The 229463-nt window shown below is 63.2% G+C and carries 203 protein-coding genes and 1 pseudogene (1 of these 204 running past the window's edge); 126 read left to right on the top strand and 78 right to left on the bottom strand.

Annotation, left to right across the window (positions count from 1 at the left end; genetic code table 11):
- Positions 1-120 carry the final stretch of a metalloprotease PmbA gene (gene pmbA / locus ACP7EG_RS12065; protein WP_116745631.1) on the top strand. It extends 1233 nt beyond the left edge of the window, so the window shows 120 of its 1353 coding nt (coding positions 1234-1353); the start codon falls outside the window, past its left edge; it ends in the stop codon at positions 118-120.
- Between the two features lie 61 nt (positions 121-181).
- On the opposite strand, the gene ACP7EG_RS12060 is transcribed toward pmbA, so the two are convergent.
- Together ACP7EG_RS12060 and ACP7EG_RS12055 are read right to left on the bottom strand one after the other, a co-directional pair.
- The gene (locus ACP7EG_RS12060; RefSeq protein ID WP_426087784.1) at positions 182-1879 is read right to left on the bottom strand and encodes a methyl-accepting chemotaxis protein; all 1698 of its coding nucleotides are present in this window, start codon (positions 1877-1879) and stop codon (positions 182-184) included.
- A 366-nt stretch (positions 1880-2245) separates the two neighbouring features.
- Positions 2246-3370, bottom strand: a complete 1125-nt coding sequence (locus ACP7EG_RS12055) for a M14 family metallopeptidase (protein ID WP_426087783.1) — start codon at positions 3368-3370, stop codon at positions 2246-2248.
- A gap of 141 nt (positions 3371-3511) precedes the next feature.
- Here ACP7EG_RS12055 and ACP7EG_RS12050 point away from each other — a divergent pair, with 141 nt between their 5' ends.
- The gene (locus tag ACP7EG_RS12050; RefSeq protein WP_099762069.1) at positions 3512-3766 is read left to right on the top strand and encodes a hypothetical protein; all 255 of its coding nucleotides are present in this window, start codon (positions 3512-3514) and stop codon (positions 3764-3766) included.
- A 113-nt stretch (positions 3767-3879) separates the two neighbouring features.
- Here the strand turns inward: ACP7EG_RS12050 and paaX are convergent, their stop codons facing one another.
- Positions 3880-4809: a phenylacetic acid degradation operon negative regulatory protein PaaX gene (gene paaX / locus ACP7EG_RS12045; RefSeq protein ID WP_426087782.1), complete on the bottom strand. Its 930-nt coding sequence runs from the start codon at positions 4807-4809 to the stop codon at positions 3880-3882.
- Between the two features lie 262 nt (positions 4810-5071).
- On the opposite strand from paaX, the gene paaA reads away from it, so the two are divergent.
- The 20 genes from paaA to ACP7EG_RS11945 all read left to right on the top strand — a co-directional run bounded on the left by paaA (position 5072) and on the right by ACP7EG_RS11945 (position 25584).
- A complete protein-coding gene (gene paaA, locus ACP7EG_RS12040; protein ID WP_071075427.1) occupies positions 5072-6061 on the top strand; it encodes a 1,2-phenylacetyl-CoA epoxidase subunit PaaA in 990 nt (329 codons plus the stop codon).
- 28 nt (positions 6062-6089) lie between these two features.
- Positions 6090-6374: a 1,2-phenylacetyl-CoA epoxidase subunit PaaB gene (gene paaB, locus ACP7EG_RS12035; protein WP_034746356.1), complete on the top strand. Its 285-nt coding sequence runs from the start codon at positions 6090-6092 to the stop codon at positions 6372-6374.
- Positions 6375-6388: 14 nt separating this feature from the next.
- Positions 6389-7156: a 1,2-phenylacetyl-CoA epoxidase subunit PaaC gene (paaC, locus tag ACP7EG_RS12030; RefSeq protein ID WP_426087781.1), complete on the top strand. Its 768-nt coding sequence runs from the start codon at positions 6389-6391 to the stop codon at positions 7154-7156.
- An 11-nt stretch (positions 7157-7167) separates the two neighbouring features.
- Positions 7168-7695: a 1,2-phenylacetyl-CoA epoxidase subunit PaaD gene (paaD, locus tag ACP7EG_RS12025; protein WP_426087780.1), complete on the top strand. Its 528-nt coding sequence runs from the start codon at positions 7168-7170 to the stop codon at positions 7693-7695.
- Positions 7696-7735: 40 nt separating this feature from the next.
- Positions 7736-8815: a 1,2-phenylacetyl-CoA epoxidase subunit PaaE gene (paaE, locus tag ACP7EG_RS12020; protein WP_426087779.1), complete on the top strand. Its 1080-nt coding sequence runs from the start codon at positions 7736-7738 to the stop codon at positions 8813-8815.
- A gap of 92 nt (positions 8816-8907) precedes the next feature.
- A complete protein-coding gene (paaG, locus tag ACP7EG_RS12015) occupies positions 8908-9699 on the top strand; it encodes a 2-(1,2-epoxy-1,2-dihydrophenyl)acetyl-CoA isomerase PaaG (protein WP_426087778.1) in 792 nt (263 codons plus the stop codon).
- A 1-nt stretch (position 9700) separates the two neighbouring features.
- Positions 9701-11281, top strand: a complete 1581-nt coding sequence (paaH, locus tag ACP7EG_RS12010; protein WP_426087777.1) for a 3-hydroxyacyl-CoA dehydrogenase PaaH — start codon at positions 9701-9703, stop codon at positions 11279-11281.
- Positions 11282-11303: 22 nt separating this feature from the next.
- Entirely contained in the window at positions 11304-11729 is a 426-nt protein-coding gene (gene paaI / locus ACP7EG_RS12005) for a hydroxyphenylacetyl-CoA thioesterase PaaI (protein ID WP_426087776.1), read from the top strand.
- Positions 11730-11796: 67 nt separating this feature from the next.
- Positions 11797-13125, top strand: a complete 1329-nt coding sequence (gene paaK, locus ACP7EG_RS12000) for a phenylacetate--CoA ligase PaaK (RefSeq protein ID WP_426088059.1) — start codon at positions 11797-11799, stop codon at positions 13123-13125.
- A 22-nt stretch (positions 13126-13147) separates the two neighbouring features.
- Positions 13148-14353, top strand: coding sequence for a 3-oxoadipyl-CoA thiolase (gene pcaF, locus ACP7EG_RS11995; RefSeq protein WP_426087775.1), 1206 nt, complete (start codon positions 13148-13150; stop codon positions 14351-14353).
- A gap of 94 nt (positions 14354-14447) precedes the next feature.
- Positions 14448-15599: an ABC transporter substrate-binding protein gene (locus ACP7EG_RS11990; RefSeq protein WP_282407809.1), complete on the top strand. Its 1152-nt coding sequence runs from the start codon at positions 14448-14450 to the stop codon at positions 15597-15599.
- Positions 15600-15683: 84 nt separating this feature from the next.
- Entirely contained in the window at positions 15684-16562 is an 879-nt protein-coding gene (locus ACP7EG_RS11985; protein WP_426087774.1) for a branched-chain amino acid ABC transporter permease, read from the top strand.
- Entirely contained in the window at positions 16559-17554 is a 996-nt protein-coding gene (locus tag ACP7EG_RS11980; RefSeq protein WP_426087773.1) for a branched-chain amino acid ABC transporter permease, read from the top strand. The genes ACP7EG_RS11985 and ACP7EG_RS11980 overlap by 4 nt, the downstream gene beginning before the upstream one ends.
- 1 nt (position 17555) lies before the next feature.
- Positions 17556-18311, top strand: a complete 756-nt coding sequence (locus tag ACP7EG_RS11975; RefSeq protein WP_086137156.1) for an ABC transporter ATP-binding protein — start codon at positions 17556-17558, stop codon at positions 18309-18311.
- Positions 18311-19042 (top strand): ABC transporter ATP-binding protein, encoded by a 732-nt coding sequence (locus ACP7EG_RS11970; protein WP_092796538.1) that lies wholly within the window; start codon positions 18311-18313, stop codon positions 19040-19042. Before ACP7EG_RS11975 ends, ACP7EG_RS11970 begins: the two co-directional genes overlap by 1 nt.
- A 77-nt stretch (positions 19043-19119) precedes the next feature.
- Positions 19120-19734, top strand: a complete 615-nt coding sequence (paaY, locus tag ACP7EG_RS11965) for a phenylacetic acid degradation protein PaaY (RefSeq protein WP_426087772.1) — start codon at positions 19120-19122, stop codon at positions 19732-19734.
- 95 nt (positions 19735-19829) lie between these two features.
- Positions 19830-21881: a phenylacetic acid degradation bifunctional protein PaaZ gene (paaZ, locus tag ACP7EG_RS11960; RefSeq protein ID WP_426087771.1), complete on the top strand. Its 2052-nt coding sequence runs from the start codon at positions 19830-19832 to the stop codon at positions 21879-21881.
- 389 nt (positions 21882-22270) lie between these two features.
- Entirely contained in the window at positions 22271-23536 is a 1266-nt protein-coding gene (locus ACP7EG_RS11955) for a hypothetical protein (protein WP_426087770.1), read from the top strand.
- Positions 23537-23546: 10 nt separating this feature from the next.
- The gene (locus ACP7EG_RS11950; protein WP_426087769.1) at positions 23547-23954 is read left to right on the top strand and encodes a hypothetical protein; all 408 of its coding nucleotides are present in this window, start codon (positions 23547-23549) and stop codon (positions 23952-23954) included.
- Positions 23955-24015: 61 nt separating this feature from the next.
- Complete coding sequence (locus ACP7EG_RS11945; protein WP_426087768.1) at positions 24016-25584, top strand: methyl-accepting chemotaxis protein; 1569 nt, start codon at positions 24016-24018, stop codon at positions 25582-25584.
- Between the two features lie 33 nt (positions 25585-25617).
- Here ACP7EG_RS11945 and ACP7EG_RS11940 read toward each other — a convergent pair whose 3' ends face one another.
- From ACP7EG_RS11940 to ACP7EG_RS11885, 12 genes are all read right to left on the bottom strand, one after another.
- A complete protein-coding gene (locus ACP7EG_RS11940) occupies positions 25618-26841 on the bottom strand; it encodes a M24 family metallopeptidase (protein WP_426087767.1) in 1224 nt (407 codons plus the stop codon).
- A gap of 45 nt (positions 26842-26886) precedes the next feature.
- Positions 26887-27423, bottom strand: a complete 537-nt coding sequence (locus ACP7EG_RS11935; protein WP_426087766.1) for a type II secretion system protein — start codon at positions 27421-27423, stop codon at positions 26887-26889.
- Positions 27410-27793 carry a type IV pilin protein gene (locus ACP7EG_RS11930; protein WP_426087765.1) on the bottom strand — a complete coding sequence of 128 codons (384 nt, stop codon included), beginning with the start codon at positions 27791-27793 and terminating at the stop codon, positions 27410-27412. Before ACP7EG_RS11930 ends, ACP7EG_RS11935 begins: the two co-directional genes overlap by 14 nt.
- A 5-nt stretch (positions 27794-27798) precedes the next feature.
- Positions 27799-28293, bottom strand: coding sequence for a type II secretion system protein (locus ACP7EG_RS11925; RefSeq protein WP_426087764.1), 495 nt, complete (start codon positions 28291-28293; stop codon positions 27799-27801).
- Positions 28290-30170, bottom strand: coding sequence for a secretin and TonB N-terminal domain-containing protein (locus ACP7EG_RS11920; RefSeq protein WP_426087763.1), 1881 nt, complete (start codon positions 30168-30170; stop codon positions 28290-28292). Before ACP7EG_RS11920 ends, ACP7EG_RS11925 begins: the two co-directional genes overlap by 4 nt.
- Positions 30171-30187: 17 nt before the next feature.
- The gene (locus ACP7EG_RS11915) at positions 30188-30724 is read right to left on the bottom strand and encodes a hypothetical protein (RefSeq protein WP_426087762.1); all 537 of its coding nucleotides are present in this window, start codon (positions 30722-30724) and stop codon (positions 30188-30190) included.
- Positions 30721-31341: a type 4a pilus biogenesis protein PilO gene (gene pilO, locus ACP7EG_RS11910; protein WP_426087761.1), complete on the bottom strand. Its 621-nt coding sequence runs from the start codon at positions 31339-31341 to the stop codon at positions 30721-30723. Before pilO ends, ACP7EG_RS11915 begins: the two co-directional genes overlap by 4 nt.
- A complete protein-coding gene (locus tag ACP7EG_RS11905; protein WP_426087760.1) occupies positions 31329-31871 on the bottom strand; it encodes a hypothetical protein in 543 nt (180 codons plus the stop codon). Before ACP7EG_RS11905 ends, pilO begins: the two co-directional genes overlap by 13 nt.
- On the bottom strand, positions 31862-32665 hold the full coding sequence (locus tag ACP7EG_RS11900; RefSeq protein ID WP_426087759.1) for a hypothetical protein: 804 nt from the start codon (positions 32663-32665) through the stop codon (positions 31862-31864). The genes ACP7EG_RS11905 and ACP7EG_RS11900 overlap by 10 nt, the downstream gene beginning before the upstream one ends.
- Positions 32652-34349 (bottom strand): GspE/PulE family protein, encoded by a 1698-nt coding sequence (locus ACP7EG_RS11895; RefSeq protein WP_426087758.1) that lies wholly within the window; start codon positions 34347-34349, stop codon positions 32652-32654. Before ACP7EG_RS11895 ends, ACP7EG_RS11900 begins: the two co-directional genes overlap by 14 nt.
- A gap of 10 nt (positions 34350-34359) precedes the next feature.
- Positions 34360-35553 carry a type II secretion system F family protein gene (locus ACP7EG_RS11890; RefSeq protein ID WP_426087757.1) on the bottom strand — a complete coding sequence of 398 codons (1194 nt, stop codon included), beginning with the start codon at positions 35551-35553 and terminating at the stop codon, positions 34360-34362.
- A 246-nt stretch (positions 35554-35799) separates the two neighbouring features.
- Positions 35800-38331 (bottom strand): M4 family metallopeptidase, encoded by a 2532-nt coding sequence (locus tag ACP7EG_RS11885; RefSeq protein WP_426087756.1) that lies wholly within the window; start codon positions 38329-38331, stop codon positions 35800-35802.
- Between the two features lie 674 nt (positions 38332-39005).
- Here ACP7EG_RS11885 and ACP7EG_RS11880 point away from each other — a divergent pair.
- Positions 39006-39662, top strand: coding sequence for a hypothetical protein (locus tag ACP7EG_RS11880; RefSeq protein ID WP_096237898.1), 657 nt, complete (start codon positions 39006-39008; stop codon positions 39660-39662).
- 52 nt (positions 39663-39714) lie between these two features.
- Here ACP7EG_RS11880 and argH read toward each other — a convergent pair whose 3' ends face one another.
- The gene (argH, locus tag ACP7EG_RS11875) at positions 39715-41112 is read right to left on the bottom strand and encodes an argininosuccinate lyase (protein WP_219115461.1); all 1398 of its coding nucleotides are present in this window, start codon (positions 41110-41112) and stop codon (positions 39715-39717) included.
- A gap of 266 nt (positions 41113-41378) precedes the next feature.
- Between argH and ACP7EG_RS11870 the strand changes: the two genes are divergently transcribed.
- Positions 41379-41576: a hypothetical protein gene (locus ACP7EG_RS11870; protein ID WP_426087755.1), complete on the top strand. Its 198-nt coding sequence runs from the start codon at positions 41379-41381 to the stop codon at positions 41574-41576.
- Positions 41577-41742: 166 nt separating this feature from the next.
- On the top strand, positions 41743-42168 hold the full coding sequence (locus ACP7EG_RS11865) for a GNAT family N-acetyltransferase (protein ID WP_426087754.1): 426 nt from the start codon (positions 41743-41745) through the stop codon (positions 42166-42168).
- 80 nt (positions 42169-42248) lie between these two features.
- Here the strand turns inward: ACP7EG_RS11865 and ACP7EG_RS11860 are convergent, their stop codons facing one another.
- Positions 42249-42557, bottom strand: coding sequence for a hypothetical protein (locus tag ACP7EG_RS11860; RefSeq protein WP_426087753.1), 309 nt, complete (start codon positions 42555-42557; stop codon positions 42249-42251).
- Positions 42558-42702: 145 nt separating this feature from the next.
- On the opposite strand from ACP7EG_RS11860, the gene ACP7EG_RS11855 reads away from it, so the two are divergent.
- Positions 42703-43962, top strand: a complete 1260-nt coding sequence (locus ACP7EG_RS11855) for an MFS transporter (protein ID WP_426087752.1) — start codon at positions 42703-42705, stop codon at positions 43960-43962.
- A gap of 902 nt (positions 43963-44864) precedes the next feature.
- Here ACP7EG_RS11855 and ACP7EG_RS11850 read toward each other — a convergent pair.
- The 3 genes from ACP7EG_RS11850 to ACP7EG_RS11840 all read right to left on the bottom strand — a co-directional run bounded on the left by ACP7EG_RS11850 (position 44865) and on the right by ACP7EG_RS11840 (position 48614).
- Positions 44865-45803: a LysR family transcriptional regulator gene (locus tag ACP7EG_RS11850; RefSeq protein WP_426087751.1), complete on the bottom strand. Its 939-nt coding sequence runs from the start codon at positions 45801-45803 to the stop codon at positions 44865-44867.
- Between the two features lie 276 nt (positions 45804-46079).
- A complete protein-coding gene (locus ACP7EG_RS11845; protein WP_426087750.1) occupies positions 46080-47468 on the bottom strand; it encodes a YfcC family protein in 1389 nt (462 codons plus the stop codon).
- 9 nt (positions 47469-47477) lie between these two features.
- Positions 47478-48614: a succinylglutamate desuccinylase/aspartoacylase family protein gene (locus ACP7EG_RS11840; protein ID WP_426087749.1), complete on the bottom strand. Its 1137-nt coding sequence runs from the start codon at positions 48612-48614 to the stop codon at positions 47478-47480.
- Between the two features lie 202 nt (positions 48615-48816).
- On the opposite strand from ACP7EG_RS11840, the gene ACP7EG_RS11835 reads away from it, so the two are divergent.
- The 3 genes from ACP7EG_RS11835 (at position 48817) to ACP7EG_RS11825 (ending at position 54036) form a co-directional block, all read left to right on the top strand.
- Complete coding sequence (locus tag ACP7EG_RS11835; protein WP_426087748.1) at positions 48817-49815, top strand: MurR/RpiR family transcriptional regulator; 999 nt, start codon at positions 48817-48819, stop codon at positions 49813-49815.
- A gap of 35 nt (positions 49816-49850) precedes the next feature.
- Positions 49851-52637, top strand: coding sequence for a TonB-dependent receptor (locus ACP7EG_RS11830; protein ID WP_426087747.1), 2787 nt, complete (start codon positions 49851-49853; stop codon positions 52635-52637).
- A gap of 145 nt (positions 52638-52782) precedes the next feature.
- The gene (locus ACP7EG_RS11825) at positions 52783-54036 is read left to right on the top strand and encodes a cyanophycinase (RefSeq protein WP_426087746.1); all 1254 of its coding nucleotides are present in this window, start codon (positions 52783-52785) and stop codon (positions 54034-54036) included.
- A gap of 8 nt (positions 54037-54044) precedes the next feature.
- Here ACP7EG_RS11825 and ACP7EG_RS11820 read toward each other — a convergent pair whose 3' ends face one another.
- Positions 54045-55241: a DUF418 domain-containing protein gene (locus ACP7EG_RS11820; RefSeq protein ID WP_426087745.1), complete on the bottom strand. Its 1197-nt coding sequence runs from the start codon at positions 55239-55241 to the stop codon at positions 54045-54047.
- A gap of 8 nt (positions 55242-55249) precedes the next feature.
- Positions 55250-55852 (bottom strand): TetR/AcrR family transcriptional regulator, encoded by a 603-nt coding sequence (locus ACP7EG_RS11815; protein ID WP_426087744.1) that lies wholly within the window; start codon positions 55850-55852, stop codon positions 55250-55252.
- Positions 55853-56066: 214 nt separating this feature from the next.
- On the opposite strand from ACP7EG_RS11815, the gene ACP7EG_RS11810 reads away from it, so the two are divergent.
- The 13 genes from ACP7EG_RS11810 (at position 56067) to ACP7EG_RS11750 (ending at position 73901) form a co-directional block, all read left to right on the top strand.
- Complete coding sequence (locus tag ACP7EG_RS11810) at positions 56067-57509, top strand: IgA Peptidase M64 (RefSeq protein ID WP_426087743.1); 1443 nt, start codon at positions 56067-56069, stop codon at positions 57507-57509.
- Positions 57510-57939: 430 nt separating this feature from the next.
- Positions 57940-58125 carry a hypothetical protein gene (locus tag ACP7EG_RS11805; protein ID WP_157751278.1) on the top strand — a complete coding sequence of 62 codons (186 nt, stop codon included), beginning with the start codon at positions 57940-57942 and terminating at the stop codon, positions 58123-58125.
- Positions 58122-58907, top strand: coding sequence for an enoyl-ACP reductase FabI (gene fabI / locus ACP7EG_RS11800; protein WP_426087742.1), 786 nt, complete (start codon positions 58122-58124; stop codon positions 58905-58907). Before ACP7EG_RS11805 ends, fabI begins: the two co-directional genes overlap by 4 nt.
- A gap of 10 nt (positions 58908-58917) precedes the next feature.
- On the top strand, positions 58918-60366 hold the full coding sequence (locus ACP7EG_RS11795) for an efflux transporter outer membrane subunit (RefSeq protein WP_426087741.1): 1449 nt from the start codon (positions 58918-58920) through the stop codon (positions 60364-60366).
- Positions 60367-60383: 17 nt separating this feature from the next.
- A complete protein-coding gene (locus ACP7EG_RS11790) occupies positions 60384-61457 on the top strand; it encodes an HlyD family secretion protein (protein ID WP_426087740.1) in 1074 nt (357 codons plus the stop codon).
- A 2-nt stretch (positions 61458-61459) separates the two neighbouring features.
- On the top strand, positions 61460-64207 hold the full coding sequence (gene rbbA / locus ACP7EG_RS11785; RefSeq protein ID WP_426087739.1) for a ribosome-associated ATPase/putative transporter RbbA: 2748 nt from the start codon (positions 61460-61462) through the stop codon (positions 64205-64207).
- A gap of 1 nt (position 64208) precedes the next feature.
- Positions 64209-65333 carry an ABC transporter permease gene (locus ACP7EG_RS11780; protein WP_034746452.1) on the top strand — a complete coding sequence of 375 codons (1125 nt, stop codon included), beginning with the start codon at positions 64209-64211 and terminating at the stop codon, positions 65331-65333.
- Positions 65334-65381: 48 nt separating this feature from the next.
- A complete protein-coding gene (locus ACP7EG_RS11775) occupies positions 65382-67658 on the top strand; it encodes a DUF3141 domain-containing protein (RefSeq protein WP_426087738.1) in 2277 nt (758 codons plus the stop codon).
- Positions 67659-67667: 9 nt separating this feature from the next.
- On the top strand, positions 67668-69083 hold the full coding sequence (locus tag ACP7EG_RS11770; RefSeq protein ID WP_426088058.1) for a bifunctional enoyl-CoA hydratase/phosphate acetyltransferase: 1416 nt from the start codon (positions 67668-67670) through the stop codon (positions 69081-69083).
- A complete protein-coding gene (locus tag ACP7EG_RS11765) occupies positions 69080-70309 on the top strand; it encodes an acetate/propionate family kinase (protein WP_426087737.1) in 1230 nt (409 codons plus the stop codon). Before ACP7EG_RS11770 ends, ACP7EG_RS11765 begins: the two co-directional genes overlap by 4 nt.
- Positions 70310-70524: 215 nt before the next feature.
- A complete protein-coding gene (locus ACP7EG_RS11760; RefSeq protein WP_426087736.1) occupies positions 70525-71001 on the top strand; it encodes a hypothetical protein in 477 nt (158 codons plus the stop codon).
- Positions 71002-71166: 165 nt separating this feature from the next.
- On the top strand, positions 71167-73527 hold the full coding sequence (locus ACP7EG_RS11755) for a M43 family zinc metalloprotease (protein ID WP_426087735.1): 2361 nt from the start codon (positions 71167-71169) through the stop codon (positions 73525-73527).
- A 5-nt stretch (positions 73528-73532) separates the two neighbouring features.
- The gene (locus tag ACP7EG_RS11750; protein WP_426087734.1) at positions 73533-73901 is read left to right on the top strand and encodes a hypothetical protein; all 369 of its coding nucleotides are present in this window, start codon (positions 73533-73535) and stop codon (positions 73899-73901) included.
- Here ACP7EG_RS11750 and ACP7EG_RS11745 read toward each other — a convergent pair.
- The 5 genes from ACP7EG_RS11745 to ACP7EG_RS11725 form a co-directional block, all read right to left on the bottom strand.
- Positions 73898-74086 carry a helix-turn-helix domain-containing protein gene (locus ACP7EG_RS11745; protein ID WP_426087733.1) on the bottom strand — a complete coding sequence of 63 codons (189 nt, stop codon included), beginning with the start codon at positions 74084-74086 and terminating at the stop codon, positions 73898-73900. The genes ACP7EG_RS11750 and ACP7EG_RS11745 overlap by 4 nt on opposite strands.
- A 189-nt stretch (positions 74087-74275) precedes the next feature.
- Positions 74276-76630 carry a DNA topoisomerase IV subunit A gene (parC, locus tag ACP7EG_RS11740; RefSeq protein ID WP_426087732.1) on the bottom strand — a complete coding sequence of 785 codons (2355 nt, stop codon included), beginning with the start codon at positions 76628-76630 and terminating at the stop codon, positions 74276-74278.
- Between the two features lie 48 nt (positions 76631-76678).
- On the bottom strand, positions 76679-78496 hold the full coding sequence (locus ACP7EG_RS11735; protein ID WP_426087731.1) for a hypothetical protein: 1818 nt from the start codon (positions 78494-78496) through the stop codon (positions 76679-76681).
- A 12-nt stretch (positions 78497-78508) separates the two neighbouring features.
- On the bottom strand, positions 78509-80218 hold the full coding sequence (locus ACP7EG_RS11730) for a molecular chaperone HscC (RefSeq protein ID WP_426087730.1): 1710 nt from the start codon (positions 80216-80218) through the stop codon (positions 78509-78511).
- A complete protein-coding gene (locus tag ACP7EG_RS11725; protein WP_426087729.1) occupies positions 80218-82215 on the bottom strand; it encodes a DNA topoisomerase IV subunit B in 1998 nt (665 codons plus the stop codon). Before ACP7EG_RS11725 ends, ACP7EG_RS11730 begins: the two co-directional genes overlap by 1 nt.
- Before the next feature lie 463 nt (positions 82216-82678).
- Between ACP7EG_RS11725 and kdpF the strand changes: the two genes are divergently transcribed.
- The 7 genes from kdpF (at position 82679) to ACP7EG_RS11690 (ending at position 91692) form a co-directional block, all read left to right on the top strand.
- Entirely contained in the window at positions 82679-82768 is a 90-nt protein-coding gene (gene kdpF, locus ACP7EG_RS11720; protein ID WP_034746483.1) for a K(+)-transporting ATPase subunit F, read from the top strand.
- Entirely contained in the window at positions 82768-84573 is a 1806-nt protein-coding gene (kdpA, locus tag ACP7EG_RS11715) for a potassium-transporting ATPase subunit KdpA (protein ID WP_426087728.1), read from the top strand. Before kdpF ends, kdpA begins: the two co-directional genes overlap by 1 nt.
- A 9-nt stretch (positions 84574-84582) precedes the next feature.
- Positions 84583-86661, top strand: a complete 2079-nt coding sequence (gene kdpB, locus ACP7EG_RS11710; RefSeq protein WP_116745580.1) for a potassium-transporting ATPase subunit KdpB — start codon at positions 84583-84585, stop codon at positions 86659-86661.
- 10 nt (positions 86662-86671) lie between these two features.
- Entirely contained in the window at positions 86672-87247 is a 576-nt protein-coding gene (kdpC, locus tag ACP7EG_RS11705) for a potassium-transporting ATPase subunit KdpC (RefSeq protein WP_426087727.1), read from the top strand.
- Between the two features lie 132 nt (positions 87248-87379).
- A complete protein-coding gene (locus tag ACP7EG_RS11700) occupies positions 87380-90121 on the top strand; it encodes a DUF4118 domain-containing protein (protein WP_426087726.1) in 2742 nt (913 codons plus the stop codon).
- A complete protein-coding gene (gene kdpE / locus ACP7EG_RS11695) occupies positions 90118-90816 on the top strand; it encodes a two-component system response regulator KdpE (protein WP_071075474.1) in 699 nt (232 codons plus the stop codon). The genes ACP7EG_RS11700 and kdpE overlap by 4 nt, the downstream gene beginning before the upstream one ends.
- A gap of 129 nt (positions 90817-90945) precedes the next feature.
- A complete protein-coding gene (locus ACP7EG_RS11690; protein ID WP_426087725.1) occupies positions 90946-91692 on the top strand; it encodes a TorF family putative porin in 747 nt (248 codons plus the stop codon).
- A 57-nt stretch (positions 91693-91749) separates the two neighbouring features.
- Here ACP7EG_RS11690 and ACP7EG_RS11685 read toward each other — a convergent pair whose 3' ends face one another.
- From ACP7EG_RS11685 to ACP7EG_RS11675, 3 genes are read right to left on the bottom strand one after another with little or no spacing between them, the layout of a single operon-like run.
- Positions 91750-92292 (bottom strand): division plane positioning ATPase MipZ, encoded by a 543-nt coding sequence (locus ACP7EG_RS11685; protein ID WP_426087724.1) that lies wholly within the window; start codon positions 92290-92292, stop codon positions 91750-91752.
- The gene (dapA, locus tag ACP7EG_RS11680) at positions 92270-93301 is read right to left on the bottom strand and encodes a 4-hydroxy-tetrahydrodipicolinate synthase (RefSeq protein ID WP_426087723.1); all 1032 of its coding nucleotides are present in this window, start codon (positions 93299-93301) and stop codon (positions 92270-92272) included. Before dapA ends, ACP7EG_RS11685 begins: the two co-directional genes overlap by 23 nt.
- Positions 93298-93606 carry a hypothetical protein gene (locus tag ACP7EG_RS11675; protein ID WP_243136064.1) on the bottom strand — a complete coding sequence of 103 codons (309 nt, stop codon included), beginning with the start codon at positions 93604-93606 and terminating at the stop codon, positions 93298-93300. Before ACP7EG_RS11675 ends, dapA begins: the two co-directional genes overlap by 4 nt.
- A gap of 220 nt (positions 93607-93826) precedes the next feature.
- Between ACP7EG_RS11675 and ACP7EG_RS11670 the strand changes: the two genes are divergently transcribed.
- Positions 93827-94828: a gamma-glutamyl-gamma-aminobutyrate hydrolase family protein gene (locus tag ACP7EG_RS11670; RefSeq protein ID WP_426087722.1), complete on the top strand. Its 1002-nt coding sequence runs from the start codon at positions 93827-93829 to the stop codon at positions 94826-94828.
- The gene (locus ACP7EG_RS11665) at positions 94825-95904 is read left to right on the top strand and encodes an alginate lyase family protein (protein ID WP_426087721.1); all 1080 of its coding nucleotides are present in this window, start codon (positions 94825-94827) and stop codon (positions 95902-95904) included. The genes ACP7EG_RS11670 and ACP7EG_RS11665 overlap by 4 nt, the downstream gene beginning before the upstream one ends.
- 13 nt (positions 95905-95917) lie before the next feature.
- Here the strand turns inward: ACP7EG_RS11665 and ACP7EG_RS11660 are convergent, their stop codons facing one another.
- The 8 genes and pseudogenes from ACP7EG_RS11660 to ACP7EG_RS11625 form a co-directional block, all read right to left on the bottom strand.
- Positions 95918-98389 (bottom strand): TonB-dependent siderophore receptor, encoded by a 2472-nt coding sequence (locus tag ACP7EG_RS11660; protein WP_426087720.1) that lies wholly within the window; start codon positions 98387-98389, stop codon positions 95918-95920.
- 95 nt (positions 98390-98484) lie between these two features.
- Positions 98485-99237: a FecR family protein gene (locus ACP7EG_RS11655; RefSeq protein ID WP_426088057.1), complete on the bottom strand. Its 753-nt coding sequence runs from the start codon at positions 99235-99237 to the stop codon at positions 98485-98487.
- 81 nt (positions 99238-99318) lie between these two features.
- Positions 99319-99801, bottom strand: a pseudogene (locus tag ACP7EG_RS11650) (sigma-70 family RNA polymerase sigma factor); the annotation flags it as partial.
- A 227-nt stretch (positions 99802-100028) separates the two neighbouring features.
- Positions 100029-101159, bottom strand: a complete 1131-nt coding sequence (locus ACP7EG_RS11645) for a YbdK family carboxylate-amine ligase (protein ID WP_071075480.1) — start codon at positions 101157-101159, stop codon at positions 100029-100031.
- Positions 101160-102347 carry a cation:proton antiporter gene (locus tag ACP7EG_RS11640; protein WP_426087719.1) on the bottom strand — a complete coding sequence of 396 codons (1188 nt, stop codon included), beginning with the start codon at positions 102345-102347 and terminating at the stop codon, positions 101160-101162.
- 313 nt (positions 102348-102660) lie between these two features.
- Entirely contained in the window at positions 102661-103830 is a 1170-nt protein-coding gene (locus ACP7EG_RS11635) for a vWA domain-containing protein (RefSeq protein ID WP_426087718.1), read from the bottom strand.
- Positions 103824-104474: a GNAT family N-acetyltransferase gene (locus tag ACP7EG_RS11630; RefSeq protein ID WP_426087717.1), complete on the bottom strand. Its 651-nt coding sequence runs from the start codon at positions 104472-104474 to the stop codon at positions 103824-103826. The genes ACP7EG_RS11635 and ACP7EG_RS11630 overlap by 7 nt, the downstream gene beginning before the upstream one ends.
- A 9-nt stretch (positions 104475-104483) precedes the next feature.
- The gene (locus ACP7EG_RS11625) at positions 104484-105353 is read right to left on the bottom strand and encodes an AAA family ATPase (protein ID WP_071075484.1); all 870 of its coding nucleotides are present in this window, start codon (positions 105351-105353) and stop codon (positions 104484-104486) included.
- Positions 105354-105586: 233 nt separating this feature from the next.
- Between ACP7EG_RS11625 and ACP7EG_RS11620 the strand changes: the two genes are divergently transcribed.
- Both ACP7EG_RS11620 and ACP7EG_RS11615 read left to right on the top strand, forming a co-directional pair.
- A complete protein-coding gene (locus tag ACP7EG_RS11620) occupies positions 105587-105916 on the top strand; it encodes a c-type cytochrome (protein ID WP_092796428.1) in 330 nt (109 codons plus the stop codon).
- Between the two features lie 11 nt (positions 105917-105927).
- Entirely contained in the window at positions 105928-106269 is a 342-nt protein-coding gene (locus tag ACP7EG_RS11615) for a c-type cytochrome (protein ID WP_071075485.1), read from the top strand.
- A gap of 14 nt (positions 106270-106283) precedes the next feature.
- On the opposite strand, the gene norR is transcribed toward ACP7EG_RS11615, so the two are convergent.
- Positions 106284-107840 (bottom strand): nitric oxide reductase transcriptional regulator NorR, encoded by a 1557-nt coding sequence (gene norR, locus ACP7EG_RS11610; protein ID WP_426087716.1) that lies wholly within the window; start codon positions 107838-107840, stop codon positions 106284-106286.
- Positions 107841-107990: 150 nt separating this feature from the next.
- Between norR and nirK the strand changes: the two genes are divergently transcribed.
- Genes nirK through ACP7EG_RS11595 form a run of 3 tightly spaced genes read left to right on the top strand, consistent with a single transcriptional unit; the run spans position 107991 to position 112470 of the window.
- Positions 107991-109478: a copper-containing nitrite reductase gene (nirK, locus tag ACP7EG_RS11605; protein ID WP_426087715.1), complete on the top strand. Its 1488-nt coding sequence runs from the start codon at positions 107991-107993 to the stop codon at positions 109476-109478.
- 29 nt (positions 109479-109507) lie between these two features.
- Complete coding sequence (ytfE, locus tag ACP7EG_RS11600) at positions 109508-110185, top strand: iron-sulfur cluster repair protein YtfE (protein ID WP_426087714.1); 678 nt, start codon at positions 109508-109510, stop codon at positions 110183-110185.
- Between the two features lie 14 nt (positions 110186-110199).
- A complete protein-coding gene (locus ACP7EG_RS11595) occupies positions 110200-112470 on the top strand; it encodes a nitric-oxide reductase large subunit (RefSeq protein WP_426087713.1) in 2271 nt (756 codons plus the stop codon).
- Between the two features lie 5 nt (positions 112471-112475).
- Here ACP7EG_RS11595 and ACP7EG_RS11590 read toward each other — a convergent pair whose 3' ends face one another.
- Complete coding sequence (locus ACP7EG_RS11590; RefSeq protein ID WP_034780276.1) at positions 112476-112898, bottom strand: DUF1841 family protein; 423 nt, start codon at positions 112896-112898, stop codon at positions 112476-112478.
- A 442-nt stretch (positions 112899-113340) separates the two neighbouring features.
- Here ACP7EG_RS11590 and mqo point away from each other — a divergent pair, with 442 nt between their 5' ends.
- Positions 113341-114930, top strand: a complete 1590-nt coding sequence (gene mqo, locus ACP7EG_RS11585) for a malate dehydrogenase (quinone) (protein WP_426087712.1) — start codon at positions 113341-113343, stop codon at positions 114928-114930.
- Between the two features lie 97 nt (positions 114931-115027).
- Here the strand turns inward: mqo and ACP7EG_RS11580 are convergent, their stop codons facing one another.
- A complete protein-coding gene (locus ACP7EG_RS11580; protein WP_096237857.1) occupies positions 115028-115660 on the bottom strand; it encodes an RNA pyrophosphohydrolase in 633 nt (210 codons plus the stop codon).
- Between the two features lie 205 nt (positions 115661-115865).
- Here ACP7EG_RS11580 and ACP7EG_RS11575 point away from each other — a divergent pair, with 205 nt between their 5' ends.
- Together ACP7EG_RS11575 and ACP7EG_RS11570 are read left to right on the top strand one after the other, a co-directional pair.
- Positions 115866-117605: a proline--tRNA ligase gene (locus ACP7EG_RS11575; protein ID WP_426087711.1), complete on the top strand. Its 1740-nt coding sequence runs from the start codon at positions 115866-115868 to the stop codon at positions 117603-117605.
- Positions 117602-118228 carry a lytic transglycosylase domain-containing protein gene (locus ACP7EG_RS11570; RefSeq protein ID WP_426087710.1) on the top strand — a complete coding sequence of 209 codons (627 nt, stop codon included), beginning with the start codon at positions 117602-117604 and terminating at the stop codon, positions 118226-118228. The genes ACP7EG_RS11575 and ACP7EG_RS11570 overlap by 4 nt, the downstream gene beginning before the upstream one ends.
- Before the next feature lie 123 nt (positions 118229-118351).
- Here ACP7EG_RS11570 and ACP7EG_RS11565 read toward each other — a convergent pair whose 3' ends face one another.
- Positions 118352-118759, bottom strand: a complete 408-nt coding sequence (locus ACP7EG_RS11565; RefSeq protein WP_426087709.1) for an SWIB/MDM2 domain-containing protein — start codon at positions 118757-118759, stop codon at positions 118352-118354.
- 455 nt (positions 118760-119214) lie between these two features.
- Positions 119215-120582: a signal recognition particle protein gene (gene ffh / locus ACP7EG_RS11560; protein ID WP_096237853.1), complete on the bottom strand. Its 1368-nt coding sequence runs from the start codon at positions 120580-120582 to the stop codon at positions 119215-119217.
- A gap of 238 nt (positions 120583-120820) precedes the next feature.
- On the opposite strand from ffh, the gene ACP7EG_RS11555 reads away from it, so the two are divergent.
- From ACP7EG_RS11555 to ACP7EG_RS11505, 11 genes are all read left to right on the top strand, one after another.
- Positions 120821-121330, top strand: coding sequence for a sigma-70 family RNA polymerase sigma factor (locus ACP7EG_RS11555; RefSeq protein ID WP_426087708.1), 510 nt, complete (start codon positions 120821-120823; stop codon positions 121328-121330).
- The gene (locus ACP7EG_RS11550) at positions 121327-122319 is read left to right on the top strand and encodes a FecR domain-containing protein (protein WP_426087707.1); all 993 of its coding nucleotides are present in this window, start codon (positions 121327-121329) and stop codon (positions 122317-122319) included. The genes ACP7EG_RS11555 and ACP7EG_RS11550 overlap by 4 nt, the downstream gene beginning before the upstream one ends.
- Before the next feature lie 229 nt (positions 122320-122548).
- A complete protein-coding gene (locus ACP7EG_RS11545; RefSeq protein WP_426087706.1) occupies positions 122549-122827 on the top strand; it encodes a hypothetical protein in 279 nt (92 codons plus the stop codon).
- Positions 122824-124527, top strand: a complete 1704-nt coding sequence (locus ACP7EG_RS11540) for a PepSY-associated TM helix domain-containing protein (RefSeq protein WP_426087705.1) — start codon at positions 122824-122826, stop codon at positions 124525-124527. Before ACP7EG_RS11545 ends, ACP7EG_RS11540 begins: the two co-directional genes overlap by 4 nt.
- The gene (locus tag ACP7EG_RS11535) at positions 124524-124865 is read left to right on the top strand and encodes a DUF3325 domain-containing protein (RefSeq protein ID WP_426087704.1); all 342 of its coding nucleotides are present in this window, start codon (positions 124524-124526) and stop codon (positions 124863-124865) included. The genes ACP7EG_RS11540 and ACP7EG_RS11535 overlap by 4 nt, the downstream gene beginning before the upstream one ends.
- A 91-nt stretch (positions 124866-124956) precedes the next feature.
- Positions 124957-126144 (top strand): efflux RND transporter periplasmic adaptor subunit, encoded by a 1188-nt coding sequence (locus ACP7EG_RS11530; protein WP_426087703.1) that lies wholly within the window; start codon positions 124957-124959, stop codon positions 126142-126144.
- A gap of 5 nt (positions 126145-126149) precedes the next feature.
- A complete protein-coding gene (locus ACP7EG_RS11525) occupies positions 126150-128144 on the top strand; it encodes a MacB family efflux pump subunit (protein ID WP_426087702.1) in 1995 nt (664 codons plus the stop codon).
- Between the two features lie 140 nt (positions 128145-128284).
- Positions 128285-128815, top strand: a complete 531-nt coding sequence (locus ACP7EG_RS11520) for a sigma-70 family RNA polymerase sigma factor (RefSeq protein ID WP_426087701.1) — start codon at positions 128285-128287, stop codon at positions 128813-128815.
- Positions 128805-129776, top strand: a complete 972-nt coding sequence (locus tag ACP7EG_RS11515; RefSeq protein WP_426087700.1) for a FecR domain-containing protein — start codon at positions 128805-128807, stop codon at positions 129774-129776. The genes ACP7EG_RS11520 and ACP7EG_RS11515 overlap by 11 nt, the downstream gene beginning before the upstream one ends.
- Positions 129777-129856: 80 nt before the next feature.
- Positions 129857-132370 (top strand): TonB-dependent siderophore receptor, encoded by a 2514-nt coding sequence (locus tag ACP7EG_RS11510; protein ID WP_426087699.1) that lies wholly within the window; start codon positions 129857-129859, stop codon positions 132368-132370.
- Positions 132371-132541: 171 nt separating this feature from the next.
- Complete coding sequence (locus ACP7EG_RS11505; protein ID WP_426088056.1) at positions 132542-133486, top strand: ABC transporter substrate-binding protein; 945 nt, start codon at positions 132542-132544, stop codon at positions 133484-133486.
- Between the two features lie 66 nt (positions 133487-133552).
- On the opposite strand, the gene ACP7EG_RS11500 is transcribed toward ACP7EG_RS11505, so the two are convergent.
- Positions 133553-134092 (bottom strand): hypothetical protein, encoded by a 540-nt coding sequence (locus tag ACP7EG_RS11500; RefSeq protein ID WP_426087698.1) that lies wholly within the window; start codon positions 134090-134092, stop codon positions 133553-133555.
- A gap of 329 nt (positions 134093-134421) precedes the next feature.
- Between ACP7EG_RS11500 and ACP7EG_RS11495 the strand changes: the two genes are divergently transcribed.
- From ACP7EG_RS11495 to ACP7EG_RS11470, 6 genes are all read left to right on the top strand, one after another.
- On the top strand, positions 134422-135225 hold the full coding sequence (locus ACP7EG_RS11495) for a cytochrome C assembly family protein (protein WP_071075507.1): 804 nt from the start codon (positions 134422-134424) through the stop codon (positions 135223-135225).
- Positions 135222-135482: a PP0621 family protein gene (locus ACP7EG_RS11490; RefSeq protein WP_071075508.1), complete on the top strand. Its 261-nt coding sequence runs from the start codon at positions 135222-135224 to the stop codon at positions 135480-135482. Before ACP7EG_RS11495 ends, ACP7EG_RS11490 begins: the two co-directional genes overlap by 4 nt.
- A gap of 121 nt (positions 135483-135603) precedes the next feature.
- Positions 135604-136662, top strand: a complete 1059-nt coding sequence (locus tag ACP7EG_RS11485) for a sigma 54-interacting transcriptional regulator (protein ID WP_426087697.1) — start codon at positions 135604-135606, stop codon at positions 136660-136662.
- Positions 136662-137273, top strand: a complete 612-nt coding sequence (gene ampD, locus ACP7EG_RS11480; RefSeq protein WP_426088055.1) for a 1,6-anhydro-N-acetylmuramyl-L-alanine amidase AmpD — start codon at positions 136662-136664, stop codon at positions 137271-137273. Before ACP7EG_RS11485 ends, ampD begins: the two co-directional genes overlap by 1 nt.
- A gap of 382 nt (positions 137274-137655) precedes the next feature.
- Entirely contained in the window at positions 137656-140610 is a 2955-nt protein-coding gene (locus ACP7EG_RS11475; RefSeq protein ID WP_071075511.1) for a ribonucleoside-diphosphate reductase subunit alpha, read from the top strand.
- Between the two features lie 222 nt (positions 140611-140832).
- A complete protein-coding gene (locus tag ACP7EG_RS11470; RefSeq protein WP_096237837.1) occupies positions 140833-141984 on the top strand; it encodes a ribonucleotide-diphosphate reductase subunit beta in 1152 nt (383 codons plus the stop codon).
- A gap of 720 nt (positions 141985-142704) precedes the next feature.
- Here the strand turns inward: ACP7EG_RS11470 and ACP7EG_RS11465 are convergent.
- Positions 142705-143178: a hypothetical protein gene (locus ACP7EG_RS11465; protein WP_426087696.1), complete on the bottom strand. Its 474-nt coding sequence runs from the start codon at positions 143176-143178 to the stop codon at positions 142705-142707.
- Here ACP7EG_RS11465 and ACP7EG_RS11460 point away from each other — a divergent pair.
- Positions 143147-143932 (top strand): hypothetical protein, encoded by a 786-nt coding sequence (locus ACP7EG_RS11460; RefSeq protein ID WP_426087695.1) that lies wholly within the window; start codon positions 143147-143149, stop codon positions 143930-143932. The genes ACP7EG_RS11465 and ACP7EG_RS11460 overlap by 32 nt on opposite strands.
- Positions 143933-144015: 83 nt before the next feature.
- Complete coding sequence (locus ACP7EG_RS11455; RefSeq protein ID WP_426087694.1) at positions 144016-144549, top strand: YggT family protein; 534 nt, start codon at positions 144016-144018, stop codon at positions 144547-144549.
- A 117-nt stretch (positions 144550-144666) separates the two neighbouring features.
- Here the strand turns inward: ACP7EG_RS11455 and ACP7EG_RS11450 are convergent, their stop codons facing one another.
- The 8 genes from ACP7EG_RS11450 to ACP7EG_RS11415 form a co-directional block, all read right to left on the bottom strand.
- Positions 144667-145605, bottom strand: a complete 939-nt coding sequence (locus ACP7EG_RS11450; protein ID WP_426087693.1) for a carbohydrate kinase family protein — start codon at positions 145603-145605, stop codon at positions 144667-144669.
- Between the two features lie 11 nt (positions 145606-145616).
- Positions 145617-146840: a DUF3426 domain-containing protein gene (locus ACP7EG_RS11445; RefSeq protein WP_426087692.1), complete on the bottom strand. Its 1224-nt coding sequence runs from the start codon at positions 146838-146840 to the stop codon at positions 145617-145619.
- An 8-nt stretch (positions 146841-146848) separates the two neighbouring features.
- Positions 146849-147793: a 50S ribosomal protein L11 methyltransferase gene (prmA, locus tag ACP7EG_RS11440; RefSeq protein ID WP_426087691.1), complete on the bottom strand. Its 945-nt coding sequence runs from the start codon at positions 147791-147793 to the stop codon at positions 146849-146851.
- Positions 147790-149205 (bottom strand): acetyl-CoA carboxylase biotin carboxylase subunit, encoded by a 1416-nt coding sequence (gene accC / locus ACP7EG_RS11435; RefSeq protein WP_071075520.1) that lies wholly within the window; start codon positions 149203-149205, stop codon positions 147790-147792. The genes prmA and accC overlap by 4 nt, the downstream gene beginning before the upstream one ends.
- A 101-nt stretch (positions 149206-149306) precedes the next feature.
- Complete coding sequence (accB, locus tag ACP7EG_RS11430; protein WP_298405213.1) at positions 149307-149765, bottom strand: acetyl-CoA carboxylase biotin carboxyl carrier protein; 459 nt, start codon at positions 149763-149765, stop codon at positions 149307-149309.
- Between the two features lie 90 nt (positions 149766-149855).
- Complete coding sequence (gene aroQ / locus ACP7EG_RS11425) at positions 149856-150293, bottom strand: type II 3-dehydroquinate dehydratase (RefSeq protein WP_071075522.1); 438 nt, start codon at positions 150291-150293, stop codon at positions 149856-149858.
- 82 nt (positions 150294-150375) lie between these two features.
- Positions 150376-150930 (bottom strand): TlpA family protein disulfide reductase, encoded by a 555-nt coding sequence (locus tag ACP7EG_RS11420; RefSeq protein WP_071075523.1) that lies wholly within the window; start codon positions 150928-150930, stop codon positions 150376-150378.
- 19 nt (positions 150931-150949) lie between these two features.
- Positions 150950-151588 carry a hypothetical protein gene (locus ACP7EG_RS11415; protein ID WP_426087690.1) on the bottom strand — a complete coding sequence of 213 codons (639 nt, stop codon included), beginning with the start codon at positions 151586-151588 and terminating at the stop codon, positions 150950-150952.
- 115 nt (positions 151589-151703) lie between these two features.
- Here ACP7EG_RS11415 and mpl point away from each other — a divergent pair, with 115 nt between their 5' ends.
- From mpl to ACP7EG_RS11370, 9 genes are all read left to right on the top strand, one after another.
- Positions 151704-153080 (top strand): UDP-N-acetylmuramate:L-alanyl-gamma-D-glutamyl-meso-diaminopimelate ligase, encoded by a 1377-nt coding sequence (gene mpl, locus ACP7EG_RS11410; RefSeq protein WP_426087689.1) that lies wholly within the window; start codon positions 151704-151706, stop codon positions 153078-153080.
- Complete coding sequence (locus ACP7EG_RS11405; protein WP_426087688.1) at positions 153077-153661, top strand: YqiA/YcfP family alpha/beta fold hydrolase; 585 nt, start codon at positions 153077-153079, stop codon at positions 153659-153661. Before mpl ends, ACP7EG_RS11405 begins: the two co-directional genes overlap by 4 nt.
- Positions 153658-154272, top strand: coding sequence for a chorismate--pyruvate lyase family protein (locus tag ACP7EG_RS11400; RefSeq protein ID WP_426087687.1), 615 nt, complete (start codon positions 153658-153660; stop codon positions 154270-154272). The genes ACP7EG_RS11405 and ACP7EG_RS11400 overlap by 4 nt, the downstream gene beginning before the upstream one ends.
- Before the next feature lie 2 nt (positions 154273-154274).
- The gene (locus tag ACP7EG_RS11395) at positions 154275-156362 is read left to right on the top strand and encodes an RNB domain-containing ribonuclease (protein ID WP_426087686.1); all 2088 of its coding nucleotides are present in this window, start codon (positions 154275-154277) and stop codon (positions 156360-156362) included.
- A gap of 137 nt (positions 156363-156499) precedes the next feature.
- Positions 156500-157357, top strand: a complete 858-nt coding sequence (locus ACP7EG_RS11390; RefSeq protein WP_426088054.1) for an energy transducer TonB family protein — start codon at positions 156500-156502, stop codon at positions 157355-157357.
- Positions 157354-158196, top strand: a complete 843-nt coding sequence (aroE, locus tag ACP7EG_RS11385; RefSeq protein ID WP_426087685.1) for a shikimate dehydrogenase — start codon at positions 157354-157356, stop codon at positions 158194-158196. Before ACP7EG_RS11390 ends, aroE begins: the two co-directional genes overlap by 4 nt.
- Positions 158178-158924: a monofunctional biosynthetic peptidoglycan transglycosylase gene (mtgA, locus tag ACP7EG_RS11380; protein ID WP_426088053.1), complete on the top strand. Its 747-nt coding sequence runs from the start codon at positions 158178-158180 to the stop codon at positions 158922-158924. Before aroE ends, mtgA begins: the two co-directional genes overlap by 19 nt.
- 221 nt (positions 158925-159145) lie before the next feature.
- Positions 159146-160111, top strand: coding sequence for a magnesium/cobalt transporter CorA (corA, locus tag ACP7EG_RS11375; protein WP_034746658.1), 966 nt, complete (start codon positions 159146-159148; stop codon positions 160109-160111).
- Between the two features lie 286 nt (positions 160112-160397).
- Positions 160398-161114, top strand: coding sequence for an HAD family hydrolase (locus tag ACP7EG_RS11370; protein WP_426087684.1), 717 nt, complete (start codon positions 160398-160400; stop codon positions 161112-161114).
- Positions 161115-161239: 125 nt separating this feature from the next.
- Here the strand turns inward: ACP7EG_RS11370 and hemL are convergent, their stop codons facing one another.
- Entirely contained in the window at positions 161240-162529 is a 1290-nt protein-coding gene (gene hemL / locus ACP7EG_RS11365; RefSeq protein ID WP_099762166.1) for a glutamate-1-semialdehyde 2,1-aminomutase, read from the bottom strand.
- 59 nt (positions 162530-162588) lie between these two features.
- Complete coding sequence (thiD, locus tag ACP7EG_RS11360) at positions 162589-163446, bottom strand: bifunctional hydroxymethylpyrimidine kinase/phosphomethylpyrimidine kinase (protein WP_071075533.1); 858 nt, start codon at positions 163444-163446, stop codon at positions 162589-162591.
- Between the two features lie 96 nt (positions 163447-163542).
- On the opposite strand from thiD, the gene ACP7EG_RS11355 reads away from it, so the two are divergent.
- The 6 genes from ACP7EG_RS11355 (at position 163543) to ACP7EG_RS11330 (ending at position 172847) form a co-directional block, all read left to right on the top strand.
- Complete coding sequence (locus ACP7EG_RS11355) at positions 163543-163695, top strand: rubredoxin (RefSeq protein ID WP_010401308.1); 153 nt, start codon at positions 163543-163545, stop codon at positions 163693-163695.
- Positions 163696-163781: 86 nt separating this feature from the next.
- Positions 163782-164204 carry a response regulator gene (locus ACP7EG_RS11350; RefSeq protein ID WP_426087683.1) on the top strand — a complete coding sequence of 141 codons (423 nt, stop codon included), beginning with the start codon at positions 163782-163784 and terminating at the stop codon, positions 164202-164204.
- Positions 164205-164238: 34 nt separating this feature from the next.
- Positions 164239-164604, top strand: a complete 366-nt coding sequence (locus ACP7EG_RS11345) for a response regulator transcription factor (protein WP_096237817.1) — start codon at positions 164239-164241, stop codon at positions 164602-164604.
- A gap of 26 nt (positions 164605-164630) precedes the next feature.
- Entirely contained in the window at positions 164631-165248 is a 618-nt protein-coding gene (locus ACP7EG_RS11340) for a chemotaxis protein CheW (RefSeq protein ID WP_426087682.1), read from the top strand.
- The gene (locus ACP7EG_RS11335; protein ID WP_426087681.1) at positions 165248-167485 is read left to right on the top strand and encodes a methyl-accepting chemotaxis protein; all 2238 of its coding nucleotides are present in this window, start codon (positions 165248-165250) and stop codon (positions 167483-167485) included. Before ACP7EG_RS11340 ends, ACP7EG_RS11335 begins: the two co-directional genes overlap by 1 nt.
- 73 nt (positions 167486-167558) lie before the next feature.
- Positions 167559-172847, top strand: coding sequence for an Hpt domain-containing protein (locus ACP7EG_RS11330; protein ID WP_426087680.1), 5289 nt, complete (start codon positions 167559-167561; stop codon positions 172845-172847).
- Positions 172848-172952: 105 nt separating this feature from the next.
- On the opposite strand, the gene ACP7EG_RS11325 is transcribed toward ACP7EG_RS11330, so the two are convergent.
- A complete protein-coding gene (locus tag ACP7EG_RS11325; RefSeq protein ID WP_426087679.1) occupies positions 172953-174416 on the bottom strand; it encodes a cryptochrome/photolyase family protein in 1464 nt (487 codons plus the stop codon).
- A gap of 386 nt (positions 174417-174802) precedes the next feature.
- Here ACP7EG_RS11325 and ACP7EG_RS11320 point away from each other — a divergent pair, with 386 nt between their 5' ends.
- The 6 genes from ACP7EG_RS11320 to ACP7EG_RS11295 all read left to right on the top strand — a co-directional run bounded on the left by ACP7EG_RS11320 (position 174803) and on the right by ACP7EG_RS11295 (position 179545).
- Positions 174803-175405: a YqgE/AlgH family protein gene (locus tag ACP7EG_RS11320; protein WP_096237812.1), complete on the top strand. Its 603-nt coding sequence runs from the start codon at positions 174803-174805 to the stop codon at positions 175403-175405.
- Entirely contained in the window at positions 175402-175800 is a 399-nt protein-coding gene (gene ruvX, locus ACP7EG_RS11315) for a Holliday junction resolvase RuvX (RefSeq protein WP_232730726.1), read from the top strand. The genes ACP7EG_RS11320 and ruvX overlap by 4 nt, the downstream gene beginning before the upstream one ends.
- Positions 175801-175839: 39 nt before the next feature.
- Positions 175840-176364: a bifunctional pyr operon transcriptional regulator/uracil phosphoribosyltransferase PyrR gene (pyrR, locus tag ACP7EG_RS11310; RefSeq protein ID WP_426087678.1), complete on the top strand. Its 525-nt coding sequence runs from the start codon at positions 175840-175842 to the stop codon at positions 176362-176364.
- Positions 176357-177322, top strand: coding sequence for an aspartate carbamoyltransferase catalytic subunit (locus tag ACP7EG_RS11305; protein WP_034746695.1), 966 nt, complete (start codon positions 176357-176359; stop codon positions 177320-177322). Before pyrR ends, ACP7EG_RS11305 begins: the two co-directional genes overlap by 8 nt.
- Positions 177323-177346: 24 nt before the next feature.
- Positions 177347-178648, top strand: coding sequence for a dihydroorotase (locus tag ACP7EG_RS11300; protein ID WP_426087677.1), 1302 nt, complete (start codon positions 177347-177349; stop codon positions 178646-178648).
- A gap of 147 nt (positions 178649-178795) precedes the next feature.
- Complete coding sequence (locus tag ACP7EG_RS11295) at positions 178796-179545, top strand: lysophospholipid acyltransferase family protein (protein ID WP_426087676.1); 750 nt, start codon at positions 178796-178798, stop codon at positions 179543-179545.
- On the opposite strand, the gene ACP7EG_RS11290 is transcribed toward ACP7EG_RS11295, so the two are convergent.
- From ACP7EG_RS11290 to ACP7EG_RS11260, 7 genes are all read right to left on the bottom strand, one after another.
- Complete coding sequence (locus ACP7EG_RS11290; RefSeq protein WP_426087675.1) at positions 179535-180299, bottom strand: ABC transporter permease; 765 nt, start codon at positions 180297-180299, stop codon at positions 179535-179537. The two genes, ACP7EG_RS11295 and ACP7EG_RS11290, sit on opposite strands and share 11 nt — an antisense overlap.
- A gap of 2 nt (positions 180300-180301) precedes the next feature.
- Positions 180302-181546, bottom strand: a complete 1245-nt coding sequence (locus tag ACP7EG_RS11285; protein WP_426087674.1) for an ABC transporter substrate-binding protein — start codon at positions 181544-181546, stop codon at positions 180302-180304.
- 21 nt (positions 181547-181567) lie between these two features.
- Positions 181568-182362 carry an ABC transporter ATP-binding protein gene (locus tag ACP7EG_RS11280; protein ID WP_426087673.1) on the bottom strand — a complete coding sequence of 265 codons (795 nt, stop codon included), beginning with the start codon at positions 182360-182362 and terminating at the stop codon, positions 181568-181570.
- Positions 182359-183444, bottom strand: coding sequence for an acyl-CoA dehydrogenase family protein (locus tag ACP7EG_RS11275; RefSeq protein ID WP_426087672.1), 1086 nt, complete (start codon positions 183442-183444; stop codon positions 182359-182361). Before ACP7EG_RS11275 ends, ACP7EG_RS11280 begins: the two co-directional genes overlap by 4 nt.
- A gap of 1 nt (position 183445) precedes the next feature.
- Positions 183446-184000, bottom strand: coding sequence for a carboxymuconolactone decarboxylase family protein (locus ACP7EG_RS11270; protein WP_141170689.1), 555 nt, complete (start codon positions 183998-184000; stop codon positions 183446-183448).
- Positions 184001-184129: 129 nt separating this feature from the next.
- On the bottom strand, positions 184130-185050 hold the full coding sequence (locus ACP7EG_RS11265; protein ID WP_426087671.1) for an AraC family transcriptional regulator: 921 nt from the start codon (positions 185048-185050) through the stop codon (positions 184130-184132).
- 89 nt (positions 185051-185139) lie between these two features.
- Positions 185140-185979, bottom strand: coding sequence for a symmetrical bis(5'-nucleosyl)-tetraphosphatase (locus ACP7EG_RS11260; RefSeq protein WP_426087670.1), 840 nt, complete (start codon positions 185977-185979; stop codon positions 185140-185142).
- Positions 185980-186363: 384 nt separating this feature from the next.
- Here ACP7EG_RS11260 and ACP7EG_RS11255 point away from each other — a divergent pair, with 384 nt between their 5' ends.
- The 4 genes from ACP7EG_RS11255 (at position 186364) to waaA (ending at position 190483) form a co-directional block, all read left to right on the top strand.
- Positions 186364-186672 carry an H-NS family nucleoid-associated regulatory protein gene (locus ACP7EG_RS11255; protein ID WP_426087669.1) on the top strand — a complete coding sequence of 103 codons (309 nt, stop codon included), beginning with the start codon at positions 186364-186366 and terminating at the stop codon, positions 186670-186672.
- A gap of 94 nt (positions 186673-186766) precedes the next feature.
- A complete protein-coding gene (locus ACP7EG_RS11250; RefSeq protein WP_426087668.1) occupies positions 186767-188149 on the top strand; it encodes a phosphomannomutase/phosphoglucomutase in 1383 nt (460 codons plus the stop codon).
- A gap of 4 nt (positions 188150-188153) precedes the next feature.
- On the top strand, positions 188154-189176 hold the full coding sequence (gene waaC, locus ACP7EG_RS11245) for a lipopolysaccharide heptosyltransferase I (protein ID WP_426087667.1): 1023 nt from the start codon (positions 188154-188156) through the stop codon (positions 189174-189176).
- Between the two features lie 32 nt (positions 189177-189208).
- Entirely contained in the window at positions 189209-190483 is a 1275-nt protein-coding gene (gene waaA, locus ACP7EG_RS11240) for a lipid IV(A) 3-deoxy-D-manno-octulosonic acid transferase (protein ID WP_426087666.1), read from the top strand.
- Positions 190484-190608: 125 nt separating this feature from the next.
- Here waaA and ACP7EG_RS11235 read toward each other — a convergent pair whose 3' ends face one another.
- The 11 genes from ACP7EG_RS11235 to miaB form a co-directional block, all read right to left on the bottom strand.
- On the bottom strand, positions 190609-191532 hold the full coding sequence (locus ACP7EG_RS11235) for a M48 family metallopeptidase (RefSeq protein WP_426087665.1): 924 nt from the start codon (positions 191530-191532) through the stop codon (positions 190609-190611).
- Between the two features lie 44 nt (positions 191533-191576).
- Positions 191577-192317, bottom strand: coding sequence for a lysophospholipid acyltransferase family protein (locus ACP7EG_RS11230; protein ID WP_100874414.1), 741 nt, complete (start codon positions 192315-192317; stop codon positions 191577-191579).
- Positions 192318-192333: 16 nt separating this feature from the next.
- On the bottom strand, positions 192334-192921 hold the full coding sequence (gene gmhB / locus ACP7EG_RS11225; protein ID WP_426087664.1) for a D-glycero-beta-D-manno-heptose 1,7-bisphosphate 7-phosphatase: 588 nt from the start codon (positions 192919-192921) through the stop codon (positions 192334-192336).
- The gene (gene glyS / locus ACP7EG_RS11220; protein WP_426087663.1) at positions 192921-195023 is read right to left on the bottom strand and encodes a glycine--tRNA ligase subunit beta; all 2103 of its coding nucleotides are present in this window, start codon (positions 195021-195023) and stop codon (positions 192921-192923) included. Before glyS ends, gmhB begins: the two co-directional genes overlap by 1 nt.
- Positions 195024-195062: 39 nt before the next feature.
- Positions 195063-195980 (bottom strand): glycine--tRNA ligase subunit alpha, encoded by a 918-nt coding sequence (gene glyQ / locus ACP7EG_RS11215; protein WP_176387428.1) that lies wholly within the window; start codon positions 195978-195980, stop codon positions 195063-195065.
- 145 nt (positions 195981-196125) lie between these two features.
- Positions 196126-197652, bottom strand: coding sequence for an apolipoprotein N-acyltransferase (lnt, locus tag ACP7EG_RS11210; RefSeq protein ID WP_426087662.1), 1527 nt, complete (start codon positions 197650-197652; stop codon positions 196126-196128).
- Positions 197653-197731: 79 nt separating this feature from the next.
- Positions 197732-198610, bottom strand: a complete 879-nt coding sequence (locus ACP7EG_RS11205) for an HlyC/CorC family transporter (protein ID WP_071075558.1) — start codon at positions 198608-198610, stop codon at positions 197732-197734.
- A 117-nt stretch (positions 198611-198727) separates the two neighbouring features.
- Entirely contained in the window at positions 198728-199147 is a 420-nt protein-coding gene (locus tag ACP7EG_RS11200) for a DUF4259 domain-containing protein (RefSeq protein WP_426087661.1), read from the bottom strand.
- Between the two features lie 161 nt (positions 199148-199308).
- Positions 199309-199779, bottom strand: a complete 471-nt coding sequence (ybeY, locus tag ACP7EG_RS11195) for an rRNA maturation RNase YbeY (RefSeq protein ID WP_426087660.1) — start codon at positions 199777-199779, stop codon at positions 199309-199311.
- Complete coding sequence (locus ACP7EG_RS11190; protein WP_426087659.1) at positions 199763-200827, bottom strand: PhoH family protein; 1065 nt, start codon at positions 200825-200827, stop codon at positions 199763-199765. The genes ybeY and ACP7EG_RS11190 overlap by 17 nt, the downstream gene beginning before the upstream one ends.
- On the bottom strand, positions 200824-202191 hold the full coding sequence (gene miaB, locus ACP7EG_RS11185) for a tRNA (N6-isopentenyl adenosine(37)-C2)-methylthiotransferase MiaB (protein ID WP_426087658.1): 1368 nt from the start codon (positions 202189-202191) through the stop codon (positions 200824-200826). The genes ACP7EG_RS11190 and miaB overlap by 4 nt, the downstream gene beginning before the upstream one ends.
- 664 nt (positions 202192-202855) lie before the next feature.
- On the opposite strand from miaB, the gene ACP7EG_RS11180 reads away from it, so the two are divergent.
- Entirely contained in the window at positions 202856-203182 is a 327-nt protein-coding gene (locus ACP7EG_RS11180) for a hypothetical protein (RefSeq protein ID WP_034746769.1), read from the top strand.
- Positions 203183-203323: 141 nt separating this feature from the next.
- Here the strand turns inward: ACP7EG_RS11180 and ACP7EG_RS11175 are convergent, their stop codons facing one another.
- Positions 203324-204169 carry an HDOD domain-containing protein gene (locus tag ACP7EG_RS11175; RefSeq protein ID WP_426087657.1) on the bottom strand — a complete coding sequence of 282 codons (846 nt, stop codon included), beginning with the start codon at positions 204167-204169 and terminating at the stop codon, positions 203324-203326.
- Positions 204166-204504: a hypothetical protein gene (locus ACP7EG_RS11170; protein WP_426087656.1), complete on the bottom strand. Its 339-nt coding sequence runs from the start codon at positions 204502-204504 to the stop codon at positions 204166-204168. Before ACP7EG_RS11170 ends, ACP7EG_RS11175 begins: the two co-directional genes overlap by 4 nt.
- Before the next feature lie 207 nt (positions 204505-204711).
- Between ACP7EG_RS11170 and ACP7EG_RS11165 the strand changes: the two genes are divergently transcribed.
- Genes ACP7EG_RS11165 through ACP7EG_RS11155 form a run of 3 tightly spaced genes read left to right on the top strand, consistent with a single transcriptional unit; the run spans position 204712 to position 207073 of the window.
- Positions 204712-206277, top strand: a complete 1566-nt coding sequence (locus ACP7EG_RS11165; RefSeq protein ID WP_426087655.1) for a sensor histidine kinase — start codon at positions 204712-204714, stop codon at positions 206275-206277.
- 15 nt (positions 206278-206292) lie between these two features.
- Entirely contained in the window at positions 206293-206874 is a 582-nt protein-coding gene (locus tag ACP7EG_RS11160; RefSeq protein WP_426087654.1) for a DUF1697 domain-containing protein, read from the top strand.
- A gap of 19 nt (positions 206875-206893) precedes the next feature.
- Complete coding sequence (locus ACP7EG_RS11155) at positions 206894-207073, top strand: hypothetical protein (protein ID WP_099762197.1); 180 nt, start codon at positions 206894-206896, stop codon at positions 207071-207073.
- 60 nt (positions 207074-207133) lie between these two features.
- Here the strand turns inward: ACP7EG_RS11155 and ACP7EG_RS11150 are convergent, their stop codons facing one another.
- Positions 207134-207520 carry a hypothetical protein gene (locus ACP7EG_RS11150; protein WP_426087653.1) on the bottom strand — a complete coding sequence of 129 codons (387 nt, stop codon included), beginning with the start codon at positions 207518-207520 and terminating at the stop codon, positions 207134-207136.
- Between the two features lie 331 nt (positions 207521-207851).
- On the opposite strand from ACP7EG_RS11150, the gene ACP7EG_RS11145 reads away from it, so the two are divergent.
- From ACP7EG_RS11145 to ACP7EG_RS11130, 4 genes are read left to right on the top strand one after another with little or no spacing between them, the layout of a single operon-like run.
- Positions 207852-208205, top strand: coding sequence for an ArsR/SmtB family transcription factor (locus ACP7EG_RS11145; protein WP_426087652.1), 354 nt, complete (start codon positions 207852-207854; stop codon positions 208203-208205).
- Positions 208206-208213: 8 nt separating this feature from the next.
- Positions 208214-208639, top strand: coding sequence for a YeeE/YedE family protein (locus tag ACP7EG_RS11140; protein WP_426087651.1), 426 nt, complete (start codon positions 208214-208216; stop codon positions 208637-208639).
- On the top strand, positions 208636-209067 hold the full coding sequence (locus ACP7EG_RS11135; RefSeq protein WP_426087650.1) for a DUF6691 family protein: 432 nt from the start codon (positions 208636-208638) through the stop codon (positions 209065-209067). The genes ACP7EG_RS11140 and ACP7EG_RS11135 overlap by 4 nt, the downstream gene beginning before the upstream one ends.
- A gap of 42 nt (positions 209068-209109) precedes the next feature.
- Positions 209110-209964, top strand: coding sequence for a ChaN family lipoprotein (locus ACP7EG_RS11130; RefSeq protein ID WP_426087649.1), 855 nt, complete (start codon positions 209110-209112; stop codon positions 209962-209964).
- Positions 209965-209981: 17 nt separating this feature from the next.
- Here ACP7EG_RS11130 and ACP7EG_RS11125 read toward each other — a convergent pair whose 3' ends face one another.
- On the bottom strand, positions 209982-210809 hold the full coding sequence (locus ACP7EG_RS11125; RefSeq protein WP_426087648.1) for an IclR family transcriptional regulator domain-containing protein: 828 nt from the start codon (positions 210807-210809) through the stop codon (positions 209982-209984).
- 166 nt (positions 210810-210975) lie between these two features.
- Between ACP7EG_RS11125 and ACP7EG_RS11120 the strand changes: the two genes are divergently transcribed.
- From ACP7EG_RS11120 to iolD, 15 genes are all read left to right on the top strand, one after another.
- A complete protein-coding gene (locus tag ACP7EG_RS11120) occupies positions 210976-211674 on the top strand; it encodes a 3-oxoacid CoA-transferase subunit A (protein WP_426087647.1) in 699 nt (232 codons plus the stop codon).
- A gap of 10 nt (positions 211675-211684) precedes the next feature.
- Complete coding sequence (locus ACP7EG_RS11115) at positions 211685-212326, top strand: 3-oxoacid CoA-transferase subunit B (protein ID WP_426087646.1); 642 nt, start codon at positions 211685-211687, stop codon at positions 212324-212326.
- A 34-nt stretch (positions 212327-212360) separates the two neighbouring features.
- Positions 212361-213563 carry a 3-oxoadipyl-CoA thiolase gene (pcaF, locus tag ACP7EG_RS11110; protein WP_426087645.1) on the top strand — a complete coding sequence of 401 codons (1203 nt, stop codon included), beginning with the start codon at positions 212361-212363 and terminating at the stop codon, positions 213561-213563.
- 250 nt (positions 213564-213813) lie between these two features.
- Positions 213814-215109 (top strand): MFS family transporter, encoded by a 1296-nt coding sequence (locus ACP7EG_RS11105; protein ID WP_071076010.1) that lies wholly within the window; start codon positions 213814-213816, stop codon positions 215107-215109.
- A 77-nt stretch (positions 215110-215186) separates the two neighbouring features.
- On the top strand, positions 215187-215882 hold the full coding sequence (locus tag ACP7EG_RS11100) for a fumarylacetoacetate hydrolase family protein (RefSeq protein WP_426087644.1): 696 nt from the start codon (positions 215187-215189) through the stop codon (positions 215880-215882).
- An 18-nt stretch (positions 215883-215900) separates the two neighbouring features.
- Positions 215901-216224, top strand: coding sequence for a thioredoxin family protein (locus tag ACP7EG_RS11095; RefSeq protein ID WP_426087643.1), 324 nt, complete (start codon positions 215901-215903; stop codon positions 216222-216224).
- A gap of 567 nt (positions 216225-216791) precedes the next feature.
- A complete protein-coding gene (locus tag ACP7EG_RS11090) occupies positions 216792-218078 on the top strand; it encodes an MFS transporter (RefSeq protein ID WP_141170666.1) in 1287 nt (428 codons plus the stop codon).
- Between the two features lie 245 nt (positions 218079-218323).
- A complete protein-coding gene (locus tag ACP7EG_RS11085; protein WP_426087642.1) occupies positions 218324-219343 on the top strand; it encodes an ABC transporter substrate-binding protein in 1020 nt (339 codons plus the stop codon).
- A gap of 83 nt (positions 219344-219426) precedes the next feature.
- Positions 219427-221601: an ABC transporter permease gene (locus ACP7EG_RS11080; RefSeq protein WP_257224982.1), complete on the top strand. Its 2175-nt coding sequence runs from the start codon at positions 219427-219429 to the stop codon at positions 221599-221601.
- Positions 221598-222683, top strand: a complete 1086-nt coding sequence (locus ACP7EG_RS11075) for an ABC transporter ATP-binding protein (protein WP_099762212.1) — start codon at positions 221598-221600, stop codon at positions 222681-222683. The genes ACP7EG_RS11080 and ACP7EG_RS11075 overlap by 4 nt, the downstream gene beginning before the upstream one ends.
- Positions 222680-223513: an inositol monophosphatase family protein gene (locus tag ACP7EG_RS11070; RefSeq protein WP_099762213.1), complete on the top strand. Its 834-nt coding sequence runs from the start codon at positions 222680-222682 to the stop codon at positions 223511-223513. Before ACP7EG_RS11075 ends, ACP7EG_RS11070 begins: the two co-directional genes overlap by 4 nt.
- A gap of 110 nt (positions 223514-223623) precedes the next feature.
- Positions 223624-224730, top strand: a complete 1107-nt coding sequence (locus ACP7EG_RS11065; protein WP_426087641.1) for a porin — start codon at positions 223624-223626, stop codon at positions 224728-224730.
- 70 nt (positions 224731-224800) lie between these two features.
- A complete protein-coding gene (gene iolG, locus ACP7EG_RS11060) occupies positions 224801-225805 on the top strand; it encodes an inositol 2-dehydrogenase (protein WP_426087640.1) in 1005 nt (334 codons plus the stop codon).
- Positions 225802-227748: a bifunctional 5-dehydro-2-deoxygluconokinase/5-dehydro-2-deoxyphosphogluconate aldolase gene (locus ACP7EG_RS11055; RefSeq protein WP_426087639.1), complete on the top strand. Its 1947-nt coding sequence runs from the start codon at positions 225802-225804 to the stop codon at positions 227746-227748. Before iolG ends, ACP7EG_RS11055 begins: the two co-directional genes overlap by 4 nt.
- Positions 227745-229463: 3D-(3,5/4)-trihydroxycyclohexane-1,2-dione acylhydrolase (decyclizing) (gene iolD / locus ACP7EG_RS11050; protein ID WP_426087638.1), on the top strand; the 1719-nt coding region annotated here is incomplete at its 3' end. The genes ACP7EG_RS11055 and iolD, both read left to right, overlap by 4 nt.

The raw sequence follows: 229463 nt of genomic DNA, 5'->3' as shown, positions 1-229463 counted from the left end.
GCCGGCAACATGAAGGACATGCTGCGCAACATCGTCGCCGTGGGCGCCGATGTGCTGCGCCGTGGCACCAAAGAGACCGGTTCCATCCTCATCGAGAGCATGGTGGTGGCGGGCGGCTGAGGCACACGCCTATGGCGTGCGCCCGCTGCAAGCTGCCAGGTGCCTTGCGGCAGGCGGCGCCTCAGTACTCTTCCCACTCGGTCTCGGCGACCGCGGCCCGTGCGACCACCTTGTCTGCTTTCCTGGCGGGTGCGGCAGTGGCCGTGACGCGTGGCGCGGCGGCAGGCTTGGCTGGCGCGCGGATGGCTGGAACCGGAACCGGTGGCAGCGCTTGCATGCCGTCGAGCTTGAACACGCTGACGGCTTCGGCCAGGATGGCGGCCTGATCCTGCAACGCTTCGGACGCGGCTGCCGCTTCTTCCACGAGGGCGGCATTTTGCTGTGTCACGGCATCCATTTCCGTGATGGCCTGGTTGATCTGTTCAATCCCCGTTTCCTGCTCGTTGCTGGCGGACGTGATCTCGGCCATGATGTCCGTAACGCGCCGCACACTGCTGACGATCTCTTGCATGGTGCTGCCGGCCTGGTTCACCAGGTTGCTGCCGAGATTAACCTGCTGCACGGAGTCGTCGATGAGAATCTTGATTTCCTTGGCGGCGGCGGCGGAGCGGTGAGCCAGGTTGCGCACTTCCGTGGCCACTACGGCAAAGCCGCGGCCCTGTTCGCCCGCCCTGGCCGCTTCCACGGCCGCATTCAGGGCCAGGATATTGGTCTGGAAGGCGATGCCATCGATGACGCCGATGATGTCGACGATTTTCTTCGACGAGGCATTGATCGTATCCATGGTCGTGATCACTTCCGCCACCACCTGGCCGCCTTTGCTGGCCACGCTGGAGGCCGATTGCGCCATCTGGTTGGCCTGGCGTGCGTTTTCGCCATTCTGCTTGACGGTCGACGTCAGTTCTTCCATCGACGATGCCGTTTCTTCCAGCGAGCTGGCTTGTTGTTCCGTGCGCGAGGACAAGTCCATATTGCCGGAGGCGATTTCACGCGAGCCATGGGCGATGGCATCCGTGCCATGACGCACGCGGGCCACGATGCCTTGCAGATTGTCGTTCATTTCTTTCAGGGCACGCAGCAGCAAACCCGTTTCATCGGTGCCGCGCGCGTCGATGCTGCCCGACAGGTCGCCGGATGCCACGCGTTGCGCCACTTTGACAGCTTCGCCTATGGGGCGGCTGATGGAGCGGCTGATCAGAACGGCCAGGAAGATGGCAATGAGCGTCGCGGCGATGGATAGGGACAGGGTCAGGATGATGGCCAGACGCCCGTCGGCGAGGGCTTGCTTGCCTTCGTCTGCCATCAGCGATTCCTGGAAGCCGGCCATGGCCGCCAGCGCCGTCAAGATTTTTTCTTGTGGGTAGCGCAGCTGCGTCAGCAGGAAGATGCCGGCCGTTTCAGTTTTCCCCTCTTGCAACAGTTTGATATTCGCATCGCGCGTCTTGCCATACGTTTCGCGGCTGCTCATCACGGCCTGGAGCAGTTCCTGGCCCTTGGGCGTGTTGATCATGGTTTTCAGGCGCGCCAGCAGTTCCGTGTTCTTTTTTACCGATGCCTGAATCTTGGTCACGGCACTGCTGACTTCGTCAGGATCGTTGGCGCCGATGATGGCATTGCCCAGCAGGCGGGCCTGGATATTGATCTCGGACTGGATGGTGTTCGACAGCATGACCTTGACATAGCGGTCATTGAGGATTTTTTCCGTCGATGCATTGATGTTGCGGATACGGCTCACGGAAACAAATGCCACCATGGCAAGCAGGACAATGATCAGGCCGAAACTCAAGGCCAGGCGGGTACTGATTTTAAGCTTGGACATAGGGTATTCATCCTCGACGTAAAGCGGAAAGCGTGCGCTTGGCATGGTCCTGCGGACAAGCGGAGCCTGTGCATGACGATACTGATGCGGTCAGTTTGCGTTACAGAAAGCTAATTCGGCGGGGATAGGGCCGTGGATGCGTATTTCGGTGGCGGGAAGTCGTGGCGACCTGCCCGGCCGTATATTCTTGCGGGGCCGCGCAGCGTGGCACGGCCTGATTCTGTTGAATAGTGTAGGACGATAATTTCTGACAGGCAAGATGTTTGCGAAAAAAACCATTCGTCCAGCAACGCTTGCCGTGCGGTCAAAAAAAATGCCCCGGCGTGCGGGGCATGGGGCTTACGCGGGCCGGTCCGGCCCTGATGCTCAGGCGCGCAAGGTGGACAGGATAGGCTGCAGGACGGCCGCGCCCAGGGCAGCGCTGCGGGCGCCGCTCCAGCCCGTTTGTGGGTCGGGATCGTTGGCATTGTCCTTGAACGGCAGTTCCAGGGTCAGTGCCAGGCAGCCGAAGGCGTGCGTGATGTGAGGCGAACCCATGGTCAGTACTTCCGGCGTGAACGGGCCGTCTTCATAGCCTTGCTCATCCTGGAAGTCGGGGCTGGCCACCTTGAAGTCGGCGATGAAGCGGTCTTGCTCGGCTTTTTGTGCTGGCGTGAAATTTTCCAGCGCATCGCTGCCGGCCACGAACACGTAAGGCAGACCTTCGTCGCCATGCACGTCGAGGAACAGGTCGCAGCCGATTTCATGCATTTTCTGTTTCACCAGGAATACTTCCGGGCTGCGTTCCATCGTCGGCGTCATCCATTCACGGTTCAGGTTGGCGCCGGCCGCGTTGGTGCGCAGGTTGCCATGCACGGAACCGTCCGGGTTCATGTTCGGCACCACGTAGAAGACAGCGTCTTGCAGGCACTGGCGGGCAAACGGGTTGGCCTGGTCCAGCAATGCTTCGAGCATGCCCTCGACAAACCATTCCGCCATCGTTTCACCGGGATGCTGGCGCGCGATGACCCAGACTTTCTTCTCGGCATCGGCGTCACCGACCACCAGCAGATTCATGTCGCGCCCTTCCACCGTGCTGCCCAGGTCGATCAGGCGCACCAGCGGCGACGCTTGCGCGCTGTCGATCAGGGCCAGATGGCGATCCCATGGGTACGGCTCGAAGTAGGCGTAGTACACGCTTTCTTCTTCCGGCGTATGTTCGATGGTCATCACCGTGCCGTCGAAGCTGGTTGGCACGCGGAACCAGGTTTCGCGGTCATAGCTGGCGACAGCCTGGTAGTCTTTCCAGCCGTCCGGGTAGGCCGACTTGCCTGCATTCATGAAGCGGATCGTGCACGCCTCGCCTTGCGCGCCTTGCAGGCGGAAATAAAACCACTGCGTGATGTCGGCGTGGGAATCCTTGCGGATGTTCAGCTCGATGGAGTGGGCATCGTCGGCGCGCAGCACCTCGATCGCGCCGGCGTCGAATTGCTGGCTGATTTTAATGGTCATGAGTGTTCCTGATAAAAACATATGGGTTTTGCATCGTGTGCAATGGCGCGATGATACCCGTTTTAGCCGCGCCTTTGTGCTGGCGCAAACGACGCGGGAGATGCTTTGCTAACGTGGAAGCTCCGACATGGGGAGAGCATCATGGACGACAACGGCAAGCACATACGCGAACTGGAAAAGAAAGTCAGCGCCCTCAGCGACGCCCTGGCGCACCTGGGCAAAGGCACCACCTTGCAGGAATTGCTGCGCATTCTGCGTTTTCCCGGCTATACGACGCCGGCCGAATTTACCTTCAATGCCGCCATCCTCGACACCATGCTGGTGCAGGCCAATGCGCTGGAAAAGCTGGGGCAGGATTTGTTGGCTGGGGCGAAGCAGGTAGTTGTCAAACAATGATCGTTGGATAAGAGGCGCTTGCTGAACGCCTGAAAAATGTTCAGGGCAAGGCGCGGGGCCGCAGGCAGTACGAACGTACGCCCAGGCCCTGCAACGCCGCCATGGACGTTTTGTCAGGTGTTCAGGCCGCCAAAACGTTCGTAGAACCACGGCTCGACAGAAGCCGCCTGCTCATCCTCGCGCCGCAGGGTGGTCAGGATATGTTCCTCGGCCGCCGCATGGGTGATGCGGTACAGGTCGCGCGCCAGTGCATACGCTTGCGTGCCGGGCCACGGTTCGGGCAGCAGTTCGACGGGCAACTGTGGGTCGTGCAACTGCACGCGGCGGTAGGCGTGCGTCAGCAGCGAGCGGATGACGAAGGCTTGCTCGGCATCGAATACAGGCGCTTCTTGTAGCAAGGTCAGCAGCGGCTGGAAGCTGGCGATGAATTTTTCGTAGCCGGCCATCACTTCCGACAAGTCCCAGCATTCGCCCACCATGTCGCGCAGCGGGCGTGTGCTGACATCCGGCAACTCCGTAGTGTGGCAGACATACAGCTTGCCCTGTACCTCGTTGCGCACGAGGATGTCTTCCAGCGCCTCCGAGTTGCTGGCCGGATGGCCAAAGATGCCAGGAGAGATCAAGCCATAGCCAGCCCACAATAATTCCTTGCGCAGCGCCCCCCGCTCGGCGGCGCCGATGCTGCCGGCCGGCCCGATCACCAGGGTCCAGCTGCCATCCCAGTGCACGACCAGTGGCGCATAGATGCGGCGATACGCGCGCTCGAAGCGGGCCAGCGCCTCCGGGCGTATCGTATAAGCGCTGCGGCGGCCGTCGCGTTGCGAGCTGAGCCAGCCCTCCTGCGCCAGGCGGAACACGCTGGTGCGCAGCAAGCGGTCATTCACGCCAAACGGTGCCAGCAGTTCGATCAGGCTGCCCAGCCAGATGGCACCGCCGCGCGGCACGATGGCGTCGCCGAAAATCGTCATCACCAGGGACTTTGAGCGCGGTGGGTCGCTTTCCAGGAAATCGGCTATCCATGCCGTGCAGCGGGTGTTCTTCATGTGGTTCCGGTCTGGCCGTGTTGCGGTCGATTCAATAAAAGCAGCAGTTTACTTGGCTGCGCGGGTAGCGCGTCAATAATTTGCAGGAAGCGCGGGTGGCACTTCGCAGTGTTTTCTCATCAGCAATATCATACGCACAACCGCACAAGATACGAATTTTTAAAATGACTCACATCAAGTGTATGCAAATAGTTTTTTGTATCGTATTATCTGTTCATCGCACCGCGTTGCTGCGCAAAATCAAAGACATGGGAGACAGATCATGTACGCACAAATGGTTGAAACCGGCCTCAAGAACGTCCGCTCCATCGACGACATGGGCCAGGAAGAGCGCGCTTTTCAGGCGCGTATCGACGAAGGCATCAAGATCGAGGCCAAGGACTGGATGCCGGACGCTTACCGCAAGACCCTGATTCGCCAGATTTCGCAGCATGCGCATTCGGAAATCGTCGGTCAATTGCCTGAAGGTAACTGGGTCACGCGCGCACCGACCTTGAAACGCAAGTCCATCCTGCTGGCGAAGATCCAGGACGAAGCCGGTCACGGCCTGTACCTGTACAGCGCCGCCGAAACCCTGGGCGTGTCGCGCGACGATCTGCTCGCTGCCTTGCACTCGGGCAAAGCCAAGTATTCCAGCATCTTTAACTATCCCACCCTGTCGTGGGCCGACATGGGCGCCATCGGCTGGCTGGTCGACGGCTCGGCCATCATCAACCAGATCCCGCTGTGCCGCTGCTCGTATGGCCCGTATGCGCGCGCCATGATCCGCGTCTGCAAGGAAGAATCATTCCATGCACGCCAGGGTTACGACATCATGATGTCGCTGTGCAAGGGCACGCCAGAACAGAAAGCCATGGCGCAGGATGCGCTGAACCGCTGGTGGTGGCCGTCCTTGATGATGTTCGGTCCGTCCGATGCTGCCTCCGTCAACAGCGCCCAGTCGGCGCAATGGCGCATCAAGCTGTTCTCGAATGATGAATTGCGCCAGCGCATGGTCGACCAGACCGTGCCGCAAATCGAATACCTGGGCCTGACCGTGCCCGATCCCGACCTGAAGTTCAATGCGGAAACGGGCCACTATGAATTCGGCGAGATCGACTGGTCCGAGTTCAACAATGTATTGAAGGGCAATGGTCCGTGCAACCGCGAGCGCCTGCAAACGCGGGTGAAAGCGTATGAAGACGGCGAGTGGTTCCGCGATGCCTTGCTCGCGTATGCAGACAAGCAAGCCGCTAACAAAGCAGCAGCGTAATTACATAAGACAGATAGGGGAGAGCAACATGAGCAAAGAATGGCCATTGTGGGAAGTTTTCATCCGCAGCCAGCACGGCCTGGCGCACAAGCATGTGGGCAGCCTGCACGCCTCCGACGCCACCATGGCGGTCAACCATGCGCGCGACGTCTACACGCGCCGCAATGAAGGCGTGAGCATCTGGGTGGTGCGCGCGGCCGATATCGTCGCCAGCAGCCCCGGCGACAAGGGCGCCCTGTTCGAACCGTCGAACAGCAAGGTGTACCGCCATCCCACCTTCTTCCCGATGCCGGAAGAAGTCAAGAACCTGTGATGGGAGCGCCTGCAATGGATGACAAGCTCACTCAACAAAAAATCGATTACCTTTTGCGCCTGGGTGACAACGCCCTGATCCTCAGCCAGCAGCTGTCGCAGCTGTGCGGCAAGGGGCCCGCGCTGGAAGAAGACATGGCGCTGACCAACGTGGCGCTCGACCTTCTGGGCCAGACGCGTTTGTGGTTCAGCTATGCGGCCGAACTGGAAAACGCTGGCCGCGACGAGGACGACATCGCCTTTTTGCGCGACGCCCACGACTTCAAGAATTGCTTGCTGCTGGAGCAGCCGAACGGCAATTACGCCGACACCATGATGCGCCAGTTCTTCTTCGACACCTGGCACTACTTCCAGTTGCTGGAACTGGCAAAATGCAGCGATCCACGCATCGTCGAAGTGGCACAGAAATCGATCAAGGAAGTGACGTATCACCTGCGTCGCAGCGGTGACCTGATCGTGCGTCTCGGCGACGGCACGGCGGACAGCCATGCGAAGACGCAGGCGGCCGCCGACAAGCTGTGGATGTACACGGGCGAGATGTTCAAGTACGACGCCGTCGACCAGGCCATGCTTGCCGCCGGCATCGCGCCGCCATCGGACGTGTTGCGCCAGGCCTTCCTCGAACACGTGGCCGAGATCTTTGCCGAAGCCACCTTGAGCATGCCGGCGCCCGACGCCTGGATGCAAAAGGGCGGCAAGCAGGGCACGCACACGGAACACCTGGGATTCATCCTGGCCGAGATGCAGTTCCTGCAGCGCGCCTATCCCGGGGCGGAGTGGTAGTGAACACGCCCATGGCAACGCTGGACGCGGCCCAGGTATGGGCCTGGCTGGGCGACGTGCCGGACCCGGAAATTCCCGTCATTTCGGTGGTGGACCTGGGCATCGTGCGCGCCGTCGATGTGGTCAGCAGCGAAGAGTGCATCGTGACGATCACGCCCACGTATTCGGGCTGCCCGGCCATGCAGGTGATCGCCGATGCCGTCACGCAGGCCTTGCGCAGCCATGGCGTGGCCAAGGTGACATTGGTGAACCAGCTGGCGCCCGCCTGGACCACGGACTGGATGAGCGAGGCGGGCAAGGCCAAGCTGAAAGGTTACGGCATCGCCCCGCCGCAGCAGCAGGTGATCGACATCAGCGGCCTTCGTAGCGCAACAGCAGGCGGTGTCAAGCGCCAGCCCATGCCGACGCTGGAGGTGATCTGCCCGAATTGCGGTTCCACGCATACGCAGCTGACCAGCCAGTTCGGCTCCACGCCGTGCAAGGCCCTGTACAAATGCCTGGCTTGCCGCGAACCGTTTGATTACTTCAAGTGCCACTAAAAAAATCAGGCACACGTTCCGAAGAAACTGGAGATGAAGCATGAGTAAATTTTATCCGCTGTGCGTAGCGAACGTGCGCAACGAAACGCGCGACACCATCGCCGTCACGTTCGACGTGCCGGCCGAACTGCAGCAGCAGTTCCGCTTCCAGCAGGGCCAGCACCTGACCCTGCGCGCCAATATCAATGCGGAAGATGTGCGCCGCTCGTATTCCATCTGTTCTGCAGTGCAGGATGGCACCCTGCGCGTGGCCATCAAGCGCACGCCGGGCGGCGCTTTCTCTACTTGGGCGAACGACACCTTGAAAGCTGGCGCCACCATCGAGGTGATGCCGCCCATGGGCCACTTCAACGTGCCGCTCGACTGCGTCAACCGCAAGCACTACCTGGCGTTTGCGGCCGGCAGCGGCATCACGCCCATCCTCTCCATCATCAAGACGACTCTGCTGACGGAGCCATTGAGCCGTTTCACGCTGTTCTACGGCAACCGCGCCTCGTCGTCCGTCATCTTCAAGGAAGAATTGACGGACTTGAAGGACGTGTACCTGGAGCGTTTGAACCTGGTGTACGTGATGAGCCGCGAGCAGCAGGATATCGAACTGTTCAATGGCCGCATCACGCAGGAAAAATGCGAGCAGTTCCTGCAGCACTGGATCAAGGTAGAAGATTACGACAACGCCTTCATCTGCGGCCCGGAAGACATGATGCTGGGCGTCTCCTCCGCCCTGCAGGCGGCAGGCATGCCGAAGCAGAACATCAAGATCGAACTGTTCGCCGCCAGCATCCCGAAAAATGCCCACAAGCCGCGCGCCCAGTTCGACGCGGGCGCCGTGCAGGAAACGGAAGTGACTGTCATCATGGATGGCAACCACACCACCTTCACGATGGACAAGGACAAGGAATCCATTCTCGATGCGGGCCTGCGCCAGGGAATCGACATGCGCTACTCGTGCAAGGGCGGCGTATGCTCGACCTGCCGCTGCAAGATACTCGACGGCAAGGTCGAAATGGACGTCAACTACGCGCTGGAAGACTACGAAGTGGCGCGCGGCTTCGTCCTCAGTTGCCAGAGTTTTCCCCTCACCGACAAAGTGATTGTCGATTTCGATCAGGCCGAGTAAACGCCGACCCCAAACAACATCTGGGGTCGGACCTTAAGGTCCGACCCCGGCAGTGGCACCTGGGTTAAAAATAAACGTATACGAGACACGCCATGACTTACCAAAACATCCTCTTCACCATCGAGCAGGGCATCGCCACGCTGACCCTGAACCGTCCCGACAAACTCAATAGCTTTACGCAAGCCATGCACGAGGAAGTGCGCGATGCGATTGCGAAAGTGAACGCCGACAGCGCCGTGCGCGTGTTCGTGTTGACGGGCGCTGGCCGTGGCTTTTGCGCGGGCCAGGATCTGTCCGACCGCGCCGTCGAACCAGGCTCGAAGGGCGTGGACCTGGGCGAGTCGGTGGAAAAAAACTACGCGCCGCTGGTGCTGGCCCTGAAAGCCTTGCCGATGCCCGTGATTTGCGCCGTCAATGGCGTGGCGGCCGGCGCGGGCGCCAACCTGGCGCTGGCCTGCGACATCGTCATCGCTGGCAAGTCGGCCAGTTTCGTCGAAGTGTTCTGCAAGCTGGGCCTGATCCCGGACACGGGCGGCACCTTCTTCCTGCCACGCCTGATCGGTTCGGCGCGTGCCATGGGCCTGGCCATGCTCGGTGAAAAGCTGACGGCCGAAAAAGCCGAAGACTGGGGCCTGATCTGGAAATGCGTGGACGACGCGCAGCTGGCGGAAGAAACGCGCAAGCTGGCCGTGCACTTTTCCACGGCGCCGACCAAAGGCCTGGCATTCACCAAGCAGGCGCTGGCCGCCAGCGGCGCCAATACCCTGCCGCAGCAGCTGGCGCTGGAAGCGCGCATGATGAGCGAACTCGGGAACAGCGACGATTACCGCGAAGGCGTGGCCGCCTTCATGGAAAAGCGCGCACCGCAATTCAAGGGACACTGATATGACCGAATTGGCAAACAAACTGGCAAACAACAGTATCGTCGCCGTCATCGGCAGCGGCGCCATGGGCGCCGGCATCGCACAGGTGGCCGCGGCTGCCGGTTACACAGTCAAACTGTACGACACGCGCGCGGAAGCGGTGAGCAAGGCCTTGCTCGATATTGGCAAGATGTACGCGAAGCTGGCCGAAAAGGGCCGCATGACGTTTGACGAAGCGGCGGCGGCCACGTCGCGCCTGCAGGCGGCTGGCAGCCTGGCCGACGTGAGCGACGCTGCTCTGGTGGTGGAAGCCATCGTGGAAAACCTCGACGTCAAGCGCAGCCTGTTCGCCGAACTCGAAGCGTTAGTCAGCGACGACTGCATCCTGGCGACGAACACCTCGTCGATTTCCGTGACGGCCATCGCCGCCAAGTTGCGCCGCCCTGAACGCCTGGTCGGCATGCACTTCTTTAATCCCGTGCCCTTGATGGCGCTGGTCGAAGTGATCAGTGGCCTGGCCACCAGCGAGCAAGTGGCCGCCACCGTCTATGACACGTCTATCGCCTGGGGCAAGAACCCCGTGCATGCCAAATCGACGCCCGGCTTCATCGTCAACAGAGTCGCCCGTCCGTTTTACGCGGAAGGCTGGCGCTTGTTGAACGAACAGGCGGGCGATGCCGCCACCATCGACGCGGTGCTGCGCGAAGCGGGCGGTTTTCGCATGGGCCCATTCGAGTTGATGGATCTGATCGGCCACGACGTGAATTTCTCCGTCACTCAATCCGTGTTCGGCGCCTATTTCAACGACCCGCGCTTCACGCCGTCCGTGCTGCAGCAGGAAATGGTCAACGCTGGTTTTCTGGGCCGCAAATCGGGCCGTGGCTTTTACTTGTACGGCGAAGGCGCGCCTGCCCCCGTGGCGCAGGCGGAAAGCGCGCAGCCGAAGCCGGAATTCGTCGCCCTGTCGGCCGCCATCGGCGGCGATGGCCGTGGCCACAGCGGCGTCATTCGCAGCCTGGTGCAGCGCCTGGAGCAGGCGGGCATCACCGTCAGCCGCCGCGTGACGCAGGAAGGCCAGGCTCACGACGAAGCGCCGGCCCTGCATTGCAATGGCGCCGCGATTTATCTGACCGATGGCCGCAGCGCCACCCAGCGCGCGCACGACAACCAGCATCCAGACACGGTGCTGTTCGACCTGGCGCTCGATTACGCCGGAGCCAAGCGCATCGCCGTGGCGCGCGCCGACCAGTGCAGCGATGCCGCCTACGCAGCTACCGTCGGCCTGTTCCAGGCGGCCGGTTTCATCGTCACGCGCCTAGACGACGTGCCTGGCCTGGCCGTCATGCGCACGGTCGCCATGCTGGCCAACGAGGCGGCCGACGCCGTCAACCAGGGCGTGTGCACGGTGGCTGCCGTCGATATCGCCATGCAGAAGGGCGTCAACTATCCGCGCGGACCGCTGGCCTGGGCCGATGCGGTGGGCGTCCAGCAGATCGTGACCGTGCTGCACCACCTGGCGCATGGCTATGGCGAAGACCGCTACCGTGTCTCGCCGCTGCTGTGCCGCAAACTTGCCACTGGAGCCACGTTTCATGCCGAATGATATGTCAAATAAGGACCACAACATGACCGCGCAAGCTCTGGCCGAAGCGGCCGCCGCCTCGATGCTGTCGCGCGACAACGCCACCGCTGCCATGGGCATCGCCCTGGCCGAGGTGGGACCCGGCCATGCGCGCATGACGATGACGGTGCGCGCCGACATGCTCAACGGCCACCAGACCTGCCACGGCGGCTTTATCTTTGCCCTGGCCGACAGCGCCTTCGCGTTTGCCTGCAACAGCTACAACATGAATACCGTGGGCGCCGGCTGCACCATCGATTACCTGGCGCCGGGCCGCGAAGGCGACGTGCTCACGGCGCACGCCGTTGAGCAGGCGCTGGCCGGCAAGAGCGGCGTCTACGACGTCAAGGTCAGCAACCAGGATGGCCGCGCCATCGCGCTCTTTCGCGGCAAGTCGATACGCGTGGCGGGTGAAGTCATCAGCAATTGAAGTGATAAGAGCAGGCTTGAACTGCCAGTACCGATTGAATAGTTAAGGAATTAAACAGGAGACAATGATGGTCCAACGTACGCCTTCCCCCAATGACCTCGAACCGATCGAGCGCGCCAGCAAGGATGAACTGCAGGCGCTGCAGCTCGAACGCATGAAATGGACGCTCAAGCACGCGTATGACAACGTGCCCCATTACCGCGCCGCTTTTGACGAAGCGGGCGTGCATCCGGACGACCTGAAGTCGCTGGCCGATCTGTCGAAATTCCCGTTCACCGATAAAAAAGTCTTGCGCGATAATTACCCGTTCGGCCTGTTTGCCGTGCCACGCGAGCAAGTGGTGCGCATCCACGCATCGAGTGGCACTACGGGCAAGGCCACGGTGGTTGGCTATACGCAGAACGACATCGATACCTGGGCCAATGTGGTGGCGCGCTCGATTCGCGCCGGCGGCGGCCGCGCGGGCGACATGGTGCATATCTCCTACGGCTACGGCCTGTTCACGGGCGGCCTGGGCGCGCATTACGGCGCCGAACGCCTGGGCTGCACCGTCATCCCGATGTCGGGCGGCCAGACGGAAAAGCAGGTGCAACTGATCCAGGATTTCAAGCCATCTATCATCATGGTCACGCCGTCGTACATGCTCAACATCATCGAGGAATTCACGCGCCAGGGTCTCGATCCGGCTGAATCGTCGCTGAAGGTGGGCATCTTCGGCGCCGAGCCGTGGACGGACGCCATGCGTGCGGAAATCGAAGCGCGCGCCGGCATCGACGCCGTCGACATCTATGGTCTGTCCGAAGTGATGGGGCCTGGCGTGGCTTCAGAATGCATCGAAAGCAAGGACGGTCCCGTCATCTGGGAAGACCATTTTTATCCCGAAATCATCGATCCGGAAACGGGCGAAGTGCTGCCGGATGGCTCGGAGGGCGAACTGGTCTTCACCTCGCTGTCGAAGGAAGCGCTGCCCGTCATCCGCTACCGCACGCGCGACCTGACCCGTTTGCTGCCGCCCACCTCGCGTTCGATGCGCCGCATCGGCAAGATCACGGGCCGCTCGGACGACATGCTGATCATCCGCGGCGTGAACGTCTTCCCCACACAGATCGAAGAGCTGATTTTGAAGATGCCGAAGCTGGCGCCGCAATACCAGCTGGTGGTCACGCGCGACGGCCACCTCGACAAGCTTGAAGTGATCGCCGAGCTGCGTATCGATCTCACTGCCACCATTTCGGCCAGCGAGACCGACGGCCTGGCGCGCGAGCTGGAACACCGCATCAAGACGCATGTGGGCGTGAGCACGCGCGTGCGCCTGGTGGCCGCCGCCGGCATCGAACGCACCCTGACGGGCAAGGCCCGCCGCGTGGTCGACCAGCGCCCGAAGCTTTTCCCCTGATAGTCCGAACAAGGAAGCAAACATGAACGAAGCCTTTATCTGTGATGCCGTGCGCACTCCCTTTGGCCGCTATGGCGGTGCACTCTCCAGCGTGCGCGCGGACGACCTGGGCGCGCTGCCGATTGCCGCGCTGATCGCCCGCAATCCTTCCGTCGACTGGTCCGCCATCGACGACGTGTTCTACGGCTGCGCCAACCAGGCGGGCGAAGACAACCGCAACGTGGGCCGCATGGCTGCGCTGCTGGCCGGTTTGCCGGCAGCAGTGCCGGCCAATACCATCAACCGCCTGTGCGGCTCCAGCCTGGATGCCGTCGGCATGGCTGCCCGCTCCATCAAGGCGGGCGAGGCGCAGCTGATCATTGCCGGTGGCGTGGAAAGCATGACACGCGCGCCTTTCGTGATGGGCAAGGCTGACGGCGCATTCTCGCGCGCGGCGAAAATCGAAGACACGACCCTGGGCTGGCGCTTCGTCAATGGCAAGATGAAAACGCAGTACGGCATCGACACCATGCCGGAAACGGCGGAAAACGTGGCCGTGGAATTTGGCATCAGCCGTGCCGACCAGGATGGTCTGGCCTTGCGCAGCCAGCAGCGCTGGGCGGCGGCTAACGCGGCTGGCGTCTTCGATCGTGAAATCGTGCCCGTCGCCGTGCCGCAGAAAAAAGGCGAGCCGAAGATGGTGACGATGGATGAACATCCGCGTCCCGATACCTCGCTGGACATGCTGGCAAAGCTCAAGGGCGTGGTCAAGCCGGATGGCACGGTCACGGCTGGCAATGCCTCTGGTTTGAACGACGGCGCCTGCGCCATCCTGCTGGCGTCCGCCGCCGCCGTGGATAAGTACAAATTGACGCCGCGCGCAAAAGTGCTGGGCATGGCCACGGCAGGCCTGGCGCCGCGCATCATGGGCTTTGGCCCCTCGCCAGCGTCGCGCAAGGTGCTGGCGCAGACGGGATTGAGCATCGAGCAGATGGATGTGATCGAGCTCAATGAAGCGTTTGCGGCGCAGGCGCTGGCCGTCACGCGCGACCTGGGCCTGGCGGACGACGCGGCCCACGTGAACCCGAATGGCGGCGCGATTGCCATCGGCCATCCGCTGGGCGCATCGGGGGCGCGCCTGGTGATGGCGGCCCTGAACCAGCTGGAACGCACGGGCGGGCGCTATGCGCTGTGCACCATGTGCATCGGCGTGGGGCAGGGTATTGCTGTCGTCATTGAACGCGTATAAACGAGTAAAAACAAAGTAAAAACAAAAAAGGCGCAGGCTTGTAAAAAAGCGCCAACCCTACATTGACCGTAGTGCCAACCTGGTGGAGACCACAATGATTGCCAATATTTTCAAGAAAACCCTGATCGCCGGCGTGCTGGCCATGTCCGCCGCGGGCGCGTATGCGGCCGAGAACATCAAGATCGGATCCGTGCTGTCCGTCACGGGACCTGCCGCCTTTTTGGGCGACCCTGAACTGAAAACCCTGCAGCTGTATATCGAGAAAATCAATGCGGCCGGCGGCGTGCTGGGGCGCAAGCTGGAACTGGTGCACTACGACGACGGCAGCGATGCGGCCAAGGCCAACGGTTTTACCAAGCGCCTGATCGAGTCGGACAAGGTCGATGTGCTGATCGGCGGCACCACCACCGGCGCGACGATGGCGATGGCGCCGCTGGTGGAGCGCGCCAGCATGCCGTTCATTTCGCTGGCGGGCGCCGTGGTCATCATCGATCCCGTGAAAAAATGGGTGTTCAAGACGCCGCATACGGACCGCATGGCGGCCGAGAAGGTGTTCGAGGACATGAAGAAGCGTGGCATCAGCAAGGTAGGCCTGCTGTCGGAAACGAGCGGCTTCGGCGCCTCGGGCCGCAAGGAATCGCAGATCGTCGCCTCCAAATATGGCATCACCCTGGTGGCCGATGAAACCTACGGCCCGAAAGACACGGACATCACGGCGCAGCTGACGCGCATCAAGAATACGGCCGGCGTGCAAGCCGTCTTCGTCTTTGGACTGGGCCAGGGTCCGGCCGTGGTGACCAAGAACTATGGCCAACTGGGCATGGCTGCGCTGCCGCTGTACCAGTCGCACGGCGTGGCGTCGGACGAGTATCTGAAGCTGTCGGGCAAGGCCGCCGAAGGCGTGCGCCTGCCAACGCCAGCGCTCTTGATCGGCGCCATGCTGCCCGACAGCGACGCGCAGAAGGCCATCGTGGTCGGCTACGACAAGACGTATAAAGAGCGCTACAAGATCGATCCGTCGACCTTTGGCGGCTATGCGCTCGATGCCCTGAACCTGTCGGTGGATGCCATCAAGCGCGCCGGCGGCACGGATCGCGAAAAAGTGCGGGCGGCGCTGGAAACGACCAAGGGTTTTGTGGGCACGACCGGCGTCTTCAACATGTCGGCGAAAGACCACATGGGCCTGGACCTGTCGGCTTTCCGCATGGTGGAAGTGAAGAACGGCGAATGGCAATTGTCGAAGTGATGTTCGAAATAATGTAAGCCAGAAGTACCTGCGCGGGCTGCCCTCGAAGGCGGTCCGCGCGTAGCCGAACATAATGGAGACACCATGGAAGTCGCTCAATTTCTACAATTTCTGTATTCCGGGATGACGGTCGGTTCCGCCTACGCGCTGGCGGCGCTGGGCTTTACCATCATCTACAACACCAGCGGCGTGATCAACTTCGCCCAGGGCGAATTCATCATGCTGGGCGGGATGCTGGCCGCCGTGATGTCGGCCGCCGGCGTGCCGCTGCCGCTGGCCATCATCCTGGCCGTCATCGCCACGGGCCTGGTTGGCCTGTTGATGGAAAAAACCGTGATCGAACCGGCGCAAAATGCGCAGGTCATCACCCTGCTGATCATCACCATCGGCGCCTCGCTGGTGCTGCGCGGCCTGGTGCAAATCTGGCTGGGCAAGGATACGCATACACTACCAGCCTTTTCCGGCGACGCGCCGATCGAATTTTTGGGCGCCAGCCTGCTGCCGCAAAGCCTGTGGGTGCTGGGCGTGACCATCGTCATCGTGCTGGTGCTGGGCTGGTTCTTCGGCCGCACCTTGATGGGCAAGGCCATGCTGGCCACCTCGCACAACAAGCTGGCGGCGCAACTGGTGGGCATCAACACGCGCAAGGTGCTGCTGTTTTCGTTCGGCCTGTCGGCCCTGCTGGGCGCGGCGGGCGGCATCCTCGTCGCGCCGATCACGTATACCTCGTATGACGCGGGCATCATGCTGGGCCTGAAAGGCTTTGTCGCCGCCGTACTCGGTGGCCTGGGCGGCGGCGCCGGCGCGATTGCCGGTGGCCTGATCCTGGGCATCGCCGAAGCCATGACGGCCGGCTACATCTCCTCGGCCTACAAGGATGCCGTGCCGTTCGTGCTGATCTTGTTGATCCTGTTCTTCCTGCCGCAAGGCTTGTTTGGCGCTAAAAATTCGGAGCGTGTATGAAGACGCGGTTATCAACATTATTTTCCCGCTCCCGCTACGGTGGACTGCTGGTGCTGGCCCTGGTGCTGGCCATCCTGCCGCTGTTCCTCACCAATGCGTTTTACTATGATGTGGCGATTCGCATTGCGCTGAACGCCATCGTCGTCATCGGCCTGAACCTGTTGATGGGCTACACGGGCCAGATCAGCCTGGGTCACGCGGGTTTCTATGGCCTGGGCGCCTATGCGTCGGCCGTGCTGACCACGCACTACGGCTGGCCGCCGCTGGCCGCCCTGGCCGCCGGTGCCGTCGCCACCGGCTTGCTGGCGCTGCTGCTGGCGCGTCCCGTGCTAAAACTCAAGGGCCATACCCTGGCCATGGCCACCCTGGGCCTGGGCATCATCATTTCCATCGTCATCAACAACGAAACGCAATGGACGGGCGGCCCCGATGGCATCGGCGTCTCGGCCTTCAGTGTCGCCGGCCTGGAAATCGCCGGTGAAAAATCGTGGTACCTGGTGTGCGCCGTGCTGCTGATGCTCGTCACCTGGCTGGCGCTGAACCTGATCGATTCGCCCGTCGGCCGCGCGCTGCAGGCGATCCACGGTTCGGAAGTGGCGGCCCGCGTGGTCGGCGTCGATACGACGCGCTTCAAGGTGCGCGTGTTCGTGCTGTCGGCCGTCATTGCCAGTATCGCGGGCAGCATCAGCGCCCACTACATCGGCTTTATCACCCCCAACCTGGCCGGCTTCTTCCACTCGATCGAGCTGGTGACGATGGTGGTGGTGGGCGGCATGGCATCGATCTTCGGCTCCATCATCGGTGCGGCCCTGCTGACGATCCTGCCGCAGCTGCTGTCCAGTTTCGAAGGCTGGGAAACGGTGGTGTTCGGCGTGATCCTGATGGCGACCATGATTTTCATGCCCAAAGGTCTCGTACCGAGCCTGGCCAGCCGTTCGCGCAAGCGTTCTGCTACGCCGAAAGCACCGCCTAAATCTGTACAGGAGGTGTGAGATGCTGACGATTAACAATCTGAGCAAGAGCTTTGGAGGCGTGCACGCGGTGCAGGACGTGAGCTTCACCGTCAAGGAAGGCAATATCCACTCCGTGATCGGGCCGAACGGCGCCGGCAAGACGACTCTGTTCAACCTGATCACGGGTGTGTACACGCCGACCCGGGGCGAGATTTTGCTGAATGGCGAAAATGTGGCCGCCATGCCGCCCGATGCGCTGGCGCGGCGCGGCATGAGCCGCACCTTCCAGAACCTGCAGGTGTGCATGAACATGACGGCCATCGATAATGTCATGGTGGGCGCGCATCTGCGCCTGAACCAGAACCTGTTCGCCTCCATGCTGCGTTTGCCGTCCGTGCGCCGTGCCGACGCGGCCTGTCGCGACGAGGCGGCGGGCCTGATGGAGTTTGTCGGCGTGGGCCGGCACATCGATGACGAGGCGGGACAGATGTCGTATGGCGCATTAAAACGCCTGGAAATCGCGCGCGCGCTGGCGGCCAAGCCGAAGGTGCTGCTGCTCGATGAGCCGGCGGCTGGTTTGAACCATACCGAGACGGGCGAGATCGAAGCCTTGATACGCAAGGTGGCGCAATCGGGCGTGACGGTGGTGCTGGTCGAGCATGACATGAAACTGGTGATGAATTTGTCGGACCATATCCTGGTACTCGACTATGGCAAGAAGCTGGCCGAGGGAACCGCCGCCGAAGTGCGGGCCAATCCCGACGTGGTGGCCGCGTATCTGGGAGTGGCGGCATGATGAAGATGGAAAAACCTCAAACTCCGCTGGTGCTCGATATCGCCGGCTTGACCAGCCATTATGGCCGCATCCAGGCCCTGCACGGCATCGACCTGCAGGTGCGCCAGGGCCAGCTGGTGGCACTGGTGGGCGCGAATGGCGCCGGCAAGACGACCCTGCTGCGGGCCATTTCCGGCGTGCAGCCGATCAGCGCGGGCAGCATCGCCTTCGCCGGCCAGGACGTCAGCCGCATGAGTGCCGACAAGCGCGTGCGCAGCGGCATTTGCCAGGTGCCGGAAGGGCGCCAAGTGTTCGGCCCCATGACGGTGGAAGACAATCTGCGCCTGGGCGCCTTTACGCGCCCTGCTCAGGACGTGGCGGGCGACATGGAGCGCATGTATGGGCTGTTCCCGATCCTGAAGGAAAAGCGCTTGCTGCTGGCCGGGACCTTGTCCGGTGGACAGCAGCAGATGCTGGCCATGGCGCGCGCGCTGATGGGCCGCCCGCAACTGCTGCTGCTCGATGAGCCCAGCATGGGCCTGGCGCCCCTCTTGATCGCGGAAATCTTCCGCATCGTCGCCGAGCTGCGCGACCAGGGCATCACCATCTTCCTCGTCGAGCAGAACGCGCACGCCGCCCTGTCGATTGCCGACGTGGGTTACGTGATCGAGACGGGCGCCATCACATTGTCCGGCCCCGGTCCCGAATTGCTGCATAACGAGCAGGTACAGAGCGCCTACCTGGGTATGTGAAGAGGTAGGTCGGATTAGCGCTTGCGCGTAATCCGACATCAGCCGCTACGGCTGGCAATAATGTTTTGGAGAGCAACATGGTCAAAGTCTACGAAATCAACGGCATCACCCCCGTCGTCCACCCCAGCGCCTATGTGCACCCGTCGGCCGTGCTGATCGGCGACGTGATCGTCGGCCCGCGCTGCTATATCGGTCCGCTGGCCTCGATCCGCGGCGACTTCGGCCGATTGATCCTGGAAGAGGGCGCCAATCTGCAGGATACCTGCGTCATGCACGGTTTCCCCGGCTGCGACACGGTGGTCGAAGTCGACGGCCATATCGGCCACGGCGCCGTGCTGCACGGCTGCCGCATCGGCCGCAATGCGCTGGTCGGCATGAACGCCGTGGTGATGGACAATGCCATCATCGGCGCGGAATCCATCGTCGCCGCCATGAGTTTCGTCAAGGCGGGCATGATCGTCGCGCCGCGCAGCATGGTGGTGGGCACGCCCGCCAAGGTGATACGGTCGCTCACCGACGATGAAATCAAATGGAAAAGCTCTGGCACCAGCCAGTACCACGAACTGGCCGTGCGCTCCATGCAGACGATGCGCGAAGTGGACGCCTTGACGGAAGTCGAGGCGAACCGCCAGCGCCTCAATTTTGAATCCGCATTGCCGCTGCACTTGCACAAGAACGCTGCGGCGCAATAAACAATATGAGCGTAGGTCGGATTAGCGGGGCAGCGCCCCGCGTAATCCAACACCACACCAACGTCACCAACACCCTCGTTTTACGGAGAAACCACATGGCTCAAATATCCACCCTGCAAAGCCTGATCGCCGGCCGCTGGCTGGGCGAAAGCGCCGCCGTGCCCCTGCATAGCGCTTTGAACAACCGCGTCATCTATCACACGCATGCCGAGAAGATCGACTTCGACGAAGCCGTCACGTATGCCCGCAAGACGGGCGTGCCGGGCCTGATGGCGCTGGACTTCCAGCAGCGCGCCGCGCGCCTCAAGGCGTTGGCCCTGTACCTGGTCGAGCGCAAGGAAGAACTGTATGCGATCTCGCACCTGTCGGGCGCCACGCGCGCCGATAGCTGGGTCGATATCGAAGGCGGCACGGGCACCCTGTTCGCCTACGCCAGCATGGGCAGCAACGAGCTGCCGTCGTCGAACGTGCTGCACGAAGGCCCGGCCATCGCGCTGGGCAAGAAAGGCGGCTTCGCCGGCACGCACATCCTGGTGCCGCGCGGCGGCCTGGCCGTGCACATCAACGCCTTCAATTTCCCCATCTGGGGTCTGCTGGAAAAATTTGCGCCCAGCTTTTTGGCGGCCATGCCCTGCATCGCCAAGCCGGCCACGGCGACGAGTTACCTGACGCAGGCCGTCGTGCGCATGATGCATGAATCGGGCTTGCTGCCGGCTGGCAGTTTGCAGCTGGTGATCGGCTCCACCGGCGACTTGCTGGACCGCCTGAATGGCCAGGATTTCGTGACCTTTACGGGATCGGCCGCTACGGCGGCCAAGCTGCGCACGAATCCGAACCTGATCGCCCAGTCTGTGCCGTTCAACGGCGAAGCCGATTCGCTCAACTGCGCCATCCTGGCGCCGGACGTCACGCCAGACGACGTGGAATTCGACCTGTTCGTCAAGGAAGTGGTGCGCGAAATGACGGGCAAGTCGGGCCAGAAATGTACGGCGATTCGCCGCATCATCGTGCCCGAGCACCTGATGGATGCCGTCGGCACGCGCCTGCGCGAGCGCCTGGCCAAGGTGGTGGTGGGCGACCCGTCCATCGAAGGCGTGCGCATGGGCGCGCTGGCATCGAAGGAACAGCAAAGCGATGTGGCGGAACGGGTCGCCACCCTGTCGCAAGGTAACGAGGTGGTATTTGGCGCGGCCGACGGTTTCAGTCCGCTGGGTGATGGGGCACAGGATGGCAGCTTCTTCTCGCCGACCTTGCTGCTGTGCCGCGACGCCTTCGGCAACGATGCCGTGCATGACGTGGAAGCATTCGGCCCCGTCAGCACCATGATGGGCTACAAGGATATCGACGAAGCGCTGGCACTGGCCGCGCGCGGCAAGGGCAGCCTGGTGAGTACCCTGGTGACGCGCGATCCGAAGATCGCCGCGCGCGTGGTGCCGCAAGTGGCGGCCACGCACGGCCGCGTGCATGTGCTCGAGCGCGTGGCCTCCGTCGATTCGACGGGCCATGGCTCGCCCCTGCCGCAACTGAAGCACGGCGGCCCAGGCCGCGCGGGCGGCGGCGAGGAACTGGGCGGCGTGCGCGCCGTGCGCCACTACCTGCAACGGGCGGCTGTGCAAGGCTCGCCGACCATGCTGGCGGCGATCACGGGTGAATACGTGCGCGGCGCGGATGTCAACGAAAGCCCGATCCACCCGTTCCGCAAGCACTTCGAAGACTTGAAGACGGGCGACTCGCTGCTGACGCACCGCCGCACCGTCAGCGAAGCGGATATCGTCGCCTTCGGCGGGATCTCGGGCGACTTCTTCTACATGCATTTCGACGAAATCGCGGCCAAGGAATCGCAGTTCGGCAAGCGCATCGCCCACGGCTACTTCGTGCTGTCGGCCGCCGCCGGCTTGTTCGTCTCGCCTGGCGTCGGTCCCGTGCTGGCCAACTATGGCCTGGATAACCTGCGTTTCGTCGCCCCCGTCGCCATCGGCGACACCATCCGCGCGCGCCTGACCTGCAAACGCAAGGTCGACCGCAACCGCAAGGACGTCTTTGGCGTGGGCCAGGGCGTGGTGGCGTGGGACGTGCAGGTGACCAACCAGAACGAGGAACTGGTGGCCAGCTACGACATTCTGACCCTGGTGTCGAAGCGCGAGTAAGCGTTTTCGCAGCACGGCATCGACCGGCGCCATCCGCGATCTTTGTGCGGGTGGCGCTTTTTTTATTCGAGTTATTTTTGTCTTGAATTATCCATAAGTATATGAAAAGTATACCGAAAGTGTGGTTTTTCCCGTCTGCTCATTAGATAAAATCCTCTAGAAACCATGTTTTTTCCATAAAAAATGGCAAAATCGGTAATTGCCTTAGGAAAACTTTTCAAAGCAGACTTTTTCTCTGTAGCATGGTTTCACTCACTGGTCACACCGTCATTCACGCCATGCAAGGCGACGGCGGCGCAAAAAAGGACCCGGCCTGTTATGGCCGGTGAACCATCGACCTCGAGCCCAACTCCACGATTAACGTTCACCGCTACGGGTATTTAATTACTATGAATAAACACGTCCTGATTTTCCTGCTGGCCATGCCCCTGGCCATCAGCCACGCCTACGCCGAAGATGTCGTCAGTGGCCCGACCGTCAAGATCAGCGGTTTCGGCACGGCCGCGCTGACTGTGGCCGATACCGACAAGGCGCAGTTCGCGCGTCCGAACCAGGCTGCCGGCGCCGGTCGGACAGCCCGTACGGGCGTCGATTCGAACCTGGGATTGCAGGCCAATGTCACCGTTAATCCCTGGTTGTCGGCCACCGTGCAAGGCCTGGCGCGCAAGGATGGCGAAGATGATTTCGGCGCCGAGTTGGCATGGGCCTTCGCCAAGGCCAAGGTGTCGGACAGCTTCAGCGTGCGCGTTGGCCGCATGGGTCTGCCCGTCTTCATGATTTCCGATTACCGTAACGTGGGCTATGCCAACACCATGCTGCGCCCACCGGGCGAAATGTATTCGCAGGTGCCCCTCAACAGCATCGATGGCATCGATGGCACTTACCAGTTCAGCTTGGGCGATACCAGCATCACCACGCAGCTGGCGCTGGGCCGCACCAAGGCCACCCTGGCAACGGGACCCGATTCGACCGTGCATGTGGAAGGCAAGTCCATCGTTGCGCTGAACATGGTGGCTGAACATGGTCCCCTGACCCTGCGTTTCGGCCGTGCCGAGACCAAGCTGACGATCAATGATTCGCCCAGCCTGAATACTTTGATGGGCAGCTTGCGCGCGGCCGGCAGCGGCTACCGGATCGCCCAGTTGGGCGCTCTGGCTGATGCGCTGGAAGTCAAGGACAAGAAGGCGTCCTTCACGTCCGTGGGCCTGGGCCTGGACTGGAACAATGTCCTGGTGCAGTCCGAGTATGCCAAGCGCAAGACGGACAGCTATATCAGCGACAGCACTTCGTGGTACGTGATGGGCGGCTACCGCATCGGCGCCTTTTTGCCGTATTACAGCCATGCCAGCCTGAAGGCCGATGATCGCGTGAATAACACTGTGCCGGCTGCCTGCCCGGCCGGTTATCCAGCCGCCTGCACGCCAACCCTGCGCGCACTGTCGGCCGGCGTCAATACCATGGCCAACACGCGCAACCAGCTGGAGCAATCGACGGACAGCATCGGCGTGCGCTGGGACTTCCACCGTTCGGCCGCTTTGAAGGTGCAGATCGACCGCATCAAGCCCAAGAATGGCCAGGGCCTGTTCGTGCAAGCCAAGCCAGGTTTCAGCGGCCCCGTCACGGTGGTGGCTGCCGCCATCGATTTCGTTTTCTAAGGAGCGCCGCATGAAACCATTTATTTTGCATATGGCTGCCTTGCTGGCCTTGTCGATGAGCGTTCCCGCCATGGCCGAAGTGGTCGTGGTGGTCAATCCCAAAAGCGCCGCTGGCGCGATGACGAATGAACAGGTGGCGCAGTTCTTCCTCGGGAAATCGACGGCCATGACGCCGATCGACCAGCCTGAAGGCTCCCCCGTGCGCGCCGAGTTCTACAAGAAGGTGACGGACAAGGAACCGTCGCAGGCGAAGGCCCTGTGGTCCAAGCTGGTCTTCACGGGCAAGGCTACCCTGCCGAAAGAGGTGGCCAATAGCGCCGACGTGAAAAAGGCCGTGGCCGCCGATCCGAAAGCCATCGGCTATATCGAGAAGAGTGCCGTCGACGCCAGCGTCAAAGTAGTGCTGACGGCGCCATAAAGCCGGCTCGGGCCGCGCGCCATGCGGCGGCCCGATAATTCATCAGATTCAGGAGACAGCAATGAGCATCAAACGCAAGATATGGGCGCTGCCCGTCGTCTCGGCCGTGATCTTCGGCCTGGGACTGGCCGTCAGTGCCTACCTGTCTACGGCCGCGCTCAATTCCATTCACGCCACCGAAAGCGCCGACTATCCCGTGCTCGACCTGGCCAAGTCGCTGACCCTGGACGTGGCCGCCGTCGGCGACGGCTTGCGCGATGCCGTCAGCGAAGGCGACAAGGAGCGCATCGGGCAAGTCGATGGCCAGGCCGTCAAGCTGCGCGCCAAGCTGGCCGCCTTTGCCGCCATTCCCGGCCAGCGCGAGCACGGCATGCAATTGGCGAAGGAGTTCGATGCCTACTATGCGCCGGCCATGAGTGCGGCGCGCATCATGCTGGAGATGGAGCAGGGCGACCCGCAAGCCACGGTGGCGCGCATGCAGGGCGCGCTGGCGGCGCTCAACACGGACCTGGCAAAGACCAACGAACAAGCGCAATTGCAGTTCAAGCAAGGCATAGAACGCAGTGCTGCCAACGTGCGCAATGCGCTCAATACCAGCATCGCCGTGGCGCTGGCCGTCATTGTTTGCCTGGCGGCCGTGTCGCACTTTGTCGTGCGCGCCATCTGGCAGCAATTGGGCGGAGAACCCGAATACGCGCGCCAGATCGCGCGCGCCGTGGCCGATGGCGACCTCTCGATGCACATCGAGACGGAGGTGGGCGACCAGGCCAGTCTGCTGGCAGCGCTGAAGGAGATGCGCGGCCGGCTGGCCGGCATGGTGTCCGGCATCAAGGCTTCAGCCGAAACCATCCAGGTGGCCAGCGCCGAAATCGCGCAAGGCAATGCGGACCTGGCCGCGCGCACGGAGTCGCAGGCGGGCAGCCTGGATCAGACGGCGCGCAGCATGGATAGCCTTACAAGCACCGTGCGCGACAACGCGGCCAACGCGGGCCAGGCGCATGCACTGGTGGTGTCGGCGTCTTCTGTCGCCGTGAAGGGTGGGCAAGTGGTCAGCCAGGTGGTGACCACCATGGGCGAGATCAACGACTCATCGAAACGCATCGTCGACATCATCGGCGTCATCGACGGCATCGCCTTTCAGACGAATATCCTGGCCTTGAATGCGGCCGTGGAAGCGGCGCGCGCGGGCGAGCAGGGACGCGGCTTTGCCGTGGTGGCGTCCGAAGTGCGCAACCTGGCGCAGCGCAGCGCGGCTGCGGCGCGCGAAATCAAGCAATTGATCGGCGATTCGGTGGCCCGGGTGAATGTCGGCTCGAAGCTGGTTGACGAGGCAGGGCTGACCATGGGCCAGATCGTCGAATCGGTGAAAAAGGTGGCCGACATCATGGCCGAAATCAGCGCCGCCAGCCAGGCGCAGAGCGCCGGCATCGGCGATATCGGCGTGGCCATCGGCAGCATGGACCAGATGACGCAGCAAAACTCCGCGCTGGTGGAAGAGGCGTCGGCGGCGGCCGAATCGCTGCAGGAACAGGCTGTGCAACTGGGTACGGCGCTGGCCGTGTTCAAGCTGGCGCAGGATGGTTCGTCCAGCGTGCCCGCGCCACGACGGTTGGCGTTGGCGAAGACGTAGGTTGGATTAGCGCAGCGTAATCCAACACCCGGCTTAAGCCTGCAGCCCGAACGGATCGTCGATGCTGTGCGCAGGTTGCGTGAACCAGCGCGGACCGTCTTGCGTCATGTAGAAATGGTCTTCGTGGCGGATGCCGAATTCGCCGGGGATGCAGATCATTGGCTCGTTCGAGAAGCACATGCCCACGTCGAGCGGCGTCGTGTCGTTGCCCACCAGGTAAGGCCACTCGTGGATATCGAGGCCGATGCCGTGACCCGTGCGGTGCGGCAGGCCGGGCAGCTTGTAGCCGGGGCCAAAGCCGTCTGCCTCCAGCGAGACGCGCGCGGCGCGGTCGACATCGCCGCAGGGCACGCCCAACTGGGCGGCCGCGAAAGCCGCAGCCTGCGCCGCCTTTTCGCTATTCCACACGCTGCGCTGGCGCGCGCTGATCGTACCAAACACATAGGTGCGCGTGATGTCGGAGATGTAGTTCATCACCTGGCAACCCGTGTCGATCAGCACCGTGTCGCCCGCTTTCAACGTTTGCACATAATTGACGCCATGCGGATAGGCCGTCGCTTCGCCGAACAGCACGATGCAAAAATACGAGCGGGGCGCACCCACCTTGCGGTGCGCGCGTTGGATGAATTCTTCCACTTCCACCGTCGTGATGCCTTCGTACAGCATGCTGGCCGTGGCCACGTGCACGGCCAGGGTCATGTCCATCACGCGCTGCATCAGGGCGATTTCCGCCTGTGACTTGCGGCTGCGGCAGTACGCCGTGACGGCGCGCGCGTTTTCCAGCGCATAGCCGGGGGCCAGCGGCCGGATGCCATCGTAGATGAAGAAGGCAGCGCTTTCGCAGATGCCCACGCGCGGCGGCTGGTGCGCGTCCTGTACCACGCCCATGCGTGCCAGCACGTCGACGAACAGCTGGTACGGGCTTTCATGCTCTTCCCAGCAATTGACCTTGCCCTCGATGAGCATGAAGCCCGTCAAGGTGTTTTCCTCGAAGGCGGGGGCGATGTATTCGATCTCGCCGCTGGCCGGCAGGATGGCGCCCACCATGCGTTCGCTGGCATACCATTTGGTGCCCGTGAAATAGGTGAGGTTGGCGCCCGCGTTCAGGTAGATCGCGGCGATGCCCTGTTCGCGCATGAAGTCCTGCGCCCTGGCGATGCGTTGCGCATGTTCGTCCTTGCCGATGGCGACCATGCCGCCCGTCATGTCCGACAGCGATGCCAATGCCTGTTCGATGGAAATGCCACCTATGCTCATGCCTGCTCCTTTGTTCGATGCTGAATATGGAATGCGGGCATGATATCAGTTTGCGCCTTTCGGCTTGAGTCCCGGCGCGCCGCCAGCGGCATCGGGCGGGGCCAGCATCAGGTCGTGCGGATAGGTAAAATGCCAGTCCGCGTAGCGCTGCTTGCGGCGCAGGCTGGCGTCTTCGTCGAGAAAATTGTCTTGCTTGATGGGGATCTGCGGCGACAGCGAATGGATGCCGACGATGCGTCCCTCCTGCCGCAGCAGGCCCCATTCCGCCTTGCCCGTGACGGGGTCTGCATACAGACGGCGCAAGTGCCGCCGGGCGTTGGCAAAGCGCGGGTCGCGCAGCAGTTCCTGCAAGGTCAAGGGATAGCGGGGCCGCCCGTCGGCCGGCGTGCTGTCGTAGTAGCGGCCCAGCGCGTTGCGGAATTCATGGCCGATGAACAGCAGTTCGCGCTCCTTTTCGCGCCGCGCGGCCGTGGCAAACAGCTCGCTGGCCAGCACCAGGCCCACGCCCATGAAAGCCACCAGCATCAGGGTCCAGATATACGCGAAGCCCAGTGCGCGGCGTCGAAAACTAGAGTTGCTCAAAGGGGATGCCCTCGCGCGTCTTGCCCTTGGCGCCGCTGCGCACGTCGGCCACGCCGCTGATCTCGCCGTTCGGAGAAGGGATCAGTTGCCAGGTGGCGGCGGACTCCGTGACGGGGTCCAGCGGTACGCTGCGGAAGTAATGGTGGGTCACGAGGTCGGCCAGCGCGGTCGGATATTCTCCCTTGTCGGCGTAGTATTTATCCAGGCCGCTCCTGAGCACCTGCAGGTTTTCCTTCAACGCGACTTCCTTGGATTTTTCCACCGAGCCGAAATAGCGGGGAATGGCGATCGTCAGCAGCAGCGAGATGATCGCCAGTACCACCAGCAGTTCGACCAGCGTAAAACCGCGGCGCGGAGTAGAGCAGGGCATCGACATCACCATTCCTTGAGCGGCACGCCGTTCAGGCCCACCTTGGTCGAGCGCGAGGCGACGTCGAACACGTCCTCGCCTTCGCTGGGATTGTCTGGCGGCGAGGCATAGGCGCGCTTGCTCCAGCTGTCGGCGGCGCTGCCTTCCTCCCTGGGCTGGAACGGGTCGCGTGGCAGGCGGCGCAAAAAATAGATGTTCTGCTTCGAGGGACTGCGCTGGTCGGGCACGCCCTCGACCAGTTCCTCAAGTTTTTTCGGATAGCCGGAGGAGCCCAGCGACAGCTTGATGCGGCCATTGTCCGAGGCGCGCTTGTAGGTATCGATGGCTTCGCGTATCTCGATCAGGGCGCTGCGCAATTCCTGCTCCTTCGCCCGTTGCAAGGCCACCTGCGCCATCGGCACGGCCACCGTTGCCAGCGTCGCCATGATGGCCAGGGTGATCATCAGCTCGATGAAGGTAAAGCCTTGCTGTTTCACTGGCCACCTTATTGGCCACCTCATTGGCCACCTTTGCCGGCCTTGTCGCCGGTGGCCGGCGCTTCGTCGCCGCCCGTCATGGGCGAGCCGCTACGCGGCGCGGCCTGCTCGGGTGCGGTAATGGCATCCGGCGTGCCGCCCACGCTGGCGCGGCCACCCACCGCTGTCTCGGTGCCCGAGTTGAACTCGGCCGTCAGCAGGTCCGGGCGGCGGATGCTGCGCAGCAGGCGCGGCGTGATCGACAGCACGATTTCGCTGCGCATGGCGTCGTCCTTCTGGCTGCCGAACAGGCGGTTCAACACGGGCAGTTCGCCCACGCCGGGCACCTTGTTGGCCGTGCCCCTGTCCTCGTCGCTGATCAGGCCTGCCAGCACCTGCGTCTCGCCATCCTTCAGGCGCAGCACCGTGGAAGCGCTGCGCGTGCCGATCTGGTATGCCTGTGTGCCCGTCTTGCTGATCACTTCCTTGACCACGTTCGACACTTCCAGGTTGATTTTGATGGCCACCTCGTCGTCCAGGTAGACGTTCGGTTCGACGTCGAGCTTCAGGCCCACGTCGATGTAATTGACGCTGTCGGAACTGACGCCGTTATTCGTCGTGACGGTAATGACGGGCACGCGGTCGCCGATGAGGATCTTGGCCTTTTCCTTGTTGCGCACGCGGATGCGCGGGTTGGCGAGGATGTTGCTGTCGCTATCGGTCTTGTTGGCGTTCAGGGTGACGCCGCCGATGCCCAGGTTGATATTGTCGCCATTGATGCGGTGCAGGTCGGCCACTTTCAGGCCGCCCAAGCCTCCCGTGCTACCTGCGATGCCGGCCAGTGTCAGGTTGGCCTGGTCCGGCCAGCGCACGCCCAGCTCCATCAGGCGCGTGCGCTTGACTTCCAGCACCTCGACTTCCAGCATCACTTCCGGGTCGGCCAGGTCCTGCACGTTGATGATGCGTTCGGCCATGCGCACCATTTCCGGCGTATCGCGCAGCATGATGATGCCCAGGCGCTCGTCGGTGACGACATCCTTGGCCTTGAGCAGGGTCTTGATGGAAAACGCCACCGTCTTGACGTCCGCATTGGCGAGAAAGAAGGTGCGTACCACGAGTTGCTGGTAATCCTTCACCTTTTGCGGCGTGTTCGGGTAGATCGTGATCGACTTGTCGCTGGTGACGCTTTGTTCCAGCTGGTTGGCGCCCAGCAGCATGGCAATCGCCTCTTCGATGCTGGTGTCGCGCACGGAAATGGTGGCGCGCAGGGCGGGGTCGACTTCCTTGTCGAAGACGAAGTTCAGTCCCGACACCTTGCTGATGAAGTCAAACACGGAGCGCAGGGGCGCGTCGCGAAATTCCAGCGTCACGGGCTTGCGGTAGGCGGCCGCCAGCTTGCCGCCGGCCGGCCGTGCCTTCGCCTGCGCGTCGCCGATGCGGCTTTTCAGGGCCAGCGCCTCGCGCTGTGCGGGACGCTCTTGCAGCACCTGGCGCAAGGCTTCCTGCGCCTGCGCGATATTCGCTTCACCGCCTCGCTGGTAGTTGGCCTGCGCTTCCTGCACCAGCTTGCGGTGTCGCTCATCCTGCGCCACGCCGGCCAGGCCCCGTTGCGCCACGTCGTTGCTGGCATCCAGCGCCAGCGCCTGCTGGTACTGCGCTTGCGCTTCGGGCAGCTTGCCCTGCTGGCGCAACGCTTCGGCGCGGCCATTCAGATTGTTAAGCGCGCGCATCCTGCCATTCGTGACGGCGATTCGGTACTTGGCGTTGGTCGGCTCGGCTTGCGCCGCCTGTTCCAGCAGGGCCAGGCCCTGTTCCGTGCGGCCGGCGCCCAGCATGGCCTGGCCATCGTTATAGGCCTGGTTGCCAGCGCAGGCGGCCAGCAGGGACAACATCGGAAGCAGGATGATGAGAGTACGAGACATACGTGCGGCGCGTCGTTTCAATTGAGATCCCCTACGGCGAGTGTCTGTTTCAGGTTGAGCGGCAGATAGGTAAATTGCAGAGAACCCTGCACCACGCCGTCGAAGCGGTAGCGCTCTTCGAGCGTGTCGCCTGGCCGCGCCACCACGTTGCGTTCGCCCGCCTGCAGGAAGTAGACGGCCTTGCCTTCATCGACAAAGCGGCCAAGGAATTGAAAGGGCAGCGGTGGCGGCGCGTTCGCATCGACGCTGGCGGCGGGGAGTGCCGCCTGGGCCGCCTGCTGGTCGAGCATGATTTTTTTCGGCGTCTCCGGTTGCCAGCTTTGCTTGGAGAACAGGGTGGCCGCTTCCTCGTCTTCCAGCGCCCGGCGCGGATGGATGGCCAGCGCGCGATTGGTCTGCGGCGCGGCGACTGCAGCGAGTGGCGCGACCGCCACCCGTTCCACCTGGCGCGGCGTGGCCGTGGCCGGCCCCACGATGCTGCCTTCATCCTCGGGGGCAAAGAGAGCGGCCAGCAAGGTCGCCACGGCGGCGCCTCCCAGTACGGCTTTTTTCATCGGCGTACCTCCGCCTTTTTCACCAGCAGGATGAACTGGATGCGCGCGTCGATCTCGCCCGCTTCGATCTGCTCGCGCTTGAAGAGCACGGAGTCGAGCGTCAGGGTGGGCAGCTCCTGCAGGGCGTCGACGATAAAGGCTTGCAACTGCGCGTATTCAGCGTGTACGGGCAGGGTGATCTGGTAGCGCAAAAAGGCCGTGTTGCCGTCTTCCTGCGGCTTGTAGTCAGCCTTGGCCAGAGTGACGCCGCTCTTCTGCGCCACCTCCAGCAAGGCCTTCAACTGTTCGGGAATGCTGTCATGCGCGGGCAGGTAGGCGTGAAAGGCGGCCAGGCTGTCGGCATCGGCATCGAGCGTGATTGGTACCGGCGGCAGCGCCGACTGTCTGGCAGCAGCGGCCAGTTGCGCCGTCAATTGCTGCTGGTGTGCGGCCAGCGCGTCGCCTTGCTGCACGGCGAAGGCGGCCAGCGCCAGGCAGGCCGCGCCGATGGCGCTGGGCCAGCCCAGCGTACGCCACAGCCGTTGCGCTTCCCACGCCAGGCGCGGCGGCATGCGCAGCTGCAGGCGTGGACGGGCCACGGACGCGCTGGCTTTTAGTGCCGGTTTTATTGCCGCCATTGCGCCTCCAGCTGAAAACGATACGGGTGTTCCGGCGCGTTGGCGTGCATCTCGTGCTTGAGCAGATACACGGAGCTGAACATGGGCTGCTGGTTCAGGAAGGCCAGGTAGTTGAGCATGTCCTGCGGCGTTTCCGCTTCGGCGGCGATTTTCAGGACGCTGGCGCCATCCTGCCCCTGCTGCGCGTTCAGGTCCAGTCCCAGCAGGGCCACGCGCACGTCGCGCGGCGCCTGCACCGTCCTGACCAGGCGCGTGACGGGCAGGTTAAGCTGGCGCACGGCGGCAGCCACCTGTTTCAGTTCGATGTCGCGTTCGCGCTGCTGGCTTGCCGAAAGGGGCGCGCGCATGGGACGCGCTGGCTGCAGCTGCGCCAGTTGGGCTTCCAGGCGCCGCGTTTCCTGCGCCTGCACCAGCCAGTACACGGCGGCCGGCAGCAGCATCAGGCCGCCCGCCAGGCACAGGGCCAGGCGCCAGCCCTTGAAGGTCTGCCTTGCTCCGGGCGGCAGGAATTCCAGGCGGCTCAGGCCCATGCGGCCTCCCGCATCAGGTGGGCGCCGCTGGCCACGGCGATGGGCACGAAGCGTTCTGGCACCTCCGCTTGCAGCACGCCGCTCAGGTCGAGCAGCGCCACGTGTTCGATGGCGTCCAGCTGCGGCGCGCGCAAAGTCCAGCGCCGCCACGCGCTATCCAGTTCCTCGCCCCAGGCGGCACCGCAAGACTGGCTGTGCAGGGCCGTGATGCGCCCGCCGCTCGTCGTTGCCAGCAGCAGCCGTCCCGCTTCCACCAGGGCGAAGGCGGCAGGTTTGCTACCGGCAGGCTTGCCGCCGGCGATGCTGCGCCAGGCCGGCCCGACGATGGGTTCGATGGACAGGCAGCGCCGGCCATGCGCTGCCGCCGCATCCTGCACGCCTTGCAGCAAGTCCCCATCGATGCCGCAGGCCAGGCGCGGTTTGCCATAGGGCGCATCGTCGGCAGCCAGGCGCCAGGCGCGCGCGCCATCGCCGTAGACGGCAGCGAACTGGCCATGCAGGAAGCGCTGCGCGCTGGTTCGGTCGAGCAGGGCGCCGCTCCACGGCACCATCAGCATGGCGCTCCAGCGGCTGGCCAGGCTGACGGCCAGCGGCAGTTTTTTTTCATTGTGCTGTTCGAGCCAGCCGCGCAGGGCGGCCAGCGCCACTTCCCAACTGGCGTCGGGGTTCGCAATCGGCAGGTGGAAGGCGCTGTCGGACACAGGACGGCCGGCGCGGCGCAGCACGCCGTACAATCCGTGCGGCGCCAGGTGCAGGCATACAGTGGCGCGGGTAACGCGTTCAATAAGTGACACGATTGAGCTCCGCTAAAGTGGTTTCGCCGCGCCGCACCAGGTCCAGGCCCGCTTCGCGCGCCAGGCGAAAACCGTTGCGTGCCGCTTCTTCCTTCATCTGGCTCAGGGGCGCACGCGTGCAAATCATTTCGCGCATGGCATCGCTGAGCATCAGCACTTCGGCAACGGCCTTGCGGCCCTTGTAGCCGGTGCCACGGCAGTGGCCGCAGCCCTTGCCGGCCATGAATTGCCAGTCCTGCACCTGGTGCAGGGCCAGACCGCTGTCGCGCAGCTGCTGCGCATCGGCCAGCACCTCGGCGCTGGCGTCGACGGCGCAATGGGCGCAATTGAGGCGCAGCAGGCGCTGCGCCACGATGCCGTTCAGGGCCGCCGCAAAGCTGTAGGCATCCACGCCCATGTGCAGGAAGCGGCCGACCACATCAAAGACGTTGTTCGCGTGCACGGTGGTAAACACCAGGTGGCCCGTGAGCGCCGCCTGCACGGCGATCTGCGCCGTTTCGTCGTCGCGGATCTCGCCGATCATGATCTTGTCGGGGTCGTGGCGCAGGATGGAGCGCAGGCCGCGCGCGAACGTCAGTCCCTTTTTTTCATTGACGGGGATCTGCAGCACGCGCGGCAGTCGGTACTCGACGGGGTCTTCGATGGTGACGATCTTGTCGCGTCCCGTGTTGATTTCCGTGATGGCCGCGTACAGCGTGGTGGTCTTGCCGGAACCCGTGGGCCCTGTCACCAGCAGCATGCCGTGCGGCTTGGCGGCCAGACGGCGGATCTGCTCGATGGCGTCCTCGTTCAGGCCCAGGCTCTCCAGGCGCAGCGCCTGCGCCGCCTCCGTCAGCGCGCGCCGGTCCAGCAGGCGCAGCACGGCGTCCTCGCCAAAGATATTGGGCATGATGGAGACGCGAAAGTCGATTTCCGCCCCTTTGACGCGCACCTTGAAGCGGCCATCCTGCGGGATGCGGCGCTCGGCGATGTCCAGGTCGGCCATGACCTTGATGCGCGAGATGATCTGTTCGGCCATCGCCAGCCCCTGCACCTGGCCCGCCTGCACCAGCACGCCGTCGACGCGGTACTTGATGACCAGGCTGGCCACGTCGCATTCGAGGTGGATGTCGCTGGCCTGGAATTTCAGGGCATCGTAGATGGTGGAGTTCACCAGTTTGACCACCGGGCTGCTGTCCTCGCTGATGCGTATCAGCGAGATATCTTCGATACTCTGGTCCAGTCCCGGCACATCATCACCGTGTTGCATCTCCTGCATCGCCTGCTGCACGCTTTCCTGCTGCAGCAAATAGGCGGCCAGGTCGTCCGGGTGCGCCAGCGCCACCGTGAAGGGCGTGGACAGGGCAAAGTCGGCCCATTGCAGCAGGTCTTCGGCAAACGGGTTGCCGATGACGAGCACAGGCGGCGCGCCGGGGGCGCCCGGGTGCAGCAGTACGCAGTCGCGCTGGGCGCAATCCGTGTAGGGCAGCAGGGCAAAGGCGGGCAAGGCGGCCTGCAGCTCGGCCATCGTCCAGGCCGGGTAGCGGAACAGGGCGGCCAGCTGGCGCAAAAAGACTTCGGGCGGCAGGGCCGCCGTTTCCTGCAACACCGCCATCTGCGGGCGGCCCTGTTCCAGCGCGCTGGCGTGGGCCCGGCGCAGCATGGCCGCATCGAGGACGGTGCGTTCTTCGTCGCGTGCGTTCATGACATGAACTTCAAGATAAGCTCCCGGCCAGTTCAAAGATCGGCATGTACATCAGCACCACCACGCCGCCGATCACCACGCCGATGATGGTCATCAGGAGCGGCTCGAGCAGGCGGGACGCCCAGTCCACCCAGCGGGCGAATTCCTCGTCGTGGAACTTGGCCGAGCGTTCCAGCATGTCGCCCAGGCGGCCCGTGTTTTCTCCCACTTTGAGCAGCGATTGCGCCACTGGCGTGGCCATGCCGGCGTGTTCCAGCGCGGTGGAAAACGGCATGCCTTCCTGCACCGCGCGGCGCGCCTGCGCCAGCTGCTCCTGCTGCGCCGGCAGCAGCATGGGACCGACCATGGCCAGCGCCTTGTGCAGGGGGATGCCCGCGTGCAGCAGCAGGCTCAGGGCGCGGTAGAAGCGGGCCAGGCGGAACTCCGCCGCCTTCCCGGCCAGCACGGGCAGACGCAGCAGGCGCAAGACCAGGGCCTGGCGCGCGCCGGCATTGGCGGCGCCAAAGACCACGGCGCCGACCGCAGCGGCCAGTGCGCCGGCGCACAGCAGCGGATGCGCGGCCAGGGTCTGGCCAAAGCCCAGCAGCATTTGCGACATCCAGGGAATCTCGCGGCCCGAGCTTTCGTAGACGACGCTGAACTTCGGCACCACGTAGCCGAGCAGGAACAATGTCACCAGGCCGCCGACGACGAGCAGCATGCACGGGTAGATGGCGGCGGAAATGAGTTTTTTGCGGATGGCGTCGAACTGCAGCTGGTAGCCGACAAAGCGCGCCAGCGCTTCGGGCAGGTTGCCCGAGCGTTCGGCCGCATGCACGGTGGCGATGTAAATGTCAGGGAAGATGTCGGGGAAACCGGCCAGGGTGTCGGAAAAGCTTTGCCCTTGCTGCAGGGTGAGCACGATGGCGGCCAGCGTGGCCTTGGCACCCGGGCGCGTTTCCTTGTTGTGCAGGGTGGCCATGGCCTCGCCCAGGTTCAGGCCCGCTTCGAGCAGGGCCAGTAATTCCTGGCTGAATTGCAGCAGGGGCAGTCCCTGTTTGCCCGGGCGTAGCGCGGCGCCCGTGTCCGAGGTGGCGCCAGCGTCGACGGCCAGCACGCGCCAGCCACCGCGCACGGCCGCGCGGATCGCGTCGGCCTCGCTGGCGGCGTCGATGGACAGCCCCTGGCTGCCGGCCGGGCCCTGCACCTGGAGGTGGAACTGCATCGCCGGCTCAGGTGAGCAGGGCGACGGAAGTAGACAGGGACAGGCTGCCAGGGAGGAAGGTGCGTGCGGTCAAAGTAGGCATCGGTCAGGAACAATCCAAAAAAAGTTCAATTCGTCGCGGGTACCGGCAGCAGCAAAATGCAATCACTGCCTCAGGGTAGACTGGAATTGCCAGAAAATCAATCGTGCGGTGTTGCATGCGCGGGCAAGCCCTTGTATCGATGGCTTGCCCGCATGTTCAGCCGCTTACTGGGTGATCAGGCTGACCTTGTCGATCACGAACGAGGTTTGCAGCGAGGCGTCCTCGGTTGCGGCAAACGAGATCTGCACGGTCTGGCCCTTGTAGGCGATCAGGTCAAAGGTGCGGATCTGGTAGCCGGCCGCCTTGTTCACGTTCGAGTACGAGGCCAGGGTGCCCAGCACCGTGCCGGCGCTGTTCTTCACGGTGACGACCAGCTTGTCGTACACGGTATTGCCCGTTTCAGCCGTGTCGATATGCAGCGCGAAGGTCAAGCTGGCGGAGGTGGCGGCGGCCGGAATGGCCACGCTTTGCGTCAGCGATTCGCTGGCCGTGGCGCCATTGCCGCCCAGCCAGGCGTACTGCGTGCCTTCATACGCGGTTTGCCCCGTGAAGGTGCCGATGGCGCCCGTGGTGCCGCTCCAACCCGTGGCGCCGGACTCGAAGCCGCCGTTCGTCACGCGTTCAGTGGCGCTGTTCGTGCCCACCGTCAGGGTGGCGTTGTTCGACGTGGCCGTCACGGCGGGCGAGGAGGAATCCGTCACCGTTGCCTTGAAGACGGCGCCGCTGTCGGCCGCCACAGTGGTGAAGCTGTAGGCGGGTGACGTGGCGCCGCTGATCACGGCGCCGTTGCGGTACCACTTGTAGGTGTACGGCGCCGTGCCGCCGCCCGCGCCCACGGCGAACGAGGCGGTGGCGCCCGGTGCGACGGTGATGCTGGCTGGCTGGCTGGTGATGCTCACCGCGCCGCCCGTGCTGCTTTCATCGACGTCGGCACCGACGTTGATGGCCGCATACGCGCGCTTGACGGCCGTCGCCTCGGTGCTGCCTACGCCATACAGTTCCTCGGCGGCCAGCAGCACCTTGTTGCGCGCATCGGCGTAGTTGGTCGACGAAGTGAACTTGGTGGTCGCAGCCTTGAACCAGATGCGGTAGGCCTTGTCGCTGCCGATACCGGTCATGGCCAGCGGGCTTTTGTTCAGGTAGGAGCTGTAGTAGTCGCTGCTGGCGGTGGAGTTCGAGCCTTGCGACAGGAAGTAGAACATGCGGTTGTTCGGACCGCTGCTGTAGTGGACGTCGAGGTTCTTGATGGTGCTGCTCCATGCATTCGGGCTGCTGCCATCCTTGCTCGGCTTATACAGCCAACGCAGCGGCTGGCCATTCTTGGCGATTTCCTTGCCCGTCATCCAATCGTTGCCCGTGTTGGGGATGCTGGTGCCAGTGCCGCCGGCGCGCGCATACGCTTCCACCATTTCGCCGGCGATGTCCGAGCTCGATTCGTTCAAGCCGCCCGATTCCTGCGAGTAGATCAGGCCCGAGGTGGCGTCCGTGATGCCGTGGCCCATTTCATGGCCAATCACGTCGATGGAACCGAGGTTGTTGAACGAGCTGCCGCCGTCGCCGATGTACATGCACTTGCAGTTGCTGTCGTAGTAGGCGTTGTCGTAAGCCGTGTTTACGTGGGCGGCGATGTGGGTGGCCGTGTTGTTGCCGTCCAGGCTGGACCAGCCCAGCACATTCTTGTGCGTGTCGTAGGTGTTCATCAGGCCCCACATCGCGTTGACGGCCGCCGTCTGGCCATTGGCGTTGGTGGTGCTGCCGCCGCTGATGTATTGCTGGCCGTCGCCCCAGGTATTGCTGGTGCTGCTGTACACGCTGCCCGAGGTGGTGCCGTGGTTGGCATTCGTGATGGCCATGCCGCCGAAGCTGCCGCCCGTGCCGCGGCTGGGATCCTTCATGGTGTAGGTGCTGCCCGTGAGCGTGGTGTTGAGCGGCACCTGGCCGTTGTACTGGCTGTTGCCGATGCCGGCGACGGTTTTCAGGGCTTTCCACTGGCGCAGGATGCGGCCGTCCTTGGCACTGACGATGGTATCGTAGTAGACGGGCTTGTTGCCGCTGATCATGCGCGTCTGCACCAGGTAGGCCAACTCGTAGTGGTCGACCACGTCCTGCACGTCGAGGGCGTTCAGTGCCGCTTCCGATTTGTTCTCGGCGCCAACCACGCGCACGGTTTTCATCACGGGATAGATCAGCAGTTGCGCATGCGGCGGCACGTGGTCGACGGCCGGCACGCCGATGCTTTTCACTGCGGCGGCGATGGCGGCAGCAGCGCTGACTGCCGGCGTGGTGTCGATATCGGTGGTGGCGCTGCGCGTGACGGCATTGATGCCGCCGCTACCGAGGCCCGAAGCGCGGTCCGACACGGATTCGCTGACGATGTCGCCAGCGCTGTTGCTGACCACCACCGTCTCGGAACCGAAGACGGGCAAGCCCTTGTAGGTGTGCTGTACGCGGCTCACGCGCGTGCCGCTGACGCCTGGATGCTGGGCGCCGACGGCAAAGCCATGTTCGGTATTCAGGCCGCGGCTGCGCGCCTGCGCGGCCAGCTTGTTGACCAGGCTGGCGTTCTCTTGTGGAGAGGCCAGGGTGACCGGGGCAGCCATCAAGGTCTGTGGCAGCGGCGTGGCGGCGTCTGCCGTGGTGGCCATCAGCGGCAGGGCGGCGATGGATGCGGCAACTATCGTCAAACGTAAATTCATTTCTGCTCCATGGTATCGGTTAAGGAAATGGTGAATGAGCTGGCCGCGATGCCTGATGGCCACCCCGGCCTGCCTTGCAGCGAGCGGATAGCCTGCCGTTTTGTGGTGGCATGAAGTCGGGTAAGGGGACACTAAACTTGTCGAGATCGCCATGTCAAAAAATTCAAGAAATGGGTCACTACGCGATTTTTTGTTAAGAATTGAACATTTATCGTCGCTGTATCGTCGCAAAGTTTGATGTATCGCAAGCTGCAAATTTTGTTTTGGATCCATTCCCTCAATGACGTGTTCTATTGGAAAAACACTGTTGCATTTTCTAAATGTTGCGATCTACACTAGGTCTTCGTGTTGTCCTCAGTGGCGCACGCGAAGACAATAAAAGCGCACGCGGCAATGACCGCGTCCAGATACAGCGCATCGGGAAAAAATCGGGAGTTTCACATGACATCAGTTCTGTTTTCTGCTGTTGGTTTCAGCCATTTCCCCTCTGGAGCGGCCTGCATGCTGCATCCGCCTTCCTAGCCGCCGCTATCCGGCTCCTCCTCCCCTGCGACGGGGGGCTTTCAGTGAGTCCGACCGCGCCACCCGGCGTGGCCGCTGGCACAGTGCATCCTTTTTTCAGGAAGGGTTGCCGGCTCCTGGTGCGTGCACCGGAATCACCGGCCCGACGAACTATGCTTTCGATAGCGACCAAAGTGGAACAGATCGTGATGGAATCGGCGTTTCTCAGCGAGGGGCTGGGCCGGGGCTTGCTCAACCTGTCGGAACTGGCGCGCCAGTTGCAGCCGCAATTGCAGACCGACTTATGGAAACCGGTGGGGCAGGCCGCCGTGGTGATGGCGCTGCGCCGCCTGGCCGAGCGGATGCCGCAGCAGAAAAGCGGCGAGATCGTGCTGGCGCACCGCGCGGGCGAACTGTCCACGCGCAGCGAATTGATGATTTTTACCTACCGCTACTCCGACCAGACGTACGCCTGCCAGCGCCAGTTGCTGGCGCTGGCAGCACCCCAGCGCGGCACGTTCATCACGGTCACGCGCGGCGTCAACGAGGTGATGGTGATCTGCAGCCGTTCGCTGCATGCGCTGGTGGAAGAGGTGTTCGGCGAAGAGCAGGAACTGGCGCGCCTGGAACGGGTGACGGCCGTGACTTTGCATCTGGCGCCCGAAACCTGCTATACGCCGGGCGTGTATCACGCCATCCTCAAGCGCCTGGCCTGGGAGCGCATCAACCTGATCAATATCATCTGCACGTATACGGAGCTGACCTTGCTGCTGGAAGCATCGCAGACGGGGGCCGCTTTTTCCGTGCTGTCGAAAATCGTCGCGCAATGAAAAACGCCCCGCTGCAGCGATGCAGCGGGGCGCTTGAGCGCGCAAGCGCGGTTTATTTTTCCAGTTGCGTGCGCACGCGGGCGATCGCGGCGCGCACCTGGCGCGGCGCGGTGCCGCCCACGTGATCGCGCGCGGCGACGGAGCCTTCCAGCGTCAGCACTTCAAACACGTCTTCACCGGTCAGCGGGGAAAACGCGCGCAGCTGCTCCAGCGACAGGTCGGCCAGGTCGCAACCGGCATCGACGCAGGCGCGCACGGCCAGGGCCACCGCTTCATGGGCGTCGCGGAACGGCAAGCCCTTCTTGACCAGGTAGTCGGCCAGATCGGTCGCCGTGGCATAACCCTGCAGGGCTGCCGCGCGCATCGCTTCCGGTTTTACCGTGATGCCGCCGGCCATGTCGGCGAAGATGCGCAAGGTGTCGATGACGGTGTCGACGGTATCGAACAGCGGTTCCTTGTCTTCCTGGTTATCCTTGTTGTAGGCCAGCGGCTGGCCTTTCATCAGGGTCAAGAGGCCAATCAGGTGGCCATACACGCGGCCCGTCTTGCCACGGGCGAGCTCGGGCACGTCCGGGTTTTTCTTTTGCGGCATGATCGACGAGCCGGTGCAGAAGCGGTCGGCGATGTCGATGAAGCCGATGCGAGGGCTCATCCAGATGACCAATTCCTCGGCCATGCGCGACACGTGCATCATCAGCACGGCGGCTGCGGCGCAAAATTCGATGGCGAAGTCGCGGTCCGACACGGCGTCGAGCGAGTTGTGGCAGACGTCGTCGAAGCCCAGCGTTTTTGCCACGCGCAGGCGGTCGATGGGGAAGGTGGTGCCGGCCAGGGCGGCGGCGCCCAGCGGCAGGCGGTTGACGCGCTTGCGGCAGTCGGCCATGCGCTCGGCATCGCGGCCGAACATTTCGACATACGCCAGCATGTGATGGCCGAAGGTGATCGGCTGGGCCACCTGCATGTGGGTAAAGCCCGGCATGATGGTGTCGGCATGCTGTTCGGCCAGGTCCGTCAGCGCGCTGCGGAACGTCGCCAGCAGGGCGGTGATGTCGTCGATGGCGGAACGCACGTACAGGCGGATGTCGGTGGCCACCTGGTCGTTGCGCGAACGGCCCGTGTGCAATCGCTTGCCCGCATCGCCTACCAGTTCGGTCAGGCGTTTTTCGATATTCAGGTGGACATCTTCCAGATCCAGCAGCCATTCGAACTGGCCGGCGGCGATTTCTTGCGAGATTTGCGCCATGCCGCGCACGATTTCCGCGTAGTCGGCCGGGCTGATGATGGCTTGCGCATGCAGCATTTCCGCATGGGCCAGCGAACCTTCGATGTCGAACAGCGCCAGGCGCTTGTCAAAAAATACAGAAGCTGTGTAGCGCTTGACGAGGTCCGAGACCGGTTCGGAAAACCGGGCCGACCAGGCTTCGCCCTTTTTGGAGAATTGATCAGTCATGAAAGAAGTCCTTTAGTGTAGGGCGATTATAAACAAGGTTGGCCTGCGGTAGGGTTTTTAGGGGCTTGCAGGGCGCTGAAATGGCCGGGAATGGGGCTGGCACGCGTCAAATGCCACGCGGCGGACGCTGTTGTGCGTTCCATCCGGGCTTTTTGTATTCTGTCCCGCGAATCGTGCGTTTGGTCGCAATCCGATGGCAGTTCAGGGGTGATCGGCCTACAGTTCAATCATCGCAACACACAACCAGCCACTCAAAGGACACCATCATGAACATCGCTAAAAACATGGAAGCCATCTTCGTTGCCATCATCGCCATCGCCGCCGCCACCAGCCTGGCCACCGCCGCCGTGCCGAAGTTCCGCGCCGCGCCAGCAGCCATCGTTGCCAGCGCCGACCAGGCCACCATGCATACCGTGTACGTCAGCGCCAAGCGTCTGAGCGCAGAAGAAAAAGCCGCCCTGTAAGCGCGGCGATGGCATTGCCTGCAGTACCAGCAGCATCCGCAGCAAACAGCAACACCGCATCACGGACAGGCAGAACGGGCGGCGCCCCCGGTTCTATCCAGCCCTGGTGACAGCCGCAGAAAAAAGGCCGATGATCGTATTTTTCAACGATAGCAGGGCCTGCGCGATGTCACATTTGATGATCAGCACCGACAAGGCGGAGCTCGACGTTCCAGCCATCCACCATTTTCTCAGCACGCAATCGACATGGGCCATCGGCATCCCGCTGGCTACCGTACAGCGCGCCATCGACCATTCTCTATGCTTCGGCGGCACGCTTGACGGCCGTCAGGTGGCGTTCGCCCGCGTGGTCAGCGACTACGCCACGTTTGCCTATCTGGTCGACGTGTATGTGCTGCAAGAGTACCGCGGCTGCGGCTACAGCAAGCGCCTGATGGAAGCGGTCATGGCGCACCCCGATTTGCAGGGACTGCGCCGCTTCATGCTGGCCACCGGCACGGCGCACAGCCTGTATGCGCGGTATGGCTTTACGGCGCCGCTGCGGCCAACATCGCTGATGGAGCGCTATGTTCCCGATATCTATCAGCGTTGAACTGCAGGGGGGGCTGGTTTATCCGAAGCAATCCCAAAGCACGCCCCTTTATTCTTTAATGAATTATAGAATGGCGACGTCTAGATCACCGGAACCTTTCGCTCCTTGCCTCCTTTGGCGCAGGCCCCATCGATATTGAAAATCCAGTAGCGCACTTTACTCTTGGGATCGACCCGCTGGTAAAACGCACCCATGGACGAGCCGACTATCTCGCTGGCGCGCAGGCCGAGCTCGCTCAACGCCACCAGAATGAAACGGTCGCGCAGGTTGATGTGCTGGGCCGTTGGGCGCTCGAACTGTTCCCGCTCCATGGTCGCCAGCACGAGCCGGTACAGCTCGACGCGTCCCCCCAAACGCCGCGCATTCACCTTGCGCCGGACGTATCCCATGTTGTGCCAGTTCTTGAAGAGGACATGATTTCCAGGAGGAAATGATCGGTTTTGCTGATAACTGAAATCGCAACTTCGGCTCTACTTTACTCGGTAACAATAAAGTACTGTGGCGACAACGCACACAACTCGAGGCTAAATACAAATGTCCCAGCTGAATTTGAAATTACTCGGTCCCTGTCTGCTCGCGATAGCGATTGATGCCATGGGATTCGGACTCGTCTATCCGATCATGGCGGCCATCTTTTCCGATCCGCATTCCGGCATTATCGCTGCAGGCACCGATCTTCATTTGCGCAATTTTTATCTGGGGCTCGGTTACGGCGTCTATCCCCTCTGTATGTTCCTCGGTTCGTCGTTGATGGGAGAATTGTCCGATGGATATGGACGGCGAAAGATTCTGCTGCTGTGCATCTTTGGCCTGGCACTCAGCTATTTCCTGATGGCGATCGGCGCACTGTTGCCGAGCATCGCGCTCTTGCTGGTCGGCCGCGGTCTCAGCGGGCTCATGGCGGGATGCCAGGGAATTGCCCAAGCCGCGATCAGCGACGTGAGCACGCCGGAGAATAAAGCGTACAACATGAGCATCATGTCGATCGCATTCAGTGTGGGCGTCATCGTCGGTCCAGTGCTCGGCGGCATGACTTCGGACAGGACGATCTCGCCGCTCTTTAATTACGGCACACCGTTCTTCCTTGTCAGCGCGTTGTCGCTTATCTGCGGACTGTGGACCTACTGGTACTACCGGGATACGACGCCCCCAAAAGGCGGCGCACGGATTGATCTGTTGCTGCCGCTGCGCATCATCTACGAGGCCGGCACGCATCGTCGCGTCGCTTTTCTCTCAATAGTGTTCTTCCTGATGCAAGTGGGCTATGGACTTTATCTGCAAACCATCATGTTGGTTCTGCAAACCCGATTCCAGTACACGAGCTCGCAGCTCGGACTGTTCAGCGGCCTGATCGGCATCTGCTTCGTATTCGGTTTGATGGTGATCGTGCGCTTGATGTTGCGGGTATGGGGCGTGGTCGACATCGCGAAGACGGGCCTGCTTATTGCAGGTATTGGACAGGTGCTTTCGGCGCTGTTCCCAGGCGAAGGCACGTTGTGGGTACTGGGGATGATCGTCGGCTGCTTCGACATGGTCGCATACACGACGATTTATACCGCCTACTCGGATGCAGTCACGGAAGACCGTCAAGGGTGGTCCCTAGGCGTCGCGGGTTCGGTCATGGCGCTCGCATGGGTCGTGACCGGCTTCCTCACCAATCTGCTGCCCGTGCTGGGCGAACTGGGTCTCCTGATGGTCGGCGGGCTGAGCTTCATCCTGAGTTTCCTGATGATGGTGTTCTACGGCCGGAAATGGACGGTGCAGCCGGCCCGCACGGCGCGCGTCTACGAATAAAACGGCACCTGCATGGTAAAGCCATGCAGGTGCCCAAGCAAATGAAGTGAAGTGGAAGTCACCAAGTCTCACCTGCACCGTTACTTAACAACGCGCAATTCCGAATCTAAGGACTGACATGATAGCGCTCAATAAATACGAAAACGTTCCCCTCGACATGGTTATCGTTGACGCCGGAGTGGCAGGTCTGTACATGCTGAATCGGGCCAAGGAAGCCGGACTGTCTTCCGTTCGCCGCCCGCGGAATTAACCAAAAAGGACTGACAGAGCGGCACATAGCTCGCTTTTTTACGGTATCGCACTACGCAGACGTATTGGTGATCGCGCGTCTAGATGCGTATTCTCCTTTGACCGACGGTTCAGCGTTGACCACAAATCTGCTCGAACATGGGTTGATCCGTCCATTTCTGAACGGCCACTACCACCCGGGAGGCATTGACGTCGATCCGGACCTTGATGCTAAGTAACCCCCAATAAATTATTCTGATTTCTGACTTCCCTAGCCGGCGCTCTGGTTGGTGAATGTGTTCGGTTTAACCGCCTGCAGGACGGCTTAGCTTGACCAGCGCCTGTGCCACGGGCGACTTATCGAAACCGGTGCGTGATCGATTGCGGATCGGCAGCACAGTCCCTCGCTCGCTCGGGGCGGCCCCCTAAGTTCGGCTGCTTTCTCGACGACTGCGCGTTCGCTCATGCGCGTCTTGGTCCGATCGATCATGAGCGAAGCGATAGTGCGGTCGCCAGTTCCAACCACGCAGTTCCTGCCGCACGGCCACCCGGTTAGTCGTCAGGTCGACAGCATGGCGCCGCGCGCACTCTGCGCCGACCGCCAACGCGCTTCGAGCGCCTCCATCCTGGCTTTGCTTGAGTAGGAATTCGTGTTCGAGGACAATCTTCTGGAGTTATCCATCGGCCTCCGAATCAGGCGTTACTCCAGAAGGTGAATGTGCCAAAACATTCGGTAGATATTTTTCGATCATCTTTACAACAACCTGCGTTTTCGATGGAACTGGTCGAGTGACCGGGAGCAGTGCATGCAAATCAAATCCCGGAACCACGTAATCAGGTAACAACCTGATCAGCCGGCCATTCGATAATGCGTCGGCGCATGCAGGTTCCTGCAGCACGCCGATTCCGGTACCACACAGTAGCAATTCATACATCGGCCGCCAGTGGCTTGTGGTGACGACGATGTTTATGGGTGTCGGACGAACCGATTTTTGCGGATGAAGAAAACGGAGTTGCCCGTCACTAAATAACCCAGCCACCCGGATGAAGTCATGTCCGGCAATGTGCGCCGGCTCCTCTGGTAGCCCGTGTCTTTCGATATATGAAGGAGACGCGACCAAGACTCTGCGCACATGGCCTAAGCGACGTGCAACGAAGTTGCCATCCGCGACCAATCCGAGTCTTAACGAAATGTCGACTCCTTCCGTGACTGGATCGGTAACATCATCATTTAATACGAGGTCGAAATCCAATTGAGGGTGCCGTTCACGAATACGCGCAATGATTTTAGGAAGCACGATCTCGCCTATGCCGTGCGGTGCGGCCAGTCGAATTCGTCCACGAACGACTTTGCTTCCTATTGCTACGACGGATCGGGCGTCATCTGCTGCCTCAATAACAATCTTGCTCTTTCCATAGAAAAGTGAGCCTTCATCGGTGCAGGAAACGGCGCGCGTGCTGCGAAGCAGGAGTTTTACTCCAAGATGTCGTTCAAGCCGTTCAATTCGGTCGCTAACGGCGGGTTGGCCCAAACCCAGATCTCTAGCAGCTCGCGAAAAATTCCCTCTTTCTACTACTCGTACGAAAATCTGCATTGCCGCTAACAAATCCATCGGCATATCCTCTTCAAATTATCAATCGTTTGTGAATTCGACAAGGCTGCAGTGCGCGGCGTATGCGCACTGCAGAAGTCCGATGAATAGGCTTGCCCACTGCTAGCAGCATGCGATCATGCCTTACAAGACCTACTCTCACTACAGCGACACAGAGCGCTCGGGAGCGAACTTCAAGTTGACGCCTGCCCGGGGCGATTCAAGTGCATGTGCTGGTTTTGATGAGGAACGCGCTTGAAAAAGCCATGGGGACAGGATGTCGCCATGGCGGGGTTCTTACTGCCAGTGCATCAGGCAGGGTGGAATCAGCAGCAGCAGCGCGAGCACCAGGTAAATCAGCTGCAGCGGAATCATCCACTTGGCCCAGGTAATCCACGGCACGCGCGCCAGCGCCAGCACGCCGACGGTGATGCCGGAAGTGGGAATCATCGGCGTGGTGAATTCGCCGAACTGGAAAGCCAGAATGGCCGTCTGGCGCGTCACGCCCACCAGGTCGGCCAGCGGCGCCATGATCGGCATGGTCAGCGCCGCCTGGCCGCTGCCGGAATGGATGAAGAAGTTGATCACCGACTGCATGAAGAACATCTTTTGCGCGGCAAAGACGGGGCTTGACGACGCCACCAGGGGCGTCAATGCATGCAGCATGGTGTCGATGATCTGCGCATCGCGCGCCAGGATCATGGTGCCGCGTGCCAGCGCGATGACGAGCGCCACGCTGACCATGTCGCGCGCGCCCTGCACGAAGGACGCCACCAGGCTGTCCATGTCGAGCCGGCCAACCAGGCCGACGACGATGGCCATCACCAGGAACAGGGCGGCGATTTCATCGATGAACCAGTCGTACTTGACGACGCCGACGACCATCGTCAGCAAGGTTGCCATGAAAATCCACAGCACCGCGCGGTGCGTGCGGGTCATGCCAGCAAAGCTGTCGAGGTCCATCGAATGCTCGCTGCGCTTTTCGATGTCGAGCAGGTAGGTCGGGCTTTTTTCCGGATGGCGCTTGATGCGCGCCGCATACCACATCAGAAACACGATGCTGACCGCCGTGGCGATGGCCCACACGATCAGGCGGTAGCCGATGCCGGAAAAGATCGGCACGCCGGCGATGCCCTGCGCGATGCCGACGTTGAACGGATTTAAAAAGGCGGCGGAAAAGCCCACCTGCGAGCCGATGAAGGGAATCGACACGCCCGTGATGGTGTCATAGCCCAGCGCCAGCGCCAGGGGCACGAAGATCAGGATGAAGGGAATGGCTTCCTCGTTCATGCCGAAGGTGGCGCCGCCCAGCGAGAACATGGTGAAGAAGACGGGAATGATGGCGGCGCGCACGAAGCGCGAACTGGTATGCGCCTTGGCGATGGCCTTGATCAGCGAATCGAAGGCTTCGGTTTTTTGCAGCACGGCGAAGGCGCCGCCGACGATCAGGATGAAGCCGATGATCAGGCTGGCGTCGACGAAGCCCTTGATGGGCGCCATCATCAGCGCGGCCAGTCCCTGCGGCTTGTTGTCCACGTAGTGAAACGTGCCGGGAATGATCAGCTGCTTGCCGTTCACCAGTTGCGTGTCGAATTTCCCGCCCGGCACCAGCCAGGTCGCCAGGGCGATCATGGCCAGGATGCCGCACAGCAGGACGAAGGTGTTGGGGAGCTTGAATTTTCTCATGGGTGACATTTATTGGCTCAGCAGGCTGCCGCCGCGGAAGGCGATGGCGCCGGCGACCTTGCCGACGTTCATGCCGCGCAAGACGTGGCGGTGGGCGCTGCGCGCGAAGAAGACTCCGGCGACGCTGCAGCGCAAGGTCGTCGTCTCGCCGCTGACCGGATCGATCAGGTCGGCCAGCGCGTCGCCGGCGGCCAGCACCTCGCCCATTTCGCGCAGATACACCAGTACGCCGTGATGCGGCGCGAGGATAGGCTCCACGCCGGCCAGCGGCGTGGGCTGGCATTGCGGTGCGGGCAGGTCGTCGCCGGCGCCGGCGATCTCCAGCACGCCCTCGATGGCAAGAAAGCGCAGCAGGGCGGTGGCGTCGCGCTCTGCGAGGGCGTAGCTCACTTCCACTTCGCCGCGCAATTCGACGGTGGTCGACAGGCAGGCGGCGGGAATCGGATAGCGGCCCTGGAAGTGTGCGTCGAGGTCCCACCACAGGCGGCTGCAGGCTTCGTCGAACGGTTCTTCGCCGGCCGCCAGTTCCAGCAGCACGGCGCGCGCGCCCAAGAGCGCGGACAGGGGGGCGATCTGCGCTGCCAGCGGCGTGCCCGTATAGATATGCAGGGCCGCCTCGTTATCGCAATGCAGGTCGAGCACGATGTCGGCATCGATGGCCATGCCCAGCAGCGTCTTTTTCAGCGTCTCCGCATCCGTGGACGGCTTCCAGGCTGCGACGGCGTCGCGCGCATGCTGGCGTATCAGCGCCACGTTGGCCTGCGCATCCTGCCCCAGCTTGCCATCGAGCGTGGTTTTCAGTTCATCGGCCACGTGGCGGTAGGCGCGGTTGAAGTTGATGCCGGTGGTCAGGTCGAAGCGGCCGAACGGCGCGCCATGGATGGCTTGCGCCAGGCCGATGGGATTGGCGGCCGGTACCAGAATCACTTCGCCGTGGATCTTGCCCGCCGCCTCCAGCGCCAGCAATTCGCGGCGTAAAAATTGCGATACCAGCATGCCCGGTACTTCGTCCGCGTGCAGCGCCGCCTGGATATACACCTTCTTGCCGCTGCGGCTATTGGCTGCTGCGGCGCCGAAGTGGAAGCTGCTCAATTGGCAGGTGATGCTGGCGTGCGCAGTGGAGATGGGGTGCTGTTGTACTTGCATGGCAAATTCGCCCCAAAACGGGGTGCGGTTGATGGATTTCGGTCGATTATGTAGCATTATTTTCACGAAGTAAATCAATGAAAATCCTTTTACAAATATTTGTTGAGTTTTCTTTTTGATATGAGTAGAGTAAGTTTCAGCGACCCGTTTTCGCCTTTTTATCCGTCATCCGCCAAGCACAAGAATACAGGCCGCCAGTGATATGAAATCATCCGCCAGTCCTGCCCGTAACAGCTCCCGCACGCCAGTGGCCGCTGCCCTGTCGTCGTCCGATGCCGCCTTCGCGCAATCGCCGTTGGGGCAAACGCTGATGCACGTGCTGGCCAGCGGCTCGGCCTCGCAGCGGCAGATCGCCGATTACCTGCTGCGCAACCAGATGCGCGTGACGGCGCTGGGCATCGAGGAACTGGCCGACAGCTGCCAGGTATCGACGGCCACCATCAGCCGCTTCGCGCGCGACATCGGCCAGAAGAATTATTCGGCCATGCGCAGCGCCATGGCCGAAACCCTGCAATCGCTGTTGCAGCCAGTCGACAAATTGCGCCGTACGATACAACGGCGCGCGCGTGCTACCTCGCCCATCACGGAAAGCCTGGAGTATGCGGCCGCGAACATTGCCGCCACCTCCGATGCCCTGTCGCCGCCTGCCATGCAGGCCGTGGTGCGGCGCCTGACGCGCGCCAAGGTGGTGTATGTGATGGGCTTTGGCCTGTCGGCCAATCTGGCGGGCATGCTGGTGCAGCATCTGCAGCCGTTCTGCCCGCATGTGGTGGAAGTGGTGGGCATTGGCGGTTCGGAAGTGGCGGCCGGGCATCTGGTCAACCTGACGGCGCACGACGTGCTGGTGGTGATCTCGTTCCCCCGCTATACGCTCGACTGCATCGGCCTGGCCGGCTTTGCGCGCGACCGTGGCGCTTGCATCGTGGCGCTCACCGACTCTCCCGCGTCCCCCCTGGCCGAACTGGCCGATCACGCCTTGTATGCGCAAAGCACGCATCCCGTCCTGCCCAGCAGCGCCAGTACGGCGCTGGCCATGATCGAGGCGCTGGCCGTGGCGCTGATGGTATCGAACAGGAACAACGTTGAAAAGGCGGCCCGCTTGAGCGAAGTTATCGCCGCCTATCTGTACGGCGGCGAGCATGGCGTGCCGGGGCCCCGGAAAGCAGTATTCAGGCAGCGCAAGGCAGTACAAAAGTCATGATAAAAATCAGACATACACCATTGGGGAGAGTTGCAATGCACATGAAAAGACAGGACGGCCGTTCCGTATTGCCACGCGAGTCGGTGCTGGCGCAAGGCGTGCGCCTGGCGCTGGGCGCCTTGAGCGTGTCGGCGGCGCTGGGCATGCTGGCCAGCGGCGCGCAGGCGCAGGCGCAGGTACAGGAGCAGGAGCAGGAGCTGGCGCGGGATGGCGAGCCGGCGCCGAAAAAAATGCAGCGCGTGGAGATCACGGGTTCGGCCATCAAGCGCCTGGAATCGGAGACGGCGCTGCCGGTGCAGGTCATCACGCGCGCCGATATCGAAAAGGCGGGCGTGACGACGGCGGCCGAGCTGATGGCGCGCGTGTCGGCCAACGTGGGCGGCCTGACCGATGGCGTCAGCATCAATGTGGGCGGCGACCAGCGCGGCTTCAACAGCGCCAACCTGCGCGGCGTGGGCACCTCATCGACCCTGGTGCTGCTCAATGGCCGGCGCATGGCCAACTTTGCCTCGCCCGGTGACGATGCGGGCGTGGACCTGAATAACATTCCCGCCGCCGCCCTGCAGCGCGTGGAAGTATTGCTCGACGGTGCCTCGGCCCTGTACGGCACGGACGCCATCGGCGGCGTCATCAATTTTATTACGCGCAAGGATTACCAGGGCGTGGAGCTGAATGTCTACGGCAGCGGCACGCAGGAAGGCGGTGCCGGCAAGCGCACGGCCAGCATCACGGCCGGCACCGGTGACCTGGCGACAGATGGCTACAATATCTTTGCCGTGGTCGACCTGCAAAAAACCGACCGCCTGAGCACTTCGCAGCGCAAGTTCATTCCGAACCTGCATGTGCCGGAACGCCTCGGCCATTTGTTGTCGAGCTATACCAGCCCGGCGAATATTCGCCTGAGCAGCGACCAGCGCGACTACCTGCAGGAACAGGGCTTCCTGCTGAATGGGAAGCCGATCACGAATCGCCTGATTAATCTGTCGATTCCTGGCTGTAGCGGCCCTGCCAATGTGTACCTGCCGGCCGGCACTGGCGGCGTCGATGCGTGTACCTATAACTACATGGGCGACACCGAGCTGTATCCGAAGACGGACAAGCAGAACCTGCTGACGCGCGGCGTCCTCAAATTGAACAATGACCACCAACTGTATGCCGAGGTGGCGTTGAGCCGTTCGCGCAGCTATTACGTGGGATCGACAGCGCGGCCCGATGGCGAAATCGACGCCAGCATGGTGCCGCAGCTGGACGCTGCCGGGCTGACTGACACGCTGGCCCTGCGCATCCGCCTGAACGAAGCGGGCATGCGCACCAGCGAGTTGACCAGCGAAAGCCAGCGTTACGTGGTGGGCGCCACCGGCACCGTGGGCGGCTGGGATTACGACGTGGGCTTGAATCACAGCGTCAATGTGGTCAGGGACAAGGACACGCACGGCTACCTCCTGGCCGACCAGCTACAAAAGGGCATCACGGATGGCACCATCAATCCCTTCGGCCCGTCCAGCGCGGCGGGCAAGGCACTGCTCGATAGCATCCAGGTCAACGACGAAGTGCGGCATGCGCGCGGCGTCATGGACTCGCTCGATTTCAAGGTGTCGCGCGCGCTGATGGCACTGGGCGGCGGCGACCTGGCGCTGGCCGTGGGCGGCGAAGTGCGGCGCGAGCGCACGGACTTCCGGCCATCCGCATTGTTGATGAGTAATAACATCACCAACGACGAAGCGCCCGAAGGGGGCGTGGCCACCAGCGACAGCCGCAATGTGCAGGCCATCTACAGCGAACTGCTGCTGCCATTCAGCAAGCAGTGGCAGGCGCAGCTCTCGGGCCGCTATGACCATTACCAACAGGTGGGCGGCGCCTTGAGTCCTAAAATCGGCCTGACCTACATGCCCAGCAAGCAGGTGCTGCTGCGCGCCTCGGCCGGCAAGGGCTTCCGCGCGCCATCGATGTCGGACCTGCACCGGCCCACCGTCTATAGCCAGACGGCGACCCTGCCCGATCCCGTCTACTGCGAAGCCGAGGACAACGACTACTCTGTCTGCGCCGACAACTGGCGTACGCGCCGCTACAGCAACGACAAGCTGAAACCGGAGCGCAGCCGCCAGTTCACGGCCGGTGTGGTGCTCGAACCGAGCCAGCACTGGACCTTCAGTGCCGACTACTGGAACATCAAGCGTACGGACCTGATCAGCGAAATCGGCGACGACATCATCCTGTCCAACCTGTCCAAGTACGGCAACCTGGTGCACCGCGACGAAGACAATGAAATCGACTACATCGAGCTGCGCAAGGAAAACCGCGGCGCGCAAAAAGCCTCGGGCATCGATATCACGGCCGACCTGCATGGCGTGAAAACGGCGTGGGGGCGTTTCGGCGGACACCTGAGTGGCACGTATGTGCTCGACTCGAAAATCCAGACCAGCCCTGGCGACGTTTTTATCAGTAACTTGAATAAATTCGTCACGGACGGCGTGGTGCAGCGCTGGCGCCATACGATCACGCTGGACTGGGATAATGGCCCGTATTCGGCCAGCCTGTCGAACACGTATTCGAGCGGCTATGATGACCAGAATTCGGCCATCAACACGGACGACGGCAGCGTGGTCAAGCCGAACCGGGTGAAGGCTTACACGCTGTGGGACATGTCGGGTGCGTATGCGGTCAGCAAGCAGTTCAAGCTGCGCGCGGGCATACAGAATCTGTTCAATACCAGCCCGCCGTACTCGAACCAGGCGTACTTCTTCCTGTCCGGCTATGACCCTACTTATTCGGACCCGCGCGGCCGGCGCTTCTATGCCAGCGCCAATTACAGCTTCAAGTAAGGCGGCAAAGCAGGAGATACCGCAATACGGCTGTCACACGCAGCAGGTAGTATCGTAGCTCGATGGCGTAGGGTTGCAAGCAGCAGTTTTGGCAGCAAGGGCGCGCGCCAGGCGCGTGCCCCTTTCCATGTATTCGAGAGGCACCATGAAATCATCTTCAAGCCTGTATCAGACCTTCCGCGCCGCGCTGCTGTTCGCGCTGGCATTGTGCTGCTTCCATGCCGTGGCGGCACCTGGCGGCAGCGCCATCGGCAGCGCCCCGCAGGGCACCCTCGTCATCATTGGCGGCGGCCTGCGCGCCGACAATGCCGAAGTCTGGCAGCGCATCGTCAAGTTGTCGGGCGGGCCGGGCGCGCGGATCGCCGTGCTGGCCTCGGCTGCGATGAATCCGGAAAAGTCAGGTGAAAGCATCATCCAAAAACTCAATCAGTATGGCGCCGATGCCTTTTTCGTGCCGCTGGCCGTCAAGCTGCCCAATCACGATTACCGCAAGGCGGCCGAAGATCCGGCCATCGTCACGCAGATCAAGTCGGCCAGCGGCATCTATTTTGCCGGCGGCGACCAGGGCCGCATCACGCAAGCCTTGCTGCGCCCGGATGGTAGCCGCACGGCCGCGCTGGAAGCCATCTGGTCGGTCTACCGCAATGGCGGCGTGATCGCCGGTTCCAGCGCCGGCGCCGCCATCATGAGCACCACCATGTTCTACGATGCCAAGCCTGTGCTCGACATGCTCAAGATGGGCGTCACGGATGGCCGCGAGATTGCGCCGGGCCTGGGCTTCATCGGCAGCGATGTCTTCGTGGACCAGCATCTGCTGGTACGCGGGCGCTTTGCGCGCATGATTCCCGTGATGCTGAAAAAAGGCTATCACCTGGGACTGGGTATCGATGAAAACAGCGCCATGGTGGTCGACGCCATGCGCGACGTGGAAGTCATCGGCTACAGCGGCGCCTTGCTGATCGACTTGTCGGGCGCCATCAGCGACCGTGGCGTGAAAAATTTCAATATCAGCAACGCGGCCATCAGCTATCTGGACCGGGGCGACAAATTCAACCTCGTCACGCGCGTATTTACGCCCTCGCCGGACAAGGCCGACAACAAGCTCGATCCGAACCAGCCCGACATGCGCGAGCCTGTGTTTACCAACGATATTCTCGGCAATAACGCCGTGCTGGACCTGATGGGCAACCTGATCGACAACGCGCAGCAGGAAGCCATCGGCATCGCCTTCGGCAACCCGCGCGACCCATACCCGGACCTGGGCTTCGAGTTCCGCTTCAGTAAAACGGTCAACAGCGTCGGCTACAGTTCGACCGAGGCGGAAGCGTATTCGGTGCTGAAACTGCGCCTCGATATCCGCCCGATCCAGCTGCGCCAGCCGCTGTACCGCTACAAATAGGCGGTGCGCTATCGCCGCCAGCGCGGCCACGCGGCGATCGTCAATGCCCTGAGCAGCCACTCGACGGGGCCATACGCGTGGCCGCGCAGCCACCGGCGGCTCAGTGGCAACTGCAGGCTGAAGATGATGACGGCCAGCGCCAGCGCACCGAGCGGCGAGACGCTGCCCATCAGCCGTGCGCCATACGCGAGGAACAGCCAGGCACAGATGGCCGACTGCAGCAGGTAGTTCGACAGGGCCATGCGGCCCGTATCGGCCAGCAGGGAAAACAGCGTGCCACCGCGCAGGCGCTCGAACAGGGCCAGTGCCAGCGCCAGGTAAGCGCCGGCCAGCAGCGGCGCGGTGGCCAGGCCCACGGCCAGTCCCGCCACCTGCCATGCCTGGCTTTGCGCATACACGGAGGTCCACGCATACAAGGCCGTGCCGGGCAGGCCCACCAGCGCCCCGGCCCACAGCAGGCGGCGGCGCAGCGGCAGATAATCGCTTGCGTGCAGCAGCATCTCGCGCTTGCCGGCGGCCAGGCCGCACAAGAACATGGCCAGTGCGCACGGCGCTTGCACCAGCAGCAGGACGATCCAGATGTCACTCAGTTCGCGCAAGTGCTGATGGACGACGGCCGCTGGCGTGGCGCGGTAGGCGGCCAGCGCTGTCGCCGCCTTCTGCGCCATCGCCACGGCGTTGTCCGCGGCGTCGCCCGCCGGCTGCAGGCTTTGCAGCCAGGCCATGCCCGCCCAGAATGCCACGCAGACGGCGATGAGGATAAAGGCCAAGGTCAGGGCGGGCCGTTCGCCGCAGCGGTGCAGTGCCAGCAGCACGATGCCCAGCAGGGCGTAGGTGGTGAGTATGTCGCCATGAAACAGCAACACGGCATGCAGGGCGCCGATCAGCCACAGGCCCGCTTGCCGGCGCAGCATGCGCGGCACGAACGGCGCACCGGCGCGCGCCGCCGCCTGCATCTGCAAGGTGAAGCTGTAGCCGAACAGGAAGGAAAACAGCAGATAGAACTTGGTCTCGAACAGCAGCGCGACGAGAAAATGCGTGGCGCGGTCCACGCCGCCGTGAAAGGCCGGATCGGTCAAGCCCAGGCCGAACCAGGGCGTGGCGAAGGCGCCGATATTGACGACCAAAATGCCGAACAGGGCGCAGCCGCGCAGGGCGTCGACGTCGGCGATGCGCGCCGATGGCGTGCTTGGTGAGCTGCTCATGGTGCCGCTCATGACCGGGCAGGGCGCAGGAAGCGCGCCAATAACAGGTGCAGGCTGGCGCGCTGCGCCGGCGGTGCGTAAGCGGGATCGACGGCGACCCGGTTGAAGATGCCGTCGATCAGCGCGGCGATCCAGCCTGCCGTTTGCGCGGGGTCGAGCGCGGCGTCGACCTGGCCTTGTGCCGCAGCGCTTTCCAGCAGCGCCTGCACGCCGGCGCGCAGCACGGCATCATTGCGCGCCACCCTGGCCGCGATATCCGGATCGCGCATCGCTTCGGCGGAAATGTCCAGCGCCAGCCCCGCAAAATCCCCGTCGGCTGCCAGCGCCAGCACCAGGTCCATGAAGTCGAGCAGGGCGCCGTACGCATCGGCGCTGCCTTGCACGCCTGCGAAATAGGTGGCCGTCTCGCTGCCTTCCTGGTCGACGATGGCGGCGATGATGGCTTGCTTGGTGGGGAAGTAATGAAACAGGTTGCCGGGACTCATGCCCGCTTGCGCGCAGATGGCGGCGGTGCTGGTCTGGTGAAAGCCCTTGCGCGCGAAGCAGCTGCGTGCGGCGGCGAGAATGGCGTCGCGACGGGCCGCGTGTTTGCCGGGATCGATGGTGCGCATGGCGGTTGGCTATCCTTTTAATTGATTGACTAGTCAGTCTAATATAAAGCGATTGCGTGGCGTGGTCAAGCGGGTGCGTAAAATGGGTGCTTTGCAGTGCGTATTCCTGTCGCTACAATGTGCCGCACCGGATTTTTCCATGCCCGCCGCTGGCGCCGCTGTTTGTTTGGAAAACCGCTTCTTTTACCCGTTTTTCTACCGTGTCAGGAATGAAATGCAGCAGACCCCGATTCGATCCTTCCTCTGCGCGCTGGCGCTGGCCGCCGGCATCGTCCCTGTCGCGCACGCTGCCGGTGCCGCCCAGCCGGCCACCATGCGCCTCGATTACCAGCACAGCGGCAATGCGCTGGGCGAGCATTATGCGGTCGAGCGCGTGCTGGTCGAACCCTTGCCATGGCCGGGCAATCTGGCGCGTCCCATCGATGACAGCAACCGTGGCAACAACCTGCTGGAAGTGGTCGATATCCAGTCGGGCAAGGTGCTGTATTCGCGCGGCTTCTCCACCATTTTCGGTGAATGGGCCAGTACCGACGAAGCGAAAACCACCACGCGCGCGTTCCAGGAATCCGTGCGTTTCCCGCAGCCCGAGCACCCCGTGCGCGTGCGCATCCTCAAGCGCGACGAGCGCGGTCTGTTTTCCGTTGTGTGGAGTACCGATGTCGACCCGGCCACGCAGGACGTGATCCGCAAGCAGCCGCCGGCACCCGTCAAGCCGATACCGATCCGCATCAGTGGCCCCTCGTCCGGGAAGGTCGACCTGCTGATCATGGGCGACGGCTATACGGCCGCCGAAATGGGCAAGTTCGAAGCGACGGCGCGCAAACTGGCCGAACACCTGTTTACGGTGTCGCCATTTCGCGAGCGGGCCAATGACTTCAATGTGTGGGCCATGGCCGCGCCGACGCAGGAATCGGGCGTGTCGCGTCCATCGACGGGCGTGCACCATGCGTCGCCGCTGGGCACGCGCTACGATATCTTCGGCAGCGAGCGTTATGTACTGACCACCGACAACCGCGCGCTGCGCGACCTGGCGCAATATGCGCCGTATGAATTCATCGAAATCCTCGTGAACAACGACACCTACGGCGGTGGCGGCATCTTCGGCCAGTTCAGCACGGCCGCAGCCAACAACGACTGGGCCAATTACCTGTTCGTGCATGAATTCGGCCACCATTTCGCCGGCCTGGCCGACGAGTACTACACTTCGCCCGTGGCCTATCAGTCAAATGGCGAGCGGCAGGAACCGTGGGAGCCGAACGCCACGGCCCTGCGCGATCCGGCCAGGTTGAAATGGCAAAACCACGTCAAGGCCGGCACGCCGCTGCCCACGCCGTGGCCGAAGGAAGCGTACGACAGCCATGCGCGCGAATACCAGAAGCAGCGCGCCGCCCTGCGCGCGGCCAACCGCCCGGAAAGCGAGATGAGCGACTTGTTCAAGGCCGACCTGGCGTACACGCAGCAGCTGTTCTCGAAGGCGCCGCAGCGCCATGCGGTGGGCGCCTTCGAAGGCGCGAATTATGAGTCGTCCGGCTACTACCGGCCCGAGATGCAGTGCATCATGTTCGACCGCAGCGAGACGTTCTGCTCAGTATGCCAGGATGGCATCAGCACCATCATCGACCTGTATTCGCGTCCCGCAGCGGCGCCGCGCCAATAAGGTCGTTCAGCGCAGTTCCGTAAGGCATGGCGGCCATGTTGCAACGCAATAGCATGGCCCCCATTCCATCTCTCCCCCGCCGCCTGCCATCCGCCACCGCCCAGCGCTGCTTGTTTTTAAAGCAATGCCAATCTGCACCGGAAAAGTCCCTTTTCTTCCCGTCAGCCCAGTAGTATTATCAAATATGCATGCCCGCACGCTTGCTTGAAAAATATTTCATTTAGATAATATTGAGGTAAAATTTGATTTACATCAATGCTGCATTGCCGCAATCGCACTTATAGTTGACCTAGCTCAAAAGCTTTATGCATGCGGACCGGACTCATCGCGAATCACGTATCTAAATGCTGTAGAGTAATTTTCGCCCCGTACCAGTTCCCCGAGAATGCACTGGTGCTGGCCTCGAATTTCAGTGACGGAAGCCCGATTCATGAAGATGCAGATCCCCGCGCCTGACGCGTGCAGTACCTTACACCCCCACACTCCCATTGCTTTGCCGTATGCGCGCGCCGGTGGCGTCACCCTGGCCATGTGCGCCGCCGCCATGCGCGCCGGCGCGGTGCGCTGCGTGCATGCGGCCACGCCCTGGCCCGCCCTGCGTCCAGTTCAGGCATGACGGCCGCCTTGCAGCAGTACTTGCCTTTGCAGGGCAAGCGTGGGCTGGTGGTCGGCATCGCCAACGCGCAAAGCATCGCCTGGGGCTGCGCCAGCGCCTTGCGCGCGGCTGGCGCCGAACTGGCCGTGACCTGGCTCAATGACAAGGCGCGTCCGCATGTGGAACCGTTGGCGCAGCAAGTGCAGGCGGCCATCATGGCGCCCCTCGATGTGGCCGTGCCGGGCCAGCTCGAAGCGCTGTTTGCGCAGATCGAGAAGCAGTGGGGGCGGCTCGATTTCATCGTCCATTCCATCGCTTACGCGCCCAAACAAGACTTGCATGGCCGCGTCACGGACAGTTCGGCCGACGGCTTCGCGCAGGCGATGGATATCTCCTGCCACTCCTTCATGCGCATGGCGAAGCTGGCCGAACCGCTGATGCCGGACGGTGGCAGCCTGATGACCATGAGTTACCTGGGCGCCGAGGAAGTCATCGCCGACTATGGCCTGATGGGTCCCGTGAAGGCGGCGCTGGAAGCATCGGTGCGCTACCTGGCGGCCGAACTGGGTCCGCAAGGCATCCGCGTCAATGCCATCTCGCCGGGGCCCCTGGAGACGCGGGCCGCTTCCGGCATTGCCCATTTCGACCGCCTGATGGCCGACGCCATCGAACGCTCGCCCATGCGCTGCCTGGCCACCATCGAGGACGTGGGCGCGCTATGCGCCTTCCTCGCCGGCGACGGCGCACGCGCCATCACGGGCGGCACCTTGTATGTCGACGGCGGCTACAACATTCTGAATTGACTGGAAGAAGATGATCATGCCTGTTCCCGCTTTATCTGCGTGCGCCAGGATGGCCGCGCTGGCCACTGGACTGGCCGCCACGCTGGCCCTGGCCGGCTGCGCCTCGATGGCGCCGCCGTATGCGCCACCGCCGCTACCCGTGGCGGCGCAGTATCCGGAAACCGATCCCGCCGGCGCGCACGCGGCGGACATCGCCTGGCAAGCCTATTTTGCCGACGCGCGCCTGCAGGCGCTGATTGCGCAGGCGCTGGCCGGCAACCGCGATATTCGTATCGCCGCCCTGCGCGTGGAAGAGGCGCGCGCCGCGTATGGCATCCAGCGCGCGGAACAATTCCCCACCATTGCGCTGGGCGCCTCCGGCAGCCGTGCGCGCGTGCCCGGTGACCTGAGCGTGACGGGCCGCCCCATGACGAGCGCGCAGTACCAAACGGGCTTGAACGTGAGCGCCTGGGAGCTTGATTTCTGGGGCCGCGTGCGCAGCCTGAAGGACAGCGCGCTGCAAACCCTGCTGGCCAGCGACGAGGCGCGTCGCGCCGTCGGCGTGGCCCTGGTGGCGCAGGTGGCCAATGGCTACCTGAGCTTGCGCGAACTCGATGAACGGGTGGCGCTGGCGCGCGCCACGGTCGACAGCCGCGCCGAGTCGCTGCGCATCTTTACGCGTCGCTTCGAGGTCGGTTCGATTTCCAAGCTGGACCTGACGCAGGTGGAAACCCTGCTCAGCCAGGCTCTCTCGCTGTCGGCGCAGCTGGAGCAGGCGCGCGCCGTGCAGGCGCATGCGCTGGCCCAGTTGGTGGGCGGCCCGGTCGACCTGACGCCTGACACGCGCCGTTTCGACGACGCCAGCGTGCTGCAGCCGCTGCATGCGGGCCTGCCCTCGGCTTTACTCACGCAGCGCCCCGACCTGGTGGCGGCCGAGCATCAGCTGCGCGCCGCGCAAGCCAATATCGGCGCCGCGCGCGCCGCCTTCTTCCCGACCATTTCGCTGACGGCCGCCTACGGCACGGCCAGCGCGGAATTGAGCGGCCTGTTCGACTCGGGCAGCGGCGCCTGGAATTTCGCGCCGCGCCTGGTGCTGCCGATCTTTGACGCGGGCCGCATCCGCGCCAACATGGACCTGGCCGAGGTACGCCGCGACGTGGCCGTGGCCAATTATGAAAAGAGCGTGCAGGGCGCGTTTCGCGAAGTGGCCGACGCGTTGTCGAACCGGCGCTGGCTGGCGCTGCAGGTCGACATCGGCAAGACCACCCTGGCCGCGCAGAGCGAACGCGCACGCCTGGCCAAGCTGCGCTATGACAATGGCGCCGCGCCCTACCTGGAAGTGCTCGATGCGCAGCGCGACCTGCTGACGGTCGAGCAGCAACTGGTGCAGACGCGCCGCGCGCTGCTCTCCAGCCAGGTCAGCCTGTATGCCGCCCTGGGCGGCGGCGCACCTGCTGCCGCCACCACGTTCTCCAATTAATTGCGATTGCCGACATCATGACTCCACAACTGAAGAAAAAAATCATCCCCGCCGCGCTGATCGTGGCCGTTCTCGTGCTGGGCTATGTGGCCTGGCAAAAAATGCGTCCTACCGGCCCTGGCGAAGGTTTTGTCAGCGGCAATGGCCGCATCGAAGCGACCGAAATCGACGTCGCCACCAAGCTGGCGGGGCGGGTCAAGGAGATCCTCGTGCGCGAGGGCGACTTCGTCAAGGCGGGCCAGCCGCTGGCCACCATGCAGGTGGACTCGCTGACTGCCCAGCGCGACGAGGCGCGCGCGCGCCAGCAGCAGGCTTCCGACGCGGTGGTCGGTGCGCAGGCGCAGGTGGCCGTGCGCGAGAGCGACAAGGCGGCCGCGCTGGCCCTGGTGGCGCAGCGTGAAAGCGAACTCGATGCGGCCAAGCGCCGCCTGGCCCGCTCGGAAACCTTGTCGAAGGAGGGCGCTTCCTCGGTGCAGGAACTCGACGATGACCGCGCCCGCGTGCGCAGCGTGGCCGCAGCCCTGAATGCATCCAAGGCGCAGGTCACGGCGGCGCAGGCGGCCATCGACGCGGCCAGGGCGCAAGTGGTCGGTTCGCGTTCCGCCGTGACGGCCGCCGAAGCGACCACCGCGCGCATCGATGCCGACCTGGCCGATGGCCAGCTGGCGGCGCCGCGCGACGGCCGCGTGCAGTACCTGGTGGCGCAGCAGGGCGAAGTGCTGGCCGGTGGCGGCAAGGTGCTCAACCTGGTCGATCTGTCGGACGTCTACATGACCTTCTTCCTGCCCGAGACGGCGGCTGGCAAGGTGGCGATGGGCGGCGAAGTGCGCATCATCCTCGATGCGGCGCCCAATTACGTGATTCCGGCGACGATCTCGTTTGTCGCCGCCAGCGCGCAGTTCACGCCGAAGACAGTGGAAACGGCCAGCGAGCGCCAGAAGCTGATGTTCCGCGTGAAAGCGCAGATCAGCCGCGAGCTGCTGCAAAAGCACCTGGCGCTGGTCAAGGTGGGCTTGCCCGGCGTGGCCTGGGTGCGTCTCGATGCGCAGCAGGCATGGCCCGCTGAACTGACGGCCAAAGTTCCGCAGTGACCATGGACGTGACCCCATTTGTCGTCAGCATCAAGGGCGTCAGCCAGCATTACGGCAAGACGGTGGCGCTCGACGCCATCGACCTCGATGTGCCGGCCGGCCGCATGGTCGGCTTGATCGGGCCCGATGGCGTGGGCAAATCGAGCCTGCTGTCGCTGGTGGCCGGCGCGCGCGCCGTGCAGCAGGGCAGCGTGATGGCGCTGGGCGGCGACATGCGCGATGCGCGCCACCGCGACGATGTCTGTCCGCGCATCGCCTATATGCCGCAAGGCCTGGGCAAGAATCTGTATCCGACCCTGTCGGTCGAGGAAAACCTGCAGTTTTTCGCGCGCCTGTTTGGCCACGATGCCGCCGAACGCCGGCGCCGCATCGACCAGCTGACCCGCAGCACGGGCTTGCACCCCTTCCTGGCGCGCCCGGCGGGCAAGCTGTCGGGCGGCATGAAGCAGAAACTGGGCCTGTGCTGCGCCCTGATCCACGATCCCGACCTGCTCATTCTCGATGAACCGACCACCGGCGTCGATCCGCTGGCGCGGGCCCAGTTTTGGGACCTGATCGCCGGCATTCGCGTGCAGCGCCCGCAAATGAGCGTGATGGTCGCCACCGCCTACATGGACGAGGCGCAGCGCTTCGACTGGCTGGTGGCCATGGATGACGGCAAGGTACTTGATACGGGCACGCCGGCCGAACTGCTGGCGCGCACGCAAAGCGACAACCTGGAGGCGGCCTTCATCAAGCTGCTGCCCGAAGCCAAGCGCGCGGGCCACCAGCCTGTGGTGATTACGCCGCTGGACGCTGCCAGCGCGCAGGACGTCGCCATCGAGGCGCAAGACCTGACCATGCGCTTCGGCGATTTCACGGCCGTCGACCATGTGAATTTCCGCATCGGTCGCGGCGAGATTTTCGGCTTTCTCGGCTCGAACGGCTGCGGCAAATCGACCACCATGAAGATGCTCACGGGCCTGCTGCCGGCGACGGAAGGCAAGGCCTGGCTGTTCGGCAAGGAAGTCGATTCCAACGATATCAACACACGCCGCAGGGTCGGCTACATGTCGCAGGCGTTCTCGCTGTACAGCGAACTGACGGTGCGCCAGAACCTGGTGCTGCATGCGCGCCTGTTCCACGTGCCGGAAGCGCAAATCGCTGCCCGCATCGACGAGATGGCGCAGCGCTTCGACTTGCGCGAGGTGATGGACGACCTGCCCGACAGCCTGCCGTTGGGCATACGCCAGCGTTTGTCGCTGGCCGTGGCCATGGTGCACAAGCCGGAAATGCTGATTCTCGACGAGCCCACGTCCGGCGTGGACCCGATCGCACGCGACAATTTCTGGCGCCTAATGATCGAGCTGGCACGGCGCGACCGCGTCACCATTTTCATCTCCACCCACTTCATGAACGAGGCGGAGCGCTGCGACCGCATCTCGCTGATGCATGCCGGTAAAGTGCTGGTCAGCGATGCGCCGGCCGAACTGGTACGCAAGAAGGGCGCGCCATCGCTGGAAGCTGCCTTCATCGCCTACCTGGAAGAGGCGGGCGGCGGCACGGCAGCGGCCGAAGCGCAGGAAAGCGAGGCGCCGGGCCAAAAGGCGGCAGTGCAGGCGCCGCAGCAGAAGCAGCAGCGCAGCCGCTTCAGTCTTGGGCGCATGCTCAGCTACATGTGGCGCGAAACGCTGGAATTGCGCCGCGACCCCGTGCGCCTGACCCTGGCGCTGGGCGGCTCCGTGCTGCTGTTGTTCGTCATCGGCTTCGGCATCAGCCTGGATGTGGAAGACCTCAGTTATGCGGTGCTCGACCACGACCAGACCACCCTGAGCCAGAATTACACGAACAACCTGGCCGGTTCGCGCTACTTCGTCGAGCGAGCGCCGCTGCGCGACTATGCCGATATCGACAAGCGCATGCGCAGCGGCGAACTGTCGCTGGCCATCGAGATTCCACCCGGCTTTGCGCGCGACGTGCAGCGCGGCGCGCCAGCCCAGGTGGGCGCCTGGATCGACGGCGCCATGCCGATGCGCGCCGAAACCGTGCAGGGCTACGTGCAGGGCATGCATCAGCTGTGGCTGGCCGACCAGGCCCTGCACCGCTATGGCATCACGATGAGCAATCCCGTCGCCATCCAGACGCGCTACCGCTACAACCCCGACGTGAAAAGCCTGCCGGCCATGGTGCCGGCCGTGATTCCCCTGCTGCTGCTGATGCTGCCGGCCATGCTGGCGGCGCTGTCCGTGGTGCGTGAAAAGGAACTGGGCTCCATCATCAACCTGTACGTGACGCCCGTCACGCGCCTGGAATTCTTGCTCGGCAAGCAGGTGCCATACGTCGTGCTGGCCATGTTCAACTTCGCCCTCATGGCGCTGCTGGCGGTGACCGCCTTTGGCGTGCCGATCAAGGGCAGTCTGCTGACCTTGATCGGCGCCACTTTCATCTTCAATATCTGCGCCACCGGCATCGGCCTGTTCGCTTCGACGTTTACGCGCAGCCAGATCGCAGCCCTGTTCGTGACCATGATCGGCACCATGATCCCGGCCATCCAGTTTTCCGGCCTGCTCAATCCAGTCTCCTCGATGGAAGGCGTGGGCAAGGCGATCGGCCTGATGTACCCGGCCACGCACATGCTCAATATCAGCCGCGGCGTGTTCAACAAGGCGCTGGGCTTTGGCGACCTGCACGCCTCGTTCTGGCCCCTGATAGTGGCGATCCCCGTGATCCTCGGCGTGACGGTGGCGCTGCTGAAGAAACAGGAGAGCTGATATGCGGCATCTTGAAAATATCTACCGCCTGGGCGTGAAGGAAATCTGGAGCCTGATCCGCGATCCGATGATGCTGATCCTGATTCTCTATACCTTCACTTTGGCCATCTACGTGGCCGCCACGGCCAAGCCGGAAACCCTGCACATGGCCTCGATCGCCATCGTCGACGAGGATGGCTCGCCGCTGTCCGGGCGCATCGCCTCGGCCTTCTTTCCGCCGCAATTCACGCCGCCGGCCATGATCAACCAGAGCCAGGTCGATGCGGGACTGGACGCGGGCCAGTACACCTTCGTGCTGACGATCCCGCCCAAGCTGCAGGCGGACGTGCTCGGTGGGCGCCAGGCGGAGCTGCAGCTGAACGTGGACGCCACGCGCATGAGCCAGGCCTTCAGCGGCAGCGGCTACATCCAGCAGATCGTCGCCGGCGAAATATCCGAATTCGCAAAGCGCTATCGCGGCGCGACGGTCTCGCCGGTGGAGCTGGTGATGCGTGCGCGCTTTAATCCTTCGCTGAGCCAGGCGTGGTTTGGCTCGCTGATGGAACTCATCAACCAGGTGACGATGCTGTCGATCATTTTGACGGGTGCGGCGCTGATCCGCGAGCGCGAACACGGCACCATCGAGCACTTGCTGGTGATGCCCGTGACGCCGGCTGAAATCATGCTGGGCAAGGTCTGGTCGATGGGCCTGGTGGTGCTGCTGGCCGCCGCCCTGTCGCTGAACCTGGTGGTGCGCGGCATGCTGCATGTGCCCATCGAAGGCTCGATCGCGCTGTTTTTGTGCGGCGCAGCCTTGCACTTGTTTGCCACCACCTCGATGGGTATTTTCCTGGCCACCGTGGCGCGCAGCATGCCGCAGTTCGGCATGCTGTTGATCCTCGTGCTGCTGCCGCTGCAGATGCTTTCGGGCGGCAGCACGCCGCGCGAAAGCATGCCCGAACTGGTGCAGAACATCATGCTGATCGCTCCGACCACGCATTTCGTCGAACTGAGCCAGGCGATCCTGTACCGGGGCGCCGGCATCGACGTGGTGTGGAAACCGTTCCTGGCCCTGCTGGCCATCGGCACGGCTTTGTTTACCTTCGCGCTGGCGCGCTTTCGCAAGACCATCAGCCAGATGGCGTAGCCCCCGCGCCGGAATGTTCCGGCGTTTGTTTGCATGAAAAGGATAGCCATGAAGATCGAAACTGCTCCATTTTTCTCCACCGGCGGCTTGCCGTCGCTGGGCGTGCTGGGCGACTATGCGCGCGACTCGTGGCAGCGCATCGTGCTGTACGCGGACGTGATGCGCCGGCGCGGCAACCAGTACCAGGAGCATCTGGCCGAGGAAGTGCCGAACGTACTGGACTTTCCCGCCGAACTGGTGATGTCCGGCCTGGAGCTGGCGCGTCCCGTCAACTACGGCCTGGCGCGCATATTGACGCCAGATGCACCGGAACCAGATCAAGCCAAGCGGCCGTTCGTCGTCGTCGACCCGCGTGCTGGTCACGGTCCCGGCATCGGCGGCTTCAAGGCCGAGAGCGAAATCGGCGTGGCCCTGCGCGCCGGCCACCCGTGCTACTTCGTCGGCTTCCTGCCCGATCCCGTGCCGGGACAGACGGTGGAAGACGTGATGCATGCCGAGGCGGCTTTCCTGGAGAAAGTCATCGCCCTGCATCCGCTCAGCGAAGGCAAGCCCGTCGTCATCGGCAATTGCCAGGCGGGCTGGCAAATCCTCATGACGGCGGCCATGCGCCCGGAGCTGTTCGGCCCCATCATCGTGGCTGGCGCGCCCGTGTCGTACTGGGCCGGCTGGCATGGCCGCAATCCGATGCGCTATGCGGGTGGCCTGATGGGCGGCAGCTGGGCCACGGCCCTGGCGGGCGACCTGGGCAAGGGCCGTTTCGACGGCGCCAGCCTGGTGCAGAATTTCGAGAAGCTGAACCCGGCCAACACCCTGTGGGGCAAGCAGTACAACCTGTACGCGAACATCGATACGGAAGCGCCCCGTTATCTGGAATTTGAAAAATACTGGGGCGGCCACGTGTTCCTCAACGACGTCGAGATGCAGTACATCGTCGACAATCTGTTCATCGGCAACCGCCTGGCCACGGCGGAGTTGATCACCTCCGACGGCGTGCGCCTGGACTTGCGCAATATCCGTTCGCCCATCGTCGTGTTCTGCTCGAACGGCGACAACATCACGCCGCCGCCGCAGGCGCTGGGCTGGATCACGGACCTGTACCGCGACGACAACGATGTGCTGCTGCACGACCAGACCATCGTCTACGCCGTGCATGACAGCATTGGCCACCTGGGCATTTTCGTCTCGGCCAAGGTAGGCCACAAGGAACACCAGAAATTCGCCAGCAATATCGACCTGATCAACCTGCTGCCGGCCGGCATTTACGAAGCGCGGATCGTCGACAAGACGCCCGATACGCCGAACGCGGACCTGGCCAGCGGCGACTACGTGCTGCAGGTCGAGCACCGCGGCATCGAGGATGTGCGCGCCATCGTGCAGCCAAGCGTGGAAAATGACCGCAAATTCGCCGCCGCCGCGCGCGTGTCCGAAGTGAACCTGGCTTTGTACCGCACGTTTGCGCAGCCTTGGGTGCGCGCCATGGTCACGCCGCAGTCGGCGCGCTTCCTGCAGCTCACGCATCCGCTGCGCGTCTCGTACGAGCGCTGGACGGACCACAATCCGCTGGCCAAGCTGGTGGCCAAGGAGGCGGAAAAAGTGCGCGCGCACCGTCAGCCGGTGGCGCCGGACAATCCGCTGCTGGCCATGCAAGAGGCCATCTCCGGCGCCATCACTGCCGGCTTGAACAGCTGGCGCGACTGGCGCGATACGGTGCAGGAAACGACCTTCGACCTGGTGTACGGTTCGCCCCTGGTGCAGGCGCTGACGGGACAAGCCATCGGCGACGTCACGCCGCCGCGCCCGCATCCCGGTATCTCGCCCGAGCATTGCGAATACGTGCGTTGCGAAACGCTCAAGATGGACGCGGACATGCAGCATGGCGGCCTGGTGGAAGCGGCCGTGCGCGCGCTGTTCTATATCTACCGCTTCCGCATGATCGCCGACGAGCGCCGCGTCAACCTGGCCCTCAAATTGGTCAAGCCGCAGTACACGCAGGGCTTCAGCATGGAAGAATTCCGCGGCATCGTGCGCCAGCAGGCGCGTTTGATGCTGCATGATTTCGATGCCGCCATCGCGGCCTTGCCGACTTTGCTGGCACGCGCCGAACCGGATGCCATCAACGCGCTGGGCGAATGGATGCAGCAAGTGCTGCAAGTGCCCGAAGCGCCGACGCCGGACGAGGAAGCGAGCCTGCAGCAAATGCTGGAGGTATTCGACCGTGCGATCAAGGCGCACGCGAAGGCGCTGCCACCGGCCGCGCATGCATCTCAAACTGCGTCCCAGCCTGCTGTCCAGGCCAAACCTGCCAAAAACACTACCTCTGCCTAGAAGACCATGATGACTACTACCCAAGACGATGATTTGCATATCGTGCGTAACCGCACCTTCGACCAGATCGCCATCGGCGACACCGCCAGCATCACGCGCACCCTGAGCATGGACGATATCGCCCTGTTCGCGGTGATGTCGGGCGATGACAACCCGCAGCACCTGGATGCCGAATTTGCGGCTTCCAGCCGCTACCAGGGCGTCATCGCGCACGGCATGTGGGGCGCCGCCCTCATTTCGGCCGTGCTGGGCACGCGCCTGCCCGGCGCCGGCACCGTCTACACGGGCCAGACCCTGCGTTTCCTGCAGCCCGTGCGCGTCGGCGATACGCTGGCCATCAGCGTCACCGTCACCGCGCGCGAGCCGCGCAACCGCCACGTGACTCTGGCCTGCCGCTGCGTCAACCAGCATGGCGCCGTGGTGCTCGATGGCGAAGCGCAGGTGATCGCGCCCGCTGAACAGATTGAAAGAGTGCGCGCCACCTTGCCCGAAGTACGCCTGCATAACGGCGACGGCACGCGGCGCCTGCTGGAACACGCGCGCACGCTGGGCCCGATCCGGGTAGCCGTGATCCACCCCTGCGATGAACTGAGCCTGGCGGGCGCGCTGGACGCCCATGCGGCCGGCCTGATCACGCCCGTGCTGGTGGCGCCGCGCGCGCGCCTGGAAGCGGTGGCGGCCGAAGCTGGCCTGAGCCTGGAAGGCATCGCCATCGAGGATGTCGAGCATAGCCATGCTGCCGCCGCGCGCGGCGCCGAAATGGCGGGCAAGGGCGAAGTCGAGGCGCTGATGAAGGGCAGCCTGCACACGGATGAACTGATGTCGGCCGTGCTGGCCGCCAGCGCCGGCCTGCGCACCAAGCGCCGCATCAGCCACTGCTTCCTGATGCAGACGCCTGCCTATCCGCGTCCTTTCATCATCACCGATGCGGCCATCAATATCGCGCCGAACCTGGCCATGAAGGCCGACATCGTGCGCAACGCCATCGACCTGGCGCACGTGATCGGCGTGGCCTGCCCGCGCGTGGCCATCCTGGCCGCCGTGGAAACGGTGAACGCGGACATGCCGGCCACGCTGGACGCGGCCGCCCTGTGCAAGATGGCCGACCGCGGGCAGATCACCGGGGCGATCCTCGATGGCCCGCTGGCCTTCGACAACGCCGTGTCGATTGCCGCCGCCACCGTCAAGGGCATCGTCTCGGAAGTGGCGGGCCGCGCCGATATTTTGCTGGTGCCCGACCTGGAAAGCGGCAACATGCTGGCCAAGCAGCTCGAATACATGGGCGACGCGGACAGCGCCGGCATCGTGCTGGGCGCGAAGGTCCCCGTCATCCTGACCAGCCGCGCCGATTCGCGCGCCAGCCGCATCGCCTCGTGCGCCATCGCCGTGATGCTGGCCAATCATTACCGGAGCACGCCACCATGAACGCACCCGTCCAACATGCCGGCGAGTACGCCGATGGCGCCCTGATCCTGGTGCTCAACTGCGGCTCGTCGAGCATCAAATTCGCCCTGTTCGAGCAAGCCGGCGGCGTGCTGCCGCAGCAGGCGCAATGGAGCGGCAAAGTCGAAGGCATCGGCCGTGAAAACGCCACTTACCGCGCCGGCGGCCTGCCGGCAGTCGCCTTGCAGCTCGATGCGGAGCAGCCGCATCACGCGGCCCTCGAATACATCCGCGCGCAAGTCGTGGCGCAGCTGGCCGGGCGCCCGCTGCGCGCCGTGGCGCATCGCGTGGTGCATGGCGGCAGCAAGTATTTCGCTCCCGTGCGCATCGATGCCAAGGTGTTGGCGGACCTGAAAAGTTTTGTGCCGCTCGCGCCCCTGCACCAGCCGTTCGCGCTGGAGGCGATCGAGGTGCTGCTCGAATCGCGGCCCGATATCGCCCAGGTGGCGTGCTTCGACACGGCCTTCCACCACACGGTGCCGCAGGTCGAGCAAATGCTGGCCCTGCCTTACGATGCGTGGGAGCGGGGCTTGCGCCGCTACGGCTTCCACGGCCTGTCGTACGAATACCAGTCGCTGGTGCTGGAACAGCGCTTTGGTGCTGTCGCGCGCGGCAAGGTCATCGTCGCCCACCTGGGTAGCGGCGCCAGCCTGTGCGCCATGGACAATTTGCACAGCGTGGCCACGACCATGGGCTTTTCCGCGCTCGATGGTCTGATGATGGGCACGCGCTGCGGTTCGCTCGATCCGGGCGCCGTGATCTACCTGATGGAAATCGAAAAACTGTCGCTGGAAAAAGTGGCGCATGTGCTGTACCACGAGTCGGGCTTGCTGGGCGTGTCGGGCGTGTCGGCCGATCCGCCGGTGCTGCTGGCGCAGCAGGACCGGCAGGATGCCACGGGCGAGCGCATCCGCGCCGCGCTGGCCCTGTATATCCGCCGCATCGTGCGCGAGATCGGCGCCCTGACGGCCGTGCTGGGTGGGCTGGACATGCTGGTGTTTACGGCCGGTATCGGCGAGCATAGCGCCGAACTGCGCCAGCGCATCTGCGCCGAACTGGGTTTCATCGGCCCCGTGCTCGATGCGCAGGCCAATGCGCGCAACGCCAGCCGCATTTCCAGCGATGCCAGCCGCATCGTGGTGGGCGTGGAGCCGGCCAACGAGGAGTGGGTGGCTGCCCGTCATGCGGCGCTGGCCGTGGGCGCATGAGGATCTGAAGCGTCAGGCCGTGCTCGATGGGAAATTTGCCGAATTGCACATATTTTCCGTTGAGTGCGCTAACGCACTGTGTGGTTTTCCAGTTATCTTTACTATGAAGTCATGCCATTGCGCTACATCCAGAAACAGCGCGATGCCTGGCAAATTTTGAACATTTTGCCCGCCTTTAGTAAGAATAAAATTAAACCATATTGAAAGGTCTCATCATGAACAAATTACTCGCCGCACTGATCGCCACCCTGTTTGCTACCGCCGCCTTCGCTCAAACCGCGCCGGCTACCGAAGCTGTCGTGAAAGCCCAGGCTTCCGCGCAAAAAGACGTCAACAAGGCTGCCGCTTCGGAAGCCAAAGTCGATGCCAAGGCTGACGCCAACGTCGCCAAGGCTGAAATGAAGGCCGACGACAAGAAAGCCGACGCCCATCACAAGGCCAATAAAACCAAGGCCAAGGCCCACGACAAAGTCGTCAGCGCCGATGCGGAAGACAAGCTGAAAGCGGAAGCCAAGGCCGATAAAACCGATGCCAAAGCCGATGCGAAAGCCACCAAGACGGCCGTGAAAGCGAACGCCAAGGTCGCCAAGGAAAAAGTGGAAGCGAACGCCGATAAAGCCCTCGCCGCCACCAAGACGGCAGAAGTCAAGGCCAAGGCCGACGCTGAAGTCAAGGCCGCCGCCGCCAAGTAATTCCCCGTTTGCGGGCCACGGCCTGCAAGCCAAAAAGACAGCTTCGGCTGTCTTTTTTTTCGTCTGCCACTTTTCTTAGCCGCCGCTTGCCAGTCTTGATCTGGCGCAAATGCTCCTCTTTTCGGCGTGCCATAGTGAACTGGCAAACAGACGAAGGGAGACATCATGAGCACCGCTAAAACGAAAAAATCACCGGCCACCGGTTCGGCGGAAGGCATGCCTGCCATGTCTTCCATGCAGTCCATGCCGGTCGAGGGCGACGTACAGGCCGACGCTGGCGCGGCAGGTAGCGACGATGCCATGTCCGGGACCCGCTTGGGCATGTCGTATGCCGACCAGGCGGCGCTCACCCAGGGCGCCGCCGCCGCGGATGCTGGCGACATGCCGGGCGGCGGCATGCAGCAGGCATCGCAGGGCATGGCGGGCGCCAGTTGCATGCACGTGCGCGATGGCGGCGGCATGGGTGGCGACCGCGATGGCGGAGGCGGCGGCATGGGTGGCGACCGCGATGGCGGAGGGGGCGGCATGGGCGGCGACGCCGGTGGACAGGGCGGGGGCACGCCGCAGACGCGCACCTGCGCCACGATGGACGTGCATCGCCGCCTGCTGACCGAAGATCCCTCCTATGCGAACGTACGCGCCGATATCGAAAATCTCGCCGGACTCTACGAGGGCGACAGCGGCATTGCCGGCCGTTCCGGCGTGACGCAGATACCGGTGGTGGTGCACGTGGTGTGGAATACGGCCGCGCAGAATATTTCGGATGCACAGATCGCCAGCCAGATCGACGTGCTGAACCGCGATTTCCGGCGCGTCAATCCGGATGTGAGCAGCACGCCGGCACCATTCCTGCCGCTGACGTCCGATGCGCGCGTGGAGTTCGTGCTGGCCACCACCGATCCGAACGGTGCGGCTAGCAGCGGCATCGAGCGGCGCCAGACGACGGTGGCCTCGTTTGGCGCCGATGATGCCGTCAAGTCGCAGGCGACGGGCGGCATGGACGCCTGGCCGGCCGACAGTTACCTGAATATCTGGGCGTGCCAGCTCGGTGGCGGCTTGCTGGGCTACGCGCAGTTTCCCGGCGGCCCGGCCGCCACCGACGGCGTGGTGATCCTGCAATCGGCCTTCGGCACGACCGGCACGGCGGCGCCACCGTTCCACCTGGGACGCACGGCCACGCATGAAATCGGCCACTGGCTGAACCTGAACCATATCTGGGGTGATGATGGCACGGGCTGCTCGGGCACGGACAACGTGTCCGATACGCCGAACCAGGGCGGACCGAACACGGGCCAGCCTTCGTTCCCGCATATTTCCTGCAGCAACGGACCGAATGGCGACATGTTCATGAACTACATGGATTATGTCGACGATCCCGCCATGTTCATGTTCACGGCGGGCCAGGTGGCGCGCATGCAGGCCTGCCTCGATGGTCCGCGCGCCAGCATCGGCACGGGGACGGGCGGCACGGGCGCCACGCCGCGCCAGAGTTCCTCGCCCGTCGTGGCCTGGGGCGCGAATCGCCTCGACGTCTTCGTGCTGGGCACGGACCGCGCGCTGTATCACAAGGCCTGGAATGGCTCGGCCTGGGCGCCATCCGTCACCGGCTACGAAGGGCAGGGCGGCATCTGTACCAGTGCGCCGCAGGTGGTCTCGTGGGGGCCGAACCGGCTCGATGTGTTCGTCACGGGTACCGACAGCAGCTTGTTTCACAAATGGTGGAACGGCACGGCGTGGGGGCCGTCCCTGACCGGTTATGAAGCGATGGGCGGCTTGTGCGTGGGCGACCCGCGCGCCGTGGCCTGGGGACCGAACCGCCTCGACGTGTTTGTCGTCGGCACGGACCGCGGCCTGTATCACAAGTGGTGGAACGGGTCTGCCTGGGGGCCATCCCTGACGGGTTACGAAGCCATGGGCGGTCTGTGCCTGGGCCAGCCGGAAGCGGTGGCCTGGGGACCGAACCGCCTCGATGTCTTCGTCATCGGTTCCGACCATGCCCTGTACCACAAGTGGTGGAACGGCACGGCCTGGGGACCGTCGCTGACGGGCTATGAGCGCCTGGGGGGCATCTGTACCTCGTCGCCGAAGGCGGTGGCGTGGGGACCGAACCGCCTCGACGTATTCGTCACGGGCAGCGATGGGGCGCTGTACCATAAATGGTGGGATGGCGCGAAATGGGGGCCGTCCATCGATGGCTTCGAACGTCTGGGCGGCATCTGCGTGGGCGAGGTGGAAGCCGTCTCGTGGGCGCCCAACCGGCTCGACCTGTTCGTCATCGGCACCGATAGCGCCCTGTACCACAAGGCCTGGAACGGCACCGCCTGGTCGCCCTCCCTGACGGGCTTTGAAAGCCTGGGCGGCGTGTGTACCTCGCGGCCGCGCGCCACGGCCTGGGCGCCGAACCGCCTCGACGTGTTTGTCACAGGCACGAATGGCGCCCTGTTCCACAAGGCGTGGAACGGCACGGCCTGGTCGCCGTCCGTGAGCGGCTATGAAAGCCTGGGCGGCGTGGTATCGTGTTTCTGACGTCAATGTGTTCAACGGGAGGCGGCATGCACGGCATGACAACGGCATTGCCCAGCGGTAGCTGGACGCATTCCTTCGAAGAGGATGCAGATGGTATCGAGGTGTACCGGCCCACGGTCACGTTCGCCTTTCCTCCCAGCCGCAAGGGGCGCAAGGTGCTGGAGTTTGGCGCCGGAACCGGGAGCCTGGAAGGCGGGGAGGTGAGCATGACCAGCCTGTCGCCCGGCCCCGATGACCGTCCCCGTGCCGGCCCGTCTACCCGGTTGCGCCCCTTGGGCATGGGGCGCTATGCTCTGGGGGAGGCTAGCGGGGCACAGGACGTGATCGATATCGTCGAGGCAACGCCCGACGTGCTGCGCCTGTCGCGGCGTTAAGGCTTGCCGCGCAGTTTGCAGGCGAGCGCCGTGCGGTTGCCTATACCGAGTTTCTGGTAAATCGCATGCAGCTGGTTGCGCACGGTGGCCGGCGACTTGCCCAGTTCCCTGGCGATGCTTTTATACGGCAAGCCTTCGGCCGCCATGGCCGCTACCAGCTGCTCGGCCGGGGTCAGGCGCTGCATGGCAGCCTGCCTGAAACGTTGTTTGTCATCCTTGTTTTCCTGTCCGTGGGCGGCATGCCGGTGGCATGCCTGCAGGGATAACGGGAACGCGGGACGTATTTGTAAAATTATTTTTCTTTGCTGCCGCTACGCGGCGATAGGCGAAAAAAAAGACAGGCGAACCTGTCTTTTCGTGTGAACCGATGGTGCTTAGCCGATGGCCGCCATGGACACCGGTTTCAGCTTGGCCGCCAATGCCTTGCCCTTCTTCGCGCGCTTGCCGAAGTGCTCGGCCAGGGCCGTGGCACCGAGCGATGCATCCTGCGGTTTCGCGGCCCGGCCGATACCCGAGACCACCACGCCGCGCTGGGTGATCGGCTGCACGGCCAGCAGCTTGTCCTTGGCATCGAGGTCGATCAGCTTGACACCGGTGCCGCCCTTGGTCAGGGTTTTCATTTCATCGAGGCCGAACACCAGCAGGCGCGCGCCTTCCGTCAGGCAGGCCAGGGCGCTGGCCGCCTCGGGGATGACTTTCGGGGCCAGAGGCACGTCGCCATCGTCCAGGGTGATGAAGGCCTTGCCGCCTTTCAGGCGGCTGTTCATGTCGCCCGCCTTGGCGATGAAGCCGTAACCGGCGCTCGACGCCAGCAGCAAGTTGGTGGCGCCATTGCCCGCAAAGTAGTGCAGGATGCGCACGGCGTTGCCGGGCGTACCGCCGCTCAGGTCGCACAAGGTCGTGATCGGTACGCCGTCGCCGCGCGCGTTGGGCAGCGCCGAGACGGGAACCGAGTAAATCTTGCCGTTGTTGCCAAAGCCCAGCAAGGTATCGACCGTGCGGCATTCGAAGGCGCCATGCAGCGTGTCGCCCGCCTTGAAGGTGAATTGCGCCGCATCGTGGCCGATGCCGGTGCGTGCGCGCACCCAGCCTTTTTCCGAAATGATGACGGTGACCGGTTCATCGACCACCTTCTGTTCGGCCACGGCTTTTTGCGCTTCCTCGATCAGGGTACGGCGCGCGTCGCCAAACTGCTTGGCGTCCGCTTCGATTTCGCGGATGATGGCGCGCTTCATCGAGCCCGGGTTGTCGAGCAGGTCTTGCAGCGACTTTTCTTCCTTGCGCAGCTCGGCCAGCTCCTGCTGGATCTTGATCGTTTCCAGGCGCGCCAGCTGGCGCAAGCGGATTTCCAGGATGTCGTCGGCCTGGCGCTCGGACAGCTTGAATGCTTCGATCAGGGCCGTTTTCGGTTCATCCGAATTGCGGATGATCTGGATCACCTTGTCGATATTGAGCAGGATTGCTTCGCGCCCTTCCAGGATATGGATGCGGTCCTTGACCTTGCCCAGTTTGTAGCTGGTGCGGCGCGTGACGGTCTCGAAGCGGAAATCGATCCACTCGCGCAGGATGTCGCCCAGCCCTTTTTGGCGCGGGCGGCCGTCGCCGCCTATCATCACCAGGTTGATCGAGGTCGACGATTCCAGCGAGGTGTGCGCCAGCAGCATCAGCATGAATTCCGTCTGGTCCTGGTTCTTCGACTTCGGCTCGAACACCAGGCGCACGGGCGCGGCGCGGCCCGATTCATCGCGGATGGTGTCGAGCGAATTGAGGATCAGCGCTTTCAGGGCTACCTGGTCGGGCGACAGCGCCTTCTTGCCCAGCTTGATCTTCGGATTCGTCAGTTCCTCGATTTCTTCCAGCACCTTTTGCGACGAGGTACCCGGCGGCAGCTCCGTTACCACGGCTTGCCACTGGCCACGCGCCAGCTCTTCGATCTTCCAGCGCGCGCGCACCTTCATGCTGCCACGGCCGCTCGCGTACATGTCCTGGATTTGCGAGGGCGGCGTGATGATCTGGCCGCCGCCGGGGAAGTCTGGGCCGGGAATGATGGCCATCAGCTCGGCGTGCGTCATCTTCGGATCGCGGATCATGGCGACGGCCGCTTTCGCCACTTCCGCCAGGTTGTGCGACGGGATTTCCGTCGCCAGGCCCACGGCGATGCCGGAGGCGCCATTCAGCAGCACCATCGGCAGGCGCGCCGGCAGCAGCTTCGGTTCTTCCGTCGAGCCGTCGTAGTTGGGCTGGAAATCCACCGTGCCCATGCCGATTTCATCCATCAGCAGCTTGGCGATCGGCGTCAGACGCGCTTCCGTGTAACGCATGGCCGCCGCGCCGTCGCCATCGCGCGAGCCGAAGTTGCCCTGGCCATCGATCAGCGGGTAGCGCAAGGAAAAATCCTGCGCCATGCGCACCAGCGCGTCGTACACGGATTGGTCGCCGTGCGGATGCAATTTACCGAGCACGTCGCCGACCACGGCCGCCGATTTGCGCGGCTTCGCCGTGGAATTCAAGCCCAGCTCATTCATCGCATACAGGATGCGGCGCTGCACGGGTTTCTGGCCGTCGCACACGTCGGGCAGGGCGCGGCCCTTGACGACGGAGATGGCGTAATCGAGATAGGCGCGCTCGGCAAAGGTGGACAGGGTCAGCGCTTCGCCGTCGAATACCGGTTCATCCGGCAGGGTCGGCTCAGGCTGGGCATCGTCAAATAAATTGGTTTGTGTGGACATGGCGCTTGTTTCAGTATGAAGTAGTTGCGTTTGAATTCATGGGGCCGATTATGACAGCCCGGTTGCTTGTGCGGATCTGCGCTGCTGCAGATAAAGATGACGCACGGTGAAATACAGGACGGACAGCGCCAGTACGGCGCTCAGCTTGACGATGGCCTGGTCTGGCGGGCCACCGAGCTGACTGGCGAGCAAGAAGGTGGCGGCTGCGGGCGTGATGGCAATTGGCCAGGCTACGCGCCAGTTCAGCTCGAAAGGAGCAAACAGCATGCCGATGCAGGACCAGACAAACAGCACGGCACCTAGCACATGCGCTGGCGCTGCATGCAGATGTATGGACAGGAACGCGATGGTGCAACCGATCATCCAGACAGCGCGCAGGCGCGGCAGGAGATGCGCTGGTCCGCCGCTATCGACATACAGTCCCGTCATCGAGCGCAGTGCCAGTACCTGCACGCAGAAAAGCAGCATGATGCCGTCGCTCAGTGCCAGGCCGGTATCGGTCCTGTCCAGCGTGAAAACCATGGTTGCCGTAAAGGCGATCAGGATGCAAGCCAGCAGACGTCCGCGCAGCAGTGCGTAGTTGGCTTTCGCGGCCAGCAGCGCCGTGATGCACAGTCCTAACGAAGTGGTTATGCGCAGTGGAGCAGCAGGCGCTGGTATGAATAGCAGCAGCGCCAGGCACAGGAACGGCATGATCCAGCACCATTGCCCCAGACCGGGGTGCCTGCGCAGCGCTGGCAGGCAGGCGTGCAGTTCCTCTCGCAAGGAGGCCATCCATGCATATGCCGGCGCCGGCTTTTGCCATGCGTTCATGGCCAACAGCAGGAATGCCAGCACTTGAAAACCGATCAGGCTGGCATAGCCGCCCGCGTTGCTCAGTTCCAAGCCTGCTACGCTGATCACGCCCGAGAGCATGAAATGCAGCACGAAACCCAGGCCGCACGAAGCCAGCGCCGTCTGCTTGAAGTAGCGCTTGGAAAAGACCGCCTGTTCCCATTGCTCGAACAGATCCGTATCGAGTTTATAGGCCAGCATCTCGGCGTGCTGCCAGCGTATCGTCTGCAGCAGTTCGCGCAGCTGCAGCGTGAATTTTTGGTCGAACAGCTGGCGCGCGTAGGCGCTTGGTGCCTGCTGCGACATGAGGCAGTCCAGGCCGGGGTAGCTGTCGCGGTTGTCGCTGAAATGGGCGAACGAGCGGTCGGCCCGGTAGCGCTGCACGGCGCTGCGCACCAGATCCGCATGGCTGCGCGCCAGGTAGGAAAAGTCGCGGTCCCAGCCCAGCTGCTCGAACAGGGCCTGGCGCAGCGCCAGATCATAGCCGGCGCCGCCGCAGTAGCGCAGCGCGCACAGCTCGAATTCCTCGCGCACGTCGAGGTTCAGCATGGCGTCGTCCTGCAGCATGCGGGCCAGCGCGTCGCCGGCATCCGCATGCCGCGTCAGCGCCAGGCAGCCTTGCCATAGATTGGCCGCTTCCTGGACGGGATCGACGGCGACCACGCCCCATAGTTCCGGCGGCGCTGCTGGCTCCTGGGCTATGACGCCCCACAGTTCCGCGGGCAGCTTCTGCGCTTCCTGCGCGGGTTCGTCGATGACGCCCCACAGGTCGGCCGGTTCCATGCGCGGCGCTGCCATCGCTGCCGCTTCGGCCTCGGCCTCGGCCGCTTGCGCTTCCGGCAGCTCCGCGGCAAACAGGTGCGCATGGCGCAGCGCGTATTCATACGCTTCGCGCAGCTCCTGGAAGGCGGCAGGATCGTCTTCGGGACGCGTCACCTTCAGGCGCTTCGCGTACGCGCGCTTGAGGGTGCGCTCGTCGCCCGTCGGCTCCGTGCCCAGGATTGTCCACAGGCTGCGCTGTCCGTTGTGCATGCCGCCGTCCATTTACAGGAAGCTCTCGCTCTCGACCTGGCGCAACACCTCGTCGAGCGCCTGGCGCGCCTTGCGGATGGTGTTCGGGTCCTGCGTTTCCAGCGCGGCCTGGAAGTTCGCCGTGTGCGCCGCCAGGTACTGGCGCACGTCGCCCAGCGACTGTTCGTACAGACGGTCGGCGCGCGTGACCAGGGTGCGGTTTTCCATCTGCTCGCGCGGGTGGATCTTCAGGTCGGCCAGTTCAAGAAAGCGCTGCTCGATCTGTTCCGGCGTCATCACGCCCGCATTGTCGCTGATGATCATCTTGTGGCGTTCCTGCGTGGCCAGCACCGTCACTTCCGCTTCCAGCACGCCGCTGACGTCGTAGGTGAAGCGCACGTCGATGCCGATCTCGCCCGCTTTTTTTGCTGGGATCGGGAAGCTGATCTTGCCGAGGAAGACGTTGTCGGCCACCAGGCGCGACTCGCCCTGGAAGATCGCCACGTTGATTTCCTTCTGGTTGTCGTAGATGGTGGTGATGTTTTCCGTGCGCGAGACGGGCACCACGGAGTTGCGCTCGATGATGGGCAGGTAATGCCCGCCTTCATACTGGTTCGCGCCGACCTGGCGCGAAATCGAAATGCCCAGCGAATACGGTGCCACGTCCGTCATGACCACTTCGTCCAGGGCCGCATCGCGCATCTTCAGGCCCGCCTGCACGGCGGCGCCCAGCGCCACGGCTTCGTCCGGGTCCAGATGGATGGCGGGGAAGCGGCCGAACATGCGCGAGACAAGTTTGCGCACCAGCGGCATGCGCGTGGCGCCGCCGGCCAGCACCACTTCATCGAGTTCCGCGGCGCGGATGGTGGCGTCGCGCAGCGCCCGTTCCACTGGCAGGCGCAGGCGGGCCAGCAGCGCTTCGCACAGCTGCGCCAGTTTGTCTTCGCCGATCTCCCAGCTGTATTCCTTGTCCTGGTAGCGCGTGGCCATGCGCACGGATGGCTGCTCCGACAGCAGGCGCTTGACGCGTTCGGCTTCATCGCGCAGCAGCTGTTGCTGGCGCGGATCGAACAAACGGCTGCCGGCCGCGTCGCGCAAGCCGCTGCCGTCCAAAAAGGCGTCGACCAGCACCGTGACGAAGTCTTCGCCGCCCAAAAAATTGTCGCCGGCCGAGGCGCGTACTTCCATCACGCCTTCGAACAGTTCCAGGATCGACACGTCAAACGTGCCGCCGCCCAGGTCGAAGACGAGGAATTTGCTTTCCTGTTCCTTGTCGCGGATGCCGTAGGCCAGCGCGGCGGCCGTTGGCTCGTTCAGCAGGCGCTCCACGCGCAAGCCGGCCAGCTGGCCTGCGATGCGCGTGGCTTTGCGCTGCGCATCGCTGAAATACGCGGGCACGGTGATGATGGCTTCTTCGACCTTGTGGCCCAAAAAGGCTTCGGCATCTTCCTTCAGCGCGCGCAGCACCATCGACGACAGCTCTTCCGGACGGAATTGCTGCGTGCCGAGGGTGATCTTCTTTTCGCTGCCCATGTAGCGCTTGAAAACGGCGGCCGTCAGTTGCGGGTGCGTCTGCAGGCGCTCGCGCGCGGCGCGGCCCACCAGCACGCTGCCGTCGTCGTCGATGCTGACGCACGACGGCGTCAGGTGTTCACCGAGTGCATTCGGGATGATGGCAGCCTTGCCGTCGCGCCAGATGGCGACCAGGCTGTTGGTGGTGCCCAGGTCGATACCGATGATCATCAGATATCCGCCTCCGCCTCATTGCCGTGTTCCTCGATCCAGGCGCGGCGTCCGGCCGCTTCGCCCTTGCCCATCAACATGTTGAAGCGCGCGGAGGAAGTCATGTGGTCGATTTCACCCAGGGTCACTGGCAGCAAACGGCGCGTGTCCGGGTTCATCGTTGTTTCCCACAGCTGCTCGGCGTTCATCTCGCCCAGGCCCTTGAAGCGCGAGATCGACCAGGCGCCCTGTTTCACGCCTTCCTTGCGCAGCTTGTCCTCGATGGCGACCAGTTCGCCGTCGTCGAGCGCATAGATTTTCTGCATCGGCTTCTTGCCGCGCGCCGGCGCGTCCACGCGGTACAGGGGCGGGCGGGCGATGCAGATGTGGCCTTTGTTGATCAGGGCCGGGAAATGCTTGAAGAACAAGGTCAGCAGCAGTACCTGGATGTGCGAGCCGTCCACGTCCGCGTCGGACAGGATGCAGATCTTGCCGTAGCGCAGGCCGGACAGGTCGGGCGAGTCGCCCACGCCGTGCGGATCGACGCCGATGGCCACCGCGATGTCGTGGATCTCGTTATTCGCAAACAGGCGGTCGCGGTCCGTTTCCCACGAGTTCAAGACCTTGCCGCGCAGGGGCAAAATCGCCTGGAATTCCTTGTCGCGGCCCATCTTGGCCGAACCACCCGCCGAGTCGCCCTCGACGAGGAACAGTTCATTGCGCGTGATGTCCGACGATTCGCAGTCGGTCAGCTTGCCGGGAAGGACGGCGACGCCCGAGGATTTTTTCTTTTCCACTTTTTGCAGCGAGCGCTGACGCGACTGCGCCTGCTTGATCACCAGGTCGGCCAGCTTCTTGCCGTAGTCGACGTGCTGGTTCAGCCACAGTTCCAGCGGCGGCTTGGTGAAGGTCGAGACCAGGCGCACGGCGTCGCGCGAATTCAGGCGTTCCTTGATCTGGCCCTGGAATTGCGGGTCCAGCACCTTGGCCGACAGCACGAACGAGGCGCGCGCAAACACGTCTTCCGGCAGCAATTTGACACCTTTCGGCAGCAGCGAGTGCATTTCGACGAAGTTTTTCACGGCGCCGAACAGGCCGTCGCGCAAGCCCGATTCGTGCGTGCCGCCATTCGAGGTGGGAATCAGGTTGACATACGATTCGCGCACGATGGCGCCTTCTTCCGTCCACGCCACCACCCAGGCCGCGCCTTCGCCTTCGGCAAAGCCTTCCGAGTCCGGGCCCGCGTATTGCGCGCCTTCGAACAGGGGAATCAGGGTTTCGCCATTCGATACCTGCGCCAGCGATTCGGTCAGGTAGCCGCGCAAGCCTTCCGCGTACTGCCAGGTTTGCGTATCGCCCGTCTTGGCGTTGGTCAGCGTGACGATCACGCCGGGCAGCAGCACGGCTTTCGAGCGCAGCAGGCGCTGCAGCTCGGTTTGCGAGATATTCGGCGAATCAAAATACTTCGCGTCGGGCCAGGCGGTGACGCGTGTGCCCGACTTCTTGCCGTCGCGCGGGGCGGGGCGGGAACTCAGGGGTTCGATCACGTCGCCATTCGCAAACACCATGTGATGCAGGCCGTTGCCGTCGCTTTCCTTGCGCCAGACGGTGATTTCCAGGCGCGTCGACAGCGCATTGGTGACGGACACGCCGACCCCGTGCAAGCCGCCCGAGAACGCGTAGGCGCCGCCCGAACCCTTGTCGAACTTGCCGCCCGCGTGCAGCCGTGTAAACACGATTTCCACCGTCGGCACGCCTTCTTCAGGGTGGATGCCGACGGGAATACCGCGGCCATTGTCTTCGACGGTGATGCTGCCATCCGTATTTTGCGTGACGGCGATATGCGTGCAATGACCGCCCAGCGCCTCGTCGGAGGCATTGTCGATCACTTCCTGAATGATGTGCAGCGGATTTTCAGTGCGGGTGTACATCCCCGGGCGCTGCTTGACGGGTTCCAGTCCTTTCAGGACACGGATGGATGATTCGCTGTAGTCGGATGCTGGTTTTTTAGTGGCCATACGTGTTCAAGCTAAGTAAAGACAGTGGTTGGAACGCCAGGCCGGGGCGCTGCAGGACGCAGTGACAACGGCGGCGATAACTGTATAAATATACAGTATATTCCGTCCAGCGTCACTGGCAGAGGGCAGTGCGGCAGGCTTGGCGTCCTTGTGCGGACGCTCGCGCATTCTATCTTGTCCAGCGAGCAATAGCGCTACTCCAGGGCAACAACAGTGCGCCGTGCGCGTGGTTTGGCGCCCATTGTGGACGATTTTATGCGGCAAAGCCGCCGTTTTTACATCTTGTTTACAAGCACCTCTCCAGTCTTTACAAATTTTTTAGACCCTTTTGGCTAATCTGCTCACTATCAAAACAAACCTGAATGAGGGTGGGAATGGATATCGTGTATCTCGGCTTGATTGCCGTTTTTTTCGTCGTGGCGGCCGGCTTTGCCGTCGCCTGCGACAAATTAGGGAGCGTCAAATGAACGCGTTTTATGTGCTGGGCGCCGTGGTCTCGGCTGGCCTGCTCGTGTACCTGCTGGTGGCGCTGCTGAAAGCGGAGGAACTGTGATGACGACGCAATCGATATTGCTGCTGGTGGCCTTCCTGGCCGTACTGCTGGCCGCCGGCTATCCGCTGGGCCTGTACATGGCCAAGGTGGCCGGCGACGGCCCCGTGCGCGGCCTGGGCTGGCTGCAAAAATTTGAAAACCTGCTGTACCGCTGGTCCGGTCTGCCTGCCGACAAGGCCATGGGCTGGAAAAGCTACGCCATCGCCCTGATCGTGTTTAACACGGTGGGCGCCGTCTTCGTGTACGGCCTGCAGCGCCTGCAGGGCCTCTTGCCCCTCAATCCACAGGGCCTGGGCGCCGTCAGCCCCGATTCCTCGTTCAATACTACCGTCAGCTTCGTCGCCAATACCAACTGGCAGGGCTACGGCGGCGAGCAGACCATGAGTTACCTGACCCAGATGCTGGGCATGGCATGCCAGAACTTCTTTTCAGCGGCCACCGGCATCGCTGTGATCTTTGCGCTGGTGCGCGGTTTCGCCTCGCGCTCGGGCAAATCGATCGGCAACTTCTGGGTTGACCTGGTGCGCTCGACCCTTTACATCCTGTTGCCGCTGTCGCTGGCCCTGTCCGTCGTCTTTATGGGCGAAGGCATGATCCAGAATTTTTCCGCCTACAAGGAAGTGACCCTGCTCGACCACGTGGCGTATGAAACGCCAAAAGTGACGGCCGATGGTCAGCCCGTGCTCGATACGGCCGGCAAGCCTGTGATGGAAGCGCAAGTGGCAACCACGCAGACGATCGCCATGGGCCCCGTCGCTTCGCAGGAATCGATCAAGCTGCTGGGCACGAATGGCGGCGGTTTCTTCAATGCCAATTCCTCGCATCCGTATGAAAATCCGACCGTGCTGTCGAACTTCCTGCAGATGCTGGCCATTTTCATCATTCCCGCCGGCCTGTGCTTCACCTTTGGCCGCATGGTGGGCGACCTGCGCCAGGGCTGGGCCGTGCTGGCCGCGATGAGCCTGATCTTTGTCGTCATGACGGTCGGCGTGATGAGCGCCGAGCAGCAAGCCAATCCGAACCTGCAAGCGCTGGGCGTGGATCAGCAGGCCAGCAGCCTGCAATCGGGTGGCAATATGGAAGGCAAGGAAACGCGCTTCGGCATCAGCTCCTCGACCCTGTTCGCGGCGGTGACGACGGCGGCATCCTGCGGCGCCGTCAATTCCATGCACGACTCCTACATGCCCCTGGGCGGCATGGTGCCGCTGCTGCTGATGCAATTCGGCGAAGTGATTTTCGGCGGCGTGGGCACTGGCCTGTACGGCATGCTGATGTTTGCCATCCTGGCTGTCTTCATCGCCGGCCTGATGATAGGCCGCACGCCTGAATACCTGGGCAAGAAAATCCAGGCCTATGAGATGAAGATGGTGTCGCTGGCCATCCTGGTCACGCCAGCCCTGGTATTGACGGGTACGGCGATCGCCGTGATGGTCGAACCGGGCAAGATCGGCGTGGCCAATCCGGGCGCGCACGGTTTCTCGGAGATCCTGTATGCCTTCACGTCGGCGGCCAACAACAACGGCAGCGCGTTTGCCGGCCTGTCCGCCAACACGCCGTTCTACAACGTGATGCTGGCGATCGCCATGTGGTTCGGCCGTTTCGGCGTGATCGTGCCCGTGCTGGCAGTAGCCGGTTCGCTGGCGGCCAAGCAGCGCCTGTCGGCCAATGCCGGCACCATGCCCACGCACGGCCCCATGTTCATCGGCCTGCTGATTGGCGTGGTGGTGCTGGTCGGTGTGCTCAATTACGTTCCCGCGCTGGCCCTGGGCCCGATCGTCGAACACCTGCAACTTTTTACAAAATAAGAGGCTACCATGTCACGCACAAGCCTGACCTTGTTCGATTCCGCATTGATTGGCCCTGCCATCGTCGATGCGTTCAAAAAGCTTGACCCCCGCACGCAGTGGCGCAGCCCCGTGATGTTCGTCGTGTATGTCGGCAGCATCATCACGACCCTGCTGGCCATCCAGGCCCTGAATGGCCAGGGTGAAGCGCCATTCGGCTTCATTGCCGCCGTCGCCGTGTGGCTGTGGTTTACCGTGCTGTTCGCGAACTTCGCCGAAGCGCTGGCCGAAGGCCGCAGCAAGGCCCAGGCGGCCTCGCTGCGCGCCCTGAAGCAGACGGTGATGGCAAAGAAAATGCAAACGCCGAAATACGGCACCTCCTGGCTGCCGACGCCGGCGACCGACCTGCGCAAGGGCATGACGGTGCTGGTCGAGGCGGGTGACGTGATTCCCGCCGACGGCGAAGTGACGGCCGGCGTGGCCTCCGTCGACGAGAGCGCCATCACGGGCGAATCGGCGCCCGTCATCCGCGAATCGGGCGGCGACTTTTCGGCCGTGACGGGCGGCACCCGCGTGCTGTCGGACTGGCTGCTGGTGCGCGTTTCCGTCAACCCGGGCGAAGCCTTCATCGACCGCATGATCGCCATGGTCGAAGGCGCCAAGCGCCAGAAGACGCCGAATGAAATCGCCCTGACAATTTTATTGGTGGCCCTGTCGATCGTGTTCCTGATCGTCACCGTGACCTTGCTGCCGTATTCGCTGTTTTCCGTGGCGGCGGCCGGCAGCGGCACGCCCGTCACCATCACCGTGCTGATCGCGCTGCTCGTGTGCCTGATTCCGACCACCATCGGCGGTTTGTTGTCCGCCATCGGCGTGGCCGGCATGAGCCGCATGATGCAGGCCAATGTGATCGCCACCTCGGGCCGCGCCGTGGAAGCGGCGGGCGACGTGGACGTGCTGTTGCTCGACAAAACGGGCACTATCACCCTGGGCAATCGCCAGGCCTCGACCTTTGTGCCGGCCCCCGGCGTGACGGAGCAGCAGCTGGCCGACGCGGCGCAACTGGCCTCGCTGGCCGATGAAACGCCGGAAGGTCGCAGCATCGTCGTGCTGGCCAAGCAGAAGTTCAACATCCGTGAACGCGAGATGGCCAGCCTGCACGCCACCTTCGTGCCCTTCACGGCGCAAACGCGCATGAGCGGCGTGGATATCCCTGGCGAGCAGCAGGTGCGCCAGTTGCGCAAGGGCGCGGCCGATTCCATGAAAAAGTACGTGGAAGCGCTGGGCCAGCCGTATCCGCTCGAGGTGTCGCGCGCTGTCGACGATATCGCGCGCCGTGGCAGCACGCCGCTGGTAGTGGTCGACGACGGCCGCGTCATGGGTGTCGTGGAACTGAAGGATATCGTCAAGGGCGGCATCAAGGAGCGTTTTGCGGAACTGCGCCGCATGGGCATCAAGACCGTCATGATCACGGGCGACAACAAGCTGACGGCGGCGGCCATCGCCGCCGAGGCGGGCGTGGACGATTTTCTCGCCGAAGCGACGCCGGAAGACAAGCTCAAGCTGATTCGCAGCTACCAGTCCGAAGGCCGCCTGGTGGCGATGACGGGCGACGGCACCAATGATGCCCCGGCGCTGGCGCAGGCCGACGTGGCCGTGGCCATGAACTCGGGCACGCAGGCGGCGAAAGAGGCGGGCAATATGGTCGACCTCGATTCGAATCCGACCAAGCTGCTGGAAATCGTTGAAATCGGCAAGCAGATGCTGATGACGCGCGGTTCGCTGACGACGTTCTCGATTTCGAACGATATCGCCAAGTACTTCGCCATCATCCCGGCGGCGTTCGTGGGTACCTATCCGCAGTTGAAGGCGCTCGACATCATGCACTTGTCCAGTCCGGCGTCGGCCATCATGTCGGCCGTGATCTTCAATGCCTTGATCATCGTCGTGCTGATCCCGCTGGCGTTGAAAGGCGTGCAATACCGGGCCATCGGCGCGGCCAGCCTGTTGCGCCGCAATCTGCTGATCTACGGCCTGGGCGGCATCATTTTGCCCTTCATCGGGATCAAGCTGATCGACATGCTGCTGTCCGCACTCAATTTAGTCTAAAGGAACCATCATGAGCACTATCGTACGTCCCGCCCTGGTCCTGTTTGCCGCGCTGACCGTGATCTGCGGCGTGGTCTATCCGTTTGCCACGGCCGGCATCGGGCAGCTGGCTTTCAACGATGAAGTCAACGGCAGCATCGTCGAGCGTGGTGGCAAGCCCATCGGCTCGATGCTGATCGGCCAGTCCTTCACCTCGCCCAAGTATTTCTGGGGCCGGCCATCGGCCACCGCGCCGATGGCCAATAACGGCGCCGGTTCGGGCGGCTCGAACCAGGGACCGACCAATCCGGCCCTGGTGGACGCCGTCAAGGCGCGCATCGCCGCCCTGAAGGAAGCTGATCCCGGCAATACGCGCGCCATTCCCGTCGACCTGGTGACGGCGTCGAGCAGCGGCCTGGACCCGGAAATCAGCCTGGCGGCAGCCTTGTACCAGGCGCCGCGCGTGGCCCGCGTGCGCGCCGTGCCGCTGGCGCAGGTGGAAAACGCCATCGCCAAGGTGCAGAAAACCGCGTATATCGGCTTTTTCGGCGAACCACGGGTGAATGTGCTGGAACTGAATCTGGCGCTTGATGCCATGGCAAAGTAAGCTGGCAACGGTGCGTAGGTCGGCTTAGCGCAGCGTAAGCCGACATCACCACCAGCTAGGCCAACAATGTCGTCGGATTACGCGCTTGCGCGCTAATCCGACCTACAATGCCCAAGAAGATTAAAATACAACATGCTCCCCAACGACAGCCAACGCCCCGACCCTGATGCCCTGCTGGCGCAAGTGCAGGCGCAGGAAAAGAAAGCCGCGCGCGGCCGGCTGCGCATTTATTTCGGCGCCTCGGCCGGTGTCGGCAAGACCTATGCGATGCTGGCCGCCGCGCGCAAACTGCTGGCCGATGGCCAGGACTTGCTGGTGGGCGTGGTAGAGACGCATGGGCGCCAGGATACGGCGGCCCAGCTGGACGGCTTGCCTGTGCTTCCCCTGAAGGCCATCGAGTACCGGGGCAAGACCTTGTTCGAGTTCGACCTGGACGAAGCCTTGTTGCGCGCGCCGTCGCTGATACTGATGGATGAACTGGCCCATTCGAACGTGGCCGGATCGCGCCATCCGAAGCGCTGGCAGGACGTCGAGGAATTGCTGGCGGCCGGCATCGATGTGCTGTCGACCGTGAATGTGCAGCACCTGGAAAGCCTCAATGATGTGGTGGGCGGCATCACGGGCGTGCGCGTGGCCGAAACCCTGCCCGACACGGTGTTCGACCGCGCCGATGAAGTGGTGCTGGTCGATATCCCTGCCGACGAACTGCTGCGCCGCCTGAAGCAGGGCAAGGTATACCAGCCGCAGCAGGCTGAGCGGGCGTCGCAGCATTTTTTCCGCAAGGGTAACCTGATCGCCCTGCGCGAACTGGCCTTGCGCCGCACGGCGGACCGGGTGCAGGACGACGTGCAGGCATACCGCGTCGAGAAATCCATCAATCCCGTGTGGAAGACGGGCGCCGCGCTGCTGGCCTGCGTGGGCCCGTACGCGGGGGGCGAACACGTGATCCGCAGCACGGCGCGCCTGGCCAGCCAGCTGAATGCGGAATGGCACGCGCTGTACGTGGAAACGCCGCGCCTGCAGCACCTGCCGGCACGCGAGCGTGAACGCATCCTGAAAACGCTGAAACTGGCGCAGGACTTGGGTGCGCGCACGGCCATTGTGCCGTCCGCCGACATCGCCGGCGCCGTGGTCGAGTATGCGCGCAGCGCGAATATCTCGAAAGTCATCGTGGGCCGTGGCCGTGCCGGTGCGCTGGTGCGCCTGTGGCAGGCGCCGCCGTCCGTGCGCATGGCCAGTCTGGCGCCCGATATCGATTTGATCGAGGTCGGCTTGCCACCTGCCGATGCGGCGCTGCGGCGCGCGGCGGGCGACGATACGCAGGCGCCGCGCAGGCCATCGCGCCATTGGCGTTACCTGCTGGCCGCCGGTGCCAGCCTGGGCACGGCCCTCGCCTCGGTGCCCCTGCAACCCTACCTGGACCTGGCCAATATCGCCATGCTGTCGTTGTTGACGGTGGTGCTGGTGGCCGTGCGCCTGGGGCGCGGACCGGCGGCGCTGGCCAGCCTGGTGGGCGTGGCATGCTTCGATTTCATCTTCGTACCGCCGCGTTTTTCGTTTGCCGTGGGCGATTTTCAGTACGTGATCACCTTTGGCGTGATGCTGGCCGTGGGCCTGATCACGGGCCACCTGACGGCCGGCCTGCGCTTCCAGGCGCGCGTGGCATCGCACCGTGAAGCGCGTGCCCGCGCCCTGTACGAGTTTTCGCGTGAATTGTCCGGCGTGCTGCAGACGGAGCAGATTTTCGACATCACGAAAAGTGCCATCGAGCGGGCTTTCCGTGCGCGCGCCACCTTGCTTTTACCTGATGACGAGGGCAGCTTGCAGACGCCGAACGGCGGCGAGCCGCTGGACATGGGCATCGCGCAGTGGGCCTTCGACCATGCGCAGGCGGCGGGGACGGGCACAGATACCTTGCCGGCTTCGCCCATTTTCTACCTGCCGCTGATTGCGCCGATGCGCACGCGGGGCGTGCTGGCGCTGTTGCCGCTGGAGGCTGCCCAGCACGGGCGCTGGCTGCTGGTGCCGGAACAGCGCCAGCACCTCGATACCTTTGCCGCCCTGGCGGCCATCGCGCTCGAACGCGTGCACTACATCGACGTGGCCCAGGGCGCGCTGCTGCAGATGGAGTCCGAGCGGCTGCGCAATTCGCTGCTGGCGGCCCTGTCGCACGACTTGCGCACGCCATTGACGTCACTGGTGGGACTGGCCGAGTCGCTGGCCCTATCCAGGCCTGCCTTGTCGCCCGCGCAGCTGGACATGGCGCGCTCGCTGCAGTCCGAAACCGTGCGCATGAGCGCCCTGGTGGCGAACTTGCTGGACATGGCGCGCATCGAAAGCGGGCAGGTGCGCCTGAACCTGCAATGGCAGGCGCTGGAAGAAGTGGTGGGCAGCGCGCTGCGCGCCAGCGGCCCGCAATTGCAGCAGCATGCCGTGCAGACGCAGCTGGCGCCGGATTTGCCGCTGGTGCGCTACGACGCCGTGCTGATCGAGCGCGTGCTGTGCAACCTGCTGGAAAACGCGGCCAAGTACACGCCCCCCGGCAGCACCATCACGGTCGCGGCCGGGGTGCACGGCCAGTTCCTGCAGGTGAGGGTGTTTGACGATGGCCCGGGCCTGCCGCCCGGCCGCGAAGAGGCCATCTTTGAAAAATTCACGCGCGGCGAACGTGAATCGAACAAGCCGGGCGTCGGACTGGGGCTGGCCATTTGCCGCGCCATCGTCGAAGCCCACGGCGGCACCATCCACGCGCAGCCGCACACGCCGGGACAGGGCGCCGCCATCGTCTTCAGCCTGCCGCTGGGCACGCCCCCTGCGCCGCCAGAGATCGAACTCGATGACGCCAACGACCATGAAACAGGAAAACCATCATGAACGAACCTTCCGCCACCGCCTTGCTGGTCGAGGATGAACCGCAAATCCGCCGCTTCGTGCGCGCCGCGCTGGAAGACGAGGGCTGGCAGATTTTCGAGTCCGCCACCATGCAGCGGGGCCTGATCGATGCGGGCACGCGCCGGCCCGACCTGATCGTGCTGGACCTGGGCCTGCCCGACGGCGATGGCATCGACTTCATCGCCGACATCCGCAAATGGTCGGCCGTGCCCATCATCGTGCTGTCGGCGCGGGTCGACGAAGAGGACAAGATACGCGCGCTGGACGCGGGCGCCGACGATTATCTGACCAAGCCGTTCGGCGTGGGCGAACTGCTGGCCCGCGTGCGCGCCACCTTGCGCCGCCAGCGCCAGCCCGCCGCCAGCGATGATGGCGTGGTGCAGTTTGGCGACGTACGGGTCGACCTGAAGGACCGCCTGGTGACGCGCAACAAGCAACTGGTGCACATGACGCCGACGGAATTTCGCTTGCTCTCGGTGCTCGTGAAGAACGCGGGCAGGGTGGTCACCAATCCGCAGCTGCTGCGCGAAGTGTGGGGGCCGTCGAATAGCGAAAACGGCCATTACCTGCGCATCTACATGGGGCATCTGCGCCAGAAGCTGGAAGCCGATCCGGCCCAGCCGCAGTATCTGCTGACGGAAACGGCCGTCGGCTACCGGCTGCTGCTGCCGCTCTAACACCTGTGAATCCCCTGTTGGAAAACGGGCGCCGCGCGCGCCGGGGGGACGCTTTACCGAAAATTTTTGCAGCGGCGGGCCAGCTGCGCCATGTTGGCAAAGGCCCATACCACCCATGAAGAAGAAACCATGAATAAAATGATACTTGCACTTGCCGTCGCCACCGCCTTTACGGGCAGCCTGGCCCACGCGGAAGAGGCCAAGCCCGACAACGAAGTCAGCTTCAACGTGGCCGGCGTGTCCGACTACCGTTATCGCGGCATTTCGCAGACGCGCCTGAAACCTGCGCTGCAGGGCGGCGTCGACTACGTCAACAACCCGACCGGCCTGTATGCGGGCGCCTGGGCCTCCACCATCAAGTGGACCAAGGATGCGGGCGGCAGCGGTGACGTGGAAGTGGACCTGTATGCGGGCAAGCGCGGCCAGCTGAGCAGCGATATCGGCTACGACGTGGGCGTGCTGGCGTATGTGTATGCGGACAACGGCTTGAAGAATATCGGCCTGGCCAACGCGGATACGCAGGAAGTCTACGGCCAGCTGTCGTATGGCCCCGCCTATATCAAGTATTCGCACGCCGTCTCCAATCTGTTCGGCATCGTCAACAGCAAGAACAGCGGCTACCTGGACATCGGCGCGAATATCGACCTGACGAACGGCTGGACCGGCAACCTGCACGCGGGCCACCAGAAGGTCAACAACAATGATGCGGCTAGCTACACGGACTGGAAAGTGGGCGTCACGCGCGATTTCGGTGTCGTGACGGGCGCGCTGGCCGTGATCGGCACGAACGCGGACAAGTCGGCCTATGCGTCGCCAGTGAATGGCAAATTCATGGGCAAGACGGCGCTGCTGCTGACGGTCAGCAAAACGTTTTAATTGACGCAGATGAGAGGAGAGGCGGCGCATGCGCCGCCTTTTTTTGCGTGCCGAGTTTTAGGCTTGCAGGTTAAAGACGGCGCAATACAGTTGTCCGAAGCTGACCACGCGGGCGGCCGGAATCTGTGCGGCCAGGGCATGGGCGGGGGCCGCTTGTGTGTCCGTTGCCAGCAGGACGCGCAGGTCCGGATTGACGCTGCGCGCATGCGCGATGCGGCGCGCCAGGCCAGCCTGCGCGTCGCCGTCCACGACGCCGTCCAGCGGCACCACCAGTACACGCGCGGCGATCAGGGCCGAACGGCTGCCCATGGAGTCGCGGCCTTCGCTGTCGATGACGATGTCGTGGTAGCAGTTCACCAGGTGTTCCAGCTCCGGCTGCAAGCCCTTGGCGCTGATGGCGCGCGCCATCAGGCGCGGCTGGGTGACGCTGCCGTGCATGGCGTCGTCGTGCATGTTCCTCGCCTGCGCCATGGCTCCCTGGCGCGGATCGGCATCGAGCAGCAATACCTTGCGTCCGGCCAGCGCGCGCGAGGCGGCCAGCCGCCCGGCCAGGATGGATTTCTCCATCCCCCCGTGTTCATCCGTGATGACGATGATCATCTTGGCGCACGGCTGGCATGATGTTGGAAGCGGAGACCAGCTGCAGCAAACAGCCTTCACGCGGCGCGTCCCTGTCGCTGGCTGTCCATACGGGCAGTTCCATCAGGGGCTCGAGTGCTTCGGCCAGCTTGTGCTGGCCGGCGGACGACATCGGCGTCATCGGCAGGCGCAGCTCGTCGCGCACCTTGCCCTGCATGGCCAGCGCCGCCTTCACTGGACCAGGATTGGGTTCGGCAAACAGCAGCCGGATGACGGGCAGCATGACCTTGAACAGGGCGCCGGCGGCGCCGTGGCGGCCCTGCCTGACCAGGTGGTACAGCTGCGCATACAGGTCGGGGCGTACCTGGGCGGCGGCTGACATGGCGCCGTGGCCGCCCATGGACAGGCTAGCCAGCAGCAGCGCATCGTCGCCGCACAGCACATCGAGGCGCGTGTCGAGCAGCAATTCGCCCAGTTGCTGCAGCTTGCCGCCCGCTTCCTTGATGGCGACGAAGTGCGAGTCGCGCGCCAGCAGCGCCGCCGTCTGCGGTTCGATATTGACGCCCGTGCGTGCCGGCACGTTGTACAGCACGATGGACTGGTCGGTGGCGGCGGCGATGGCCTCGAAGTGGCGCACGATGCCGTCCTGCGAAGGGCGTACATAGGACGGTGCCGAGATCAGCAGGCCGGCCAGCGGATGGTCGTGATAGCGCTGTACCGTGGCGACGACGCTGCGCGTATCGCTGCCGCCGATCCCCATCACGACGGGGAAGCGGGGACCGATGGCTTCGAGCACGCTATCGAGCAGCATGGTGTGTTCCGCGGCGCTCAGCATGGCCGCTTCGCCCGTGGTGCCGCACACCACCAGGCCATCGATGCCGCTGGTGGCCAGCTCGCAAGCGAGCTGCTGGGCGGCGTCGAGATCGATCTCGCCATCACGGAATGGCGTGACCATCGGCACCCAGATGCCCTGGAAGTGCGCGGTGATGCGCGATGAAGACATCGCCTGCTCACAGGCATACTGGTTCATAGTGATTTCCCCTGGCTGATGCGGCCAAATTCCGCCGCTGGCAGCAGGCGCATGACGGCATCCATGGTCAGGCGCAGGGCCGGCTCCGTTACGCACAGCCAGACCTTCATGCGTTCGGCGTGGTCGACCGCCTCGACGCGCATGAACGACAGCATGCCGCCGCACGTCCTGACGACCAGCTGGCGCAGCTCGGCCAGGCAGGACTTGTCGACCGTGATATGCATGAGGAAAGTGGGCAGGCGGGGATGGCGGTGGGGCAGTGCTTGATGCGCTTGATGCGTTTGCAGGCGTGAATGGGGTTCCATGGTGGCTTTGCAGCGGTGGTTGAGGTACGTTCAAGATTAGCAGCGGGAGCGTAAAGATTCTCTAAAAAGCGGGGCCGCCAGCGTAAACGGACTGTATGCAGTTTTATTGCCGGCGTGTTGCGTGGATGCGCCGCACATGTGCTTTTGTTACAAAATTGAATCGTGCTTTGGGAGGCAGGGGTTTATATTGAAAGTGTCCCCGCTTTCAGTCAGCCTTGCCATGTCAGACGAAAAAGATCCCCAGCATCCCCCTTCCACTGATCCCGCAGCACCAGCGCGGCCTGACCGCGTGGGCCGCCGGGCGCCCGATGATGAGCATGAGCACCGCGCGCGCGATGCGGCACCCCGCTACCTGAAGGATAACGACACGCCGCTGGCGCTGGCCTGGCGCGTGATCTCGTCGCGCTACCGCTCCATGCGCGACAAGGCCAGCCGCGATTTCATGCGGCGCACCCTGCGCATCGGCATCTCGGCGCGTATTTTCCATCCGGAGCCGGGCGCCACTGGCCTGCGCAGCAAGAACCTGCAATACCTGGAAGAGTCGATCGCGCAGTGGGTCATGTCGCGCGATGTGCTGGTGTTCATGATCCCGACCGTCAATACCAGTGGCCAGCTACATCCGAGCAATATCACCTTGCGCCACTATGCGCGTCACCTGGATGGCCTGGTGCTGCAGGGCGGTGCCGACGTCTCGCCGCAGACGTATTCCGAGGCGGCCACGCGGCCCGAATGGAGCGGCGACCGCGCGCGCGATCTGTACGAACTGGAACTGCTGCACGAATTCGTCGATGCGGGCAAACCCGTGCTGGGCATATGCCGCGGCTGCCAACTGATCAACGTGGGCTTTGGCGGCACCCTGTACCAGGACATCGCTTCGGACGTGGAAGGCGCGACGTCCCACGTCAATGACCTGTATGACCGCCACCGCCACACCATCGTCTTCCCGAAAGGCTCGTCGCTGGCGGGCATGTTCCCGAAGGCAGGCGAGGCACTCGTCAATTCCATCCACCACCAGTCGGTCAAGGACCTGGGGCGCGACGTCACCGTGGAAGCGTATTCGCAGGGCGACAATATCGTCGAAGCCATCCGCTACCAGCGGGCGCGCTTCGTCATGGGCTTGCAATGGCACCCGGAATTTCATTCGGCGGGCGGCGTCGAACTGCTCGATTGCACGCCCATCCTCGATAACTTTTTGCGCGCGGCGCGGGAGACGCGGTTTTGAGCGCGCACTTTACGCGTCGGCGCACCTTGCTCGCCGGTTTGCTGGCACTGCCCCTGGTCGGCTTGCGCGCCGCGCCGCACCCGCGTGATAGCGTGCTGCCGTTTGCGCTGACGTCCGCTGCGCGCGCCCGCACGCTCAAGGCGCGGGTGGCGCCGGCCATTGCCGAGCAGGTGCTCAAGGCGGCGCGCAAGGATGCGGCCCGGCCCGTGCACCTGATGGCCGAAGTGCGCACGGGCGGCTTGCTGAAGGGAGAAGGCGGACGCGAGACCAGCCAGCAGGCGCAGGAGGACTGGCGCCAGGTGCGCCTGCAGGCGCTGGCCTGGAGATTATCGGGCGAGATGGCGCATTTCGAGGCAGCGCGCCAGTTGTTGCTGGCCTGGAGCGGTACTTATCAGCCATCGTTCAGTCCCGTCGACGAGACGGAGCTGGCCAGCCTGCTGATCGGCTTTGACCTGGTACAGGAGCGCTTGAACGGCGTCGAGCGCGAACAGGTGCAGGCGTTTTGCCGCACCCTGGCGCAAGGGTATCTGAGTGATCCCATCAAGGTGGGTGGCCCGTCCACGGCGCGCAACAATTGGCATAGCCACCGCATCAAGATTGGCACGGCCGCCGCGTATGTCACGGGCGACGCCTTGCTGATCGCACGAGCGAAGGAGCGCTTCCTGGCGCACGTGCCGCGCAATATCGGCGCTGGCGGCGTGCCCTTCGACTTCGAGCAGCGCGATGCCCTGCACTACACCACCTACAGCCTGGAGCCGCTGCTGGCGACTGCCCTGATGGCGCAGGCGCATGGCGATGACTGGTATGACGCGCCGGAAGCGCGGCGCCTGGCCGAGGCGCTGGCCTGGCTGGCGCCGTATGCGCAGGGCAGGAAAACGCACGAGGAATTCGCGAAAAGCGCCGTGCCCTTCGACCGCAAGCGCGTGGCGGCCGGCGAAAAGGGTTTTACGGGGAATTGGGAGGCCAAGGGCGCCGCCAATGTGTACCTGCTGGCGGCACGCTTCGATCCCGCTTACCTGCCGTTGGTGCTGGAATTGCGCCCGCCAGCCTGGGCGCTGGCGCTGTACGGCGCTTAGTGAGAACTTCGCGTTAAAACTTCGTGCGCACGGTGAACATCACGTTGCGCGGTTCGCCGTAGAAGCCTGTCTGGAACAGGCCCAGTCCCGTGAAGTACTTCTTGTCCAGCAGGTTGTTCACGTTGACGCTGGCCGTGACGTTCTTGCTGATCTCGTAGCGCGCCATCAGGTTTACCAGCGCGTAGCTGCCCTGCTTGATGCGTGAATAATCCTCGATGGCGGGATTCCAGATATTGCCGTAGTAGCTGCTTTGCCAGTTGATGCCGCCACCGACGGTCAGCTTGTCCAGGCTGGCTGGCAGGCGCCACGTGCCTTGCACGCGCAGCAGGTGGGCAGGCTGCGTGGTTTGCAGCATGGTGGAAAACACGTCCTTGCCATCCGCGTCGCGCACATGGGTGTAGGTGTAGCCGGCGCTCAGCTTCACATCCTTCATCACTTCGCCCGTCACCTCCATTTCCACGCCGCGGCTGGTGACGCCGTCGATGGCTTTATACGCTTCTTCGCCGTTGACTTCGCCCACAGAACTGGCCACGTTGCTTTGACGGATCTGGAACAGGGACGCGCTGGCATTGACCTTGCCATCCAAATATTCTGCCTTCACGCCTGCTTCAAAACCCTTGCCGCGCACGGGCGACAGAAAGTTGCGGTTCACGTCGCGGTTGCTCTGCGGCGCGAAGATGCTGGTGTAGCTGCTGAATACGGAGTACGTTTTGTCGAGGTCATACACGACGCCCGCATACGGCGTGATGACGTTATTTTCCTCGATGCGCGAGGTGATGCGCGCGCTCTTGGGATCGAAGAAGCTGCGGTCCTGCTCCTGCTTGTAGTTGCTGACGCGCGCACCGACGATGATGGACAGCGCGTCGACGGGGTGCAGGCGCACGGCGCCATACAGGCCGCTCTGGCGCGTGCTGTCGTTGTCGTTGCCCAGGCGCTTGAAGGCCGGTTCCGCATACTGGCCGCGCCAGTCGAAGTAACTGCCATCGAGGGTTGGATAGACCGATTCGTAGACGGGGCCATCTTGCTTGGCCGTCGAGGTGGAGTAGCCGAGCATCGCTTCATGCTGGCGGCCGAAGGCCGTGAATGGGCCGCTGGCGTCGACGTTGACGGTGCTCTGGCGACGGTCGCCCTTGTATTTTCCCATGAAGAAAAACGCGCCTGCGCCTGTGACAGGGTTGGGATTGCCGCCGCTGGCCGAACCGAGCATGCTGTCATGCTTGCTGCGCAGCTGGTTGGCGCTCAATTTCACTTTCCACTCGTTGGCGAAGCTGTGTTCGAGCGACGTGAATAACGTGGTGTTCTGCATGTCGCGCCGGCTCCAGTCCGTGGCCGGATTCCACGCGGTGGGGAAATCCGTGCGCGAACCGTCGGAAAGCAGCACAGGGAAACCCGTCCAGGTCGAGCCGCGCGGTTTGTAATCCTGGTGCGTGAAGCCGGCCGTCAGCAGGGTGACTTGTGTCAGGTCCGCCTCAATGATGCCGTAGGCGACGGATTTCTGCTGCGTGTAGCGGTCCAGGTGGGAGTGTTTGTCCTGGTAGGCGCCCACCAGGCGGCCGCGCACCGAGCGGTTTTCATTGACTGGGCCGGAAACATCGACTTCGCCGCGGTAGTTGTCCCACGATCCCGCGCCCAGGGTCGCTGAACCCTCGAATTCGGCGGTGGGGCGCTTGCGCACCATGTTGACGGTGGCCGACGGGTCGCCCGAGCCGCTCATCAGCCCCGTCGCGCCCTTCAGCACTTCGATGCGGTCGTAGATGGCCATGTCGCTGTTGGTCGTGCCCCAGTCGTACACGCCGTCATAGATGGCCGAGACGCCGTCGTACTGGAAATTGGTGACGGCAAAGCCGCGCGCCTGGAAACTCCAGCGGTCGCTGTCGTAGTTTTGCACGCTCACGCCATTGACGTTTTTCATGACGTCGGAAACGGCGTTGCTGTTCTGGTCATCCATCTGCTGGCGCGTGACGATGGTCAGCGACTGTGGCGTTTCTCGTTGCGTCAGGGCCAGTCCCGTGGCGCCGTTGGCAGGGCCGCCCGTATAGCTGCCCGTGCCGCTGGTGGCGGCGCTGCGCTCGGCCGCCGCCACCACGGTGACGCCGCTCATGACGGCTACGCCGCGGCTGTCCGCCGTGGGTACGCTGGCGCTGGCGGGGATCTTTTGCAGCAGGTAGCCGCCATTTGATTGCGGTACGGCTTGCAGGCCGCTGCCGGCCAACAGCACGCGGAAACCGTCTTGTACGCCAAAGCTGCCTTGCAGGCCGGCGCTGCGCAAGCCTTGCGTGGACTCGCTGGAGAACGACAATAAAATGGCGCTGTCGCTGCCGAAGCGCGTCAGCACGTCACCGAGCGCGCCGGCCGGGATGCCATAGACGCGTACTTGCTGGCTTTGTGCCAGGGCTGGCGCCGGCAAGGCCAGGGCTATGCCGATCTGCGACAGGGCGCACGCCAGGACGGTGCGGGTAAGGAGGGAACGCGAAGCGTGATGCATGGAATAAAACCTTTCGTGGATACGCAAGATGGAGACTGCCTGTCTACCAAGTCACGCGAGCACGGCGAAACAGCTCACTTTGCAGAAAATTTAATTCAGCGCGCCGCCAGTTCGATCCTGACGACTTGATGGCCCCAGAAGCGCGTGACGGTATTGCGCCGCAGCTGCAGGCTGGCGCTGACGGCGTCGACGATGGCGCCCACATCGGCCAGCGGGTAGGAACCGGACACGCGCAGGCTGGCGACGGCGGGCGTACAGCTCAGCGGATGGTCGCTGTAGCGCGACAGCTCGGTGAGGAAATCGGCCAGGCGCATGTCGCGCGCCACCAGCATGCCATCGAGCCATGCGCCGCCATACGGTGCCAGCGCCTGGCGGTGGCAGCTCGTGCCGTCGAAATGGGCGCCTTCGCCGGGATGTAGCACCAGGCGCTGTGCGCCATCGTCGGCCAGCACGGCGACGGCCCCTTCGAGCACGCCGGCGCTGGCGTATTGCTGGTGCAGGCGCACCGTGAAACGCGTGCCCAGCGCCTGCAGGCTGCCGTGCGGCGTATCGACGAAGAACGGCCGTTGTGCCGCATCCTTGGCGGTGGCGATGAAGATTTCACCGGCCAGCAGTTGAATACGGCGCTGCGCGCCGCTGTAAGCGATATTGACGGCGCTGCTGGTGTTGAGCGTGAGCTGCGTGCCATCATCGAGGGTCACGACGCGGCGCTGGTTGACGCCGGTGCGGTAATCGGCCGTCCAGCCGCGCCAGGGGCTACGGCGTTCGAATGCATACAGCGAGGCGCCGCAGGCCAGCAGCAGTGCCAGGGTCTTGACGGCGTGGCGGCGCGGCGCATTCGCTTGCACGCAGGCGCGCAGCAGGCTCGCGTGCGCCGCGGGCGGCAGATGCTCGTGCTGCGTTTGCAGCTGCTGCCACGCCTGCGTGGCGCTGCCGGCGCGCTGCAGATGGCGTTTTACTGTCGCCAGCGAGATGCCGAGCTGGCGCGCGATGTCTTCCTGCGGCAGCTCGTCGAGCTGGCGCAGCAGGAAAGCCCGTTTCACGGGGGGCGGCAAGCCGTCGAGCATGCGGTCGAGTTCAAACACGGTGGACAGCAGCAGCGCCCGTTCTTCCGGCGATGGCGCATGCGGGGGCGGCAGCTGTGCCAGCACGTTCAGATAAGCCTGTTCCAGCTTCTGGCGACGGTAATGGTTGAACAGCACGCGCTGCGCCACGGTAGCCAGAAAGGCACGCGGCTCGCGCGCGGCGACGGCCTCCTCGCGGTCGAGCAGGCGCATGAAGGTATCCTGCGCCACATCGGCCGCGCAAGCCGTGCTACCCAGCTTCTTGCGCAGCCAGCCCTGCAGCCAGCCGTGGTGGTCGGCATACAGTGTCGCGATGTCCTGGCGTTGTAGCGGCTCTGCCAGCGGCATCGCGTTCCCTTTGCATTTTTAAACAATAATAAGAATCATTCTCACTTATTGTAACAAGCGGGGGTGGGGGCTGTAAATGACGGGCAGGCGGGGTGTGGTTTTTTGGGTTGAGGGGCGGTAGGTCGGATTAGGTCCGAAGGACCGTAATCCGACAACATTGTTGGCGGCGCCAGTCGGATTACGCGGCTACGCCGCTAATCCGACCTACGTTTTCATGCTGGACAGCGTCAATAGTTCATCGGTTCACCGCGAAAACATCGGATGGCCGAATCGACCATGCCCTCGGCGCTGCCCTGCAGGCTGTGCTGCTTGCGCAGGTATTGCGCATCGCTCCATTGCTTGGCCACGTCCGACAGGTGTTTCAGGGCCGGCGTGCTGCCCAGCGCTTCGGCGTGCGGTTCCATCTTGCGCAGGGTGGTCATGATGTCTTCGCGCAGCGACATCGTCTCGTAGGTTTTCGGATGCGTGATGGCGCCATCGAGGCCGAAGCGGCAAGCCTGGAAGCGGTTGTAGTTATACACGAGGTAATCGTCTTCCACCGGCGGCACCTCCTTGCGTTCGAGTAGGTAGCGGCACAGCGCCTGCAGGTAGGCGGCCAGCGCGGCGGCCCGCTCCACCGTCAGCGGCGTGTCGCACACGCGCAGTTCGATGGTGCCGAATTCCGGCTTAGGACGGATGTCCCAGTAAAAATCCTTCATGCTCTTGATGATGCCCGTGTTCTCCATCTTGGCGAAGTACTCGTTGGAGAACTGCTCCCAGCTCAGCGTAAACGGCGCGCGCCCGCTCATGGGAAACGCGAACACGGAGTTCAGGCGGGCCGAATCGAACAGGGTGTCGCGTCCCTGCACGTAGGGCGAGGAAGCCGACAGAGCGATGAAGTGGGGGATGTAGCGGTTCAGCGAGTGCAGCAGGAACATGGCGTCATCGCCTGAGGCGCAGCCGATGTGCACGTGCTGGCCGAAGATGGTGAATTGCTTGGCCAAGTAGCCGTACAGCTCCGAGATTTCCTGGAAGCGTGGCTTGGAAAAGATCTTTTGCGACGACCATTGCTGGAACGGATGCGTGCCGCCGCCGGCGATGCCGATATTGAGCTTGTCGCCGGCCGTGATCAAGGTGTCGCGGATTTCCTGCAATTGCTCCAGCAGGGGGCCGTGATGCGTGTGCACGCTCGAGTTAATCTCGATCATGCTCTCGGTGATTTCCGGTGTGACGTTGCCGGGGAACGGTTTCTTGTTCAGCAGATGCAGCAGGTCGGGGCTGGCGGCCGTCAAGTCGTAGTCCGACAGGTTCACCAGTTGCAGTTCGAGTTCGACGCCGAAGGTCAGCGCGGCCGATTGGCCAAAGGGTTCCAGCGGCATTTAGCGCTCCTTGATTTCGTGGGTTTCTTTGGCCAGCATCAGCACGCGCTGCACCAGCACGGGGCCGATCAGTTCCAGGCCCAGGGTGATGGCGGCCAGGGAGTTCAATTCGTCGCCGAAGTTCACGCCGTGCTGGCGCGCGTGCTCGAGCAGCAGGATGATGAAGACGGAGACGGGCGTCAGCGCCACGCCCGTCAGCACGCCCTTGCGCCAGGAAATGCCGCTGACATGCGAGAACGCGGCCACGCCGGCGACTTTGGTCAGCAGGCGCCCGCCGACGACGGCCAGGGCCAGGCCCGCGCCGGCCGTCACGCTGGCCCATTCCAGGGTCGAGGCGGCATACACGAACAGCAGCACCGTCAGCAGCTCGCCCAATGCGCCGAAATTGCGCTGCGCCTGGCTGAAGGCGACGCGGCGGTGGCGCGCCACCAGGCCGAACGTCAGGGTGGCCAAGAGCGGCGACAGGCTGGTGGTGTAGGTCAGGGCGACGAGCAGCATCACCGACAGTGCAAAGGCGACGGTGGCATCCTGCGCCATATTGCCCAGGCGGCGCAGCATGGCCGGCACGACGATGCCGAAGACGGTGCCGGCGGCCACGGAGGCGGCCAGCACGGCGGCGCTGCTGCTGCTCGCCTCGATCAAGTCGGTGGAGCTCTGGAACATCCAGAAGCCGACGATGATGTTGAACGTGAAGACGGCCAGCACGCAGTTGAGGGCGGTGAGGTGGACGATGCGTTCCGTCACCTGGCCCGAGCTGCGTTCCTCGTTGATGACGCGCATGATGGTGGCCGGCGAGGTGGACATGGCCAAGGACGCCAGCAGCAGCGCCGTCATCGAGGTGCTGCCGAATTCGATGCCGATGAAGTAGACGACGGCAAAGGTCAGCAGGGATTCGACCAGGCCAGTGACGGCGATCCACGGGTTGTTCTTCAGCCAGCGCAGGTTGATGCGGTAGCCCACCTCGAACAGGATCAGGCCGAAGGCCACGTCGGCCAGCACCAGCATGGGGCCAGCGTCCGTCTGCGGCAGCACGCCTACCTGCGTCTGCGCCAGGGCGAAACCGATCACGCCGTAAAAACTGATGCGCGGCAGGCCCGTCCAGCGGTGACCGAATTCGCCCACCACCCAGGCCAGGGTAATGGCGAACGGCCAGGACAGGTCGGCGGCGATCGAGATCAGACTTTGCATGCTCATTCCTTTGAAAATGGCGCTGGCACCGGCCGGCAGCACGGAGGCTGGCGCGGCAATGTCGTGGTGCAGCGATGGTGCATGGTTTGCGCAGAGCGATACGCCGATTCTACCGGAGCAGAAGGCGCGCACGATGTGCGCAATCGAACAGTGTCGCGGCCATGGCGGCCGCGCACAGGATGCAGCAGGATGGGGCAGGGCTGGTGTCAGCGTATGGTACCCGCCCGCAGCGGAGATGCTCCGCACGGTAGTTTTGTACGGCAGTGTACGGCATGGCGGCCCCGTGCCGCCATGGACTTTTTGTTGCGGGCTTTTATTTACTGAGCAGACGCATGCCCCGTTCCAGCCCGTCGATCGACAGGGGGAACATGCGGTTGTTCATCAATTGCCGCATCACGCCGATCGACTGGCGGTACTGCCACAGGCCTTCCGCTTCCGGATTGAGCCAGATGAATTTCGGGAACGCCTGGGTAAAGCGCGCCAGCCACGTCGATCCCGCTTCTTCGTTGTTATATTCGACGCTGCCGCCCGGTTGCAGGATTTCATAGGGACTCATGGTGGCGTCGCCGACGAAAATCAGCTTGGTGTCGGGCGGGTATTTGCGCAGCACGTCCCAGGTGGGGAAACGCTCGGCGTTGCGGCGCCGGTTGTTCTTCCACAAGGTGTCGTAGACGCAGTTATGGAAGTAAAAGAACTCCATGTTCTTGAATTCCGTCTTCGCCGCCGAAAACAGTTCCTCGGTGCGCTCGATATGGTCGTCCATGCTGCCGCCCACGTCGAACAGCATCAGCACCTTGATGCGGTTCTTGCGCTCGGGCCGCATCCGGATGTCGAGATAACCCGCGTTATTCGCCGTGGCGGCGATGGTGGCGTCCAGCGCCAGTTCGTCTTCCGCGCCTTCGCGCGCGAACCTGCGCAAGCGGCGCAAGGCCACCTTGATGTTGCGCGTGCCCAGTTCGCGCTCGCCGTCGTAATCCTTGTAGCTGCGCGCTTCCCAGACCTTGACGGCCGTGCGGTTGCCGCCCTTGCCGCCGATGCGGATGCCTTCCGGATTCGTGCCGCCATTGCCGAACGGCGAGGTGCCGCCCGTGCCGATCCACTTGCTGCCGCCCTCGTGGCGCTCCTTCTGCTCCTTCAGCAGCTCGTTCAGGCGGTCCATCAGCTTGTCGTAGCCGAATTTTTCCAGCTGCGCCTTCTGCTCCTCGGACAGCTCGCGCTGCATGCGTTTCAGCAGCCAGTCGAGCGGAATCGCCGCGTTCGTCTCGAAGGCCGCATTGACGCCCTTGAAGTACTGCGCAAACGCGCGGTCGAATTTATCGAAATGGGCTTCATCCTTGACCAGGGTCAGGCGCGCCAGATAGTAGAAATCGTCCATCGAAGCGCCGATGACGTTCTTTTGCAGCGCTTCAAGCAGGGTCAGAAATTCCTTGATCGAGACGGGAATCTTCGCATCCTTGAGCGTGAAGAAGAAATCGATCAGCATGGCGCTTCCTCTGTCCCTGCGTGTCCTGCGGGAGGCAGTGCGGCGATGGGACGCTGCGCCAGCTTGTAGCGCAGATGGGCGGCAATTTCCGGCCATTCTCCGCGCGTGATGCTGTACATGACGGTGTCGCGCACGGTGCCGTCGCGGCGCAGCGCATGGTGGCGCAGCACGCCATCCTTTTTTGCGCCCAGGCGTTCGATGGCCGCCTGCGAGGCGTGGTTGAAATTATCGGTGCGCAGGCCCACCAGCGCGCAGCCGAGGGTGTCGAAGGCGTGCGCCAGCAGCAGCAATTTGCAGGTGGTGTTGACGTGGCTGCGCTGGCTGCGCTGCGCATACCAGGTGTAGCCGATTTCCAGGCGGCCAATGGCTGGCAGCACGTCGTGGTAGCTGGTGGTGCCCAGCACCTCGCCGCTGGCCACGTCGATGACGGCAAAGGCGAAGCGCGAAGGGCGCATTTCGATGCCCTTGAAAATATACTGGTCCACCTGCTCCGGTTCGGGCACGGAGGTGACGCGCAGATTCCACAGTTCGCCATCCGTGGCCGCCGCGCGCAGGCCTTGCGCGTGGTGCGGCGCCAGCGCTTCGAGGCGGATACCGTGCAGTTCCAGGGGCACGAAGACCTTGTCCGGGCTGATGTCGTTCACCGGCGCTCCTTAGCGGTTGGTGCGCGACATGAACATCAGGCGCTCGAACAGGTGCACGTCCTGCTCGTTTTTCAGCAGCGCGCCGTGCAGCGGCGGCACCACGGCTTTATTGTCCTTGCTGCGCAGTGCCTCGGCAGGGATGTCTTCGGCCAGCAGGAGCTTGAGCCAGTCGAGAAATTCCGAGGTCGACGGTTTTTTCTTCAGTCCCGGCACGTCGCGCACTTCATAGAAGGTTTGCAGCGCCTGCGCCAGCAATTCCTGTTTCAGGTGCGGGTAGTGGACGGCGACGATCTGCTCCATCGTGTCCTTGTCCGGGAATTTGATGTAATGGAAAAAGCAGCGGCGCAGGAAGGCGTCCGGCAATTCCTTCTCGTTGTTCGAGGTGATGATGACCAGCGGACGATGGCGCGCCGTGACCATTTCGCGCGTCTCGTAGACATAGAATTCCATGCGATCGAGTTCGCGCAGCAAGTCGTTCGGGAATTCGATGTCGGCCTTGTCGATCTCGTCGATCAGCAGTACCACCGGTTCGGGCGCCGTGAATGCCTGCCACAGCACGCCCTTGACGATGTAATTCTGGATGTCGCGCACGCGCTCGTCGCCCAGCTGCGAATCGCGCAGGCGCGACACGGCGTCGTACTCGTACAGGCCCTGCTGCGCCTTGGTGGTCGATTTGATATGCCATTGCATCAGCGGCATGTTCAGTGCGGCCGCCACTTCCTCGGCCAGCATGGTCTTGCCCGTGCCCGGTTCGCCCTTGATCAGCAGCGGGCGTTGCAGGGTCAGCGCCGCGTTCACGGCCAGTTTCAGGTCGGCGGTGGCGACATAGCTGTCGGAACCTTCGAAGCGTTGGCCTTGCTGGGAGTGCTGTGCTTGCATGAGCGGTCTGCCAAAGTAGGGAAATGGAGAGTATAAACAGAACTGTGGCGCACCGCCACGCGGACGGCCTGTGCCCGCCTGCCTACAATGCGGGTTTTATAGGTGGACTTGCAAGAATATCTTGGCTAGAATCGGCAAGCAGCAGATTAATTGTCAACCTTAATTGTCAACACATAAGATCAAAAAAAACCAGCTCTGGCGTTTCTCCGATTACCTTTGTTCACATTGCCACTATGAAAAAAATATTTGCACTTCTCGTGCTTGCCGGCATAGCAAATGCCGTCACAGCGGCTGACATTGTAGGAAACGCCAAGGCAGCGACTGCCAAGGTGGAAATGTGTATCGGTTGCCACGGCATTCCCGGTTACAAGGCGACCTTCCCCGAAGTGTTCCAGGTGCCGATGATCGGCGGCCAGCCGGCAAAATATATCGAAAATGCGCTGCAAGCCTACAAGAAGGGCGATCGCAAGCATCCCAGCATGAAGGGCATCGCCAGCAGCCTGTCGGACCAGGATATCGCCGATGTCGCCGCGTATTATGCGCAACAAGCCAAGCCGAACTGAGGATCAGCCAGATGAAAACACTACTCGCCGCCCTCGTTTGCGCCACCGTCTCGTTCGGCGCCAGTGCCGCCGGCAATATCAACACGGGCAAGGCCCTGGCCGAAAAATACAGCTGCGCCACCTGCCACGGCAAGGATTACGGTTCGCCCATCGACCCCTCGTACCCGAAACTGGCGGGCCAGCACAAGGATTACCTGGAACACGCCTTGACGGCGTATAAACGGGGCGACAAGGCCAATGGCCGCAACAACGCCATCATGACGGGCCAGGTGAAACCGCTGAGCAACCAGGATATCAAGGACCTGGCCGCCTACCTGCACAGCCTGCCGACCACCCTGGTCATTCACCGCTGAGTTGTCGCGCAGCGTCAGGCTTTCAGTCCCACCCGGCGCGCCAGTTTATGTAAATTGCTGGCGTCGAGCCCTAGCTGACGCGCGGCAGCGGCCCAGTTATCCTGATGCAGGACCAGCGCTTGCCGGATGGCCTGGCGCTGGCTCGCTTCCACGATCTGATGCATCGACAGCTGCGGCGCCGCCGGCGTGCCGCACGCGCCTGGCACTGGCGGCAGCGCATCCGTGCCGGCCGGCGCTTCCAGCGCATCGAGGTCGAGCATATCCGTTTCCAGGGTCACGATGTCCTTGCGGTTCGCGCCGCGGATCACCGCTTTTAGCGCGGCCCGGCTGATCACATGCTCGAGTTCGCGCACGTTGCCCGGCCAGCGGTAGTGGCATAGCGCGTTTTCCGCCGCGGCCGACAGGCGCAGGCTGCGCAGCCCCAGGCGCGCGCGGTTCAGTTCAAGAAAACCGCCAGCCAGCAGCAACACGTCGTTGCCCCGCTCGCGCAGCGGCGGAATCGGCACGGGATAGACCGATAAACGGTGATACAGATCGGCGCGGAACGTGCCGTCGCGCACATGCTCGCGCAAGCTGCGGTTGGTGGCGGCGATGACGCGCACGTTGACCCGGCGTGGCCGGTCCGCGCCCAGGCGCTGGATTTCGCCATTTTGCAAAGTGCGCAGCAGCTTGGCCTGTATCGACAGCGGCAATTCGCCCACTTCATCGAGGAACAGCGTGCCCCCTTCGGCCGCTTCGAATCGGCCTGGCCGGTCGCTGACGGCGCCGGAAAACGCACCGCGCACATGGCCGAACAATTCGCTTTCGGCCAGGGATTCCGGCAAGGCCGCGCAATTGACGTGGATCAAGGGCTTGCCGGCGCGGCGCGACAAGCGGTGCAGGCGGTGTGCGCACAATTCCTTGCCCACGCCCGTTTCTCCCAGCAGCAGCACGGGCAGGTCCGATTCGGCCACCACCTGCAATTCATGCAGCAGCTGCGTGATGGCGCTGCTCTGGCCGACGAAGTCGTGTTCCTCGCGCGGCGCTTGCGCATCGGCCAGCATGGCGCCGCCCGACAGGCGCAGCGCGCGGATTTCCGTTTCCAGGCGCGTGACGCGCACGGCCGCCTCGATGGCACAGGCCAGCTCGCCCAGGTCGCGCTGCGCGCGCGTGTCGAAGGTACCCACCTGCAGCGCATCGAGCGTGATCACGCCCCAGCGTTCGCCTTCCAGGTCCAGCGCCATGCCCATGCAGTCGTGCACGGGCAGCGGCTCGCCGGCCCGCTCGGCGATCAGACCATCGTAGGGATCGGGCAGGGAGCTGTCGTGATGGAAGCACAGTACGCCGCGCCGCTGCAGGATGGCGGCCAGGCGCGGGTGGTCGGCGACGGCGAAGCGGCGTCCCAGCGCATCGCTGGCCAGGCCGGCCATCGCCACGGGGCGCAGGTGCTCGCCATCGAGCTTGAGCAAGGCCACGGCCTCGCAGCCGAAGTGCGCGCGCAGGCTGCCCACCAGGCGCTGCAGGCGCACGGCCACGGGCAGGTCGGCGACCAGGTCGGTGAGTAACAGCAGGTGGATGGCAGTGGTGGTCATAACTACCATGCAGGGTACAACGGACCACGCCTAAACAGGGTCATGCCGACCCTGCATTTTTCAAATCGTTGATTTAAAACAAGTTTTTCCTGGCACACGGTTTGCCTAGATAAGGGGGCCGAACCGGCATACAAGACCAAGGAAAGCTTGATGAAAACGACTCCCTCCCTCCGCGCCATTGCCGCCGCCGCCGCCGTCTGTGTCCTGGCCATGCCCCTGTCCGTGCAAGCCCAGGCGAGCCTGCCGGCCAGCGCTGCCGCCACTGCGGCCAAACCAGCCAGCGCCGCGGTCAAGCGCTATGAACTGCAAACCAATATCGTCGACGGCAAGATGGTCTTCATCGACGCCAAGGGCCAGGTCAATCCCATGCTGGCGGCCAAGGTGGGCGATACGGTCGAACTGGTGCTGAAAAGCGGCGAAGGCGCCGAGCACGATCTGCTGATCCCGGAACTCAACGTCGCATCCGCCAAATTCAGCGCCAATAGCGGCAGCACCAGCGTGCGCTTCAAGGTCACGCGCGCCGGCACGTTTACCTATTACTGCTCGATCCCCGGCCACCGCCAGATCGGCATGGAAGGCAAGCTGGAAGTCACCGGCACGTCGCTGGCCGAAGCCGGGGCACCGAAGGCCGCCGCCGGCAGCGCTGCCAGCGAATCGAGCCAGGCCGCCGCGCTGGCCTTGTACACGCCCGCGCCGTCGCCGATGCGCGGCCCCGATCTCTCGGCCGTCAACGTGGCCGCCAATCCGGCGCAGGTACCGGCCGCCATCGGCGCGCGCGCGCCGCAGTTGCTCAAGTACCGCATGGAGACGGTGGAATTGCCGGGCAAGCTCGATGACGGCACCACTTTTACGTACTGGACCTTCAACCGTCAGGTGCCCGGCCCGATGCTGCGCGCGAAGGTGGGAGACACGGTCGAACTGACCCTGTTCAACGCCAAGGACAGCAAGATGATCCACTCGATCGATTTGCACGCCGTGACGGGCGGCCATGGCGGCGGACAGCACACGCAGGTCGCGCCGGGGCAGGAAAAAACCGTCACCTTCAAGGCGCTCAATCCGGGACTGTTCGTCTACCACTGCGCCACGCCGCTGGTGCCGCAGCATATCGCGGCCGGCATGTACGGCATGATCCTGGTCGAACCGGAAGGCGGCTTGTCGAAGGTGGACCGCGAGTATTACGTGATGCAGGGCGAGATGTATACGGGCCGTCCGCACGGCGCGCCCGTGCACCAGGAAGCGAACCTGGAAAAAATGGCTAATGAACTGCCCGACTACTACGTCTTCAATGGCGAAGTGGGCGCCCTGAGCAAGACGCATAAATTGCAGGCGAAAGTCGGCGAGACGGTGCGCATCTATTTTGGCGTCGGTGGTCCGAACAAGATTTCATCGTTCCACATCATCGGCGAGATCTTCGACAAGGTGTATAGCGAAGGCTCGATCAGCAGCCCGAAACACGACGTGCAAACCACCCTGGTGGCACCGGGCGGCGCGACCATCGTCGAACTCAAGGTGCAGCACCCAGGCAGCTATCTGCTGGTTGACCATGCCTTGTCGCGCGCCGGCAAGGGCGCCGTGGGCGTGCTGGAAGTGACGGGCGAACCCGTGCCCGGCGTCTACCACGCGGGCGCCGTGCATTAAATCTACCTATTCATCCTCAAGGAACTGTTATGGAAATGATCGAATTATCCCTGGGCCAGCTGGCCCGCCGCATCCCTGGCGCCACGCGCCTGTTCGATGCGCACCGCCTGGATTTCTGCTGCGGCGGCAACAAGACCCTGCGCGCGGCGGCCGAAGCGGCCGGCGTGGACACGGCGCCCATCGTCGAGGAACTGCGGCTGCTGGCAGAGCGCGCAGATACCAGCGGCGAGCGTGACTGGCAGGACGCCCCGGCCACCGAGCTGGTGGAACACATCCTGGCGCGCTATCACGCCGTGCACCGCGAGCAGTTGCCCGAACTGATACGCCTGGCGCGCAAGGTCGAGCAGGTGCATGGCGACCGCGCCGACTGTCCGCACGGGCTGGCGGAACACCTGTCGGCCATGGCGCAGGAGCTGGAAAGCCATATGCGCAAGGAAGAAGATGTGCTGTTCCCGATGATCGTGCGCGGCCAGGGCCCCCGGGCCGGCGCGCCCATCAACGTGATGCGCATGGAGCACGACGACCATGGCGTGGCCCTGCGCGCGATGGAGGCGATGACGAACGATATCACCGCACCTGGTGGCGCCTGCACCACCTGGCGCGCGCTGTATACGGGCTTGCGCACCTTCCGTGCCGACCTGATGGCGCACATCCATACTGAAAACAATATCCTGTTCGAGCGCTTTGCGCCGGCCGTGGTGCACTGACAAAGGAAAGACCCATGGGTCCCTATAAAAAACTCTGGTTCACCCTGATCGGTGTGCTGATCGTGACGTTTTCGCTGCTCGGCTACTACGGCACGGAAGTTTACCGGCAGGCGCCGCCCATTCCCGCGCAAGTGCTGGCGCAGGATGGCCGGCAACTGTTCGACCGCGAGGGCATCCTCGACGGCCAGACGGCCTGGCAATCGGTGGGCGGCATGCAGCTGGGCTCCATCTGGGGCCACGGCGCCTACCAGGCGCCCGACTGGACGGCCGACTGGCTGCACCGCGAACTGACGGCCTGGCTGGAACTGGCCGCGCAAGAGCAGCATGGCAAGGCGTACGCGGCGCTCGACGGCCCCGCGCAGGCGGCGCTGCGCGAAGCGCTCAAGATGGAATACCGCGCCAACCGGGTCGATGAAGAACAAGTACTGCACCTGTCGGCGCGCCGCGTGCAAGCCATCGCCAACACGGCGCACTATTACGACCAGCTGTTCTCCGACGCGCCTGCGCTGCACGCCAGCCGCGAGCATTTCGCCATGAAGGAAAACACCCTGCCCAGCGCCGAGCGGCGCGCGCAGATGACGCAGTTCTTCTTCTGGACGGCGTGGGCCGCCGCCACCGAGCGTCCGGGCCAGAAAGTGACCTATACGAACAACTGGCCGCATGAACCGCTGATCGGCAACCAGCCCAGCGGCGAAAACCTCGTCTGGTCGGTCGCCAGCGTGGTGGTGCTGCTGGCCGGCGTGGGCTTCCTCGTCTGGGGCTGGGCCTTTTTGCGCGACCATGACGAAGCGCTGCCGACGCCCGGCGCGCGCGACCCCTTGACGACGTTTGCGCTCACGCCCTCGCAGCGGGGACTGGGAAAATATCTGTTCCTGGTAGTGGCGCTGTTCATCTTCCAGGTCTTCATCGGTGGCTTCACGGCGCACTACACGGTGGAAGGGCAGCAGTTCTACGGCATCGACGTGTCGCGCTGGTTCCCGTATGCGCTCACGCGTACCTGGCATATCCAGGCCGCGCTGTTCTGGATCGCCACGGGCTTCCTGGCCGCCGGCCTGTTCCTCGCGCCCCTGATCAATGGCGGCAAGGATCCGAAGTGGCAGCGCCTGGGCGTCGACGTGCTGTTCTGGGCCCTGGTCGCTGTCGTCGTCGGCTCGTTTATCGGCAATTACCTGGCCATTGCGCAAATCATGCCGCCCGAGTGGAATTTCTGGCTCGGCCACCAGGGCTATGAATATGTGGACCTGGGACGTTTGTGGCAGATCGGCAAGTTTGTCGGTATCTTGCTGTGGCTCGTGCTGATGCTGCGCGGCGTCGTGCCGGCCCTGCGCCAGCCGGGCGGCGACAGGAACCTGCTGGCGCTGCTGACCGCGTCCGTGGGCGCCATCGGCCTGTTCTATGGCGCCGGCCTGTTCTACGGCGAACGCACGCACCTGTCGGTGATGGAGTACTGGCGCTGGTGGGTGGTGCATCTGTGGGTGGAAGGCTTCTTTGAAGTGTTCGCCACCACGGCGCTGGCCTTCATCTTCTCGACCCTGGGCCTGGTGTCGGTGCGCATGGCCACGACGGCCAGCCTGGCGTCGGCCTCGCTGTTCATGCTGGGCGGCATACCCGGCACCTTCCACCATCTGTACTTTTCCGGCACCACCACGCCCGTGATGGCCATCGGCGCGAGCTTCAGCGCGCTCGAAGTGGTGCCGCTGATCGTGCTGGGCCACGAGGCCTGGGAGAACTGGCGCCTGAAAGCGCGCGCGCCGTGGATGGAGCAGTTGCGCTGGCCGATGATGTGCTTTGTCGCCGTCGCCTTCTGGAACATGCTGGGCGCCGGTGTCTTCGGCTTCATGATCAACCCGCCCGTGGCGCTGTATTACATCCAGGGACTCAACACCACCGCGACGCATGCGCATGCCGCGCTGTTCGGCGTGTACGGTTTCCTGGCGCTGGGCTTTACCTTGCTGGTGCTGCGCTATTTGCGGCCCGATTACCGCTTCAGCCCTGCCTTGATGAAGACGGCGTTCTGGGGCTTGAACGGGGGCCTGGTGCTGATGCTCTTTACCAGCTTGCTGCCGATTGGCATCATCCAGTTCCACGCCAGCGTGACGGAAGGCCTGTGGTATGCGCGCAGCGAGGCATTCATGCAGCAGCCGCTGTTGCAGAACCTGCGCTGGGTACGCACCTTCGGCGACGTGGTGTTCATCGTCGGCGCGGTGGCCATGGCGCTGCAGGTGGTGCTGGGTTTGATGGGCAAGGCGCCGAAGGCAGCTGTACTGCAACCTTCGGCGGTGTAGCCCGGTTAACGCCTGCGGACGCAGTCGATGTAGGCGTCCGTATCGGGCGGCAAGCCCGAGCGCTGCGAAGCCCAGATCATCTGGCCCAGGCATTCCATCACTTCGTGCTGGGCGGCATGGGCCGAATCGAGGCGCTGGGTCAGCTGCTGGACGGCCGGGCGGATGCCGCGCGGCTGGTCCACCTGCACCTGCTCCGTGATCGACAGATGCATGGACAGGTGCAGGAAAGGATTGGCTTGTCCCCCTTCGACGGAATAGTCGCGCGCCAGTGCCGCTTCGACGTCGGAGAGCTCGTTTTCATACTCGGGATGTTCGAGGATCCAGTCGAGCGCGATGGCTTCCATCGGCGTGAGGATCTCATGGGCGCGGTGCTTGCGTAATGTTTCGCAAAAGAAGCGGCGCACATCGTCGGAAGAGGGGTTGAACATGGCTGAAGGACTATGGCTAAAGGGCAGCCGGCATTGTACCGCGTAGATACGCAAAGGGCATCGAGGATGCCCTTTTTGCCGTCTGGCACGCGCTGGCATGACCCGATAGTCACCGCAATTTAATACCCTGCAGTAAGTATTATCCACTACCGCCACGGGCTGGCGGTGCCAAATAACGGTGATAAAATCGCCGCTCTTGATATTTGCTCTGGACACGATGGCGATTTTGTTGCCATTGCGTGCTTCCATTGCCCGCACCTTTGCCACCGGATCTCGCTCCTGGCGTATCCCGGAGCGCGGCAGCATGCCTATCACCATCGACATTGACCTGTCCGGCCGCCCTGGCGTGCCGGTTGGCCAACTGTTTTCATTTCATACAGCGATGGTGCCGCCACGGTGGCGCGCAAGAATCATCTTTCAGTATCCAAAAATGGAGTTACGAATGCGTAAATCGCTATTACTTTTGATGTCGTGCCTGATCCTGGCGGCATGTGACAAGACCCCTCCGGCCTCGTCCGAAAAACCGGTCGACGTGCTGCTGATCGGCGCCGGCACCATGAGCGCCACCCTGGGCAGCATGCTCAAGGAACTCGATCCCTCGCTGACGATGGAAATGGTCGAGCGCCTCGATTCTGTGGCCGCCGAAAGCTCGGACGCGATGAACAACGCGGGCACAGGCCACTCGGCATTTGCCGAGCTGAACTACACGCCGGAAGCGGCCGATGGCAGCATCGAGACCAAGAAAGCCGTTGCCATCAACGAGCAATTCGAAATTTCCAAGCAGTTCTGGGCCTATCAGGTAGCCAACAAGCACCTGGGCGCACCGCAGACCTTCATCAACAATGTGCCGCACATGGCCTTTGTGTGGGGTGACGACAATATTGCCTTTTTGAAGAAGCGCTACGCCGCGCTGCAAAAGGAAAACCTGTTCAAGGGCATGCTGTTCTCGGAAGACCCGGCGCAGATCGCGCAATGGGCGCCGCTGGTCATGCAAGGGCGCGACCAGGGCCAGAAAGTGGCGGCGACGCGCATGGACATCGGTACCGACGTCAATTTCGGCAACCTCACGCGCGGCCTCGTGAAATACCTGACGGACAGCCATGGCATGGTCCTGCACCTGCGCCACCAGGTGGAAGACATCCAGCGCGGCGCCGATGGCGTGTGGAACGTGACGGTGAAAGACTTGAACGCCGGCAAGGAAAAGATCGTGCGCGCCAAGTTCGTCTTCATCGGTGCCGGTGGCGGTTCGCTGCCGCTGCTGGAAAAATCGGGCATTCCTGAAGCCAAGGGCTACGGCGGCGTGCCGGTGGGCGGCCAATGGCTGGTCACCACCAACCAGGAACTGGTGGCGGCGCATGCGGCCAAGGTCTACGGCAAGGCGTCCGTCGGTTCGCCGCCGATGTCCGTGCCGCATCTCGATACGCGCATCATCGATGGCAAGAAAGCGCTGCTGTTTGGCCCGTTTGCCACCTTCTCGACGAAGTTCCTGAAAAACGGTTCATGGATCGACTTGCCTGCTTCGATCGGCACGGGCAATGTGAAACCGATGCTGCAGGCCGGCTACGACAATATTCCGCTGACGAAATACCTGGTCGAACAGGTCATGAACACCCCGGAAGACCGCTTGAAAACCCTGCGCGAATACTTGCCGAACGCCAAGATGGAAGACTGGACCCTGCAAAACGCGGGCCAGCGCGTGCAGATCGTCAAGGATGACCCGGTCAAAGGCGGCTTGCTGCAGTTCGGCACGGAAGTCGTCGGCGCCGCCGATGGCAGCATCGTTGCCCTGCTGGGCGCCTCGCCTGGCGCTTCGACCGCGCCGCCGATCATGATCAAGGTGCTGCAAACGGCATTCAAGAGCCGTCTGGCGACGCCGGAATGGCAGGCGAAGATGGTGGAAATGGTGCCGTCATACGGTCAAAAGCTGAACAATGACCCGGCCCTGGCCAACAAGATCCGCCACTACAGCAGCAATATCCTGGGCTTGAAAGCCATTACGCTGGACGTGCCACCGGCGCCTGCGGCAAATTAAATCAGCCTGACCGGCAGGGTGTTCCTGTCGGTATGTAAAAAGGGGCAGCCTGGTCAGGCTGCCCCTTTTGCGTGGGAAGTGCGTTCATTGCGGTGGACTACCCTTTGCCCGGCAAGATCAGCTCCGGCGTACACCCTTCGGCGGCGATGCCGTCGCAAGGCTTGGCCAGTACCGCACCGTCCTGCGGGCGCGGCGCATGGGGTTGGCGCAGGTAGCGCGAGGTGTGGCGCTGCGCTTGCTGTGCGTTGCCATGCACGGGCCAGGTCAGGAAGCGGGACAGCTCCTGCAAGGCGCGCTGGTACACATCGCGTTTAAATTCAATGACGACATCGAGCGGGACCCAATATTCATGCCAGCGCCAGGCGTCGAACTCGGGATGGTCGGTCAGGCGCAGATTGACGTCGTTATCGCGCGCGCACATTCTCAGCAGAAACCAAATCTGCTTCTGGCCACGGTAATGGCCGCGAATCTCGCGCTTGATGAAGTGGTCTGGCACTTCATAGCGCAGCCAGTCGCGGGTGCGGCCGACAATTTTGACGTGTTCCTGTCTGAGTCCGATTTCCTCTTCAAGTTCGCGAAACATGGCTTGTTCCGGTGTTTCGCCATATTTGATACCGCCTTGCGGAAACTGCCATGAGTGCTCGCGCACCCGCTTGCCCCACCACACCTCGTTCTGGGCGTTTAGCAGGATGATGCCGACGTTGGGCCGAAACCCTTCACGGTCGAGCATAATGCACCTCAAACTTTCTGCGACCGAGCGTCCTTTTCTTACATAATTACCCACAACTTCGCAAGCCGGTGACCTTTTCGGGGTGCGAAAAGCGCCGGAATCGCACCAATTGAGCGCATTTGTGTAAAGTATGGACGCATCAGCCAGCTAATCCTTTAAAATTAGGTTGATTATAACCCTCTCTTTTTAAAAAGAATTCACCGTTATGCGCGCCTCCCGTTTTTTTATTTCCACACTTAAAGATGCACCTTCTGACGCGGAAATCGTCAGCCACCAATTGATGATGCGTGCAGGCATGATCAAACGCCTCGGTTCCGGCATCTATACCTACATGCCGATGGGCTTGCGCGTGATCCGCAAGGTGGAAGCCATCATCCGTGACGAGATGAACAAAGCCGCCGGCATCGAACTGCTGATGCCGCTCGTGCAGCCGGCCGAACTGTGGCAAGAGACGGGCCGCTGGACCAAGATGGGCGACGAACTGATGCGCGTGAAAGACCGCCACGGCCGCGAATACGCGATCCAGCCGACGTCGGAAGAAGTCATCACCGACGTCGTGCGCACGGAAATCAAGTCCTACCGCCAGTTGCCGCTGAACTTTTATCATATCCAGACCAAGTTCCGCGACGAGCGCCGTCCCCGCTTCGGCCTGATGCGTGGCCGCGAATTCACCATGAAGGACGCGTACTCGTTCGACCGCGACCTGGCCGGCATGCAAGCGTCGTACAAGGTCATGTTTGACGCCTACACGCGCATCTTCACGCGCTTCGGCCTGAAATTCCGCGCCGTGGCCGCCGACAACGGCGCCATCGGCGGTTCCGGTTCGCATGAATTCCACGTCATCGCCCACACGGGTGAAGACGCGCTCGTGTACTGCCCGACCTCCGATTACGCCGCCAACATGGAAGCGGCCGAAGCTCTGCCGCCAGCGGGCGAGCGCCCGGCCGCCGCCCAGGCGCTGACGAAAACAGCCACGCCGGACACCGTCAAGTGCGAAACCGTGGCCACCTTGCTGGGCCTGGAGCTGTCGCAAACCGTGAAAACCATCGCCCTGACGGTGGATACGACGGGCAAAGATGACAAAGTCACGCAACAGCATTTCATGCTGCTGCTGCGCGGCGACCATGAATTGAACGAGATCAAGGTGGGCAAGGTTGCCGGCCTGGCCGGTTACCGTTTCTCGACGGAAGCGGAAATTCTGGAAGTCTACGGCACCATTCCTGGCTACCTGGGCCCGATCGGTACCAAAGCACCCGTCACCGTGGTGGCGGACCGCACGGTCGCGCACATGAGCGACTTCGTTTGCGGCGCGAATGACGCCGGTTTCCATTACACGGGCGCCAACTGGGGCCGTGACGTGGCCGAGCCAGCCATCGTGGCCGACTTGCGCAATGTCGTCGCCGGCGACGCCTCGCCGGACGGCCAGGGCATGCTCGCCATCGAGCGTGGCATCGAAGTGGGTCACGTGTTCCAGCTGGGTACGGCGTACTCGGAAAGCATGAAAGCCACCTTCCTCGACGAGAATGGCAAGCCTGCGCCGCTGCAGATGGGTTGCTACGGCATCGGCGTGACGCGCATCCTGGGCGCCGCCATCGAACAGAACTTCGATGACAAGGGCATCATCTGGCCCGCCTCGATCGCGCCGTTTGAAGTCGTGCTGTGCCCGATGGGCATGGACCGCAGCGAACTGGTCAAGGAAGAGACGGAGAAGCTGTACGCGGCCCTGCAAGGCGCTGGCGTGGATGTCATCGTCGACGACCGTGGCTTGCGCCCTGGCGCCATGTTTGCTGACTGGGAACTGATTGGCGTGCCGCACCGCATCGTCATCGGCGAGCGTGGCCTGAAAGAAGGCAAGCTGGAATACCAGGGCCGCCGCGATGCGGAAGCCACTGGTGTGGCGCCGGACGAGATCGTCGCCTTCATCCAGGGCAAAATGGCGCAGTGAAGCGCTTATCGCTAAGTAAAACGGCTGGCGCGCTCGCGCTGGCCGCCGGCCTGGCCTGCGCTCCCTTTGCGCAGGCCGGCAACCAGAAAGAGGAGGCGCTGGCCGACTCCGTCCGCCTGGCCCTGTCGCACGCGATCCGCGACGAACGCCCGCCGCAACCCAAATTTGCCACGCCCGCCGACTTGCAGCGCTACCAGCAATGGCTGGCGCAGATGTCGCAACGCCTGCAGCGCAAGCTGCCGGACGCGCAGTTGCGCACGGAATTTCTGGAGACGGTATGGTACGAAGCGCGCCGCGCGGGCCTGGAGCCGGCCCTGGTGCTGGGCCTGATCCAGGTGGAGTCGGCCTACCGAAAATATGCCGTCTCGCTGGCTGGCGCACGCGGCTACATGCAGGTGATGCCGTTCTGGACGGGCGTCATCGGCGACCATGACCGCAGCAAGCTATTCCACATGCAAACGAATTTGCGCTATGGCTGCGCGATCTTGCGCATGTATCTGGATATGGAACGCGGGGATTTGTACCTGGCGCTGGGGCGGTATAACGGTAGCCGGGGGCGGGCCGAGTATCCGAATGCGGTAAGGGCGGCGTGGAAGCAGTGGGAATTCAAGCCGGCAGGGTAGGTCGGACGTAGGTCTGCAAGACCGTAATCCGACAACATTGTTGGCGTTTGCGGCCAAAAAAATGCCCCGCTCGCTGAATCAGCTGCGGGGCACTCGCTCGGTGTTGGGCCGGCGCGTATCTGATTATTTCAAATGATCGGAGATCAGTTTCGTCATTTCAAACATGGAGACTTGGGCTTTGCCGCCGAAAACAGCTTTCAGCTTGTCGTCCGCATTGATCATGCGGCGGTTGGCCGGATCTTGCAGATCGAGTTTCTTGATGTAATCCCATACCTTTTTGGTCACTTCCGTGCGCGGCAGTGGTGCTGCGCCAACAACGGCGGCCAGATCTTTCGATGGCGTCATTGCTTTCATGAATGCTGCGTTTGGCTTGCGTGGTGTTGCCGGTGCTGCCGCTTTCTTCACCGCTGCTGGTTTAGCTGCTGCTTTGGCTGCGGGTGCTGCTTTTTTGGCTGCTGCAGGCTTGGCTGCTGCTGCTGCTGCTGCTGCTTTGGCTGGCGCTGCTACTGGGGTTTTTTTGGCTGTTGCCATCTTCGAGCCTCCTTAACAAACACATGGGAAATTGCGCAATTAATCGCACGGCTAATATTGGTGTGGATTTACCTTGTATGCAAGTGTTTTTCACGTTTTCACGAGGAAAAAGCAGGGAAATGGCGATGCTGTCGCCCGGGCGCACCGCTTGGGAGCGCAGAACGGCGTTTTTGCCCGTAAATGGCATGCTTGCTGGCTATGCGGGGAGGGGCACTGCGGGGGAGGGGAAGAGTGATGCCGGACACATGAAAATGCAATCCGGCATTATTTAGAACGATGTTTTTTGACTTGAACTACGTCTCACGCGGCGTAAAAAAGGCTTTCAAAATCACAGCGAGCGGATGGTAATTGTGGCCGAGAAGCGCAACCGTACTTTAGTACGGTGAGCATCGCCGGCCGCAAAGACCACCGCGCAGCGGATTTTGAAGCCTTTCCTCATCGCGGATTTTGATGCCTTAACGCATCCCTGGCATCATGCCCTTCATGGAACGCATCATCTTCATCATGCCGCCGCCCGACAATTTCTTCATCATCGTCTGCATTTGCTCGAATTGCGTCAGCATGCGGTTCACTTCCTGCACTTGCACGCCGGCGCCGGCGGCGATGCGGCGCTTGCGCGTGGCCTTGATCAGTTCAGGCTTGGCGCGCTCCTGCGGCGTCATCGAGTCGATGATGCCGCACATGCGGCGCACCTGCTTGTCGGCTTGATCCATGTTCTTGCCACCTGCCGCCTGCTGGAACTGGGCCGGCAGCTTGTCCATCAGGTTGGCCATGCCGCCCATTTTCTTCATTTGCCCCAGTTGCGCCTTGAAGTCGTTCATGTCGAACTTGCCGCCGACCTTGATCTTTTGTGCCAGGTCGGCCGCTGCCTTGCTGTCGACGCCCTTGCGCGCTTCTTCCACCAGCGCGAGGATGTCGCCCATGCCCAGGATGCGGTTGGCCATGCGGGTCGGGTCGAATGCTTCCAGGCCGTCGAGTTTTTCCGAGACACCGGCAAACTTGATCGGCTTGCCCGTGATGTGGCGCACCGACAGGGCTGCACCGCCGCGCGCATCGCCATCGAGCTTGGTCAGCACGATACCGGTCAGCGGCAGCGCATCGTTGAAGGCTTTTGCCGTGTTGATGGCGTCCTGGCCCAGCATGGCGTCGACGACAAACAGGGTTTCGATCGGTTTCACGGCGCCGTGGATGGCGGCGATTTCGCGCATCATCTCTTCGTCGATACCCAGGCGACCTGCCGTATCGATGATCAGCACGTCGTGGTAATGCTTTTTCGCCCAGTCCAGCGCGGCCAGCGCGATATCAACCGGCTTGTCGGTGCTGGCGGACGGGAAGAAGTCGGCGCCCACCTGGGCGGTGACCGATTGCAGCTGGGCGATCGCGGCAGGGCGGTACACGTCGGCCGAGACGGTCAGTACTTTCTTCTTCTTTTCTTCTTTCAGGTACTTCGCCAGCTTGCCGACGGTGGTGGTCTTGCCCACACCCTGCAGACCGGCCATCAGGATGATGGCGGGTGGCTGCTGCGCAAAGCTGATCTGCGACGCTTCCGGTCCCAGGTCGGCGCCCATCAGGGCGGCCAGCTCGCGCTGCACCACGCCGACCAGGGCCTGGCCTGGCGTGAGCGAGGAAATGACATCCTCGCCCATGGCTTTTTCTTTGACTTTGGCGATGAATTCGCGCACGGCGGGCAGGGCGACGTCGGCTTCGAGCAGCGCCAGGCGCACTTCGCGCAGCATGTCGGCGGTGTTCGCTTCGGTCAGGCGCGCCTCGCCGCGCATGGTCTTGACGACTTTGGCAAGCCGTTGGGTGAGATTATCTAACATGATGAACCTGCAATGAAAAGCTTGGGAGTGGGCGGCGAAAGCCGGACGATGGGCGCCATTTTACCCCATCGCGGGTGGCTGGCGGTCCTGCGCTGCAGCGCCTGGCGGTTGGCCGGCTTTTGAATTAGTTGGTATTTCTGCCAACGCCGCGATTGCATCAAAGGCATTGCGCGGTTAGAATGAGAATAATTCTTATTTACATTCTCGGGTGCCGCACGCCTGAGCCGAAAGGGATGCCATGTCGGCCGCCGATTTTGCCCAGCAACAAGACCTGCACGCGCTCTACAGCAGCCATCACGGCTGGCTGCAGGGCTGGCTGCGGCATAAGCTGGGCAATGCGGGTGAAGCGGCGGACCTGGCGCAAGACACCTTTGTCAGCGTGCTGACCAATGGAACGGCGCCGCAGATCCGCGAAGCGCGGCCTTTTCTCGCCACCATCGCGCGGCGCCTGGTGGCGCACCGCTACCGCCGGCAAGTGCTGGAAGATGCGTATCTGCAGGCGCTCGCTTGCCTGCCGCCCGAGGTGGCGCCCGCGCCGGAAGAACGGTTGCTGGCGCTGGAAGCCTTGCAGGAAATCGATGTCGCCCTCGATGGCTTGCCAGCGCCCGTGCGCACGGCGTTCTTGCTGGCGCAGCTGGAAGGCCTCAGCTATGCCGAGATCGCCGCGCGCCTGAACGTGTCGGCCAGCTCGGTCAAGCAATACCTGACGCGTGCCAACCGCCAGGTGTTTTTCTCCCTGCCGGCATGAGCACGCTGGCAGAACCCGCGGCCCCGGCGGCCATCGGCGAGGAAGTGCAGCAGCAGGCGGCCGAGTGGCTGACCGTGCTGATGTCTAGCGAGGCCAGCGAAGCGCAGCACGCCGCCTGGCAGCGCTGGCGCGGAGCCGACCCGGAACATGAACGGGCCTGGCAGCATATCGACGCGGTGTCGCAGCGCTTCAACGGCTTGCACCGCGGTGCGGCCGCGCAGGCGCTGGCCGGCACGCAACAGAAGGCCGTCAATGGCAAGCGGCGCCAGTTGCTGGCATGGCTGGGCGTGGCCGCTGGCGGCGGCTTGCTGGCCGCGCAGGCGGGCACCTGGGATGGCGTGCGCGCCCTGCGCGCCGACTACCGCACGGCCACGGGCGAGCGGCGCGAGGTGGTGCTGGAAGATGGCAGTGTGCTCAGCCTGAATACGGGATCGGCCGTGAACGTGCGTTTCGACGCCAGTCGCCGCCTGATCGAGTTGCTGGCCGGCGAAATCCTCGTCACCAGCGGCCACGGTGCCGGCAGCGCCGCGCCTTTGGTGGTGGCCACGCGCGAAGGCCAAGTGCGCGCGCTGGGCACGCGCTTCGTCGTGCGCCAGCAGGATGGCTACAGCACCGTGGAGGTGTTTGAAAGCGCCGTTGAAATCCGCCCCCGCGACAGCGCTGGCGCGCCCTTGCTGCTGGCGGCCGGGCGTGGCGTGGCGTTTTCCCGCCATGCGCCGGACGCGCCGCACGCCATCTATGCGTATGCCGATGCCTGGTCGCGCGGGCAGCTGATCGTCGACGATGTGACCTTGGGCGACTTCCTGGCCGACCTGGCCCGCTACCGCCCCGGCGTGATCGACTGCGCGCCGGCAGTGGCCCAGCTGCGCCTGTCGGGTGTATTCCCGCTGGCCGATACCCAGCGCATCCTGAACATGCTGCCCAACTCGCTGCCGGTGCAGGTGCGCAGCCGCACGCGGTATTGGGTGACGGTGGAGCCGGCCGCGTAGCCCGCCTCGATAAAAATATTTTTCAATCGGACTGCCCGATTTCGATTCTCGCGGCACCTGTAGTTGAGAGACGTAATTTCAAGTACCCATTCAAGGCGCCACGTTGCGCGGTTTCATGCCGCTGCGTGCCGCCGCCATAATCAATTTTGATGGAAGGACGCAGTGTGATGCATCTGATGTATATGGTCTGCCACCCGGCGCAACAGCAGTTGTCTGGGGTGCCGCAACGATGAAATCTGCCAATATGCTGTTGTTCTCGCGCGTGCTCGCCGCCGTCTTTGGCGGCTATGCGCTCACGTCCGGCGTGGCCGTTCTGCTGTCGGCCGTGCTGCCGCTGTCGCGCGCCGAAGCCGTGCTGACGGCCACCCTGAGCGCCTTTGTCGTGTATACCTGTGCCGTGGTCTGGGTCTTTGCCGTGCAAGACCTGCGCCGCGCCTGGCTCGGCATGCTGCTGCCGGCGATTCTATGCGGTGGCGTTGGCCTGCTGCTGTCGCGAGGTGCCGCATGAACGCCGTCAAGGTAGACAAAGTGGTGAAAACGCCGCAACAGGGCGGCTTGCGCCAGGCCATGGCCTGGCTGCATACGTGGAGCGGCCTGTGGATTTCCTGGCTGCTGTTCGCCATTTTCCTGACCGGTACCCTGGCCGTCTTCGACGACCCGATTGGCCACTGGATGACGCCCGAACACGCCCTGGAAGAGGCGGCGCACGCGAATGATCCGCCGCTGCCCAAGGTCACGGACCGCGCGCACCGCCTGGAGCTGGCGCTCGATTTCATGGCCAAGGAGCACCCGCAGGCGGACATGTGGGAAATCTGGCCGGTGCAGCGTCCCGGCCATGGCTTGTCCGCCTACTGGTTCCAGCCCAGCGGCGGCTATGGCTCGGCGGACCTCGATCCGCTGACGGGAGCAGTCATCGAGCATGCGCGCGAGGCAACGGAGCGGGAAACCATCGGCGGCCACCATTTCGTCGATTTCCATTACGAGCTGCACGCGGGCCGCATCGGCGTCTGGATCGTCGGCATCACCACCATGATCATGCTGGTGGCGCTGGTGAGCGGCGTCATCACGCACAAGCGCATCTTCAAGGATTTCTTTACCTTCCGCCCGGCCAAGGGCCAGCGTTCGTGGCTCGATGCGCATAACGCGGTGGCCGTGCTGACCTTACCGTTCCAGTTCATGATCGCCTATACGGGCCTGGCATTTTTCAGCGATGACTATGTGCCGGCCCCCGTGGTGGCGCAATACGGCATGGACAATGCCAAGAAGGCCTTTTTGGCCGACTGGAACGATGCGGGCAAGCCTGAACGGTCGGGCCAGCCGCTGGCCATTCCCGCGCTGGAGTCGTTTGCGCTGCGCGCCGAACAGGCCATCGGCCAGGAAATCCGCGCCGTGGTGCTGGACAATCCGAACGATGCCTCCATGCGCGTGTGCATGTATGGCTGGAACGAGGATACGGAACTGCTCACGCGCCTCAGCGCCAGTTCGGGCCGGGCCTGCTATGCGCTGGCCACGGGCGAGCAGGTTGCCGTGCGCCGGCCGGGCGAGTCGGACACGGGCGGCGCGGGCCTGACGCGCTCCGTCATGTCGAACCTGCACATGGTGGGGTTCGGCGGCACGCCCATGCGCTGGCTGTACTTCTTTTGCGGCCTGGCCGGCACGGCCATGATGGGCACGGGCGCGATCATGTTCATGGTCAAGCGGCGCCAAAAGTCCGGCGGCGAGTTCGGCGCCTATACGCAGCGCGTGTACCGCGTCATCGCCTGCCTGAATGTGGCGGCGATTGCCGGCCTGTCGATCGCCTGCGTGGGCTTCCTGTGGGCCAACCGTTTGATCCCTGTCGGCCTGGAGCACCGCGCCGGCTGGGAAGTGCGCGCCTTCTTCGGCGTGTGGTTCCTGATGCTGGTGCACGCCTGCCTGCGCGCGGAAAAGCGCGCGTGGATCGAGCAACTGGGCTTGCTGGCGGCCCTGTGCCTGCTGCTGCCGGTGCTCAATGTCCTGAGCACGGGCGACAACCTGGTGGCGCAGGTGGCACGCGGCGACTGGGAAAGCGCCGGCGTGGAGCTGGGCAGCATGGCCTTCGGCCTGCTGGCCGCCTGGGGCGCGTGGAAAGTCCACAAGCGCAGGGAAAAGCCGGCCAGGAAGGCTGTCGCCAAGGAAAGCGCTGCGCCCACGGCCAGCCTGCAGGTCAATACGGAAGGACAGTCATGATTAGCAGCATCCTGTGTGCGCTGGGCCTGTCGTATGCGGGCATGGCCAGCCTGTCGCTGGCGATGGACCGCCACCATGGCCAGGTCTGGGGCAGGGACGCGGCGCCGAACGTGCGGCGCGCGCTGCAACTGGCGGGCGCCATCCTGCTGGCGCTGGCCATCTGGCCTTGCGTGGCCGGCTGGAGCGCTACCGTCGGCGTGGTCGCCTGGCTGGGATTCATCGGGGCGGGAGCGCTGCTGGTAGCCCTGCTGCTGCCGTATGCCCCCCGCTTGCTGTTTCGTAGTTCCCTGCTGGCAGCCGTCGCCGCGCTGGCAGGGCTTGTGACGTTTCTGCGGTGATGATCACCGCCATTTTCAAGGATAGACTGATGCATTTTTTACGCCCGGCGACACCGATTGATGTTTTGAATGTATTGAAGGCGGCTTCCTGATGGCGGCCCGCCTGCCTTCCCGCCGCGCCCGCATCCTGGGCGGCGCGGTCTTGCTGGCGCTGTTAGGCGCCGGTGCACTGTGGGTCACGCGCGGCCCGGCCACCGTGTTCGACACGGCGCCCGTCAAGCGCGGCAATATCGAGGCCAGCGTCACGGCCATCGGCACCCTGCAGCCGCAAACCTATGTCGACGTGGGCGCGCAGGTGTCGGGCCAGATCACGCGCCTGCACGTGCAGCCGGGCAGCGCCGTGGAAAAGGGCCAGTTGCTGGCCGAGATCGACCCCAGCGTGCAGCAAGCCACGGTCGACGCGGGCCGCGCCGCCCTGGCGGGCTTGCGCGCGCAACTGGCCGACCAGCAGGCGCAGCATCGCCTGGCGGGCCAGCAGCACGTGCGCCAGAAGCAGATGGCCAAGTTCGACTCGACGCCTTTGGCCGACCTGGAAACGGCCGAAGCCACGCTGGCCTCGGCCGGCGCCAAGATCGACCACCTGAAGGCGCAAATCGACCAGACCCAGGCCAGCCTGAAGGCGGACGAGGCGCGCCTGGGCTATACGCGCATCTACGCGCCCATGGCCGGCAAGGTGGTGGGCCTGGACGCCAAGGAAGGGCAGACGCTGAACGCCACGTACCAGACGCCGAACATCCTGCGCATTGCCGATCTGTCGGCCATGACGGTGTGGACGGAAGTATCGGAAGCGGACGTGCGCCGCGTGCGCCCGGACATGCCCGTGTACTTCACCACCCTGGGCGGCGACCAGCGGCGCTGGAGCGGCAAGGTGCGGCAAGTGCTGCCGGCGCCGCCAGTGCCCGGTGGTTCTGCCGCCGGCACGGCCCTGGCGCCGTCGACCAGCAAGGTGATTTTATATACCGTGCTGTTCGACGTGGATAACGCCGATGGTGAACTGATGCCGCAGATGACGGCGCAGGTGGTGTTTGTCACGGCAGCGGCAAACAATGTGCTGGCCGTGCCCTTGCCGGCCCTGAAACCATCGACCGGGGAAGGCGCCAGGCCGGGGCAGTTCACGGCCCGCGTGATGGATGCCGACGGCAAGGTCGATACGCGCGCCGTCACCGTGGGCGTGCGCAACCGCCTCAGTGCGGAAGTGCTGCAAGGCTTGCGCGAAGGCGAGTTGCTGGTCACGGGCGAGCAGCCGGCCAGCAGCGGCGCCAGCAGGTTCCAGCTGTGAGCGCCATGAGCGAGGCCGCGTCACTGGGGCAAGCCGGAGAACCTGGCCAGCCGGCGCCGCTGATTGAACTTGCAGGCATCCGCAAGCGTTACGGCGGCCACGACGGCGCGCCGGCCGTGGAAGTGCTGCGCGGCCTGACCTTGTCCATCGGCGCCGGCGAATTTGTCGCCATCGTGGGCGCGTCCGGTTCCGGCAAATCGACGCTGATGCATTTGCTCGGCTGCCTTGACCGCCCCAGCGACGGCACCTACCGCTTCGCCGGCCAGGACGTGGCCAGCCTGAATCCCGATGAACTGGCGTGGCTGCGGCGCGAAGCGTTTGGCTTCGTCTTCCAGGGTTATCACCTGATCGCCACCGAGTCGGCGCGCGAAAACGTGGAAGTGCCGGCCCTGTACGCGGGCATGCCGGCCGCCGCCCGCCACGCCCGCTCGGAAGCGCTGCTCAAGCGCCTGGGCCTGGGTGACCGGCTCGATCACCGGCCGAATCAATTATCGGGCGGGCAGCAGCAGCGCGTGTCGATCGCGCGCGCCCTGATGAATGGCGGGCGCATCATCCTTGCCGATGAACCGACGGGGGCCTTAGATAGCAGCAGCGGTGCCGAAGTCATGGCCCTGCTGGGCGAACTGGCCGACGCGGGCCATACCATCATCCTCATTACGCATGACCGCAAGGTGGCGGCCCAGGCGCGCCGCGTGATCGAGATCAGCGATGGCGAAATCATCGCAGACTCGGGCGCCATCGCCATCCCCGCCACGTCGACGGCCCTGCCGCCGCTGGACATGTCGCGCGCCGCTCATGACACGGGGGCGTCGCTGGGCACGGAATTGCTCGACGCGGCGCGCGCCGCCTGGCGCGTGCTGTGGATTAACCGCTTCCGCACGGGATTGACCCTGCTCGGCATCGTCATCGGCGTCGCTTCCGTGATCGTCATGCTGGCCATCGGCCTGGGCACGCGCCAGCAAGTGATGGCGCAATTGGGCGCGTTCGGCTCGAACCTGCTGTACATGGCGTCGCGCGGCGAAAGCTCGCGCATCCCCGGGCGCAGCATCACCCTGGCCGACCTCGATGCGCTCAAGGATGTGCCGGGCATCACCCACGTGCTGCCGAATGTCACGGGCAACAAGGTGATACGCCACGGCAACCTCGACGTGCAGACGTATGTGCGCGGCACGGGCCCGGCCCTGCCGCAGATCCAGACCTGGCCGGTGGCCAAGGGCGGCTTCTTTACCGAAGAAGACGAGCGCGAGATGGCCACCGTGGCCGTGCTGGGCGCGCACCTGGCGGAAAAACTGATGCCCGACGTGCCCAACCCTGTGGGGCAGAGCATCCTGATCGGCAATGTGCCTTTCCAGGTGATCGGCGTGATGAGCGCGAAGGGCGCGCTGACGGGCGAGAAGGATGAAGACGACGTGCTGCTGCTGCCGTTTTCCACGGCCGGCATCCGCGTCTTCGGCCAGCGCGAGCCGACGTACACGGTCTTGGCGGTGGCCGACGTCAAGCGCGTGACGGAAGTGGAGGCGGCGGTCGATGCCACCATGTTCGAACGCCACCGCATCCGCGACTATGGCATCAGCAACGCGGCCGCGTCGATCGCCGCCGAAGCCAAGACGCAGGACAACATGACCATGATGCTCAGCCTGATCGCTGCCGTGTCGCTGGTGGTGGGCGGCATCGGCGTCATGAACGTGATGCTGATGACGGTGCGCGAGCGCACGCGTGAAATCGGCATCCGCATGGCGACGGGCGCGCGCCGGCGCGACATCCTGCGCCAGTTCCTCACCGAAGCCGTGCTGGTGTCGGTGGTGGGCGGCGTGGCCGGCATCGTGGTCGGCGTGACGGTGGCCGGCCTGCTGCTGGTATGGGACGTGCCGGTGATTTTTTCGCTGAGCGCCATCGCCGGCGCGTTTGCCTGCGCCGTGGTGACGGGGCTGGTGTTTGGCTTCATGCCGGCGCGCAAGGCGTCGGGACTCGATCCGGTGGTGGCGCTGGCCGGACAGTAGGTGTTGTAAAAACGGTTGTAAAAACGCCGGCGCCATGCCTGCCATCGCGGCCAGGCATTGCGTCGGCGTTGTTCTTTCGGCTAAAATGAGAATAATTCTTATTTGCATTGGTGCCAGGCGCCTGACAGGAAAGGATGCCCATGTCGGCCGCCGACTTCGCCCTACAGCAAGACCACTCTTCTCCCACGCATGCCGCCCAGGTGCTGTACCAGCAGCACCACGGCTGGCTGCATGGCTGGTTGCGCTACAAGCTGGGCAATGCCTTTGACGCAGCCGACCTGACGCACGACACCTTCGTGCGCATCCTGGCCGGGCGCGACATCGTCGCCATCAGCCAGCCGCGCGCCTACCTGACGACGGTGGCGCGCGGCATCCTGATCAACTGGTACCAGCGCCAGGCGCTCGAACGCGCCTATCTCGACGCCATCGCCCTGCTGCCCGAACTGCAAGCGCCATCGTGTGAAGAGCAATTGCTGATCCTGGAAACCCTGCACCAGGTCGACGCCATGCTCGATTCCCTGCCGGCCAGCGTGCGGCGCGCCTTTTTGCTGTCGCAACTGGAAGGGCTGACCTATGATGCCATCGCCGTGCGGCTGGAGGTGTCGCTGGCCAGCGTGAAGCGCTATATGAAGCAGGCGTTCCTGGCGTGTCTGCAGCTCGATGGCGACTAGCTTGGGCGCCCGTGTTCCGATTGATCCGCGCGTGCTCGAGCAGGCGGCCGACTGGCTGATGCAGCTGCACTCGGGCGCCGCCAGCGCGCAGCTGCGGCGCGAGTGTGAACGCTGGCGCGCCAGCGACCCGGAACATGCGCGTGCCTGGCAGCGTGCCGAAGCGTTGCTGGGAAAACTGGGCGGCTTGCCGCCGGAGCTGGCCATGCCGACGCTGGACCGCTCGCGCGAATTGGACCGCAGCTCGGCGCGCCGCGCCGCGCTGCTGAAACTGGCCGCCTTGCTGGCTGTGGTGCCCGGCGCCTGGCTGCTGATGGAGCAGCAGGGCTGGCGCCACGATTACCGCACGGGCACCGGCGAGCGGCGCGACATCGTGCTGGCCGATGGCAGCCGCATCAGCCTCAATACGGCCACCACCCTGGACGTGCAGTTCGATGGCGCGCAGCGCCTGCTGACCTTGCGGCGCGGCGAAATCGCCGTGCAGACTGCCGCCGATGCGCAGCGCCGTCCCTTCCTTGTCGCCACGGCCGAAGGCCGGCTCGAAGCGCTGGGCACGCAGTTTTCCGTGCGCCAGGATGATGGCCGGACGCTGCTGGCGGTGCGGGAAAGCCGCGTGCGCGTGCGCGCGCGCAGCGGTGCGCAGCACATCATTCCAGCGGGGCGGCAGGTGGCCTTCACGGCGGCGGCCATCGGCGAACCCGCTGCGCTGGACGTCGGCACGCTGGCGTGGCAGCGCGGCATGCTGCTGGCCGACGACATGCGTTTGCACGATTTTGCGCTGGAACTGGGCCGCTACCGGCCCGGCATCGTGCGCTGCGATCCCCGCGTGGCCGATGTGCGCGTCTCGGGCGCCTTTCCCATCACGGACACGGATGCGGCGCTGGTGATGCTGGTGTCGACCTATCCGCTGGCGGCGCGCACGCGCCTTGGCGGCTATTGGGTCACCCTGGATGCGGCCGAATAAATAGGTGGAAAAACCTGACACTTTTTTCGCGCCGGGCTGGCAAGGGGAAGAAGATCCCATTGCCATGTAAAGGAAACGTCATGCCTGCAGCCCCCCTCCGCTCCATCGTTTTTCTCTCTGTCCACCTTGCCGTGCTGGCCATGGCGCCACCGGCCCATGCTGCATCGCTGGATGCTCCCGCCGCGCGCAGCATCGACCTGGCGGCCGGTCCCCTGGGGCGCAACCTGTCCACTCTGGCCGTTGACGCGGGCATCGCCCTGTCGTTCGATCCGGCCCTGACGGCGGGCTTGAGCAGCCCGGCCCTGAGCGGCAGCTACACGCCGCGCGAAGCGCTCACGCGGCTGCTGGCCGGCAGCGGCCTGGAAATCACCGGCCGCAGCGACGGTAGTTATACCTTGCAAAAAGCCGCGCCCGCAGCCGCGACATCTGCGGGCGCCGCTGCCAGCGCCCCTGGCGAGCAAACCCTGGCCGCGATCCGCGTGCGCGCGCGCCGCTCCGCCGACGGCAGCACGGAAGGCACGGGCTCGTACACCAGCCGCGTCACCAGCATCGCGTCGAAGACGGACCAGTCGTTTCGCGAAATTCCCCAGTCGGTGTCGGTGGTGACGCGCCAGCAGCTCGATGACCAGGACGTCAAGGATATCGGTGGCGCCATGGCGCTGACGCCGGGCATCACCTTGCAGCGCGTAAACGGCCACGCCTACAATTTCTATTCGCGGGGCTTCCAGATCGACAGCATGCAGATCGATGGCGGCGCGCCTTTCAATATCGCCAGCTACACCGCGACGGCGATCCAGGACATGGCGATGTACGACCGGGTCGAGGTGATGCGCGGCGCGTCCGGCCTGCTGTCCGGCGCCGGTGATCCGGGTGGCATCATCAATTTGGCGCGCAAGAAACCTCTTGAGCGTCGGCAACTGGCGGCCGCGCTGTCGGCGGGTAGCTGGAGCAATTATCGCGCCGATATCGACGCCACGGGCCCGCTCACCGACGACGGACGGCTGCGCGGGCGGGTGGTGGCCATGTATGAAAATGATGGCTCCTTCATGCGCCACTTCCGCACGGAAAAGGCACTCGTGTACGGCGTGCTGGAAGCGGACCTGCCCACGGGGTCGCTGTTGACCGTGGGTGGTTCGCACAGCAAGCGCGATACGAATGGCAGTGGTTCCGGTCTGCCCCGTTATACCGATGGCACGGATTTGCAGCTGCCGCGCTCGACCAATCTGAGCCAGCCCTGGGGGTATGTCGACAATGCGGTCACGGAGCTGTTTGCCCAGCTTGAACACCGCTTTGCCACTGGCTGGAAGATGAAATTGAATGCCAGCCACGTCGAGCAGAGCGCCAAGGGACGCGGCACCTTTACCACCGGCGCCGTGCAGCCTGGCGGCAGTGATGGCGCAGTGTGGGCCGGTACGCGCAACAATGCCTGGAATCACCAGAATGTGCTGGACTTGAATCTGACGGGCAATTTCAAGCTGCTGGGACGCACGCATGAGTTGCTGCTGGGAGCCGACCGGCAGAAGGTCACGAGCTACTGGGATTCGGCCCGGCAGACGGGGGCCGGCAGTACGCCGGCCAATCCCTTCGATCCCGATGCCACGCCATGGGCCGGCGGCGACAATGGCCCTGTCTGGTACCGTTTTCATCCATGGGAGCAGGAACAGTATGGCGCGTATGGCACCGTGCGCCTGCATCCCAGCGACCAGCTGCACGTGGTGCTGGGCGCGCGCCTGGCCCGTTACAAATTCAAGCAATACGTGGCATCCCTCGATGGCGACACGGGCGTGTGGGCGCCCGACTCGGACAGCCGTTTCAGCGAGCCGACCAAGCTGACGCCGTATGGCGGCATCATTTACGACCTGAACGCACAGTGGTCGGCTTACGCCAGCTATTCCGCCATCTTCAAGCCGCAGGCGCTGTACAAGGCGGGGCCGATGCCGGGCACTTCGCTCAAGCCCATCACGGGCAAGAGCTATGAAGGCGGCTTCAAGGGTGAACTGCTCGATGGGCGCTTGAATGCCACCTTCAGCCTGTTCCATGTCGAACGCAATGGCGAGGCGGTGCTCGACCCCGGCTATCCGGAAGAAACCGACCTGTATGCGGGCAATTGCTGCTATCTGCCGCAAGGCAAGGTGACCAGCCGCGGCGTGGATATGGAAGTGGGCGGCGAACTCTTGCCCGGCTTGCAGGCCGCCGCCGGCTATACTTTTAACCACAGCAAGAATGACAGCACGGGCTTGCCTTTCAGCAGCATCACGCCCAAGCATCTGTTCAAGCTGTCGACGGCGTATGCCTTGCCAGGCGCCTGGTCTGCCTGGAAGGTGGGCGGCAACGTCGCCATCCAGAGCGCCAGCTACACGAGCGGCACGGTGGTCACGCGCGCCGGCGCCGCGCAGGACTTCCAGTTTACGCAGGGCGGCTATGCCGTCTGGAGCGCGCTGGCGCAATACCGCATCGATCCCCGCTGGTCGCTGGCCCTGAACGTCAATAATGTCTTTGACAAGCGCTACTATGAAAAGACGGGCTACTCAGGCGGTGGCAACTGGTATGGCGCGCCACGCAATGCGAGCGTAACCCTGCGCGTCACGTTTTAAGCAGGGCGGACTGGCCAGGGCAAAAAAATGTTGCCCTTGCTCTAACACGCGGTATGATCTCCTGATAATAAAGGCAGTGTTTCGCGTGCCCTTGCGGGCACACACCAACCACCACAGGAGAACCCGATGCAGAAGAAATCAATCTTGAAGACCGGTATTGCCGCCGCCCTCATGCTGGCGTTCGGCATGGGCGCCGTCCAGGCCCAGGCACAGGAAGTCGTGCGCCTGGGTAACTTGAAATTCGCCCACTACGGCGCCGTGTCGTACATCAAGGAAATCGCGCCCAAGTGCGGCATCAAGGTCGAAGAGCATATCTTCGCCAAGGGCCTCGATGTGATGCAGGCGATTATCGCGGGCGAGCTGGACGTGGGTGCGACGGCGTCCGAAGCGGCCATTTCCGGCCGTGCCGGCGGCGCGCCCATCTATGTGGTGGCCGGCTTTGCCAAGGGCGGTGCGCGGCTGGTGGGGGGCACCGGGCAAAAGATTGCCAGCGTCAAGGATCTGAAGGGCAAGCGCGTGGGCGTGACGCGCGGCGGCATCCAGGAAGTGCTGCTGCTGGCCGAACTGGCGCAAGCGGGCCTGACGTACTCCGACACCAAGGGCAAGGATGTGCAACTGGTGTTCCTGGCCTACGCCGACTTGAACCAGGCGCTGATGGGCAAGAATATCGACGCCATGATGCAGTCGGAACCGCAATCGTCGCAGGCGATCAACAAAGGTTTTGGTACGGAAATCCTGAAACCGTACGACACGCCGATCGGCGAACCCGTGCGTACCATGGTGATGACGGAAAAGTTCTACAAAGAACGTCGCCCGGTGGCGGAAAAATTCATGCGCTGCTTCGTCGAAGCGACCAAGACCTTTATCGACAACAAGGCGACGGCGGAAAAGTATGTGCGCGAAGTCGTGTTCCGCGGCCAGATCACGAAGGATGACTTCGACGACGCGATCAGCAATTCGCCGTATTCGTACGACATCTCGCCCGAGCATATCCAGGTGACCACCGATGTGATGGTGAAAACGGGCGTGGGCCGCATGACGAAGCCGCCCGTGGCCAAGGACTGGGTCAAGACGGACTTGCTGGAACAGGCGAAAAAGAGCCTGAATGTGAAGTAAATCAGTAAAACCATCAAAAAACCTCCGTGCCAGCGATGGTCCGGAGGTTTTTTATGTGCAGCGCCCTTAGCGGGCGTTAAAGCCCATCCAGCCTTTTTCCGTCTGCCGGAAGCTCAGTGTATAGATGCGCGTCAGTTCATCGCCTTTCTTGAGCTGGCGGTTGATGATCGCGCCGTAATTGTCCTGTACGATCTGGTCCGACCATTGCAGCAGGTTTTCGAAGCGCTCGGCCGTCATCGCCGCCTGGCGGGTCAGCAGCGGCGCGGGAATCGCTTTCTTTTCCTGCTGCTGCGCCCAGAAGTCGCGGAAAACCTTGTTTTCGCCGCTCATGCCGCGCGCCATCAGGCCCAGACCCATGGTCATGCCCACGGAACCATCCGTCTTCGCCTGCGTCTCGAGCTTGTCGGCCACGTCGGCCAGCAGTTCCAGGTAACCCACCTTGGCGCGCAGGATGGCCGAGCCCTTGATTTCGTACTGTTCGTTCTCTTTCCAGCCATTGAGCTTTTCCAGTTTCGCGATCTCGAAGTAGTCCTTGTACAGGTCATAGCTTTGAATCGAGGTACGGAAATATTCCTCGTACGTGGATTGGGAAGGCGCATCTTTCATACAACCGCTTAATACAGTGCAGGCGGCCAGCAGGAGACAGGTCCAGGTAATTTTTCTGAAGGAAAGCATGGTGGGGGACGGTGGCCTTAGGGTAGATGAATATTGCTATGTGGACATAATTATAGGACTGGCTAATCAGGATGGCAACGTGGTTGTGCCGTGGAAAAAGTGTGTCGGTAGAAAGAATACCGAAATCTTGAGGGTGCGCTACCCCGTTGCGCCTCAGGCGCGATATCATGGCAGGCTTGCAGCATTGGCTGGCGGCGGAATGCCTGTCACCCGGGCTGTCGCTTGAATCGCGCTTGTCGGCTATGGTGTAAACTTAAACTATGCAGATCTATTTCTTTCTTATCGCCGCCCTGTTGTACGCGGCGTGCGCGGTGCTCCCCTCGTCCCGTGCCCGGCTCATTGCCGGCCTGACTGGCGTCGCCTGGCTGGCGCACGCCGCCACCCTGTGGTTCGACCTGATGGCGCCGGGCACCTTGCGCTTCGGCTTTTCCGCCATGCTGTCGGCCGCGCTGTGGGTATCGGTGGGCGCCTACTGGATAGAGAACCGCAATTTCAGTCTGGATGGACTGCGCCGTATGGTCATGCCCAGCGCCGTCATCGCCATCGGCCTGGCCTGGGCCTTTCCTGGCAGCCAGGTCAGCATGGAAGGCAAGTCGGCCGTCTTCGGCTGGCATATTGCCGTCGCCGTGCTGGCCTATAGCACCCTGACGATTGCCGCCTTTCACGCCGTGCTGATGGCGCTGCAGGAATCGCGTTTGCATACGCGCAGCGAAAGCCGCGGCTTCATCGGCAGCGCGCTGGACCAGCTGCCGGCCCTGCTGACGATGGAAAAGCTGCTGTTCCGCATGATCGGCCTGGGTTTTATTTTGCTCAGCTTGACCGTGCTGTCGGGCATCGTGTTTTCCGAACAATTATTTGGCAAGGCCTTGACCTGGGATCACAAGTCGGTGTTTACCATGCTGTCGTGGCTGTTGTTTGCCTCGCTGCTGGCAGGGCGCCGCTTTCGCGGCTGGCGCGGCAAGACGGCCCTGAGTTTTACCCTGGCCGGTTTCGCCACCTTGCTGCTGGCCTATGTCGGCAGCCGTTTTGTACTGGAAGTGGTTTTACACCGAGGATACGCATGACACGTGTTTTATTCTGGCTGGCGCTGGTGTTCCTGGTGCTGTTTGCTATCCGCAGCAAGATCCGGGGCATGCAGCAGCGCGCCCGCGCGCAGCAGCAACAGCAGCCGAACCCGTATGCGCCGCCGGGCCGGCCACAGGAATTGCCGGATGCAGAGCTGATGCTGTGCTGTGCCCATTGCGGCGTGTACTACCCGGCCTCGGAAAACGTGCAAGCCAAGGGCCACGATTACTGCAGCCACGCGCACGCCACGCTGTAAGGGCAGGTCGCCGGCAGATTCGCTCGCGTTGCTCATCCGTATCGTAACGTCGTCCCGCCTGCGTCCGGCGTAGCATCTGCGGCAGGCGCTTCGTCGCCGCCGTTGCAGAAAGGCGCGTCCCATGTCCCGTCCCAGCCTCAGCCCGCATAGCGTGACCGCCGACGGCATGCCACCGGCGCCTCAACTGAGCGGCAACTCTCTGCCCATGCAGGCGCTGCGTGCGCAGATCGGCTGCATCGCCCGCTGTGGCGCGCCGGTGGCCATTCGCGGCGAATCGGGCACGGGCAAGGAATTGGCGGCGCGCGCCATCCATGCGCAGGGTGCGCGCGCCAGCTTCCCTTTTATTGCCGTCAACTGCGGCGCGATTCCCGAAGCGTTGATGGAGGCCGAATTCTTCGGCTGCCGCCAGGGCGCCTATACGGGGGCGCTGCATGAGCGCCAGGGCTTGTTCCAGGCGGCCCATGGCGGCAGTTTGCTGCTCGATGAAGTCGACGATCTGCCGCTGGCCATGCAGGTCAAGCTGTTGCGCGTGCTGCAGGAGCGGCGCGTGCGCAAGCTGGGCGGTAGTACTGACGAGGCCGTCGACGTGCGCATCCTGTGCGCCAGCCAGCATGGTCTGGCGCGCGGCGTGGCCGCCGGCACGTTTCGCCAGGATCTGTTTTACCGCCTTAATGTGATCGAGCTGGCGCTGCCGCCGCTGCGCGAGCGGTGCGGCGATCTGCAGGTATTATGTGAGGTGATCCTGGCGCGTCTGGCGCCACACCAGGCCGTGAGCCTGGCGCCGCCGGTGCTGGCGGCCCTGGCCGCGTATGCGTTTCCCGGCAATGTACGCGAACTGGAAAATATGCTGGAGCGGGCGCTGGCCTTTGCCGACGGCGGCGTGATCGCGCTCGACGCGCTGGCCTTGCCGTCCGCGGCGGGCAGCATGCCGCTGCGGGCGCCGCCGGCATTGCCGGACTTGCCGGAGCGGCAACTGTGCTTGCCCGGCATGGCGGCATATGGCGTGCCGCCCGCCTTGCCGTTGGACATGTATTTACGCCAGGCCGAGCGCGACATGATCATGCAGGCGCTGGTGCAGGCGCGCTATCACCGCGCACGGGCGGCGCGCCAGCTGGGCCTGAGCGTGCGCCAGCTGCGTTACCGCATGCAGAAATTGACGATACAGGAAGCGTTACCTTGATGACAGCATGGACGATAGATGAAGACGGCTGGTGCGACGGCGCGCTGCGCTATGACTCCCAATACTACGATGCGCGCCCGGACGGTGCGCAAGTCGACTTGCTGGTGATCCATAACATCAGCTTGCCGGGCGGCCACTTCGGCGGACCGCATGTGTCGGACTTGTTTACCGGCCGGGTAGACTATAATGCCGATCCTTCTTTCGCCGACCTGCGTGGCTTGCAGGTGTCGGCGCACTTTTTTGTGCGGCGCGATGGTGCGCTGTTGCAATATGTTTCTACTGATCAACGTGCCTGGCATGCCGGTGCGTCCATGTTCGAAGGGCGCCCGCAGTGCAATGGCTATTCCATCGGTGTCGAAATGGAGGGCACGGACTTTGTCCCCTTCCAGCCGCAGCAATACCGCGTGCTGGCGGCGCTGACGGCGGCGCTGGTGGCGCGCTATGACTTGTCCCAGGTGCGCGGCCACGCGCATATTGCGCCGGGGCGGAAGACGGATCCGGGGCCGTTTTTTGACTGGCATTTTTATCAAGTATGCTGGCTGGAAACTATGCGCGGGCAGCCTGCGTTAGCGCTTACTACGCGGGGATTGGGCTTTCCATCCGTGCCCTGAAAAGTCAACCGAAATCGTATATGAAAATACAAAAAATTACGCTGGCGGATGCCGGAAAACTATTGCATCGCCTTTCGATGGGCACTACAATTAGTACATAACTTGGATTTAAAGACTATATGTAGTGCCATCACAGACGTTTTCAGAATTATTACCAAAGCTACCCTGTTTGTTCATATGGCAACGGGAACTGGCGTTTCATCACCCTTGATCGTGTTTTGCGCCAGCCGGGCTGTACAGGTTGGCCGTATGATTTTTGGCTGTATATTATTTACTATTTAGCAACAAATACCTGAAGAAACCCTGACCATCGGGCGTTCTATTCAACAACACACGCGGCAGCAAAACTGCAGGCTGACTTTAGCTGACAACGGGAGCTTCAATGCAATCACCACAAGATATTTCCATCCATCCAACGCCAGTATCGCCAGCGCCAGGCGCGGCCAATAGCGTGGCGAGCACGGGCGCGGCATTGGGCGACTATCGCATCATCCGCCGCAACGGTGCGGTGGTGGCATTTGAGCCTTCGAAGATCGCCATCGCCATGACCAAGGCGTTTTTGGCCGTTAACGGTGGCCAGGGCGCCGCGTCGGCACGCGTCCGCGAACTGGTGGCGCAACTGACCGACGGCGTCGTCGCCGCGCTGGTGCGCCGCCATCCAGGTGGCGGCACCTTCCATATCGAAGACGTGCAAGACCAGGTGGAACTGTCGCTGATGCGTTCGGGCGAGCACGACGTGGCGCGTGCCTACGTGCTGTACCGTGCCAAGCACATGGAAGAGCGCCGCTTGCAGAAGGAGGCGCTGGGCGCTTCCGCGCAAGTGACCGCACCGCAACTGAACGTCACTGACAACGGCGTGCGCCGCCTGCTGGACATGCAGGAAGTGCGCGACCTGATCAACGCCGCCTGCGCCGGCCTGGAAAAGCACGTCGATGCCGACGCCATCCTGGCGGAAACGGTGAAGAACCTGTACGACGGCGTGCCCGTCGAAGAGCTGCACAAATCGGCCATCCTGGCGGCGCGCGCGCTGATGGAAAAAGATCCGGCCTACAGCCAGGTCACGGCCCGCATCCTGCTGCACACGGTGCGCAAGGAAGTGTTCGGCAAGGAAGTACCGCAAGCGGCCGCTGCTGCCGAGTACCTGACGTATTTCCCGCAATATATCGCCAAGGGCATCGCCAACGATCTGCTGAACCCGGTACTTGCCAGTTTCGACCTGGAACGCCTGGCCAAGGCCATCGTTGCCGACCGCGACTTGCAATTCGGCTACATCGGCCTGCAAACGCTGTATGACCGCTACTTCCTGCACATCCATGACGTGCGCATCGAAATGCCGCAGGCGTTCTACATGCGCGTGGCCATGGGCCTGTCGCTGAACGAAGCGGACCGCGAAGCGCGCACCATCGAGTTCTACAATCTGCTGTCCTCGTTCGACTTCATGAGCTCGACGCCGACCCTGTTCAACTCGGGTACCCTGCGTTCGCAGCTGTCGTCGTGCTACCTGAGCACCGTCTCGGACGACCTGGAAGGCATCTACGACGCCATCAAGGACAACGCGCTGCTGGCCAAGTACGCCGGCGGCCTGGGTAACGACTGGACGCCAGTGCGCGCCCTGGGCGCCCACATCAAGGGTACCAACGGCAAGTCGCAAGGCGTGGTGCCGTTCCTGAAAGTGGTCAACGACACGGCCGTGGCAGTCAACCAGGGCGGCAAGCGCAAGGGCGCCGTCTGCGCCTACCTGGAAACCTGGCACATGGACATCGAGGAATTCCTCGACCTGCGCAAGAACACGGGCGACGACCGCCGCCGCACGCACGACATGAACACGGCGAACTGGATTCCCGACATGTTCATGAAGCGCGTCATGGAAAAAGGCGAGTGGACCCTGTTCTCACCATCCGAAACGCCAGATTTGCACGACCTGGTCGGCAAGGCCTTTGAAAAGGCTTACCTGGGCTACGAAGCCAAGGCAGCCGCCGGCGAAATGCGTTCGTTCAAGAAGATCGCGGCGCTGGACCTGTGGCGCAAGATGCTGTCGATGCTGTTTGAAACGGGCCATCCATGGATCACGTTCAAGGATCCTTGCAACATCCGCAGCCCGCAGTCGCACGTCGGTGTCGTCCACAGCTCGAACCTGTGCACGGAAATCACACTGAACACGGGCCCTGACGAAATCGCCGTCTGCAACCTCGGTTCCGTGAACATGCCGGCGCACATGAAGGAAGGCAAGCTCGATCACGTCAAGCTGGCCAAGACTGTGCGCACCGCCATGCGCATGCTCGACAACGTCATCGACATCAATTACTACGCCGTCGAGAAGGCGCGCAATTCGAACATGCGCCACCGTCCGGTCGGCATGGGCGTGATGGGCTTCCAGGACTGCCTGCACATGATGCGCATTCCGTTCGCCTCGGACGCCGCCGTCAGCTTCGCCGACACCTCGATGGAAGCGGTGTGCTACTACGCCTACCTGGCGTCGACGGAGCTGGCCGAAGAACGCGGCCGCTATGAATCGTATGCCGGTTCGCTGTGGGACCGTGGCATCCTGCCGCAAGACTCGGTGAAACTGCTGGCCGAAGAGCGCGGCGGCTACCTGGAAGTCGATTCCTCGTCGGCCATGGACTGGACCCCGGTGCGCGAACGCATCGCCAAGTTCGGCATGCGCAACTCGAACTGCGTGGCGATTGCCCCGACGGCGACGATTTCGAACATCATCGGCGTATCGGCCTGTATCGAGCCGACGTTCCAGAACCTGTATGTGAAATCGAACCTGTCGGGCGAATTCACCGAGATCAACGGCTACCTGGTGCGCGACCTGAAGGCGCGCGACCTGTGGGATGAAGTCATGATCTCCGACCTGAAGTACTTCGACGGTTCGCTGGTGAAGATCGACCGCATCCCGCAAGACTTGCGCGACATCTACGCCACCGCCTTTGAAGTATCGCCAAGCTGGCTGGTGGAAGCGGCTTCGCGTCGCCAGAAGTGGATCGACCAGGCCCAGTCGCTGAACATCTACATGGCTGGCGCGTCGGGCAAGAAGCTCGACGAGACCTACAAGCTGGCATGGCTGCGTGGCCTGAAAACCACCTACTACCTGCGTACCATAGCCGCTACCCACATGGAGAAATCGACCTCCAAGACGGGTGCCCTGAACGCCGTGGCAGTCGATGGCGGCATGTCGGCCAGCGCACAGAGTGCCCAGGCAGCGGTCGTGGCGGCAGCCGCTGCCGCCGTGGTGGCGCCCGTGGTGGCAGCTGCAGCGGACGACGCCGATGGCGAAGCTTGCTACCTGCGCCCGGGGGATGACGGTTTCGAAGAATGCGAAGCCTGCCAGTAAAAACCTGCTGCGCAGCCCCCTCTCGGGTTCTGTGTTGCTCACCGTACTAAAGTACGGCTCCGCTACTCGACCCGATATCGGGCTTGCTCGCGACGGTTTTTAAAAATTTTAGTTGTCAGCCCAGCGCTGCTGGGCTGATTCAATGTTGTTAATGTCCACATTGTCCGATACAACGGGCCTGTTGCGGATCGCCGGCTCGCCGGCATGGAAAGGAAGAATATTATGTCGTTGTCCTGGGATGATGAAACCACGTCGGCAGCTGTGCCGCGTCCGGCGCAGCAAGCGCCATTGGGAAATACCGAATTGAACCTGGCGGCCGGTGCCGAGCCGTCCGAAGCGAACGCCGAGCAAGTGGCGCGCCGCGTGAATGCCGACGACAAGCGCATCATCAACGGCAAGACGGACGTCAACCAGCTGGTGCCGTTCAAGTACAAGTGGGCGTGGGACAAATACCTGGCCGGCTGCGCCAACCACTGGATGCCGCAGGAAGTGAACATGCAGCGCGATATCGAGCTGTGGAAAAACCCGAACGGCCTGACGGACGACGAGCGCCGCCTGGTCAAGCGCAACCTGGGCTTCTTCGTGACGGCCGACTCGCTGGCCGCCAACAACATCGTGCTGGGTACCTACCGTCACATCACGGCGCCGGAATGCCGCCAGTACCTGCTGCGCCAGGCGTTCGAGGAAGCGATCCATACGCACGCCTACCAGTACATCGTGGAATCCCTGGGCCTGGACGAAGGCGAGATCTTCAACGCCTACAACGAAGTCAAGTCGATCCGCGACAAGGATGAATTCCTGATCCCGTTCATCAATACGCTGACCGACCCGGCATTTACTACCGGCACGGTGGAAAACGACCAGAAGCTGCTGAAATCCCTGATCGTGTTTGCCTGCCTGATGGAAGGCCTGTTCTTCTACGTCGGCTTCACGCAGATCCTGGCGCTGGGCCGCCAGAACAAAATGATGGGCGCTGCCGAGCAGTACCAGTACATCCTGCGCGATGAATCGATGCACTGCAACTTCGGCATCGACTTGATCAACACGATCAAGATGGAAAACCCGCTGCTGTGGACGGCCGAATTCCGCGAAGAGATCAAAGTGCTGTTCATGCAAGCCGTGGAGCTGGAATACGCGTACGCGGAAGACACCATGCCACGCGGCGTACTGGGTCTGAACGCACCGATGTTCAAGGGCTATCTGCGCTTCATCGCCAACCGCCGCGCGCAGCAGATCGGCCTCGAGCCGCTGTTCGCGCAAGAGGAAAATCCATTCCCGTGGATGAGCGAAATGATCGACATGAAGAAGGAACGCAACTTCTTCGAGACGCGCGTGACCGAGTACCAAACGGGTGGTGCGCTGAACTGGGAATAGTCCTTTTTCAGGCTACGCCAAGAAGCGCCGTCATCGTGACGGCGCTTTTTTTTCGCGTGCATGGCGGCGGAAAAAAAGCATGCTTCATGCAGCGATGCGAAGAGGCTTGCGCCAGGATTTTCGCCTGCCGCGAAGGGACGCATGGCGGGCCCAAAAAATCATTTCAGGAGACGCTGGCGGCAGCATTTGCCGCGCGATTGTGCGATAGCACGCGTAACGTGCAAAAAAGCGGGCGAAAACGTGTCGTGCCGGTTGCGCATTGACAAGGTTTTCGTGTACTTTATGAGATTGCAAATGCGAGCGTTAGAATGCGGGGGTTTTTAACCAGCGCGGTAACGAAAAAAGCTCGCAAAACAGGGATACAGATTTACACGGATATGCACAAAACCACACCGTTTTCGTCTGCCGCCGTGCCCGAATTTTTTCAGGCATGGCGGTTTTTTATTTGACGCATAGGTGTTGTGGCGAGCGCGATGCGAGGAGCGAAAAAACGCACGGCATCGAAAACGAATGACCGAATTCAGACTTTGCCACCAGCTGCGAGATAAAGCAGGGTGGCACCGACGATGGCTGAAGTGCTGCAAACGTGAGGAGTTGCAGCAGTTCAGCTGGTGCCGAATTCATTAGCGCAAACGACCGTTTGTGCCGATGAATAATTCGCCTGGCCTATCCCTGTGGTGGGTCGGACGGGTTTAAATCTTGTAGCTTAAATTTCTCATCTCAGATGAAGGAGAGACAAATGGCAACAGCCGCTAAGAAATCAGAAGTAAAGAAACCAGCCGCCAAGGCTGCTCCTGCCGCGAAGAAGCCGGCAGCCGCAGTCAAGACGGTTGCCGCTAAACCAGCTGCCAAAGCCGCAGCGAAACCAGCCGCCAAACCAGTCGCCAAAGCCGCAGCCAAGCCTGCAGCAAAAGTGGCCGCCAAGCCAGTAGCCAAAGCCGCAGCGAAACCGGCGGCCAAGGCAGCAGCAAAACCGGCAGCTAAGCCGGCAGCCAAGCCGGCAGCCAAGCCAGCCGCGAAAGTGGCAGCGAAACCTGCTGCCAAGGCAGCAGCCAAGCCAGTGGCGAAAAAAGCCGTTGCCAAGCCGGCCGCCAAGCCAGCAGCCAAAGCCGCAGCAAAACCAGCGGCCAAAGCGGCAGCAAAACCAGCAGCCAAGCCAGCAGTGAAAAAAGCCGCAGCGAAACCTGCCGCCAAACCGGTCGCCAAGCCAGCAGCCAAGCCAGCAGCGAAAAAAGTCGTCGCCAAGGCAGCAGCCAAGCCGGCCGCCAAAGCAGCAGCGAAGCCAGCAGCAAAAGCTGCAGCCAAGCCAGCGGCCAAGGTAGCAGCGAAGCCAGCAGCAAAAGCGGCAGCCAAGCCAGCCGCCAAGGCAGCAGCGAAAAAAGTCGTTGCCAAGCCGGTCGCCAAAGCAGCAGCCAAGCCAGCAGCGAAAGCCGCAGCGAAACCTGCCGCCAAAGCAGTGGCCAAGCCAGCAGCGAAAAAAGTCGTCGCCAAGCCAGCCGCCAAGGTGGCAGCGAAGCCGGCAGCCAAAGCTGCGGCCAAGCCAGCGGCCAAGGTAGCAGCCAAGCCGGTAGCGAAAGTTGCCGCCAAGCCAGCAGCTAAAGTAGCCGCCAAACCGGTCGCCAAAGCAGCAGCGAAACCTGCCGCCAAGGTCGCAGCAAAACCTGCAGCCAAGCCAGCGGCCAAGGTAGCAGCCAAGCCAGCAGCGAAAGCCGCAGCGAAACCTGCCGCCAAGCTAGCCGCAGCGCCAGTCGTGGCAGCTGCACCGGCAGCAGCGGCACCTGCCGCCGTGGTCGCCAAGCCAGCCGCCAAGAAGGCCGCGCCTAAAAAGGCCGCACCGAAGAAGGCAGCGCCTGTCGCCAAACCATCGGCACCTATCGCACCTGTAGCAAAAACCGTGTTGGCACCGGCTGCAGCCTGGCCATTCCCAACCAGCACCCGCCCATCGTAATTCCAACGATACGGGTGCCTGGATGAGGCAACACGCCGCTGTGTGACTCAATCACACAGCGGTTTTTTTTTGGAGAATTAGTCGTGCTGATCGTTATCCTTACATTGGTCGTTGATACCATTGCCACTTTGCTGGGCGGCGTGTTGCTGCTGCGCTTCTGGATGCAGGCGGTGCGCGTGCGGCCTCCCTCGTCGGTGGCGCAATTCACGTTTCAATTGTCCGACTGGCTGGTGCGCCCACTGCGCCGCGTGGTGCCGGGCGTGGGCGGGTATGACTGGGCCAGCCTGATCGGCGCCTTCCTGATCGTGCTGCTGGCCAGCTCGGTCCTGTTTATTTCCGGCGCTCCCGTCGAAGTGGTGCTGCTCAAGTCGCTGCAACGCTTCCTGCAATGGATACTCTACGGTTTCATGGCCCTGCTGATCATCGAAGCCATCTTCAGCTGGGTCAACCCGCATGCGCCGCTGGCGCCGTTTGTACGGGCCCTGAACGAGCCGCTGCTGCGTCCGATCCGCAAGGTCGTGCCGCTGGTCGGCAGCCTGGACTTGTCGCTGCTGGTAGCGCTGATCCTGTTGCAGATCGCGCAAGTGCTGGTGGGGATGATTATTGTGCTGCGATGACGGTGATGCTGGCGTAGGTCGGGTTAGCCTAGCGTCACCCGACGTCACCCGCGATGCCAATGATGTTGTCGGATTACGCGTGGCTGCGCCCCGCTAATCCGACCTACGACCTACATATTAATAGCGGTAACCAAATGCCGCTTCGAACTGCTCGGCGATGCTTTCTGGTGTAAACACATGGTTTTGCGCGCCCTGCGTGGCGATTTTAATCGCGCCCAGCAGGCTGGCCAGGCGGCCGCTGGTTTCCCAGCCCAGGTCGTTGGTGATGCCGAACAGCAAGCCAGCACGGTAGGCATCGCCGCAACCGGTCGGGTCCAGCACTTCCTTGGCGGCCACGACAGGAATGTCGATGCGCTTGCCGTCCGTATAGATTTCCGACCCTTTTTCGCCACGCGTGACGATCAGCGCGTCCAGGCGGCTGGCGATGTCCGGCAGGCTCAAGCCCGTGCGCTCCATCAGCATTTCCATTTCATAGTCGTTGGCCGACACATACGTGGCTTTGTTGATGAAGTCGATCAACTGTTCACCATTGAAGCGTGGCAACTGTTGACCCGGGTCGAACATGAAGGGGATGCCCAGCTCGGCCAGGTCGGCGGCGTGCTTGAGCATGCCCTGGTCGCCGTCGGGCGAAATGATGGCGACCTTGGCCGGGCCCGCATTGGCGATCGGGTTTTCATGCGCAAACGACATGGCGCCCGGGTGGAAGGCATTGATCTGGTTATTGTCCGCATCGGCCGTGACGAAGCACTGCGCGTTGTAGCTGTCGGCCTTGATCAGGATGTTGGCGGTGGAAATGCCCAGCTTTTGCAGGCGCTCCAGGTAGGCGGCGCTATCTTGCCCCATGACGCCGACGATGCGCGGGTCGCCGCCCAGCATCTTCAGGCTGTAGGCGATGTTGCCCGAGCAACCGCCGAACTCCGTGCGCATGGTGGGCACGAGGAAGGACACGTTCACCTTGTGCAATTGGTCGGCCAGCAGGGATTCGCCGAAGCGGCCGGGGAATTGCATGATGGTGTCGGTGGCGAGCGAGCCGCAGATCAGCGATGTTTTGGTCATGATAGTGTCGGTTAAGGGTAAAAGATGGCGATATGGTAGCCAGACGCCGTGAGCTGGTCTAATGCAAAGTACAGTTTGATGGTTTGTTCCGAGCGCGGCGCAAAGCCCTGGCTCACATCGATCGTGGCCGGCAGGTAGTCGCGCGGCGCGATGACACGGCGCAAGAGGGGCTTGTCGTTGGCATCGTTGAGTATCAGTTCGATGCTGGGCCAGGCTTGTACGCTGCGGCTCTGGTTGCGCAGCAGCGAGACGTAGGAAAAGGTTTGTTCCTTGAGGGTTTGCAATTCACCCTGTTCGATGGACAGCGCTTCGATCTGCGCCGGCAAGTCGACCTGGCAGCCACTGAGCTTGCACAGCGCGACCAGGGTCGGCTTCCACTGCGGAAACTGCGCCGCCAGCGGATTGCGGAAGGTGGTCATTACTTGCAGGAATAACAAAAGCAACAGCACTACCGAGCCGATGGCCATGGCCGCGCGCAAGGCCTTGCCGCTCTGTTCGCGGCGCCGGCCCTGGATCACAAAGGCCGGTTCGTCGTCGGCCGGCGGCAGGACGCAGTCGTCCTGCTCTTCGGCTGGCTCCGGCGCAACGGGGGCGGCGGGCAGCGCGTCGAAAGAGTGGTCGGCCAGCGTCGGTTCCCGGCGCGCGGGGGTGGGCTTGTCCAGGCTGACTTTTTCGGCTGGGACTACTGGGGCTGCCACCGTTTCCAGGCTCGGTTCGCGGCGGCTGTCGCGCAAATACGTGGCGAAGGCGGGTACGTCATCGACCTGGCGGCGCTTGAACGGCGCCATCGGCTGGGGCAGCGGCGCTTCCGGTGCTTCGGCCGGTGCCATGGCAGGGGCGGCGACAGGCGCGTCAGCCAGCGCCTCGGCAGGCAGGCTGACGTCGAGGTCCAGCTCGATGTGGTCGCCATCGTCTGCATCATCCTTGAGCTGCGCCGTTGCCGGCAAGATGCCGAACGGGTCGAACGAGGTGTCGAAGTCGAGAGAATAGATGGGTTCGTCGTCCGTGGCGGACGGCAGGCTGTTGTCGGCCGGATTAGTGCTCGACAGCGCGGCGGCAGCGCCGGGGCCGGACGTTAAAAACGGCGATGCCGCGGCTGGATCGACCAGCGCGGCATTGCCGTCAAAGACTTCCCTGCACGTGCCACAGCGCACGATGCCCCCACGTAACTTCAACTGGTCAGCAGCGACCCGAAATATCGTGTTGCAATGGGGGCATTTGGTGGCGAGGGCCATTGCTGTGCTTATGCACCTTCCGCGCGGGGCGCAGGCGCTTGCGTGCAGCCCAGGCGGCCATGCAGGGCCACCCAGCCATCTTGCTCGGCCCACACACCCAGTTCGATGAACGGTGCGTAGGCTGCGGCCACTTCTTCGGCCTGGCGTGCCAGCACGCCGGACAGGATCAGCGCGCCACCGGCGGCAACACGGCCCGACAGCATGGGCGCCATCAGCATCAATGGGCTCGACAGGATGTTGGCGACGACGATGTCAAACTTGGCCGTGGCGTGTGCCGATGTGGCAAACGTGTCTGGCAAGAAATATTCGATCTCGCACTGGTTGCGTTCGGCATTCAAGCCAGCCGATTCGATCGCTTGCGGGTCGATATCGACACCGACCACGGTTTGCGCGTCCAGCTTCTTGGCCACCATGGCCAGGATGCCGGAGCCGCAACCGTAGTCGAGCACGCTCTTGCCAGGAGCGGGATTGGCTTCCAGCCATTCCATGCACAAACGCGTGGTCGGATGGCTGCCCGTGCCGAAGGCCAGGCCCGGATCCAGTTCCAGGATCAGGCCGTCAGGATCCGGTGCCTCGTGCCAGCTGGGCACGACCCAGATATTCTTGCCGATGTGAATCGGCGCGAATTGCGACTGGGTCAGGCGCACCCAGTCCTGCTCTTCCACGGGGCGCATGGTAAAGGCGGGAACTTCCACCATGCCGACCGCTGCGGCGGCTGCAGCCACGATGGCGGCCTGGTCGGCGTCGACGTCGGTCAGCGCCACCACGCGGCTGCGTTCCCACGCCGCTTCCTTCGGTTCCATGCCGGGCTCGCCAAACAGGGGCTGCTCGGCATCCGTGCCTTCATCGGCGTCTTCCACCGAGACCGACAGGGCACCCGCTTCCATCAAGGCGTCAGACATGGCCTCGGCGTTGTCACGGGCGATTTCGATGACGATTTCCGTCCAGCTCATGCGCCCGCCTTGATTTCGGATTTCTTGGCGATGCTGGGGCTGCCGCTATTCAGGTTCTTGCCCAGGTCCGGCATGTCGGCCAGTTTCTGTTCCAGATAGTGAATGTTGGTGCCGCCTTCGATGAAGCGCGCGTCGATCATCAGTTCGCGGTGCAGGGCGATATTCGTGTTGATGCCTTCGACCACCATTTCGGACAGGGCGATCTGCATGCGGCGGATCGCTTGCTCGCGCGTGGCGCCGTAAGCGATCACTTTGCCGATCATCGAGTCGTAGTGCGGCGGCACGTAGTAACCGGCGTAGGCGTGCGAGTCGACGCGGATACCGGGGCCGCCCGGCGCATGCCACGACACGATCTTGCCTGGCGATGGCGTGAACTTGAACGGATCTTCGGCATTGATGCGGCACTCGATGGCGTGGCCCGACAGCAAGACGTCGCGCTGGCGGAAACGCAGTTTTTCGCCGGCGGCGATGCGGATCTGCTCTTGCACGATGTCGATGCCGGTGATCATCTCGGTGACGGGATGTTCCACTTGCACGCGGGTATTCATTTCAATGAAATAGAACTCGCCGTTTTCGTACAGGAATTCAAACGTGCCGGCGCCGCGGTAGCCGATCTTGCGGCAGGCTTCGGCGCAACGGTCGCCGATTTTCTCGATGAGTTTGCGCGGGATGCCCGGCGCTGGTGCTTCTTCGATGACTTTCTGGTGGCGGCGCTGCATGGAGCAATCGCGCTCGCCCAGCCAGACGGCGTTCTTGTGTTCGTCGGCGAGGATCTGGATTTCCACGTGGCGCGGATTTTCCAGGTACTTCTCCATATACACTTCAGGGTTGCCGAAAGCCGTACCGGCTTCCGTCTTGGTCATCGACACGGCGTTGATCAGGGCAGCTTCCGTGTGCACGACGCGCATGCCGCGTCCGCCACCGCCGCCGGCAGCCTTGATGATGACCGGGTAGCCGACTTTGCGGGCAATTTGCACGATCGCTTTCGGATCATCCGGCAATGCGCCTTCCGAGCCGGGTACGCACGGTACGCCGGCCTTGATCATGGTTTGCTTGGCCGACACTTTGTCGCCCATCAAACGGATCGATTCGGAGCGCGGGCCGATGAAGACGAAGCCCGATTTCTCGACGCGTTCAGCAAAGTCGGCGTTTTCCGACAGGAAGCCATAGCCTGGGTGAATCGCTTGTGCATCCGTCACTTCAGCGGCGCTGATAATGGCGGGCATGTTCAGGTAGCTCAGGGCCGACTGTGCCGGGCCGATACAAACGGATTCGTCGGCCAGCTTGACGTATTTTGCGTCCTTGTCGGCTTCGGAGTGGACTACAACCGTTTTAATGCCCATTTCGCGGCAGGCGCGCTGAATACGGAGGGCAATTTCACCACGGTTGGCAATCAGGATTTTTTCAAACATGGTAGGTTCGCGTATGTCTGTGAGAGCCGGCGAGCCGGCGAAACAACAAGTGTGAGGGGCTAAAACTGCAAACGGCCGTTGCCGGCCGTGTGGACTGGGTTTTAGCCGATCACAAACAAGGGTTGACCGAATTCGACCGGCTGGCCGTTTTCGACCAGGATCTGGGTCACGACACCGGCTTTATCGGAGTCGATTTCATTCAGCAGCTTCATCGCTTCGATGATGCACAGGGTATCACCTTCTTTGACGGTCGAGCCCACTTCAACATAGGCGGCGCTGCCAGGAGCGGAGGAGCGGTAGAAGGTGCCGACCATGGGCGACTTGACCACATAGCCCGTAGGCTCGGCGGCGACGACTGCGGCCGCTGGCGCAGGCGCGGCTGGCGCGGCTGGCTGGTAGTGGGCTTGCATGCCTTGCGGCTGCATCATGACCATCTGGTTTTGCGGCATGGCCGACGATTTGACGATGCGAACCTTGCTTTCGCCTTCGGTCACTTCCAGCTCTGCGATATCCGATTCGGCGACCAGGTCGATCAAGGTCTTGAGTTTTCGTAGATCCATGTAAAACCCCTAGGAATGTAGTTTGTTTTATGAGTGATGCGGTGATGTCCAGAACCTATCGCCGCGCTAAATACGTGCAGATCGCGTAGATTAACGTTTTTTAAGCGCAAAGTCGATGGCAAGCCGATATCCATCGATACCTAGCCCGCAGATCGTCCCCTGCGCGATCGCGCTGAGAAATGAGTGATGTCGAAACGTTTCGCGTTGATAAATATTCGAGATATGGACTTCCACGAACGGGATGGCGACCCCGGCCAGCGCATCGCGCAAGGCAACGCTGGTATGGGTCAGGCCGCCCGGATTGATGACGATGGCATCGATCCCTTCCGCTCGCGCGGCATGGATGCGGTCGATCAGTGCGCCTTCATGGTTGCTTTGAAAGCAGATCAGGTCGGCACCGGCCGCCATGGCTTGCGCCATTGCTGCCTGCTCGATATCGGCCAAGGTGCTGGCGCCGTAGACCTCTGGCTCGCGCGTTCCCAGCAAATTCAGGTTGGGACCGTTGAGCAGAAGGAGGTTTTTTGCCATGTATGGAAGACCGTTTTAGCGAAAGTTCCGCATTTTGCCGCCAAAGATACGCATTGGCAAGAGAAAAAAGCACGCTCCGAATTTACAATTTATCCAGATCGGCGCGCAACTGATCAAATTTCAAGCGGCCCAGATAGGTCTTTTTGACTTCGCCATCGGCGCCGATCAGCACCGTAAAGGGCAAACCACCGGTGGCATTGCCAAAATGACGCGACAGGTCGGTGCCGCTGAGACCGGACACATACACAGGATAGGCGATCTTGACCTTGCTGGCAAAAGTGGCAATATTGCTGGCCGAATCGATACCGATACCGATCACTTGCAGGTTTTTTGCCGCATAGTGGCCTTGTACTTCAGATAACTCCGGCATTTCTTCCACGCAAGGCGGACACCATGGCGCCCAGAAATTCACCAGCAGGTTTTTTCCTTTCCATTGCGACAAGGCTTGCGTGGCGCCCGCCGCGTCCGGCAGGGACAGCGCATACAGCTCGTTGACGGGACCCGTCGCGCCTGGCGCGATGGTGGTCGTCAGCGGTCCCGCTGCTTTCGCTTTTTCCTTGCTCAAGCCCACGTAGGCGCCCATGCCGCCGAACATCAGCGCCACGATGGCGCAGCCGATCCAATTCTTTTTTGTCATAACTTTATCTATATCAATGTTAGTCGGCAGCCGGCACGCCATCGGCGAGGCTGGCGGCCAGCAGGCTGCGCAGCCCGGCGATGTCGGTGCGCAGCACTTTGCCGTCCGCCTTGGCTTTCAGTGCGCCGCGCATATCGTCGAGCTCATACATGGCAGCGTGCACGCCTTCGTTTTTCCACAAGAAACTGGCTGTCTCGACCGCATCATAACGCGCTCCCTTGAAATGCGGGCTTTCCGACATGTCGAGCACGACATTTTTATTCAGCAGGAAGATGTGGATATCCTTGGCGCTCTCGGCAAACAGCTGCAAATAGATCTCGTCGTGGGGGCCGGCCGTGCCATTGAGCACGGGGCCGCTGAGCAGGGGATGAAATTGTTGCAACGCTTCCATGACCTGCAGCGCGATCGTGCGCAGCTGGAACAGGCGCGCCGGCTGGCTGCCGGCCAGGAACAGGGCATTGTATTGCCGCACCTGTTCCTCGATCATGTCGTTATCGGGAAGTACGTTGGGCGGGCTGGGCGCGTCGCCCAGGACTTGCCGCGCCGCCTTGCGCTTGGCGCTGCCATAGTCGGCGCCATCCTGCGCCACCAGGCGCGCGGCAGCGGCGGCGATTTCCTGGCGCAGCTGCGCGCTATCGTCAAATGCATCGTTCGTCATGAGCGAGATGATACTCCGAAGCGGAAAAAGTCATGGCGTCAGGTAAAATCCCACACTTGCTCTTTTTTTTCTCATCGTCTTACTTACTTAAGCGTGCACCTTTCGCACTGATCACATGCATATTCATATTCTCGGCATTTGCGGTACCTTCATGGGCGGCCTGGCCGTGCTGGCCAAGGAAGCCGGCCATAAAGTTACTGGTTGCGATGCCAACGTGTATCCGCCGATGAGCACCCAGCTGGAATCGCAGGGAATCGAACTGATCCAGGGCTTTGATCCCGAACAAACCAAGCTGAACCCGGATTTGTATGTGATTGGCAATGTCGTCTCGCGCGGTAACCCGCTGGTGGAAGAAATCCTCAACCGCAGCCTGCCGTACGTGTCCGGTCCGCAGTGGATCGGCGAACACATCTTGCGCAACAAGTGGGTACTGGCCGTGGCCGGCACGCATGGCAAGACGACCACCTCGGCCATGCTGGCCTGGATACTCGAAGACGCGGGCTATGCGCCGGGCTTCCTGATCGGTGGCGTGCCGATGAACTTTGGCATTTCCGCCCGTCTCAGCGGCAAGATCGACGGCAAGAGCGCCGAGTCGGACTTCTTCGTCATCGAAGCCGATGAATACGATACGGCCTTCTTCGACAAGCGCAGCAAGTTCGTGCATTACCACGCGAAGACGGCCATCATGAATAACCTGGAATATGATCACGCCGACATCTTCCCCGATCTGCACGCGATCGAGACGCAATTCCACCATCTGGTGCGCACGGTGCCCGGCATCGGCCGCCTGGTGTTCAATGGCGACGAAGCGTCGCTGCAGCGCGTGCTGGCGCGTGGTTGCTGGAGTGAAAAGGAAAGTTTTGGCCAAGATGCCAACTGGCAACTGCAAGAGCAGGCCGATGGCAGCTTCGACGTGTATTTCAATGGCCAGCAGGAAGGCCATGTGGCGTGGGCGCTGACGGGCAAGCACAACCGCAGCAATGCGCTGGCGGCCATCGCCGCCGCGCGCCATGTGGGCGTGCCGATGGCCCAGGCCTGCGCCTCGCTGGCCACATTCGACAGCGTCAAGCGGCGCATGGAAGTACGCGGCGTGGTCAACGACATGACCGTGTACGACGATTTCGCGCATCACCCGACGGCCATTGCCACCACCGTGGGCGGCCTGCGGCAAAAAATCGGCAGCAGCGCCCGCATCCTGGCCGTGCTGGAACCGCGTTCGAACACCATGAAGCTGGGCGCCATGAAAGATGCGCTGCCCGGCAGCCTGAAGGATGCCGACCTGGTCTTCGGTTTCGGCAGCCATGCCGCGCTGGGCTGGAGCCTGGGCGACGCGCTGGCGCCGCTGGGCAAGATTGCCAGCGCGTATGAAGACATCGATACCCTGGTGGCCGCCGTGGCCGCGGCCGCCCGTCCCGGCGACCAGATCGTCGTCATGAGCAATGGCGGCTTTGGCGGCGTGCATCAGAAGTTGCTGGAGGCGCTGGGCCGATGATTCTGTACCTGCATGGATTCCGCTCGTCGCCCCTGTCGATGAAGTCGCGCCTGCTGGCCGCGCAGATGCAGGCGCTGGGCCGCGAAGCAGAGTGGCTGTGCCCGCAATTGCCGGCCTCGCCCAAGCTGGCCATCGAGCTCGCCCTGTCGCTGGTCAAGGACGTGGCGCCGGGCGACCTGACGATCATCGGCTCCTCGCTGGGCGGCTATTACGCCACCTGGCTGGCCGAGCAGCTCGGTTGCCGCGCCGTGTTGTTGAACCCCGCGATTGTTCCCCTGATCGACCTGGAACAGCATGTGGGCGTGACGACCGAGTTCCATTCGGACCAGCCATTCGAGTTCAAGCGCGAGTATATCGACGAACTGCGTGCGTTTGCCGTAGCGAAAATTACTGAGCCGCAACGTTACTTCCTGATTGCCGCCACCGGCGATGAAGTACTCGACTACCGCGACATGCTGGCGCATTATCAGGGGGCGCAGCAGTGCGTCATCGACGGCAGCGACCATGGCATCAGCGAATTTGCTGACTACCTGGCGCCCGTGCTGGCCTTTTGCGGCATCGATGCGGACGCCGCCCAGTGAGGCCGGGTTCGCTACGCCAGGCGCAATGGCATGCGCACGTGAATGCCGTCAATGCGCCACAGGCCTTGCGCCACTGGCTGACGGGCGGCGGTTCGCTGACGGCCAAGCTGAAAGCGCATAGTCAGGCATTTCGCGTGCAATGTTTGCATCAGGAAACGGCACGTTGTTTGAGCGACGAGGCGGCCATCATTGGTTTGCACCGCGCGGGCCGGGTATGGGAACGCGAAGTGTTGTTGCGTTGTGATGACAAACCGGCCGTGTTTGGCCATACCGTCGTGCCCATGCAGGCGACGGCCACGGACTGGCCCTTGTTTTCCGCGCTGGGCGAGCGATCGCTGGGCACGACCCTGTTTGGTGACCGCATGGTGCGGCGCGGCACACTGGAATTTGCCCGCTTGCGCGCCGGCCACCCGCTGGTGCAGCGGGCGCAGACAGCGCTGGCACGGGAAGGGCAGCGCGTCGACGAACAGGCGCTGTTTTTTGCCCGCCGCTGCCTGTATCAGCGTCACCAGGGATTGCTGCTGGTAACCGAAGTATTTTTGCCGGCGGTGCTGGAGTTGACGTCCTTCGCTCGCACCGTTACAACCGACACATTAATAAACAAAGCATAACAATGAATCTATTTTTTGAAGAATCCGGCGATTTCAAGGTCGGCACGGTCCTGTCGCAAGCGGGTGAAGCGTATCAAGTGGAAATGGCCAGCGGCAAGCGCACCAAGGTCAAGGTCAAGGATGTGCTGCTGCAGTATGAAAAGCCGGCCCCGGCCGAGCTGCTGGAACAGGCCAAGAGCATTGCCGCCGAGATCGACCTTGATTTTCTGTGGGAAGTGGCGGGCGAAGACGAGTTCGGCTTTGCCGAGCTGGGCGCCGAGTATTTCGGCCACGCACCGTTGCCGCCGGAAGCGGCCGGCCTGATCCTGGCCCTGCATTCGGCGCCCGTGTATTTTTACAAGAAGGGCCGTGGCCGCTACAAGGCGGCGCCGGAAGCGTCGCTGAAGGCGGCCCTGGCCGGCATCGAAAAGAAAAAGCAGCAGGCGCTGGTGCAGGCAAGCTATGTGGAAGAGCTGAAACAGAACCGCTTGCCTGCCTCGATGCAGCCCATGGTGCTGCAACTGCTGTTCAAGCCGGACAAGAACACCATCGAATACAAGGCGCTGGAAGCAGCGTGCACGGAATTGCACACGACGCCGCCGCGCCTGATGCTGGCCGTCGGCGGTATTGCTTCGCCGAAAGACTTGCACCTGTCGAAATTCCTCTTTGAAAATTTCCCCAAGGGCGCCGGCTTCCCCAGCGTGCCTGTACCCGCCGTGACGGCCAAGCTGCCGCTGGCCGAGGTGGCCGCCTTCTCGATCGACGACGTGACCACCACCGAGATCGACGATGCCTTCTCGGTGCAGCCGTTGCCCGATGGCACCGTGAAAGTGGGTATACACATCGCCGCGCCGGGCCTGGGCATCCGCCCGGAAGACGTGATCGACAAGATGGCGCGCCAGCGCATGTCGACCGTCTACATGCCGGGCGACAAGATCACCATGCTGCCGGACGAAATCGTGAATGCTTTCACGCTCGCGGAAGGCACGACGTGCCCGGCCCTGTCGCTGTACGCCACCCTGGACCCGAAAGCCGACTGGGCGGTCATCAGCACGCAGACGCGTGCCGAGCTGGTGCCGATCGCCAGCAATTTGCGGCATAACCAGTTAGACGACCTGGTCAACGAGGAAACCCTGGCCAGCGGCGAAGGCGAGTATCCGCACAAGGCCGATTTTGCCGTGCTGTGGCAATGGGCGCAGCAGCTGGAACAGGGCCGCATGAAGAAGCGCGAAGGGTTCGGCCTGAAGCCGGAACAGAATAACCGCGTCGATTTCAACTTTTATGTGGAAAACGATATCGTCAGCGTGGCGCGCCGCAAGCGTGGCGCGCCGCTGGACAAGATCGTCGCTGAACTGATGATCTTTGCCAACAGCACCTGGGGCAAGATGCTGCACGACCATGGCGTGCCGGGCATCTACCGCAGCCAGGGCGGCGGCAGCGGTAATAGCTGGGCGGCAAAGATGCAGGTGCGCATGGTCACCCATGCAGCGCCGCACCAGGGCCTGGGCGTGGATCAATATGCGTGGAGCACCTCGCCTTTGCGCCGCTACACGGACCTGGTGAACCAGTGGCAAATCATCGCCTGCGCCGAGCATGGCGTGACGGCGCCGCTGGTGGCCCCGTTCAAGCCGCGTGATGCGAACCTGTTCGCCATCGTTTCGGCGTTCGACGCCGCGTATGCCGCGTATGGCGATTTCCAGTCGAACATGGAACGCTACTGGTGCTTGCGCTGGCTGCACCAGGAAAACGCGCGCCAGGTCGATGCCGTCGTCTTGAAAGACGAGATACTGCGCCTGGTCGACATTCCGCTGGTTATCAAGCTGCCGGGCATGCCATCGGTGGCGCGCGGCGCCCAGGTGAAACTGGACTTGCTGCGCTGGGATGAAGTCGACCTGAGCATTGAAGCGCGCCTGCTGGAAATCGCCACCGTGCCGGATGCGGCGGCCGATGCCGAGCTCGATTACGAGGAAGACGCGGGCGACGAGGCTGCCGAAGAAGGCGACGTGACAGTTGAAGCATCGCCGGAAGCGGCAAACCAGGTCAGCGACGCCGATGCGGAAGTGGCGGAACTGGCCAGCGAAGACGTGGTCAGCGAACCCGAGGTCAAGTAAGGTCCCATGCAGACCACCAGGGCGGTGCTGAAAACTGTTGCCGGCATCGCCCTTTGACGTAGAATTCAGCCATCTTGTATCTTGTGTTGTAAGGAACTGGGTTGCGCGTGAAGTCTTTCCGAGAGTATCGTTTCCTGATGATCGCCGTGGCGGTATCGCTGCTGGCGCACGGCGCCTTGCTGGCGATGCATTTTGTCGCCCCGGCGCCGCAGCGGGCCGTCGCCACCGATCCCGGCCTGGAAGTGATCCTGGTCAACGCCAAGCATGCGAACAAGCCGCTGAAGGCCGATGCCCTGGCGCAAGCCAACCTCGATGGCGGTGGACAGGCCGACAAGGGCCGCGCCAAGTCGCCCTTGCCCGACATGCGCAAGGTGGAAGAGGGTGAGAGCGTCAAGGCCAGCGCCCGGCGCATCGCCGAACTGGAACAAAAACAGCAGGAATTGCTGACGCAGGCGGCCAGGCCGACGCCTTACAGCGCCGCGCCCGTCACGGAAAAGGACAAGCCCAATCCTTTGGCCTCCGGTTCGGACTTGATGGAAAGCAGCAAGGCCATCGCACGCATGGCGGCCGAGATCAGCCAGACCGTGGAAGACCAGAATAAACGTCCGCGCAAGACTTTTATTACGCCCAGCACGCAGGAGGTCGGCTATGCCATGTATTACAAGACCCTGCAAAAGCGCATCGAGGAAATAGGCACCCTGAATTTCCCGCAAAAGAATGGCCGCAAGATATATGGCGAACTGGTCGTCTACATCCCCATCTTCCAGGACGGCACGATTTACCAGAAGGAAGGCGGCGCCCGCGTGGAGAAAAGCTCGGGCAACCCCGTGCTGGATGCGGCGGCCTTGGCCATCGTGCGCCGCGCGGCACCGTTCGGCCGTTTCCCACCGAATATGTTGTCAAGTGATAAGGATGACCTGTGGGTCGTCATCACCCGTTTCAAATTTACGCGCGAAGAAAAAATGGAAGCTAACCTGACTGGCGGCAGCAATTGAGCAAGCAAAACATTAATCCCGACCAATATTGCGTCTTTGGCAATCCCATCGCCCACAGCAAGTCTCCCCTGATCCACGCCGCGTTTGCCCTGCAGACGGGCGAGCCCATCGTCTACGAACGCCGCCTGGCGCCGCTCGATGGCTTTGCCCTGGCGGCCCGCACGTTTGCTGCCGAGGGCGGCAAGGGCGCGAACGTGACGGTGCCCTTCAAACTCGATGCGTGTGCGCTGGCCACCGTCCTGACGCCGCGCGCGCAAGCGGCCGGCGCCGTCAATACCCTGCGTTTCGAGGACGAGACCATTCTTGGCGACAATACCGATGGCGCGGGCCTGGTGGCCGACATCGTGCGCAACGCGGGCGTGGCCATCGCCGGCAAGCGCATTTTGCTGCTGGGCGCGGGCGGTGCGGCGCGCGGCGTGGTGCTGCCCTTGCTGGAACAGGCGCCGCAGGAAGTGTTCATTGCCAACCGCAGCGTGGCCACGGCCGAGGCGCTGGTGGCGCAGTTTGCGGATGCGGCGAGTCACGCTGCCCAGCTGCGCGCAGGTAGCTTCGCGCAGGCGGACGGCGTCTTCGATATCGTCATCAATGCCACCTCGGCCAGCCTGGCGGGCGACTTGCCGCCCGTGCCGCCCAGTGTTTTTGGCAGTGGCACGCTGGCGCTGGACATGATGTATGGCGCCCAGCCCACCGTCTTCATGGACTTTGCCGCGCAGCATGGCGCGCAGGTGCGCGATGGCCTGGGCATGCTGGTAGAGCAGGCGGCCGAAGCGTTTTACGTGTGGCGCGGCGTGCGGCCGCAGACGCAGGACTTGCTGGCGCAATTGCGGGGCAGCCTGTGAGCGGCGGCAAGAAGGGCGCGCAAAAAGGTAGAGGCGGCAGCCGCTACGGCTGGATCAAGTGGCTGTTCATCGTACCCATCCTGGCCTTCATCGTCGTGCAACTGTATTTCTTCCTGCAAATCTGGTGGTGGATCGACCACAACCCGTCCAGCACGGCTTTCATGCGTGAACAGTTGTCTGTCTTGCAGGACAAGAATCCGAATGCCACGATCAAGCAGACGTGGGTGCCGTACGACCGCATCTCGAACAACCTGAAACGGGCCATCATCGCCTCGGAAGACGCGAATTTCTCCGAGCACGAAGGCGTGGACTGGGAAGCCTTGCAAAAGGCGTACGAGAAAAATAGCAAAAAACAAAAGGTCGTGGCGGGCGGTTCGACCATCACGCAGCAACTGGCGAAAAATCTGTTCCTGTCCGGTTCGCGCAGCTATGTGCGCAAGGGCCAGGAACTGATCATCACGTACATGCTGGAAAGCCTGATGGAGAAGCAGCGCATCTTTGAAATTTATTTGAATGTGGTGGAGTTTGGCACGGGCATCTTCGGCGCCGAAGCGGCCGCGCGCCACTATTACCATGTCAGCGCGGCGGGCCTGAGCACGGCGCAGGCGGCGAAACTGGCCGTGATGTTGCCGAACCCCCGCTTTTATGACCGTCACCGCGATACGGGCTATCTGAACCGGCGTACCAGTGTCATCCTGCGCCGCATGGGGGCGGCGGAATTGCCTTGATGGCAGCCGGCTTTATTTGCATAAAGTTAAAGCTGCCTGATTGGCACTATTGCGGCACAGCATCTTAATCGTCTCCCTTGGTGCAACGCCGCACTTTTTCCGTGAAAAAGCGGTGCCGGGGGTGGTCGTGAAAAGGCCTTTGCGGGTACACTTGCGCTGTTTTCATTTTTGGCGCCAGCGCCAGCACATCACGATAACCCCACATCCGGCTGAGAGCGCGCATGATCAATGTCTTTGTATTACAGAATGGCCGGCTCAACCAGGTGCCGATCGACAGCCGCGCAGACCTCGAAAATGCCGAACCGGTGTGGGTCGACCTGACCGACCCCACCGATGATGAACGGGCCTGGGTCAAGGCCATCTACAACGTCACCCTGCCGGGCGAAGACGAAGTCAAGGATATTGAAGCGTCGGCCCGCTATTACGAAGCGGAAAACGGCGACTTGCATCTGCGCACCGACTTCCTGCGTGAAGAAGACGACGGTCCCTCGCGCGTCATCACCGTGGCCTTCATCCTGGCGCGCAAGATTCTGTTTTCCATGCATACGGACGACCTGCCCGTGTTCCGCCTGGTGCGCATGCGCGCCCGCTCGCGGCCAGGCTCGATTGCCGACTACATGGACGTGCTGCTCGACCTGTACGCCACCGATGCCGAATATTCGGCCGACGTGCTCGAAGGCATCTACCAGAACCTGGAAGAAGTCAGCACGCGTGTGCTGCAAAAGGAATTTACCGATGCGCACGCGGCCGAAGCGCTGAACGCGATTGCGCACGAGGAAGATTTGAATGGCCGCATCCGCCGCAACATGATGGATACGCGCCGCGCCGTGAGCTTTCTGATGCGCGGCCGTTTATTGAATTCCGAGCAGTTCGAGGAAGCACGGCAGATTTTGCGCGATATCGAATCGCTCGATGGCCATACCTCGTTCCTGTTTGATAAGATCAACTTCCTGATGGATGCCACCGTCGGTTTCATCAACATCAACCAGAACAAGATCATCAAGATCTTCTCGGTGGCCAGCGTGGCGTTCCTGCCGCCGACCCTGATCGCCAGCGTGTACGGCATGAACTTCAAGCTGATGCCGGAGCTGGAGTGGTCGTTCGGCTATCCGTGGGCCTGGGGCCTGATGATCACCAGCGCCATCGCACCGTTCCTGTACTTCCGCCACCGTGGCTGGCTGAAATAAGCCCTCTTGCCGGGACGCTCCCGCATCCCGGATTTCAAGGCGAGCGCAGCAAATTCAAAAATCAGCGATAATCATTGGTATTGCGTGGTATTGAATTGGTATTTGCGCGTAGCCGCTTGCCTGGCGCCCCATTCTTTCCCCCGTAGTCTGCTTTTTGCAGAAAAGTATCGTCATTCAGATGTTTTCTGCGTGGTAGCGTCCGCCTGTTCCACCTATGATCGTTGCGATGCCTGCCTTGGCCGGCTGGCCGCCGCATTTCCCGTCACCGTTGTCTTCTGGAGAGTCCATGCCTGATACCGCCACCACCCCACTGCGCTTTACCCATTTGATCAGCGACTGCGATGGCGTGCTGATCGACAGCGAAGCCGTGGCCCTGCAAGCGTTGCTGGAATTGCTGGCACCGCGCCTGCCGAATCTGCCTCAGGGCGTTACCCTGCAAGGCTTGATCGAGCCGCGCCTGGGCCAGCGCCTGGTGCCGCTGATGCAGGATATCTACAAGGAGTTGGGCTTGCCGCAATTGCCGGCCGACGAGATCATGGCCATCGGCAACGCCGTCGATGCGGCCTGCGATGCGCAATTGCGCGCCGTACCGGGCGTGGCGCAGGCGCTGGCCGCCATTGCGCTGCCCAAGGCCGTGGCCTCGAACAGCGTCAGTGCGCGCGTGCTGTCGGCGCTCGAGCGCACTGGCATGGCGCCGCTGTTCGATCAACGCGTGTTTACGCCGGACCTGGTCGGTCACGCCAAGCCGCATCCTGGCGTGTACCTGGCGGCGGCGGCCGCGTTTGGCGTGCCACCGGGCCAGTGCCTGGTGCTGGAAGACAGCGTCACGGGCGTGACGGCCGCCGTGGCGGCGGGCATGACGGTATTGGGATTCATCGGCGGCGGGCATATCGCCGCCGGCCAGGAAGCGCGCCTGAAGGCGGCCGGCGCGCATGTCGTGTTCAGCGACATGGCCAGCCTGCCGGCGCTGGTGGCCGCGGTGCTACAAAGCGCTACAGTGTAACGACACCTGACAAAACCGTAGCGAGCGGCAGTGATTTGTGGCCGAGAAGCGCAACCGTACTCTAGTACGGTGAGCATCGCCGGCCGCAAAGCGCGACGCGCAGTAGGTTTTGTCAGGTGTGTACCTTACGCTAATTTGGCAAACACCTTGCGCGCAGCGGCGATGGTGGCGTCGATGACGGCATCATCGTGCTGCGCCGAGACGAAGCCCGCCTCGAAGGCGGCGGGCGCGAAGTACACGCCTTCGTCCAGCATGGCGTGGAAGAAGGCGTTGAACTTGCTGCGGTCGCCCGCCATCATTTCCGCGTAGCTGGTCGGTGGCGTGGCGCTGAAATAGATGCCGAACATGCCGCCGATATAGTCGGCGCAGAAGACCACGCCCGCTTCTTTGGCGGCGGCGGTCAGGCCTTCAGCCAGGCGCTTGGCGGTGGCGCCCAGCTGCTCGTAGAAGCCTGGCTGCTGGATCAGTTTCAAGGTGGCCATGCCGGCCGCCACGGCGACCGGGTTGCCGGACAAAGTACCGGCCTGGTAGACGGCGCCCAGCGGCGCCATGTGGTGCATCAGCGCGGCGCTGCCGCCAAAGGCCGCCACCGGCATGCCGCCGCCGATCACCTTGCCCAGCGCCGTGAGGTCGGGCTTGATGCCGTACAGCGCCTGCGCGCCGCCCAGGGCCACGCGCAAGCCGCACATGACTTCATCGAAAATGAGCAGGGCGCCGTGCTGCGTGCACAGCTCGCGCATCGCCTGCAGGAATTCTGGCGTGGCTTTGACCAGGTTCATGTTGCCGGCCACCGGTTCGACGATCACGCAGGCGATCTCCGCGCCGAAGCTGTCGAAGGCGTCCTTCAGCTGCTCCACGTTGTTATAGTCGAGCACCAGGGTGTGTTTCACGAAATCTTCCGGCACGCCGGCCGAGGTCGGGTTGCCGAAGGTGAGCAGGCCGCTGCCCGCTTTCACCAGCAGTGAATCGGCGTGGCCGTGGTAGCAGCCTTCGAACTTGACGATCTTGTCGCGTCCCGTGGCGCCGCGCGCCAGGCGCAGGGCGCTCATGGTCGCTTCCGTGCCCGACGACACCAGGCGCACCTGCTCGATCGACGGCACCAGGCGCGTGATTTCCTCGGCCATCAGCACTTCGCCTTCGGTCGGCGCGCCGAACGACAGACCCAGCGCGGCCGCATCCTGCACCGCTTTCACCACTTCCGGGTGGGCGTGGCCGACGATGGCCGGGCCCCACGAGCCGATGTAGTCGATATAGCGCTTGCCGTCCGCGTCCCAGAAGTAGGGTCCTTCGGCGCGCGTGATGAAACGCGGCGTGCCGCCGACGGAGCGGAAGGCGCGCACGGGCGAATTGACGCCGCCTGGCGTGGTTTTTTGTGCGCGGGCAAACAGGATGTCGTTCTGTGAAGTCGTCGTCATGATAATCGTGCCTTGAAAGTGGATCGTTGTCTGTGTCGTCTGTCTGGTCTGCTACAGAATTATTGGGCGTCGCGCTGGCGCTGCTGCCGGAACAGCCGGTTCGGCACCAGCTTGCCCATGCCGTGGCGCTGCGCGTGGGCCAGCGCGCCGGTGGTAAATTCCTGCGCCGCCACGACCACCTGCGGCACATCGTCTTCGTTTTGCGCCAGGGCCAGCAGGGCGGTGGCCGCCGCCGACAGGGTGCTGCCGGCGCCGTTGAAGATGCCCGGCAGGTGCTGCCATTGGTCGTGGCGCACCACGCCGTCTTCGCCGAACAGGGTATTGGCGCGCAACTTGCCTTCGCCCGTGCCGGACTTGCTGGCGTCGGCCGGCATGCCGGTGACGAGCACGTATTCGCAGCCCAGCGCCACCAGGTAGTCGACGTCGTTTTGCAAGGTGTCGTCCGGATCGGCGTCGCGCCAGGTTTCGGCCAGGCGCTCCAGTTCCACCGGCGAGAGCACCAGCAAGGTCGTTTGCGGGATCAGCAACTGGCGCACGGCGGTGAGGATGTCTTCGTCGTCCATGCCCTGTTCCGGCAGCGCCGAAATGAAGGGATCGAGGATCAGCGGCACGTTCGGATAGTCGGAGACGATTTCGGCGATGGCCGTGACGTTTTCCACGCTGCCCAGGGCGCCGATCTTGATGGCCGAGACGGACATGTCTTCCAGCAGCACGCGCGCCTGGTCCGAAACCCAGTCCGGGTCGACCGCCTGCACGTCTTCCACGCGCGCCGTATCGCTGATCAACAGGCCCGTGGTGACCGACAGGCCATGGCAGCCGAAGGCTGAAAACGTGGCCAGGTCGGCCTGGATGCCGATCGCGCCGACCGGATCGGACACGCCGAAGCTTAATATGAGGGGAGAAGTTTGGTTTTGCACGGCGGGTAGATTAAGATACCTAATTCAGCATTTTACTTGATTGAAGGGTGGCAGAACGTGAGTAGCAACGAAACAACGCAGCAATTCCAAACGTGGATGTGTCTAATTTGCGGCTGGGTTTATGATGAAGCGGCCGGCCTTCCCGACGAAGACATCGCTCCCGGCACGCGTTGGGCCGATGTTCCGATGAACTGGACCTGTCCTGAATGCGGTGCGCGCAAGGATGATTTCGAGATGGTGGCGCTTTAATTTAATCCAGATCCCCGGGATGGAGCTGCCGCACGCAGGTATCGCGGCAGCCTGTGCTATGGTATGAAAGATTGTCGAATAATTACATGTCGTGTCCAATCTTGCCCGAGGCAGCGTCCGATGCCGTGTGCGCCGGCGCCATAATACTGGTCATCGACGACAGCGCCACCAGCCGCAGCGCGGCCGAAAAGGTCTTGCGCGAGGCAGGTTATCGCGTGGTGGTGGCGGAAAACGGCTTCGAGGCCCTGGCCAAGATCGCCGATTGCCAGCCGGCGCTGATCGTGTGCGACATTGTGATGCCACGCCTGGACGGCTACCGCACCTGCGCGCTGATCAAGGCCAGTGCGGCGCATCACGCCACGCCGGTGCTGATGCTGTCGTCGAAGGAAGGCTTGTTCGACCGCGCGCGCGGCGCCATGGCAGGCGCCAGCGCCTGCCTGGCCAAGCCGCTGGCGCGCGAGGCGCTGCTGGAGGCCGTGCGGCTGCACCTGGCCAGGCATTTTGAGTAGTGATTTATTGATTGACAACGCAGCAAGGAAGCAGATGGCCATACACACAATTCTGATCGTCGATGACTCGGCGACAGAACGCTACTACCTGAGCGAGATGCTGGTGCGTGCCGGTTATGCCGTCTTTACGGCGCAGGACGGCGCCGACGCGCTGGCGCAACTGAAGCAGGCCAGGCCCGACCTGATCCTGATGGATGTGGTGATGCCCGGTGCGAATGGCTTCCAGATCACGCGCGCGATTGCGCGCGATCCCGAACTGCAGGACGTGCCGGTGATTATCTGCTCCAGCAAGAGCCAGGAAACGGACCGCATCTGGGGCTTGCGCCAGGGCGCGCGCGATTACCTGGTCAAGCCGGTGCTCGAAGCCGAGCTGCTGGCCAAGATCGCCGCGCTTTCCTGAGAATGCAAACGATGCCAGGTAACGGCGTGTCCACTGCGGCCTTTTCGCCTGCCGCTGCCGCCATGCCATCCTTCGAGACGGGCGCACGGCAGGGGCGCTTGCGCCAGTATCAGCTGCAATTGATCGAGCGGATACAGGCCGCGCGCAGCGGCGCGCTGGCAGCGCGCAAGGAACTGGGCGTGATGCTCGGTGGTCGGCCGTGCCTGCTCGACCTGACGCAGCTCGGTGAAATCGTCATCGCTGCCGGGGTGCAGATCCAGGGCGTGCCGCTGGCGCAGGATTGGTACCTGGGCCTGGCGGCCATGCGCGGACGCCTGACGGGGGTCGTCGACCTGGCCCGCTACATGGGCGAACCGGCCTGCACGCCTGGCAATCACTGCCGCATCATCACCTTTTCTCCCCGCCTGGGCCTCAATTGCGCTTTGCTGGTCGAGCGCGTACTGGGCTTGCGCCAGCTGCGCACGCTGCAATCGGTGCGCGTTCACGATGCGGCGCAGGGCGTGCTCCCATCGTGGGCGGCGCAAACGCTGCGCGATAGCGAAGGGCAGCAGTGGCTGCGCCTGGACCTGGCGCAGCTGGCGCAAGCGGAGCGCTTCCTCGATGCCGGTTTTGGCGGCCTCGCCGACCACAAGGATATTTGCTGATGGGTGCCAATTCCCCTATCCTGGCCGCCAGCATGCCTGAGGCGGAACATGCTGCTGGCGAGCCAGCGGCGGCGGACGACCTGCCGCTGCGCCTGCGCGACGCGCTGGGACGGCGCAAGTCGCTGGCCCAGGCACCCGTCAGCGACTTGAAGCTGCCGCTGATCGGCCATTTGCCGCTGCAAAAGCAGCTGAGCATCCTGTCGACGGTGATGGCCCTGAGCCTGGCCGCCAGCCTGCTGTTCGTCGGCCTCAATACGCGCAGCGGCAATATCGCCTCGGCGCAGACGCAGCTGGCCAGCGACGCGCTGATGCATTCGCAGCGCCTCGGCAAGGCTGCGCCGAACGCCGTGCAAGGCAATCCGGAAGCCTTCCGCCAGCTCGAGGAAAGCCGCAATGAACTGAACCAGGATTTCCGCCTGATGCTGCGCGGCGGGACGTATCACGGCCGCGATATCGGCGAGTCGCGTTCCGGCCTGCTGGCGGCGGTGGCCGACGCGCGCAAGAAGTGGGCCAGCAGCGACCGTGCGGCCAGCACCATCTTGCGCCTGAAAACGGAGCTGGGTGAATTCGACAAGACCTTGCAGCAATTGAATGCGCTGTCGCCGGCGCTGCTGGCGCAGACGGAGGAAATCGCGGCGCTCAAGGTGCAGCGTGGCGGCAACGCGCGCGACCTGGCCGTCATCGGCCGCCTGATGATGCTGAGCCAGCGCATGAGCCGCAGTGCCAGCGAGTTCCTGTCGTCGGGCAGCATCAGTTCGGAAACGGCATTTTCTCTGGGACGCGACACGACGTATTTCCGCACTGCCGTCGAAGGCTTGCTCAATGGCAGCGTGGCGCTGCAATTGGCGCCCACGCGCGATGCCGAACTGCGCGACCGGCTGGTGGCGCTGAAGGGCAGTTTTGACACTTACCAGAAGCTGGTCTCGTCGATACTCGACCGCCTGGATAAATTCAGTTCGGCGAAAAGCGCCGAACAGCTGATCTTCAACGAGAACGAAGACCTGCGCCAGCGCTTGACCCTGCTGCAGCAGATGTACCACGTGAACCAGGAAACGCTGGGCATGGCCTTCTGGATGATGGTCGGCGGCGTGTTGCTGACCCTGATCGCTGCGGCCGGCATCGGCCGCGTGCTGCTGCAGGACTCCGTCAACCGCACGCGCGACGCCGAGCGGCGGCGCCAGGAAGCGGAAATCCTGCGCCTGCAGTCGCAGGAAAAAGAGGAAGTGGCGAAGGCCAGGAATGAGCAGAACCAGGCTGCCATCCTGCGCCTGATGAACGAATTGCAGAAGGTCGCCGACGGCGACCTGACGGTGCAGGCCACCGTGTCGGAAGACATCACGGGCGCCATCGCCGATTCCGTCAACTACACGGTGGAGGAATTGCGTGGCCTGGTGGGGAGGGTGACGGCGACGGCCGAACAGGTCAACCGCGCCTCGACGCAGGCACAAAGCATCTCCAGCAAGCTGTTGATCGCTTCGCAGCAGCAGTCGCGTGAAATCCAGGGCGTCAGCGCCACCGTGGTCAAGATGGCCAATGCGATTACCGACGTGTCGAAGTCGGCCAGTGTCTCGGCCGACGTGGCACGCCAGTCGGTGGCGGCGGCGCAGCAGGGGGCGACGGCGGTGGAAAACGCCATCAAGGGCATGCATGAAATCCGCGAGCAGATCCAGGATACTTCCAAGCGCATCAAGCGCCTGGGCGAATCGTCGCAGGAAATCGGCGAAATCACCGAGCTCATTTCCGACATCACCGAGCAGACCAACGTGCTGGCGCTGAACGCCGCCATCCAGGCCGCATCGGCCGGTGAAGCGGGGCGCGGCTTTTCCGTCGTGGCCGAGGAAGTGCAGCGCCTGGCCGAACGCTCGGCTGCCGCCGCCAAGCAGATCGGCGCGCTGGTGCGCACCATCCAGGCCGACACCCAGGACGCCACTCGCGCGATGGAAAAATCCACGCAGGGCGTGGTCGAGGGCGCACACCTGTCCGACGCGGCCGGCGCTGCCTTGAACGACATCAGCCAGGTGTCGAAACACCTGGCTGAACTGATCCAGGGTATCTCGTTTGCCACCGGCACGCAGGCCGGTTCGGCCAGCGGCGTGGCCTTGAATATCCAGCATATCCTGAGCGTGACGGAGCAGACCCAGGACGGCACGCAGCAAACGGCGCAGTCGATCCACAAGTTGTCGATGCTGGCGCAGGAACTGAAAAACTCGGTGTCGCGCTTCCGCGTCGCCGCCTGAACGCCGCGCCAGTCCAGGCGCGGCGTGTTGTGCGTACCGATTTTTGCGCTACGATTTCTTTACCGAGGCATGCATGAGCACACCTGATAGTCCGCAGCAGTTCAAGCCGTTCGACAGCGAACCTTTGTCGTGGGTGATGGTGGAAATCCGCGAAGCGCTGGGCCGCTCGAAAACGGCGCTGTTCGAGGCGGGTGGCCGCGAGCGCGAGGAACGCGCCACGGCACTGCAGCATGCGCGCTCGCATCTGCACCAGGCGCATGGCGCGCTGGTGATGGTGGACGTGGCCGGTGCCAGCCTGCTGACGGATGGCGCGGAACAGGCGCTGGCGCGCTTTCGCGACGGCAGCCTGGAATACACGCTCGACCATGCGCAGATCGTCGCCCGGTTGTATCAGGCCCTGACCGAATACCTGGAAGACCTGGTGGCCGGCACGCCGCCGCAGCCGACGCGTTTGTTTCCCTATTACCGCGACCTGCAAACCATGCTGGGCGCCGAGCGCAGCCACCCGGCCGACCTGTTTTTTCCGCCTGCATCGATGCTGGAAGGGCATGCCATCGCGCTGGCGGAGGCGCCGCCGGCAGCCGATTATCCGGCCTGGCGCGGGCGCTTTGAAAAGTCTTTGCTACCCTTCCTGAAAGCGCAGGATGATGCGGCGCGGCGCCAGCACGCCAGCGACTTGCATGCCACCTTGAGCCTGGTGGCCGACGCGCAGCAGGAAGCGCCGGCGCGTACCTTCTGGTTCGCCATGCAGGCGTTTGCAGGACTGGCGGCCAGCGGCGAGGGCATGGGCACGCTCAACGTCAAACAGTTGTTCGGCCTGATCAACCTGCAATTGCGCCGCCTGGCGCAGGGCACGGCCAGCCTGCCCGAAGCGATGCTGCGCGACGCCCTGTACTTCATTGCCGCCGCTGCCGAGCCGACGCCGGAGGCACGCCAGCTGCGTGCGGCCTTCGCTCTGGAAGGCATGGTTCCCGCCGACGTGGAAGCGCGGCGTTACGGCCAGGTCGACCAGGAAGCCTTGCAAGGCGCACGCACGGCCCTGGCGCAGGCGCGTGCCAGCTGGAGCCGTCTGGCGCAAGCCGACCTCGATCCCGCCCTGGGCGACGCATTCGAAGAGTCTTTGCAGCAGGTGGCGGCGCAGACCGACATCCTGAAGCAGCCAGCCCTGGCCAGCCTGCTGCGCGAATGCGCGGCCGTGGCGCGGCTAGCCGTGGCCAGCGGTCGCAGTGCGGCGCTGGAGAATGAAATCGGCATGGCGCTGCTGTTTGCCGATACGGGCCTGGAGCAGGTGCGCCGCCTGCCCGACGATTTCGCCGGCAATGCGGAAACCATCGCTGCGCGCCTGCAGGCGCTGCTCGCTGGCGAAGCGCCGCCGCCCGTCACGGCTGGCGAGCTGTCGCGCCAGATCGAGCAGGGCCAGACCGTCGCCGCGCTGGCCGAGGACATGAAGACGGGCCTGCGCCAGGTGGAAAAGGTGCTCAACGCATACTACGCGGATGCAGCGGGTGCGGGGACGGCGGGGGCCCTCGATGGCGTCGCGCCAATGCTGGGACAGTTGCAGCAGCAACTGGCCGGGCTGGGACAGGAAGACGCACGCGCCGCCGTGCTGCAGGTCGATGCGGCCGTGCGGCAGCTGGCCGCTGGCGACGCCAATACGGCAGCCAATGCGGAGGCGCACGCCGGGGCGCTCGACGAGATCGCGCAAAATGTCAGCGCGCTGGGATTTTTTGTCGATATGCTGGGCCGCAACGCGCAAGCGGCCAGCGGGCGTTTCCACTTCGATGCCGCCGCCGGCACCTTCCGCGCCCTGCCATTTGAAAAAGTCGCCGCCGCCGGCGCCGTGCCGGTGCCCTTGCTCGACCAGGCCCTGGCGCCCGCCGCGCCTGCCGGCATGGATGCCGCGCCGGCAGTGACCGATGTCGATGCGGAGATGCTCGATATTTTTATGGCCGAAGCGCGCGAAGTACTGGCCTTTATCGACACCACCCTGGCCTTGCCGCGCGAGCAGGCCGCCAGCGGCGACCATTTGGCCATGCTGCGCCGCTCTTTCCATACCTTGAAAGGCAGCAGTCGCATGATCGGCCTGGCACAGTTTGCCGAGGCTGCCGGCGCCATCGAGCGTGTCATGAATACCTGGCTGGCCGAGGCGCGCCCTGTCAGCGATGACCTGTTTACCTTGCTCAATTACGGCTGGTACCAGCTCAGCGAATGGGTGGCCGAACTGGAAGGCGGCGCAGGGCGCGAGCGCGAGGCTGGCATGCTGCTGGCGGCGGCCGAGCGCGTACGCGAAGGCGGTCCGTTCGAACTGCGCAAGCCGCGCGCGGCGGCGCCGCTGGCCAGCAACGGCAATGTGATCGGCTTTCCGTCCGCCACGGCGCCCGCCGCGCACGAAGCGCCTGACGATAACCTCAAGCACGTTGGTGAACTGCGCATCAGCCTCCCCTTGTACAACATTTACCTGGCCGAGACGGATGAATTGCTGCGCGTGTTGACGCGCGACTTCGGCGAATGGCGCCATGAACAGCGTACCGTCAGCGCGGAGGCGCTGCAAGCCGTGCATACGCTGGCGGGAACGTCGGGCACGGTGGGCTTTCAGTCCTTGCGCGACCTGGCGCACGCGTTGGAAACCGTGATCGAAACGGTGGTGCCGCCGCTGGCCGGCCTGCGCGCCGAACAGCACGACGTGCTGGAGCAAGCCACGCAGCGCATCGGACAGATGCTGCAGGCGTTTGCGCTGGGCGACCTGGCGCCAACGCAGCCAGACATGATCGAAGCGCTCAACACCCTGTGGCGCGCCTTGACGGCGCCGCCCGGCGAGAGTCAGGAAGAGCGGCTCGACGCCCTGTTTGCGGCCGCTTACGCCAGCATCGTCGGCACGCCGGCGCAACCTGCCGAGCCGCTCGCCGAAGTCCCTTTGCCGCAGCTCGAGACCTTGTTCGAGGCGGCGTATGCGAGCATCGTCGCCGACGCGCTGCAGCCGGCCGCTGCCGAAGTGCAGGCAGCGGCGCCCATGCAGGACAGCGGCGCCAGCGACGACCTGTTCGATGCCGGTTTCGAGCACGCACCTCCGTTGGAGCATGCGGCGCCGGAAGCGCCGGCGCCCGCCATCCTCCCGGCCGATGCGACCGCGCTGCTGGCGGCCAGCGCCGGCATCAGCGATGAACTCGACCTCGATTTATTGTCCGTCTTCCTGGAAGAGGGCGCCGACCTGCTGCCGCAGATCGGCGAGGCGCTACGCAGCTGGCAACAACAGCCGCATGACAGCGGGCAGGCGCAGATGCTGCTGCGCACCCTGCACACGGTCAAGGGCAGCGCACGCATGGCCGGCGCCATGCGCCTGGGCCAGCATGCGCATGAAATCGAGACGCATATCGAAAACATGCTGCACGCTGGCACCGCCACGCCGCAGGCCTTCGAGGAATTGCTGGCCCACTACGACCATGCGCTGCACCTGTTCGAACAGCTGCAGCAGCCCTTGCTGCCCTTGCCGGGCATGGAGGATACGCCGGCCGCCGAACCGAAGGCTGCGCTGGTGCGCGTGCGCGCCGACATCCTCGACCGCCTGGTGAACCAGGCCGGCGAAGTGTCGATCACGCGCTCTAAAATGGAAAATGAAGTGGGCGTTCTGGGCGCTTCGTTGTCCGAGTTTTCCGACAATCTGGCGCGCCTGCGGCGCCAGCTGCGCGAAGTGGAAATGCAGGCTGAATCGCAGATCGCCTCGCGCATGGCCGTCGGCAGCGAGCGCGAATTCGATCCGCTCGAATTCGATCGCTTTACGCGCCTGCAGGAACTCACGCGCATGATGGCCGAAAGCGTCAACGACGTGGCCTCGTTCCATGAAAACCTCAGCCTCAGTGTCGACGCGGTGACGGACGATCTGGTGCTGCAAGCGCGCCTGACGCGCGAGCTGCAGCGCGACCTGATGCAGATCCGCATGGTGCCGTTTGCCAGCATCGCCGAACGGCTGTTCCGCGTGGCGCGGCAAAGCGCCAAGGAAGTCGACAAGCGCGTCAACCTCGACATCCGCGGCGGCGGCGTGGAAATCGACCGCAGCGTGCTCGAACGCATGGCGGCACCGTTTGAGCACCTGCTGCGCAACGCCATCGTGCACGGCGTCGAGCCGCGCGAGGCGCGCCTGGCTGCGGGCAAGAGCGAGACGGGCGAGCTGCTGGTGCAGGTCAGCCAGCAAGGCAATGAAGTGGCGATCGCCTTTTCCGACGACGGTGCGGGGCTGGACCTGGAACGTATCCGCGCCAAGGCGCACGGCGCCGGCCTGGTGGCGACGGATGCGCCCTTGACCGACGCACAGGCGGCCGAACTGATTTTCACGCCCGGTTTTTCCACCGCCGACAGCCTGACGGAACTGGCAGGACGCGGTTTTGGCATGGACATCGTGCGCTCCGAAGCGCTGGCCCTGGGCGGGCGTGTGGAAACGCTGACGCAGGCGGGCCTGGGCATGCGCTTCACCATCCACCTGCCGCTGACCCTGGCCGTCACCCAAGTGGTGCTGCTGGCGGCGAACGGCAAGACGTATGCCTTGCCATCGGTGCTGGTGGAGCAGGTGCTGCACCTGAAAGGCGAGCAGCTGGAGCAGGTGCGGGCGGCCGGGTGCGTCGAGTCGCACGGGCAGTCGCTGGCGCTGCACCACCTGTCGGCCATGCTGGGCGAGACGCCGGCGGCGCAGGCCACGCAGCGCCATGCGCCCGTGCTGCTGCTGCGAAATGGCAATGACAGGCTGGCGCTGCAGGTCGATGACGTGGTGGGCAACCGCGAAGTCGTGGTCAAGCATGTGGGGCCGCAGCTGGCGCGCATGCCGGGCATCGCTGGCGCCACGGTGCTGGGCACGGGCGACATCGTGCTGATCCTCAATCCGGTGGCGCTGGCGCAGCACCTCGAGCATCACCCGGAACTGCTGTCGCAGTATGCGCTGGCCAGCAGCGAACAGCATGCCGCCTCCAGCGCGCTGGCCGTGCCAGCCGTGCGCGTGATGGTGGTCGACGATTCGCTGACGGTGCGCCGCGTGATGCAGCGTCTGTTTGAGCGCGAAGGCTACCAGGTGCTGCTGGCCAAGGATGGCCTCGATGCGCTGGAGCAGTTGCATGCACTGGAACCGGCCGCCATGCCGGCCCTGCTGCTGGTCGACGTGGAGATGCCGCGCATGGACGGTTTTGACCTGACGCGCAATGTGCGCAGCGACGACAAGACACGCGCCATCCCCGTCATCATGATCACCTCGCGCAGCGCCGACAAGCATCGCGCGCACGCGTTCGAGCTGGGCGTGAATGCGTATTTCGGCAAGCCTTTCCAGGAAGAGGAATTGCTGGCGGAAGTGGGGCGCTTGCTGGGTGGTGAGGTGGCGTAATCGACGCCAACGCCAACTATGTTGTCGGATTACGCGCGGCCTTGCCCCGCTAATCCGACCTACGCTCTTGCACGACGGCGTAAACCGGCGCCACCACGGGCCGGATTACGTCACCACTTTCACCACCGCATAGCGCTCCAGGGTCTCCTTGCGCGCCGCATCGTGCTGCACCAGCGGCTCCGGATAGTCGCGTCCCAGCACGATGTTTTTTTGCTCGAGCAGCATGCGCGGCACCAGCCAGGGCGCGTGGATTTCCTTGTCGCCCAGCGCCTTCAACTGCGGCAGGTAGCGGCGGATGAAGCGCCCGCTGGCATCGAATTTTTCCGATTGCGTGATGGGGTTGAAGATGCGGAAGTAGGGTTGCGCATCGCAGCCGGACGACGACGCCCATTGCCAGCCGCCGTTGTTCGACGCCAGGTCGAAGTCATTCAGGTGCAGTGCGAAATACGCTTCGCCGCGGCGCCAGTCGATGCCCAGATCCTTGATCAGGAAACACGCCGTGACCATGCGCAGGCGGTTGTGCATATAGCCCGTCTGGTTCAGCTGCGCCATGGCCGCGTCCACCAGCGGATAGCCGGTGCGTCCCTCGCACCAAGCGGCAAAGGCGGCATCGGCCTCGGGTCCTGTTTCCCAGGCGATCGCGTCGTAGGCCGGCTTGAAGGCGCCGCCTTCCACATGCGGGTTCTGGTACAAAATCATGGCGTAAAAATCGCGCCAGATCAGTTCGGCCATCCACACGGGCGCGCCGTCGCCGCCACCGCCCCGGTCCATCAGGTCGACGATGGTGCGCACCAGGTAGCGCAGCGATACGGTGCCGAAGCGCAGATGCATGGACAGGTAGGACGGCCCCTTCAGGGCAGGAAAATCGCGCGCCACGTCATAGCGGGCCAGGCGTGGCAGGAAATCCTCGAACAGTCGGCTGGCGCCCGACATGCCGGTGGGAATGGCCAGTTCGGCCAGGTTGCTGGCCTCGAAACCCAGCTCGCCCAAGGTCGGCAGCGGGGCCGGTGTGCCGCTGCGCGGCGGCGCCAGGCTGGCCGCGTGCGGTTCGATAGCGAGCGGCGCCAGGCAGCCCGGTTCGGCGCGCATTTTCTTCAGCCAGGCATTCTTGTACGGCGTGTAGACGGTGTACGGCTTGGCCGAGAGCGTCAGCACTTCGTCCTTTTCAAAGATGACCTGATCCTTGAAACTGAACCACAGGCGCGTCTCGTGCGTGAGCGCGGCCACCACCCTGGCGTCGCGGGTGATCGCTTGCGGTTCGTAGTCGTGGTTGGCAAACACGGCGTCGGCGTTCAGCTCGGCGGCCAGGCGCGGGATGGCTTCGGCGGCGTCCGCGTGCAACACGATCAGGTCGCCGCCCAGCTGGCGCAGCTCGTCGGCCAGTTCGGTCACGCTGGCATGGATGAAGTCGACCCGCCGGTCGCGGCGCGGCAGCGTTGCCAGGATGGCGGTGTCGTATACGAAGACACAATGCACGGCCTGGCTCTGGCGCAGGGCGTGATGCAATGCAGCATGGTCAAATGCGCGCAGATCGCGCCGGAACCACACCAGGGAAGTCTTGATTGTCATTATTTTGCGTGTTCAGGGTCAAAGATAGGCCATTTTTTGCCGCCAACAGGGCTTTATGGCCGCGCGCGTCGTGCCTTTGGCGTCGCTGCGGCGGCAATTCAGTGTAAACTAGCGGGTATGTTCGTGGTGGTTTATGTGCGACAGCGATTGTGCAATCAATTTTACAATTGGCATTGAAATGCGTCGGCAGGCAAAGCGAATTGATCATTAATTTACAACATAACAAGAATAGCGCCTGGCAACACGGTGCGCGCCGCCCAGCATTCGCGGCCGCTTGCGCCAGGCGTACGATAGCGGGGTAAGCGAGACTTGCCAGCAAGCCCACAGAGAGAGCATCGCGTATGAAAAAGAGTAAAATCGACCAGACTCTACCAGGGCATCGTTTGATGCAGGGTATGGGAGAGCCGGCCGCGACCGGTTCATCCACCTTGAATCTGGCCAACCATTTCCTGATTGCGATGCCGGCCATGCAAGATCCGATCTTCGGCGGTACGGTCGTGTACGTTTGTGAACATAATGAAAACGGCGTGCTGGGCGTCGTCATCAATAAACCCACCGACATGACCATGGAAGTGCTGTTCGACCGCATCGACCTGAAACTGGCGGCCGGTAGCGACACGCCCATCATCAACGAGCCTATCATGTTCGGCGGCCCCGTGCAGGACGACCGCGGCTTCGTGCTGCATACGCCGGGCGCGCACTATTCCTCGTCGCTGACGGTGACCGATGAAATCGCGTTTACCACCTCGATCGACGTGCTCGAAGCCGTCGCCAAGGGCGATGGTCCCGAGCGCATGCTGGTGTCGATCGGCTATTCGGGCTGGAGCCCGGGCCAGCTGGAAGACGAGATCGGCCGCAACGGCTGGCTGACGGTGGGTGCCTCGGCCGACATCCTGTTCGACTTCCCCATCGAGCAGCGTTACGTGGCGGCCATCAAATTGCTGGGCATTGATCCCCTGATGCTGGCATCGGAAGCCGGACACGCATGAGCGGTGACGCCATCGACACCATTCTCGCCTTCGATTTCGGTTTGAAACGCATCGGCGTGGCCATCGGCAATAGCATGATTTGCCAGGCCAAGCCGCTCAGCGTGATCACGGCCACGGCGAACGAGCCGAAGTTTGCCGCCATCGATAGCCTGATCAAGGAGTGGGGCGCGAGCCGCATCGTGGTGGGCTTGCCCAGCCATCCGGATGGCACCGAACACGAAATGAGCGCGCGTTGCCGCCGTTTCGCCAACCAGGTGCATGGCCGCTTCAACCTGCCGGTGGAACTGGTCGACGAACGTTATTCCTCGGCCGTCATCGCCGCCAAGCGCGGCGAAGTCATCGATGACCGCGCTGCCGCCATTATCCTGCAACAGTATTTCGACGCGAATTATTAATCTGACCTTAGACTCCCTCCCTGAATGATTAAGAACTCTATGCCGCATCCTACGAATCCATCCCAACTCGACGCCGAGGCCCTGTACGCGGTCTTGCTGCAGCAGGTGCAGAGCGGCCTGGCGGGCATCCCCAATGTGGCCATCGTCGGCATCCATTCGGGCGGCGCCTGGCTGGCCGAACGCCTGGCGCGCGACCTGAACCTGGTCGACCGCCTGGGTGTGCTCGACGTGTCGTTCTACCGCGACGACTTCGCCCAGAAAGGCCTGCATGCCGACGTCAAGCCGACGCAGATCGCCTTCGACGTGGCCGGCGCCACCATCCTGCTGGTCGACGACGTGCTGTACACGGGCCGCACCACGCGCGCGGCCATCAATGAATTGTTCGACTATGGCCGTCCGGCCAAGATCATGCTGGCCGCCCTGGTCGACCGCGGCGAGCGCCAGCTGCCGGTGGCCGCCGATTTCGTGGCTGCCTTCACTGCCGTGCCGGCGGGCCAGGCCCTGGTCCTGAAGCAAGCCGCCGATGGAAAATTCACGCTCACCCTAGATACCCACCATGCTTAATCCGCAACTGAATAAACACGGCGAACTGCAACATCTGCTGACGATTGAAGGCCTGCCGAAGTCTATCGTCAACCACATCCTCGATACCGCTTCCTCGTTCGTCGGCATTTCCGACCGCGATGTGAAAAAGGTGCCGCTGATGCGCGGCAAGAGCGTTTTCAATCTGTTCTTTGAAAACTCCACGCGCACCCGCACCACCTTCGAGATCGCCTCGAAGCGCCTGTCGGCCGATGTCATCAACCTCAATATCCAGGCCTCGTCGGCCAGCAAGGGCGAGTCCCTGCTCGACACCATCGACAACCTGTCGGCCATGCATGCCGACATGTTCGTCGTGCGCCACGCGCAGTCGGGCGCGCCCTACCTGATCGCCAAGCACCTGATCGACACCAAGCAGCCGCACGTCCACGTCGTCAACGCGGGCGACGGACGCCATGCGCACCCGACCCAGGGCTTGCTCGACATGTACACGATCCGCCACTACAAGAAGGATTTCACCAACCTGACGGTGGCCATCGTGGGCGATATCCTGCACAGCCGCGTGGCCCGTTCCGACATCCATGCGCTGACCACGCTGGGCGTGCCGGAAGTGCGCGCCATCGGCCCGCACACCCTGCTGCCGGGCGGCCTGGAACAAATGGGCGTGCGCACCTTCACCAACATGGATGAAGGCTTGAAAGGTGTGGACGTGATCATCATGCTGCGCCTGCAGAATGAACGCATGAGCGGCGCGCTGCTGCCATCGGCGCAGGAATATTTCAAGAGCTATGGCCTGACGCCCGAGCGCCTGGCGCTGGCGAAACCGGACGCCATCGTCATGCATCCGGGTCCGATGAACCGCGGTGTGGAGATCGATTCGGCCGTGGCCGACGGTCCGCAGGCGGTGATCCTGCCGCAGGTGACGTTCGGTATCGCCGTGCGCATGGCGGTGATGAGTATTTTGGCTGGTAATCAGGGCTGATAGCCCAAGGACGAGTAAGCGAGCATGACGACACTACATATCAAGAACGGCCACCTGATCGACCCTGCCAACGGCATCGATGGCTTGCAAGACCTGTTTATCGCCGATGGCAAAGTGCTGGCCGTGGGCAGCGCCCCGGCCGGTTTCAAGGCTGATACCACCTTTGACGCGGCCGGCCTGGTGGTGTCCCCCGGCCTGGTCGACCTGTCCGCGCGCCTGCGCGAGCCGGGCTACGAATACAAGGCGACGCTGGAATCGGAATTGCAGGCGGCCCTGCAGGGCGGCGTGACGAGCCTGGTCTGCCCACCCGACACCGACCCGGTGTTAGATGAGCCGGGCCTGGTGGAGATGCTGAAATACCGCGCCAAGACGCAGAACAAGGCCCATGTGCACCCGCTGGGCGCGCTGACCATGGGCTTGAAGGGCAAGTCGCTGACGGAAATGGCGGAACTGACGGAAGCGGGCTGCATCGGCTTCGCGCAGGCGGAGGAACCGATCGAAGACACCACCGTGCTGCTGCGCGCGATGCAGTACGCGAACACCTTCGGCTACACCGTCTGGCTGCGCCCGCAGGATCCGCATATCGGCCGTGGCGGCATCGCCCACAGCGGTCCGCTGGCCTCGCGCCTGGGCCTGTCCGGTGTGCCCGTGATGTCCGAAACCATCGCCCTGCACACGATCTTTGAATTGATGCGCGCCAGCCGCGCGCGCGTGCACCTGTGCCGCATCTCGTCGGCGGCGGGCCTGGAGCTGATCCGCGCCGCCAAGGCAGAAGGCTTGCCCGTCACCTGCGACGTGGGCGTGCACCACGTGCACCTGACGGACGCCGACATCGGCTTTTTCGATTCGAACGCGCGCGTCACGCCGCCGTTCCGCAGCCAGCGCGACCGCGATGCAATCCGCGCCGGTCTGTTCGATGGCACGGTCGACGCCATGTGCTCGGACCATACGCCCGTCGACGACGATGAAAAACTGCTGCCGTTCGGCGAAGCCTCGCCCGGTGCCACGGGCCTGGAACTGCTGCTGTCGCTGGCCCTGAAATGGGCTGACGACTATGCGCTGGCGCAGCCGCAAGCCGGTGCCCGTCCGCTGGCGCGCGCCGTGGCCAAGGTGACGTCCGATGCGGCCAGGGTCGCCGGTATTCCGGCCGGCAGCCTGGCCGTGGGCGAAGCGGCCGACATCTGCGTCTTCGATCCCGCCGCGCGCTGGACCGTGTCGTCGGCGTCGCTGGCCAGCCAGGGCAAGCACACGCCTTTCCTCGGCTATGAGCTGAGCGGCATCGTCAAGGCGACCATCGTGGCTGGACAGGTGGCGTTTCAGCGGTAATTATTTGTATCGGAGCCGTAGGTCGGATTAGCGGTACGCGTAGTCCGACAAGTCCATGGCGGCTCCTGTCGGCTTACGCAGCGCCTCACCGGCGCAGCTAAGCCGACCTACGCGGCTGTATGGCTTTGCTTCCAACCTTGGTGTCATTTGAAACTTCTGCTTACCTACCGCCTCGCGCGCATCGCCATTCACCTGGGCTGCGGCATGGCCAAGAGCGCCGTGCTCTTTCCCTGGCTGGACCTGGACGGACGCAACCGGCGCATCCGCCGCTGGTCGACACAGCTGCTCGACATCTGCGGCGTGCACGTGGAGCAGCCGGCCGCCAGCATGCCGGCCCTCGCGCATGCGATGGTGGTGGCGAACCACGTCTCGTGGCTAGACATCTTCGTCATCAATGCCGTTCATCCCTGCCGTTTCGTCGCCAAGGCGGAAATCCGCACCTGGCCGATCCTCGGCTGGCTGGCGGGTCGTGCCGGCACCATCTTCATTTCGCGCGGCAGCAAGCGTGACCTGCGTCTGATCTTCCAGGGTCTGGTGGATAAATTGACGGCGGGCGAGCGCATTGCGTTCTTCCCCGAGGGTACCACCGCCGCGCAAGGGCAGATTTTGCCGTTTCACGCCAATCTGTTCGAGGCGGCCATCGACGCGCAAGTGCCGGTGCAGCCGTTCGCGCTCGTGTATGTGGATGACAAGGGGGCCTTGCACCACGCCGTCGATTTCATCGGCGAGATGAGCTTTGCGCAAAGCATGGTGGCGATCCTGAGCGGCCCACCGATCACGGCGCGCCTGACTTGCCTGGCTTGCGTCGGTACGGCCGATGCACACCGGCGTGAGCTGGCGGCGGCAACGCAGGCGGCGGTGGCCGCCGCGCTGCCGCTGGAACAGCTTAATTCTTGACGTGCAGCCAGCGCGCATGGGCGGCGCGGGCCAGGTAGTCGAGAATAAACCCTAAAATCCCGATCAGCACGATGGCGGCCATCAGTTCCGAATACGCGAGGCGGTCGCGCGTGTCGAGGATGAAGTAGCCGAGGCCGGCCGAGACGCCCAGCATTTCCGCCGGTACCAGCACGATCCAGATGATGCCGATGGCCAGGCGCACGCCCGTCAGAATATCGGCCGTAATGCCCGGCAAAATCACCTTGAAGACGATCTCGCTGCGCGTGGCCGACAGGCTGCGCGCCAGCAGCAGCCAGTTCGGATCGAGGCGCGCCACGCCGGCCGCCGTATTGAGCAGGATCGGCCAGACGGCCGCAAACGCCAGCAGGAAGTACACGGGCGCGTCACCGACGCCCAGCACCATCACGGCAATCGGCATCCACGACAGCGGCGAAATCATGCGCAGCAGCTGGAACAGCGGCATGGCCGCGCCGGAAAAGCTTTTCGACATGGCCACCAGCACGCCCAGCGGAACGCCGATGATGATCGCCAGCCCCAGGCCGACAGCTACCCTTTGCAGGCTCAGTACCACATGCAGCCAGATATCCGAACCGCCCAGCATTTCCCGGAACGCCAGCGCCGTGGGCAGCGGTGCGAAGGCGGTGGCGATGGGCGTGGATTTCTCCAGCGCCGTCACTCCCATGGACCACAACAGCAAGGCACAGGCCAGCCCCACCAGGGGCAGGCCGAACTTCGTCAACAACTTGCTTGCCATCGTCAGACCGCCACGGCTTCGCTGCGCAGCAGGTTGGCCGGCAAGCCGAAGGCGGCCGGGCCACCGACTGCCGTGATGGCCTTGCGCACGAAGCGGTCATCGACCAGGTCGCGCGCGGCGAATTTCGGATCGAGATTGGCCAGGAAGCGTGTATCGCCTTCGACCTTGGTGCGTCCGATGGCGCGCACCAGTTCTTCCGTGTACGAGGCGAATGGATATGGCTGGAAGTCGATGCGGCGCTGCTGCCAGTTCTTGTGCACGATCAGGCCCTGCTTTTCGTAGCTCGCGTAATCGGTGGTGGCCAGCACCTTGGTCAGCACCTGCAGCGGATGCGGCGTGTAGCGGTGCTCGCCCACGTTCGACAGCAGCTTGGCCGTGTCGACCTGGTTCGAGCGCGTCCACAGCTGCGCCTTGACGATGGCGTTGGTCACCTTCTGCGCCCATTCGGGACGCGTGTTGATGTCGCGTTCGGACAGGAAAGTGACGCAGCACGCATGGTTTTTCCACACGTCGCCCGAGAAGCGCAGGATCTTGCCGATGCCGGCGTTTTCCGCCGCCGCATTGAATGGCTCGGCCACGATGTAGCCGGCGATGGACTTGCTGGCCAAGGCCGAGACCATTTCAGCCGGCGCCAGCACGATCAGGTTGACTTCATTCGATTTGATGGTGGCGTTGCGCGCGCGCGTGACCGGGGTCAGGCCATTCGAGGACAGGATTTGCTGCAGCAGGATGTTGTGGATCGAGTACCAGAACGGGATGGCGACCGTGCGTCCACCCAGGTCGGAGACCTTGTTGATCTCGTTGGCCACCGTCAGCGCGGAGCCGTTGACGTGGTTCCACGCGACGACTTTGGCGGGGAACTTGGCGCCGTAGCGCACCCACAGGGTGGCCGGCGACAGCAAATGGATGACGTTGACCTGGCCGGCGACGAAGGCTTCGATGATCTGTGCCCAGCTACGGAACAGGCGCGGCGTTTCCGCCTGCAAGCCTTCCGCTTCAAACAGCTTGCGGGCGTGGGCGACGAGCAGCGGAGTGGCGTCGGTGATCGGCAGATAGCCGATTTTCACCGGCTGGTCGTCGCCTTTCGGGCCTTGCTGGGCCATGGCGTCGCCGGCGAACAGCAGCGGCGAAGCGACGCTGGCCGTGGCCAGGGCCGACATGCGCAGGAAGTCGCGCCGTGTCAGGCCGCAGTCGCAATCGGACGAGGCGCAGATATGCAGGGGTTTGTTATCGTTGGGGAGGGACATGATGGGTTCCAATAAGGTGCATTAATGTGCGGCGTGGGCCTGGTATTGCTGTTGTAGCGCCTGCAGCGCGGCAAGGATATCCATTTTCAGGGCGATCACCTCGGCGCTGTGGCCGATGCGCGGCTGGGCGATGGCAACGGGCCATTCGCGCACGATGTTGCCGGGCTTGCCGCCCATCAGCAAGATGCGGTCGGCCACCAGGATCGCTTCATCGATATCGTGCGTGACGAGCAGCACGGCCGTATGCCAGCGGTGCACCACGTCGACCAGCAGCGACTGCATCTCGGCGCGCGTGATGGCGTCGAGGGCGGAAAACGGTTCATCGGCGAACAGCAGTTCCGGTTCGCGCGCCAGCGCACGGGCCAAGGCCACGCGCTGCGCCATGCCGCCCGACAGCGCGGACGGATACAGCTTTTCGCGGCCCTTCAAACCGACCGCTTCGATGGCTTGCGCCACGCGCGCCTGGTGCGCTTCGCGCGTCAGCTGCGGCTGGTGCTTGAAGTCCAGGCCGAAGCCGGCATTGCCCGTGACGTTCAGCCAGGGGAGCAAACTGGCTTGCTGGAACACGAGGGCGCTGCGCGGGTCCGGTTCGCGCATCGGTGCGTCGAGAAACTGGATCGCGCCCGTGGATGGCGGCTGCAAGCCGGCCAGCACGCGCAGCAGGCTCGATTTGCCGCAGCCGCTGCCGCCCAGCAGACAGACGATTTCACGCTTGCGCACGCCCAGCGAGACATGCTGGAAAACGGGCGCCGTGCCGGGATAGGCGTAGCTGAGATCCTGCGCCTGCAGCGCCCAGTCTTGCGCCGCTGCCGTCATGCGGGCGCTCCCGCAGCCTTGGCCGCCTGCTGGCTGTCGAACAGCTGCAAGGCTGCCTGCAATTGCGTCAGGCTGGGGGTGACGATGGGGATGAACGACGATTCGCGCCAGCGGCGGGCAAAGCCCTGCTGTTCCGCGTTCAGGTAGGCGCGCCCGCCCATCGCCTGCAGTTCCAGCATCAGTGCCTGCTGCAGCACGTCCGCCAGCTGTATGCGCAGGCGGAACATGGCCGGTGCCTGTGTCTTGAAGCGGCCATCGTGCACGCCGGCCAGCAAGGTGGCAACAGCCGCCTCCAGGGTGGCTTGCAGCGCTTCGATGCGTGGCGTGAGCGCGTTGCGCGAGCCGGCCGAGATCTGCGCCGCTTTTGTCAGGCTGGCGCGCGCCAGGCCGATCGACAGGCCGCACTGCATGCCGAGGAACGAGGGGCGTACCTGCGGCAGCCAGGCTGGCGCGTTGTCGCTGATGATGTCCGCAGCGGGGATGTGCACCTGCGTCAGCTTGACGGAGGCCGTATTGCTGCCGCGCAGGGCGATCAGGTCCAGGTCGTCGCTGCGCTGCACGCCTGGGGTGCCGCTGTCGAAGGCGACGATGGCGGGTGGCGCGCCGTCGTTCGGCGCCACGGCGGCCGCCGCGACAAAGCCCGCCTTGCGCAAGTTCGTCACCCAGGCCAGGCCGCCGTCGACCAGCAAGCCGTCATCCTGGCGCACGCCCGTGATTTGCAACTGCTCGATGCCGGACAAGAATTTCATGGCGTTCGACAGGCCGCTGGCGCCGGCCTGCGTGCCAGCCAGCAGGCCGGGCAAGCGGCGCTCGGCCAGCGCGCGGTTCTCGCTTTGCAGCAGGAATTCGATGAAGCAGCGCTGGCCCCAGAAGACAAAGGCCGCCGTGACCGATTGCTCGGCGACGTTGGCGATGGCATCGATGGCGTCGCGCACGTCACCGCCCGCGCCGCCGTGCTCCTGCGGCACGCCGATGGCCAGCAGCTGGTCGCCGGCCAGCGCGGGAAGTACCGTTTCTGCCAGTTCCGACGATTGGTCGAGCTGGTCGGCATGCATGTGCAGCCAGTGATTGAGGTGGCCCATGTCAGACGGCGCCAGGCAGGTAGGGCGTCAATTGCGGATTGACGGGCGTGCCGGCCAGGCTGTTGGAAAAATTGCACAGGGTGGCCAGGCTGATGCCCAGCACGACTTCCAGCGCCTGCTGTTCGTTGTAGCCGGCGGCCAGGAAGGCTTGATATTCGGCGTCGCTGACGGCGCCGCGCGTGGCGATGACGGCCGTGGCGAAGGCGGCGACGGCGTCCAGCTTCGTATCGCCGGTCGGCTGGCCATGCTGCAGGGCGCGCACGATGTCGGGCGTCTGGCCCGCTTTTTTCAGCGAGATGGCGCTATGGCCGGCGATGCAGAAATCGCAGCCATGGATGCGCGCGGCCGTGATTTGCACCACTTCGCGTTCCATTAACGTCAGGCTGGCGCGTGCATTGATGCCGGAAACGGTCAGATAGGTTTCCAGCGCCAGCGGGGCATTGGCCAGCACGCCGATCAGGTTGGGCAGGAAGCCATTGTTGGCGATGGCCTTTTCCACGAAGGGGCGGCTATCGGCCGGGGCGGTATCGAGAGTGTGCAGCGTCAGACGGGACATGGGGTACCTTGCTAAGTTGGTAAGTCACCCGGGCATTATATCGGCCATATCGCGCACGCAACAGACGTCAGCGTCGTCCTTTTGTGCTCGTTCGTCTGTGATTGTGCGATCCTTGATTCCGGCAGGCTCTTAGCTGGCCAGCTGGCGCAATCTCTGGTCGCGTCGGTAGGCACCCGGTTGCTCGCCCGTGACCCGCTTGAAGGCGCGCGTAAAGGCGGCGTGCGAGCGGTAACCCACCAGTTCGGCCGCGCGTTCGACGGAGACGCCGTCGTGCAGCCGGCGCGCGGCGATCTTCATGCGCAGCAGGAGCAGGAACTGGGCCGGCGAATGGCCGCTGGCGCTGGCGAAATGCTTGCAGAAGCTGGCGCGCGACATGCACGCTGCCTTGGCCATGTTCTCGATCGACCAGTCGGCGGCGGGGGCGTCGAGCATGCGTTCGAGCAGCGGCGAAAATGCGGGCTGGTGCAGCAGCGACAGCAGGCCGGCCGCCACCTGCTCGCCTTGCGCCACGTGGCGGATCAGGTAAAAGAACAGCAGTTCGACCAGGCGCGCGATGAGCGGCGACGGCTGCTCCGGATCGCCGCCCGCTTCAAGCAGGATCAGGTCGAACAGCGCGGCGGCGGCGCTGAAGGCGGGCGCGTCGCCGCGTATCAGCAGATACGGCGGGAAGGAGTCGACGATCAGTGCGGAGAGTGCGCCGCGAAATTGAAAGAAGCCGCAGGCCAGCGCCGTCGCCGGCTGCTGCGTGGGTGTTTGCAGCGGCAGCATGGCTTGCGCGCTGACCGCCTGCAGCGGATCGCTGTGCGGGCTGAGGAAATGCGGCAAGTCGCGCAGCAGGAAGACGCCGTCGCGCGGGCCGAGCGCTATCGGCGCCGCGCCATCGAGGTGCAAATAGCAGTGGCCATCGAGCACCAGGTGAAAGCTGCCCAGTTCCCGGCCCGCCGTGGAGGCGCGCCAGCGGCCACAGTACTGGCCCACATGCAGGACGGCGGTATCGAGTTCCAGGCTGCCGAGCAGCCAGCGCGCCAGTCTGTCGGTATCAGGATGCATGGGATGGCACAGGCAAAAGCTGCATCATACGGCGCAGGCGCGCCAGGGCCAACGACCGATTTCGACTAAGCATATGCGCGCGGTACTGCTTACTGCTTGCCACTATGCCGCTGGAAGGCGGGACAGTCGACTTGCAGCAGCGAGCGGTCTTCCAGGCACACGGCGGAGAGCTTTCCGCCCCAGACGCAGCCGCTATCGAGGCCGATCAGGTCGGGTCGCAACTGCAGTCCCAGCGCTGACCAGTGGCCGAAGACGACAGTGTCGCCCGCGCTGCGCCGGCCCGGCACGTCGAACCAGGGCAACAGGCCGGAGCCCGGCGGCGCGCTGCCGCTCTCCTTCATCTTGAAGTCCATCACGCCGTCCGGCGTGCAAAAGCGCAGCCGCGTCATGGCGTTGACGATGCAGCGCAGCCGGTCGGTACCCTGCAGGTCGTCGCGCCAGGCGGCCGGCTCGTTGCCGTACATGCTGCGTAGGAACGCTACCCAGCCATCGCTGCGCAGCATGGTCGACACTTCGTCGCTCAGGGATAGCGCCTGGGTTGCGCTCCATTGCGGCAGCAAGCCCGCATGCACGAGCACATGCCCCTGGTGCTGCAAGGCGAGCGGCCGCTGGCGCAGCCAGGTGATCAGCTCGTCGCGATCAGGCGCGTCGAGGATCTCGCCCAGCGTATCGGACGCATGCTCGGGCCGGATGCCGTTGGCCACGGCCAGCAAATGCAAGTCATGGTTGCCCAGGACACTGTCGGCCAGGCCTTGCTGCGCCAGCGCATGCACATGGCGCAGGGTGGCCAGCGAGGCCGGGCCGCGATTGATCAAGTCGCCCGCGAACAGCAGGCGGTACGGGCCATCCGCTGCCGCCTGGATCCGTTCGATCAGTTCGACGGTTTGTGCATGGCAGCCTTGCAGATCGCCGATAAAGTAAGTTTTCATGTGGGCCAGGGTGAAGTGAACTACGCGCAGGCATTATAAGCATGGATGCCCCTAGAGCATATCCCGGTAGTGAGCGTCTTCTTAATTTCCTGAGGATTATTTAGCTGAATATTTCGCTGTTTTATCGCGATAATCATTCCTTGGCATACTTGCTGGAATCGATGACCGTGCCATGCCAGCCAGAATGTCATTTTATTCATGTTTATTCATTTTTCCGCGTGTGGTTCCGACATATTCTTCATTTAATCTTAATGTTGAGCCGGTAAATAAATCAGGGTCTCTCATTCAAGCGACGAGGGATTACGCTGCGGTGCGCGGATTTTTATGCAATGTAGTATATTCCACGTGATTTTATTATTTAATTGAATGTAAAGGATATACGGGATGGATCTGTCAACGATGACGATGCTGGAATTGCGCAAGCTGGAAGATAATGTGAAGCAGGAATTGAACAGCCGCGAGCGCGAAGATTTGAACAAGGCGCGCGAACAGATCATGGCCATCGCGCAGCAAGCGGGCATTCCGCTGAAACAGCTGATACTCGATGGTATGCACCCGCGCACGGGCAAAGTCGCCGTACGTTACCGCCATCCTGACAATGTTGCTGAACAATGGACAGGCCGTGGTCGCCAGCCGCTGTGGGTCAAGCGGTGGGTGGAATCGGGCAAGTCCATCGATCTGCTGCGCGTATAATTCGGTATACTCTTGGCGCAGTGGCAAGCTGCCAGCCACGCGCTGTACCTTGCCAGGCACCCTATCGATACCCTTACTTTATAGCGCGCACACCATGCTTCCATTGTCCAGAACGATCTTCAAGGCCTACGATATTCGCGGCATCATCGCCAAAACCCTCGATGCCAGCGTGGCCTACAAGATAGGTCAGGCATTTGGCCAGGCCGCTCTGGCCAAGGGTGAGCAGCGGGTCGTGATCGGGCGCGATGGCCGCCTGTCGGGGCCTGAGCTGACGGCGGCGCTGGCGCAGGGCTTGCAAGCGGCAGGCGTCGACGTGATCGACCTGGGCGTGGTGGCCACGCCGATGGTCTACTTCGGCACGAATGTGCTCGACACGCGTTCCGGCATCATGGTCACGGGCAGCCACAATCCACCCGATTACAACGGCTTCAAGATGGTGCTGGCCGGCGAAGCGATCCACGGCGAAGCGATCCAGGCGCTGTACCACAGCATCGTCGCCCACGATGGCAGCACCAGTACCACGCCGGGAAGCTACACCACCCATGATATCCGCGCCGCCTACCTGCAGCGCATCCTGGGCGACGTCAAGCTGGCGCGCCCGATCAAGATCGCCGTCGACTGCGGCAATGGCGTGGCCGGCGCATTTGCCGGCGACCTGTTCCGCGGCATGGGCTGCGAGGTCATCGAATTGTTCTGCGACGTCGATGGCAATTTCCCCAACCACCATCCGGACCCGGCGCATCCGGAAAACCTGCAAGACCTGATCCGCTGCCTGGCCGAGACGGATGCGGAAATCGGCATCGCCTTCGATGGCGATGGCGACCGCCTGGGCGTGGTCACCAAGGATGGGCAGATCATCTACCCTGACCGCCAGATGATGCTGTTTGCCGCCGACGTGCTGACCCGCCATCCGGGTGCGCAAATTCTGTACGACGTGAAATGCACGCGCCACCTGGCGCCGTGGATCAGCAAGCATGGCGGCGTGCCGTTGATGTACAAGACCGGTCACTCGCTGGTGAAAGCCAAGCTGCGCGAGACGGGTGCGCCGCTGGGTGGCGAAATGAGCGGCCATATCTTCTTCAAGGACCGCTGGTACGGTTTCGACGACGGCATGTATTCGGCTGCGCGCCTGCTGGAAATCCTGACACGCGAAGCAGATCCTTCGGCCCTGTTGAACTCTCTGCCGCAGTCCGACAGCACGCCGGAACTGCACCTGGAACTGCAGGAAGGCGAGAACGTCGCGCTGATGGACATGCTGCGCCGCGACGCCGTCTTCCCCGGCAATGAACAGATCATCACCATCGATGGCTTGCGCGTGGAATACGCGGACGGCTTCGGCCTGGCCCGTTCGTCGAACACCACGCCGGTGATCGTCATGCGCTTCGAGGCGGAAACGCCGGCAGCCCTGGCGCGTATCCAGGGACAGTTCAAGAGCGTAATCCTGGCAGCCAAGCCTGACGCCGTTCTGCCGTTCTGACAGCATGGCCGGTCAACCTGGCGCACAGGCGCCCTTGAAAATCCTGCTGGTGCGGGTATCTTCTCTGGGCGACGTGCTGCATAACCTGCCGATGGTGGCGGACATCGCCCGCCATTTCCCGAACGCGACCATCGATTGGGTGGTCGAGGAGGGCTACACCAGCCTGGTGCGCCTGAACCCGCGCGTGGGTACCATCGTCCCGTTTGCGCTACGGCGCTGGCGCAAGAGCCTGGGCAAAAAAGAGACGCGCGCGGAAATCGCCGCCTTCTTCCGCAGCCTGCGCCAGACGCGTTACGATTACGTGTTCGATACCCAGGGCTTGCTCAAGACGGGCATCATCATGGGCGCCGCGCGCCTGGCGCCGGGCGGACAGAAGGTCGGCCTGGCGAATGGCAGCGAAGGCTCGGGCTACGAAGGTATCTCGCGCATCTTTCACACGAAAAGCATTCCCCTCGACCCGCGCACGCATGCGGTAGCGCGCGGCCGCCTGGTGGCTGCTGCGGCACTCGGCTACACGCTCGATACGCCGGCCGATTTCGGCTTGCCGGAAGTGTCAGGCAGCGAGCCGCGCCCGGACTGGATGGGCGCGGCGCCATACTGCGTGTATTTCCACGGCACTGCGCGCGACGCCAAGAAATGGGCGCCGGAAAACTGGATCGCTCTGGGCCATGCGCTCGCGCCCATGCCAATTTTGCTGCCCTGGGGCTCGCCCAAGGAAAAGGCCGAAGCAGAAGTGCTGGCGGCCGGCCTGCCACATGCGCGCATGCTGCCGAAGCTGTCGATGGGCGAGGCCACCTTGCTGGCGCGCCACGCGGCGCTGGTGGTCGGCGTCGATACGGGCCTGACGCATATCGCTGCCGCCTTTGTGCGTCCGACGGTGGAAATCTATGCCGATTCGCCGCTGTGGAAAACGGAAGGCAACTGGTCGCCGAAAATCATCAACCTGGGCGACAAGGGCGCGCCGCCCGGCGTGCCGGAAGTGCTGGCTGCGGCACAGCGCCTGCTGGCCGACTATCCTCCCGCCTGACGTCAACCGCCTGACTTCAACATTAAACAATCATGCGACTTCTTTATACCCTTGCCTGGTGGCTGGCCTTGCCCCTGGTGCTGGCGCGGCTGTGGCTGCGCGGACGCCAGGAGCCCGGCTACCGCCAGCATTGGGGCGAGCGCCTGGGATTTTACCCTCGCCAGCTGGCACCTGCACCAGCCACGCTCTGGCTGCACGCCGTCTCCGTCGGCGAGACGCGCGCGGCCGAGCCGCTGATCGATGCGCTGCTGGCCGCATGGCCTGATTGCCGCATCGTCCTCACGCACATGACGCCCACGGGACGCGCGACCGGTAAAATCCTGTTCGCCAAGCACGGCCCGCGCCTGCTGCAAAGCTATCTGCCGTACGACACGGGCGCCATGCCGGCCAGTTTCATCCGTCACTTTGCACCGCGTATCTGCATCCTGATGGAGACGGAAGTGTGGCCGAATTTGATCCACCAATGTAACCGCCATGGCGTGCCGGTGGTGCTGGCCAATGCGCGCCTGTCACAGCGTTCGCTGGGCAAGGCGCAGCGCCTGGGCAAGCTCATCACCGATGCGGCGCGCGGCATCACTCTGGTGGCGGCGCAGACGCAGGACGATGCCGAGCGCGTGCGTCTGCTGGGCGTGCAGGAGGTGGTGGTTACGGGCAGCATCAAGTTCGACGTCGTCGTGCCCGCGGCGGCCCTGGCGACGGGCGCGGCGCTGCGCGCCGCCATCGGTGCGCGTCCCGTGCTGCTGTGCGCCAGCACACGCGAAGGCGAAGAGCCATTGATCCTCGATGCGTATACCCGCGCCAGCCTGCCCGCCAACGTGCTGCTGCTGATCGTGCCGCGCCATCCGCAGCGCTTCGACGAGGTGGAAAAACTGGTGCTGACGCACGGCCTGACCGTGCAGCGCAGGTCCGGCCTGGCGCAGGACAATGCCGTCGCGGCGGACACGCAGGTGCTGCTGGGCGACTCGATGGGCGAGATGTTTGCGTATTACGCGGCCTGCGATTGCGCCTTTGTCGGCGGCAGCCTGCTGCCACTGGGCGGGCAAAACCTGATCGAGCCGGCGGCCCTGGGCAAACCTGTGCTGATCGGCCTGCACACCTTCAATTTCACGCTGGTGACCGAACAGGCGATCACCGCCGGCGGTGCCGCGCGGGTGGCGGACGCCGACGCGCTGATGGCGCAAGCGTCGGCCTTGCTGCAAAATCCCGCGCAGCTGGCGTCGATGGGACAAAAAGCGCTGGCCTTCGCGGCGCAGCACCGGGGCGCCACGCCGCGTACCATCGCGGCCATCCAACCGCTGCTGCCGTGATGGATGCACGGCCAACAATGTTGTCGGATTACGCGCGTAGCGCTAATCCGACCTACTGCCGTGATCGAGGTAGGTCGGATTAGCGCGCAAGCGCGTAATCCGACAGGCGCAGCCAACAATGTTGTTTACGCGAACAAAACGGGCAGCTCCTGCGAGCGTTTTCTCAGCGCCTGCTTGGCGCCATCGTAATCGGGATAGATCGATTCCACGGTGGCCCAGAAGCGGGGGCTGTGGTTCATTTCCAGCAGGTGCGACAGTTCATGCGCCACCACGTAGTCGATCAGCGGCAGGGCGAAGTGGATCAGGCGCCAGTTCAGGCGGATCTTGCGCTCGATGGTGCAGCTGCCCCAGCGCGTGCCGGCCGAGGATAGCGATAATGCATCGTAGCGCACACCCAGCTTGTCCGCATACAGGTCCAGCCGCGCTTCAAACAGCTGGCGCGCCTCGTGCTGGAACCAGCCCTTCACTTTGTCCTTCAACTGCTGCTCGCTGCCCGTGGGCGTGACCCATACGTGCAGCTCATTCGTCTCGCGCTGGAAGCTGGCGCGGTGGCGCGGCGCCTGGTGCAATCGCAGGGTGATTTCGCCACCGAGGTAGGGCAGCGCGGCGCCATCGACCCATGCCACGGGCGGGCGCTGCTGGCGCTGCACCTTGCGCTCGCCCCGTTCCAGCAGCTTCGAGACGATCCAGCCTTGCTTGGCGCGGATGGCATTGTCGATTTCGGCCAGGGTGACGCGCTTGGGCGCGGTCACACGCAAGCCGTTATCGTCGATCATGAAGCCGATGGAACGGCGTGTGGAACGGCGCAGGGCGAATTCGACCAGGTGGCTGCCCAGCTGCAGCTGACGCAGCGGAGGGCCATCGGCAGGGCGCGGCGGGGACGGCAGGGGCGATGGGGCGGGGCGAACGATGGGTGGCACGGGTGCCACTAGCGGTGCTGCCACGGGCGGCGCTGGCGGTGCCGTGGGGCGCACCGCCGGGGGGGGGCTGGTCGAGACGTCATGCGCGAACAGATCCAGTTGCTGGTCGCCGACCTTGATGCTCTTCATCTGCTGGCGAAGGGTCGGCTCCTGGATGACCGCGCTGATGCCGTCTAGCCAGCGTTGTAGGCGTGAGGCGAAATGACGCGCATTTCTGATTCTATCCAATTTTCCACCTGTTGCATCATGCTGTCCGGGGTTTGCCCTTCCGGCGAAATCGGTTTGCCTATCGAGACGGTGATCAGTCCCGGGCGTTTGAGGAATGACTGCTTGGGCCAGCATTCGCCTGAATTATGCGCAATCGGCACCACTACGGCGCCCGTGGCAATGGCCAGGCGCGTGCCACCGCTCTTGTACTTGCCCGCCTGGCCCACGGGGATGCGGGTGCCTTCGGGGAACATGATAATCCATTGGCCGTCGGCCAGGCGGCGTTTGCCATGCGCGACCACGCTCTTGAAGGCGTGCTTGCCCTGTTTGCGGTCGATGGGGATCATGCGCAGCAGCGCCATGGCCCAGCCAAAGAACGGGATGTACAGGATCTCCTTCTTGAACACATACACCAGCGGACGGGGAAGGCTGGGCAGCAGGAAGATGGTTTCCCATGCCGACTGGTGCTTCGACAGCACGATGGCCGGCGCATCCGGGAAGTTCTCGGCGCCCTTGACTTCATAGCGGATGCCGCAAATGACCTTGGCGCACCACAGGATAAACACGTTCCAGCGCGAGGTGACCCAATAGCGCTTGTTGTAGCTCAATGGCGCGGCAAAAAAGCACACGCAGGCCCAGACGATGGTGGCCACGATCATGATGGTCATGAACAGCAGGGATCGCAGGAACAGGGAAATATTACGCAATGCGGTTCTCCGAAAATTAGATACTGAATGCCACGCTGGGCGCAGATGCTGCTGGCGCCTTGAGCAGGTGGCTGACCACGGCGGCCAGGTCGGGGAAGACCTGGGTACCGGGCGGCAGGCCACCCGTTTCGTTGGTTTTTTCGCCCTTGCCCGTCAAGACCAGGTAGGGCACGCAGCCGCTGATGAAACCTGCCTGCAGGTCGCGCAGCGAATCGCCAATGGTGGGCACGCCTTTCAGGCTGGTGTTGTAGCGCTTCGCGATTTCATGGAACATGCCCGGTTTCGGCTTGCGGCAGTCGCAATTGTCCGCTCCCGCGTGCGGGCAAAAGAAGATGGCGTCGATATCGGCGCCCACCTGCTGCGCCAGGGTGTGCATCTTCTGGTGGATCGCGTTCAGCACCGTCATGTCGAAGTACTCGCGTGCGATGCCCGACTGGTTCGAGGCGACGACGACGCGATAGCCGGCCTGGTTCAGGCGGGCGATCGCTTCGAGCGAACCGGGAATCGGCAGCCATTCGGCCGGCGACTTGATGAAGTCCGGCGAGTCATGATTAATGACGCCGTCGCGGTCGAGAATAATCAGTTTCAGCGCCGGCGTGCCCATTATGCCGCCAGCTTGGAAATGTCGGCCACGCGGTTCATCATGCCGTGCAAGGACGACAGCAAGGCCAGGCGGTTGTTGCGCAGGGCGACATCCTCGGCCATCACCATCACGTCGTTGAAGAAGCCATCGACGTCGTCGCGCAGCTGCGCCAGTGTTTGCAGGGTGCTGGTGAAGTCGCCCTTGGCGAAGGCCGCGTCGACTTCCGGCTGCACGCGCGAAACGGCGGCGGCGAGTTTTTTCTCCGCTTCGTCCTGCAGCAGGGCCACGTTGACGCCACTGTCGGCAACCAGCTTGAGCGCTTCCTCGTTCTTTTTCAGGATGTTGGTGATGCGCTTGTTGGCGGCGGCCAGCGAGGCGCTTTCCGGCAGCGCGGCAAACGCCTGCACGGCTTCCAGGCGCTGCACGATGTCGTCCAGGCGGTCCGGGTTTTGCGCCACGACGGCTTCGATTTCATTTGGCGAGAAACCGCGTTCGCGCAGGATGCCGCGCAGGCGCTCGAGCATGAAGGTGGTCACATCCGCCACAGGGTCCTTGAAGCCGGGAACGGCGGCGAACTGCGCGGTGGCGTCCGCCAGCAAGCCCCGGATCGACAATGGCAAGCGCTTTTCCAGCAGCATGCGCAGCACGCCCAGCGCATGGCGGCGCAGCGCGAACGGGTCCTTGTCGCCCGTCGGCGCCAGGCCGATGGCCCAGATGCCGACCAGGGTTTCGAGTTTGTCGGCCAGGGCCACGGCGGTGCCGGTGGCGGTCGATGGCAGGCTGTCGCCGGCAAAACGCGGCTGGTAGTGTTCTGAGGCGGCCAGCGCCACTTCTTCCGGCTCGCCGTCATGGCGCGCGTAATACGTGCCCATGATGCCTTGCAGTTCGGGGAATTCACCCACCATGTCGGTCAGCAGATCGGCCTTGGCCAGCAGGGCGCCACGTTCGGCCAGGGCCACGTCGCCACCCAGTTTTGCCGCGATGGCGCCGGCCAGCGACTTGACGCGCTCTGTGCGGGCAGCTTGCGTGCCCAGCTTGTTGTGGTAGACCACGTTGGCCAGCAGCGGCAAGCGCGATGCCAGGGTCTTCTTCTTGTCTTGCTCGAAGAAGAACTTGGCGTCGGACAGGCGCGGGCGCACGACGCGCTCGTTGCCGCCAATGATGTGTTCTGGCGTGTCCGTCTCGATGTTGGAGACGATCAGGAAGCGCGAGCGCAGCTTGCCTTCGCTGTCGGTCAGGGCGAAGTATTTTTGGTTCGTCTGCATGGTGAGGATCAGGCATTCCTGCGGCACGGCCAGGAATTCTTCCTCGAAGTGACATTCATACACGACCGGCCATTCGACCAGGGCGGTGACTTCATCGAGCAGCGCTTCGGGCATCAGCACCTGGTCGGCACCGGCCTTGTCCAGCAGCTGGGCGCGGATGCGCTCCTTGCGTTCCTCGTTGCTGGCGATGACGCTGGCGTTGAGGATCAGCGAGGCCGCATAGTTTTCCGCGTGCGCGATGGTGATCGGTTCGCCATCGGTGAGGAAGCGGTGACCCAGAGTGGTGCGGCCGGCCGTCAAGCCCAGCAGGGTCAGAGGCAGCACGTTGATGCCGTGCAGGGCGAGCAGGCTGTGGGCCGGGCGCACGAATTGCACGGTGGTGCCATCCGGGCGCTGATAGCTCATCAGTTTTGGAATCGGCAGCTTGGCGGCCGATTCCGTCAATGCCGCCTGCGCGCCGGTGGCGAGCTGGCTGCCCGGCGCCGTGTAGGTGTAGAAGAAGCTTTCAGCCTTGCCGTCGACGGCGCGTTCCAAGTCCGCTACCGTCAGGTCGGGGAAGCCCAGCGCGGCCAGTTTCTTTGCCAGCGGCGGCGTGCCGTTGCCGTTCGCGTCCAGCGCCACGGAGACGGGCAAGACTTTTTCACGGATGGATTTATCGGGCGAGACTTCGCGCACGTTGGTGATGGAGACGGCCAGGCGGCGCGGCGAGGCGTAGCTGGTGGCGACGCTGTCGGCTTCCAGGAAGTCGCGCGCCTTCAGGCCGTTGACGATGCCGGCGGTGAAGGCGGCGCCCAGTTTGGCCAGCGCTTTCGGCGGCAGTTCTTCGGTCAGCAGTTCGATGAGCAGTGTTTGGTTCATGGTGTTCTTGTCTGGTACGGCGGTGTATGAGCTAGGCGATCAAGCGGCGGCGGGTTGGTCTGCGGCGGGCAGCATCGGGAAACCGAGGCGCTCGCGCGAGTCGTAATACGCTTGCGCCACCAGGCGCGACAGGGTGCGCACGCGGCCGATATAGGCGGCGCGTTCCGTCACCGAAATGGCGCCACGCGCATCTAACATATTGAAGCTGTGCGAAGCCTTCATGATTTTCTCGTAGGCGGGCAGGGTCAGTTGCAGCTCGATCAGGCGCTTCGCTTCCGCTTCGTAGTTGCCGAACTGTTCGAACAGCAGGTCCGTGTTCGCGTGCTCGAAGTTGTAGGTCGATTGCTCCACCTCGTTCTGGTGGAAGACGTCGCCGTAGGTCAGCTTTTTGGTAGTCCCGTTTTCTTCCCACTCGGTCCAGACCAGGTCATACACGTTTTCCACGCCTTGCAGATACATGGCCAGGCGTTCGATGCCGTAGGTGATTTCGCCCAGCACAGGCTTGCAATCGAGGCCGCCCACTTGCTGGAAGTAGGTAAATTGGGTCACTTCCATGCCGTTCAGCCAGACTTCCCAGCCCAGGCCCCAGGCGCCCAGGGTCGGGCTTTCCCAGTCGTCTTCGACGAAGCGCACGTCATTCTGCTGCAAGTCCAGGCCCAGGGCGGCCAGCGAACCCAGATACAGATCGAGGATGTTTTCCGGCGCGGGCTTCAAGACCACCTGGTACTGGTAGTAGTGCTGCATGCGGTTCGGATTTTCGCCATAGCGGCCATCCTTCGGACGGCGCGACGGCTGCACATACGCGGCGCGCCAGGGTTCCGGGCCGATCGCGCGCAGGAAGGTGCCGGTGTGGAAAGTGCCGGCGCCGACTTCCATGTCGTAAGGCTGGAGCAGGGCGCAACCTTGCTTGTCCCAATAGGTTTGCAAGGTCAGGATAATTTGTTGAAATGTGAGCATCGTATGAGTTCGCCGCGCGGGAGGCTGCGCTTTGTTAAGGTTTGCTTGAAGCCCGCACGCTGTTGGGCTAGCGTCCGGGCCGGGATTTTGCTAATTTTAGCGGTTTTTACGGGCCCACTGTGACTCTTCGGGCAATATCGGCCGACTATTCCTGCGCAGCGCGGCCACGGCGCGCGGCGCGCGACAGCAGGAAGGCCGTCAGCAGGGCCAGCGCGGCCAGGGCCAGCACCAGTTTATTGCCATACAGAATGTATGGCGTCATGCCGCCCATGCCTTGCACCTTGGCCGCCAGAGTGGCTTGCTGTTCCGGCGGCAGCAGGCTTTGCACCACGCCCTTGCCGTCGATGACGGCGGTGGCGCCCGTGTTCGTCGAGCGCAGCATGGGGCGCCCCGTTTCCAGGCTGCGCATCTGCGAAATCTGCAGATGCTGGGGGATGGCGATCGAGTCGCCAAACCAGGCCAGGTTCGAGATATTCAGCAGCACCGAGGCCGACTGCTTGCCATGGCGGTGGGCGCTGGCCAGCTGTCCCGCGATTTCTTCGCCAAACAAGTCTTCGTAGCAGATATTCGGCAGCACCAGCTGGTCGCGCACGGCCAAAGGCGCTTGTACTTCCGCGCCGCGGCCCATGTCGCCCAGCGGGATGGCCATCATGGCGACAAACCAGTGCAGGCCGGGCGGTACGAATTCGCCGAACGGTACCAGATGGTGCTTGCGGTACTGGTAGTACGGTCCCGGCGTGCCGTTGGGCGTGATGCCCACGGCCGCATTGTAGAAGCGCTGTTGTTCGTCGAGCACGGGCATGCCAACCAGGATCGTGCTGCCCGTCTGCTGCGCATACGTGCCCAGGCTATCCAGATAGCCGGGCGGCAGCTGGTGCGGCAGCACGGTGACGGCCGTTTCCGGCGTGGCGATCAGGTCGGCCGGCGCGCTGGTGATGGCATTCTGGTACATCTGCAGGGCACCGAGCACGAAGCCGGGGTCGAATTTCTGCTGCTGCGGCACATTGCCCTGCAACAGGCGCACCGTGATGGGGCGCCCGACCGGATGGGTCCAGTTCACGTATTGCAAGCCAACGCCGGCCGCGTACAGCGCGATGACGCCGCCCAGAGCTAACCACCGCGTGCGGTGCAGGGGGTGGACTAGCAGCAGCAGGGCGCCGGCCGACAACGCCGCCAGCCAGCCCAGGCCATACGACCCGACGATGGGGGCAAAGCCACCCAGCGGGCTGGCATTGTGGGCGTAGCCCGTGGCCAGCCACGGGAAACCCGTAAACAGCCAGCCGCGCGTCCATTCGAACAGGGTCCACGTCGCTGGCAGCACCAGCAGGGTCATGGCGGGCAGGGAGAGTACCCAGCGCTGGCGCAGCCAGGCCGCCGCGCCCATGGCCAGGGCCACGTAAATGGCCATCAAGAGGGCCAGCAGCGCCACGGCGATGGCCGCGATTGGTGCGGCCATGTCGCCATAGCGGTGCATGGAGATGTACAGCCAGTGCGTGCCGGCCGCGCACCAGCCGAAGCCATAGGCCCAGCCGATCAGCGCGCCGGCCTTGACGTTCGCCGCGCGCAGTACCTGGTAGAACAGCACGCCCAGGCTGAGGATTTGCAATGGCCAGTAGCCGAAAGGGGCGAACGCCAGCACGGCGACGGCGCCGGCGATGGCGGCAGTCAGCATGCGCGCCCACGTGCTGCGGGGCGGTTTGGCGGGGGCGTTGGGATCTAAGCGTCTGAAACGCATTTACAGCACGCGCATGTCAGAGTTCCAGTTCCGGCACGTTGGGCAGGCGCTCGACGAGCAGCACGTGCACCTGGCGCGCATCGGCGCGCAGCACCTCGAAGCGCAGATTGCCCAGGTCGAAGATGTCGCCCTTGTGCGCCATGCGGCCCAGGTACTTCGAGACCAGGCCGCCGATGGTGTCGACGTCGTCGTCCACCAGGTGGCTGCCCACTTCTTCGTTAAACTGTTCGATCTCGGTCAGCGCCTTGACCCGCCAGCGGGGGCCGAACTGGCCTTCCTTGAGCGAGAGGATGTTGTCCTCGGCTTCATCGAAGTCGTATTCGTCCTCGATGTCGCCGACGATCTGTTCCAGCACGTCTTCGATGGTGATCAGGCCGGCGACGCCGCTGTATTCATCGACGACGATGGCCATGTGATTGTGGTTGGCGCGGAAATCGCGCAGCAGCACATTCAGACGTTTCGATTCGGGAATGAAGATGGCGGGGCGCAGCATGTCGCGCACGTCGAAAGTCTCTTCTGCGTAATAACGCAGCAAGTCTTTCGCCAGCAGGATGCCGATGACCTTGTCGCGCTCGCCTTCGATCGCGGGGAAGCGCGAGTGGGCGGTGGACAGGACTTCCGGCATCCATTCCTCGATCGGCTTGCTGATGTCGATGACATCCATTTGCGAACGGGGAATCATGATGTCGCGCGCACAGAGATCCGATACCTGAAACACGCCTTCGATCATCGACAGGGCGTCGGCGTCGATCAGCTTGCGTTCATGCGCATCGTGTAGAACATCGAGCAATTCTGCACGGTTCTCTGGCTCGGGGGATATGAGTGCGGTCAGGCGTTCAAACAGTGACCGGTGGGGCTTGACGTCAGTTCTGACGCCACTAGGGTGCTCGGGCATAGGAGGCGTGAGCCGTTGTTGCGAAGGGATATAGGATACACCAAAAGTGGGGGAATACCGGATTTCCCCGCTTTTGATGCAAATTTAATACGTTGAAGTGCGCCGTTGCCCGACGTTTCAGGCGTCCTGGCCCAGCACGCGCGCGCGCAAGGCCGCCACGTCCGCCAGCCAGTCCGTAAAATGCTCGCTATCCTGCCACAGCTGGCGCAGTTCCGACGACTCGGCCACGATCTTGTCCAGCGCCTGGCGCGCCTTTTCCAGCAGCGGCGGCGTGACTTTCTTCTTGCAGGCGGCCACCCATTCGTCCACTTCCGCCGTGGCCGGGTCGTTTTCTCCCGGCTTGCCTTGCAGGCGCGCGATCACATCGAGCGCGGCCAGCGCCTCGGCGGCAAACGGCGCTTCGAGTTCCGCTTCCTGGCTGTCGATGACGTTGTCGAGCGTCGTCTCGACCAGTTCCAGGGTTTTGTATTCGTGCAGATCCTGCGCCCAATCCATGGCGTAGTCGTTGCCGAAGGCGTCGGTGGCCCAAGTGCCCATAGTGTGTCCTTGTTACGTGTGTGGTTGATGGCGCTATTGTGGCTGTCGGGTTACGGCGTATCGCCTAACCCGACCTACGACTCCGCTTACGTTGTTGGGTGTTGTCGGGTTACGCCCTGCGGGCTAACCCGACCTACCCCGACCTACCCGGTCTGCGGGTTTTATTTTTGGTCCGCATAGGGATCGCTGATGCCGAGTTTTGCGAGGATCTCCGTTTCCAGGCCCTCCATCTCGGTGGCTTCCTCGTCATCCATGTGGTCGTAGCCCTGCGCATGCAGCACGCCGTGCACGATCAGATGGGCCGTGTGCTCTTCCACGCTTTTCTTTTGTTCCGCCGCTTCCTTTTCCAGCACGTCCGTGCACAGGATGATGTCGGCGCGCGTCGGCTCGTCGTCATTCAATTCTTCGCCTTCGTTGTAGGCAAAGGTCAGCACATTGGTGGCGTAATCCTTTTCGCGGTAGTCGCGGTTCAAGGTACGGCCTTCTTCGGCGTCGACGAAGCGGATGGTCAATTCGGCGGGCGCGAACAGGGCCGCCTTGACCCAGCGGCGCACTTTGGGCCGCGTGATCAGGGTTTCCAGGCGGGCGTCCGGGTATTGCACGGACAAGGACAGTTTATTTTTTTCGGACATTTTTGGCGGCAGCTGGTGTGATCAGGGGGAGTAACTGGGTGGCGTTGGCGCCGGCCGCCTGCGCCGTTTCATACGCATCGACGATGCGCGCGACGAGCGGATGGCGCACCACGTCGCTGCTGTTAAATTGCGTAAAGCCGATGCCGCGCACGTCTTTCAGCACGTGCACGGCGTCGATCAGGCCGCTTGTCTGGCTCTTGTGCAGGTCGACTTGCGTCACGTCGCCCGTCACCACGGCCTTGCTGCCAAAGCCGATGCGCGTCAAAAACATCTTCATCTGTTCGACGGTGGTGTTTTGCGCTTCATCGAGGATGACGAAGGCGTGGTTCAGGGTGCGCCCGCGCATGTAGGCCAGCGGGGCGATTTCGATCACCTGTTTCTCAAACAGTTTTTGCGTGCGGTCAAAGCCCAGCAAATCGTACAACGCGTCGTACAGGGGACGCAGATACGGGTCGACCTTTTGCGCCAGGTCGCCCGGCAGGAAGCCCAGGCGCTCGCCCGCTTCGACGGCGGGGCGCGTCAGGATGATGCGCTTGACGGCATCGCGTTCGAGCGCGTCGACGGCGCAGGCGACGGCCAGATAGGTTTTACCGGTGCCGGCCGGACCCACGCCGAAACTGATGTCGTGTTCGAGGATGTCGCGCAGGTAGGCGATCTGGTGCGGCGTGCGCCCGCGCAGGTCGCTGCGCCGCGTTTTCAGCACGGGGCTGGCGATGTCTGGCTCGACGAAGGTGCTGGCAGGCGCGTTGACGTGGTGTTCCGAAGCGGCGGACAGTCCCGCGCGCTGCTCCACCAGGGCCAGCTGCACTTCTTCCAGCGGCACGACCTTGTTGGCGATGGCGTAGAACTGGTCGAGGATTTCCACCGCCCGTTCGGCATTGCTGCCGCCGACGATGAATTTCTCGCCGCGGCGGAAGATCGTCACGTCGAGGGCGGCGGAAATCTGGCGCAGGTTTTCATCGAGCGGCCCGCACAGATGCGCCAGGCGCGTGTTGTCCAGCGGCTCGGGGATGAAGTAATGCGGCTGTATCGGGGCTTTGGTTTTCAACTGGCTCTTTTCAATGCGGGGGCGCTGGCGACGAGTTCGCCGCGCAGGGTGTAGGAATGGCTTTCGGTGATGCGCACGTCGACCAGCTGGCCGATCAGTTGCAAGCCGTCCGGGCCGGCGTCGAAATTGACGACGCGGTTGTTTTCCGTGCGGCCTTGCAGTTCACTGTCATCGGTGTCCTTCTTCGAACGGCCTTCGACGAGGATGGTTTGCACGCTGCCCACCATGGCCAGGCTGTATTTGCGCGTGTTGGCGTCGATGGCCGCCTGCAGCTGCTGCAAACGGGCCAGCTTGACTTCATGCGGCGTATCGTCTGCCAGGCTGGCGGCCGGCGTGCCGGGGCGCTTGCTGAAGATGAAGCTGTAGCTGTTGTCAAACCCCACGTCGGCGATCAGCTTCATCATGGCGTCGAAGTCCGCTTGCGTCTCGCCTGGGAAACCGACGATGAAGTCGGACGAAATGGCCATGTTCGGGCGCACGGCGCGGATGCGGCGGATGATGGACTTGTATTCGAGGCCCGTGTAGCCGCGCTTCATGGCGCCCAGGATCTTGTCGGAACCGTGCTGCGCCGGCAGGTACAAATGGTCGACCAGCTGCGGAATCTTCGCATAGGCGTCGATCAGGCGCTGCGTGAATTCCTTCGGGTGGCTGGTGACGAAGCGCATGCGCGCGATGCCGGGAATGTCGGCCACGTATTCGAGCAGCAGGGCGAAGTCGGCAATGTCTCCGCCTTCCATCACGCCACGGTAGGCGTTCACGTTCTGCCCCAGAAGGGTGATTTCCTTGACGCCCTGGGCGGCCAGGCCCGCCACTTCCGTCAGCACGTCTTCGAAGCGGCGCGACACTTCCTCGCCGCGCGTGTAAGGCACGACGCAATAGCTGCAATATTTGCTGCAGCCTTCCATGATGGAAACAAACGCCGAAGCGCCGTCGACCTTGGCTGGCGGCATGTGGTCGAACTTTTCGATTTCCGGGAAGCTGATGTCGACCTGCGAGGCGCCGCTGGAACGGCGCAGTTCGATCATCTGCGGCAGGCGGTGCAGGGTTTGCGGGCCGAAGACCATGTCGACATACGGCGCGCGCTTGACGATGGCGTCGCCTTCCTGCGAGGCCACGCAGCCGCCCACGCCGATCAGGAGGTGCGGCTTGGCCAGTTTCAGCTCGCGCAGACGGCCCAGGTCGGAAAATACTTTTTCCTGTGCCTTTTCGCGCACGGAGCAAGTGTTGAGCAGGATCACATCGGCATCTTCCGGCGTGTCGGTGCGCACCAGGCCGTCGGAAGCGCCCAGTACGTCGGCCATCTTGTCCGAGTCGTACTCGTTCATCTGGCAGCCGAAGGTTTTAATGAATACTTTTTTCTGCATGGAGTCGGATGCTTATCGGTAAATGTGGCGGCAAGTAAGTGGGACAAATAAGTGGGGCGGCAAATAAGCCGGGCAGGGGGCTTGCGCCGTGCGCCGCTCGGGGCGGGAGGCGGTGGATCACCGGCCGGGCGCCTCTGGCTGCCCGCTGGCAGGCTCGCTGCAAGTTCAGGCCATAGTTTAGCGTAAATCGCCGGGACGGGCCATGTTGTGCTGAGCATGCCGACAAGATTGCAGCGTGAATACGGCGCCCGGCAAGGCGATGCCCTAAAGCATTTATTGCCGTGTGACACCATTGATTTGTAACAAGTTGCTGCAAAGCCTTGTGTGCGGCCGCTGGCATCCTAATGTGTTGAAATAGCATCGTTGGCAAGCCAACTAGCAGCTTGATTGATATTTAACAATCAGGAAGTTTGCGCGAGGCGCAGATGCGGCCTGTTTGGACTAGTATATTGTTTTATATGCAATTCATTTCGGTGGGTTGCAGTGCATTTACTCACGCGGCAAGCTGCGCACGTTGGCTGTGCGAGTCCTGTGCAGGCAGTGCGACAAGGAGGGAAGGCGGAGGGGAGGCTGAATCCGATGGAAGGACGTTTATTTAAACACTCTAAGCCAGCCTTAAGTTCGTATCGGCATTCTTTGAACATTCACTAGACGAGGAAAAATCATGGCACATCATGCATTAGCATCGCAAGAGAGTTACAACCCGAATCACCTGCTGGATATTCTGCTGAGCAAGATGCAGCTGAAAAACGACGCAGCCCTGTCGCGCTTGCTCGAAGTGGCGCCACCCGTCATCAGCAAGATCCGCCATCACCGCTTGCCGGTCGGCGCCTCGCTGCTGATCCGCATGCACGAAGTGACGGGCATGAGCATCCGTGACCTGCGCGATTTGATGGGCGATCGCCGCACCAAGTATCGTCTGTCTGACGCCCAGGGCCGTCCAAAAGCGGAAGACCGCGGCGATGCGCAAGAATCGAATTACGCGCACTGATGTGGCGGTTGCACGCTGACTGTGCCGCTTGCGTCACTGCTGGCGGCAACAGGCTGGTGTGGACCGGGCAGCATGGAGACACCGCAGTACCCATAACGGCTTTCGCTTCGCGGCGAGAGCCGTTGGCATTTGGTGCGGCGTTTAGCTCAGCAGTGCCGAGGTGATTTCGTCGTAGCGCAGCTCCGTTTCGCGGAACAGTTGCAGATACGTTTCTTCGCTCAGGCCCAGCGCATCCCAGGCCACCGGCGAGACGCGCGGGACCATGTCGTCGCCCGCCTGCGCCAGGTCGAGCGCACAGACGATGGCATTGGCGACGTGGATCAGCGCTGCCAGGAAACCTGCCCCCGGCGTTTCCGGCTGCAGGTAGTTGGCCAGCGCCAGGCGCATGGTGTCGGAAAAATTCCAGTGTTCGGCCAGTGCCACGCCCGCCTGCACGTGGTCCACGCCCAGCACGGCCTGCTCCGCTTCGAGCAGGCTGCAATCGTGCGCTGCCTGGTGCACGATGACTTGCGCGTAGTGTGCGGGAAAGCTGCTGACCAGCACCAGGCGACCGATGTTATGCAACAAGCCGGCCGTGAAGGCGTAATCCTGGTTGAAGCGGATCTGCCGCGCCAGCACCTTGGCGCAGCCGGCCGTCGCTACCGAATGGCGCCAGAAGGCCTTGTCGTCGAAGCCGGGGCAGCGCCCTTCCGGGAAGCAGCCCGTGATGGCGGCTGAGGTGATCAGGCTGCGTGTGGTCTGGAAACCCAGGTAGGTGATCGCCTGCTGGATGGTGGTGGCCTTCACTTGCAAGCCATATTGCGAGGAGTTGGCCAGGCGCAGGGTTTTTGCCGTCAGCGCCTGGTCGTAAGAGACTTTTTTCGCCAGCACGGAAATATCGACGTCTTCCTGGTCTATGCTGTTGAGCAGCTCCATGACGACGGCGGGCAAGGAAGGCAGGTCATCGAGGTGGGCGACGATATCGTCGAGCGTCAGCTGGGTGCTCATGCTGGCTCTCCCGTGCCCAGGCGATATTGCGTGACATAGTTGCGCAGCAAGGTCGTGGCCGCGTCCTCGGGATCGTCCGGATCCAGCTTGCGAAACAGGTAGGCCAGCCGTTCGCTATCGGCCGCCTGCTGCGCGGCCACTACCTCTGGCGAAGGGGGCGGCGCCTGGATCGGCAGCATGGCGATGCCGTGGCGCGGCATCAGGGACAGCATGTTTTCCGTCAGTACCGCGCCTTGCGGCAACAGCACTTGTCCATGCGCGTCGAGCAAGACATCCGACAAGATCATGCCAGGACGAACTTGTTCCAGGGGTAGATGTTGATGCGTGACCGCCATGACGACTCCTTAGATGATTGCGGGATATTACCATTGCCATGACGCAATGTCTCAACCTGTATCAAGGCCCGTGTCTAAAGTGGAAATACTGTAAATCTTGCCAATAAGCATGTCATACCGTACATTTGATACAGGCAGTTGCATTGCTGACGTATCTGCGCCCGCGCCGCGGGCCGGCGGCTGGCCTGGCCCGGGGAGTGTTGATCGATGGTGAGTATCCAAGTCCGGCTGACCCTGCTTTTTGTCGTGATCGTCACCTTGGTGCTGGGTATTTCCGGCAGCTATACACAATATACCTTAAGCAAGGAACTTGAATCGGGCAGCGCGCGCCTGCGCAGCGGCGTGCTCACGCGTTTGCAAACGAGCTTGCCTTCGGCCCTGTGGGACCTCGATAAATCCAAGGTCGACAGCATTGTCGCGGCCGAAATGCTGCCGCCGGAGCTGGTCGGCATCCGCGTCTACGACGCCTCCGTGGGCCTGTTCGCGGGGGAAGTGCGTGACGCGGCCGGCACCCTGGTGCCTTTGACCTCCGACGTGGCCATGGGCGGCACGCCCGTCGAGGCGCCGCTGGTATTCCGCGACGCCGTGGCGGTGGCCACGGGTGGCAAGCCGGTGATCGTCGGCAAGGTCATCGTCAATTTCAGCCGCGCGCAGATCGATGCCGCCCTGCGCGGCGAAGTGCGGCGCAAGGTGCTGGAAGTGTTGCTGCTTGACATCATCCTGGTGGGCGCTCTGGTGCTGAGCCTGCGCATCATCTTCGGGCCCTTGAAACAGCTGCGCGACGGCTTGATCGACCTGGCCACGCGCGGTAGCGACGAGGTCGAAGAACTGCCGGAAAACCGGCGCGACGAACTGGGCGATGTGATCCGCGGCTTCAATGCCGTGCAGCGCAAGCTCAAGTCCATCATCGAGGGCAGCCGCGAGGCGGAAGACATGGCGCGCCGCTCGCAGCAGGAGACGGCGCAGGCGATGGACGAGCTGCGCCGCGCACAGGAATCGTTGCTGCAGTCGGAACGCCTGGCCTCGCTGGGCAGCCTGGTGGCCGGCGTGGCGCACGAAATCAACACCCCGGTCGGCATCGCGCTGACCAGCGCCTCGGTGCTGAAGGAAGCGACCGATCACATCAGTGCAGCGGTGGCCGGTGGCAGTGTGAAGAAAACCGATATCGTGCGCTACCTGGAAACGGCCGGCGAGAGCGCGCGGCTGATCATGAACAATGCCTATCGCGCCGCGCACCTGATCCACAGCTTCAAGCAGATCGCCGTCGACCAGGTCAGCGAGGCGCGCCGTTTGTTCGAATTGCGCGACTATATCGGTGAAGTGATCTCGAGCCTGCAGCCGACCCTGAAAAAGACGCGCATCCGCATCGATATCGATTGCCCGCCTGACATCATGCTCGACAGCTATCCGGGTGCGCTGGCGCAGGTGCTGACCAACCTGGTCTTGAACTGCGTTGAGCACGCCTTCGATGCGGACACGGCCGGCAACATCCATATTGGCGTGCGCCGCGACGGCGAGTGGATCGCCATGCAGGTGCGCGATAACGGCCGCGGCATCGCGCCCGACATGCTCGACCGCGTGTTTGACCCGTTTGTCACCACGCGGCGGGGACAGGGCGGCACGGGCCTGGGCTTGAATATCGTGTTCAACTTGATTGCCAAGCAGTTTGGCGGCACCATCACGGTTAGCAGCACGCTGGGACAGGGCGCAACATTCCTGCTGCGCCTGCCCACGGTGACGCCGTTGCCGGACAGCACCAGCAGCCCGGCATAGGCAAGGAGAACAGATATGGCACAGCTAGAAAACAGTCAGCAAGTAGCGCTTTTGCGCGGGATCAATGTGGGCCGCGCCAAGCGCGTGGCCATGGCCGACCTGCGCAAGCTGCTGGGCGACCTGGGTTTTGCGCAGGTACGCACAGTACTCAACAGCGGTAACGTCGTGTATGACGGGGGCAAGGTGGCGCCGGCCGAGGCCGCTGTCCGCATTGAGGAAGCGCTGGTGCTGAAACTGGGCGTCGCGGCCCGGGTGACGGTGCTGTCGGCTGTCCAGTTTGCCGAACTGATCGAACAAAACACCCTGGCGCCGGCGGCCGATGCGGCCCGTCTGCTGACCTTGGTGCTGAACAATCCGGCCGATGTCCAGCGCCTGGCGCCGCTCTTGCAGCGGCCGTGGCAGCCGGAAGCGCTGGCGCTGGGGCGATGGGCCGCGTATGCCTGGTGTCCTGATGGCGTGCTGGCCAGCAAGGTGGTGGCGTCACTGGGTGTACTGCTGGGCGATGGCGTCACCTCGCGCAACTGGGCTACCATGCAAAAATTACATACGCTGCTGAACGGGCCCGAGGCGGCAGCCACCTTGGCCAAGGAGCACTGATGCCTGCCATCGAGACGCCATGAACTGGGATATCGTCAAGGGCGTGCTGATCCTGCTGCTCGCCGTCAGCGCCCTGGGCACGGCCTTCGTGCTCATGTCCGCCTCGGGGCCGGACAAGGCGGGCTGCATCGCGCGCGCCCTGAAGTCGGGTATTCCGGTGGGCAATATCGAAAGGGTGTGCCGCTTGCTGGACAAGTAAAAAAAATTCCGCGCAAGGCGGAATTTTTTTAATGCAAGGGCATCGGCCGCCGGAATGGGCTCAGCCATCGAATTTTTCCTGTTTTTCACCGTGCATGCTCAAGGCCAGCAAACCCAGTCCCACCAGCAACATCGAGACCATGCTCGCTTCGGGCACGGGCGGCGGCACGTTCGGCTGTTGTACGGCAGGAGTGGCGGCGGCGGCGGTGGGGGGCGCCAGTGCGCTTTGGCGCGTACCGGCGTTGAGCCAGCGCGGGGTCGCATTGAGCGTCGTGTGCTGCGTCAGCAGGCGTGCATACGGCAAGTCCGGCGTTTCCCAGGTGGGATTGTCCGTCATGTTGTTGAAAGCGAGACTGTCGTCGCTCACGGCAGGCGCGCTGGCGGCCACATTGCCGGCATACGCCGACAGCGCCAGCACGGCCACGCATAGCGGCTGAAATATCTTCATCGTTGACTCCCTGGTTCACCGTGCGGCGTGGCCGAAACCGGCCTGCGCCTGGACGGATAATGCGCCTGTACGGGGGCGTATCACAATTTTTCTGATGAGGTCTTATTACAGCACAAATCGTGGCAATTTTGCTACGCATATTTGCTTTAAATTACGAATATTTATTATTTTGATAGCATGAAAGCTATCGCTGCCGCACACTTTGCATGAGCACGCTATCGCTGAAAAACACTGTTGTTTTTTTGTGCGAATCGCCAGCAGGAAAACAATATATTGATTAGTATATTGTTTATCGTACGATGTACAACATGATCGCCTGTGGGAGGGCAAGATGGAGACAGTTACAACACAACACGCCGAGTACAACCTCGACGCCATGCGTGGCTCGGCCTATAAGGCCAGCTCGCTGCTCAAGGCCATGGGCAATGCTGACCGCCTGATGCTGCTGTGCCAGCTATCGCAGGGCGAACATTGCGTCAGCGACCTCGAACAAAAAGTGGGTATCGGCCAGCCGACCCTGTCGCAGCAGCTGGGCGTGCTGCGCGAAGAGATGCTGGTGGCCACGCGGCGCGACGGCAAGCAGATTTATTATCGCGTCGCCAGCGCGCCCGTGCTGGCCGTGCTGCAAGTGCTGTACGCGCAGTTCTGCGCGCCGCGTCTGCCGTTCAACGACGAAGCGGACTGAGGCCGACCATGACTATTGCTTGGCAGCACTTCACGCCGTGGGCCTCGCTGGCCGGCGGCATGCTGATCGGTTTGGCGGCTGCGCTATTGATCCTGTTCAATGGGCGCATCGCCGGCATCAGCGGCATCCTCGGCGGCTTGCTGCGCCCGCGCAGTGGCGACCTGGGCTGGCGCATCGCCTTTCTTGCCGGGCTGATCGGCACGCCCCTGCTGTGGCAGTTGTGGCAAGCCTTGCCGCCCGTGCAGATCGAGGCGGGCACGTTGGCCCTGACCGTGGCGGGCTTGCTGGTGGGTGTGGGCGTGCGCTATGGCGCCGGCTGCACCAGCGGCCACGGCGTGTGCGGCCTGTCGCGCCTGTCACCGCGTTCGCTGGCGGCCACTTGTGTCTTCATGGCGGCCGGTTTCCTCACCGTCTATTTGTTGCGCCACCTATGAGCAAGCTACTCCTTTCCCTGTTGAGCGGCCTCGTCTTTGGCCTGGGCCTGATCGTCTCCGGCATGAGCAACCCGGCCAAGGTACTCGGTTTCCTCGACCTGGCCGGTGCCTGGGATCCGTCCCTGGCGCTGGTGATGGGCGGCGCCATCGTCGTGGCCATGCCCGCCTTCTGGCTGGCAGGACGGCGCAGCACGGCGCTGCTGGGCGAACCCATGCAATTGCCCGCGTCGCGCCGCATCGACCGGCGCTTGCTGCTGGGCAGCCTGGCCTTTGGCGCGGGCTGGGGCATCGCCGGTTTCTGTCCCGGTCCCGCCCTCGTCTCCCTGCTGGCGGGCCAGCCGAAGGCGTGGATTTTTGTGGGCGCGATGCTGGCCGGCATGTTTCTGTTTGAAGTGCTGGAGCGCCGCAAGCTGTCCGCGCCGGCCTGAGACGGTACAATCTGGCGCATCGCCACTTTGGATACCGCTTACATGACAACCGTGATTTTCCGCGCCGGCGCGCGCGCCGCCCTGCTGTGCAGCATGCTGGCGCTGGCCGCCTGCGGCAGTTTGCTGAAGAAGGAAGCCCCGCCCGCTCCCGCACCCGTGGCCGACACCTTGCCCAATCCGCAAGTGCTGCTGCTGGGCGAAGTGCATGACAATGCGCAAGGCCAGCGCCTGCGCGTCGCCGAGTTGCAGCGCCGGCTGGCGGCTGGCTGGCGTCCCGTGATTGTCATGGAGCAATTCGATCGCGAAAACCAGGCCTTGCTGACGCGCGCCGCACGCGATTGCGCCGACCCCGATTGCATCATCCGCGTGATGGAACAGCCGCGCTGGGACTGGAGCTTGTACCGGCCCATGCTGGATCTCGTCATCAGCTATCAATTGACCCTGGTCGCCGGCAATTTGTCGCCGGCCGATGCTTCGCGCATCGTGCGCGACGGTATCCAGTGGGCCATGCCGCCCGCCATGGTGGCCACTTACCTGGCCGCGCCCGTGCCGGCCGATATTCTGGAAGGGCAACAGAAGGAAGTGCAGGCGGCCCGCTGCAATATGCTGCCCGACATGATGATGAAAGGTGTCGTCAACGCCCAGGTGGCGCGCGATATCTGGATGGCCAAGCTGATCCGCGACCAGGCACCGCGCGACGTGGTGCTGATCGCCGGCAATGAGCATGTGCGCAAGGATATCGGCGTGCCCCGCTGGCTGAAGCTGTCCGACCCGCAACTGAACGTGCGCAGCATCGGCTACCTGGAGCAGGGCGGCAGCGGCTACAAGGGCACGTTTGACTTGACGCAAACGATGCCGGCGCAGCCGCGCCCGGACCCTTGCTTAAAGTTTAAGTAATAAGGTTCAAGAAATAATCACTGCTGCACCCGCACCAGGGCGCTGACCCGGCTTGCCGTATTGAGCAGTTTCGGCAAGCTGTGTTCCAGCAAATGCGCCACGGACGGCCCCGCCGTCTGGCCGCTGACATTGATCGCCGCCACCACCTTGCCGGCCCGGTCGAACACGGGCGCGGCCAGGGCGATCAAGCCCTGTTCCAGCTCTTCCTGCACCAGGCACCAGCCCTGGCGCCGCACTTGCGCAATCTCTTCCATCAAGACCTCGATATCGACCTTAGTCGCCGGCGTGATTTTCAGCAATGCCATCTTCGACAGCCGTTCGCGCAACGCTTCGGGCGCCAGGCCCGACAGCAAGACACGTCCCATCGAGGTGCAGTAGGCGGGCAGGCGGCTGCCGATGCCCAGGTTGATCGACATGGTGCGGTGCGCGGACAGGCGCACGACATACACGATGTCATCGCCGTCGAGCACGGTGGCCGAGCACGACTGGCGCAAGGTCTGCATCAATTCTTCCAGCAGCGGCTGCGCCTGCGTCCACACGGGCAAGGACGACAGGTAGGCGTAACCGAGGTCGAGCACCTTGGGCGTCAAACGGAACAGCCGTCCATCCGCTTCCACATAACCGAGATGCAGCAAGGTGAGCAGGATGCGCCGCGCGCCCGCGCGCGTCAGCTGCGCCCGTTCCGCCACTTCGCTCAGGGTCTGCTGCGGCGCCTGCGCGCCAAAGCTGCGCAAGACGGCCAGGCCCCGAGCGAACGATTGCACATAGCTGTCGCCGGGACGGGGGGCGCCATCGGCATCAGGGAGTTCTTCGGCGGAAACGGGCGTGCTGCGGCGGTCGGTCATGGCGATTCCAATGGGGCAAGGTGGCAATTATAGCCATGGCGCTGGTGAAAACGGCAAATTGACAAGCGCGCCGATCAGGCATATTCTCACGAATAAGTTCTAAATACGAATATTTGTTCGGTATGCGAACAAATAGACTATGGGTTTGATTGAGAGGAGACAGGCAATGATCGACAAACTGCGTTCCAGCGTGCTTGATGCGCTGGCCGATATCCACGATGGCGCCACCGTCATGATTGGCGGCTTTGGCGGCGCAGGCCAGCCGGCCGAGCTGATCGACGGCTTGATCGCCCAGGGCGCGCGCGACCTCGTCATCGTCAACAACAATGCGGGCAATGGCGACACGGGCCTGGCCGCCCTGCTGAAAAACGGGCAGGTGCGCAAGATCATCTGCTCGTTCCCGCGCCAGGCCGATTCCCACGTCTTCGACGCCCTATACCGCGCGGGCAAGCTGGAACTGGAACTGGTGCCGCAGGGCAACCTGGCCGAGCGCATCCGTGCCGCCGGCGCCGGCATCGGCGGCTTTTTCACGCCCACGGGTTATGGCACGGACTTGGCCAAGGGCAAGGAAACACGCGAGATCGATGGCCGCATGTATGTATTCGAGTCGCCCATCCACGCCGATTTTGCGCTGATCAAGGCGGAGCAGGGCGACCGCTGGGGCAACCTGACTTACCGCAAGACGGCGCGCAACTTCGGCCCCATCATGGCCATGGCCGCGACAGTCAGCATTGCTTCCGTGCATGAAGTTGCCGAGCTTGGCAGCATCGACCCCGAATACGTCATCACGCCGGGCCTGTTCGTGCAGCGCATCGTGCAAGTGCCGCGCACGGCCACCGGCCCCGCCGGCTTCAAAGCTGCCTGAGGAGTATCAAGTGAACAAATGGAATCGAGATCAAATGGCGGCCAAGGTGGCGGCCGACATCCATGAAGGCAGTGTCGTGAACCTGGGCATCGGCTTGCCGACCCTGGTGGCGAATCACTTGCCGGCCGGTGCGGAGATCATCCTGCACAGCGAAAACGGCGTGATCGGCATGGGCCCCGCGCCCGCACCCGGCGAGGAAGACTACGACCTGATCAACGCGGGCAAGCAGCCCGTCACCTTGCTGCCCGGCGGCAGCTATTTTCATCACGCCGACAGCTTCGCCATGATGCGCGGCGGCCACCTGGACATCTGCGTGCTGGGCGCGTTTCAAGTGTCCGCCACGGGCGACCTGGCCAACTGGCACACGGGCGCCCCGGACGCCATTCCTGCCGTGGGCGGGGCCATGGACCTGGCCATCGGCGCGAAAAAAACCTGGGTCATGATGGAATTGCTGACCAAGACGGGGGAAAGCAAGCTGGTGCAGGCCTGCACGTATCCGCTGACGGGTATCGCTTGCGTCAGCCGCATCTACAGCGACCTGGCCGTGCTCGACCTGGGACCAAACGGCGCCACCGTCGTCGAGCTGGCCGATGGCCTGAGTTTTGAACAGCTGCAAGCCTTGACGGCCGTGCCGCTGACGGATGCCCGCTAATCCAACATCAAACCACTTTCTTGGAGGAAAGAACATGACCCACGCATACATTTGCGACGCCCAGCGTACGCCATTTGGCCGCTACGGCGGCAGCCTGTCCGGCGTGCGCGCCGACGACCTGGGCGCCGTGCCCATCCGTGCCTTGATGGCGCGCAACCCCCACGTGGACTGGACGGCCGTCACGGATGTGCTGTACGGCTGCGCCAACCAGGCGGGCGAGGACAACCGCAACGTGGCGCGCATGGCCGCCTTGCTGGCCGGCTTGCCCGACAGCGTGCCGGGCGCCACCCTGAACCGCCTGTGCGGCTCGGGCCTGGACGCCATCGGCAGCGCCGCGCGCTTCATCAAGAGCGGCGAGGCGGGCTTGCTGATCGCCGGCGGCGTGGAAAGCATGAGCCGCGCACCGTTTGTCATGGGCAAGGCGGACAGCGCCTTTGCGCGCGGCACGAAAATGGAAGACACGACCATCGGTTGGCGCTTCATCAACCCCTTGATGAAGGCGCAGTACGGCGTCGATTCGATGCCGGAAACGGCGGAAAACGTGGCCAGCGATTTTGGCATCAGCCGCGCGGACCAGGATGCGTTCGCCCTGGCCAGCCAGGTCAAGGCGCTGGCGGCGCAGCAGGCGGGCGTGTTCGACAGTGAAATCTGTCCTGTCAGCATCGCCCAAAAGAAGGGCGAGTCCATCGTCGTCTCCCGCGACGAGCATCCGCGCGCCACCACGCTGGACACCCTGGCCAAATTGAAGCCCGTCGTGCGCGCGGATGGCACGATTACGGCCGGCAACGCGTCCGGCGTCAACGATGGCGCGGCGGCCCTGTTGCTGGCCGACGAGGCCAACGCGGCCCGTTTTGGCCTGACGCCCCGCGCCCGCGTGGTGGCCATGGCGACGGCCGGTGTGGCGCCGCGCATCATGGGCATCGGCCCCGCGCCCGCCACCCTGAAAGTGCTGGCCATGACGGGTTTGAGCCTGGCCGACTTCGACGTCATCGAACTGAACGAAGCGTTTGCCGCGCAAGGCCTGGCCGTGCTGCGCCAGCTGGGTGTGCGCGACGACGATGCGCGCGTCAACCCGAACGGCGGCGCCATCGCCCTCGGTCATCCGCTGGGTGCCTCGGGTGCGCGCCTGGCCATGACGGCCGTCAACCAGCTGCACCGCACGGGCGGGCGCTATGCGCTCTGCACCATGTGCATCGGCGTGGGGCAGGGTATTGCGCTGGTGCTGGAACGGGTCTGATCCTGCGCCCCCGGGCAGGCGCCATGCACTGTGCACTGACACAAGATGCGGCATCGGCATCGGCCAGGGCATCGCGCTGGTGCTGGAGCGGGTTTGACCCTGCGCGCCCATAGGCGAAAAAAAGTTGCCGGCGCTACGTATTAACGCGTATGCCGGGCGGCTTTTTGACCCGGATCAAGGGCGTATGATGCAAAACCAGCCCGGGCAACCGGGCTGGCGCTGGCTTTTTTACACGAACAAGAAGACTGATATGACATCCCACGATACTCCGCATGACGTTGCGCAGCTGACTTCCCAGCAGCGCATCAAGGCCATCATTGGCGCTTCCTCCGGTAACCTGGTCGAATGGTTCGACTTCTACATTTACTCGTTCTGCGCGCTGTACTTCTCGCACGCTTTCTTCCCTTCCGGTAACCCGACCACGCAACTGCTGCAGACGGCCGGCATCTTTGCCGCCGGCTTCCTCATGCGTCCCGTGGGCGGCTGGCTGTTCGGCCGCATCGCCGACAAATACGGCCGGCGCCAGTCGATGATGATTTCCGTGCTGATGATGTGCGGCGGCTCGCTGATGATCGCCGTGCTGCCCACCTATGAAACCATCGGTGCCTTTGCGCCGTTCCTGCTGCTGGTGGCGCGGCTGTTCCAGGGCCTGTCCGTTGGCGGCGAATACGGTACCAGCGCCACCTACATGAGCGAAGTGTCGGAATCGGGCAGGCGCGGCTTCTTTGCCTCGTTCCAGTACGTGACCCTGATCGGCGGCCAATTGCTGGCGCTGCTGGTGCTGGTGGTCTTGCAACAATTGCTAACGCTGGAAGAATTGCGCGCCTGGGGCTGGCGCATCCCGTTTGTATTTGGCGCCCTGGCTGCCCTCGTGTCGCTTAACCTGCGTAAATCCCTGACGGAAACGACCACCGCCAGCGAGCGCAAGGACAAGGACGCGGGCAGCCTGCGCGGCTTGCTCAAGCACAAGCGCGCCTTCATCACGGTACTCGGCTTTACGGCCGGCGGCTCGCTGGTGTTCTACACGTTTACCACTTACATGCAGAAATACCTGGTCAACACGGCCGGCATGGATACCAAGACGGCCAGCGCCGTCATGACCTGCGCTCTGCTCGTCTACATGATTTTGCAACCGGTGTTCGGCGCCCTGTCCGACCGCATCGGCCGCCGTACCTCGATGCTGTTCTTCGGTGGCCTGGCCACCCTGTGCGTGCTGCCGATCATGCATGCATTGAAAGACATCACCAGCCCGTACGCGGCGTTTGGCCTGATCATCATCGCGTTGGCCATCATCAGTTTCTATACGTCGATCAGCGGTTTGATCAAGGCGGAAATGTTCCCCGTCGAAGTGCGCGCGCTGGGCGTGGGCCTGTCGTACGCGGTCGCCAACGCCATGTTCGGCGGTTCGGCCGAATACGTGGCGCTGCAGTTCAAGGCCTGGCATGTGGAAGACTACTTCTACTGGTACGTGACCGTCATGTGCCTGATTTCCTTCATCGTCGCCATCCGCATGCCGGACCCGAGCCGCTCGGGACTGCTGAAGTAACGTTGTCGTAAAATGGGGGACACTGCGGTGTCCCCTTTTTCATCACCGCCTTTTTATCGTGCCGATCAGGAGTCTTCATGTCGTATGTCATTCCCGCCGCCATCCAGCCCAGCGTTCCCGTCACCGGCAGCGTTGATACTTTCCCAGTCCACCGTATCTATTGCGTGGGCCGCAACTATGTCGACCACGCCAAGGAAATGGGACACACGGGCCGCGAGGCGCCGTTTTTCTTCATGAAACCAAACGACGCCGTGCTGCCCGTGCCTGCCGGCACGACGGGCGAGTTGCCTTATCCGGCGCAAACGCAGGATTTCCAGCACGAGATGGAACTGGTGGTGGCCATCGGCAAGGGCGGCAGCGATATCGGCGTGGCCGATGCGCTGAGCCATGTATGGGGTTATGCGCTTGGCCTGGACATGACGCGCCGCGACGTGCAGGGTGCAGCGAAAAAGCAGGGCCGTCCATGGGAGACGGGCAAGGCCTTCGAGCACTCGGCGCCCATCGGCCCCATCACCCCGGCCGCGCTGGCGGGCGACGTCCAGCATGCTGCCATCACCCTGCACGTGAACGGTGAACTGCGTCAAAGCAGCAGCGTCGACATGCTGATCTGGAACGTGGCCGAGACCATCGCCGACCTGTCGACCTATTTCACCCTGCAGCCAGGCGACCTGATCTACACGGGCACGCCGGCCGGCGTGGCGGCCGTGCAGCGCGGCGACGAGCTGGTGGGGGCCATCGATGGCCTGGGCACTTTACGCGTGAAAGTGGTCTAAGCTTTCCAGGAGACAGGCATGATGAGCGATACTTATGCAGTAGTGCAACCCACGCGCGCCGAGATCGATGCCCTAGCGGGGCCGGCCCTGCTGGAATTCGGCACGGGCTGGTGCGGCCATTGCCGTGCCACCCAGGCGCCGCTGGCCGCCGCGTTTGCGCAGCACCCCGGGGTGCTGCACCTGCGCGTCGAAGACGGCCCCGGCCGCGCGCTCGGGCGCTACTTCCGGGTGAAGCTGTGGCCGACCCTGATCTTTTTGAAAGATGGCCAGGAAGTGGCGCGTCTCGTGCGTCCGCTCGACAGCCGCGAGATCGAGCAGACTTTTGCATTGATTGATGCATAGGTCGGCGTAGGTCGGCGTAGGTCGGCTTAGCGCAGCGTAAGCCGACACCACCGCACTGCATGCTCTAACACAACTTCTTGCCGCACTGCACCACTGCGCGTATGATAAGCCGCTTACAGCAAGATCAACCGCATCCTTAGTGATGCAGCGCGATGATCGCCGGCCCGCTCCACCCGGAGGGGCCGCAGGCAAGGATTCACCACAAATGACCGATGCCGCGATGCCGACGCGCGGGTCTGGTACGGAATGCCTGGCGATACGCCGGGCCTGATACACGTCGCCCATCCCCTGACGCTTTTCCTGCCGTGCCCCGGGTAACCGGATGGCGCACGACCGTTGTTTCTCTAAATCAGCACTGATCACAGCGCGATAGCGCGCGTTGCCGGCAGTTCGCTACGGCAACAAAAACCGTTGTTTTTGTTTGCAAATTTAATAGCAAATGCGCGGCAAATGCGTGCGTGCACGGCTATGATATGCCAACAACGCGCCTAGACAACGTGCTGTGCTGCTGCCTGAAAAAACATCCAGAGAATGGCCTTTAGACACCCTCCCCAAGGAGCGCAGTAAATGAGCACCCCCCCCAAGAAAAATTCCCCCGGCACGGTGCTGTTCGCCAGCCTGATCGGCACCACCATCGAGTTCTTCGACTTTTATATTTACGCCACTGCCGCCGTGCTGGTGTTCCCGAAACTGTTTTTCCCTGCCGGCGACCCGTCGGCCGCCGTGCTGCAGTCGCTGGCCACGTTTGCCATCGCCTTCTTCGCTCGCCCCATCGGTTCGGCCGTATTCGGCCACTTCGGCGACCGCATCGGCCGCAAGGCCACTCTCGTGGCGGCCTTGCTGACCATGGGTATCTCGACCGTCATCATCGGCTTGCTGCCGACGTATGCCGCCATCGGCACCCTGGCGCCGTTGCTGCTGGCGCTGTGCCGTTTCGGCCAAGGCCTGGGCCTGGGCGGAGAATGGGGTGGTGCGGTGCTGCTGGCCACGGAAAACGCGCCACCGGGCAAACGCGCCTGGTACGGCATGTTCCCGCAGCTGGGCGCGCCAATCGGCTTCTTCCTGTCGGGCGGTATCTTCCTGCTGCTCAGCGAAACCCTGACCGATGAGCAATTCTTCAGCTATGGCTGGCGCATCCCCTTCCTGGCCAGCGCGCTGCTGGTCATCGTCGGCCTGTATGTGCGTCTGAAGATCACGGAAACACCGGATTTCCAGAAAGTCATCGAGAAGAACGAAGTCGTCAAACTGCCGGTCGCCACCGTGTTCCGCCAGCATGGCCGCATGCTGTTCCTGGGCACCATCATTGCCCTGGCCACCTTCGTGCTGTTCTACCTGATGACGGTGTTTGCCTTGAGCTGGGGTACGACCAAGCTGGGCTTCACGCGCAAGGAATTCCTCGTCGTGCAGCTGTTTGCCGTGCTGTTCTTTGCGCTGACGATTCCGTTTTCGGCCGTGCTGGCCGACCGCCGCGGCCGCCGCGCCACCATGATCTGGGTTTCCGTCGCCATCGCCATCTTCGGCCTGGTGCTGGCGCCCATGTTCGGCTCCGGCGTGACGTGGGAAGTGACGCTCTTCATGGCTGTCGGCCTGGGCCTGATGGGCATGACCTACGGACCGCTGGGCACCATGCTGTCCGAGCTGTTCCCGCCCGAAGTGCGCTACACGGGCGCCTCGCTGACGTTCAACCTGGCCGGTATCCTTGGCGCCTCGCTGGCGCCGTACATCGCCACCTGGCTGGCCACCAACCATGGCTTGCAATACGTGGGCTATTACCTGTCGCTGGCCGCCGTGCTGACTCTGGGCGCGCTGCTGATGGTGGGCAAGCCGAGGGCAGGCAAGGAAGCCTGGGAATAAACGCCCGCGCTAGCTGAATCCCCGAAGCCGCCAGCTGCACACAGCTGGCGGCTTTTTTTGTCGGTAAAACACCACGCTGCACGCCTGCCGAGATTCTTGTTGACAGTCAAAATCGGCTGGTGGTAAGGTGTGCACACGTGTGCAATGCAGTGCAAACCCCTGGAAAGCACATCCCGGGACAGTGACACCGCAAGATAGCGGTGCGGTCTGAAGTACCACAACGACAACAAACTTGGAGTGAGACGATGAAGATGCGCAATGTTGCGATTGTTATTAGCCTGGCCCTGCCGATGACGGCCATGGCCGCCGATGAGCGCCTGTCCGTGCTGTGTTCGGCCGACATGGAATGGTGCCAGCTGATGAAGAACCGCTTTGAGGCGGAAAGCAAGATCAAGGTATCGATGATCAGGAAGAGCGCGGGCGAGGCGTACGCGAAGATCCGCGCCGAAGCATCGAACCCGAAATCGGACATCTGGTGGGGCGGCACGGGCGACCCGCACCTGCAAGCCGCCGCCGAAGGCTATACGGAAGAATACAAGTCGCCCACCCTGCCCAAGCTGCAGCCGTGGGCGCTCAAGCAGGCCGAGACGGCCAAGTACCGCACCGTCGGCATCTACATCGGCATCCTGGGGCTGGCTTACAACGAAAACGTGCTGAAGAAGAAAAACCTGCCGCCGCCCCAATGCTGGAAAGACCTCGTCAAGCCCGCCTACAAGGGCGAGATCGAGATGGCCAACCCGAATTCCTCGGGCGCCGCCTATAACGCGCTGGCCACCGTGGTGCAGCTGTTCGGCGAAGAGGAAGCCTTCGATTACCTGGCGAAAATGGGCCAGAACGTCAGCAAGTATCCGAACGCGGGCGTGGCGCCCGGCGAAGACGTGGGCCGCGGCGAAGCGGGCGTGGCCATCGGCTTCATGCATGACCTGATGAAACTCACCGTGGCCGGCTTTCCCGTGAAAGTCTTGCCGCCCTGCGAAGGCACGGGTTACGAGATCGGTTCGATGAGCATCGTCAAGGGTGCGAAAAACATGGAGCAGGCAAAAAAATTCTATGAATTCGCCCTGCGTCCCGACGTGCAGAGCGAAGCCGTGAAAGCGCTGGCCTTCCAGATCCCGTCCAACGTGGCCGCCACCATTCCCGCCGCCTCGCCGCGCCTGGAAAACATCAAAACCATCAACTACGACTTCGCCAAGTATGGCGCCTCGGACACGCGCAAGCGCTTATTGCAACGCTGGACGACACAGATTTATTCTGCCGGCAATTAAGGCGTAAAGACTGTCATCGTACCGAGCCTGCCGCATGCCGCAACGGCCATGCCGGCGGGCCTACTTAGCTGGATAGAGACCTCATGAAAAAGATATTTTACGGCTGGCTGCTGGCCGCCCTGGCAGCGTTGTGCCTGTTGCCCTGGCAGCAGCAGGAAGCGGGACTGTTCGCCGGCGAATGGCTGCGCGACGGCCAGTTCTTCAGTGACCGTGGCGCACCGGCCGTGCTGCACGTGCTGTCGTTCGGCGCCTGGCCGCTGGGCGTGTTCTTCGCCCTGATCGCTGCCAGCGCCGCGCTGGTGGCCGGCAATCCCCACCGCAAGACCTTGGGCCTGGGGCAGATCGCCATCGGCGCCACCGGCTTGCTGTGGCTGGCATGGCTGGGCTGGGGGCCGCTTGCCGCCAGCACCGGCCTGGGCTTCGGCGCGCTGCTGCTGGCGCTGTGCCTGCTGTTCCTCCTCACGTCGGGCGCGGCCGCCTGCGGCGTCTGCCGCGGCGACGCCTTCGTGGCCGGTGCCATCGGCCTCATCATTTGCCTGATCTCCCTGTTCGTGCTGTTCCCCGTCGCGCTGATCCTGGTCAGCGCCGGCCAGCCCATGGATGATGGCGGCACGGGCGCTGCCGCCCTGGCGCGCCGTCTGGCGGACCCCGGTATCTGGAGCCTCAATTGCGTGGCCGGTCCCGGCCGCTGCGGCGTGGCCTGGAATACCCTGGCGCTGGCCTTGCTGACGGGCGTGTCGGCCACCTTCCTCGGGCTCGTATTTGCCCTGCTGGTGACGCGCACCAATGGCCGCTGGGTACGTCCCATGCGCGCCATCACCATCTTGCCGATCGTGACGCCGCCCTTCGTGCTGGGTCTGGCCCTGATCCTGCTGTTCGGCCGCAACGGGGCCATCACGGGCCTGGTCGGCGATCTGTTTGGCATCGAGCAAAGCCGCTGGCTGTACGGCATGACGGGCGTGTGGCTGTCGCAGATGCTGGCCTTTGCGCCGATCGCCTTCATGACATTAATTGGTGTGGTGGAAGGCGTCAGTCCCTCGCTGGAAGAAGCGTCGGGCACCCTGGGCGCCAGCAGCTGGCAAACCTTCGTCAAGGTGTCGCTGCCCTTGATGCGTCCCGGCATCGCCAACGCCTTCCTGCTGTGCTTTATCGAAAGCATGGCCGACTTCGGCAACCCGATGGTCTTGGGCGGCAACTTCCACGTGCTGTCGACGGAAATCTTCTTTTCCGTGGTGGGCGCTTCGAACGATCAGGGCCGCGCCGCCACCCTGGCCATCGTCCTGCTGACCTTTGCCGTGGGCGCCTTCTTCATCCAGAACCTGTGGCTGGGCAAAAAGTCGTATGTGACGGTGACGGGCAAGGCCGACCACGGCGGCCATGCCTCGCTCAACCCGCGCCTGAAAACCATGCTGTGGACCATCGCCCTGCCATGGTTCGCCTTCACGGCCCTGATCTACGGCACGGTGGTGGCGGGCGGCTTCGTGAATAATTGGGGCCAGGACAATGCCTTTACCTTGCGCCATTACATCGACGCCTTCGGCATCACGGCGGGTGCTTCCGGCTGGCACTGGACGGGCCAGGCCTGGCCATCGCTGTTTACCACGTTGACGATTTCGGCCATCGCCGCGCCCTTGACGGCCTTTGTCGGCATCCTCTCGGCCTGGCTGCTGGTGCGCCAGCAATTCGCCCTGAAAAGCGCGTTCGAGTTCGGCACCATGCTCAGCTTTGCCATTCCAGGCACCGTCATCGGCATCAGCTATATCCTGGCGTTCAACTCGGCACCGATCGAGTTGACGGGCACTGCGACGATCTTGATCCTGTGCTTTGTTTTTCGCAACATGCCGATGGGCTTGCGCACGGGCATCGCCGCCATGCGCCAGCTCGACGGCAGCCTGGACGAGGCCTCGATCACCCTGGGCGCCAGCAGCTGGACCACCATGCGCAAGGTTATCCTGCCGCTGCTGCGCCCGGCCATCGCCTCGGCCCTCGTGTATGGCTTCGTGCGCTCGATCACGTCGATCTCGGCCGTCGTCTTCCTCGTCAGCGCCGATTACGACATGGCCACGTCCTACATCATCGGCCTGGTGTCGAACGGCAACTACGGCACGGCGATTGCCTACGCCACGGTCCTGATCGTCGTCATCCTGCTGTGCATCCAATTGATCCATTTGCTGGTCGGCAAGCGCCGCCTTCGCCGCGTCAGCGCCGAAAAAACGCTGCCGGCCACCGTTCCCAACCTGGAAAAGAGCTACGCATGAACCACTTTACTACCCACGCAACAGAGATTGCCGCGCTGGAATTCGATGGCGTTACCAAGCGCTACGGCAAGGCCCTGGCCGTGAACGATGTCTCGTTCACGATCGCGCCGCGCACCATGGTCACCCTGCTGGGGCCCAGCGGCTGCGGCAAGACCTCCACCCTGCGTTTGATCGCCGGCCTGGAACGCGTCAGCGCCGGGCGCATCCTGCTGGCCGGCGAGGACGTCACATTGACCTCCGCCGCCGAGCGCGACGTCAGCATGGTGTTCCAGTCCTACGCGCTATTCCCCCACATGACGGTGCTCGACAACGTGTGCTACGGCCTCATCGTGTCCGGCGAGACCAAGCCGCGCGCCGTGGAACGGGCGCAGGAAAGCCTGCGCCTGGTGGGCCTGGCCGATTTTGCTGCGCGCTTCCCGAACGAGTTGTCGGGCGGCCAGCAGCAGAGGGTGGCCGTGGCCCGTTCGCTGGTGCTGCAGCCCAAGGTGCTGCTGCTGGACGAGCCGCTGTCCAACCTCGACACGAAACTGCGCCGCCGCGTGCGCGACGAGATCCGCGACATCCAGGTCAAGCTGGGCCTGACTGCCGTGTATGTCACGCATGACCAGGAAGAGGCGCTGGCCATTTCCGACCAGATCATCGTCATGAACCGGCAGGTGATCGCGCAAAAGGGCACGCCGCACGAACTGTTCGAGTCGCCAGCCGACAAGTTCGTCGCAGACTTCATCTGCAACGCGAACATCGTCGATGGCGTGATCGAATCGGTGGCCGACGGCAAGGCTGTCTGCGTCATGGGCAAATTGCGGCTGCGGCTGCCATGCCGCAGCCAGCGCAGCGGCGAAGCGAGCTTTGCCGTGCGTCCGGAAGCGATCCTGCTGTCGCCCGCGCAGCCCGACAGCGCCATGGTGGTGCGCGTGGCGCGCGCCACCTATCTGGGGCGCGAAATGCAATACACGCTCGATACGCCGGTCGGCGAACTGTTTGCCGTCTCGCACGACTTGAGCCAGGTTTTCACGCAAGGCACATCGGTCGCCATGACCGTACACGAACATGGCGCAGCCATCATTGGAGGACAAGCATGACAGATATGACACAGGCAGCGGTACTGGCCGACGCGGCCACCCTGGAACGCTATGCCTACGCCCGGCACATCATCGGCCAGGCGGGCGAGATTGCGCTGGGCATGTTTCAGCGCCGCACAGAACTGGTGATCGAGGAAAAGGGCTTGCAGGATATGGTCAGCATCGCCGACCGCATGGTGGAGGATTTCCTGCGCGCGCAGATCGCCGAGCGCTTCCCCGAAGACGCCGTGGTGGGCGAGGAGCGGGGCGGTGGGGCCTCCGATGCGCGCTGCGTGTGGGTCATCGATCCCATCGATGGCACGGCCTGTTTCGTCAACGGCATGCTGGCCTGGTGCGTGTCGATCGGCGTGCTGGTCGACGGTCAGCCCGCCATCGGCGCCGTGTACGACCCGAATGCGGACGAGCTGTTCCACGCCTGCCTGGGGCAGGGTGCGTACGTGGCAGCAAAGGCGGGCGAAACGCGGCTGCGCGTCAACGACGTGGCCAGCCTGCAGGGCGGCGTGCTGGGCGTGGGCTTTTCGCACCGCGTCGGCACCGATACCTTTTTGCCGTTCCTGCTCGACGTGCTGGAAGAGGGCGGCATGTTCATCCGCAACGGTTCCGGTGCCTTGATGATCGCCTACGTGGCGGCCGGGCGCCTGATCGGTTATTTCGAGCCGCACATCAATTCCTGGGATTGCCTGGCGGGCATCGTGCTTGTCAATGAAGCGGGCGGGCGCTGCAATGATTTCCTGGCCGATAACGGCCTGGAAAAAGGCAACCCCATCCTGGTAGGCGGTCCCCGTTTGTATCCGCAACTGGAAGCACTGGCATTGCCGCGCTGCCAATAAATCATCTTCTTGAAAGGGGGGCAAGGGCGGCCCGCGGTGGGCGCGCGCAGGGAAACACACTGTTGAGCATCATGAGTAATCCACCACCATAAAAACAAGCAGGAGACAAAATGAAAAACGGGATGAAAAACGAGATGAACACCATGCAGTTGAACAAGATCGCCGCGGTATTGCTGCTGGTCGTACCAGGCTGCGTGCTGGCCGAATCGAGCGTCGTCGTGTACGGCCGCATTCATGCCGGCCTCGACCGTATAGAAACGTCGAGCTCGGCCACTGCGCCGAATGGCGAGTCGATTTCGCGCGTATCGGACAATTCCTCGAAGATCGGTTTCCGGGGAAGAGAAGACTTGGGCAATGGCAACACGGCCTTCTTCCAGATCGAGGGCAACGCCAAGCTTGACGATGGTACGGGCGCCATCAATAGCAAGGATACCTTTGTCGGGCTGGAAAACCCCGCCTATGGTCGCATCGCGCTGGGCCGCTTCGCCACGCCGATCCGCCAGATCAACGGCTACACCAACCGTTTCGTGGGCGAAGGCATCCAGGATGACGCCAACATTTCCCAGCTGGGCGGCGAAGGCTTCAACCGCCGCAGTTCGAACGCCGTCAGCTATCGCACGCCCGTAGTTCAAGGCTTCAGCGCCACTATTTACCGCGCCAGCGAAAACGAGGCATCGAATGGCGACCGCATCTATTCGGGCATCGTGCAATACGTGAACGGTCCCGTCAAGGGTGCCGTCGGCTATGAAAAGCACAAGGATTTGCGTCCCGGCTTCAGCGAAAAGATGTTCCGCGCCGTGGGCAATTACAACTTCGGCGGCGGCGACGTGGGCGTGGCCTGGAACCGCATGGTGTATGACGTGGCCGGCGGCGACTTGCAGCGCGACTACTTCACCATCACGGGCGCCTACAAGGCGGGCGGCGGTTCCTTCATCGGCCGCTTCGGCGTGGCAGGCGATGTCTCGGGCAGTGCGCCCAACGGCAGCAGCGTGACCATCAAGGCGACCACCCTGGTGCGCGGCGATGACAGCGGCGCCAAGCAGGCGACCCTGGGCTACGAGTATTACTTGTCCAAGCGCAGCACCGTCTATGCCTACTACACGCAGACGAATAACGACAAGAATGCCAACTACACGTTTGGCGGCAATGCCTTCGCCGCCACCAAGAAGGGTGCCAAGCTCAGCGGCGTAATGCTGGGCGTCATCCACTTGTTTTAACCTTTTTTGCCCGGATTTGCACACGTGTGCATTTTCGGGCGATGTACTACCGACTATCAAGGAGATGGAAATGATTCAAGTGGCATTGTTCGGCGCCGGGCGCATCGGCCGCATTCACGCCGGCAATCTGGTGCGCCAGCCTGGCGTGCGCCTGAAATACGTGGTCGACGTGCATGCGGGGGCGGCGGCGGAAGTGGCGGCCCTGCATGGCGCCAGCGTCGCCAGCGTGGAGGCGGTACTGGCCGACCCTGAAGTCAAGGCCGTGCTGATCGCGTCGAGCACGGATACGCATGCGGACCTGATCGTGCGCGCGGCGGCCGCCGGCAAGGCCATCTTTTGCGAAAAGCCCGTCGACCTGACCCTGGAGCGCGCGCGCGCCGCTGCGGCTGCCGTGAAGGATGCTGGCGTGCTGTGCATGATCGGCTTCCAGCGCCGCTACGACCCCACGTTTGCTGCCGTCAAGCAGCGCATCGCAGCGGGCGAGATCGGCACGCCGGAAGTACTCATCGTCACCAGCCGCGATCCGGGCCCGCCGCCCGTCAGCTATATCCAGGTTTCGGGCGGCATCTTCAAGGATATGCTGATCCACGATTTCGACATCTTCCGCTGGATACTCGACGATGAAGCCGTCAGCGTGCATGCCACGGGCAGCTGTCTCGTCGATCCCGCCATCGGCGCGGCGGGCGACCTCGATTGCACGGCCGTCACCATCCGCACGGCAAAAGGCCGCTTGTGCCAGATCAACACGACGCGCCGCGCCGCCTACGGCTACGACCAGCGCTTCGAAGTGCTGGGCAGCCTGGGCATGCTGCAGGCGGGCAATCACAAGCCGACGGAAGTGACGGCCTATGGCGCCATCAACGTCAGCGTGGACAAGCCGGAAGACTTTTTCCTGGAACGCTACCGCGCCGCCTACGCCAGCGAAATGGCGCACTTTTTCGATGCCTTTGCCCATGGCGCTCCCCTGCGCACCACCGTCAACGATGGCTTGAAAGCCCTGGAACTGGCCGAAGCGGCCACCGTGTCGTGGCGCGAGCAGCGCATCGTGCAACTGTCACAAGGAAGAATGTCATGAAGAATACGATTGAATTTGCCCAGGACCGGGCGCTCGACGTGATCTGCGTGGGCCGCCTGGCCGTGGACCTGTACGCGCAGCAGATCGGCAGCACCCTGGAAGATGCGACCAGCTTTGCCAAATACCTGGGCGGCTCGTCGGCGAATATCGCCTTCGGCACGGCCCGCCTGGGCCTGAAATCGGCCATGCTGTCGAAAGTGGGCGACGACCACATGGGCCGCTTCCTGACGGAGACCTTGTCGAAAGAGGGCTGCGACGTCAGCCACGTGGGCATCGACCGAGACCGCCTCACCGCCCTGGTGATGCTGGGCATCAAGGATAAAAACACTTTTCCCCTGATTTTTTACCGTGAAAATTGCGCCGACATGGCCATAGACGCATCCGCAGTCGACGCCGCCTTTATCGCTTCCAGCAAAGCCTTGCTGATCACCGGCACGCATTTCTCTACCGCTGCCATGCACGCCGTCAGTACGCAAGCATTGAAACTGGCCCGCGCCAACAACGTGCGCACGGTGCTCGACATCGATTACCGGCCCGTGCTGTGGGGCTTGTCGGGCAAGGCGGACGGCGAAACGCGTTTCGTCTCGAACGAAGGCGTCACCCGCCACTTGCAGGCCATCCTGCCGCAATTCGACTTGATCGTCGGCACGGAAGAGGAATTCATGATTGCCGGCGGTGGCGCCGACATCATGGCGTCCTTGCGCGCCGTGCGGGCGGTGAGCGGCGCGACCCTCGTCGTCAAGCGTGGACCGCTGGGCTGCGCCGTCATCGAGGCGGCCATTCCTGCTGGTCTCGATGAGGCGTTCAACTATCAGGGCGTGCGCGTGGAAGTCTTGAATGTGCTGGGTGCGGGCGATGCGTTTCTGTCTGGCTTCCTGAAAGGCTGGCTGCGCGGCGAGGATTACGAAGCGTGCTGCCGCTACGCGAATGGTTGCGGCGCTTTGGTCGTGTCGCGCCACGGTTGCGCACCAGCCATGCCTTCGCCCGTCGAGCTCGACTATTTCCTCGCCAACGCGGCCAAGCTGACCAGTCCTGACCAGGACGCCACCCTGGCGCGGCTGCACCGTACGACGGTGGTGCGCAAGGAGTGGAATGAGCTGTGCGTGTTCGCGTTTGACCACCGCACGCAATTTTTCGAGTTGGCCCAGCAGGGAGCTAGCGATGAAGCGCGGATTTCACAGCTGAAACAACTGTTCGTGCAAGCGGTGGGCCAGACGGAAGCGGCGCGCGGCATGCAGGGCGGCACGGGCGTACTGATCGATGACCGTTATGGCGTCGATGCGCTCAACGATGCGACGGGGCGCGGCTGGTGGATCGGCCGTCCAGTCGAGATGCCGGGTTCGAATCCCTTGCAATTTGACTGGGGCCGCTCACTGGCCTCCCGGTTGACGCAGTGGCCCAAGGAACACGTGATCAAGTGCCTGGTGCAGCTGCATCCGGACGATACGCCGGAAAATCGGCTGGAACAGGAAGCGCAAATCAAGGGTTTGTACGACGCGGCGCAGATCACGGGCCATGAATTGCTGCTGGAAATTATTCCTGCCAAGTCCCTGCCGCAGCACAACGATACCGTGTACCGTGCCGTCAAGCGCCTGTACAACCTGGGCATTTACCCCGAATGGTGGAAGCTGGAAAGCATGTCGGCCAAGCAATGGCAAGCCATCGATGCCCTGGTGCACGAGCGCGATCCGTATTGCCGTGGCGTTGTCTTGCTGGGCTTGAATGCCCCGATCGAAAAACTGGCCGCCAGTTTTGAGCAAGCCAGTGCCAGCACGACCTGCCGCGGCTTCATGGTGGGGCGCACCATTTTCCAGGAACCGAGCCGCCGCTGGCTGGCCGGAGACCTGGACGACGCGGGCCTGATCGCCGCCGTGCGCGCCAACTTCGAACAACTCATCAGCTTGTGGCAACGCACGCGCAATCGTCTGGAGCGTGCGGCATGAGCGCCACTATTCGGTTGACCATGGCGCAGGCGCTGGTGCGCTATCTGTCGGTATTGCGTACCGAGGACGGCCACCCCCTGTTCGGCGGCGCCTTCGCCATCTTTGGCCACGGCAATGTCGCTGGCCTGGGTGAAGCGCTGTACCAGTATCGCGATACTTTTCCCACGTATCGCGCCCACAACGAGCAGGCGATGGCGCACTCGGCCATTGCCTATGCGAAGGCGCACATGCGCCGGCGCATGATGGCCGTCACCAGTTCCATCGGCCCGGGCGCGACGAATTTGCTGACGGCCGCCGCCCTGGCGCACGTGAACCGCTTGCCGGTACTGCTCTTGCCGGGCGACGTATTCGTCTCGCGTGCGCCGGACCCGGTGCTGCAGCAGCTGGAAGATGGTAGCGACGGCAGCGTCTCGGTCAACGATGCGTTCAAGCCGCTGTCGCGCTACTTTGACCGCATTGTGTATCCGGAACAATTGCTGACGGCCTTGCCACGGGCGATTGCCGCCTTGACGGACCCGGCCGCCTGCGGTCCCGTCACCTTGTCGCTGCCGCAAGACGTGCAGACGATGGCATATGACTATCCGGCCGATTTTTTCGCACCGCGCATCGTGCGTTTCCGCGCCTTGCCGCCCATCGAGCAGGAACTGGAAGAAGCGGTGGAATTGCTGAAAAACGCCAGACAGCCGCTGATCGTGGCCGGTGGTGGCGTGCTGTACGGCAAGGCCAGCGCCGCCTTGCAGGCGTTTGCCGAACGGCATGGCATTCCCGTGGCGGAAACCCAGGCGGGCAAGAGTGCCTTGCCGTGGGACCACCCTTTGCAACTGGGCGCCATCGGCGTGACGGGCTCGCCTGCGGCGAATGCCCTGGCGTTTGATGCGGACGTGGTGCTGGCCGTCGGCACGCGCTTGCAGGATTTCACCACGGGCTCGAACTCCCTGTTTGCGCAGGCGCAACTGCTCAGCCTGAACGTCAACAGTTTTGATGCCTTGAAACGCCGGGGCCTGGGCTTGCAGGCGGACGCGACGCTCGGCTTGCAAGGCCTGTCGCGGCTGCTGGGCAGCTGGAACAGCGCGGGACAATGGATGGACCGGGCGCAGCAGGCGGGCAAGGCCTGGCGCGCGACGGTGGCATCCATCACCGGGAAAAGGGAAGTGGCCGGCTTGCCGTATGACGGCGAAGTCATCGGCGCCGTGCAGCGTTCATCCAGGGACTCCACCACCCGCGACATCGTCGTCTGCGCGGCAGGCACCTTGCCGGCCGAACTGCACAAGCTGTGGCGAACGGAAACACCGGGCGGCTACCACATGGAATACGGCTACTCATGCATGGGTTACGAGATTGCCGGCGGCCTCGGCGTCAAGATGGCGAAACCGGATGCCGAGGTGATTGTCATGGTGGGCGATGGCAGCTACCTGATGATGAATTCGGAAATCGCCACTTCCGTCATGCTGGGCAAAAAACTCATCATCGTCGTGCTCGATAATCGCGGTTACGGCTGCATCAACCGATTGCAGCAGGCCTGCGGCAATGCCTCGTTCAACAATATGTTGCCCGATAGCGCCCCGGTGATCGACTTTGCGCTGCATGCGCAGTCGCTGGGCGCGCTCTCCGAACACGTGGGGTCGATTGCTGAACTGGAACAGGCCATGCTGCGTGCCCGCGCCGCACCGCGTACGTATCTGATCTGCATCAATACGGACGACACGCGCACGACA

Origin of the sequence: Janthinobacterium sp. PSPC1-1 (genome assembly GCF_049897625.1) — a bacterium.
GTDB lineage: Bacteria > Pseudomonadota > Gammaproteobacteria > Burkholderiales > Burkholderiaceae_D > Janthinobacterium > Janthinobacterium tructae.
This window is presented reverse-complemented; position numbering and strand designations above follow the sequence as displayed.

Excerpts from the sequence above, each read along its gene's own strand:
- ACP7EG_RS12060 (WP_426087784.1), bottom strand. The coding sequence starts at position 1,879 with ATGTCCAAGCTTAAAATCAGTACCCGCCTGGCCTTGAGTTTCGGCCTG.
- ACP7EG_RS12055 (WP_426087783.1), bottom strand. The coding sequence starts at position 3,370 with ATGACCATTAAAATCAGCCAGCAATTCGACGCCGGCGCGATCGAGGTG.
- ACP7EG_RS12050 (WP_099762069.1), top strand. The coding sequence starts at position 3,512 with ATGGACGACAACGGCAAGCACATACGCGAACTGGAAAAGAAAGTCAGC.
- paaX (WP_426087782.1), bottom strand. The coding sequence starts at position 4,809 with ATGAAGAACACCCGCTGCACGGCATGGATAGCCGATTTCCTGGAAAGC.
- paaA (WP_071075427.1), top strand. The coding sequence starts at position 5,072 with ATGTACGCACAAATGGTTGAAACCGGCCTCAAGAACGTCCGCTCCATC.
- paaB (WP_034746356.1), top strand. The coding sequence starts at position 6,090 with ATGAGCAAAGAATGGCCATTGTGGGAAGTTTTCATCCGCAGCCAGCAC.
- paaC (WP_426087781.1), top strand. The coding sequence starts at position 6,389 with ATGGATGACAAGCTCACTCAACAAAAAATCGATTACCTTTTGCGCCTG.
- paaD (WP_426087780.1), top strand. The coding sequence starts at position 7,168 with ATGGCAACGCTGGACGCGGCCCAGGTATGGGCCTGGCTGGGCGACGTG.
- paaE (WP_426087779.1), top strand. The coding sequence starts at position 7,736 with ATGAGTAAATTTTATCCGCTGTGCGTAGCGAACGTGCGCAACGAAACG.
- paaG (WP_426087778.1), top strand. The coding sequence starts at position 8,908 with ATGACTTACCAAAACATCCTCTTCACCATCGAGCAGGGCATCGCCACG.
- paaH (WP_426087777.1), top strand. The coding sequence starts at position 9,701 with ATGACCGAATTGGCAAACAAACTGGCAAACAACAGTATCGTCGCCGTC.
- paaI (WP_426087776.1), top strand. The coding sequence starts at position 11,304 with ATGACCGCGCAAGCTCTGGCCGAAGCGGCCGCCGCCTCGATGCTGTCG.
- paaK (WP_426088059.1), top strand. The coding sequence starts at position 11,797 with ATGGTCCAACGTACGCCTTCCCCCAATGACCTCGAACCGATCGAGCGC.
- pcaF (WP_426087775.1), top strand. The coding sequence starts at position 13,148 with ATGAACGAAGCCTTTATCTGTGATGCCGTGCGCACTCCCTTTGGCCGC.
- ACP7EG_RS11990 (WP_282407809.1), top strand. The coding sequence starts at position 14,448 with ATGATTGCCAATATTTTCAAGAAAACCCTGATCGCCGGCGTGCTGGCC.
- ACP7EG_RS11985 (WP_426087774.1), top strand. The coding sequence starts at position 15,684 with ATGGAAGTCGCTCAATTTCTACAATTTCTGTATTCCGGGATGACGGTC.
- ACP7EG_RS11980 (WP_426087773.1), top strand. The coding sequence starts at position 16,559 with ATGAAGACGCGGTTATCAACATTATTTTCCCGCTCCCGCTACGGTGGA.
- ACP7EG_RS11975 (WP_086137156.1), top strand. The coding sequence starts at position 17,556 with ATGCTGACGATTAACAATCTGAGCAAGAGCTTTGGAGGCGTGCACGCG.
- ACP7EG_RS11970 (WP_092796538.1), top strand. The coding sequence starts at position 18,311 with ATGAAGATGGAAAAACCTCAAACTCCGCTGGTGCTCGATATCGCCGGC.
- paaY (WP_426087772.1), top strand. The coding sequence starts at position 19,120 with ATGGTCAAAGTCTACGAAATCAACGGCATCACCCCCGTCGTCCACCCC.
- paaZ (WP_426087771.1), top strand. The coding sequence starts at position 19,830 with ATGGCTCAAATATCCACCCTGCAAAGCCTGATCGCCGGCCGCTGGCTG.
- ACP7EG_RS11955 (WP_426087770.1), top strand. The coding sequence starts at position 22,271 with ATGAATAAACACGTCCTGATTTTCCTGCTGGCCATGCCCCTGGCCATC.
- ACP7EG_RS11950 (WP_426087769.1), top strand. The coding sequence starts at position 23,547 with ATGAAACCATTTATTTTGCATATGGCTGCCTTGCTGGCCTTGTCGATG.
- ACP7EG_RS11945 (WP_426087768.1), top strand. The coding sequence starts at position 24,016 with ATGAGCATCAAACGCAAGATATGGGCGCTGCCCGTCGTCTCGGCCGTG.
- ACP7EG_RS11940 (WP_426087767.1), bottom strand. The coding sequence starts at position 26,841 with ATGAGCATAGGTGGCATTTCCATCGAACAGGCATTGGCATCGCTGTCG.
- ACP7EG_RS11930 (WP_426087765.1), bottom strand. The coding sequence starts at position 27,793 with ATGCCCTGCTCTACTCCGCGCCGCGGTTTTACGCTGGTCGAACTGCTG.
- ACP7EG_RS11925 (WP_426087764.1), bottom strand. The coding sequence starts at position 28,293 with ATGAGGTGGCCAATAAGGTGGCCAGTGAAACAGCAAGGCTTTACCTTC.
- ACP7EG_RS11920 (WP_426087763.1), bottom strand. The coding sequence starts at position 30,170 with ATGTCTCGTACTCTCATCATCCTGCTTCCGATGTTGTCCCTGCTGGCC.
- ACP7EG_RS11915 (WP_426087762.1), bottom strand. The coding sequence starts at position 30,724 with ATGAAAAAAGCCGTACTGGGAGGCGCCGCCGTGGCGACCTTGCTGGCC.
- pilO (WP_426087761.1), bottom strand. The coding sequence starts at position 31,341 with ATGGCGGCAATAAAACCGGCACTAAAAGCCAGCGCGTCCGTGGCCCGT.
- ACP7EG_RS11905 (WP_426087760.1), bottom strand. The coding sequence starts at position 31,871 with ATGGGCCTGAGCCGCCTGGAATTCCTGCCGCCCGGAGCAAGGCAGACC.
- ACP7EG_RS11895 (WP_426087758.1), bottom strand. The coding sequence starts at position 34,349 with ATGAACGCACGCGACGAAGAACGCACCGTCCTCGATGCGGCCATGCTG.
- ACP7EG_RS11890 (WP_426087757.1), bottom strand. The coding sequence starts at position 35,553 with ATGCAGTTCCACCTCCAGGTGCAGGGCCCGGCCGGCAGCCAGGGGCTG.
- ACP7EG_RS11885 (WP_426087756.1), bottom strand. The coding sequence starts at position 38,331 with ATGAATTTACGTTTGACGATAGTTGCCGCATCCATCGCCGCCCTGCCG.
- ACP7EG_RS11880 (WP_096237898.1), top strand. The coding sequence starts at position 39,006 with ATGCTTTCGATAGCGACCAAAGTGGAACAGATCGTGATGGAATCGGCG.
- argH (WP_219115461.1), bottom strand. The coding sequence starts at position 41,112 with ATGACTGATCAATTCTCCAAAAAGGGCGAAGCCTGGTCGGCCCGGTTT.
- ACP7EG_RS11870 (WP_426087755.1), top strand. The coding sequence starts at position 41,379 with ATGAACATCGCTAAAAACATGGAAGCCATCTTCGTTGCCATCATCGCC.
- ACP7EG_RS11865 (WP_426087754.1), top strand. The coding sequence starts at position 41,743 with ATGTCACATTTGATGATCAGCACCGACAAGGCGGAGCTCGACGTTCCA.
- ACP7EG_RS11860 (WP_426087753.1), bottom strand. The coding sequence starts at position 42,557 with ATGGGATACGTCCGGCGCAAGGTGAATGCGCGGCGTTTGGGGGGACGC.
- ACP7EG_RS11855 (WP_426087752.1), top strand. The coding sequence starts at position 42,703 with ATGTCCCAGCTGAATTTGAAATTACTCGGTCCCTGTCTGCTCGCGATA.
- ACP7EG_RS11850 (WP_426087751.1), bottom strand. The coding sequence starts at position 45,803 with ATGGATTTGTTAGCGGCAATGCAGATTTTCGTACGAGTAGTAGAAAGA.
- ACP7EG_RS11845 (WP_426087750.1), bottom strand. The coding sequence starts at position 47,468 with ATGAGAAAATTCAAGCTCCCCAACACCTTCGTCCTGCTGTGCGGCATC.
- ACP7EG_RS11840 (WP_426087749.1), bottom strand. The coding sequence starts at position 48,614 with ATGCAAGTACAACAGCACCCCATCTCCACTGCGCACGCCAGCATCACC.
- ACP7EG_RS11835 (WP_426087748.1), top strand. The coding sequence starts at position 48,817 with ATGAAATCATCCGCCAGTCCTGCCCGTAACAGCTCCCGCACGCCAGTG.
- ACP7EG_RS11830 (WP_426087747.1), top strand. The coding sequence starts at position 49,851 with ATGCACATGAAAAGACAGGACGGCCGTTCCGTATTGCCACGCGAGTCG.
- ACP7EG_RS11825 (WP_426087746.1), top strand. The coding sequence starts at position 52,783 with ATGAAATCATCTTCAAGCCTGTATCAGACCTTCCGCGCCGCGCTGCTG.
- ACP7EG_RS11820 (WP_426087745.1), bottom strand. The coding sequence starts at position 55,241 with ATGAGCAGCTCACCAAGCACGCCATCGGCGCGCATCGCCGACGTCGAC.
- ACP7EG_RS11815 (WP_426087744.1), bottom strand. The coding sequence starts at position 55,852 with ATGCGCACCATCGATCCCGGCAAACACGCGGCCCGTCGCGACGCCATT.
- ACP7EG_RS11810 (WP_426087743.1), top strand. The coding sequence starts at position 56,067 with ATGCAGCAGACCCCGATTCGATCCTTCCTCTGCGCGCTGGCGCTGGCC.
- ACP7EG_RS11805 (WP_157751278.1), top strand. The coding sequence starts at position 57,940 with ATGAAGATGCAGATCCCCGCGCCTGACGCGTGCAGTACCTTACACCCC.
- fabI (WP_426087742.1), top strand. The coding sequence starts at position 58,122 with ATGACGGCCGCCTTGCAGCAGTACTTGCCTTTGCAGGGCAAGCGTGGG.
- ACP7EG_RS11795 (WP_426087741.1), top strand. The coding sequence starts at position 58,918 with ATGATCATGCCTGTTCCCGCTTTATCTGCGTGCGCCAGGATGGCCGCG.
- ACP7EG_RS11790 (WP_426087740.1), top strand. The coding sequence starts at position 60,384 with ATGACTCCACAACTGAAGAAAAAAATCATCCCCGCCGCGCTGATCGTG.
- rbbA (WP_426087739.1), top strand. The coding sequence starts at position 61,460 with ATGGACGTGACCCCATTTGTCGTCAGCATCAAGGGCGTCAGCCAGCAT.
- ACP7EG_RS11780 (WP_034746452.1), top strand. The coding sequence starts at position 64,209 with ATGCGGCATCTTGAAAATATCTACCGCCTGGGCGTGAAGGAAATCTGG.
- ACP7EG_RS11775 (WP_426087738.1), top strand. The coding sequence starts at position 65,382 with ATGAAGATCGAAACTGCTCCATTTTTCTCCACCGGCGGCTTGCCGTCG.
- ACP7EG_RS11770 (WP_426088058.1), top strand. The coding sequence starts at position 67,668 with ATGACTACTACCCAAGACGATGATTTGCATATCGTGCGTAACCGCACC.
- ACP7EG_RS11765 (WP_426087737.1), top strand. The coding sequence starts at position 69,080 with ATGAACGCACCCGTCCAACATGCCGGCGAGTACGCCGATGGCGCCCTG.
- ACP7EG_RS11760 (WP_426087736.1), top strand. The coding sequence starts at position 70,525 with ATGAACAAATTACTCGCCGCACTGATCGCCACCCTGTTTGCTACCGCC.
- ACP7EG_RS11755 (WP_426087735.1), top strand. The coding sequence starts at position 71,167 with ATGAGCACCGCTAAAACGAAAAAATCACCGGCCACCGGTTCGGCGGAA.
- ACP7EG_RS11750 (WP_426087734.1), top strand. The coding sequence starts at position 73,533 with ATGTGTTCAACGGGAGGCGGCATGCACGGCATGACAACGGCATTGCCC.
- ACP7EG_RS11745 (WP_426087733.1), bottom strand. The coding sequence starts at position 74,086 with ATGCAGCGCCTGACCCCGGCCGAGCAGCTGGTAGCGGCCATGGCGGCC.
- parC (WP_426087732.1), bottom strand. The coding sequence starts at position 76,630 with ATGTCCACACAAACCAATTTATTTGACGATGCCCAGCCTGAGCCGACC.
- ACP7EG_RS11735 (WP_426087731.1), bottom strand. The coding sequence starts at position 78,496 with ATGCACAACGGACAGCGCAGCCTGTGGACAATCCTGGGCACGGAGCCG.
- ACP7EG_RS11730 (WP_426087730.1), bottom strand. The coding sequence starts at position 80,218 with ATGATCATCGGTATCGACCTGGGCACCACCAACAGCCTGGTCGCCATC.
- ACP7EG_RS11725 (WP_426087729.1), bottom strand. The coding sequence starts at position 82,215 with ATGGCCACTAAAAAACCAGCATCCGACTACAGCGAATCATCCATCCGT.
- kdpF (WP_034746483.1), top strand. The coding sequence starts at position 82,679 with ATGAACGCGTTTTATGTGCTGGGCGCCGTGGTCTCGGCTGGCCTGCTC.
- kdpA (WP_426087728.1), top strand. The coding sequence starts at position 82,768 with ATGACGACGCAATCGATATTGCTGCTGGTGGCCTTCCTGGCCGTACTG.
- kdpB (WP_116745580.1), top strand. The coding sequence starts at position 84,583 with ATGTCACGCACAAGCCTGACCTTGTTCGATTCCGCATTGATTGGCCCT.
- kdpC (WP_426087727.1), top strand. The coding sequence starts at position 86,672 with ATGAGCACTATCGTACGTCCCGCCCTGGTCCTGTTTGCCGCGCTGACC.
- ACP7EG_RS11700 (WP_426087726.1), top strand. The coding sequence starts at position 87,380 with ATGCTCCCCAACGACAGCCAACGCCCCGACCCTGATGCCCTGCTGGCG.
- kdpE (WP_071075474.1), top strand. The coding sequence starts at position 90,118 with ATGAACGAACCTTCCGCCACCGCCTTGCTGGTCGAGGATGAACCGCAA.
- ACP7EG_RS11690 (WP_426087725.1), top strand. The coding sequence starts at position 90,946 with ATGAATAAAATGATACTTGCACTTGCCGTCGCCACCGCCTTTACGGGC.
- ACP7EG_RS11685 (WP_426087724.1), bottom strand. The coding sequence starts at position 92,292 with ATGATCATCGTCATCACGGATGAACACGGGGGGATGGAGAAATCCATC.
- dapA (WP_426087723.1), bottom strand. The coding sequence starts at position 93,301 with ATGAACCAGTATGCCTGTGAGCAGGCGATGTCTTCATCGCGCATCACC.
- ACP7EG_RS11675 (WP_243136064.1), bottom strand. The coding sequence starts at position 93,606 with ATGGAACCCCATTCACGCCTGCAAACGCATCAAGCGCATCAAGCACTG.
- ACP7EG_RS11670 (WP_426087722.1), top strand. The coding sequence starts at position 93,827 with ATGTCAGACGAAAAAGATCCCCAGCATCCCCCTTCCACTGATCCCGCA.
- ACP7EG_RS11660 (WP_426087720.1), bottom strand. The coding sequence starts at position 98,389 with ATGCATCACGCTTCGCGTTCCCTCCTTACCCGCACCGTCCTGGCGTGC.
- ACP7EG_RS11645 (WP_071075480.1), bottom strand. The coding sequence starts at position 101,159 with ATGCCGCTGGAACCCTTTGGCCAATCGGCCGCGCTGACCTTCGGCGTC.
- ACP7EG_RS11640 (WP_426087719.1), bottom strand. The coding sequence starts at position 102,347 with ATGCAAAGTCTGATCTCGATCGCCGCCGACCTGTCCTGGCCGTTCGCC.
- ACP7EG_RS11635 (WP_426087718.1), bottom strand. The coding sequence starts at position 103,830 with ATGCTGATCGATTTCTTCTTCACGCTCAAGGATGCGAAGATTCCCGTC.
- ACP7EG_RS11625 (WP_071075484.1), bottom strand. The coding sequence starts at position 105,353 with ATGCAAGCACAGCACTCCCAGCAAGGCCAACGCTTCGAAGGTTCCGAC.
- ACP7EG_RS11620 (WP_092796428.1), top strand. The coding sequence starts at position 105,587 with ATGAAAAAAATATTTGCACTTCTCGTGCTTGCCGGCATAGCAAATGCC.
- ACP7EG_RS11615 (WP_071075485.1), top strand. The coding sequence starts at position 105,928 with ATGAAAACACTACTCGCCGCCCTCGTTTGCGCCACCGTCTCGTTCGGC.
- norR (WP_426087716.1), bottom strand. The coding sequence starts at position 107,840 with ATGACCACCACTGCCATCCACCTGCTGTTACTCACCGACCTGGTCGCC.
- nirK (WP_426087715.1), top strand. The coding sequence starts at position 107,991 with ATGAAAACGACTCCCTCCCTCCGCGCCATTGCCGCCGCCGCCGCCGTC.
- ytfE (WP_426087714.1), top strand. The coding sequence starts at position 109,508 with ATGGAAATGATCGAATTATCCCTGGGCCAGCTGGCCCGCCGCATCCCT.
- ACP7EG_RS11595 (WP_426087713.1), top strand. The coding sequence starts at position 110,200 with ATGGGTCCCTATAAAAAACTCTGGTTCACCCTGATCGGTGTGCTGATC.
- ACP7EG_RS11590 (WP_034780276.1), bottom strand. The coding sequence starts at position 112,898 with ATGTTCAACCCCTCTTCCGACGATGTGCGCCGCTTCTTTTGCGAAACA.
- mqo (WP_426087712.1), top strand. The coding sequence starts at position 113,341 with ATGCGTAAATCGCTATTACTTTTGATGTCGTGCCTGATCCTGGCGGCA.
- ACP7EG_RS11580 (WP_096237857.1), bottom strand. The coding sequence starts at position 115,660 with ATGCTCGACCGTGAAGGGTTTCGGCCCAACGTCGGCATCATCCTGCTA.
- ACP7EG_RS11575 (WP_426087711.1), top strand. The coding sequence starts at position 115,866 with ATGCGCGCCTCCCGTTTTTTTATTTCCACACTTAAAGATGCACCTTCT.
- ACP7EG_RS11565 (WP_426087709.1), bottom strand. The coding sequence starts at position 118,759 with ATGGCAACAGCCAAAAAAACCCCAGTAGCAGCGCCAGCCAAAGCAGCA.
- ffh (WP_096237853.1), bottom strand. The coding sequence starts at position 120,582 with ATGTTAGATAATCTCACCCAACGGCTTGCCAAAGTCGTCAAGACCATG.
- ACP7EG_RS11555 (WP_426087708.1), top strand. The coding sequence starts at position 120,821 with ATGTCGGCCGCCGATTTTGCCCAGCAACAAGACCTGCACGCGCTCTAC.
- ACP7EG_RS11550 (WP_426087707.1), top strand. The coding sequence starts at position 121,327 with ATGAGCACGCTGGCAGAACCCGCGGCCCCGGCGGCCATCGGCGAGGAA.
- ACP7EG_RS11545 (WP_426087706.1), top strand. The coding sequence starts at position 122,549 with ATGAAATCTGCCAATATGCTGTTGTTCTCGCGCGTGCTCGCCGCCGTC.
- ACP7EG_RS11540 (WP_426087705.1), top strand. The coding sequence starts at position 122,824 with ATGAACGCCGTCAAGGTAGACAAAGTGGTGAAAACGCCGCAACAGGGC.
- ACP7EG_RS11535 (WP_426087704.1), top strand. The coding sequence starts at position 124,524 with ATGATTAGCAGCATCCTGTGTGCGCTGGGCCTGTCGTATGCGGGCATG.
- ACP7EG_RS11530 (WP_426087703.1), top strand. The coding sequence starts at position 124,957 with ATGGCGGCCCGCCTGCCTTCCCGCCGCGCCCGCATCCTGGGCGGCGCG.
- ACP7EG_RS11525 (WP_426087702.1), top strand. The coding sequence starts at position 126,150 with ATGAGCGAGGCCGCGTCACTGGGGCAAGCCGGAGAACCTGGCCAGCCG.
- ACP7EG_RS11520 (WP_426087701.1), top strand. The coding sequence starts at position 128,285 with ATGTCGGCCGCCGACTTCGCCCTACAGCAAGACCACTCTTCTCCCACG.
- ACP7EG_RS11515 (WP_426087700.1), top strand. The coding sequence starts at position 128,805 with ATGGCGACTAGCTTGGGCGCCCGTGTTCCGATTGATCCGCGCGTGCTC.
- ACP7EG_RS11510 (WP_426087699.1), top strand. The coding sequence starts at position 129,857 with ATGCCTGCAGCCCCCCTCCGCTCCATCGTTTTTCTCTCTGTCCACCTT.
- ACP7EG_RS11505 (WP_426088056.1), top strand. The coding sequence starts at position 132,542 with ATGCTGGCGTTCGGCATGGGCGCCGTCCAGGCCCAGGCACAGGAAGTC.
- ACP7EG_RS11500 (WP_426087698.1), bottom strand. The coding sequence starts at position 134,092 with ATGAAAGATGCGCCTTCCCAATCCACGTACGAGGAATATTTCCGTACC.
- ACP7EG_RS11495 (WP_071075507.1), top strand. The coding sequence starts at position 134,422 with ATGCAGATCTATTTCTTTCTTATCGCCGCCCTGTTGTACGCGGCGTGC.
- ACP7EG_RS11490 (WP_071075508.1), top strand. The coding sequence starts at position 135,222 with ATGACACGTGTTTTATTCTGGCTGGCGCTGGTGTTCCTGGTGCTGTTT.
- ACP7EG_RS11485 (WP_426087697.1), top strand. The coding sequence starts at position 135,604 with ATGTCCCGTCCCAGCCTCAGCCCGCATAGCGTGACCGCCGACGGCATG.
- ampD (WP_426088055.1), top strand. The coding sequence starts at position 136,662 with ATGACAGCATGGACGATAGATGAAGACGGCTGGTGCGACGGCGCGCTG.
- ACP7EG_RS11475 (WP_071075511.1), top strand. The coding sequence starts at position 137,656 with ATGCAATCACCACAAGATATTTCCATCCATCCAACGCCAGTATCGCCA.
- ACP7EG_RS11470 (WP_096237837.1), top strand. The coding sequence starts at position 140,833 with ATGTCGTTGTCCTGGGATGATGAAACCACGTCGGCAGCTGTGCCGCGT.
- ACP7EG_RS11450 (WP_426087693.1), bottom strand. The coding sequence starts at position 145,605 with ATGACCAAAACATCGCTGATCTGCGGCTCGCTCGCCACCGACACCATC.
- ACP7EG_RS11445 (WP_426087692.1), bottom strand. The coding sequence starts at position 146,840 with ATGGCCCTCGCCACCAAATGCCCCCATTGCAACACGATATTTCGGGTC.
- prmA (WP_426087691.1), bottom strand. The coding sequence starts at position 147,793 with ATGAGCTGGACGGAAATCGTCATCGAAATCGCCCGTGACAACGCCGAG.
- accC (WP_071075520.1), bottom strand. The coding sequence starts at position 149,205 with ATGTTTGAAAAAATCCTGATTGCCAACCGTGGTGAAATTGCCCTCCGT.
- accB (WP_298405213.1), bottom strand. The coding sequence starts at position 149,765 with ATGGATCTACGAAAACTCAAGACCTTGATCGACCTGGTCGCCGAATCG.
- aroQ (WP_071075522.1), bottom strand. The coding sequence starts at position 150,293 with ATGGCAAAAAACCTCCTTCTGCTCAACGGTCCCAACCTGAATTTGCTG.
- ACP7EG_RS11420 (WP_071075523.1), bottom strand. The coding sequence starts at position 150,930 with ATGACAAAAAAGAATTGGATCGGCTGCGCCATCGTGGCGCTGATGTTC.
- ACP7EG_RS11415 (WP_426087690.1), bottom strand. The coding sequence starts at position 151,588 with ATGACGAACGATGCATTTGACGATAGCGCGCAGCTGCGCCAGGAAATC.
- mpl (WP_426087689.1), top strand. The coding sequence starts at position 151,704 with ATGCATATTCATATTCTCGGCATTTGCGGTACCTTCATGGGCGGCCTG.
- ACP7EG_RS11405 (WP_426087688.1), top strand. The coding sequence starts at position 153,077 with ATGATTCTGTACCTGCATGGATTCCGCTCGTCGCCCCTGTCGATGAAG.
- ACP7EG_RS11395 (WP_426087686.1), top strand. The coding sequence starts at position 154,275 with ATGAATCTATTTTTTGAAGAATCCGGCGATTTCAAGGTCGGCACGGTC.
- ACP7EG_RS11390 (WP_426088054.1), top strand. The coding sequence starts at position 156,500 with ATGATCGCCGTGGCGGTATCGCTGCTGGCGCACGGCGCCTTGCTGGCG.
- corA (WP_034746658.1), top strand. The coding sequence starts at position 159,146 with ATGATCAATGTCTTTGTATTACAGAATGGCCGGCTCAACCAGGTGCCG.
- ACP7EG_RS11370 (WP_426087684.1), top strand. The coding sequence starts at position 160,398 with ATGCCTGATACCGCCACCACCCCACTGCGCTTTACCCATTTGATCAGC.
- hemL (WP_099762166.1), bottom strand. The coding sequence starts at position 162,529 with ATGACGACGACTTCACAGAACGACATCCTGTTTGCCCGCGCACAAAAA.
- ACP7EG_RS11355 (WP_010401308.1), top strand. The coding sequence starts at position 163,543 with ATGTGTCTAATTTGCGGCTGGGTTTATGATGAAGCGGCCGGCCTTCCC.
- ACP7EG_RS11350 (WP_426087683.1), top strand. The coding sequence starts at position 163,782 with ATGTCGTGTCCAATCTTGCCCGAGGCAGCGTCCGATGCCGTGTGCGCC.
- ACP7EG_RS11345 (WP_096237817.1), top strand. The coding sequence starts at position 164,239 with ATGGCCATACACACAATTCTGATCGTCGATGACTCGGCGACAGAACGC.
- ACP7EG_RS11335 (WP_426087681.1), top strand. The coding sequence starts at position 165,248 with ATGGGTGCCAATTCCCCTATCCTGGCCGCCAGCATGCCTGAGGCGGAA.
- ACP7EG_RS11330 (WP_426087680.1), top strand. The coding sequence starts at position 167,559 with ATGAGCACACCTGATAGTCCGCAGCAGTTCAAGCCGTTCGACAGCGAA.
- ACP7EG_RS11325 (WP_426087679.1), bottom strand. The coding sequence starts at position 174,416 with ATGACAATCAAGACTTCCCTGGTGTGGTTCCGGCGCGATCTGCGCGCA.
- ACP7EG_RS11320 (WP_096237812.1), top strand. The coding sequence starts at position 174,803 with ATGCAGGGTATGGGAGAGCCGGCCGCGACCGGTTCATCCACCTTGAAT.
- ruvX (WP_232730726.1), top strand. The coding sequence starts at position 175,402 with ATGAGCGGTGACGCCATCGACACCATTCTCGCCTTCGATTTCGGTTTG.
- pyrR (WP_426087678.1), top strand. The coding sequence starts at position 175,840 with ATGCCGCATCCTACGAATCCATCCCAACTCGACGCCGAGGCCCTGTAC.
- ACP7EG_RS11305 (WP_034746695.1), top strand. The coding sequence starts at position 176,357 with ATGCTTAATCCGCAACTGAATAAACACGGCGAACTGCAACATCTGCTG.
- ACP7EG_RS11300 (WP_426087677.1), top strand. The coding sequence starts at position 177,347 with ATGACGACACTACATATCAAGAACGGCCACCTGATCGACCCTGCCAAC.
- ACP7EG_RS11290 (WP_426087675.1), bottom strand. The coding sequence starts at position 180,299 with ATGGCAAGCAAGTTGTTGACGAAGTTCGGCCTGCCCCTGGTGGGGCTG.
- ACP7EG_RS11285 (WP_426087674.1), bottom strand. The coding sequence starts at position 181,546 with ATGTCCCTCCCCAACGATAACAAACCCCTGCATATCTGCGCCTCGTCC.
- ACP7EG_RS11280 (WP_426087673.1), bottom strand. The coding sequence starts at position 182,362 with ATGACGGCAGCGGCGCAAGACTGGGCGCTGCAGGCGCAGGATCTCAGC.
- ACP7EG_RS11275 (WP_426087672.1), bottom strand. The coding sequence starts at position 183,444 with ATGGGCCACCTCAATCACTGGCTGCACATGCATGCCGACCAGCTCGAC.
- ACP7EG_RS11270 (WP_141170689.1), bottom strand. The coding sequence starts at position 184,000 with ATGTCCCGTCTGACGCTGCACACTCTCGATACCGCCCCGGCCGATAGC.
- ACP7EG_RS11265 (WP_426087671.1), bottom strand. The coding sequence starts at position 185,050 with ATGCATCCTGATACCGACAGACTGGCGCGCTGGCTGCTCGGCAGCCTG.
- ACP7EG_RS11260 (WP_426087670.1), bottom strand. The coding sequence starts at position 185,979 with ATGAAAACTTACTTTATCGGCGATCTGCAAGGCTGCCATGCACAAACC.
- ACP7EG_RS11255 (WP_426087669.1), top strand. The coding sequence starts at position 186,364 with ATGGATCTGTCAACGATGACGATGCTGGAATTGCGCAAGCTGGAAGAT.
- ACP7EG_RS11250 (WP_426087668.1), top strand. The coding sequence starts at position 186,767 with ATGCTTCCATTGTCCAGAACGATCTTCAAGGCCTACGATATTCGCGGC.
- waaC (WP_426087667.1), top strand. The coding sequence starts at position 188,154 with ATGGCCGGTCAACCTGGCGCACAGGCGCCCTTGAAAATCCTGCTGGTG.
- waaA (WP_426087666.1), top strand. The coding sequence starts at position 189,209 with ATGCGACTTCTTTATACCCTTGCCTGGTGGCTGGCCTTGCCCCTGGTG.
- ACP7EG_RS11235 (WP_426087665.1), bottom strand. The coding sequence starts at position 191,532 with ATGAAGAGCATCAAGGTCGGCGACCAGCAACTGGATCTGTTCGCGCAT.
- gmhB (WP_426087664.1), bottom strand. The coding sequence starts at position 192,921 with ATGGGCACGCCGGCGCTGAAACTGATTATTCTCGACCGCGACGGCGTC.
- glyS (WP_426087663.1), bottom strand. The coding sequence starts at position 195,023 with ATGAACCAAACACTGCTCATCGAACTGCTGACCGAAGAACTGCCGCCG.
- glyQ (WP_176387428.1), bottom strand. The coding sequence starts at position 195,980 with ATGCTCACATTTCAACAAATTATCCTGACCTTGCAAACCTATTGGGAC.
- lnt (WP_426087662.1), bottom strand. The coding sequence starts at position 197,652 with ATGCTGACTGCCGCCATCGCCGGCGCCGTCGCCGTGCTGGCGTTCGCC.
- ACP7EG_RS11205 (WP_071075558.1), bottom strand. The coding sequence starts at position 198,610 with ATGCCCGAGCACCCTAGTGGCGTCAGAACTGACGTCAAGCCCCACCGG.
- ACP7EG_RS11200 (WP_426087661.1), bottom strand. The coding sequence starts at position 199,147 with ATGGGCACTTGGGCCACCGACGCCTTCGGCAACGACTACGCCATGGAT.
- ybeY (WP_426087660.1), bottom strand. The coding sequence starts at position 199,779 with ATGTCCGAAAAAAATAAACTGTCCTTGTCCGTGCAATACCCGGACGCC.
- miaB (WP_426087658.1), bottom strand. The coding sequence starts at position 202,191 with ATGCAGAAAAAAGTATTCATTAAAACCTTCGGCTGCCAGATGAACGAG.
- ACP7EG_RS11180 (WP_034746769.1), top strand. The coding sequence starts at position 202,856 with ATGGCACATCATGCATTAGCATCGCAAGAGAGTTACAACCCGAATCAC.
- ACP7EG_RS11175 (WP_426087657.1), bottom strand. The coding sequence starts at position 204,169 with ATGAGCACCCAGCTGACGCTCGACGATATCGTCGCCCACCTCGATGAC.
- ACP7EG_RS11170 (WP_426087656.1), bottom strand. The coding sequence starts at position 204,504 with ATGGCGGTCACGCATCAACATCTACCCCTGGAACAAGTTCGTCCTGGC.
- ACP7EG_RS11165 (WP_426087655.1), top strand. The coding sequence starts at position 204,712 with ATGGTGAGTATCCAAGTCCGGCTGACCCTGCTTTTTGTCGTGATCGTC.
- ACP7EG_RS11160 (WP_426087654.1), top strand. The coding sequence starts at position 206,293 with ATGGCACAGCTAGAAAACAGTCAGCAAGTAGCGCTTTTGCGCGGGATC.
- ACP7EG_RS11155 (WP_099762197.1), top strand. The coding sequence starts at position 206,894 with ATGAACTGGGATATCGTCAAGGGCGTGCTGATCCTGCTGCTCGCCGTC.
- ACP7EG_RS11150 (WP_426087653.1), bottom strand. The coding sequence starts at position 207,520 with ATGAAGATATTTCAGCCGCTATGCGTGGCCGTGCTGGCGCTGTCGGCG.
- ACP7EG_RS11145 (WP_426087652.1), top strand. The coding sequence starts at position 207,852 with ATGGAGACAGTTACAACACAACACGCCGAGTACAACCTCGACGCCATG.
- ACP7EG_RS11140 (WP_426087651.1), top strand. The coding sequence starts at position 208,214 with ATGACTATTGCTTGGCAGCACTTCACGCCGTGGGCCTCGCTGGCCGGC.
- ACP7EG_RS11135 (WP_426087650.1), top strand. The coding sequence starts at position 208,636 with ATGAGCAAGCTACTCCTTTCCCTGTTGAGCGGCCTCGTCTTTGGCCTG.
- ACP7EG_RS11130 (WP_426087649.1), top strand. The coding sequence starts at position 209,110 with ATGACAACCGTGATTTTCCGCGCCGGCGCGCGCGCCGCCCTGCTGTGC.
- ACP7EG_RS11125 (WP_426087648.1), bottom strand. The coding sequence starts at position 210,809 with ATGACCGACCGCCGCAGCACGCCCGTTTCCGCCGAAGAACTCCCTGAT.
- ACP7EG_RS11120 (WP_426087647.1), top strand. The coding sequence starts at position 210,976 with ATGATCGACAAACTGCGTTCCAGCGTGCTTGATGCGCTGGCCGATATC.
- pcaF (WP_426087645.1), top strand. The coding sequence starts at position 212,361 with ATGACCCACGCATACATTTGCGACGCCCAGCGTACGCCATTTGGCCGC.
- ACP7EG_RS11105 (WP_071076010.1), top strand. The coding sequence starts at position 213,814 with ATGACATCCCACGATACTCCGCATGACGTTGCGCAGCTGACTTCCCAG.
- ACP7EG_RS11100 (WP_426087644.1), top strand. The coding sequence starts at position 215,187 with ATGTCGTATGTCATTCCCGCCGCCATCCAGCCCAGCGTTCCCGTCACC.
- ACP7EG_RS11095 (WP_426087643.1), top strand. The coding sequence starts at position 215,901 with ATGATGAGCGATACTTATGCAGTAGTGCAACCCACGCGCGCCGAGATC.
- ACP7EG_RS11090 (WP_141170666.1), top strand. The coding sequence starts at position 216,792 with ATGAGCACCCCCCCCAAGAAAAATTCCCCCGGCACGGTGCTGTTCGCC.
- ACP7EG_RS11085 (WP_426087642.1), top strand. The coding sequence starts at position 218,324 with ATGAAGATGCGCAATGTTGCGATTGTTATTAGCCTGGCCCTGCCGATG.
- ACP7EG_RS11080 (WP_257224982.1), top strand. The coding sequence starts at position 219,427 with ATGAAAAAGATATTTTACGGCTGGCTGCTGGCCGCCCTGGCAGCGTTG.
- ACP7EG_RS11075 (WP_099762212.1), top strand. The coding sequence starts at position 221,598 with ATGAACCACTTTACTACCCACGCAACAGAGATTGCCGCGCTGGAATTC.
- ACP7EG_RS11070 (WP_099762213.1), top strand. The coding sequence starts at position 222,680 with ATGACAGATATGACACAGGCAGCGGTACTGGCCGACGCGGCCACCCTG.
- ACP7EG_RS11065 (WP_426087641.1), top strand. The coding sequence starts at position 223,624 with ATGAAAAACGGGATGAAAAACGAGATGAACACCATGCAGTTGAACAAG.
- iolG (WP_426087640.1), top strand. The coding sequence starts at position 224,801 with ATGATTCAAGTGGCATTGTTCGGCGCCGGGCGCATCGGCCGCATTCAC.
- ACP7EG_RS11055 (WP_426087639.1), top strand. The coding sequence starts at position 225,802 with ATGAAGAATACGATTGAATTTGCCCAGGACCGGGCGCTCGACGTGATC.